This is a genomic window from Rhodophyticola porphyridii (assembly GCF_003688285.1).
Taxonomy (GTDB): domain Bacteria; phylum Pseudomonadota; class Alphaproteobacteria; order Rhodobacterales; family Rhodobacteraceae; genus Rhodophyticola; species Rhodophyticola porphyridii.
The window spans coordinates 56,044-277,266 of record NZ_RCNT01000001.1; the positions used below are offsets into that span (position 1 = coordinate 56,044).

Consider the following 221,223-nt stretch of genomic DNA (forward strand, 5'->3'; position numbering starts at 1 on the left):
CCCCCGGTCGCGCAGATCGGCGATGTCGCGGGCGAAGTCGGGCGATGTCATCATCCGCCCCCGCTCGTCCAGCACCCAGAGCACGGCGCCCTCGGGCAGGGCGCGGCGCAGCAATGCGGCTTCCGCCTCCGGCCCGCCGCCTTTCTTGTCTTCGATCTCGGTCACGCGTGCCGGGCCAAGCCCCAGAGCCCGCCCGGTCCGGTCGAACCGTGTCAGATAATCGTCGATCAAATCGCGTTCCGGGCCGGCCCGGAGCCGGCCCACGACGCAAAGATGTATCCGCATGCCGCGCGTCTACTGCGGTTTCGCAGCGGCGTCCGCGGGCATCCACATCTTTTCGAGCTGATAGAACTCCCGCACTTCCGGGCGGAAGACATGGACGATCACATCGCCCGCGTCGATCAGCACCCAGTCGCCGGCATCCTTGCCCTCCACCTTGCAGCGGCGCCCGGTGACGGTTTTCAGCCGGTCCACCAGCTTTTCCGACAGCGCCGAGACCTGACGGGTGGAGCGCCCGGACGCGATCACCATGTAATCGGCCATGGACGACTTACCGCGCAGATCGATCTGCACGATATCTTCCGCCTTGTCATCGGTGAGGGAGGCAATGATCCGTTCGAGAAGCTCTTCGCTCGAAACGTTTTGCAAATCAGGCGCTCGTCGCGCCTCAGGTGCGGCAATACCAGATGCCGCAAGAGTTGGTCCAGCCAGGACTCTGTCCTCCATTTGACGCGCCGCAATGCCCCGGCGCCGGGCCCACATCAAAGATAACATCGCCAATGTCCGATCTCAACGGTATTGAAAAAATGCGCGGATTGCGGTGATGCAAAGAGGACGCTCCGTCGGTGGATGTACCGCAACCCGCGCGGGAGAGAGGCGCCAGGACGCCTCTTAGCCTGCCTGGGGGCACACCGGCAGCTCGGTCGGGCTCTCGCCCAGGACACGGCGCAGACGCATGTCGTCGATCACCGGGATAAACGGGCCGTCCGGCTCCGCCCTCAGATGCACGGAGACCCGCGCCCGCCGCGCCGGGCCATCGCCCACCCGACAGGGATCGATGGTGAACCCGAAATTGCCGTCCACCTCGATCTCCTGTCCCATCCAGCCCAGGATCAGCCGTTGCTGATCCGCCAGGCGGGCCTGATCGCCCGGGCTCAGTACGAAGACATCGGGCGTCTCCGCGGGAACCATCACATAGCGCTCGGCCGAGACGGCCCGGGTTTGCGTATTGACCGCCGACAGCACGATGACCGCGCCGCCATCGGGCAGGGCCACCCCCTCCGGCAGGGTCACCCGGGCCGCCACGCCCGCGGGATCGGCGGTTACCGGGTCCACGGGTTCGGCGGCGACAAGGCTGGTGCCAGGCAGAATCGCGGTGACGCCGACGGCGAGGAGGAGTAAGAGTCTGGTGTGCATTAAAGTTTCCTCTTTTAGTAATGAATTTTTATTGTATTACAGTAAATAAATATCAAAAGGGAAGAAGAAAATGACGAATCGTGATCTCAACCACATCATCTCTCTGGCGCGGCTGTTGCATCTGGCCTCGACCATCGGCCTGATTTTCCTGCCGGTGGCCATTGGTCTGGCTTTTGTCATCGGCGAGGCCGGCATTGACGATCTGCGCGAAACCTACGCGGAGCACACGCTGCCCGAGGTGATCGGCACCGGCAGCTACATCTCGATCCTCGTGATTCAGTCGGTCGGGCTCTTGCTGACCTTCTATGTGCTCTGGCAGATGCGCGGGTTGTTCGCCTATTACAAATCGGGCGAAACGCTCACCGCCCGTTGCGCCGGTCAGATCTTGCGGATCGGCAAGGCTCTGGTGGCGATCGGGGTCATCGGCATTCTCTCGAACACTCTGATCGTGCTGATCCTGACATGGGGCAACCCGGCCGGGCAGCGGGTTCTGTTGGTCAGCTTCAACGATGGCAATGTGGGCTTCATCCTTGCCGGCGGTCTGATCGTGGTGATCGGATGGGTCATGCGGGAGGCAGCGCTGGTGGCCGAAGAGAACCGGGGGTTCATCTGATGGAGATCGTCGTCCGGCTTGATGTGATGATGGCGCTGCGCAAGATGAAGGGCCGCGATCTGGCGGCCCGGATCGGCATCACCGAGCAGAATCTCAGCCTGCTGAAAAGCGGAAAGGTCAAGGGGATCCGCTTCGAGACGCTGGCCCGGATCTGCGAGGTGCTGGAGTGTCAGCCGGGCGACCTGCTCGAGGCCGCGCCGACCGAAGATTGATATACAATTGTTATACCTGTCAGGGCTGGTTCAGGCAGTGATGGCCGGCGTTTGCACGGGTGTGAAATGCCGCCGGGACAGCATCCAGACCAGCAGGATCATCGACAGTTGCAGTGCAATGGCCACGCCCGAGATCGCCCAGTAGGCAACGCCGAATTTCGCAACCAGCCCGGCCGCGACAAGGCCCTTGTTCAGCCAGAAATGGATCAGAACGGACAGCGCCACACCTGGGCAAACCAGCGCATAAGACCCGGCCGACGCGCCGCTTCCGCGCAGGAACTGCGCCACATACCCGACCCGCGACAGAACCATAAGCCCAAACAATGCAAAGAGAATTTCGACCGACAGAAGCCTGGTCAGCAGCATCAGAGTTTCGCCCGCGCTGCCATGGGTCTCGAAATGCACATGCAGCCCGTGGTTGATCCGCAGCATGGCGATGCCGATCACCGTCATGAGCGGGATCACCACCATCAATGTCGGCGCGGCCTCGGCGTTCACCCCGTTCTCCATCATCGAGCGGAGGCCGAGAATGCCGGCCACAAGTGCCACGATCAGGGCGGCAACCATGAAGAAACTTGCCGCGATGATGCTGATCCCGGCAGTTACCGGATTGCCCGACATCGCCGCCGGCGCGGCCAGTCCGACGGCGACCATCGACAGCGCGAACCCGGGCAGCATTTGCGCGAAAGAGTTGTTGGCCTCACAGCTAAAGCCCCCATTTGAAAGGCGTTTTCCAATGAACCCGCCCAACATGCGCAGCGCATATAGCCCGATTGTCAGAAAGGCGGCGAGGGCGGCGGGGAACAGATACTCGACCACGGACCAGAGGCCCGGCACGAAGGTGAGCCCGAGAATGAAGCCCACATTGATGCTCATCGCGAGCGCAAGCGGCATTGCAAGGATCTGGCTGCCCGCGTTCGATTCGCTGAACGCGGCATAGGCGTCGGATCTCCGAAAGGCTGAAAACCGGCGCAGATTCCAGATCAGCAGCTTGATGTTCAGGATCGCGAACAGCGCAATGCCCGCCATCGCGCCCAGAACCAGGGCCTGCTCCAGCAGGGTGCCTGTACTCATGAGCGCCAGATTGTCTTCAAAGATCGGAACGGGCTGGCCGGGATGGGGAACCCAGAACATCAGCCACATGAAAAACGTCACCGTCAGCCCGCCCGCGCCAAGCGAGGCAAGGAAGTAGAGCGGTGAATAGCGTGCGGATGCCACAGTCATGATTGACACTCCATATATTTGACATTGCAAACTATATGGCATGGAATTGACCTGCGATCAATCGACAGAAAGTCGCAGACGCACGATGATCAGAGTGGTTTTTCCATGAAGATGGAACTGGCTCCGTCGGGATAGTCCCCGAACGGCCCGCGCCGGATGTATCCGTGGCGTGTATAAAGCCCGATGGCCGCGGGGCTCAGCCGCCCGGTTTCCAGCCGCATCAGGCGGATGCCCTCGGCCCGCGCGGCATCCTCCAAGGCCTCCAGCAACGCCGAGGCGAGGCCTGTCCCCCTGGCTTCGGGTGCGGCGAACATGCGTTTGAGTTCTGCATAACTGTTGAAAACCGTATACCCGCAGCACCCGAGCGCCGTGCCGTCGATCCGCGCCACGAAGAAGCGGACGTCGTTTTCAACCAGTTGCTCCGGCGACATCGCAAACCGGTCTTCGGGCGGGTAGAGCGCCGATTGCTCCTCCTCGCTGCCGGCAATCAGGCGCAGGGCGTCTTCGGAAAAGGGGTCGGCACGCGTGACGGTGATCATCGGATGATCTTGCCGCGCTTGCCCGCACACCGCAATATGCCGTTTAACAGCCCATATTTTGTGGATAACAGCCGGAATACGCCCAGATGCAGGGCTTCACCGTTGACTTACGCCCCTCCGCAGCCAGACAATCCACGACCAACGGAATCACATGGGCAATGACGGCTTGCGCTTTTCCAAGATCAGACTGAACGGCTTCAAGAGCTTCGTGGACCCGACCGACCTGCTGATCGGTGACGGGTTGACCGGCGTGGTCGGCCCGAATGGCTGTGGCAAGTCGAACCTGCTTGAGGCGCTCAGATGGGTGATGGGCGAAAACCGCCCCACCGCGATGCGCGGCGGCGGCATGGAGGACGTGATCTTCGCCGGTGCCGCCACCCGGCCCGCCCGCAATTTCGCCGAAGTCTCGATCATCATCGACAATTCGGAACGCCTTGCGCCCGCTAACTTCAACAGCGAAGACCAGTTGGAAATCGTCCGCCGGATTACCCGCGACGCCGGCAGCGCCTACAAGACTAACGGCAAGGATGTGCGCGCGCGCGACGTGCAGATGCTGTTTGCGGATGCTTCCACCGGGGCGCATTCGCCGGCTCTGGTGCGGCAGGGGCAGATCTCGGAACTGATCAACGCCAAGCCGAAATCCCGCCGGCGGGTTCTGGAAGAGGCCGCGGGCATTTCGGGTTTGTACCAAAGGCGCCATGAGGCGGAGCTGAAGCTGCGGGGAGCGGAAACGAATCTGGCCCGCATCGACGATGTGCTTGAGCAGTTGGCAAGCCAGCTTGCGGCGCTGGCGCGGCAGGCGAAACAGGCCGCGCGCTATCGCGAGATCGGGGCCGAGCTGCGCCATGCCGAAGGTGTGCTTCTTTACCTGCGCTGGCGGGAGGCGGATCAGGCCCGGATGGCTGCGGAGACCGCGTTGCAGGCGGCGGTCCGGGATGCCGCTGCTGCGGAGGGCAATGCGCTTCGGGCGGCAAAGATGCGCGAGGCCGCCGAGACGGATCTGCCCCCCAAGCGGGAGGAGGAGGCGATTGCCGCGGCCCTGCTGCAACGGTTCACGGTGGAGCGGGCAGCGCTGGACGATGAGGACGCCCGTGCGGCAAAAACCATCGAAACCCTCACCGCGCGGATCGAGCAACTGAGCCATGATATCGGGCGCGAGCAGAACCTGAATGCGGATGCGGGCGACACCATCGCCCGGCTGGAGCAGGAACGTACAACGTTGACCGCGGCCAGCGCGGGCCACGAAGACGCGCTTGCCGCCGCATCGGCGGAGGCCGCGGATGCGGCGCGCATTCTAGCGGACCGGGAAACCGCTTTGAGCCAGCTGACCGAAGATGCCGCCCGGCTTGCAGCACGCCATCAGTCGGCGCAACGCCTGGTGGAGGATGCGAGCCGCGCGGAGGCGCGCAATACCGCCGAGGCGGAAAAAGCTGGTGCCGCGGCCGTCGAAGCCGAGGATCGCCTGAAAAGCCTGACCCGCGATCATGAGAATGCCGAAGCCGCACTGACCGCCGCGACCGATCTGGCCGTCCGCGCCGAAGACACGCTTGCCCAGACCGAGGCCGCCCGCGCGCAGGCGCAGACAAGCGAGGGCGAGGCCCGCGCCGCCCGCGCCGAGGCCGAGGGGCAGCTGGGCACACTGGATGCAGAGGTTCGCGCGTTGACGAAACTGCTCGATCGCGAACGCGGCAGTGGCGACCAGATCCTCGATCAGGTGCAGGTGGCCCCCGGCTTCGAGGCCGCGGTTGGCGCCGCTCTGGCTGACGATCTGAAAGCGCCCGTTGCTGTAAAGGCGGGGGCCAGCGGGTGGACCCCTCTGCCGGCCTATGACAGGGCGCAGCCATTGCCTGCGGGTGTGTCCGCGCTGACCGGTTATGCCGATGCGCCCGAGGTTCTGGCCCGGCGGCTGGGTCAGGTTGGCGTGGTCAGCCCCGAAGACGGGCCGCGTCTGCAGGCGGCGCTTTTGCCGGGGCAGCGTCTGGTCAGCCGCGAGGGGGATTTGTGGCGATGGGACGGGTTCGCGCTGCCTGCGTCCGAGGGGTCTTCCACTGCTGCGCGGCGGTTAAGCCAGGTCAACCGGCTGAACGACCTGTCCGCTGAGTTGGAACGCGCGACCAAGGCTGCCGACCGGGCCCGCGCGACCCATGAAAGCAACGCGGTCCGTCTGGCCGACCTGACCGGCGCCGACAAGGCTGCTCGGGAGGCCCGGCGCGCCGCCGATGCGCAGGTCGCCGAGGCGAGCCGAGCCTTCAGCCGGGCCGAGGCCGAACGCAACATTCTGGCCGGGCGCCTTGAAACCCTGCGGCAGGCCGCGCGGCGCCACGAGGAGGAGGCCGCCAATGCCCGACGCGACCTGAGCGAGGCCATGGCCGCACAGGCCGGGCTGGACGATCTGGAGACTGTCCGCGCCCAGGTTGCGGATACCAAGACGACAGTCGAGGCCGCGCGCCTGACGATGCTTGCCCGGCGGACCGGGTTCGACGAATTGAAACGCGACGGCGAGGCGCGCGCCAAGCGGATCGCCCAGATCGCGGGCGAACTGGAAACCTGGCGCAAGCGGCTGGCCACGGCCGAGACCCGGATCGCGGAGCTGAACAGCCGCAAGACCGCGTCGGAGGCCGAGCTGGACTCCGCCAGCGCCCTGCCTGCGGAGATCGCGGCACGCCGGGACGCGCTGGCCGGCACAATCGCCGAGGCGGAGACGCGCCGCGCTGTGGCGGCGGACGCGCTTTCGACTGCGGAAACCGCGCTCAAATCCGCCGTTGCCGCCGAGCGGGAGGCGGAACGCGCGGCTTCCGACGCGCGGGAGGCCCGCGCTCGTGCCGAGGCCCGCCGCGATGCCGCCGCCGAGGCCGTGGCCCAATCCGCCGACCGGATCATGGACGAGATGGAACTGACCCCGGACAGGCTTCTGGAAAGCCTCGATGCCGATCCCGAAAAGCTGCCCGGGGCCGAGCGGGTGGAAAGCGATGTCGTTCGGCTGCGGCGTCAGCGGGATGCGCTGGGTGCCGTGAACTTGCGCGCCGAGGAGGATGCGGAAGCTGTGCGGGAGGAGCATGACACGCTGGAGGCCGAAAAGCTCGACCTGGAAGAGGCGATCAAGAAATTGCGGGCCGGTATCGCGGCGCTGAACCGGGAGGGGCGCGAACGGCTACTGACCGCCTTCGAAGAGGTCAATCGCAACTTCGGCGTGTTGTTCACGCATCTGTTCGGGGGCGGCGAGGCCAAGCTCGTGCTGGTGGAAAGCGACGATCCGCTGGAGGCCGGACTGGAGATCCTGTGCCAGCCGCCGGGCAAGAAGCTTTCCACCCTGTCCCTGCTGTCCGGTGGTGAACAGACGCTGACAGCGCTTGCGCTGATCTTCGCAGTGTTTCTGGCTAACCCGGCGCCGATTTGCGTACTGGACGAGGTCGACGCGCCGCTGGACGATGCCAATGTCGCGCGATTCTGCGATCTGCTGGACGAGATGTGCCGACGCACCGACACGCGCTTCCTGATCATCACCCACCATGCGGTGACCATGTCGCGCATGGATCGGTTGTTCGGGGTCACCATGGCCGAACAGGGTGTCAGCCAACTGGTCAGCGTCGATCTGAAGAAGGCCGAGCAGATGGTGGCCTAAGGCGAGTTAGAAACTGCCGAACAGGCCGCCAAGCGTGAGCACCACGATCAGTGCCAGTGTCGGGATCGCGACGGCCACCATGAACACATCCGCATAGCTTTCCTTGTGGCTCAGGCGGCCGATGGCGAAAAGGGTGATCACCGCGCCGTTATGGGGCAGGGCGTCGAGACCGCCGGTGGCGATCGACATCACACGGTGCATCAGCGACGGTTCGATCCCGGCCGCCTCGGCGCTTGCCACATACTGATCGCCAAGCGCGTCGAGGGCGATGCTCATCCCGCCCGAGGCAGACCCGGTGATCCCGGCCAGGATCGCCGAGGAGGCGGCAAGGGAAATCAGCGGCCCGCCGGGTAGCGCGGCCACGGCATCGCGGACCATTTCGAAGGCGGGAAGACCCGCGGCGACCGCACCGAAACCGACGAGGGCGCTGGTGTTGAAGATCGGTAGAAGCGAGGCTTCGGCCCCCCGGCTGAGAGAGTTGGCCGGCTGGTCGAGCGTTCGATTGAAAAGCGCCATCGCCAGCAGGATGCTGCAGATCAGCGCCGCGATGATCGACCAGATCCCGATCAGAGCGCCTGCATCGGTGTTGCCCCAACGCGGATCGGCCAGATAGCTGGTATCGAGCCCGGGCAGCAGGATGGTGCTGAACACGAAGTTCAGGATCAGCACCGACAGGATCGGGCTGAGCGCCAACCAAAGCGGCATCGGCTTGCGGATCAGCGGCTGGCTCGGGGTGTCTTCCACGATTTCCGTCCCGCGCGGCGGGCTTTCGAAATGCTCGCCCGCGGCCCTGAGCGTGCGGGCGCGCCGGGCGAGCCAGAACAGGCCGAATCCCGCCATGATGAGCCCGGCGATGATGCCAAGCCCAGGTGCGGCGAAGGCGGTGGTGCCGAAATACGGCATCGGTATCGCGTTCTGGATCGCGGGCGTCCCGGGAAGGGCAGTCATCGTGAACGTAAAGGCGCCAAGCGCAATGGAGGCCGGGATCAGCCGTCGCGGCAGGTCCGCGCTGCGAAAGAGCGCCATGGCCAGCGGGTAGATCGCGAAGGCGACCACGAAAAGCGACACACCGCCATAGGTCAGGATCGCGCAGGAAATCACCACTGCCGGGATCGCCTGTTGCTGGCCGAGGGCGCGCACGATGCCATCGGCCACGCGGCGGGCCGCGCCGCTGTCCTCCATGATCCGGCCGAAGACCGCCCCAAGCAGAAACAGCAGGAAGTAGGAGATGATGAAGCCACCGGTCGCGGGCATGAAGCGTTGGGTGAGACTGGCCAGAAGCGGCTCTCCGGCCATGCCGGCGGCAAGCAACGCCATCACAGGCGACAGGATCAGAACCGAAACTCCCCGCCAGGCGAGCCAGATCAACAGGGTCAGCGGGATCAGGATGGTGGCAAGCGTCAGGATCGCGGCTCCGAAATGGGGTCGGAGCCACTCTGCCGGTCTGGGGGCCGGCGAAAACCAGTCGAAATGCCGCAGTGCGGCGGAAGCTCAGAGCGCGCGCAGCAGTTCCACCGTCGGCCAGGCATCCGCCGGCAGGCCGAGGCGCTGCTGTTCGGCCTGCACGGCCGCTCGGGTCATCCGGCCCAGAATGCCATCGACCCCGCCCACGTCATGGCCGCGCGCCACGAGCCGCTGCTGCAGCTGGCGCATCTGGTCGGGGCTGAGCCCGCCGGTGGCGCCGCCCGCGTTGTAAACCGGCGCGCCCTCCAGGCGTGTGGCGAAATATGCGGCGGTGGTCACATAGACAAAGCTTTGATTCCATTCGAAGAACACATTGAAATTAGGGTATGCGAGGAAGGCCGGACCGTTGCGGCCCTGAGGCAGGAGAACGGAGGCCTGAAGGTTGCGGCCCGGCAGGCTTCCGGTTCTGGCGCGAATGCCAGCCGCCTCCCATTCCGATACCCGGCGGGTGGTGTCGAGGCCGGTCTGCGCCCAGTCCAGGTTGTCGGGCACAGTGATCTCGACCAGCCAGGGCTCGTTCGCGCGCCAGCCAAGTCCGCGCAGCATGTTGGCACCGGACAGGAGCGCATCGGCCGGCGAGGTTTTCAGGGTGACATGCCCGTCGCCGTCACCGTCGACACCCCGGGTCAGGATATCTTCGGGGAGCATCTGCACCATGCCGATTTCCCCCGCCCAGGCCCCGGTGGTCGTGGCCGGGTCAAAATCGCCGTTCTCGAAGAGTTCCAGCGCCGCGAAGATCTGCGGGCGGAAAAGCTGCGGGCGGCGGCAATCATGAGACAGCGTCACCAGCGCGTTCAACGTGTTGAAATCGCCCTGAACCGCCCCGTAATCCGTCTCCAGTGCCCAAAAGGCCAGAAGCACCCCGCGGGAGACGCCGAATTGCCTCTCGGCCACGTCGAAGACGGCGTCGTAGCGCTGGCTGTTGCGGGCCCCGTTTGTGATCCTGTTCTGACTGATCACCCGGCGTGAAAATTCAGTAAAGGGCAGTTGGAACACCCCCTGCCGGCGATCGGCATTGATCACCGACTGGTCGAACCGGACCGAGCGGAAGAACGCATCGACATTCGCCTGGGAATGGCCCCGGCTGACCGCTTCGGAGCGCAGACCGTTGACGAAGCTGCTGAAATCCCCGCCGCATTGCTGGGCGAGGGCGGGCGCCGCGCTGAGCGTGACGGCGAGAAGGGCGGCGGACCAAATGCGCATTGGGAAATCCTGTTTTTTGCGAACGTCGGCAGATTAGCAAGGTTGCGTAGGCTGGCAAACCGTCAGAACAGCGCGAGGGCGAAAACAAGCCCAAGCATCAGCGCCCATGTTCGCCAAAGCACGCCTATGGCGGCGTCGATGTCGCGCGGCCCGGGGTCCTTGCGGCCGGACTCATTCACGTAGGGAAACGCCTTGCGCTCTCCGTGATAGCTGCGCGGACCGGACAGCGCGATGCCCAGAACGCCCGCCATCGCCGCCTCGGGCCAGCCCGCGTTGGGGGACCGGTGCATCCACGCCTCGCGGCGGGCGATGTGCCAGGCCTGCGGGGCGCCGTGGGCCATGGCGATAAGAAGCGCGGTGAGCCTTGCGGGCACCCAGTTCAGAACATCGTCCAGCCGGGCGGCAGCCCACCCGAATTGCGCATGCCGGGCGGTGCGATGGCCGATCATGCTGTCGGCGGTGTTCACGATCTTGTAGATCAAAATGCCCGGCAACCCGAGCGCAAGAAACCAGAATGCCGGCGCCACCACCCCGTCGGAGAGGTTTTCGGCGGCGCTTTCGATGGCCGCGCGGGCGATCTCCGGCTCGGTCATGGCGCGGGTGTCGCGCCCGACGATCATTGCCACGGTCCGGCGCCCGGGCAGGGAGCCGTACCGCAGTGCATCGGCCACCGCCTGCACGTGCTGCACGAGGCTGCGCTGCGCCAGAAGGATGGCCGCGCCAAGGGTGGACCAGAGCCAGCCAAGAGGCAGGGCATTCGCGATCACACCGATCATGGTCGCCAGACCGATCAGCCCTGCGAGTGCGAAAATGCCTTTCGCCACGCGGTTTGAACCGGTGTTGAAGCGGGTATCGCACCAGCCGACCGCGCGCCCCATCAGAACCGCGGGATGCGGGATGCGCGACCAGAGCCAGCGCGGCTCCCCCAAAATCGCGTCCAGCAAGAGAGCGAAGAACAGGCTCATGGCCGGCCCGGGTCGCCGATTGCGGCCTCCAGCCGTTGCCAGTGGTCGGGATGCGGAAGGCCAAGGCGGATCCAGCGGCTGGAATAGGGGAAGATGCGCGTCCAGATACGGTGCCGGGCAAGGCGGGTTTGCCAGGCGCGCGCGTCAGCGACATCGTAAAGCCGGAAGAGAGATGTGCCGCCGGCAAGCGTTGCGCCGGCACCGGCCATCAGGGCGTCCATCCGTACGGCGTCCGCGGCAAGCCGTCTGCGGGTCTCCTCCGCCCAGGCATCGTCGCTCAGCGCACGTGCCGCGATATGCAGCGCCGGGCCGGAGACGGGCCACGGCCCGAGCCTCTCCGCAAGCTGTGCCAGGGTTTCGGGCCGCGCGATCGCGAAGCCAAGACGCAGCCCCGCGAGCCCCCAGAACTTGCCGAAGCTCTTCAGGACAAGTGTGCCCGGTCGCCGGGCCAGCCCGATCAGTGTGCGCTCGGGCGTGACGTCGCAGAAGCTTTCGTCGATCACGGTCAGCGCGCGCGGCGGGATCTCCGCCGCATCCAGCATCCGGCCATCGGGGTTGTTGGGCTGGACGATGACTTGCGCATCGCCCGCGCGCCCCAGCTGCCAGCCTGCCGCGCGAAACGCCGCCTCATGTTCGTTATATGTGGGGCCGTTGATGGTGACCTTGGCCGCCGGGGCAAGCCGCGGCAGATGGGCGATCAGCGCCGAGGCCCCCGGGGCCGCCAGAATATCCGTCCCGTCCGGAAGACCCCAGAACCGGCGCGCCTGGGTCAGAAGTGCGTCCATGGCCCGGACATCGGGCAGGGCCTCCCACGCCGCCTTGGGAACATCGCCAACCGGATATGGCACCGGGTTGATGCCGGTCGACAGATCCAGCCACTCGTGCCGCCGCCCGCCAAAGCGGCGGGCGGCGGCATCGATCCCGCCGCCGTGATCGCGTTTTGTGTGAGCCGGCCCTGTCATGGAGCCGGTTGAACCTGATTTTCAGGCCGCCTGCAACGCCTCCCGCCCATGGGGCTCGGCCCAGTCGATCACCGGGTTGATCGGAATGATGCGGTGCGGATTGATGCTGTCATGGCTGTAGTGATAATGCCGCACGATGTGATCGAAATGGATCGTGTCCGCGACACCCGGCCATTGATAGAGTTCCCGCGTGTAGGCCCAGAGGTTCGGGTAATCGACGATGCGCCGCCGGTTGCATTTGAAATGCAAGTGGTAGACCTGATCGAAACGGACAAGCGTTGTCAGCAGGCGCCAGTCCGCCTCGGTCACCTGATCGCCGGCCAGATAGCGGGTTTTCGACAGCATCCCCTCGACCCATCCCAAAGCCTCGAAAAGCGCGGTGACGGCGGTATCATAGGCGTGTTGCGAGGTGGCGAAACCGGATTTGTAGACCCCGTTGTTGATATCGGAATAGACGCGCGCATTGATGCTGTCGATCTGCTCGCGCAGCGGTTCGGGGTAGAAATCCTGCGTGTCGCCTGTGATGTCGTTGAAGGCGGCGTTGAACATGCGGATGATTTCGGCGCTTTCGTTGGAGACGATGGTTTCCCGCTCCTTGTCCCACAGGATCGGGACGGTCACCCGGCCTGTCATGTCGGACTTCGCGCGCAGATAGATATCCCGCGCGAAGGGCAGGCCGAACAGTCGGTCTCCCGTCGCGCCGTCGAAATCCGTATCGAAGGTCCAGCCCTCGGACAGCATGTCGGGATGCACGACCGAGATGTCGATGTGATCCTCCAGCCCTTTCAGCGCGCGGAAAATCAGGGTCCGGTTGGCCCAGGGGCAGGCATGGGAGACATAAAGATGATAGCGCCCGCTTTCGGCCTTGAACCCGCCCTCGCCCGAGGGGCCAGCGCTGCCATCTGCGGTGATCCAGTTGCGAAACTGCGCCTCCTGACGCTTGAAGGCGCCATCCGTCGACTCGGTCTCGTACCACTTGTCCTGCCATTCGCCGTCGACCAAAAGGCCCATATCCGCGCTCCTCTCTTTTTGCTCACTGGGCAGAGGTAGTGCCCGGGGCCGCCGGGGGAAACAGGAACCGGCGCAGGGAGACATCGGCAGGAATGCACAGGCCGACTGTGGCCAAGCGGTGACGCCTGCCCGTGCCGTTCAGGGAAAATCTTGACGGAACGCATGGTTACGACATCTTAACCATGTCTGGGGAAAGGTGCTGCCATGACCGGTTTTTTGCCCAAAGAAGTGCTTGATGGCCTCAATGCGGCCCGCAAACGCGACATGAAACGCCGCGCACGCCGCAGGGTTCACGTGGGCGAAAACGTGTATCCGATTCTCGATTACGCGGATGAAGGCTTTGCCGTGGATGCGGAAAATGCACCAAATCTGCGGGGTCTGGTGGATATCTATGACGGGCCGCAGCATCTCTATCAGGCGCTGATCGTCGCCTCAGCCCGGGACGGGGACCTGATGCGCTATGAATACAAGCGCAATACCCCCGCCGTGCATCACGCTCCGGTGGATTTCGAGCGGACGGATACGAGCCCGATCGCGTTGCTGACACAGGGGTAGCCCGGCAATCGGCGATTCGCGATGTATCGGGGGCAAACCGGTTGCTATCTGCACAATTCTTGCGCCAACTCGCCTTCAGGCCGAAGAAACTCCGCCCATAGCGTATGCAGAGCGTCAAAGCTGCGAAGTAATTCCGGTCTGCCGCCCCTAAACTTGCTAGGACAAACATGGCCATCGGAGTGCGCGAAAGATGATCCAGACCCCCTATCTGCTTTTCCTTGGTGATGCGCCGGATCAACTGGCCGCCAAGGTTGCGCGCGGCATCCGCGACTGGCGGCCCGACAATTGCGTCGGCCAGTTTCGGATGGAGGGGTGCAACGCGGATATCGGCCTGCCCGACATGACCCTGGCCCAGGCCCGGTCTGCCGGGGCGCGGACACTGGTGGTGGGCGTGGCAAATCGCGGCGGTGTGATTTCGGCGGCATGGAAGAAGGTGCTGGTCATGGCGCTGGAGGAGGGGTTCGATCTGGCCTCCGGTCTGCATAACCTGCTGCGCGACGAGCCCGATCTTGCCGCCGTGGCCAAGGCGACGGGTCGGGCGCTGCACGATGTCCGCGTGCCGGAAGTGGCCTATCCGATTGCCAATGGCCTGAAGCGAACGGGCAAACGCTGCCTTGCGGTGGGCACGGATTGCTCGGTCGGCAAGATGTACACGTCGCTGGCGATGGACAAGGAGATGAAGGCGCGCGGCCTCAAATCGAGTTTCCGGGCCACCGGGCAAACCGGCATTCTGATTACCGGCGACGGCGTACCGCTGGACGCGGTGGTGGCGGATTTCATCGCCGGGGCCGTCGAATGGCTGACCCCCGACAATGACGCCGACCACTGGGACCATATCGAGGGCCAGGGCAGCCTGTTCCATGTCTCCTATTCCGGAGTCACGATGGCGCTGATCCACGGGGGGCAACCCGATGCCCTGATCCTCAGCCATGAGCCGACCCGTACGCATATGCGCGGGCTGCCCGGTTACGATCTGCCCTCGCTTGAGGCGTTGCGCGATACCGCCCTGCCGCTGGCACGCATCGCAAATCCGGCAGCCGAGGTTGTCGGGATCTCGATCAACACCGCCGCAATGGCCGAGGATGAGGCGCTCGATCATCTTGCCGAGGTGGAGGCACGGATGGGCCTGGCCACGGTCGATCCGTTCCGGCAGGGGGCCGGCCGGCTGGTAGATGCGCTGTCGGGCCTATGATCTCGGTCACGCCGGATACGTTTCGCCTCGCGGAGGTTTTCACCATCGCGCGCGGGTCGCGCAGCGAGGCACATGTGCTGACCGCAAGGGTCATCCGCGACGGCGTCATCGGTCAGGGCGAATGCGTGCCCTATGGGCGGTATGGGGAAACGCGCGAGAGCGTGACGGCGCAGATCGAGGAGCTGCCGCAAGGGATCTCCCGCCAGGATCTGCAGGATGCGTTGCCTGCCGGCGCCGCGCGGAACGCAGTGGATTGCGCGCTGTGGGACTGGCAAGCGAAACAGACCGGTGCGCCTGTCTGGCAGCTGGCCGGGCTGCCGCGGCCCGGGCCGGTGGTCACGGCCTTCACCCTGTCGCTCGACACGCCGGACAACATGCGCGCGGCGGCGACGAAACACAGCTTCCGCCCGCTTCTCAAAATCAAGCTGGGCACACCCGATGACATGCCAAGGCTGGAAGCCGTGCGCGCGGGCGCGCCCGCATCCCGCATCATCGTCGATGCAAACGAAGGCTGGTCGGCGGAGGTTTATGCCGATCTCGCCCCGCATCTGATCCGTCTCGGCGTGGAAATGGTGGAACAGCCGCTGCCCGCGGGGCAGGATGATCTTCTGTCGGAAATCGACCGGCCGCTGCCCATTTGCGCCGATGAAAGCTGCCATGACCGGTCCAGCCTTCCGGGGCTGGCCGGGAAGTACGAAATGGTCAACATCAAACTCGACAAGACCGGCGGGCTGACCGAGGCTCTGGCGCTTCGCAGCGCGGCGCAGGAGGCCGGCTACAAGGTCATGGTCGGCTGCATGGTCGGTTCCTCCCTTGCCATGGCCCCCGCGATGCTGGTGGCACAGGGCGTCGATCTGGTCGATCTCGACGGTCCGCTCCTTCTGGCGGAAGACCGCGACGTGCCTCTGCGCTTCGATGGCAGCACCGTGTTGCCGCCCGCGGCGGATCTCTGGGGCTGAGGTCACGCAACCGTGCGGTGCAATCCCGCGCCGCAGGCTGCACCATCCTGTCTGACTGGATACAGGATGTTTCGCCATGCGCAGGCTCGCCCTTTTTCTGACGGTTCTTTTCGCAAGCCCGGCCGCGGCCTGCGGGCCGGATACGGACTGCATGATCGGGGAGCGCAGCTATCGGCTCTACCTCCCCGAAAATCTAGGTCCCGACCCGGTCGGTGCGGTCGTCTTTGCCCATGGCTATCGCGGCAGCGCCGAGGGCGTGATGCGCAACCGCTCGCTGCGCGGTCTGGCCGATGAGCTGGGAATGGTCTTCGTCGCGCTGAAATCCGCAGGCGATGACTGGAACCTTGCCCATCGCCCCCGAAATCCGGCCCAGACCGAGGCGCTGGAATACACCTATGTCGCCGCCGTGCTGGATGATGTGGCGGCCCGCGTCGCTCTTGATCGCGACCGTGTTGTGGCCACGGGCTTTTCGGCGGGCGGGATGATGACCTGGACGCTTGCCTGCGGAATGCCGGGTCAGTTTGCCGGGTTCGTCCCGATATCCGGGACCTTCTGGGCGCCGGTGCCGGAAACCTGCAGCGCTGCGCCGGCCAACCTTGTTCATATCCACGGAACGCAGGACAGCGTCGTGCCACTTGGCGGGCGCCAGATCGGTGAGGCCCGGCAAGGCGATGTCCCGACGGCGCTGGCGACTTATGCGGCCCATGGCGCCTTTTCCTACACGGAAACCGTACAGGCCCCGGGCGATATGATGTGCCGGCAATCCGAAAACGCCGCCGGTCAGGTGCTTGATTTCTGTACCTTCCCGGGCGGGCATGATTTCTCCGTCACGCGGTTGCGCCATGGGATCGCGCGCGTACTCGGCCACTGAAACGGGGTTGACAGACCCGCGCCCTCGGACCCACCTGAGACCGGAAAAATCAGAGGTATGCCCCTATGTCCCGCACTGTCTACGTCAATGGCGAGTATCTGCCCGAGGAAAGGGCCACCATCTCCATCTTCGATCGGGGCTTTCTCTTTGCCGATGGCGTTTACGAGGTGACCTCTGTCCTGGACGGCAAGCTGATCGACTTCGCGGGCCACGCCAAGCGTCTGGAACGGTCGCTTGGCGAGCTTGAGATATCCGCCCCCTGCTCCGTGGATGACCTGCTGGAAATTCATCGCCGTCTGGTGGCTGAAAACGATATCACCGACGGGCTGGTCTATCTGCAAATCACCCGGGGGGCGGCGGACAGGGATTTTGCCTATCCCACGGACGCCACGCCAACGCTGGTGCTCTTCACCCAATCCAAGCCCGGTCTTGCCGACAGCCCGGCGGCGCGCACGGGCATCAAGGTGATCTCGATCGAGGATCAGCGGTGGGGCCGCCGTGATATCAAGACGGTGCAGCTGCTCTACCCTTCGATGGGCAAGATGATGGCCAAGGCGGCGGGGGCCGATGACGCCTGGATGGTCGAAGACGGCGCAGTGACCGAGGGCACATCCAACAATGCCTATATCGTGAAGGGAAATACCATCGTCACCCGGCAGTTGGGCACGGAAATCCTCCACGGGATCACCCGCGCGGCCGTGCTCCGTTTCGCGCGCGAAGCACAAATGCGGGTGGAGGAACGGCCCTTCACCATCGACGAGGCGAAAGCGGCGGACGAGGCGTTCATCACCTCGGCCAGCAGTTTCGTGATGCCGGTGGTGGAGATGGACGGCGCGCCGATCGGAACCGGAAAGCCTGGCGCCGTGGCCACCCGCTTGCGGGAGATCTATCTGGAGGAAAGCCGCAAGGCCGCGGTCTAGGGTGCGGACCAGTCCGGATCTTTCGCGACCAGTTCCACCGTGTTGCCTTCGGGGTCCTCGGTGAAGATGCCACGCCAGCCGATCCAGCCGAAATGCTCAACCCTGTAAGGTTGGCCTTTGGCCTCGTACCAGGCCATGACCGCCTCCTGCTCGGCAAAGGGCAGGCTCAGGGCAAGGTGATGCAGGGATGATCGCGCCCCGGTTTCGGGTGCATCCTCGCCTGTTGGATGCAGACCCGGCCGCCCGGAAACGCTCTTGTCGAACAGGGCCAGCACTGCCGTGTGCCCGGCGAACCCGTCGGCAATGCGGAAAAACACGATCCCGTCCCCGGTATTGCCGCTGAGTCTCGTCAAGCCGATGATACCTTCGTAAAATGCGCTCATCGCTGCGATGTCGTCGCAGCGAATGGCGATCTCTCCCAACGCGCGCACCTGGAACCCACGGGTCATCTGAGGCCCCCCTTTCCGCCACGACTATCCGCCCGGGCGCTTCGGCGCGTCAAGGCGTGTCTTGGCCGGTGTGCACGCCCGTGTCATGGATTGCGTGCATGGAGACACTTTCCACCCTCACAGCGCGCCACGCGCGGGACGGTCGGCTAGACTGGATCGGGCTGCGCCCTGCGCGCCGGGCAGGAATGATCTCAGTCCAGAGGGTCGGGATCTCGGAAACCGGCCTTGACGGCGATCATCGCACGAAACCGGGAAAGCGCGCTGTCACCCTTGTTCAGGCCGAACATCTGCCCGTGATCGCAGCATTTGCGGGGCTGGAGGCGGTCACCCCGCAAATGCTGCGCCGAAACCTGATGATATCCCGGATCAATCTGGCGGCCCTGCGCGGGCGCATCCTTACCCTCGGCGCGGCGCGATTGCGCATCACGGGCCCCTGTGCACCCTGTTCCCGGATGGAAGAGGCGCTTGGCCCCGGGGGCTACACCGCGATGCGCGGCCACGGCGGCTGGACGGCGGAGGTTGTGACGCCCGGAACCGTTCAGATCGGCAACGCGGTCAGCCTGGTCCGGCCCTGATCCCTTCTGCTTCGCTGTTCCCTATCTATATCTAGCGCAGGCGCTGCAATACCCGGAGAGAGGCGTACCCATCGGGCACCACGCCGATGGAGGCCTGATACCGGCGCACGGCTTCGATGGTTTCGGGTCCGACGATCCCGTCGATGCCATTGGTCGAAAACCCCGCCCGGGTCAGGCGGCGCTGCAGTTCTTCACGTTCGTCCCGCGTCAACGCCCGGTCGGTGCGTGGCCATGTGGCGCGGAAGCTGGCGCCGCCCGCGATCCGGTCGGACAGATGGCCGACGGCGATCACATAGGCATCCGCGGTGTTGTACCGTTCGATCACATGGAAGTTGTTGAAAATCACCAGCGCCACGCCCTCCGCTCCGGCCGGCAACAGGATTGACGAGGGGCCGTGGTCGGGCAGTTGCCCGCCATCCGGCAGGCGCACGCCCATCGCATTCCATTGGCTCACGTTCTGTTTGATCCGCTCCCCCGATTGCGCGTAGTCGAAGCCGCGTGGCAGAACCACCTCCATCCCCCAGGGTTGCCCATGGGTCCAGCCGAAGCTGCGGAGATAATTGGCGGTGGAGGCCAGCGCGTCGGCGGGATTGTCCGACCAGATGTCGCGCCGACCGTCGCCGGTGATGTCGACTGCATGTTCCAGATAGCTGTTGGGCATGAATTGCGTGTGGCCCATGGCCCCGGCCCAGGATCCGCTCATTTGCTCGGGCTGCACGTCGCCCGCTTGCAGGATCCGCAGCGCATCAAGCAGCTGTGCTTCGAAGAACTCCTGTCTGCGGCCCTCATAGGCGAGGGTGGCCATCGCCTCTATGATATTGATATCGCCGCGGACATTGCCGTACGCGCTTTCCAGCCCCCAGATCGCGGTGACCACTTCGGCCTCCACGCGATAGGTCGCCTCGATCTGTTGCAGGAGGCGCTGATTCTGGCTGAACGCGGTGCGGCCATTGTTGATGCGCGTGGGAGAAACGGCGGTATCCAGATAATCCCACAATGCCCGGGAAAACTCCGACTGGTTGCGGTCCCGGTCAATGACTGTGCTGTTGAGCCGGACATTGCGAAACGCCCGGTCAAGAGTGTTCCGGCTGATGCCTGCGGCCCGGGCGCGGGTCTGGAACCTTTGAATCCATTGGCGAAAACCAGTGTCATCCACGACGGTCTGAACCTGCGCAACGGCTTGCACCGGTTGAGATATCCCGCGCGCGACAGGGCGCAGCGAAGTTCGGACGGCATGCGATCCCTGCTGCGTGGACACAGTGACGGCGGCCACCGGCCGGGGTTCTGGCCGCAAAGAGGTATCCGGCGGAAATGGCAGCGCCGCACCCGGTAGAAAACTGAAAAGAATGCCGATCCCGGCCCATACGCCACGCATGCCCATACCTGTTTTATTGGTTCTCTGCTCACCCTCAGTATAGCGCGATCCGGGGCGGGTAAGAAGCGGAATGCGGGCCATGCGCGGGCTGTTGCCGGATCGGACAGGTTTGGAAAAATCGCGAAAATGCGAAAAACCCGACGCCATCGGCATGGTCGTCGCCTCAGGCAAGCGTTGCTCAGCGTCGCTTGCGCAGAACCTTCTTCTTGCCTTTCGCGGCCTTGGCGCGGGCCTGTCCGGCCTTGCGCCGGGGCGCCTTGCCACGCCGTCCCGAATTACGGTCCCCGCCGGGTCCGTGCCGCACGATCTCGCCATCGATGGACACCAGTTCCAAGGTCAGCCCGCCGGTGACCGGGACCGCTTCGGCCAGTTTCACCGTCACCTCCTGCCCGATGCCGATGACCAGCCCGGTATCGGCCCCCATCAGCGTCTGCGCCTCGGCGTCGTGGTGGAAGTATTCCCGGCCGAGCGCGCGCATCGGGAGCAGGCCGTCCGCACCCGTTTCGTCCAGTTTCACGAAGGCGCCGAACCGCGCGATGCCCGAGATGCGCCCGGTGAACTCCGCGCCCACACGGTCGGAGAGATAAGCCGCCAGATAGCGGTCATTCGTGTCGCGCTCCGCCATCATCGAGCGGCGTTCGGTGTCGGAGATGTGTTTGGCCGTCTCGTCCAGCCGCTCGATCTCCTCTGGGCTCAACCCGTCGCGACCCCAGCCGTGGGCCGCGATCAGCGCCCGGTGGACGATCAGATCCGCGTAGCGCCGGATGGGCGAGGTGAAATGCGCGTAGCTTTTCAGGGCCAGTCCGAAATGGCCGAAATTCTCGGCATTGTAATAGGCCTGCTGCATCGAACGCAGGGTGGAGATGCTGATCAGTTCGCTGAAATCGCTGTCGCGCGCGGCATTCAGGAGCGCATTCAGATGCTGCGTCCGTAGAACCTGCCCCTTGGCCAATGTGAAGCCGCTGCTTTGGGCGGTTTCCCGCAAGGCCTCCATCTTCTGACGGTCCGGTTCCTCATGAACGCGGAACAGCAGCGGTGTGCGTTTTGCGATCAGGGTCTCGGCGGCCGCGACATTGGCCAGAACCATGAACTCCTCGATCAGCTTGTGGGCATCGAGCCTGTCCTTGAACGCGACGGACGTGACCTTGCCCTCCTCGCTCAACACGATCCGGCGTTCGGGCAGATCAAGTTCCAGCGGCTGACGGTGGGCGCGGGCGCGTTTCAGCGCGGCATAGGCGGCATAAAGCGGCGCGATAACCGGATCCAGCAGGGGCTGGCATTTGTCATTCGGTTGCCCGTCCTGGGCGGCCTGAACCTCTTCGTAATTCAGCGATGCGGCGGATCGCATGAGCCCGCGATGGAAACTGTGGGAAAGCTTCGCCCCCTCCGCGTCGATCACCATACGCACGGCAATGCAGGCCCGCGGCACGCCTTCGTGCAACGAGCAGAGATCGCCCGACAGCCGGTCGGGCAGCATCGGCACCACCCGATCGGGGAAATATGTGGAATTGCCGCGTTTCTTCGCCTCGCGGTCCAGCGCGCTGCCCGGGCGCACGTAATGCGCGACATCCGCGATGGCGACCCAGATCACATGCCCGCCCGGGTTTTTGGGGTCGTCATCGCCATGAGCATAGCAGGCATCGTCGTGGTCGCGCGCATCGGCCGGGTCGATGGTGATAAGGGGCATGTCGCGCAGGTCGTCACGGCCGGAAAGCCCGGCCGGCCCGGCGCGGTCGGCCTCGTCGATAACCGCATCGGGAAAGGCATCGGGAATGCCGTGTTCGTGGATCGCGATCAGGCTGACCGCCTTCGGCGCGCCGGGGTCGCCCAACCGCTCGGTGATCCGCGCCCGAGGCAGGCCCATGCGGTTTTTCGGTCCCGCCTGTTCCGCCTCGACCAGTTCGCCATCCCGGGCGCCGTAGGTGGCGTCGGCGGCAACGATCCAGTCCTTGTCGCTGCCCTTCGCGATGGGCACGATGCGGCCACCCTCGGCGGATTTGCGGAAGATACCAAGCAGCTTGCGCGGGTTGGTGCCGATCCGCCGGATCAGGCGGGCGATATACTGATGATCCTCGCCCGAGACCTCCTGCAGGCGTGCGAGGATCCGGTCGCCCTCGCCAAGTGCGGGGTCGGTGGCGCGGGGCGCGAACAGAATGCGCGGCTCCGGCCCTTCGCCATGCCATTCCAGCGGGTGCGCGAACAGATCGCCCAGATCATCCGGCGGCAGCATCTGCAGGACGGACACGGGCGGCAGCTTGTCCGGATCGCGATAGGTCTTGCGGCGCTTTTCAAGATGCCCGTCCTCTTCCAGTTCCCGGAGGATCTTTTTCAGGTCGATCCGCGCCGCCCCCTTCACATGAAACGCCTTGGCGATGTCACGCTTGGAGGTCTGGCCGGGATGATCGGCGATCCAGGCTAGGATGTCTGATTTGGAAGGAAGACGGTTCATGAGAGGGGAGGTAGCACGAGGGACCGGGCGCGTCATCGGTGAAGTGCGATGCGGCCGGACCGCCCGAACCCGGGAGGCCGGAACGGAGAGGTGGCTCCGGTGGCGGGTATGCAGGCCGGACGAAGACCGGCGCGCGGGAGGCGGCTCAGGCGAAGTAATCGGTCAGGATACGGCCATAGATCCGTTTCAGGTCGTGGATATCCTGTACCCAGACACGTTCATCCACTTCATGCATCCTGTGTCCGACAAGGCCGAACTCCACCACCGGGCAATGAGATTTCACGAATCGCGCGTCGGATGTCCCGCCGGTGGTGGACAAAACCGGATTCTGATTGGTCTCCTTGTGGATCGCCTGACTGACCAGTGTGGACAGTGCGCCTGGCGGCGTCAGAAACGGTTCGCCGGAGATTTTTGCCTCAAGGGTGATCCGCGTACCCGTCTCTTCTGCGACCCTGTCGGCCTCCGCTTGCAGCCACTCGGTCAGGGAGGCCCCGCTATGGGTATCGTTGAACCGCAGATTAACGGTCATCCGGGTTTGGGCCGGGATGACGTTGGAGGCCGGATTGCCGGTGTCGATCGTTGTGACCGAGCAGGTGGAGGGATCGAAATGGTCTGTACCTTCGTCCAGCACGCGACTTGACAGACGATGTGCCAGAAGCGCCACCGCGGGCATCGGGTTCAGTGCCTTGTGCAGATAGGCGGAATGGCCCTGCTTGCCGGCAACAGTGATATGCGCGGTCATCGAGCCGCGCCGCCCGATCTTGATCATGTCGCCGATGGTCTCCGGGCACGTTGGTTCGCCGACGAGGCAGGCGGTCATCTGCTCGCCCTCCTCGGCCATCCAGTCGAGGATTGCGATCGTGCCGTCGGTGGAACTGCCCTCCTCATCCCCGGTGATGGCAAGGATGATCGCGCCGTCTGGCGGGGTGGTGCGCACGAAATCGATCGCCGCGGCAACAAAGGCGGCGACACCGGATTTCATGTCGGTTGCGCCACGTCCGTAAAGCCAGCCCCCGTCAAACTCCGCGCCGAATGGCGGGTGGGTCCAGGCGGCTTCGTCGCCGACGGGCACCACATCGGTATGGCCGTTGAAGCCAAAGCTTCGGGCATGGCCCTTGGTGCCCCACCGCGCAAACAGATTGGGCGTCCCGTTCCGGTCGACCCGGATGCTGAGAAACCCGGCATCTGCGAGCGCCTCCTGCAGCAGCTGCAATGCGCCGCCTTCCTCCGGGGTGACCGAGGGGCAGCGCACCAGATCGGCGGTCAGTTTGGCGGGATCGACGGGCTGGGACATCGGGGGGCTCGCTTTCTCCAATTGGGGTGATGTCAGCGATAGCGCCGGTGGCAGGCGGGGACAAGCGGTGCGGCCTGCCACGGTAATCTGCGACGGATGCCCAACTTTTGCCTCAATTCTGGCTAGACTTCGGGAAAAAGGCTGGGGCAGTCTGGCGGCAATGACCGCGTTTCGAAGACAAGGACCATTCCTGACGCTCTCCGTGGCGGGAATGCAGGTTTGTCAACGGGTCTGTCCGAGCCTTGAACGAGGCAGAGGCAGACCGACATGGCCACAGCAGACGAGCTGACAATCAACACGAGTGCCTCTGCCATGCAGATGGCGCGCGCGATATTCGGCGATGGCATCTCCATCGTGGATGCCAACTATGATGGCGACAGCCGGTCTTCCGGTATCTGGAGCGGCGGGGACAGTATCGCTCCGGGGCTGACGCCTTCGGATAGCGGCGTGATCCTCTCGACCGGCCGGGTCACGGACATCACGCGCGATGGCGGCGGCGACCCGAATACCCGCACCAATACCAGCACCAATACCTACGGTGACAGCAACCGGACAGATTTCAATGCCGTGGCCGGACGGTCGACCTTTGACGCATCGGTCATGGAGGTCGATTTCATCCCGAACACCGATGTCATGTCGATGCAGTTCACCTTCGCGTCCGAGGAGTATCCTGAATACACCGGTTCGGTCTTCAACGACGTGGTGGCGGTCTGGGTCAATGGCCAGCTCGTGACTTCGCCGATTTTCGAGGTCACGCAGATCAACTCGGTCAACCAGTCTGAGAACGAGACGCTTTTCGTCGACAACACGGGCGATGCCTACAATACCGAGGCCGATGGGTTCACCGTGACTCTGCGCCTGATCTTGCCGGTCAATGCGGGCGTGCAAAACACCATCAAGTTCGGCATCGCCGATGTGCAGGACAGCAGCTACGATTCCGCGCTTCTGATCGCGGCGGACAGCATTCAGGGCGACTTCATTGCCGGGGACGATACCAAGACCCTGTATGAAGGCTTCACCGGCACGGTGGACGTTCTGGCCAATGACGGCGATGGCGTGGGCCTGATGATCGTCACCCATATCAACGGGCAGGAAGTGTCGGTCGGCGACACGGTAACGCTCAGTTCCGGCCATGAGATCACCTTGCAGGCCGATGGCAATCTGGCCGTGACGCCGCCTTCCGATCTGGTCGGGCTGGTCGACCCGGATGTGGTCAACTTCAGCTATACGGCCGAGAATGCCGACGGCATCTCCGACACGGCCTTCGTCACGGTCACCACGATCCCGTGTTTTGTGCGCGGGACGCGGATTCTGACACCTTCCGGCGAGGTTCCGGTCGAACGGCTGCGGGTCGGCGACCTGGTGCAGACGCGTGATCACGGACCGCAGGCCATTCGCTGGATCGGCAACAGGCAGGTGGAGGCCACGGGAAAGCTCGCTCCGGTGGTGATCAAGGCTGGCACCTTCGGCGCGCATGGCACATTGCGCCTGTCCCCCCAGCACCGGGTGATGATCTCCCATTACATGGCCGAGTTGCTGTTTGGCGAGGATGAGGTTCTGGTGACGGCCAAGGATCTGGTCAATCATCGCAGCGTCTGCTTCGAAACCGGCGGTGATGTGGAATACTATCACCTGCTGTTCGATACTCATCAGATCGTCTGGTCCGACGGGCTTCTGACCGAGAGCTTCTTTCCGGGTCCGCACACGCTTGGCGGATTCGAAGAGGAAACCCGGGCGGAAGTGCTCGCATTGTTTCCGGAATTGAGCCAAAACTCCGATTTCGGGTATGGGCCGTCGGCCCGTCCGGCGCTGAAATCCTATGAAGCCCGGGCTCTGTTTGCGTGAGCCCTGAATTTGCCTCACTCCGGATGAAATCTTCCCACATTCTTATGCCAGATTGTTTCCGTATCAGGTGTTATAGAGGTGGTTGAGATGGTCTGGGCAGCAATCTGGGATGCAACGGGTCAGGTGGACGGCGTTGAGATCGCCACGATGCCGAAGCCGATATCGCCCGAATCCGGCCATGTCACACTCATCGTCGAAGGGCGCCTGCCCCGTGGTAGCGAACGCCCGATCCGGCTTTGGGCCGGCGCCGGCGCCGACACGGAACAGTTCGGATTTTTCCGCATGCCCGATGGCGCGATGCGCCTTTTCCACCGCGATGTCGATGTCATGACACAGCCCGGAATGCTGCAGCCCGGCGAGACCTTCCATCTGCATTACCGCACCGATATCAACGGTCGCGATACGCTTGTCGATATCCGCAACCTTGACAGCGGCCTGCGGCTCCTCCTGCGTCCGCGGGTGTCGGTCGTCCCGGATCTGACCGATTTTCTGCCGCGCAGCCCCCGATATGTGGAGCAACTGAACTTCGCCGCGCTGGCGACCCATGAGGTGCCGGTGGGCCCCGCCCCCTGTTTTCAGGCGGGCACGCCCATCAACACCCCTGCCGGCCCCGTTCGGGTCGAGGATCTGCGCCCCGGCATGGTCGTCGACACGCTCGATCGCGGGCTGCAGGTGGTTCGCTGGGCCGGACGGCGCGAGGTCTTGTGCCTTGGCTCCATGGCCCCTGTCGTCTTGCGCGCGCCCTATTTCGGGCTGACCCGGGATTGCACCGTGTCCGCGCAGCATCGCCTGCTGATGGATGGAACCGATGTGGAGTATCTGTTCGGCGAGGAACGGGTCTTCGTCCGCGCCAGAGATCTGGTGAACGGCATTTCGGCACGGCGCGACCACACGCGTCCCACACGGGTGTTCCACCACTTCCTTCTGGACGATCATGACTGCGTCATGGTCGGGCGCTGCCGGCTGGAGACGCTTCTGCTTGGCGACATGCTCAGCGCAAACGGGCGCAACACCGGCCAACTGTCCGAAGCAGATGCAAGCCCGCACTATCCGACGCTGGATCGCGCGGCGGCGCAGAGCCTATTGTCGCTGATCGCCGAGCATCGCCGCGTCGCAGCCTAAGGCGCGAACCCGTCCTCTCCGAAAAACGGTGTCATCTGCGCCACGATCACGGCGTTTTCGGCACGCGCGCGCTCCATCAGCGCGGTTTCCTCGGCATCGATGTCGTGACCCTGTGCAAGACGCTCATCGCGCGTGCCATAGCCGGTGACGTCCAGCGGGGCCAGATCGGCCTGTTTCAGGATCGCCACGGTTTCACGCACCGCTTCCGCTTCGTCGACACCGGACGCATAGCAGATCAGGGCTGCGCCGGTGGCGCCATCCGGCAACCCGTCGCCCGCCTTGCGGCCCACTTCCACCAGCAGGGTGAAAATCTGCTGGGGACGCTTTTCCTTCTTGGTGTCACTCATGCGGCGGCTTTGCGGGTTTGGAGGTGCCGCTGTCAAGTCGATGGCACCCCAACGGAAGGGCAGAACATCCACCCCGGCGCCTTTCGGTGGCCAAGGCAGGGCGGCGGGATCAGAAAAGATCCAGGGTTGCGGCGCCTGCCGGGTGCGATCCGGTTGGCGGCGTGCCCGCGATCGGCCCGGCGCCCAGGGTCGTGCCAGGGCCGCTCTGGTTCTGGGCGACCTGTGCCCGATGTTCTTCGGCCTGCATCTTTTGCGCGAAAAGGCCCACCGCGATGGCCATGGTCAGAAGGAAGGCTCGGGTCATGGTCTGGCTGATCTCCCTGTACGGTTCCGTCCGATAACACGCAACGGGGCCGCACTTCCGTCGGACGCGACCTTAGAAGTTGAACTGAATGCCGATATTGGCGCTATAGAGCCTGTCTTCGTCGACGATGGGGCTGTCGGTGATCGTGTCATCCAGAAAAGATGCCTGTGCGGTGGCAAAAATCGCCGCGCTGTCGGTGATTGGAAAAGCCGTCGACACGCCCACGAATGGGATCACCGCCGCATCGGGCCTATAGGCCGGGCGGGTGCCGGTCGCTTCGGAGGGGCGGACCCCATAGAGATACCCGGCCAGATCCTCGCTTTGCCATGTCAGCCCCGCGCTGAGGCCGAGAGGCAACTGCCCCAGCATAAGTTGATGCCGAACATCCACGGTAAGCTCCCGCCCGTCATGTTCACCGGTGATTTCCTGCAGGAATGTGGCGTTTACCGTGGCCTGCGGGCTGATGTCATAGGCAAGGCTGAAGCCTGCATCGACGGTGATGTCGCGGTCCAGCCCCTGAAGGGCGGCGGCATCGGGATCTTCCAGCGCGGTGAAGCGTGGGGCAAGGCGCCCCTGCACACGCATCCCGCCGCGATCGATCATGTCGACCGTCAGCCCGTCGAACCCGACCGAAAAGCCCTGCCCCTGGTAGCTGAGCAGCGGAAAGACCGATGTGTCATCCTCATCCCCTACATAAAGCGAGTTCGACACTCCGGCCGCGAGCCCGAAGCTCAGCCCTTGCGGCTGTTCCTGTGCAACGGCCGTGCCGGTGGCGAACACGCTCAGAACAAGGGCCAAACCGGCCAGATATCGGGTCATTTTCAACTCCGCTTTTCCTACTGCAAGATATACTTACGCCTCTGGTTTGGCAGAGAAATAAACTAAACTGATCAGTTTGAAAAGAAGTTTCTATCGGCGTATGGCCCGCCATCCGGCAATTAGCAGGCAGGCCCCGATCAGGCCGACGATACCCTGCGAAATCCATGTGGGCGATGCGTTGATTCCCACCAGACCGAGGAGGAAGTTGGCCACCAGGGCGCCGACGATGCCCAGAACAATATTCAGCACTAACCCGGTATCGGCCTTCATGATGGAACTGGCCGCCCAACCGGCCAGCCCGCCCACGATGATCGCCGCAATCCATCCAAGACCTTGCATGATACACCTGCTCGTTTACCTGATGCGCCGAGGCTAGCACGTTCCTATTTGGCCGAAAAGCACCAGGCTCAGTCGCGCAGAAGATCATTGATCGATGTCTTTGAGCGGGTCTTTTCATCGACCCGCTTGACGATGACGGCGCAGTAGAGATTGACGCCGTTTTTCGATGGCATCGAGCCCGCGACCACGACCGAGCCGGCAGGCACCTCGCCATACATGACCTGGCCCGTCTCGCGGTCCACGATCTTGGTCGACTGCCCGATGAAAACCCCCATGCCCAGCACGGATCCCTCACGCACGATGCAGCCCTCGACCACTTCGGAGCGGGCCCCGATGAAGCAGTTGTCCTCGATGATCGTGGGGCCGGCCTGCATCGGTTCCAGCACACCGCCGATACCGACGCCGCCCGACAGATGTACGTTCTTGCCGATCTGCGCGCATGATCCGACGGTGGCCCATGTGTCGACCATCGTACCGCTGTCGACATAGGCGCCGAGATTGACGAAGGACGGCATCAGCACCACACCGGGCGCAATATAGGCGGATTTCCGGACGACGCAGTTCGGCACCGCTCGAAAACCCGCCGCGCCCCACTCGTTTTCACCCCAACCGGCCCATTTGCTGTCGACCTTGTCCCACCAGCTTCCGCCCTGGGGTGAGCCGCCCTGCATCTCCATGTCTTTCAGGCGGAACCCGAGCAGGACCGCCTTCTTGGCCCACTGGTTCACGTGCCAGTCCCCGTTCTCCCGCCGTTCGGCGACCCGCAGGTGTCCGCTGTCGAGCGCGTTCAGAGTGTCCTCGACGGCCTCGCGGATTTCCCCGGTCGTGGCCGGTGTGATCTGGTTGCGCGCCTCCCAGGCGGCCTCGATCGCGGTTTCAAGCTGGGCGTTTGACATGGGGGTCCTCCGGGGATCGTGTTGGCAGGAGGCTATAGGCAACGTGGGCGGGTTTCGCAATCAGATCGCGGCGGGGGAGGCGGGTATCCGGTGGCACAGGGCGTGTGGGGCCGCTAGTGTCGCGGTACGGATTGCCCGAACAGGAATTTGTATAAAAATGAATGACGATCAGCGACACGGCCCATTCCGCGACGCCCATCAGGATATCAAGTCGAGCCAGATCAAGCCGGACACGCCGCAGGCGCGCTCCCCGGCTTACCGGCTGGCATTCGCGGACCCGGATTTCCTCTGCCGGGACGAGCTCAGACCCGTTCGGTTGCAGCTGGAACTGCTGAAGCCGCAGCTTGAGATGGATGAACGCGGGATCGAGACGACGGTGGTGATGTTCGGCGGCGCGCGCATCCCGGCACCCGGGGAGACGGCCCGGTCGGCGGCGCTCAACGACATGAGCCGGTATTATGAAGAGGCGCGCAAGTTCGCATGTCTCATTACCGAGCGTTCGGTCAGCACCGGCTGCACACGCGATGTCGTTGTGACCGGCGGCGGACCCGGCGTGATGGAGGCGGGAAACCGGGGGGCGGCGGAGGCGGGCGGTTGTTCCATCGGGCTCAATATCGTTCTGCCACATGAGCAGGTGCCCAACGCCTATATCACCCCCGAACTGTGCTTCAATTTCCACTATTTCGGTATCCGCAAGATGCATTTCCTGATCCGCGCGAAGGCGATCGCGGTCTTTCCCGGCGGGTTCGGAACCATGGATGAGCTGTTCGAAAGCCTGACCCTCATCCAGACCGGCCGGATGGAACAGGTGCCGGTCCTCTTGTTCGGCGAAAGCTTCTGGCGGGAGGTGGTGAACTGGGACGCCCTGGCTCACGCCGGAACGATCGCGCGCGAAGATCTGGACCTGTTCCGTTTCGTCGAAACTGCCGAGGAGGCTATGGCCGTGATAGACGGCTGGGCCTATGAGGGCAAACGCGGGGACATACCGGGCCGTTAGAGCCCCTCGCCTCAATCCGGTATCGGGTATTCGACGATCTGGCTGCGGAACATCCGGTTGTAATTGTCATCCGCGACAAGGGTGGCGATCAGCCGCCCGGTCTGATCTCGCCAGAGGCTGATGCCTTCGAGATTGGGATGACGGCCGGTGGCGGTTTCCAGCAGAGTCTCCAGCGGGCCGAGGCCGCTTTCCGTGATTTCCGCGCGCCGGATGCGGGTGGCAAACCCACCGAACATACTGAAACTGCGTTCAAGGATGTAAAGACGGCCAAGATCGTCGAAATCCATGCCCACCGGATCGAACCCGTTGCTGCGCGGATACATGAAGTCGGTGTCCCAGACGCCGCCGGCGAAGCGATAAAGCGGGGCTTCTCCGTCCGGGCCGCGTTCCGCAAGCGTATAAAGCGTGTTGTCTGGCCCTATGGCGAGAGCTTCGAACGAGCCGTTCAGGTCCATCCCGGCGATATCCGGCGGCGTCGGAAAGCTGAGATTGACGCGGCCGTCCGGTGTGTGACCCGTCAGCCGATGATCGCCCTCGTAAGAGATATAGACATGGCCGCCTGTGCTGACGGCGAGGCCTTCACTGTCGCGGGCGGCGCGGGTTTCGGGGCGGTTTCCGTTGGCGTCCAGAAGTTCGGCGATCCGCGTGATCCCGATGCCGGTGATGGCTCCTTCGGTACGGGAGATACGGGCGGCAATAAGATAACCCCTGTCGGACAATGCCCAGAGCCGGGTGCCATCGCTGCTGATCTCCACACCCGAGAGGCCCCCCAGTTGCGGTGCGTCATCCTGCCAGTCATGCTCGCTCAGCGGATCCGCGACCGCCGGAGCGCTCAGGGCCAGACAGATCAGGGCGGCGCGGATCAGGGCGACAGGATCGCCGCGCATTGGCGCGGCAGATCGCCAAGGGTCAGTTCCCGGCGCGGCTGCAGCGGCGGCGCATTCGGGTCTGGCGGCGGCGGGTTCAGGATGTTCTGAACCCATTCGCGGGCCTGATCGCAGCCGTCTCCGGGCGGCGGCGCGGCCTGATCCTCGCAGGCCGGCATGCCCGGCGGGCAGGATAGCCGCACATGGAAATGGTAGTGATGGCCCCACCAGGGCCGGATATTGCGCAGATAGCTGCGGTCGCCGGTTTCATTGTCGCACATCCAGACCTTGGCGCCGGGAAAGACGAAGATGCGCGCCACGCGCGGGTCGGAGGCGGCGGCGCGCAAAACACGCCAGTGATCCTCGGTCCAGCTGTCATTGACATAGGCGCCGTTGGCCCGCCGCATGGAGATGGAGGAGAGGGTTTCCCGCTCGGCCCGCGTGAGGTTAAGGTTGGTGGCGGGCCGCATCCAGATATCTATGTCGAGACCGGATTGGTGGCTGCGATGGCCGGTCAGCATCGGCCCGCCTCTCGGCTGGCTCATATCGCCGACGTAGATTCCGTTCCAGGATGTGGTCCGCGCAACCTCGCGGCTCAGATCCTGAACGTAATCCAGCGTAACCGGCAGGGCCCAGTTGCGGTTCCGGTTCAGGCGCATCGCCTGCCAGGTCGGGCCGGTTTCGGGCAATTGCTCGGCGCCCCCGACGCAGCCGCGCGCATATCCGCCGAATGCGGCGGGAGGGCCTGGGTAGCTGACACTCTCGGCGCCGAAAAGCTGGCGCGCCTCCTGCCGGGACTGGGTCACATCCAGCGGTGGCATAGCGGGCGCGGCAGGCCCGCGATCCGGCCCGGCACCGTTGCAGGCGGCCAGAACCGCAAGGCCAAGAGCGGCTAGGACGGGGCGGGTACGGATCATGCGGCGGGCTCCTGTCGGCCATCTGGATCCACCCAGACTAGCAGAACCAGCCCAAGCAGGAAGAGGGCGATCAGCGGTGTGATCCCCATTTGCTGACTACCGCTTATCTGGGTCGTCACCCCGATCAGAAGCGGTGCGATGAACGAGGTCGCTTTGCCCGCCAGCGCGTAGAGCCCGAAGCCTTCGGTCATCCGGTCGGGTTCTGTCTGTCGGACCAGCATCGTCCGGCTGGCCGATTGCAGGGCGCCGCCCGCCGCGCCGATCATAGCACCAAGAACGTAGAAGGCGATATCGGGCAGGAAAGACTGTGGCCCGACCGGGATGCCAAAGACGCTGTCCCGCGCGATGAAGACGATGCCGATACCCACAAGCGTCAGCACGACCACGTTGAGCGTGATCACGGGCTTGGGGCCGAAGCGGCTGTCGGCCATGCCGCCAAGCCAGGCGAAAAGGGCGCCGGTCAGCACCGCAAGGATGCCGAAAATCCCCACATCGACGACCGACCATCCCAATACGCCCGCCGCATAGATACCGCCGAAGACATACATCCCGTTCAGCCCGTCGCGGTAGAACATGGACGAGCCCAGAAAGGCGAACAGGCTGCGGTCCGTGGGCAGGGCCTTGAGATGGCTCATAAGATCGGGCAGGGCGGTAGACACGGCCCGGCCTATCGGTACCGCGTCTTTCAGCCTTGGCTCTTTCACCCATAGGAAGAAGGGGATCATGAAGACGGCGAACCAGAGTGCGGTGAGCGGGCCGACCGCACGGGTGCCTTCGCGCATCCCGGCATCCAGGCCCAGGATCGGATCGATCCCGATCAGGGTTTTGCCGGTCTCGGCGTTTTCGGCCAGCAGCAGCAGCATGATCACCAGCGCCAGAAACCCGCCCAGATAGCCGATCGCCCATCCCGTGCCCGAGATGCGGCCCATGTCCCCGCGCCCGCCCAGAGACGGCATAAGCGAGTTGGTGAAGATCGTCGCGAATTCCATTCCGATCAGGCCGATGGCAAAGAAACACAGAATGAAGACGAGGTTGAAATCGCCGGGCACAGCCAGCCACAGGCCGGCCGATCCGATCACGTACATCAGCGAAAACAGCCAGATGAACGGCATCTTGTGGCCCGCCTTGTCGGCGATCGCGCCAAGGATCGGCGCCATCAAAGCAATCAGCAGGCCGGCCGCGCCGATACCGTAGCCCCAGGCTGTCTGCGCCGCCGTACCATCGCCAAGCAACTCGTTGATGTAGGGGCCGAAAATGAAGGTCAGAAGCAGGGTGTTGTAAGGCTGGCTTGCCCAGTCGAACGCCCACCATCCCCAGATGCGCCTTTGCAATACCGTCGCTGTCATGCCTGCCCCTAAGGTCCCGATTTTGGCGCAGCATCGGTGGCGCGGGGCGATTTGGCAATGAAAATGCCCGTGTGGCCTACATTCTCGGCGGCCAGGGGCGGGTCGCGTCCGCATCGATCCAGGCGGCGGCCCAGTCGGGAAGGTCGGGGGAGGTTTGAGATGTCCCAAGCGCCTCGACCACCCGTGCGGTGGGCACGATCCGGCCGTTTTCCGTCACGGCCGTGCGCAGCAGGACATGGTTGCAGCACAGCTCGCCCCGCCACATCGACTGTTCGATATAGACAAACCGGGCATCCCAGGCGAGCGCGCGGCTGCGCATCTCGAAGGTCTGAAACGGACGGATGCGGGCCCGATAGCGTACCGAGCTTCCGGCCACGACCAGACCCCATCGGCGCTGCCGGAGGACCTTTATAAGCCCGATCCGAACCGCCAGCCCGAAGCGGCCGATATCGAACAGCGACAGCGTACGCCCGTTGTTGAGTTCCAGAAAAAGGTCGATATCGCCAGGCCAGCACCGCATTCGGGTCTTGTGCAGCCCCAGAAGCGGCAGGGGGTCGGCGCGGCGGGCGCGCAGAATTTCGGCGGCGGTGCGGATGATCGGGGTCATGATCGGGCAGATGATTTCGGTTTGCGTTGGGGTCAAGCCCGGGCGTTGCGTCACTTGCAGAGCCTTCACATCCCGCTTAGGTCTGGAAGCAAGCTGATTTCCAAGGCAAAAGGCCGCGCGCATGACCTCCCTTTTCCAAATACTGATGCTGCTGATCAACGTGGCGTTCTTCATCGTGATCGCCCATGTGATCATGAGCTGGCTGATCAATTTCGGGGTGCTGAACATGCGCCAACCGATTGTCGCCCAGATCTGGGACGGGCTGAACCGGCTTCTTGAGCCGGTCTATGCGCCGATCCGACGCCTGTTGCCGAACATGGGCGGGCTGGATCTGGCGCCGCTGGTGGTGATCCTGGGCCTTTACGCGCTGGAAATCATTCTGCGTAACAACGTGGCCTTGTTCCTGTGACGCTCAATGGCTGAGAGCGGAGCTGCCCCAAAGCTCGCGCAGCCGCGCATCGCGGCCACAGGCTTCGCGGTAAAGCTCATAGGCCACTGACTTCCGGCGTGGGCCGAACCGTGTCACGATCAGATCGGAGCTGCGGTAGTAATCCTGATGATATGCCTCGGCAGGGTAGAAAGTCGCCGCCTCGCGTACCGGCGTCACGACCTGACGGCCCAGTGCGGCGCTTGCCTCGGCCAGCGCCGCCTCGGCAGTCGCACGTTCCTGCGCGGTTTCCACGAAAATCGCGGTGCTGTAGCTGTGCCCCCGGTCGCAGAACTGTCCGCCGGCATCAAGCGGATCGACGGACCGCAAGAACAAGTGCAGCAGGTCCGCGTAGGACAGCCGGTCCGCGTCATAGGTGATTTGCGCGACCTCCAGATGTCCGGTGCCGCCGCGCACGACCTGCCGATAGGTTGGGTTCGCCACCGTTCCGCCCGCATAGCCCGAGACGACATCGATCACGCCGGGCACCTGTTCGAAATCCGCCTCGACGCACCAGAAACACCCGCCGGCAACCACGGTTGTCTGGATGTCGGCTGCATGGGCCTTGCCATGCTGCAAGGCCAGCCCGGCCAGAATGGCAACACCAAGCATGGCGATTTTCAGCGTGTCGCGGATCGGAAGTCGGGACATGGGAAAGTGCGCTCCATACTGCAGTCGGCCACAGTTTAACGACCGAGAGGCATTGAAATACAACGCACATGGGTGTGAGGTCACGGAGCGGTGAAGAGGGAGCCCTGGCCATGGACGACGCGGTAACAACCCATCAGGCGGAAGAGGATGCGCGGAACGACAAGATCCTGATCTGGGTGAACGGTGCGCTGAAACCTCGCGGCGCGGCGATGGTCAGCGTCTATGACAGCGGCTTCATGCTGGGCGATGGCGTATGGGAAGGCCTGCGGCTTTACAACGGGCGCTGGGGGTTTCTGGATGAGCATCTGGATCGCCTGTTCGAAGCTGCCAAGGCGATTGATCTGGATATCGGCCTTGATCGTGCGGGTCTGCGCGCGGCGCTGGAGGAGACCCGTGCCGCCAACGGGATGCATGGTGATGCCCATGCCCGCTTGATGGTGACGCGCGGTGTGAAGCAGCGCCCGTTCCAGCACCCGGCCCTGTCGGTTTCCGGTCCGACCTTGGTGATCATCATGGAGCATTCCCGCCCGTCCCTGCCGCGCCCGATCCGGCTGGCCACGGTGCCGCATCTGCGGGGCCTGCCGATGACGCAGGATCCGAAACTGAACTCCCATTCCAAGCTCAACTGCATCCTGGCCTGCATCGCCGCCGAAAAGGCAGGGGCCGACGAGGCGCTGATGCTTGACGTGCATGGCTTTGTGAACACGACCAATGCCTGCAATTTCTTCATCGTGCGCAAGGGCGAGGTTTGGACCTCGACCGGCGATTACTGCATGAACGGGATCACCCGCCAGAAGGTGATCGAGCTTTGCCGCGCCAATGACATTCCGGTTTTCGAGCGGAATTACTCGCTGGTCGAGACCTATGGGGCGGAGGAGGCGTTTCTGACCGGCACGTTCGGCGCGCAGACCCCGGTGGGGGAGATCGACGGACGGCAGATCGGCGATGGCCGGATGGGGGCGATGACGCAGAGAATCCGGGCGCTCTATGCCGATCTGGTGGCGCGCGATGGATGAACGGTTCTTGTGCGGCGCGCATGCAGGGTGAGTGAGATGAAGATTGCCATGTGGTCCGGGCCGCGGAACCTTTCCACCGCGATGATGTATGCATTCGCGGCGCGGGGCGATTGCGCGGTCTGGGACGAGCCGTTCTATGGGGCCTATCTCCGGGAAAGCGGCTCGGATCACCCGCTCGCCGGTGAGATCGTGGCCGCCCATGAGAGTGATCCGGCCGTGATTGGCGCGCGCTGTGCCGGGCCGGTTCCGGGTGGCAAGGAGCATTTCTACATGAAGCACATGCCCCATCACATGCTGCCCGGATTTCCGCTGGACTGGGCAGAGCACTGCGTGAATGTCCACCTGATCCGGCATCCGGCACGGGTGATCGCGAGCTATGCGGCCAAGCGCGAGGCGGTGACGCTGGAGGATATCGGCTTTCCCCAGCAAGCGGCGCTCTATCGCCGGCTTGGCGGGGTGGTGATCGACAGTTTCGACATCCGGCAGACCCCCCGAGGAATGCTGGAGGCGCTGTGCGGGGCACTTGGGCTGCCTTTCACCGAGGCCATGCTGCGCTGGCCCAAGGGCGGTCGGCCCGAGGATGGGATCTGGGCCAGGCACTGGTATGGTGCGGTGCATGACAGCACCGGCTTCGCGGGTGCCGAAGGCCCTCTGCCGGCCGTCGCGGAGGCCCATCGCCCCGTGCTGGACGCGGCGTTGCCGCTTTATGAGCAGATGCGTGCCGACGCTCTGAGGGTCTGACCCGCCGTCATTCAAATGTCGCTTGAAGCCGGCCTGTCAGGGTGGGAAACTGTGCCATGGAAATGCTGAAGACCTGGGCCGATAGCGCCGCCGATCTGGTGGCTGTCGCGGCCGGACGAAAACCCGCCGATCTGGTGCTGAGAAACGCCTGTCTGGTAAATGTGCAAACCCGCGAGATCCTCGACGGGTGGGATGTGGCGGTGGCTTGCGGGCGGTTTGCCTATGTGGGTCCGGATGCCGGCCATTGCATCGGGCCGGATACAGAGCTGGCCGATCTTCAGGGAAGATATCTGATCCCCGGTCTTTGCGACGGGCATATGCATATCGAAAGCGGCATGCTGACGCCCGCCGAGTTTGCCCGTGCCGTCATTCCCCACGGCACCACCACGATGTTCACCGACCCCCATGAGATCGCCAATGTTTTCGGTCTGCGTGGTGTCAGGCTGATGCATGACGAGGCGCAGCTGCAACCGGTCAACATTTATACCCAGATGCCCTCCTGCGCACCCTCCGCGCCGGGTCTGGAGACCACCGGTTTCGAGATCGGACCCGAGGACGTGGCCGAGGCGATGACCTGGCCGGGCATCGTTGGTCTGGGCGAGATGATGAATTTTCCCGGCGTGGTCGCGGGCGATACGATGCTGCTGGCGGAGATGGCCGAGACGGTGAAGGCCGGCAAAGTGATCGGTGGGCATTACGCCTCCCCCGATCTGGGCTCCGCATTTCACGCCTATGCCGCGGGCGGGCCGGCAGACGATCACGAGGGTGTGGCCGAGGCGGACGCCATCGCGCGGGTGCGTCAGGGGATGCGGGCGATGTTGCGCCTCGGGTCTGCCTGGTATGATGTGGAAAGCCAAATCACCGCGGTCACCGAGCGCGGACTGGATTCGCGCAACTTCATCCTGTGCACGGATGATTGCCATTCCGGCACGCTCGTGAATGAAGGGCATATGAACCGGGTTCTGCGCCACGCGATCGCCTGCGGGTGCGACCCGCTGGTGGCGTTGCAGATGGCCACAATCAACACCGCGACGCATTTCGGGCTGGAGCGCGAGCTTGGGTCGATCGCGCCTGGGCGCCGGGCGGATATGATCGTGACATCGGACTTGCGCAGCCTGCCGGTTGAAACCGTCTATGCGCGGGGCAGGAAGGTGGCCCAGGATGGCGATTGCCTTGTTGCCTGCCCGCATCTCGATTGGCCTGACGACACCCGCAGGTCGGTCAATCTGGGCAAGACACTCAGCGCGACGGATTTCGAGATTGCCGCGCCCGATGGCGCCAATCAGGTCAAGGCCAAGGTGATCGGTGTGGTAGAGAACCAGGCGCCGACCAAGGCGCTGACCGCCGATTTGCCGGTGCGCGATGGCGTGGTGGAGGGAAAGGGCGACGTCTGCCAGATCGCATTGGTCGAACGGCACAAGGGCACGGGCAGCGTGGTGAACGGGTTCGTCTCGGGGTTCGGATATCAGGGCAATGTCGCTGTTGCCTCGACCGTGGCCCATGACAGCCATCACATGATCGTGGTCGGCACGGACCGGGACAGCATGGCCAGGGCCAGCATGCGGCTGGCCGAGGTTGGCGGCGGTGTGACCGTTTTCAGGGATGGCGCGGAGCTGGCGCTGGTGGAACTGCCGATCGCCGGATTGATGTCCGACCGTCCGGCCGCGGAGGTAGCCGCGAAAGCACAGGCGATGGTCGAAGCGATGGTGGCCTGTGGCTGCACGCTCAACAATGCCTATATGCAGCATTCGCTTCTGGCGCTGGTGGTTATCCCGGAACTTCGGATATCCGATCTGGGTCTGGTCGATGTGACCCGCTTTGAGCTGACGGATTTGTTCGAAAAGGATACCTTATGACCGCGCCCATGATACATTTGCCGGTGGAAAGCCCCGCCGATCAGGGTGTGAAAAGCTTCACCGATCCCAAAGAAGCCGTGGCCTATCTGCGCGAGCTGTACGAGACCGCGACGAAGTTCCTCAGCGCGCATTTCGCCGAGGTGGTCATGGGCGAGATGCCCGACAAACGCTTCCGCGCGTTTTATCCGGAGATCCGTATCACGACGACAAGCTTCGGGCAGATCGACAGCCGCCTGTCCTTCGGGCACGTTGCGGAGCCGGGAAGTTACTCCACGACCGTGACCCGCCCTGACCTCTTCAAGCATTATCTGACTCAGCAGATCGGCCTGCTGATCGAAAATCACCAGGTTCCGGTCAGTATCGGCCCGTCGATGACACCGATCCCAGTGCATTTCGCGGTGCTGAATGATGCGGATATGCAGGTGCCTCAGGATGGCGCACTGGCTTTTCCGTTGCGCGATGTATTCGACGTGCCCGATCTGGGTACGACCAATGACGAGATCGTCAACGGCTTCGGCTACCATAACGAGGACGGATCCGGGGCGCTTGCGCCCTTCACAGCGCAGCGGATCGACTATTCGCTGGCGCGCCTTGCCCATTACACGGCAACGGCGCCTGAGCATTTCCAGAATCACGTGCTTTTCACCAACTACCAGTTCTATGTGGAGGAGTTCGTGGAGTTCGGCCGGGCGGCACTGCGTGACCCCGATAGCGGCTACACCGCACTTGTCGGTCCCGGGAATGACGTGATCACCGATCCCGATCAGGCGCTGAACACACCGCCAAAACTGCCACAGATGCCGACCTATCACCTGACCCGCCCGGGCGGGGCCGGCATCACGCTGGTCAATATCGGCGTCGGCCCGTCGAACGCGAAAACCGCGACGGATCATATCGCGGTCCTGCGGCCCCATGTCTGGCTGATGGTGGGGCATTGCGCGGGGTTGCGGAACTCGCAATCGCTTGGCGACTTCGTCCTCGCCCATGCCTATCTGCGCGAAGACCACGTGCTTGATGACGACCTGCCGGTCTGGGTGCCGATCCCGGCGCTGGCGGAGGTGCAGATTGCGCTTGAGGATGCCGTGGCGGACGTGAGCGATGTGGAGGGTTACGACCTGAAACGGATCATGCGGACGGGAACGGTTGCGACCATCGACAACCGCAACTGGGAACTCAGGGACCATAGCGGCCCGGTGCAGCGCCTCAGCCAATCGCGCGCGATCGCGCTGGATATGGAGAGTGCCACGATTGCCGCCAACGGGTTCCGTTTTCGCGTGCCCTACGGAACGTTGCTTTGCGTTTCTGACAAGCCGTTGCACGGAGAACTGAAACTGCCTGGCATGGCGAGCGCGTTCTATAAAACACAGGTCTCGCGCCATCTTCTGATCGGCATCCGGGCGATGGAAAAGCTCAGGGAGATGCCCCTTGAACGGCTGCATTCCCGGAAACTGCGCTCGTTTGAGGAGACCGCATTCCTTTGATTCGGCGAAAAAGCCCGATTTTCGGGCTGATTTTGCAGAAATCGACACACAAAGCGTTGTGTGTTCCTACAATATTCGGGTAGTTTTGCGCCAACGAGCCCTAGGGTTCGGGCAGTAAAGGAGAACAAACCCATGGCACAGAAACCCATGACCAAGACCCAACTGGTTGCCGCCCTGGCCGACGAGATGGGCAGTGACAAGAAAACCGCAAGCGCTGCGCTGGATGCAATCGCTTCGGTCGTGACCAAAGAAGTGTCCAATGGTGGCGCCGCCACCATCCCCGGTGTTGGCAAGGTTTATTGCCGTGAACGGCCCGCCCGCATGGTGCGCAACCCCGCAACGGGCGAGCAGATCCACAAGGATGCCGACAAAGTGGTCAAGGTGACCATCGCGAAAGCCCTGAAAGACAGCGTGAACGGCTGATTGCCGACGCAGGCAAGACATGAAAGGGTCGCCCGGTTGCGGGCGACCCTTTTTCACTGAAGTAAGGCAATCACGATGGACCTGCGCGCGATCCTGCTTGGTCTCGGCTTTGCGCTGATCTGGTCATCGGCCTTTACCTCGGCCCGGATCATCGTGGAGGCCGCGCCGCCGCTGACCGCCCTCGTGCTGCGATATGCGCTTTCCGGGCTTGTCGGTGTCGGTCTGGCGGTCTGGCTTGGACAGACATGGCGGATCAGTCGCGGCCAGTGGCGCGCGGTGCTGATTTTCGGGGTGTGTCAGAACGCGATTTACCTGGGTTTGAAATTCGTGGCGATGCAATGGATCGAGGCGTCGGTGGCCGCTATCATCGCATCGACCATGCCGCTGATGGTTGCGGCCGCCAACTGGATCGTTTTTCGCGAAAGACTGCCGCTCATGGGCGTACTTGGCCTGTGTGCGGGGTTTGGCGGGGTGGCCCTGATCATGGGCGATCGTCTGACCATGGGTGCGGACGGCGTTGGCCTGACCCTCTGCCTGCTGGGGGCGGTGGCCTTGACCGTTGCGACCCTGGCCGTGCGCAGCGCGTCGTCGGATGGCAAAAACCTGCTGATGATTGTGTCGCTGCAGATTCTGGTGGGCGGTCTGGCGCTTTTGCCCTTTGCTGCGGCGCTGGAGCCCTGGTCGGTGACCTGGTCCTGGCAGTTGATCGTCGCTTTCCTCTACACCAGTTTTGTCCCCGGTCTTCTGGCTACATGGATCTGGTTCATTCTGGTGGGCCGCATCGGACCGACACGCGCCGCGACTTTTCATTTCCTCAACCCGTTCTTCGGTGTCGCGATAGCCGCGCTGCTGCTCAGCGAGCGTCTGGGCCTGGCCGACGTGATCGGCGTGGCGATCATCGCAGGCGGTATTCTGGCGGTTCAACTGTCGCGGGTGAAGGCCTAGCGGCCCCAACAGGAGATCAGCCCGAGCCCCCCGTAAAGATCTGGAGCGGTGGCCGCCCGCAGGCGCCACATGGCGGCGCTGATGGTGAAACGCCTCGTACAATTCGGCTGAATTGTGGCAGACCTGCCCGGCGGCACCGGCGGCCGCCCATGGAATGTGACGCGGCACGGCTCAAACCGGGGGCGCGTCGGTCGAGATTACCCGCAGATTGTCGATCGCCCAACTTGCGGTGTCGACATCCTCCGACAGGGTGGAGCCGAAGCCGATCCGCAAGGTTTCGCCGGGGGTTTCGGCAATCACCTGAACCTGAACCGTCTGGTCCTCGGCCCCCGGGGTTCCGCTTGCATAACCCCGGTCCGGCCGGTTGGGGGGCCGGGTACTGGTTTCTATCCTCACGCCATCGACAGCGTGCAGCGACAAGGATTGGCGGGCCATCATTTCAGGCCGCGTGGTGAAGCTTCGCCGTGCGATGGCGGTGCCGTTCATGTAGAACACGACCTCCTCCAATGCCCAGTCATCTATGGCGTGAAGGTCGAAACTGATCAGAACATGGGAGCGGCTTGTGTCGAGATTATAGGTCTTGGACACGGTTTCGACGCCATTGCTGCCGCCGAAGCGCCCCAGTATGCCGCCGAAGCCAAGCGCGCTGTCTTCGAAGCGGCCGCCCTGCCAGCCGGGCGCGCCCGAGGCGAAATCCTCTGCCGCGACAAGACTGTCGGCCTCACCGAGAATGGGAACACCGCTCAGGTTCCATCCGGTGGCGGCATCCGCCCCGCCAAACCCCGATTTGATCGCTGCGCCGGAAGCCAGACCAAGAGCCACAAGACCTGCAAATGCCAGGGACCAATCCACCGACACGGCTCCAGCCCGCCGCGCGGCATTACTCAAAAACAACATAAGACATCCTTTAATGTACCCCAATTTCGACGCATTTCGTCGAAACGTGGCCAAATAAAGGCAAGAAGATGGCGCCCTCCGCGCATTGTATCCGTAACAGAAACTGTTAACCTTAACGCTTGGGACTGTAGGTGAACTCCGTGGAAACGAACTGTTTACGGAGATATTCGGCGGCCTTTCGCAGACCCGCGCAGGGCCTCACCCTCACGGGGCCTCAGCCGATACCGGAAACAATGGCCTGCGTCAGATCCCTGAACAGTCCCGGCGATGCCAGATCGGTCTGAAGCCCGGTCGAGAGGTCTTCGACACCGGATGCAACCGCCGAAACCGTCACGAGGGCAACGCCCACGCAGGCAACCGTCAGCACCGTCCATCTGAGTTTCAGCGCGCCGGCCTCCGATAGTATGAAATCTGCAATTCGCAACTTGCCGCTCCAGCCAGCCGCCCCCTGACCGCAGTCATGCCTTCAGATTCGGGCGAAATCATGTGGCTGGTATGGCCGGCAGATGAAAGCGGCGCTCACCCGATACGTCCCCCGGCATCGCCCACCTGCCCGCGATGCAGCAGCACATGGTCCAGCAGGACGCAGGCCACCATCGCTTCCCCCACCGGGACCGCGCGGATACCGACGCATGGGTCGTGACGTCCCTTGGTGATGATCTCCGTCGCTTCGCCCGATTTGGTGATAGTCTTGCGCGGAGTGAGAATGCTGGAGGTGGGCTTGACCGCAAAGCGCACGACCACATCCTGACCGGTCGAAATGCCGCCCAGAATGCCGCCCGCGTGATTGGAACTGTAGATCGGGCCATCGGGGCCCATGGAAATCTCGTCGGCATTTTCGCTGCCGGTCAGGGCCGCGGCGGCCATCCCGTCCCCGATCTCTACGGCTTTGACCGCGTTGATCGACATGCAGGCGGCGGCAAGATCGGTATCCAGCTTGCCATAAACCGGCGCGCCCAGACCGGCGGGCAGGCCCGAGGCCGCCACCTCGATCACGGCGCCGACGCTGTCGCCGGATTTACGCAAAGCATCAAGGTAGCCGGCCCAAAGCTCGACGGCCTGCGCGTCTGGCGTCCAGAACGGGTTCCGGTCGATCTCGGCAAGGTCGATGCGGGTGCGGTCGATGGGATGCGGGCCCATCTGCACCATGTATCCGGTGATCTTCACGTCGGGCAGCAGCATGTTCAGCGCCGCGCGTGCGACACCGCCTGCGGCCACCCGCGCCGCCGTCTCCCGCGCAGAGGATCTCCCGCCGCCGCGCGGATCACGGATGCCATATTTCTGCCAATAGGTGATGTCCGCATGGCCGGGGCGGAATTTCTCGGCGATATCGCCATAATCCTTGGAACGCTGGTCGGTGTTGCGGATCATCAGCTGGATCGGTGTGCCGGTGCTGCGGCCCTCATAGACGCCCGAGAGAATCTCGACCGCGTCGGCTTCGCGCCGTTGGGTGGTGTATTTGCTCTGTCCCGGTTTGCGCCGGTCCAGCCAGCGTTGCAGATCGGCCGGCTCGACCGGGACACCGGGCGGGCAGCCGTCGATCGTTGCGCCAAGTGCGGGCCCGTGGCTTTCGCCCCAGGTCGTGACGCGGAAGAGATGGCCAAAGCTGTTCAGTGACATCGGAAAACTGCCCTCGGTTGCTTTCCGGAGTTAGCCGCAGAAAGCCGGAATGCCAAGGGTCAACCCGATCCTCAAAACTTGTTTAATGTTAAACTAGTTTTCCGGGAGGCAAGATTCGCCTTGCGGTCCGGGGGCATCGCGGATACCGCTAAAGACACCTCGGGGTGGCCCATCGGGCCTGAGATGCAGCAAGCGAACCCGTAGAACCTGAACCGGTTAGGACCGGCGGAGGGAAGGTAAAGGCCCAGGGTCTCAGCCTCACTTCGCCCGGCGCAATGGAGGCGTGAGATGAGACACACCATCATGGCAACGGCGTTTTCTCTGATCGCAGCGGCGGCTGCGGCGGATACTCCCGTATTGTCGATTTATTCCTATGACAGTTTTGTCGCCGAATGGGGGCCCGGCCCGCAGATCGAGCAGGCTTTCGAAGAAACCTGCGGCTGCGACGTGCAGTTCACGGGCGCGGGCGACGGCGCGGCACTGCTGGCGCGGGTCCGGCTAGAGGGTGCGAACTCGGATGCCGATGTGGTTCTGGGTCTCGATACGAATCTGATGGATTCAGCCATGCAATCCGGCCTTTTTGCCCCCCATAATGTGGCCGTTCCGGAGCTGACCCTGCCCGTGGCGTGGCAAAGCGAGACGTTTCTTCCCTATGACTGGGGTTACTTCGCATTCGTTCACAACACAGATATGCAAGACGTGCCCGGCAGCTTTGCCGAGCTTGCGGAAAGTGAGGCGCGGATCGTGATCCAGGATCCGCGCTCCTCCACCCCCGGTCTGGGGCTGCTGATGTGGGTCGCTGCGGCCCATGGTGACGAGGCCGGCGCGATATGGAGCGGCCTTGCGGACAATATCGTCACGGTCACGCCCGGCTGGTCCGAGGCCTATGATCTGTTTCTTGAGGGGGAGGCGGATATGGTGCTGTCCTATACCACCTCTCCGGCCTATCACCTGATCGCGGAAGAGGATGACAGCAAGGCCGCTGCTGCCTTCGAGGAAGGGCACTACCTTCAGATCGAGGTGGCCGGTATGCTCGCAGGCAGTGATCAGCCCGATCTGGCCCGTGCGTTTCTGGACTTCATGCTGACGGAAAGATTTCAGTCCATCATCCCGACCACGAACTGGATGTATCCGGCCGCATTGCCCGTGGATGCCCTGCCGGACGGGTTCGATACCCTGATCGTACCGGAGCGGGCACTGCTTTTCGACCCGGCCACCGCGGCGGCCCTTCGGGCCGATGCGTTGAATACATGGCTGACCGCGCTCAGCCGCTGACATTCCTGCAAGGCCTCGGCGGATGTGTTGCCGCCGGGGTCGCGCTGGTTCTTCTGGGGCCTCTCGCCGCGGTTGCGCTGCGGGCTGAGGAAGCCGCGCGGCTGACTGGCGCTGACTGGGCCGCGATCCGGTTTACGGTTCTTCAGGCGCTTCTGTCTGCCGCGTTGAGTGTTGGTTTGGCAATTCCTGTCGCGCGTACGCTTGCACGGCGTGTGTTTCCGGGCCGGCGGCTTCTGGTGACGCTCATGGGCGCCCCGTTCATCCTCCCGGTTATTGTGGCCGTTTTCGGCTTGCTTGCGGTGTTCGGGCGCAATGGCTGGTTCAGCCAGGTGCTTGATCTGGTGGGTTTGCCGCCGATCGAGATCTACGGGCTGCATGGTGTCGTTCTGGCGCATGTCTTCTTCAACCTGCCGCTCGCCGTAAGGCTGTTCCTGCAGGGCTGGCTGGCAATCCCGACGGAGCGTGTGCGGCTTGCATCCTCCCTGGGCTTCACCGCCCGGGATATCCGGCGTCATTTCGAAGTTCCGATGCTGCGCGCCACAGCGCCCGGCGCCTTTCTCGTGATCTTCCTGATCTGCACCAGCAGCTTCGCCGTGGCCCTGATCCTTGGTGGCGGGCCCCGTGCGACCACGATAGAACTGGCGATCTATCAGGCCTTCCGGTTCGATTTCGATCTGGGACGGGCGGCGATGCTGGGTGCCGTGCAGGTCGGTATCTGTGCCGTGGCCGCACTTCTGGTTCTGCGTTTCGCAATTCCGCGTGTCCTTGGCGGCAGTCTCGATCGCGAGCCGATGCAATGGGAGGCATTTGTGGGGCGCGGGCGGTTTGCAGACGGGCTGATAATCCTGCTGGCCGCGCTTTTTCTGGTCTTGCCGCTTCTGGCGCTTGTGGGCCGCGGCGTGGACGCGATGGCGGGATTGCCGCCTTCGGTCTGGCATGCGGCGCTTCGTTCTCTTGTTCTGGCCACGGCATCGGCGGCACTGGCACTGGCGCTTGCGCTGCCCATGGCCGCCCTGATGGCCCGGCGGACACGTACGGGCCTCGAATTGATCGGCGCGCTCAGCATCGCGATCTCGCCTCTGGTGATCGGTACAGGGGCATTTCTGATCCTGAACCCGATCGCCAATCCCGTGGCGCTGGCCTTGCCGATCACCGGTCTTGTCAATGCGCTGATGAGTCTGCCCTTCCTGCTGCGCGCCCTGCTTCCCGCCATTCAGCAGGCAGAAGCCTCTCAGGGCCGCCTGGCCGATGCGCTCGGGCTGAAAGGAGTCGACCGGCTGCGTCATGCAATTCTGCCGCGCATCTGGCCGTCTCTCGGATTTGGTGCGGGCCTCTCGGCGGCTCTGTCGATGGGGGATCTCGGGGTGATCGCACTTTTCTCCTCGCCCGCACAAGGAACCCTGCCTTTGGAGATGTACCGGCTTATGGGGTCGTATCGCACCGACGACGCTCAGGGAGCGGCCCTGCTTCTTCTGGCGCTCAGTCTCGCCCTGTTCTGGGTTTTTGATCGGGGAGGGCGGTTGCGTGCTACGGCTTGAACACACGGTCACGAAGCTGGATGGCTTCACGCTACGGGCCGATCTTACGCTGGAACCCGGTCGGCGGCTGGCCGTTCTGGGCGCATCGGGCAGCGGGAAATCCACGCTGCTGAACCTGATTGCCGGTTTCGTTCTGCCGGATGAGGGGAAAGTCATCATCGGTGGCTTGGACCGTAGCCGGGCGAGTGTCGCCGACCGGCCGTTGAGCATTCTCTTTCAGGACAGCAACCTGTTTCCGCATCTCAGCGTTTTCGACAATGTCGCCCTTGGCCTGCGCAGCGATCTGCGGCTTGATGGCGATCAACGCGCCCGGGTTTCGGACAGCCTTGCGCAGGTGGGCATGGACGGGATGGAGAGCCGCTTGCCCGGGTCTCTGTCGGGCGGGCAGCAATCGCGGGTGGCGCTGGCCCGGATGCTGCTCAGGGACCAGCCGCTGGCCCTCATGGACGAGCCGTTTTCGGCTCTGGATCCGGGCCTGCGGCGCGAGATGCTGGATCTGGTTGCGGCATTATGCGACCGGACAAAGCTGACCCTTGCGATGGTGACGCATGACCTGCGGGACGTGTCCGGGCTTTGCACCGATCTTTGCCTGCTGGAAAGCGGACGGATCGTTTTGCAGGGGCCGCTGGATGACATCCTTGCCGATCCGCCGGCGCTGATCCGACCCTGGCTCTGAATGTAAAACGCGCCCCGGGGGGCGCGTTTTTTCCGATCCGGGAGTTTGCTTACTCGGCCGGTGTATCCGACCTGGTCCGGTGCTTGACCGGGGCCCAGATACGTTTGTTGGTAAGGTACAAAAGAACAGACAGGATCGTGAGAAGGATGACGGACACAAAACCCATCTGCTTGCGTTCCATCATCTTCGGCTCCGCAGTCCACATCAGGAATGCGGCCACGTCCTGTGACATGCTTACCACATCATTGGGTGAGCCGTCGTTGAACTCCACAGCCCCGTCCCAGAGCGGAGGCGCCATGGAGATGAGACCACCCTCGAACGTCTCGTTCTCGTAGAGGATCGTTCCGGCCTGCTCGACTTCCTCACCGGTATAATAGACCAGCAGGGACGCGATATATTCCGCGCCGCCGATCCCACGGAAGAGCGGGTTCAGTGCAAGCCCTGCGGGCCCGTGAAACCCGGCACGTGCCTTGGCCATCAGGCTGAGGTCGGGCGCGGTTTCCAGATTGGAGCCCGGGAAGTGGTCGTTCGGCGTGGCCGGCCTCCAGTCTTCGATGGCCGGGTCATAGATCTCGAAGAACTCGGCATAGGCGCGCACCTGTTCCTCGGGCAGTCCCGGGCCGTTTTCATCCCCAAGGGTGCGGATCGGTACGAACTGCAAGCCGTGGCAGGCCGCGCAGACCTCGGTGTAGATCTGCAATCCGCGCTGTAGCTGGTTCTGGTCATAGGTTCCGAACGGCCCCTCGAAGGAGAAGTCGTAATCTGTCACATGACCGGCGCCGCCTGCCGCGATGGCCCCCCCGGTTGAAAGGGCCAGCGCCGTCAGCGTGCTAAGGGCAAGGTTCCTGAACATGTCAGCGTCGTCCTTTCTTCACTCAGCCGGATTGGAGACCGGAGCGGACGTGCCGCCCTGTGCCTCGGGGCCGTAATGGGCATTGAAGTCTTCTTCGATCGTTTCCGGCTGGGGCAGCGGTTTCTCGATCACGCCGAGGATCGGCAGGATCAGCAGGAAATACGCAAACCAGTAAGCCGAACCAACAAGCGCGATATAGGGATAGATCCCTTCCGCCGGTCTTGCTCCAACCCACATCAGAAGGAAGAAGTTCAGGATGAAGATCCAGAAGAACCACTTGAACATCGGCCGGTAGCGGCCCGAGCGCACCGAGGAGGTATCGAGCCATGGCACAAGTGCCAGGACCACGATCGCGCCGAACATCGCGATGACGCCAAAGAAGGCCGCGTTCACGATGCCACCGGTCAGGAAGCTGGCTGCGATCACTACCCAGACATCGCCGTCAAAGGCCCGCAGAACCGCGTAGAACGGCAGGAAGTACCATTCCGGCACAATATGCGCGGGCGTAATCATCGGGTTCGCCTCGATATAGTTATCGGGGTGACCGAGGAAGTTGGGCATGAAGCCCACCACGGCGAAGAAGCCGATCAGGATCACGGCGAGCGCAAACAGGTCCTTGATCACGAAATATGGCCAGAACGGCAGCGTGTCCGCATCGGCCTCTTTCCGCGACGTGCGGCGAACTTCGACACCTGTGGGGTTGTTGTTACCCGTGGTGTGGAAGGCCCAGACATGCACGATCACCAGGCCCAGAATCACGAAGGGCAACAGATAATGCAGCGACAGGAAGCGGTTCAGCGTGGCGTTGTCCACCGCGGGCCCACCCAGAAGCCAGGTCTGGATCGCGTCGCCCACGAAGGGGATGGCGCCGAAGAGACCGGTGATGACCGTGGCTCCCCAGAACGACATCTGACCCCAGGGCAGAACATAGCCCATGAAGGCCGTTGCCATCATCAGCAGGTAGATCAGCATGCCGATGATCCATGTGATTTCACGCGGGGCCTTGTAGGACCCGTAATAGAGACCACGGAAGATATGCATGTAGACCGCGATGAAGAACAGCGATGCGCCGTTCTGGTGGATGTAGCGCAGAGCCCATCCGCCGTTCACGTTGCGCATGATATGCTCGACCGAGGCGAAGGCCATGTCCACATGGGGTGTGTAGTGCATGACAAGCACGACGCCGGTGATGATCTGCATCACGAGACAGAACACCAGCACGATCCCCCAAATCCACATCCAGTTGAGGTTCTTGGGTGTGGGGATCATCAGGGTGTCGTACATGAGCGACACGATCGGCAGGCGCCGGTGGAGCCACTTTTCGCCGTTGGACTTGGGCTCGTAATGGTCGTGGGGAATTCCGGACATGTCTTCCTCCTTAACCCAATAGAATGGTTGTTTCGTCCACGAAGGACGCGACAGGAACCGGAAGGTTTTCCGGAGCGGGGCCGCGACGGATGCGGCCGGATGTATCGTAGTGAGACCCGTGGCAGGGGCAGAACCAACCGCCAAAATCACCCGCGCCGTCACCAAGCGGGACGCAGCCGAGATGGGTGCACACGCCCCACATCACCAGCCACTCGCCGGTGTTCTCGCTATCGCCGAATGGGGCCAGGGCACGGTTTTCATCCAGCGCCTCGACCTCTCCCTCAATATTCGGGTTCCGGGCGATCGGGTCGACAAGATCGTCCAGCGGAACGGCCCGGGCTGCCTCGATCTCGTCTTCGGCCCGGTGACGGATGAAAATCGGTTTGCCGAGGAACAGAACCGTAAGCTGGGAACCGACCGGAACGTCAGCGATATCCACCCGCAGAGTGGACGCGGCCTGCACGTCGGCCGAAGGGTTCATCTGGTTGATCAGCGGCCAGACAGCGGCGCCGGTCGCGACGGCACCTACACCGCCTGTTGCATAGAACAGAAAGTCGCGGCGCGAGCTGTGAGGATCTTCTGCATGTGACACGGTGCGCGTCTCCCTCATCATGGGCCCGGTATGCGGGCCGGAATAGGCTGTAGGGCGACGGAATCCGTCCGCCGCCCATCTTGGAGGTGTTTATGGAATGCGAGTATAGCCGTCCAGCGGACAAACGCGCGCAGCCGGGCCGAAGTGTCGCAGGGAAAATCACGCTTTTTCGCGGGAAATGACAATATCGGGCGGATTTCGGCGATCTTTGCCTGTTTCGTTCCAATTGTCTGGTTTGATAAGAGCATATCCGGGCGCAGGCGCGACCCCGGAAAAAGAGGCGCATCATGGCCAATCATCTTTGCGACGCGCTTTTGCGGCAGGCTTCACATCGGCCGGAGGCCATTTTTGCGACGGATGCCGATGGCCGGATTCAGACACTCGGGGAACTGGCGGAGGGGGCGGCGCGCATGGCAGGCGTGTTGCGCGGTTTCGGCGTGTCCCCGGGCGAGCGCGTGGCCGTGCAGGTGGAGAAGTCTCTGTCGGCGCTGGAGCTCTATCTCGGGACGGTCATGGCGGGAGGTCTCTTTCTGCCGCTGAACACGGCCTATACCGAGACGGAGCTTTCCTATTTTCTGAATGATGCCACGCCACGGGTCTTTGTCTGCGATCCCACGAAACGGGAGATGTTGCGCGCTGCTGCAACGCAGGCGGGTACGCAGACCCTCCTGACCCTTGACCGGCGGGGTCAGGGCACGCTGACCCATGCGCAGGCTCAGGCCGCCCCGATGGTATTTCCCGTTCCGCGGGGCCCCGACGACATGGCCGCGATCCTCTATACCTCCGGGACCACGGGCCGCAGTAAGGGCGCGATGCTCAGCCATCATGCGCTGCTGTCGAACAGCCGGACCCTTGCCGATCTCTGGCGGTTCACGGAAAGCGATGTGCTTGTCCATGCGCTGCCGATCTTTCATACCCATGGTCTGTTCGTGGCAAGCAATGTGGCGCTGCTGTCCGGAGCGTCGCTGATTTTTCTGCCCGGGTTCGACGCCGATGCCATTCTGGAGGCGATGCCGAACGCCACCACGATGATGGGTGTGCCGACCTTTTACACCCGGCTTTTGGCCGATCCGCGTCTGACGCGGGACCGCGCGGCCAGTATGCGCCTTTTCATCTCGGGCTCGGCCCCGCTTCTGGCAGAAACGCATCGTGACTGGGAGCGCCGCACCGGCCACCGCATTCTGGAGCGATATGGGATGACGGAAACGAACATGAACACCTCCAACCCCTATGACGGCGAGCGTCGCCCGGGCACCGTGGGGTTCGCCCTGCCCGATGTCGAGCTGCGGATCATGGGCGAGGACGGTGTCGAAATGCCCACCGGCGAAACGGGGATGATCGAAGTGCGTGGCCCCAATGTCTTTTCCGGCTATTGGCGGATGCCCGAGAAAACCGCTGAAGAGCTGCGCCCGGACGGCTGGTTTATCACCGGCGATCTGGGCCGGGTGGATACGGATGGATACATAACGATCGTGGGGCGCGCGAAGGATCTGATCATTTCCGGCGGTTTCAACATTTATCCGAAAGAAGTGGAAAGCCTGATAGACGATCTGCCCGGCGTGCTGGAAAGCGCCGTGATCGGGGTGCCGCACCCGGATTTCGGGGAGGCGGTGGTGGCCATTGTCGTGGCGGACGGATCGGCAGACCTGACCGGGTCCGAGCTGCTTGCGGGTATCGCCGGGGATCTGGCCAGGTTCAAGCACCCCAAAAAGGTGATTTTCGTCGACGCCCTGCCGCGCAACACGATGGGAAAGGTGCAAAAGGCGGCATTGCGCAAGGCGCATGCCGGCCTGTTCGATGGCTAGAGCGCGCGCGTCATATGCCGGTGCGGAATACCGGCATCCTCGAACTCCGGCCCCTCGGCGACAAAGCCCAGCCTTTCATAAAACGGGATCGCGTAGGTCTGCGAATCCAGTGTTACGGTCGCGACGCCGCCGGCCTTCAGGTCTTCCAGTATCGCCAGCATCAACTGCATGCCGAGGCCTGTGCCGCGATGGGCCCGCGTCACGGCCACCCGCTGGATCTTGGCCACGCCATCGCCTACCGGCAGCACCCGCGCGGTGGCTGCAGGGCCGTCGTCATTCTCGGCAAGAAAATGTAGGCACTGGTCGTCCAGCCCGTCCCATTCCTCCGCTGCGGTGACCCCCTGCTCGTCCATAAAGACTGTCTGGCGGACCATATGGCAACCGGCCATGTCATCGGCGGTCGTGACGCGGAACACTCTCATGCAGCCGGTTGCACCGTGCCTTGCATGGACGGACGCGCGGCAAAGGCTTCATACCAGGCGGCCAGTCCGTCCCGACCCTTGCGCCAGTCGTTGGCCCCATGACGGAAATCGAGATACCCAAGGGCGCAGGCCACGGCGATCTGCCCCATATCCAGGGGCCCGTGAAGATGGCTCATCCAACGGCTTTCGAGCGCATCGAGAGCCCGGGTGACCTTGGTCCACTGCGCATCGAGCCAAGGTTGATACCAAAACTCTTCCGGGCGAAAGCGCTTTTCATAGACCAAGGTCACCGCGGCATCCATGATGCCTTCGGCCGTCGCCTCCAGTGTCAGTGTCTCCCAGAGCCGGGTTTCGGGATAAAGGCCCGCCTGCGCCCTGTGGTCCAGAAATCGCGTGATGACCCGGCTGTCATAAAGCGTCGGGCCGCCATCGCGGATCAGGGACGGGATCTTGCCAAGCGGATTGGCCGCGGCTGCCGCGGCGGCGGTATCCATCGGCGTCGTCGCCACTTCTGTGAAGATCACGTCGTCCTGGCCGGTCTCGGCCAGAACAACAAGGCATTTGCGGACGAAAGGAGAGGCTGGAGAGCCGAGAAGTTCCATCATTTCAGACGCCTGACCTTGATACGGGCGAAGCCGGTTGCATCTATTTCCACGCCCGGGCCAGTCTGCCCGAACCGGTAGGTGCGGGTCCAGCGGGCGGAACCGTTGACCTGCTCATCATCGCGGCGCAAGCAGAATCCTTCCGGGGTTTCGTCCATAGCGTCTTCGACGCGCTGATCCCGGCGCGCCGGCGCTGCGTAGCGCGCGGCGGCATAGGCAACCAGAGCCACGGACCCGTAACGGAGGGCGAATCCGGCGATCGGGGCAACGGGAAACGGCATGGGATCCTCCAGCTTTTGGTGTTAGTTCATATGTAGGACGCCTGCGCCTGGCTGTCTATTCCGCGTTCCGCACACCCAGCATCAGGGCGGTCAAGAGCGCGGTTTCCTGACCAACGGGCGACGCATTCAGATGCCGGGCCGCCGCCTCGCGCACCGCGTCCGGCTTGTTTTGCCCGAGCTTCCATGTCCCGTGCACCTCCGCGATATCGAAACGAAACGGCAAGATCTGCCGCATCATCCGCTCCAGCACGTCTTTGGTCATCTTGTCGGCGGTCCAGACGGGTTTGGGGCGCAGCATTTCCTCGAAATGGCTTGAGAGCTTGTCCAGCTGCGCCCGCATCAGCCCGTGATCCATCGGGTGCAGCGTTCCGCGCAGATGCACGGCCACGTAGTTCCATGTCGGAACCTGATCGGCCACCGCGTACCAGTCGGGCGAGATGTATCCGTCAGCCCCGGTGACCGCGATCACCGCCGGCGTCGGCGCGGTCACCGCGCGCGCAATCGGGTTGGAGCGGACCAGATGCAACTCTGCCTCCGTCCCGGCCTCGTTCAGAATGAACGGGATATGGGAGATCAGAGGGCCCTGGTCCGCATTGATGCTGAGGGTCCCGAACCCCCGCTCCCGGGCGAAATTCAGGTTACAGGTTCGGGGCTCGGACCTGAAGGCGGGGTTTGGATGCATCGCAGGGCCTCCTCTCGTCATGACCTTGCCGATCGGTGCCGCATAGGCAAGAGCGGCTCAGCCGGGAAAGGCAATCTCCGCATCACCCGGCGCCCATTGAGGATGTTTCGCCATGACCGCGGCAAGACGCTCGGACACCAGAAAGCCATCCAGCCAGCGGCGGACATCCGCACCCGCCTCCGCATCGAACCTCGTCTTGTCGATCATCGCGAATTGGCGAATGAACGGCAGGATCGCCAGATCGGCCAAACTGGGCGTTTCGCCGAAGATCCAGAGGCTGCCGTCCAGACGCGCATCGAGCGCCACAATGAACGCCATCGCCTGCGCTCTTTCCGCCTCAGCGTCGAGATCGGGATGGCGGCTGGCGTATTTCGTATGGTCCAGCGCTGATTTGAACGGGCCGTCACACTGGGCGATCAGCGTCATCCCGGCGTTTGGCATTTCCAGCAAGCTCTCGGGATCGTTCCGCTCAAGCGCCCAGAGCATGATGTCGAGGCTTTCATCGATGCTCTCGCCGTCATCCTTAACCAGACAGGGCACCGTGGCGGAAGGCGACGCGGCGAGAAACGCCTCCGGCTTGCTACGCAGAACCACCTCGCGAAGCGCCACTCTGACGCCTGCGCTGGCAATCGCCAGCCGTGCGCGGATTGCGTAGGGGCAGCGACGGAAGGAATAGAGAATGGGAAACGGCACGGGGCTATGCCAAGAGCTGATTGCCCGACTTGCCCTTGATCGTCGCGGTCACGATCCGACTTTCCGGCTGGTCACTGGTGAACGCCACTTCCGCGAATTGCTCGGTCCGGCCCATGCGCGGAGATTCCATCAGCACCTGATGGGCCTGCCCGATCTGCGCGCTCAGATGCGCCTCTACGCGCGTCGCACCGGCTGCGCGAAGACGGGCAGCGCGGGCCTTAACATCCCGTCCATCCACCGCCGGCATGCGCGCGGCGGGCGTCCCTTCACGTGGCGAATACGGAAAGACATGCAGCCATGTCAGGCCACAATCGTCGATCAGCCTGAGCGAGTTTTCAAAATGCGCCTCGCTCTCGGTCGGAAAGCCCGCGATGATGTCGGCGCCAAACGTCATTTCCGGGCGCAGGCGACGCGCCTCTTCGCAGAACCGGATTGCATCGTCCCGCAGATGACGCCGTTTCATCCGCTTCAGGATCAGGTCGTCGCCATGCTGAAGGCTCAGATGCAGATGCGGCATCAGCCGGTTTTCGGTCGCTATGGCCTGCATCAGGTTCGGATCCACCTCGATCGAATCGATGGAACTTATCCGGAGGCGTGGCAGATCGGGCACCAGTTTCAGGATCCGCATGACAAGATCGCCAAGCCGTGGCGCTGCCGGCAAATCCGCCCCCCAGGAGGTCAGATCGACCCCCGTCAGCACGACCTCGTTATATCCGCGCTCGACAAGCCGTTTGATCTGGTCGACCACAACGCCCGCCGGCACGGAGCGCGAATTGCCCCGCCCGTAGGGGATTATGCAAAACGTACACCGATGATCGCAGCCGTTCTGGACCTGCACATAGGCGCGGGAGCGGGTGCCGAACCCGTCGATCAGATGGCCGGCGGTTTCGGTCACCGACATGATGTCGTCCACCTGCACCTTTTCTGTCGCGCCGATGAAATTTGCGCCGGCCAGGTTGCGCCAGGTCTGCGGCTGCATCTTTTCGGTATTCCCGATGACGCGATCCACCTCCGTCATCCTGGCGAAGGTCTGCGGTTCGGTCTGCGCTGCGCATCCGGTCACGATCAGCGTGGCATCGGGGTTTTCCCGGCGAAGCTTGCGGATTTCCTGACGGGCCTTGCGCACGGCCTCGGCGGTCACGGCGCAGGTATTGACGACCACGGTGTCGCCAAGACCGGCATTTGCCGACAGCTCTTTCATCGCTTCTGTCTCATAGGCGTTCAGTCGGCATCCAAGCGTATGGAACACGGGCGCGCGGCGATCCATCAGAGCGTCTCCAGAAATTCGGGCGTGATCGTGCCGGTGAACACATGTGTCGTGGGGCCGGTCATCCAGACGCCATCCTCGCGCCAGTCCACCGTGATCTCTCCGCCATCAAGGGCGATCTTCACCGTGCGCCCCGTCAGCCCGCGGCGCGCGGCCGCGACCGCGACCGCGCAGGAGGAAGAGCCCGAGGCGAGCGTCACTCCGACCCCCCGTTCCCAGACCCGCATCCGCAGATGATCGGGTGCGATCAGATGGGCAAACTGCACATTCGTCCGCTCCGGGTAGAGCGGGTGATGTTCCATTTCCGCGCCGCGCGCTTCCAGATCGACTGCTTCCGCATCTGCGACGAAAAAGGTGCAATGCGGATTGCCCATGCCGGTCGCGACCGGATCGCCTTCCACTGGCAGGTGCAGCGTGTCCAGATCCTTCGCCAGAGGTATCTCGCGCCAGCCCAGTTGCGGCTGGCCCATGTTGACGGAAGTCAGCCCATTGCCCGCATCCACGGCGCGCAAGAGCCCGCGTTCGGTGCGAATCCTCAGGTCGGAAAGCCGCTCGGTATCCATCACCCACCGGGCGATACATCTGGTCGCGTTTCCGCAGGCGGCAGAGACCGATCCGTCCGCATTCAGAAAACGGAGCGCGACGTGAGGCCTCTCCGCTGCCGGCAGGGGATCGTTGCTTTCGTTCAGCGGGCCGGGCGTCTGATCCTCTTCGATGATGGCGAGCTGGTCAAAACCTATGCCGCGATGCCGATCCGCCAGGGCCTGCGCCAGATCCGGAGTGATCACGGCCCCGTCGCGCCGTGAGTCGATCACCACGAAATCATTGCCCAGCCCATGCATTTTCATGAAAGGCAGGCCCATATCAGCCCCATTGACGGTCATGGGCGCGGATATAGACGCATCGTAACTTATTTGAAATCCCTTGCATTGATTTCCGCTTGACGGCTTGGACCTGCTTTTCTAGGTAGACGCTTCGTGTGGGCCCTTAGCTCAGTTGGTAGAGCAACTGACTTTTAATCAGTGGGTCGCAGGTTCGAATCCTGCAGGGCTCACCATTTTTCCTGCGTATCTGTCCCGATTGTCGCGGCCTTCCGCGACCCGTGAGTTCCGGCAATTGCGGTCACCTTGCACTGATGCACCTGGGCGCTCCGGGCGAGCGGCACGGATCAGTGCTGAGACAAGGTCTGACCCGACACCAGCGAGGTGATTGTCGGGCGAAAACCAAGGAATCGCGACGCAAAAAACGCCGTGGTCGCCGGGCGACCTGGAACGGCCTCAGAAATCCAGGTTCTCGACGCTCAGCGCATTCTGCTGGATGAACTCCCGGCGGGGCTCCACCACGTCACCCATCAGTTTGGTGAAGATGTCATCAGCTTCGGCCAAGTCGTCGATCTTGACCTGCAGCAATGTCCGCGCCTCGTGATCCAGTGTGGTTTCCCAGAGCTGATCGGGGTTCATTTCGCCCAAGCCCTTGTATCGTTGCAGGGTCAGGCCCTTGGCACCTTCCTCCAGAATGGCCTCCAGCAACTCGGTCGGTCCGTGGATCAGAACATCGCGATCCTTGCGGGAGAGATGCGACGGGTCCCGGTAAATCTCACGGCTGTCCTTGGAGACGGAGGAGAGCTTGCGGGCCTCGCCAGACCGCAGGACCGCGCCGTCAAGCGTACGGATCTCCTCCACGCCGCGCAGGACACGGGAAAGGCGGATGCCGTGGTCCTGCGTGATACGGCCCTGCCAGCCGCGTTCGTACTCCACCGCAACAAGGTCCAGCCGCTTGGCGACATCGTCCGCGACGCCCTGCAGATCGGCATCGACCCGGCCCTGATCGAAGGCGCCCGCGATGGCGGCCTGTTCCAGGATACGGCGCGGATAATGGGTGGGAAACGCATCGAGCACACGTTTGAACGCGCGGGCGGCATCGACCACGCGCGCCAGATCGGCGCCGGCGATCTCCTCTCCTGAGGGCAGGCGGAGCGTTGCGCCTTCGATCCCCTGCCGGATCAGATAATCGTCAAGCGCGGCCTGATCCTTGAGGTAGACCTCGGATTTGCCGCGCGCGACTTTGTAAAGCGGCGGTTGAGCGATGTAGAGATAGCCGCCTTCGATGATCTCGGGCATCTGCCGGAAGAAGAAGGTCAGCAGGAGCGTCCGGATATGGGCGCCATCCACATCCGCGTCGGTCATGATGATGATCTTGTGATAGCGCAGCTTGGAAATATCGAACTCTTCACGTCCGATGCCTGTTCCAAGCGCGGTGATCAGTGTGCCGATTTCCTGAGAGCCGAGCATCCGGTCAAACCGCGCCCGCTCCACATTGAGGATCTTGCCCCGAAGCGGAAGCACGGCCTGATTTTGCCGTGAACGGCCCTGTTTCGCGGAGCCGCCGGCGCTATCGCCTTCGACAAGGAACAATTCGGATTTGGCGGGGTCTTTCTCCTGGCAATCGGCCAGTTTTCCGGGCAGGCTTGCCACATCCATCGCGGTCTTGCGGCGGGTCAGCTCGCGCGCCTTCCTTGCGGCTTCGCGGGCAAGTGCGGCTTCGACGATCTTGCTGACGATGACACGCGCCTCCGCCGGATGCTCTTCGAACCATTCCGACAGCTTCTCGTTCATCAGTCCCTCGACGGCCGGGCGCACCTCGGAGCTGACCAGTTTGTCTTTGGTTTGGCTGGAGAATTTCGGGTCCGGCACCTTGACGGACAGCACGCATGTCAGGCCTTCGCGCGCATCGTCGCCGGTGAAGTTGATCTTCTCCTTCTTCGCGATACCAGACGAGCCCGCGTAAAGGTTGATCGTGCGGGTCAGGGCCCCCCGGAAGCCGGCGAGATGGGTACCGCCGTCGCGTTGCGGGATGTTGTTGGTGAACGGCAGGACGGTTTCATGGTAGCTGTCATTCCACCACATCGCGACCTCGATCCCGATTCCATCCCGCTCCCCCTGAATGAAGATCGGTTCCTCCATGGCGGAGCTTTTGGAGCGGTCCAGATACCGCACGAATTCGCGGACACCACCTTCGTAATACAGCTCGGACTTGAGAGGTTCAGCCGGACGCTCGTCTTCCAGGATGATGCGAACGCCGGAGTTCAGGAAGGCAAGCTCCCGCAGGCGGTTTTCAAGCGTCTTGAACGAGTAATCGAGGTTCGAGAACGTACCGGTTGAGGCCATGAAGTGAACCTCGGTGCCTTTCCGGCCTTTCGCGTCGCCCACAACCTCCAATGGCTTGGTTGTGAACCCGCCTTCGAACCGGGCATGGTGTTCCTTGCCATCGCGCCAAATGCGGAGTTCCAGCCAATCGGACAAGGCATTGACGACCGAAACGCCAACGCCATGAAGTCCGCCGGATACCTTGTAGGAATTCTGGTCGAACTTCCCCCCTGCATGGAGCTGGGTCATGATGACCTCGGCGGCGGACACGCCCTCCTCCTCGTGGATGCCAACCGGGATGCCTCGGCCATTATCGCTTACGGAGACGCTGGAATCGGCGTGGATTTTAACGTTTACCGCGTCGGCATGGCCGGCAAGGGCCTCATCGATTCCGTTATCGACGACCTCATAGACCATGTGGTGAAGACCCGAACCATCGTCCGTGTCGCCGATATACATGCCGGGGCGTTTGCGAACCGCCTCCAAGCCTTTGAGAACCTTGATGGAATCTGCGCCATAATCGTCTGGCTGCGGGGTTTGCTCGGTCATATGTTATTCTTCCCGTTCTGCTGCGCAATATATACGCAGTGGAGTGGGTGATGTCACGCAAATGGCACAAGATTTGGGGTGCGAGATGGCGCCCATCCCGGGCGTGACCGGAACGGTGCCGGTGCGGGGCCAAGCGGGCGCGCGACGATCAGGGCCAACTGCGCTCAGGGCCCGTGCACCATGCTTTCACCGTTCTCTTCAGTCACCGCAATATGCTGGGCGCGGGCGCCCAGCTCCGAGAACAGCTCCGGCCCCGTGCCAGTCATCCAGGCCTGGGTGTCGAGCGCACAAATCTCGTCGAACAGCGCGGCGCGGCGGGCGGCGTCCAGATGGGCCGCAACCTCATCGAGCAGAACGAGCGGGGCGGTGCCGGTATCTTCGCGAAGCGCGCGCGCATTGGCGAGAACGAGCGAGATCAGAAGCGCTTTCTGCTCGCCGGTGGAGCATTGCGGCGCGGGCACGCCCTTCGCGCCGTAGACCGCCGCGATGTCGCTGCGATGAGGTCCGATCAGGGTCCGCCCCGCGGCCATGTCGCGGCTGCGGAACTGCGCGAATGCCGCCGCAAAATCGTTGGGCGCAACAAGCGTCTCGCCGCCCTCCGCTTCGTCCAAGGAAAGATCAGCCGTGGGAAATACGGTTTCGGCATTGGCCTGCGCGGATGCGATCCGGTCCAGCGTGGCGCGGCGGTTGGCGATGATTTTCGACGCATTGTCGGCCATCTGCGCTTCCACGGCGTCATACCAATGGGCATCCCTTACCATGTCCTTCAGAAGCCGGTTCCGCTCCCGCATGGCCTTGTCATAGGCCAGCACGGCCTCCGCATGGTCCGGCGTGAAACTCATCGTCATCCTGTCGAAGAATCGCCGCCGCCCCTCGGCACCCTCGATCCAGAGCCGGTCCTGGGAGGGGACAAGCCAGACCATGCGCAGGATGCGCGCCAGCCGGGTTTGCGGGGCCGATTTTCCGTCGATGCGAAGCGTACGGGGCTGGGCGGCCTCGGCCCCGGTTTCAAGGTCATGGGTCAGACTGCCGGCCACTTCTGCCCTGATCTTCCACCCCAGTCCTTCGGGCTTGCGCGCGATCTCTTCGGCGCTGGCCCGACGCAACCCCCGACCGGGGGACAGCAGCGACACCGCCTCCAGAATATTGGTCTTGCCCGCACCATTGGGGCCATGAAGCGCGACGGGACGCCCGTCCAGAACGAGCCTTGCCTGTCTGTGGGAGCGGAAATGCGACAGGACCAGTGAGGAGAGGTAAAGCGCGCTCATATCAGCCGCTTCTCTTTTTTCGTGATATCCCCGCCGGAGACGTGGATCGCCGGCCCGTCACCCCTCAGACACGCATCGGCATGACGACATAGACCGCTGAACTGTCGCCGCCTTCCTGCATCAGCGTCGGGTCGCCGGCGGAGTTGAACAGGAACACGGCATTTTCCCGGTCGACCTGCGACGCGATTTCCAGCAGGTACTTCGCGTTGAACCCGATTTCCAGCCGCTCGTCGGCATAGGCCACGGCCAGTTCCTCTTCGGCATTCCCGCTATCGGGGGCATTGACGGACAGGATCAGCCTGTCCTCGTCAAGCTGGAGCTTGACCGCACGTGAGCGTTCCGAGGACACCGTGGCGACCCTGTCGACCGCCTTGGCGAAATCCTTCGCATCGACTTCCATCTTGCGGGTGTTGCCCGTGGGAATGACGCGGGAGTAATCCGGGAATGTCCCGTCGATGACCTTCGAGGTCAGGGTGATCTCCGGCGTGGCGAAGCGGATTTTCGTCTCCGAAACCGAAACGGCGATCTCGGCCTCGTCATCTTCCAGAAGCTTGCGCAATTCGCCGACGGTTTTACGGGGCACGATCACACCGGGCAGCGTTTCCGCGCCATCGGGCAGAGCCGCGTCGACCCGCGCCAGACGATGACCATCGGTCGCCACCGCCCGCAGTACCTTGCCGGTCTCGCTATCGGCGACATGGAAATAGACGCCGTTCAGATAGTAGCGGGTTTCCTCGGTCGAGATGGCGAATTTCGATTTGTCGAAGAGGCGCCGGAGGACCGGAGCGGGCGCGGAGAAATTGGCCGAGTATTCCGAGGAGGTCATCACCGGAAAATCCTCTTTCGGAAGCGTGGCCAGCGAGAAATTCGAACGTCCGGCTTCCACCGACAACCTCCCCGACGCGCCATCGTCTGTCAGCCGCACCAAGGCGCCATCGGGCAGTTTGCGCACGATCTCGTGCAGCGTGACCGCATTGACCGTGGTTGCACCCGCCCGCTCGACCTGAGCGTTGATCTTGTCGACGACCTCGATATCCAGATCCGTCGCGCGGAACGAGACCGTATCGCCCTCGGCCTCGATCAGCACATTGGCGAGGATCGGGATGGTGTTGCGGCGTTCGACCACGGATTGCGCTTGGCTTACCGCGCTCAACAAGGTGGCGCGTTCGATCGAGATTTTCATGCCCAGGCTCCGACAGATAGCGGGGCGCAGAGAGTATCCCCTCCGCCCGCAGGCTCAAGTGTTTTATTGAGTGTCGCGGATCGGGCCCCGGCGTCAATGGGGTTGGGCCCGATTTCCCGCGATATGAGGCACTTAAAACGGTTTCAGGTTCTCGCTTGCCGGTTTCCCGGGCGCGCGCGCCGAAAGGCGCTACGCCTCCAGCATCCGGCGCAGCAACTCCGCATCCTCGGCGATCTGGCTGTCGACGGCCATCAGTTCCTCGATCTTGCGGACGCCGTGCAGGATGGTCGTGTGATCGCGTCGGCCCAGCTTGAGCCCGATCTCGGGCAGGGACCGCGTGGTCAGCTTTTTGCAAAGATACATCGCCATCTGCCGGGGGCGTGCATTGTTGCGCGCACGGCTGGGTCCAAGCAGATCCGCCTGACGGATATGGTAGTGCTCGCACACCTTCTTGACGATTTCGTCCATTGTCACCTTGCGGTCGGTCGCGCGCAGGATGTCGGACAGGCATTCCTGGGTCAGATCCATGGTGATCTCGGACCCGATCAGATCGGCAAAGGCGAAAAGCCGGGTCAGCGCGCCTTCGAGCACCCGGACATTGGTTGAGATGCGGTGCGCCACGAATTCCAGAACGCCCGGAGCGATCTGCAGTTTGGGATAGCGTTCGCGATACGTCTCCGCCTTGGTTTGCAGGATGCCCAGCCGCAACTCGTAATCGGTGGGGTGGAGATCGACGACAAGGCCGCAGGCCAGCCGTGAGGCGATGCGGTTGTCGAGATTCTCCATATCCACCGGAGCCCGGTCCCCGGAGATCACGATTTGCTTGCCCATCTCGATCAAGGCATTGAACGTGTGGAAAAACTCTTCCTGTGTGGAGTTCTTTCCGGCGATGAACTGAACGTCGTCGACCATCAGCACATCGACCGAGCGGAACATCTCTTTGAAGCCGATCGTGTCCTTTTCGCGAAGCGCGCGGACGAAGCGATACATGAACTGCTCGGCCGAAACGTAAAGAATACGCAACTGAGGCTGGCGGGTCTGCAGCTCCCACGCGATGGCATGCATCAGATGCGTCTTGCCGAGACCGACGCCGCCGTAAAGAAACAGCGGATTGAAGGAGACCGGGCCGCCTTCTGCCACGCGCCGGGCCGCGGCATGGGCCAACTCGTTCGGCTTGCCCACAACGAATGCATCGAACGTGAAGTTCTGGTTGAGCGATGCGTTGAGCAGCCCGTTGCCGTTGCCATTATTGCCACCCACATTGACGGGCTCCGGCGACGGGATGGCATCGGGCGCCGTGTCTGCGGAATGTGGGGCGGGTTTTGCCTTGGCGGCGGGATCGACGGTGAATTCGATCCGGTCCGCGCCGACCCCGGCGGAAATCAGATGACGGAGGATCACGTCGCCAAAGTTCTGCGACACCCATGAGCCGATGAATTTTGCGGGAACAAGAAAGCGGACAATGCCATCTTCAAAACTGTGGAAGGTAATCGGTTCGATCCAGGCTGAAAAATTGTTCTTCCCAATCGACTTCATCAATTCGCCGCGGACATGTCCCCAGGTTTCATCAGTCATTTTATACCCGTCTTTTTGTTATCGGATCGCTGCCAAGCCAACCCGCGAGCCGCCCCGCCGGACGGCTCTGTTATGCGTTCACGTGTGATCTGACGGTCTGCGACAAAACCCGGCGACATTGATGCAAAAGCATCATGCCCAATCGCCGGATCACGTCTACAACGGTCCATGCCAATGGCACAGACCTCACGACAAAGCCCGAACTAACGATCAAGGCCCGAAAACACCGGAACCCTGACACGTGCTTGCAGCGCTTTGACGCTCTGCGGGTACTGAGACATCGCTGGCCTCACCTGACCTTGGGCGACAAGCGCCTTCCAGCCGTGAGACGACATTTCAGAGCGACCGACATATGCCCGTCCGGCCGCTGTCATCATGCCGATGGGGAACCCTGACCGGTGTTTGAAAAACACCACCGAACATCAATCCGCCGAAGCGTCTGGATGCCCGTCCAAGGCCCGTTCCCATCCGTTCTGTCCCCCCAGACAATCTGAATCACAAGGGCAAGCTAGCGGGAGTCCGGGACGCCTCGCAACATCTCTTCGTGCTTGACTCCGGCCATTCCGGCAATCGAATCTGGGTGTGGGAATTTAGCGCCTTGATCCGACATCATATTTTGATCACAAAAAAAAGCGCCCCTGTCGGAGCGCCTTTAAAACAAGGGTTAACCAATCGCTTTATCAGGCGCCAAGCGCCTTAACGCGAGCGGATAGCCGCGACATTTTCCGTGCGACGGTGTTCTTGTGCAACACCCCTTTGGTGACGCCCCGCATCAATTCGGGCTGGGCCTCGCGCAGGGCGGTTTGCGCAGCGGCCTGATCGCCGGAGGCGATCGCTTCCTCGACTTTGCGCAGGTAGGTGCGGATCCGCGAGCGGCGGGCTTTGTTTATGGCGAAGCGGCGCTCGTTCTGACGGGCGCGTTTCTTGGCTTGAGGCGAATTTGCCATATCGGTTTCCCTTCGGATGGGTCTGTTGAATATCTGTCGCGCAACGAGACCACACCCAGGGTTTGCGAACCGGGCAAATCTGGCCAGAGCGGGCCTCACGCGCATGTATCGGGGGCATCTAAGGGATTCGCGCCGCGAAGGGAAGAGGTTTCGCGGCCGGCCCGGAGCGGCCCGGGCGTTGCGCCATCACCGCCGATGCCGACCAAGCCCTACTTGTCGCGGAATTGCGCCTCGCGTTTTTCCAGAAAGGCGGCCATGCCCTCTTTCTGATCCTCGGTCGCGAAAAGTGCGTGGAACAGGCGACGCTCGAAAAGCAGACCTTCGCGCAGTGTCGTTTCGTAGCTGCGATTGACCGCTTCCTTCACGGCCATGGCGGTCAGCGCCGATTTCTCGGCGATCTTGGCCGCGGCTCCCATCGCCTCATCCATGAGTTTCTTGGCGGGCACCACCCGGGACACGAGACCCGAACGCTCGGCTTCTTCGGCGGTCATGAACCGGCCGGTCAGATGCATGTCCATGGATTTCGACTTGCCCACGAACCGGGTAAGGCGCTGGGTTCCGCCGATGCCGGCGACGGTGCCCAGATTGATCTCGGGCTGGCCGAATTTGGCGGTGTCGGCGGCAATGATGAAATCGCACATCATCGCCAGTTCGCATCCGCCGCCAAGCGCATATCCCGCCACGGCGGCTATGATCGGTTTGCGGCATTTCAGGATCTGGTCGGCCTCGTCGCCGAACAGATTGTCGGTGAAGGCCTCGACGAAGGTCTTGGTTGACATCTCCTTGATATCGGCGCCGGCGGCGAAAGCCTTGTCCGATCCCGTCAGCACGATGACGCGAACCTTGTCATTCTGCTCGACGGCTTTCAGTGCTTTCGACAGCTCCCCCAGAAGCTGACTGTTGAGCGCGTTCATCGCGTCGGGACGGTTCAGCTTGATCAGGGCAATATGATCTTCGATATCGACGATCAGGGTCTCATAGGCCATGCGGGCGGGCGCCTCTGGTTGTTCAACTTAAGGCGTTAGGGTTAGCAGTCTGATGCGCGGGTTCAAGCTATCTTTGACATGATGCGCAGTAAAAAGAGGATCGTCCGGATTGCACGATCCGGCGGATTTTCCCGTGACATCCGGGGGTTGAGCAGGGCTCGCCTGCCCTGTCATACACCCGAAAGTTATGTTGAAAATACCCGAGTTCGCCGTTGGTCTGCCGGTGATCGCGCAGCGAGGAGCCGCCGGCTTCGATCGCTTCAGAGATGACATCGCGGATCACCGGAACCAGCCCCGCGATGCGCGCCGCCGAGATCCGGCCCGCCAGACGTTTTGGCGAAATCCTTGCCCGGTGAAGCGCCTCGCAGACATAGATATTGCCCAGACCGGCAATGATACGCTGATCCAGCAGCGCGGTCTTGATCGGGGTTCTGCGCCCGCTCAGGCGTTCGGCGAGATAGGTTTCGTTGAACCGGTTGCCAAGCGGCTCGGGGCCCAGACCGGCCAGAAGCCAATGCGAGTCCAGATCAGCGGTGGCGGTCAGGTCCATGGCGCCGAAACGCCTTGCGTCGTTGAAGGTCACCCGCACGCCATTTGCCATGTCGATTACCACATGGTCATGCTTTTCCGGCAGCGGGTGGCTGTGATGAAACTGCCCCGGAACGCTCTGCCCGGCATCCCCCGAGATCAGCATCCGGCCCGACATGCCCAGATGGATGATCAGCGTTTCGCCGGTGTCGAGATCGGCCAGGATGTATTTCGAGCGACGCCGCAGGGCCGTGACCGTCGCGTCCCTTAGCCGGGTAGCCATATCCGGCGGCAGCGGCCAGCGCAGATCGGGCCTGCGCGCCTCGGCCCGCACGATCCGGACATGCTCCATCACAGGGGCCAGCCCGCGACGCACTGTCTCGACCTCTGGAAGTTCGGGCAAAGCGGGCTTTCCTTGTGTGGGGCGGGCGGTGTATCCGCGGGGGCAGAGCCCACCATTACAAGGGCAGACCGATCAGGAGGGCAAGAGCCCATGAGCGAGAACGACACCCGCACTACCCATTTCGGGTTCCAGACCGTGGGCGAGGATGACAAGGCGGGCATGGTCCATGGCGTCTTTACCAATGTCGCTTCGCGCTATGACGTGATGAACGATGTTATGTCGGTCGGCATCCACCGGGTGTGGAAAGATGCGATGATGGATTGGCTGGCCCCGCGCGACGGGCAATCCCTGCTGGATGTGGCGGGCGGTACCGGCGATATCGCCTTCCGGTTTCTCAAACGCGCACCCGGGGCCGGGGCGACAGTGCTGGATATGACGGAATCGATGCTGCTGGAGGGGCAGAAGCGGGCCGAAGCCGCGCAACTGGCGGAAAAGCTCGGCTGGGTCGTGGGCGATGCCATGGCCTTGCCCTTCGAGGCGAACAGCTTCGATGTCTACACGATCAGCTTCGGCATAAGAAACGTGACCCGCATCCCCGATGCCCTGGCCGAGGCGTTTCGCGTCCTGAAGCCGGGAGGCCGCCTGATGGTGCTGGAATTCAGCCAGTTGCCCAATGAGGGGCTTCAGAAACTCTACGATCTCTATTCCTTCAACGTGATCCCGCGCATGGGGCAGATGGTTGCGAATGACCGGGACAGCTATCAGTATCTCGTCGAGTCGATCCGCAACTTTCCCGAGCAGGAGGTGTTTGCCGGGATGATCCGGCAGGCCGGGTTCGACCAGGTGAAATACCGCAATCTCAGCATGGGTATCGCGGCACTGCATTCGGGGTGGAAAATCTAACCGATGCGAGGCCCCCACAACATCTGGCGCGTGATCCGCACCGGCGCCACATTCGAGCGGACGGGTGCGATGCGTGTCGCGCTGGAGGCACTGGATGCGCCGCGCAGCCTGCGGATCGCGGCGCGTGTCCTGGGCTGGCCCTTTGCCTGGCTTGGCCTGAAGGGCGACACCAATCTGCCGCCGGTGACGCGGGCGCTGACAGCGCTTGGCCCGGCCTACATCAAATTCGGCCAGATCCTATCTACCAGGCCCGACGTGGTGGGCGGGGAACTGGCGACGCAATTGCGGGTTTTGCAGGACAAGCTGCCGCCATTTCCGACCGAACGCGCCAAGCAGGTCGTGGCGCGGGAACTGGAAATGCCCGTCGCGCAGATGTTTTCCGAGTTTTCCGAACCGGTCGCGGCGGCCTCCATCGCGCAGGTCCATCGGGCGCGCCTCGTGGGGACCGGGCAGGAGGTGGCTGTCAAGGTGCTGCGCCCGAACATCGAGCGTGCCTTCCGCAAGGATATCGACGCCTTCTATTTGATTGCCTGGCTGGTGGAGACCTTGTCCCCCAACTCGCGGCGGTTGCGACCCAATGACGTTGTCGCGCATTTCGAAGGGGTTGTCCTGCGCGAGCTGGATCTGCGGATCGAAGCGGCGGCGGCCGGCGAGTTCGCCGCAAACACGGCCCGGGACGAGGGCTTCACCGTGCCGCCGGTGGAGTGGTTTCTGTGCTCCCGTCAGGTGCTGACGCTTGGCTGGGCCAAGGGCATTCCCTATGGCGACACCGAGGCGGTAATCGCCGCCGGGCATGATCGAAAAGCGATTGCCTCGCGAACCTTGCAAATGTTCCTGACCCATGCGCTGCGCGACGGGTTTTTCCATGCGGATATGCATCAGGGCAATCTGAAGGTCGGGCCGACGGGCGATATCGTGGCACTTGATTTCGGCATCATGGGTCGGCTCGATGAATATACCCGCCGGGTCTATGCGGAGATCCTGATGGGTTTCATTCGCAAGGATTATCGCCGCGTGGCCGAGGTGCATTTCGAGGCCGGATATGTCCCCTCGGATCGCGATATCGACGAGTTCGCGCAGGCGCTCCGCAGCGTCGGAGAGCCGATTTTCGGGATGGATGCCAGCCGTATCTCCATGGCGCGGTTGCTGGCCTATCTGTTCGATGTGACAGAGCAGTTCGGCATGGAAACGCGGACCGAGCTGATCCTGCTGCAACGCACCATGGTGGTGGTCGAGGGGGTGGCGCGATCCCTTGATCCGAATATCAACATCTGGGACGTGGCGCGCCCGGTGGTGGAAGATTACATCACCCGCAACATAGGCCCGAAGGCGCTGGTCTCGGATTTGCTGAAAACTGCGCGCGTGTTGTCGCGCTTCGGCCCGCGCCTGCCGCAACTGGCTGAGGCGGCGCTGCTGGCGCAAAACGCCCCGCGACCGGACCCCGCGCCGTCCCGCTGGCCGGACCGGGCGCTGTTCGCGGCGATAGGCCTCCTGGCGGGCGCGGGATTGCTGGCGCTGCTGTCGTAGCGGAGCGGCTGGGACGCGGTCGTAGGCTGGCCGGTGTTTCCCGGCCCTTTACGGATTGCGGATGCCCTGGACCAGATCGGCCGGGATGCTGATCCCGCCAGACATGTTCAGCCATGTTTGCTCATCTCGAATCATGGCCTCCTCCACACGGGCATAGGCTTGCGCGGGGCGCTCTTCCAGCAGGGTGTCATCGGCAAACGCTTCGGTGGTGAAGCTGTAGATACCCTCGGGCAGCGGGCCGCCGTCGGGGCCAACCCCGGCCCAGGTGAAGGGATCATCGCTGATGGTGAGGTTCAGGCGCTGCACTTCGCTGCCCGCCTCGTTCCGTACCACCAGTTCCATCCGGTCGGCAAGGTCGTGCGGCGGGGCGGCGAGGGTGATGGGGCTGCCGGTGAACGCCACCGGCATCTCCGCGCGTGCGTCCATCCCGACCCAGCCGCTGAGTTGGCCCATGCTCATCATCGTCATTCCGGTTTGCAGATCGCCCAGAAGCTCGTTGGTGCGAACCTGTTGTTCGACGCCCGAGAAGGTGGCGAGCTGCGTGGCGAAATCCGTGGATTCCATAGGATTCAGCGGATCCTGGTTTTCCATCTGTGTGGTCAGCATGGTCAGAAATGTCTGAAAATCCGAATTGATCATGGATCCGGTTTCAGGCTCGGCAGAGCTGAGCGGCGGTGTGTTGGCGCGTTGTTGTGCGGTCTGGATGACATCCATGGCGCGATCTCCTTTCTAAAGGCGCAGGTCCAGCGCACCGTCATGGGCGTGCGGGCCGGGCCCGGGTTGCGGGCCGGTTGCGGCGGAGGGCTCACCGAATCCGGCCGTGCGGTTGGGTTTGTGTTCCGTTTTCGAACTGTTTCCGTTCTGCTGGCCCTGAAAGCTGAACGCCGTGCCGCCAAGACCTGCATCGGAGAATTCGCGGGCCAGAAGGTCCGCATGCCGCCGCATCAGGTCGAGCGTTTCGGGCCGGTCGGCCGTGATTGCCAGCACCAGTGCCCCGTCCACATGGCTGAAAACCATGCGCACACGGCCCAGTTCCGGCGGGTCGAGGGCGATCTCGATCGGCTGATCGGGCATTCGGGCGCCGGGCTGTGCCTGCATCGCCGAGGCCATCTGAGCGGCCGCGCTTTGCGCGGTGGCGGCCTGAGGTGCGGATGGGCCGAGCGGAGTAAGCTGCACCGGCATTCCTGTGCCCGTACCGCTTGCTGCAAGCTCCGGTATCGCGGCAAGCTCAAGAGGCATTTCATCGGGCGGGAGACCGGTTTGGAAAACGCCGATAGGCAATGGCGGATTGATACCGGACGGACCTGCCGGCAGGACCGATGCCGGTGACATTGGTGGCGTGAAGGCTTGCGTGACCGGCGTAGTCGACGGCGCCCGCACATCGACCTCTGCAAGGATACGCCCGGCGCCTGCGGTGACCTCTTCGCGCAGATGCAGCGGCGTGATGTGGGTTGCGACCGGGTGCTCCGCCACTGGCAGCCGGTTGGAAACTGGTGTCGCAAACGGGCTCATGGCGTTTTGTAGTGTGGATGCCACCGGCCGTTGTCCTGACGGTTTCGGTTCGGGCTGAACACCCCGGTCAGGCCCCTTAGTGGCCAGGGTGGGCTCCGATCCGGCAGGTTTTCGATCAGGCGTCTGCTCAGTCGCGGCGGGCGCGGTTTGACGCAGCACCGGAGCAGGATCGGAGATGGCCGATTGTGACACCCTCTCTGCGATGTTCGGCATTTGGCCGGAGATATTTTTCACCTCGGTTGGAGGAGCTGGCGCAATGCCCGCCTCGCGCGTCCGGGGAGGCTGAGCCTCCGATGTGCCTTCTTCTAGAGGAACAGTCTCTGTTTTCGCTGGCTGGGACATGTTGAGTGGCGTCTGCGGCGCGGGCCGGAGATCTGTTTGCGCGGGCCGGATCTCCTCTCCTGCCGCTGAACCAATCTGTGTCTGGCGCGTGCCCGCCGGTGTTGCAGACTCGTTGGGCGCGTTCGGTGTCGATGCGCTCGGGTACTGAGGTTCGGCCGGTTCCGGTAACGCCAACTTATTTGTCGGCGATTTGGATATGGCGGCAGGGCCCCGGGTGGCCAGATCGCCGGCCACCTGACCCGAGGGTGATGGTTTCGGCAGATCGACGGGGGTGGGAATGCTGCGGTCTTGCGCTGCTGGCGGCCCCGCCATTGCCCGCTTTTCAACACGGGTCGCAGCATCAGATTTCGCAGGTAGAACGGCTGCGGCGCGTACATCAGGATTTGGTCGGTCGGCGCGTATGGTGGCAGCCGGCTGCGTCTGACTGGCGGGAACGCCATGGAGGGTGGCGCTGGCTATCGTATCTGCGGGCGGCTCTGCCGGTAGCTCATCCTGGCCGATGACAGCGCGCCATGCCTCCGCCGGCTGCGTCATGTCTCGCAACGGGCGCTCCACCGTTTCCTGAATGATGGGAATTGGGGGGGCCTCCAGTTCCTCCTGACCAATCTCGGTGGCTTGGCCCCGCATCGGCAAACCGGGCGCGGAACCGATTGTCTTGCGGGCGGTCCCGGACAGCTGAATCGGCCAGATTTCATCCTCCTGGCCCGGAGCCGGGATAGCCAACTGACCGTTCTTTATCAGATCGGCAAATCTCTCACCCTGACCATCGGCGGTTTCCGGAGTGACCGTACCACGTGACCCAGGGGGCGCGGGCGGGGCCGGGAAGATTTGAGACGGTTGCATGTTCTATGCTGTCCGATAATGAGATCGACTGCCCGCAACATCCCTCGTCCGCGTTACCAATTCTTTACCCGCAGCGGTCATGCTTGATCCGAAGTGTTTCGAATTGAGCGTATTCCCATGAGCGTAGCCCCGACCCCTTCCGTGACGTCGCAGCCGCAAACGGCTTCGTCCCCGATGCCCCCCGACGCCGAGGCGCGGTTGCGTCAGGCTGCGGTTGATCTGGAAGCCAGCTTTCTCGCCGAAATGCTCAAACAGGCCAAGTTCGGCGAAGCCCGCGGCGCGTTCGGCGGCGGCGCGGGGGAGGAGCAGTTCGCCTCTTTCCTGCGGCTCGAGCATGCGCGACAGATGGCGGCAAGCGGTGGGATCGGTCTGGCAGAAAATCTCTTCCGTTCGCTGGCCGCGCGTCATCAGGGGGGCGGCTCGTCATGACACTTGCCCATCGCAGCCGGTCCTTGATGACATTGCTGACCCGACAGGGCGAAGATCTGCGTAACGGCGATCTGGCCGGGCTTGCCAGATCCACTCCGGCCTTGGCGCAGGCTCTTGAGCAACTGAGGCGGACCCCGCCTGCAGAGACGGACGAAGAGGCGTTGCAGAGCTTGCGCCGCGCGGCCCGGCACAATGCCGAGCTCCTGGGGGCCGCCCTGCGCGGCGTGAAGGCCGCACGCGCGATGCTGGCGCAGAAACCGGACGTGAGTTTTACCGGTTACGATGCATCCGGACGCACGGCGCAGATAGGGGCCGCGCGGCCGAGCCTGGAACGCCGCAGATAGGCTCGTTCACATGTCGTTCATCTAAAATCCAAGACAAAGAACCTGAAACTTTAGGAGCTTGTTAGAGCTTTGCCGCGAGTGTCGCGCCTGCACCAAGTGGTGGCGTGACCCGGCCTACGGTCAGGTTGCAAGCGTCAGAAAGACGTTCCGAATTGCCCGTTCGGGCATTGGATAATCCAGGCGCAGAACAGGTGCCATGAACGCAAAAAGGAAGGGCAAAACATGTCCAGTATTCTGACGAATAACAGTGCAATGGTTGCATTGCAGACACTCAAGTCTGTGAATGCGAACCTGCAAAAAGTGCAGGGCGAAATCTCCACCGGAAAGTCCATCGCCTCGGCCAGGGACAACTCCGCGGTCTGGTCGATCTCCAAGGTGATGGAATCGGATGTGAAGGGGTTCAAGGCAATCTCTGAAAGCCTCAGCCTTGGTGAATCGACTGTCTCCGTGGCGCGCAGTGCATCGGAAACCGTCACCGACCTGTTGACCGAAATCAAAGGCAAGATCGTCGCCGCGCAGGAACAGAACGTGGATCGTGACAAGATCCAGACCGATATCAAGGCGCTGCGGGATCAGATCAACTCTGTGGTGAGCGCGGCCCAGTTCAACGGCCTCAACCTCGTCAAGGGCACCGATGACGTAAACATCCTGTCATCGCTGGACCGCACGGGCACAAGCACGGTGAATGCGTCCAACATCACCATCAGTCGCCAAGACCTGGGGACGGGCGCAGGGACTAACGGCGTCGGCAGCGGGGGCACGGACCTGTCTGGCCAGATTCTCGATGCCGCCGGCGGCTCGACCTATGCGGGCGGCACCCTTTCGGCAACGGGCAACACCGCCGTGATCGAGTTCGCCCAGACCACGGGCTGGGATGCGAACGATTCGACCACGATCAGCGTAGCGGGCCTCAGCGTTGGCTATACCTCTGCCGCTGCCGACCAGACCGAGACCAATGTCCGTGACGCGTTGCTGAGCAGTCTGCAGGCTCTCGATCTCGATGGGGTCAGCTTCTCCTCCAACAGCACCAACCAGATCGTGGTGACGTCGACCCGACCGTTCGAAGCTTTGGACATCGCAATCACCGACTCGGTCTCGGGCGGTGACGGCAACACGTATATCCAGGCGATCAACGGCGCGACGACCGGGAACACGACAACCGAAACCGGTTCGATCGATCAGCGTGCCGAAGAGATCTTCTTCACCGCAGGCGCAAGTGTTGCCGAAGGCAACAGCTATCAGGCGTCGATCGGTGGCACGGCGTATTTCTATACTGCCGGCAAGGGGGAGACCTTTGAGGACGTGGCTCGCGGGCTGAAAACTGCGATCGACAGCGCAGGCATCGAAGGCATCTCCACCCAGGTCGCCATCGACAGCTCCACGGGGCAGGCCAGTCTGAAGATCGACAACAGCGGTTCGGACCTCTCCCTCGCGACGGCCGCCATGGATGGCGGCACGGCCTCTGGTGGTCTGTTTGGTCTCGACTCCATTGATGTGACCAGCAATGCCGGCGCGGACGCCGCGCTGGACAACATCGAAACGATGATCCAGACGTCGATCGATGCGGCTGCGTCATTCGGCTCCGCTCAGGGCCGGATCGAAACCCAGTCGGATTTTGTCGGCAAGCTGATCGACTCGCTGAAATCCGGTATCGGTACGCTGGTTGATGCGGATATGGAGGAGGCCTCGGCCCGGTTGCAGGCATTGCAGGTGCAACAGCAGCTGGCAACGCAGTCGCTGTCCATCGCCAACCAGGCACCGCAGAGTATCCTGTCGCTCTTCCGGTAAAGTCAGGATCGCCGGGGTCCATCGCGGCCCCGGCGATCTCCAACGGTTAACGATGTCCCATACCCCCGGAAGGAACCTCGCTCGTGAACACAACCTATATGGCCAGATCCGCCTACGCTCAGCCTGCCTCGCCGGTACGCACAGATCGCGGTACCGAATACGCCGTTTTCGAAAAAATCACGGCACGTATGGTCCAGGCCGAAAACTCCCCGCGCGGAGTTGGCCAGAAAGCTGCGGCGATCCATGATAACCGCCAGCTCTGGGCGCTGCTCGCAGGCGACGTGGCAACAGAGGGAAACGCGCTGCCACCGGCACTGAGAGCGCAGATATTCTACCTCTGCGAATTCACGATGATCCATAGTCGCAAGGTTCTGAAAGAGGGGGCCTCGCTGGCTCCACTGATCGATATCAACACTGCCATGATGCGCGGGTTGAGAGGCGAGGCGGAAGCGGCATGAGCGGTCTTGTCCTGAAGTTGAGCCCGAAAGAACGGGTCCTGATCAATGGTGCGGTTGTTGAAAACGGTGACCGGAGATCGCGGTTGTCCATCATGACGCCGAACGCCCATATCCTCCGTCTTCGCGATGCGATTCATCCCGAGGAGGTCAACACACCCGTTCGAAGGGTTTGCTACATCGCGCAGTTGGTGCTGTCCGGAGATGCGGATTTTGAAGACGCCAAGCTGCAGATCCTGCGCGGAATGGAACAGCTGAGCCAGGTCTTCACGGATGCTGACAGTCGTGCCCAGCTGGCCGCCGCCACCGATCATCTGGTGAATGGCCAGACATATCAGGCCCTGAAGGCGCTGCGCACCTTGCTGCCACGGGAAGATCGATATCTTGCCGCCGGTCCCACATGACCTTTCAGCCTTTCGTGCCATTTGCCGGCTATTCCGGTTGGACGTTCCTGAGCCGTACGCTGCCGGAGCAAACGGCGGCCTTCGCGGCATCGCCCGCTCTTGACCGGGACATGACGTACTTTCGGGAAAACATTGGCGCGGTCAAAAGCGCCGATGACCTCGTTGGTGATTTCCGGCTGCTGCGTGTGGCGCTTGGCGCCTTCGGCCTTCAGGACGACATGCCGAACAAGGCCTTCATTCGTACGGTTCTGGCCGAAGGTGTCAGCGAGGGCGATGCATTGGCGAACCGTTTGGCGGATAAGAGATACCGCGCCTTTTCGGAAGCATTCGGCTTCGGGACCTCTTTGCCGCCCAAATCCGGGACGCCCGGATTTGCCGACCGGATTCTGGCGAGATTCGAGCGGCAGGAGTTCGAAAGGGCCATCGGAACCCAGAACGAGGATATGCGCTTGGCGCTTACAGCGACGCGAGAGTTGCCCGAGATTGCAGAGCGAGATCTTACCAACGATGCGGCGTGGTTTACCATCATGGGCAATCCACCCCTGCGCAAGATTTTCGAGACCGCGTTTGGCTTGCCATCCGGCGTTGGCGGGATCGATCTCGACCGGCAGTTGAAGACCTTCGAAGAACGGAGTGAGCAGGTTCTGGGCCGTTCCGACGTGGCGCAGTTTCGTGAACCCGAACAGGTCGAAGAGCTGATCCAGGCGTATCTGACCCGATCACAGCTCAACAGCTTTGCCAGCGTCAATTCGCCCGCCTCCATCGCGCTCACATTGCTGCAAGGGGCGGTTTGAATTGGCTGAGTCGCTTGGATAGGCTTTGCTCTGGCGCTCTCGTTGCCGTTGATTTGAGGGCACAGAATGCCGCGGGCCCTCCTGCGATGATGATGCGTGTGATGGGTGATCGCCTTATCGGGTTCGGCCTGCTCTTTCGAGTCTTGTCTTGGTCAGCCGGCAGGAGAAACTTCCGGCTCCAAGATACTTTGTAGCATTGCGAAGGCTTCCGTGGCGCCGCCCGGGCTGTCTGAGGCGAGAAAGGCGTCCAACGCGGGCCAGAGCCTGACCGCGGTATCGGTCACCGGGTCGTGCCCTTCGGCATAAAGACCGGCCTGAAGCATCAATTCGGTCTTGTCATATGCTCCCAGATAACGGCGTACCAACGCGATGAGCCGGTTTTCCTCCTCGGTCGCGACGCCTGGAAGCGAACGGGAGACCGAGCGCAGCAGACTGACCGCCGGATAGCGCCCGCGTTCCGCGATTTTCCGGTCCAGCACGACATGTCCGTCAAGTACGCCGCGCATGACATCCGCGACAGGTTCCTCCATATCCGACCCGGCAACGAGAACCGAAAGGATTGCCGTTATGTCGCCCTGGCCCTCCGCCCCGGGACCGGCACGTTCGCACAGCGACATGATCTGCTGCGCCATGGAAGGTGGAAAACCTCGTAGGCTGGAGGCCTCACCCGTGGCCGCGGCGACTTCCCGCTGCGCTTCGGCAAAACGGGTGATGCTGTCGGCCAGCATCAGCACATGCGCGCCCTGGTCCCGGAAGTATTCCGCCACGGTCATCATTGTATGGGCCGCCCGGGCGCGGGTCAGAGCCGAGCGATCCGACGTCGCCGCGACCACCACGGACCGTGCCAGACCTTCGGCACCCAGAGTATCCTCCAAAAAATCCCGCACCTCGCGGCCACGTTCGCCGATCATCCCGATCACCACCACATCGGCGCCGACGCCAAGGGCCAGCCGCGACAAAAGACGCGACTTGCCCACGCCGGAGCCTGCGAAAAGCCCGATCCGCTGACCTTGAGCGAGGGGCAAAACTGTATCGAACACGGCCAGCCCCGTATCCAGCCGCCGGCCCAGCCCACGACGTGCGGTGGGTGAGGGGGGCGGGGCGTGCAGGGCCCGGGCTGTTGTTCCGGGGAAGAGCGGCCTGCCATCGATCGGTCTGCCATCCGGATCTATCACGCGCCCGATCCAATGCCTGCCCGGCGCGATCAGGCGTGGCCCCAGATGGCGGGCAGGCGCGCCCAGGCGCAGGCCCGCGGTGGTGCCCTCGGCCATCACCAGACATCCGGCGGGATCGACCCGGACGACCTCCCCGCTCAGCCCGTCGCCCAGGTCGATCACATCTCCCAGCGCCGCAACGCGATTCAAACCGACCACTTGCAGCGCGTTCGTCGACACCTCCACCACCTTGCCGACGGAGTAACACGGTCGCACCTGCTGGATGCGCGCGACGAGCGGTTCGAAGACATCTTGGGGCATGGATTTTCCTTGGGGCTTGGGCCTGCACTTACCGTTTCTAAAGGAATCACGGTTAAGCCTTGGTGTAAGCGCACGAGGGAGAAGCCCCGATGTTCGACAATCTTGAGATCTTTGGCCTGGCCGAGGCCCGGGCCCGTCACGCGGCGGCCCGGCAAGCCGTGACTGCAACGAACGTGGCCAATGCGGACACGCCCGGCTACCGCGCACAGGATATCGCCGCCTTCGAGGATGCGTTTCGCCGTGGCGGCGGCGGTGCGGCAGAGGCTGCGCGAAATATGGATTTCACGACATTCGATGCCGCAGGGCCGCCCTCGCCCAACGGCAATACGGTCTCGCTCGAAGCGGAGATGCTCCGCTCGGTCGAGGCGCAGCGTGCCCACAGCCGGGCGCTGACGGTCTATCAATCCGCCCTGAGCGTTCTTCGGACGTCTCTGGGCCGCTAGCAGTAATCGGAGAAGCCGATGACGGATTTCAGTACAGCATTGTCCGTGGCAGCAAGCGGGATGCGCAGCCAGACCCACCGATTGCAGCATCTTTCGGAGAACATCGCAAATGCGGACACGCCGGGATACCGCCGTAAGCTGATCAGCTTCCAGGCGGATCGCAGCATGGGTCAGGTCTCCGGCGCGGTCGCCCCGGGGCCTGTGCGGCTGGATCAGACGGCGTTGCCGGAGATTTACGACCCCAGTCATCCGATGGCCGATGAAAGCGGACATTATGCCGGGTCCAACGTGGATCTGGTGATCGAGCTTGCGGACGCCCGGGAGGCGCAGCGCAGCTATGAAGCCAACCTGAAGATCTTCGATCAGGTCCGGCAGATGTCATCGTCGCTGAACGATCTGCTTCGGCGTTGAAGGTAGGGAAAACTCGAGATGGATGTACGCAGCTCACTTGCCGCTCAGGGTTATGGTCTCGCTCAAGGCGCGACGCGGCCGGCTCCTGGCGCCAGCCCGTCGCGGAGCGATGCGGGCGAGGCGTTTTCGGAGGCGATCCGGAGCTTCACCGACACGGTGCAAAATGGCGAGCGGATGGCCCAGGCCGCGCTGACGACCGGTGCCGATCCGCATTCTCTGGTCACCGCGCTGGCCCAGACAGAACTGGCGGTTCAGACCGCCGTTACCGTGCGCGACCGTGTGGTCGAGGCATATCAGGAGATACTGAGGATGCCCGTCTGATGGAAGATGTTGTCTTTTACGATACCTTGCGGCAGGGCCTGTGGATCTCCGTCGTTATCTCCACGCCAATCCTGTTCGTAGCCCTGTTGAGCGGTGTTGTCGTGGGTCTGTTTCAGGCGCTGACATCGATCCAGGAAATGACCCTCACCTTCGTGCCCAAGCTGGCCGCAATCGTCGCGGTGTTCTGGGTTTCGATGGGATTCATGACCGAGAGCCTGAGCTCTTACTTCGCTGATCGCCTCGTCCCGCTGATCGAGGCGATGTGATGGACAATGCGACTTACGCCACGCTGACCCGCCAGTCGGGTCTCTTGCGGGAAATGCAGACCGTCGCGAACAACATCGCGAATATCTCGACCACCGGGTTCCGTGGCGAAGGCGTCGTCTTTGCGGAACATGTGGCCGCTTTGGGCGCCGATCACGAAAGTCTTTCCATGGCTTCGGCCGTCGGGCGCCATATCCGGCTGGAGCAGGGCGCCCTGACACAGACCGGCGGTAGCCTGGATTTCGCGATCGAAGGCGACGGGTTCTTCCTGATACAGACCGCCGAGGGTGAGGCGCTGACGCGCGCAGGGCATTTCATGCCGAATGGTCAAGGGGAACTGGTCAACCCCGATGGGCAGCTTCTGTTGGATGCCGGGGGCGCGCCGGTGTTCATTCCCCCTGATGCGCGGAGCATAACGCTCGCCACGGATGGCACGCTCAGCGCGGATGGTCAGCCGCTGACGGTCATCGGCCTGTGGCAGCCTGTTGATCCGAATGACCTACGGCATCAGACCGGTGTTCAATTCGTCGCCGATGGCGGTGTGGGACCGGCGCCGCCCGCGACGTTGTTGCAGGGCTTTCTTGAGGAAAGCAATGTCAACCCGGTCGGCCAGATCACCCGCATGATCGAGGTCCAGCGCTCCTATGAGCTGGGCCAGAGCTTTCTCGACAAGGAAGACGAGCGAATGCGCTCCTTCCTGCGCACGGTCGGTGCGCGATCATGATATCCAAGGAGTTGCCGATATGAGAGCCCTGAACATCGCCGCGACTGGCATGAGCGCACAGCAGATGCGCGTCGAGGTCATCTCGAACAACCTCGCGAACATGAACACCACGGGCTACAACGCCCGGCGTGCCGAGTTTTCCGATCTGCATTACCAGCAGATGACCCGCGCGGGCAGCATAAATGCCGCCGATGGCACCGTGGTACCGGCAGGGGTGCAGCTTGGTCTGGGGGTGCGGCCGGCGGCGGTGTCAGTGAATGTGGCCCAGGGCAGCCTGTCGCAGACAAGCGGCGATCTGGATGTGGCCATCGAAGGGCTGGGGTATCTTGAGGTGACGCTCCCCTCAGGCCTTCCAGCCTATACGCGGGATGGCGGGCTGAACCGCACCGGCGACGGGCTGATCGTCACCTCCGACGGCTACACCGTGGCGCCCGGCATCACCATTCCGAATGATGCGCGCAGCATTTCGATCAATGCCGACGGAGAGGTCTATGCCTATTTCTCCGACCGCGTGGAGCCGGAGGTGCTGGGCCAGTTCACGCTGGCGGGCTTTGCCAACCAGCGCGGGCTGGAGGCGATCGGCTCCAACCTCTTTGTGGAGACGGCGGCCTCGGGCCCGGCCCTTGTTGGTCAACCCGGGCAGGATGGCCTCGGCTTGCTCCGGCAGGGGTATCTGGAGGACAGTTCGGTCGATGCGGTTCGCGAGATTACCGACCTCATCGAGGCGCAGCGCGGTTATGAGCTGAATGCCAAGGTGATCACCGCGGCAGATCAGATGCTCAGCGCCACAACGCAGATCCGCTGAGATGATACGGTTTCTTCTGATCCTGTTTCTGCTTGGCCTTACCGGGCAGGTCTGGTCCCAGACGCTCGTGGCCAATGGCACGATCCGCAGCCAGGCTATCATCGGCCCCGCAGACGTGCGGCTGGCCGAAGGCAATGTGCCCGGCGCGATAACCGACCCGGTTTCCGCAATCGGGATGGAGGCGCGTGTCAATCTTTATCCGGGCCGCCCGATCCGCCCTTCGGATCTGCGGGCGCCCGCCGTTGTGGACAGAAACGAGATCGTCACGCTGCAATATAATCAAAACGGCCTGCTGATCGTCACCGAAGGCCGCGCGCTGGAACGCGGCGGCGTAGGGGACCGCCTGCGGATCCTCAATCTTGCCTCGCGCAACACGATCACGGGCACCGTCCTGTCACCCGGTCTGGTCGGGGTCGGACATCTTCAATGAGGAGTACAGTCATGCCCCTGCCGTTTGCCCGTCTGGGTCTTCCCGTTCTGCTTGGTCTAATGCTGATCGTGGCCGGATGCGCACGGTTGGAGAATGTCGGCCGTGCCCCGGCGCTGAGTTCCCCGACCGGCGGCAACGAGATTCTGGCGATGACCTCGGCTCCGTTTCCTGTCGGCACGCCGTCTCTGGATCCACTGGACCGCGCTTCGCTCTGGACTGCCGGGCGGCGTTCCCTGCTGGGCGACCGGCGTGCCGGAACGCGGGGGGATATCGTGACCGTGGTGATCGAGATCGACGAAAGCGCCGAGATTTCCAACAGTACCGCCCGCTCGCGGAACGGCTCCGAGCAGATGTCGCTGCCATCGCTTTTCGGCATCCCGCAACGGCTTGACGAGCGGCTGCCAGATGGGGCGAGCATGGCCGACGCGGTCAGCACAAACTCCTCCAGCAGCTCCGGCGGCGACGGCTCCGTGCGCCGGAACGAAGAGCTGACATTGCGGATTGCGGCCACTGTTACGGATGTGCTCCAGAACGGGGTGCTGCGGATCGAAGGATCGCAGGAGGTGCGGGTGAACTTCGAGATTCGCGAGTTGCTGATCTCCGGTTTCGTGCGGCCCGAAGACATCTCCCGCGTGAACGAAATCACCTATGACAAGATTGCCGCAGCGCGGATTTCCTATGGCGGCCGAGGTCAGATCACCGATGTGCAGCAACCGCGCTATGGCCAGCAGGTTGCCGATATTCTCCTGCCGTTCTGAGGTGCCAAGATGATCCGCATTCTGATCCCGGTCGTTCTACTGGTCGTGGGCCTCGGCGCTGGTATCGCGGTTGGCGCGATGATGTCCGGCAGCGACGAGACTGCGGGAGAGGACACCCATGCAGAGGATGCCGCCGATGACCACAGTGGCGACGACCATGGCGAAGACGAGAGCCACGGGGATGACCACGGCGGAGATGACGGCCACGGCGAAAGCTCGACCGAGCTTGAGTATGTACGGCTGAACAACCAGTTCGTGGTGCCGATCGTGCGTCATGGCACCGTTCGCTCGATGGTGGTTCTGTCGCTGACGGTCGAGGTTGCACCGGGCCAGAACGAAGCGGTTTTCCAGCGGGAACCACGGCTGCGGGACGCGTTCCTGCGCGTCATGTTCGCCCATGCGAATGCCGGCGGATTTGATGGCAGCTTTACCGAAGCCGCAGCCATGATGCCGCTTCGCGAAGGGTTGCGCGAGGCGGCGGTCGGGGTTCTGGGCGACATTGCAAGCGATGTTCTGATTGTGGATATCGTCCGTCAGGATGCGTGACTGATCAGCTCCTGAAGCGCCTGTCTGCGCCCTTCTGCCTGCTGGGCCAGCCTCAGTTTCTCCAGCCTGACGGCCTGTTTCGCCGCGAGTTTCTGCATCAATGTGATGCGGCGCAGGCTGTGATGCTTCTGGAGATTTGCGAGGACCGCGCCGCTGGCCGGGTCGACGGGCGCGGCGAGAGTCCTGGCATGCGCGTCCTTCAGCTTCTGCAGTTCGGCTTCCAGCTCAGAACACGTCTTGGTTGCCGCGGAAAGCTCCAGGCAGGCCCGGTCCGCCAGAACCTCCGCGATCTGCAAAAGCCCGATCAGCTTGGGATTGGCCGCGTGTCTCAAGACATCACCGAGCGCGCCTTGCTGCGCATCGTATCGGCAAAACGGATGGCGACCGCGACGGCGCGGAAATGGCCGGGCGTAATCGGCGCGCCGATCTCGATTGTGGCATGCAGTGCCCGCGCCGTTGGCGGGTCATGGAAAATCGGCACGCCGTTCTCAGCCGCGCGCTCCCGGATCCTTGCGGCGATTTCGTCGACACCTTTCGCCACGCAGACCGGCACCGTGCCCTTGCCCCGTTCCCATTTCAACGCCACCGCATAATGCGTGGGGTTCACAACCACGACATCGGCATCCGGGACGTCCTGCAGCATCTGGTTCATGGCCAGATCATAGCCGCGTTGACGGCGCTGCTGCTTCATATGCGGGTCGCCCTCGCTCTGCTTGGTCTCATCAACCAGTTCCTGTCGGCTCATCCGGTTCTTCTTCTGATGCTCGCCCCATTGCCAGAGATAGTCGACGGCGCCCATCACCAGCGCGATGATGAAAACAAAGGCCAGAAATTCCATGACCAGCTGGCCGAGAGCGCCGATCACCTGCCCGTCGGAGGCATAGATCGAGGTCAAGATCTTGTCGGATCGCACCCACAGGAAGGCTCCCAGAAGGATCGAATAGATCGCCAGCTTGGCGCTGGATTTGGCGAACTCGAACAGGCCGTTGGCCCCGAACTTGTTCTTCGCGTTGGCAATCGGGGAAATGCGCGACAGCTTGGGAGCAAGCTTGCTCGGCGTGAAGAGAATTGCCCGTTGCGCGAACAGCGACGCGATGAGGAGCGCGGCCGGAACCGCGATCAGGGTCAGAAACCCGACCATGACGACCCAGATCATCCCCCCGCTGAGCGCCTGACCGCCAGGGGCGAGGATCAGCGCTGCAAGCGTATCGGCCTGACCGAACACCACCTGGCTCAGATGCCCGATATCCACGCCGGTCGTCTGCCCGAAGAGGGCCGCGCCCAGAAGCATGCCGCCATAGACAACAGCCGTGTTCAGATCGGTGGAGCGGACAATCTCGCCTTTCTGGCGCGCGTCTTCCAGCTTCTTCGGTGTCGGGTCATATGGTTTGTCGGAGCCTGACTGGTCGTCGCTCATCACGGAGACCCGAACGGGTTGGCCAGCCGCGCCTCGAAGACCGCAAACCAGACAGGCAGGATGAAAGGTGTCGTGACCAGCAGCAGCACCAGTCCGCCCCAGGTGATCGCCGGCGCCCCGACAAACGCGACCATCAACTGCGGCATTGCCTTGTTGATGACACCCAAGGCGACATTATAGAGCAGCGAGGCGATCAGAAACGGCGCAGCAAGCGAGAAAGCCAGTGAAAAGGTTGCAGCGACCTGAGCCACGATCCAGGCGCCGGTATCGCCGCTGAACGGAAACTCACCTGCCGGCAATACCTGATAGGAGCGCAGAAAAGCTTCGGCCAGATGCACGTGAAGCCCGGACATGATGGCGAGTGTTAAGCCGGCGAGCATCAGAAGGTTGCTCATCGCGGGCTGCGCCTCCGGCAGCGCGCCACCCATGATCTGGGACAGGGACGTCGCCTGAGCCGCCATCACACCCGCGATCTGCAAACCGTGGACAACCAGGCGCAGGGCGACGCCGATCATCAGCCCGATGGTTGCCTCGGTCAGGAAAAACCGTGTGGGCGGCATGTTGCCGGCAGGCAGCGAAAGAAGATCCGGACCGATGGCGGGAACGAGAATCGCGGTGAAGGCAACCGCTGCGGCCAGTCGCACCCGCATGGGAATAAGCGCCTCCCCGAAGGCGGGGAGGGCAAGAAAAGCCGCCCCAACGCGGAGGAAAACCGCCGCGGCCACGCCAAGCCAGGCCTGCAGGGCAGGAAATAGCTCCCACAACAGCGGGATCATGGCGCCGCCAGTCCGACAAGGGCCGGTTTCCCGTCAAGCCCGATTTCCTCGAAGGAGAGGACAGGATTGGTGATGCCCCGCGCCGTCAGCACCGTGCGCAGGAAGCGCCGCCGCAAGGCCGAGGTCACGATTGCCGCATAGGTGCCGTTTTCGCTGGCCTGAGAGACCTTGTCGCCGACGCTTTTCGCCAGTTTGTTGAACTCCTCGGGCGGCAGGGCGATCTCGGGCAGGCCGCCATCGCCCGGCAGCTGATGTTGCTGAAACACGTCCTCCCACTGACCGGCCAGCTGGATGAGGGGCAGGCTCCCGTCCGCGCGGCGCAAATCGGCGATCAATTGAAATCCGAGCCGCTGGCGCACATGCTCGCAGATCAGGTCGGGTTGCGGCGTAGAGGGGCGGATCTCCGCGATCGCTTCCAGGATCAACGGCAGATTGCGGATCGATACCTGTTCTGACAACAGCAGCCGCAGGATCGCATGCAGCAGATCAAGCGGCACCTTGTCGGGTACCAGTTCCTCCAGAAGGCGGCGATTTTCCTCGGATCTTCCGGCATCGCTCAATGTCACGAACGCATCCAGTTGGCGTTGCAGGGCCTTGAAGGTCAAAAGGCGGGAGAGATTGCGCTTGAGGGTCTCCAGAAGGTGGGTCGCAAGCACCTCGGACGGCGCAACGGCGGTCAGCCCCAGCATCGTCGCCTGCTCTCTGTCCACGGTAGGTATCCATCTGGCCGGTGCGCCGTAAACGGGCTCCTCCACATCCGTGCCCGGGGGCAGCCCCGCATCGGTTTCGCCTTTCAGGACCAGTACGCCGTTTGTGTCCAGGCGGTCACGCGCATGCTCGACGCCGTGAATACGGATCGCATAGGTGCCGGGGGGCAAATCGGCACGATCGGTCAGGCGCATCTCGGGCAGGATCACACCGAACCCCCGCGCCACGTGGTCCCGCATATTGCGGATCCGCGCATCGAGCCCGGTGGCCGGATCCAGGGCGAGGCTCACGAGGTCGGGCGCAAACTCTACATGAATATCGTCCAGTTCGAGGATATCGCCGATCTTCTCCTGCTGCTCGCGGGTATCGGCATCTGCGACGTCGGTCTGGGCCGTCGTTTCCTCGCGTTTCAGGGTCGCGAATTTCATGAATGCGGCCGTTCCAAGCGCAATCGATCCGATGACGAAAGGCAGAAACGGCAGACCTGGGACAAGGGCGAACACGCCCATCAGTATCGCCACCGTCGCCAGCGCCGAGGGATGCCGGCCGAGTTGCCCGAAAAGCGCGATATCCGTGGCACCCGTGGCACCGCCGCGCGCGAGCAGGAGGGCTGAGGCAATCGCAATGATGACCGCCGGGATCTGAGACACCAGCCCATCGCCCACGGTCAGAATGGAATAGGTTTCGAAGGCCCGTCCAAGGGGCATGTCGTGAATGACCGTCCCGATGATCAGACCCATGACGAGATTCAAGAGCGTGATCAGCAGCCCCGCGATCGCATCGCCCTTGACGAATTTCGAGGCCCCGTCGAGCGAGCCGAAAAACGTGGTTTCGGCTTGTTCCCGCTCCCGTCGCTCCTTGGCTTCGGTGTGGTCGATGGCGCCGGCCGACATATCGGCATCGATCGCCAATTGCTTGCCGGGCATGCCATCCAGTGCAAATCTCGCGCCGACCTCGGCCATCCGCGCAGCACCCTTGTTGATGACGATGAAATTCACGATCAGCAGGACCCCGAAAATCACCAGCCCCATCACCACGCTGCCGCCCATCACGAACATCGCGAACCCCTCGATCACGCCGCCTGCGGCTGAGGTGCCCGTATGTCCCTCCCCGATGATCAGCTTGGTGGAGGAGACGTTGAGCGACAGGCGCAGCATCAGAGATGCAAGAAGCACCGTCGGGAAGGAGGAGAAATCAAGCGGCCGCTCGACGAATAATGTCACCGTGAAGATGAGGATCGCGAGTCCGAAGGATGCGGCCAGCCCGACATCCAGCACCCAGGACGGAACCGGCAGGATCATCATCACGATGACCGCCATCAGTGCGAGCGCGAAGAGTATTGTCGGCTGAAAAAGGGAGCGGAGATTTTCCATCACATGTCCTGAAACAGGGCTTGGACGCCGCCGTGCACATGTGGCACCAGCGAGCCGGGGGTCGCGCCCGGTGTTGACCCCGCTTGCAACAATGGAAACCGGTTTCGCCGGATAGGCTGCGGCGCGGATGGAGCGTCAGCCGGAAATGCTGGGTCGGAGGTCTGCAAAGCCGCCAGATGCCGGTGGTAGCTGGCCAGATAGCGCGTTGCGTGTTCCGGTGTGCGGGAATGATAGGCCCCGGCAGCCGCATCCCACGTCCCGAGCTCAGCATGGAGGTCTGCAAGAAACTCCGCTGCATAGCGCGCGTTTGCAGCCGGATCGAACATGGCGTCAATCGAGGTGAATGCGCGCCCGTGCCAGCGATGATTGATCTGGAAGCACCCGATATCGAAGCTGGTTGCGCCGGTCGCATGATGCCGAATGGCATAGTTCAGTGCCTCGGACCGGGTGGAGAACCACGCCCCCGTTCCCTCCATGTTGACGGTCCACGGCCAGGGCCGGGTTTCTCCGTTCCTGTGCCGTCCGGTTTCCGTTCTCGTGATTGCCATCAACACCTGCACCGGGACGCCGGTCTGGTGACTGGCCATCTCCGCCGCGCGGTCGCAGCTTTCATAAGCCTCGGACATGTTCGCCGACCCGATCGCCGGGAGCGGCGCGAGCAGACCGGTTGCCAGAAGGCACAGCCTCAGAGGTATCGCGAGGATGCGGCGCGCGGGTCGCAAGTCCTGTTCTGGCATCATCGGTCTCGCAGTTCTTGCAAGTCAACAGACCTGACCAGACTAGGGTGCAGTGTTTACCAATCCGTTAGTCCGGAATCGAAATCGCGGGCGGGCTGTTCAGGATCGTTTCGACAAGGGTCCGGGTCGCAGAGCTATCGGAGACTGTACGGCTGATGACCGTCAGATCCCGGATTGGCGGTGTGGGCGTCCCGTCTGTGGGCAAGGTTGCGATCAGTTCCGCGAATTCCGCATGTGGGCCGGCAGGCATTCCGGCAACGGCGGGCCAGTCGCCGCGACGCCATGCCGATGCCAGATCACTCTCGGCCGGAGTGTCCGCTGACAGGTTTTCAGGCGGATCGATCGGAATCCCGGGAGGCGCAACCCTGAAGACCAGTTCCTGCAAACCGGCCTCCAGAAACCGGCGCGCAATCTCCTGACGAAGAGGCGCAGTCGCGCGATCCTGATCCCATTGATCCGCGCGCGCCGTCGCCAGCAGGACCAGCCCCGCCAGATCCGGATTTGCAGCCTGTTGCGCGAAAAGATCCGTGAGTATCTCCTGCTCGACATCGGGATCGGTTGCCAGCGCAGCCAGTTCGAGTGCGCGTCCGAGATTTCCCGCCGCGGCGTGCGCCAGAAGTGTTTCATGCCAAAGCGTGCCTGGCTCCGGCCTCCCGCCGGTCTCTCGCAGCAAGGCATCCGCGACGGTCAGTCTTTCTGGGTCGACGACACTTCGTTCTTCGCGGTGCAATGCAAGTAAGCGTCGCATCGCTTCGGGGGCGTTTCGGGTATCGCTGCGCATCACCTCTTCCAGATTCGCTCGTGTCGTCTCCGGATCGCGTGTTTGCGCCACATCCATATCGACCAGGAATTGCTCCGCGTCGGATAACCGGTCGCCTCGGAGCAGAGCGTTGCGCACCTCTTGGGCAGATGCGGTGCGATCATCGGCCAGAAACTTGCGTACAAGCCGCGGCCCGAGAATATCGCGCAACCCACGCGGCAGGCCGGCGAATGCGCGCAGCAGAAGACGGGTTTCCTCCTCGCCGGGAGCCGGCCCGTCCTGACTGTCGAGATAGCGCCACAGAATCTCGGTACTGCTGCAGGCGGCGGTGGTTTCTATCTCGCTGAAGACGGGCCCTTCGGCATCTGTCAGATAGAGCGCCATGGACGTCAGCGCGGGCGGGGCATTCTGAACCTGATCGAGCCAGAAAACCGCCTCCGCGCCGAAGCCGTGGTAGATGTAATATTGTGCAAGATCGATGGCTGCGTCGGGTATCAATTGATCCCGCTCATCATATAACCTGGCCCGAAGCCAGCCGATCTCCTGCTCAAACCCGGTTCCGCTGGCCCAACTCGAGATATCGAGTTCAGTGCCCGGCGCGCAGGACAGGGGTCGCTCTATCGGCGCGGGATCGTCACGGGCGTGACGGCTCAGATCGAAGGCGGTTTCTGCCCGCAAGGCGAGGCCCGGTTCAGGCGCCTCGACCGCCTGTTCATCTTCGACCGTCGGATGTGACCCCTCCTCAGCTGCGAGATGGTCATCAGACGGTGCCGGCTCATCGGGTTCCGCCCTGATCGAAGGCGTCGGATCCGCGGCCGATAGTGGCTGCATCGGAGCGACCTCCAGCAGCCCGGCGGAAGAGGCCCGCGCCAATTGCTCGGCCAGCAGATTTGCAGCCTGATCGAGCTGATGGTTTTGCTCCGGACCGGTTTGCAGGGGCGACGCTGCATCCTGGGCGATGTCCAGCGTCATCTGCCGCGCGCCAAAGGGATTTGGGAGGATCGGAAGCTCCGCACCCGTCGGCGTCGATGTGTCTGTCAGCGCAGGGTCTTCCGTTCCGGCGGTCGGCCCCGGATCGGCATCGACAATATCGACCACGAGGAACCGGTCGCGATACCGGAACAGACGCAACTCGCAATCGCAGGCGAGCGAAAGCGTGAGTTCATCTGCGAGCGCGATATCGGCAAGGCGGTTGCGGCTGGCCCGGTCGAAAACGCGGGAGAGATCGAGCGCGGGCACATCCGGGGTGAAGGTGATCCGGCGGATCTCTCCCTCCCCGCCGACCTCCCAGTCCCGCTGGCTTCCGATCGGCAGGACCAACCGGGTATAGCCGTCATGTTCACCCGACTGAACCGTCGCCGATTGCCCCCATGCGAGCCCGGCCCCAAACAGCCAGACCGTCAAACTGACGGCTACGCGGATCATGCCGCAGCGGCCTGTTTCAAGGACTTAAGAGAGTCTTCGAGTTCGTTGAAGGACGGGCGAATGTGGCTTGGCGTGTTCTGGCGCCCGACCTCGATGCAGATATTCGTGGCGTGATTGAACAGATTGGCGACCAGAACCTCGCGGATCAGGACATAGAAGTTCTGATCGTCTTCGACCACGGATTTGAGCCGGGTCGAAAACGGCCCGACAAGGCCGTAGGCAAGAAATACACCCAGAAATGTGCCGACCAGTGCCCCGCCGATCATCTTGCCGAGAATCTCGGGCGGCTGGTCGATCGAACTCATTGTCTTGATCACCCCGAGAACCGCCGCCACGATGCCCAGAGCCGGGAGCCCGTCGGCCACCGATTGCAGGGCGTGGGTCGAATGCATTGCGTGGTGGAGCTTTGACTCGAGCCTTTTTTCCAGGACTTCTTCTACCTGGTGCGGATCGTCGTAGTTCATCGAAGCCGAGCGCAGGGTATCGCAAATCATGTCGACCGCTTCGCGGTCGGCGAGGATCTTGGGGTAGCGGCCGAATATCTCGGACGTCTCCGGCGATTCCGTGTGTTCTTCCAGTGCGACGGCATTCTGTCTGCCAAGGCGGATCAGTTCGAACAGCAGACACAGAAGATCCCGGTAGTCATCCGGTTTCCAATGCGGCCCTTTGAAGACCTTCTTCATATCCTTCATCGTGTGTTTCACGCCCGAGGTATGGTTCGAAATGACGAAGGCACCCGCGGCCGCCCCGGCGATCATGGTGAACTCGTAAGGCAGCGATTTGAGGATAATGCCCAGCTTTCCGCCCGCGGCGAGATAGCCGCCGAACACGGTTACGAAAACGATGAGAATGCCAACAAGGCCGATCATGCGGAGGTCCTCGTGAAGGATGTTGAGCGACAGATTGCCGGATAAGGCTTAATTTTCAGTGTCGTCGCCTTCGGCAAATCGCGGTGCGGAGGCGTTGCGTGTGGCCATGAGCACCGAAATGGAATAGGCGGTTTCAGGTGGCATCTCGGCCAGGAGAGCCGCGCCGGCTTCGGGGCGCATTCGGGCCAGAAATCCTGCGGCGAAACTGGGTTCCATCTGTTCGAACAAGGCCGCTGCGGTTTCGGGGCGCATGGTTTCATAGACCTGTGTCAGCCGGCCAAGATCGTTTTCAGCCGCGCTGTCGGACAGGGCGAGAAGCGTTTCCAGTCGCACTTCCAGATCTGCCAGTTCGGCCAGGCGATCTTCGACCAGGGTTTGCGCGGCGGCAATCGCCTGCTCCCGCCCGTCAAGTTCGGCTTCCCGCTGGTCCAGCATTTCCGCCCGCCCGTGGACCATTGTTAGGGCCTCGCTGAGTGGTGCGGTTGTCGGGCACATGAGGCCGGTTTCATCGCTCGCCATATCGTGCGTTTCGGTGGCCGACGCCCATGCGATATCCATTGTGCCGAGGCGAAGGATGCCGGAGGTTACAAAGGCGAGAGCGAGCACGAGCAGGACGCTTCTCTGGCGCCAGCGGCTTCGCCGGAGGATCTTCGCGCCGCTCATTGCGCGGCCTCGATCTGCCCGGAGCGGCGATGGCGGAACACAGGCTGAGCGCTCTGCTCTTCCGGCTCTGCCGCGGCCCGTCGGCGGGCGAAAAGCGGAGTTTCGGTTGCGGGTTCTTCGGCCTCAGGGTCCGTGTCCTCTTGGAGGAGTCCGGGGAACTCCTCCTCAGGATGAGGCTCGGAGTCCTCGACAGGCACGGGATCACCGGCTGGTTCTGGCGCCGCCACGTCGTGGCAGGCGGCAATCATCAGCTCCAGATCGCTTGCGATCTCGCGCGCCTGGTGTGTCAGATCCTGAAGATGGGAGGCGGCGGAGTCAGACTCCGACTTCGCCGCCTCAAGCGCCTTGTTCATATCGTCGACCTGGGCGGACAAGACGGCGATCGCGCCGCCAAGACCCTTGTCGATACTGCTCAGCCTGGTCAGCCGACGGGACAGAATGAAGCAATAGACTGCCGCGCCAAGGGCGGCGACCACCATGAGAGCATCTGCGAGAAAGGTCAGAAAAACCGTCATCAGTTCACCACGAATTGGGTTATCAGAAGGTCGCGCACCCGCCCGTCTCCGGTCACGACCTGCACCCGGCGCAACATCTGCGCGCGCAACCGGATCAGGCTGGTCGGTTCGCTCAGTTCCCGCAGGTCGATGACCCGGAGATAGCTGTTGAGCACGTCCAGAACCCGTGGCGACAGGGTCGTGACCTCATCTGCATAGGCCGGATCCACTTCCAGTTCGGCGGATACGATAAGATGCTGGCCCGCGGCCTCCGACCCCAGGGAGACGACCAGCGTCTCAAGCGGAACAAATGCCACGGGCATGTATTCGGCCGGGCGCTCAGCCTCATCATGGGCCTCCTCGTCATCCGTCTCGGCATGGGAGAACAGGCCGGCAAGCGGCCCTTGGGTAACCGCCCAGAACCCACCACCCCCTGCTGCGGCGGCCAGAAACAGGCCAATCAACAACGGCATCATCAGGCCCCGCTTTTTCGGCGCCTCGTCAATATCCGGATCTGCTGCGGCGGCCATTCTGTGCGGCTCCTGCTGATTTGATCTGGGTTTGTTCTATCCGCTCAGAACTAACCGAATGTTAATCGCAGCCGGTCTATCACCGGGGTCGAACGGGCCAGAATGGCGCAAGGATGAGGTTTCAGGTGGAGCAGCTCAGTCTCTATTGGATGACGTTGGAAACACGCCGAAAGGCGCTTTTCCTGGGCGGGCTGGCGGCCCTTGTGGTGGTCCTGATTATCCTGTCTCGCCTGGCGACGACACCCAGCTATGTTCTGCTGTATTCCGGTCTGGAGCCAACCGCCGCAGGGGAGGTCATCGCGGCACTGGAAGCGCGCGGGGTCGCCCATTCGATTCGGGGCGACGCCATCTATGTCGATCAGTCGCGGCGCGACGAATTGCGGATGTCCCTGGCCGGCGAGGGACTGCCGGCAAATGGCGCGGCCGGATACGAGTTGCTTGATTCGCTTTCCGGTTTCGGGACGACGTCGCAGATGTTCGATGCCGCGTATTGGCGCGCCAAGGAGGGGGAACTGGCCCGCACCATCCTGGCAAGCCCGCAAATCCGCGCCGCCCGCGTGCATCTCGCCAACCCCGGCAACGATCCGTTTCAGGACCGCGCCGAGGTCACCGCCTCTGTCGCGGTCCGGCCGGCGGCCGGCGGAATCGGGGCGGGTCATGCTCGCGCTCTGCGATTTCTGGTCGCCTCCTCCGTGCCGGGCCTTCTTCCGGAAAATGTAACCGTCATCGACGCGGATAGCGGGCAGATAATCGGTGCAAGTGAACTGGATATGCCGGGCGCCGATGCTGCGAATCGCTCCGAGGAGTTGCGGCGCAATATCGAACGATTGCTGGCGGCGCGTGTGGGCCGCGACAATGCGGTGGTAGAGGTCAGTGTCGATCTGAACACCGCCCATGAGACGATTGTCGAGCGGCGGATCGATCCTGAAAGCCGGATCATTATCGCCACCGATACCGAGGAAATGTCGAACAGTTCCAGCGACGCGGCATCGGGTGCGGTCACCGTGGCCTCCAACCTGCCCGATGGCGATGCGGCCGGGGATGGCCAAAGTTCCAGGGCGGAGACAAGCGAAACCCGTGAGCGCGTGACTTTCGACGTATCCGAAACCCAGCGCGAAATCGAGCTCGAACCCGGTGGCATTCGCCGGATCAGCGTGGCGGTTCTGGTCAATGGTGTCCCTCGTGTGAATGCCGACGGCCTTGAGGTGATCGAGCCACGCGACCCCGAAGAAATAGACGCGTTGGAGCAACTCGTGCGTTCCGCTATCGGGTATGACGCTGAGCGCGGCGATCAGGTGACGATCCGCTCCATGGCATTCGAGGTATTGCCCGCCGGTGAGCTGATCGAGGGCGGTGGCAATGGCCTGCTGGCGCAACTCGACATGATGCGGCTTGCCCAGCTGGTCATCCTCGCGGCTGTCGCGCTGGCCATCGCGTTCGGACTGATCCGGCCGATTCTGAGCCGCCCGCCAATGGTCGCGCCGGAGGGGCCCCGCGGCCTGCCACTGACGCCCGCCCTGTCGCAAGGGGCGCTTGTCCCCACACAATCCGCGATGGACGGCACGACATCGACCCAGGTGCTTGGATACGATCCGTCGCAATCGCCCTCGGGCAGCTCTGGTTCGGACGGGGCCGCAGCCGATGCCGAAGCGGGCACCCCCGGATTGCCGGCTGTTTCGACTGCGGTGGCGGATCCCGTGGAACGCTTGCGGCGACTTATCGAAGAACGCGAAGACGAAACCGTCGAAATCCTCCGGGGCTGGATGGAAGAAGACGAGGAACCCGCATGAGCGCCCGCCGGCTGGACCTGGAGGAGTTCGGGCAACCGTCTGCGCCGGAAAGCGTGGCGCCCGCACCGGCGCATCACGACCTTGAGGCGATAAAGCTCGATGCGTTCGAGAGCGGTTATCGCGACGGGTGGGACGATTGCCTGAGTGCGGAGCAGCAGGGACGGGCGCAGATCGGTTCCGACCTGAGCCGAAACCTGAAGGATCTCAGCTTCACGTATCTGGAGGCCCGGAACGATGTTCTGAAAGGTCTTCAGGCACTGCTGGACGGGATCATCGAGCGTCTGGTGCCGGAGGTCGCGGCCGCCGCCATGGTTCCCATGGTGCGCGCCGAACTGGCATCAATTCTCGGAACGCTGCCGGATGAGACATGTGAAATCCTGGCATCGCCCGCAGCTTGTCCGGCTTTGGAGGCCCTTGTCGCCGAACACGTGGAGACCGAGATCAGGATCGTCCCCGAGCCTGCCTATTTCGAAGGCCATGTCACCCTGCGGTTCGGAGCCGAGTTGCGCGAAATCGACTTGGGCGCCGCGACCGAACGGATTGCTCAAGCCATTCGCGATTTCACCCTGAACAGCGACGACGACCTACCTCAGCAACACGAGAGATCAGCCTGATGTCCGATCCCACCGCTCTTCCCCCCAAAGGCGCATTGCGCGGCGTGCCCATCGAGATGCGGGTTTGCGTCGGGCGCGCGCACCCGACAATCGCCGAGCTTCTGTCAATGGAACGCGACACGGTCCTGCCGCTGGATCGGCGAATCGAAGACGAGGTCGAGGTGATTGTCGGCGACCGGCTGGTGGCGATCGGCGAACTGGTCGAGCTGGATGGCGACAATGTCGGGCAACTCGCCGTCCGTCTGACCAAGGTCGTGGATGCCGGCGATGCTGCATAAGCGGCTTTGTCTCGCCTGCTTTGGTCTGCTGGTCATGCTGCTGGCGACCCAGACCGCGCAGGCGCAGGAAATCTCCATCGACATGGGCGATGGCGGCTCTCTTACCGTCCGTGCGCTTCAGCTGATTGCGCTGATTACCGTGCTCAGCCTTGCGCCCGGCCTTGCGGTGATGATCACGTGTTTTCCTTTCGTGGTGACGGTTCTTTCCATCCTCCGTCAGGCCATCGGCCTGCAGCAGTCACCCCCCAATATGCTGATCGTCAGCCTGGCCCTGTTTCTGACCTATTTCGTGATGGCGCCCGTTTTTCAGGATGCCTACACTCAAGGCATCGCACCCTTGATCGACGGCACCCTGACCCCGGAAAGTGCGATCCCGCTGGCCTATGCGCCGTTTCGCGCGTTCATGGAGGCGCGCGTCGATCCCGAAACCCTGCGGGGCATGATGGAGTTGCGCAACGCACCGGTCGACGCGTCGCCGGACCCCTCGGTGCTGATCCCGTCCTTCATGCTCAGCGAAGTCGAGCGCGCATTCCAGATCGGGTTCCTCATTTTCCTGCCATTTCTGATCATTGATCTGGTCGTCGCCGCGATCCTCATGTCCATGGGGATGATGATGGTGCCGCCGGCCATTGTCTCGATGCCGTTCAAGCTGGCGTTTTTCGTTGTGGCGGATGGCTGGGCATTGATCACCAGTGCGCTGGTCCGCAGCTATTTCTGAAGGGACATCACCATGGTGCAGCATCCAGAGCAGCCAAGATCCGGCCCCGCCCCAACCGGCGATCCCAAGTGGAAGGCCGACAAGGCGAGGGTTCTGCTGGGCCTTCTGGGTCCGGAACGCTTCGAGGCTTTTCGGAAAGGTTCCCCCGATGGGGCAGGCCTGAACATCGACACATCCGTTCCGACGGACAGCGATGTGACCGCGTGGCAACGCAACCGTCTGATACAGAGGTTTCGCGACAGGGGCCTGCTGGCCGGTGAGGATGCTGATGCGCCCGTGCGAGCTCATGCTCCCAGAATTGATCCACCATCGGGCGCCCCCGCACTGGTGGCGCGGTTGGCGGATAATCTCGATGACGCAACACTGATGAACGAACATCCGGCAGTGATCGCGCATCTTCTCAAACCGCAAAGTACCGCTCTGCGCGCGCGGGTTCTGCGGCAGCTGCCGGGGGCGCAGGCCCGTGCCGTCATGCGGGTCTTGAAGGCCCTGTAGAGCGGGGAGCGCCTGGAAACAGGCGGACCCTGCCGATCAAACGTTAAAAATACGACTCAGGATATCATGTGGATGGGTCCACCCTTCGGGATCGGACCCATTTCATGCTCCGCCGTCGTGAATGTCTCATCCGCCGCCCGGATTCCGGCAAACAGGGGATGATGATTGAGCACAACATCCCAGGCGATTGCAGCCCGACCAGCCCCGGCGCGGGGTTCCGGCGGCACGTAGCATCCAGATGTCAGCGGACGATGAACTCGGCGTGTAACGCGCCGGCCGCCTGGATGCTGTTCAGAATGTCGATCATGTCCCGGGGCGACACGCCGAGCGCGTTCAGGCCTGCGACAACTTCCGACAGGGACGTGCCGCCGCTGATTTCGGCAAGCCCTGTTCCGGGCTCTTCGACAAGATCCACGTCAGTCCGGGGAACGATGACGGTTTCGCCTTCTGCGAACGGGTTCGGTTGCACCGCGATCGGGCGCTCCTCGATCCGCAAGGTCAGGTTCCCCTGCGCAATCGCCACGCGAGAAATCCGTACATCTTCGCCCATCACGATTGTGCCGGAGCGTTGATCGACAACCACACGCGCCCGGATTTCCGGCTCGACGAACAGGTTTTCCACCCGGCTGAGTGCGTGGGCGGGAGAGGCCGATCTGGTGGCGGCCACATCAAGGGTGACGGTGCCCGAATCCAGCATGACGGCAACGCGGCGGCCAAACTCCGCATTGATTGCGCCTTCGATCCTTGCGGCCGTGGTGAAATCGGGCGTTCGAAGGGCGAGGCGGATATCCCGGAGGGCGGAAAAGTCGAACTCGACCTCGCGCTCGATCCGCGCCCCTGAAGGGACGACGCCGGCGGTGGGCACACCTTGCACCACCCGCGCGCCGTCCCCTTCCGCCGAAGCGCCGCCGGCGATGACCGTGCCTTGTGCGACCGCATAGATTTCCCCGTCGGCCGCGGTGAGCGGCGTCATGACCAGCGTCCCTCCCAGAAGGCTGTCGGCATCGCCGATGGCCGATACTGTGATATCGATCTGACTGCCAGCACGGGAAAACGGCGGCAAGCTTGCCGTGACGAAGACCGCCGCCACATTCTGTGGCCGGAATTGCTCTCCGGAGACATTGACACCCAGGCGTTCCAGGATGTTGGTCATGATTTCTTCGGTGAACGGGGCGTTACGAATTCCATCTCCTGTACCGTTCAACCCCACCACGAGACCATAGCCGATCAGGTCATTGCCGCGGACCCCGTCGAACTCCACAAGGTCGCGGATACGGATGGGAGAGGCCGTGACCTGAGCCGCCATCAGCATCAACAGAATTGCGGAAGCAAGCATGCGCATCATCTCAGGAACTCCGTGAGGTTAAGACGCGCCATGCGCGAGGTAAGGACGAAAAGGCTTTCCAATTGCATTTGCACCGCTTCCAGTTCGGTCGCGGTCGTATAGGGGTCCGAACTAACCAGGCGGTTGTGCTCGATCGACAATGCCGTCTCCGTCGCCGAATTCCGAACGCGGGCGGTTTCGATCCGGGCTTCGGCGGCGCCGAGTTCCGCCCGGATTTTCGACAATCCGCCCTGGCTGCCGATCATGCGTGTCGCAGCCGCTTCGAGAAGCGTGCGCCGCGATGCCTCATCCGCGGGACCCAGATCGTTGCCGACAAGCGCACTCAGCGCGAAAGCGGCCAATGCTCCGCGAAGCTCCGGGGCAAGCGCCGACACATCTGCATCGATCACGTCGCCATCTCCAACCGTAAAGCCGGCCGAGGAAGACGTGCCCCCCTGATAGGCGGTCGTTTCGAACCCGCCACCCGGAGCCAGAAACCAATCCTCCACAATCGCGATCATGTCCTGTGCCGTGGCGGCGCCGGCCACCAACGGACCCAGGTTCGACAGCATTTCCTTGCCGCTGATCAACGGGATCTGGTCCGGCCTGTCGCCGCTGAACAAGCTGCGTCCCGCAATCCTGCCGTTCAGCGCGTTCACGACAAGATCAAGCCTGGCGCCGCTATCCACTGCGAGAATGTCGAGATTGCTCGACGATCCCGCACCGGCGGCCGCCAGCAGGGTAGGACCCGTTTCGTCAAGCTGTGTCTGGACCGTCTGCAGCGCGTCTTGCATGACGGATGTATGAAGCGCCGCCTCGTCGGCGGCGGCCTTGTAGACCAACCCGAGGCGGAGCCCACGTTCAACCGCGGCAAGACCCGCAAAATCGCCACCCAACGCCTTGCCCAGATCGGATTTCCGGCCGCTGCTGAGCTCGGAGGTAAGCCGCAACATTTCCGTTTTCACCTTGGCGCTTCGTTGATACATGTGAAATGTCTGCGCTCTGTCGCCCGTTGAGATCCAGCTCATCTTCAGATCCTCAGCAACTGGTCAAGCAGCTCTTCGACCGTTTGAACAATCCGGGCATTGGCCGCGTAGGCCTGTTCGATCAGGAGCAGCTCCTGCATCTCCCGGTCAGTATCGACGCCGGTGCCCAGTTCGGCCTCGCGCAGCGTGCCGTGCCGGGACGCGGCAAAGATCTCATCGTTCTCCGCCGATTGCCGGGCCAGGCCAGCCATCGACAGGAAATCCGCGGCAAGTGTGCCAAGGTTGCGGCCGGCCCCGGAGAATCCTCCCGATTGGGTCGGGGTCACGGACTGAAGAGCGGTCAGCATGTCCTGCAGCAAACCGGCCTGACCGGCGGGACCTTCCGCCGTTGCGCCCAGCCCGTCGCGAAGCCGCCAGACTGCGCCGCCCTGTGCGGGATCGACCTGTGCGTTCACGCGAATCCGCCCCGACAGGCCGATCTCATTTGCCGCGGCCACCAGATTTCCGGCGTCGGTAAACAGCCCCGGGTCTCCGCTTGCCAGTGTGGGATCCAATGCGGGGTCATCCATGCGACTGGCAAGATCGCGCGCGACGGCATCAAGTTGCGCCTGCGCCGTGATTGCAAGGTCATCCCGGACCGTGAACCGCGCCGCAAGACCGCCGCCCTGCAATGCGGGAAAGGAGCCGCTCATCTCGACGGGTCGCCCATTCAGGCTGAGGCCAGACAATCCCGCATTGGCGAGCGTCAGATCCGCCGCCATCACCGTTGCGCCATCGAAGCTGAAGGTTGCGGGCCGCCCGTCCAGCAAGGTCAAACCATCGGCGCTGTAAAGCGATACCTGCCCGGTGTTGTCCCGCAATTCGCGCACCGGGATCAGCGGCGTAATTCCGTCAATCAATGCCTGTTGCTGGTCGAAGAGCGCCGAGCTGTCCCGCCCTGCGCCCTGATTTCGGCGGATCTCGATATTGATCTCATGAATGTCTGCGAGCGTGCTGTTCAGATAGGCGACGTCGCGGGCGATGCCCTTGTCGGCGTCCAGCCTTGCGGATTGCACGGTTTCCGAAAGCGTGTTGAGCTTGCCGGCAAGCCGCTCCGCGGCATCGAGAACGCCTGCCAGTCTGGTCTGGCTCTCCGGGCGATTGGCCGCATTAACGAGGCTCGCCTCGAAGTTCGCGATATTTGCGTTGAGGCTGAACGGGTCGTCCGGAGATCCGATCGCCGCCTCGACCCGGCGGGTGAAATCTGCCTGGGTTGCCGCTTGCCCCAGGGAAGCATCCGCGTCGCGGCGCGCACTGATCAATACCGTGTCGACCTGGCGGTCGACACCGACGATCCGGACGCCGGTGCCCTGCCCGCCCAGAACCGCCGCCGAGGTTACCAATCGTCGCACACCGTACCCGTCCGTGGACGCGTTCGCCACATTTGACGATACGATCTGCGCCGCACGGCTGGTTGCGGTCAGTCCCGACAGGGCGTTGGAAAGTGCGGTTGAGATACTCATGGCGGTACTTTCGGATCAAACCTGCATCAACGTTTGATGTTGGTCGTTTCCTGGAGCATCTCATCGACCGTTTGTATCACCTTCGCGTTCGAGGAATAGGCGCGCTGTGTCTGGATCAACTGGGTCAATTCCCCGGCGACATCCGTCGCGGATTCCTCACGTGAAAAGCCGATCACATCGCCCGTTGGCCCGTCGCCCGCATCCCACAGGAAGAATGGGCCGCTTTCCGGAGAGACCTGATAGGCTTGGCTGTTCAGTGATATGAGCTTGTTCGGGTTCGGGACATCGACCAGAGGAATCTGATAAATCGTGCGGGTGAAGCCACTGTTGTAAATCGCGTTCACGTGACCATCCGCGTCGACTTCAACGGAGTCCAGATTACCGACAGGAGAGCCGTTTTTGACGACCGGCGCTCGGGCGAAAGTATCCGACAACTGCGTAAGGCCCGATGGGTCCCCGATGCCGCCGATGGAAAGCTCGATCGGGCCGCCGACCACATCAACCGACAAGGTGCCGTTCACCGGGTCATAGGCACCGCCTGCGGCGCCTGGGACAAGTGTGGCGGAGAGAAGGTTGCCGCCATTGCCCCGTGTGTCATCGAAGGTCAGGGTGTATTCGCCAATCGGCGTTGCGCCGGTGGCGGAGTCGCGGATGGTCATCGTCCATTCATGGGAGGTGCCGCTGGCCGGTACGGTCGGGGTAAAGGAGATCTCGATGCTTTTGGATGTCCCCAGATTGTCGTAGTATTCCGCCGTCATGTTCAGCGGGTCACCTGACGCGCCGGCCTCGGTCGCTGTGGCGGGCAGGTTCACGCTGAGTTGCATTCGTGTCGTCGGGTCGCCGGAGAACTGGTTCGAGTTGATTTGAATCGGTTCCAGACCTTCGAAGGAGTCGCGCGGGAAACCCGCGATCACACCATCGGCATCGGCGGGCCATCCCATCAGAACCAGTCCGGAATCGGTTCGCAGGAACCCCTCGGCATCCGGTCGAAACGATCCGGTCGTGGTCAGCATCGTCGGAGTATCTCCCTGATCCAGCGCAGTGATCGATGTCACCGGCAGCATCCCACGTCCGCCGATCGCCAGATCGGTCGGGTTGTCGGTGGTGATCAGGGTGCCGCGCTGGTCGATCATCCGGCCTGTCGTGACGCGCACACCGCCCGCGGAATAACTGCCCTGACCCTGGCTGATGACCATGGACTGAAAATCCGCGACTTCGCGTTTGTATCCGTAGGTGCCCGAGTTCGCGATGTTGTCGGCGATCGTTGCCAGACGGCTGGCATTTACGTTCAGGCCGGCCACGCCGGCATTCAGGGAGGATGAGATGGTCATCAAATGCGCCTTTCTGCTGCACGTCTCGATTTGCAGGCAGCTTTGACAGAGGCGGCTTAAGGACAGGCTAACAGATAAAATCCGAGCTAGTTTTCGCAGCCCTGCCGTCAGGACCGGTTGCTCAGATCCGGTTGCGTAGCAAGATAATCTCGATCCGGTCATTGCGTACCGACATCGGGTCGTCATCTACCGGGCGTCTGTCCGCATGGCCTGTGATCCGTTGAAGCCTTGTTGCCGGCAAGCCTGCGTCTTCCAGCAGAACGCGGACCCTATGGGCATGGGCGGTGGACTGCATCCAGCGGCTTTCCTCGACCACGGTGATCGGTTCGGACCGGACATGTCCGATGATCGCCACGCGATTGGTGACGGTATCGAAAAGCTCCACCATAACCCCGGCAAGAGCGACCAGCCAATCTGCGGGCGCACCCGTTTCTTCATCGAAGAGCGGCGCGCCGGGGCGGGCAAAAACCTCGATGATCAGCCCCTCGTCGGAAAGCCGGGTCTGGACATGGCGCAGGGCCAGATCCGTCACCATGCTGTCGCCGCCGCCGGCCATCAGGGCGTCTTCCAATGCGGCCAGTATCGCCTCTTCCTCTTCTTCGGTGTGCCCCACGCCGGTCATTCCCATACTTTGCCGCCCTTCGGTCGGTCGGCGGTCGGTGGCACCGGTTCCGTTTTGCGCCTCGACCCGCTCGGAAAACACGCTTTCGCCGCCGAAAGCACCGTCGCCGCCGCCGGAAATCCGCGCAATCGGCACCGTCGGGCTGAAGTAATCCGCAAGTCCCTTGCGCTGTTGTTCCGTTGTGGCGTTGAGCAGCCACATCAACAGGAAAAACGCCATCATCGCTGTCACGAAATCTGCATAGGCGACCTTCCAGGCACCGCCATGATGCCCATCTCCGCCGACTACTTTCTTGCGTTTGATGATGATCGGACGGGCGTCGTTCTGGCCGGACATTTCAGATACTCATGCTGCGGTTTCCCGGTATGGATAGGGACAAAATCTAAAAACTCCCTAAAGGGTCTTTGACCTCTCTGTTCAGATGATTTGGAAGATATCTGTTGTGATGTCTGCGATGTCGGTGTCGAGGAAGGTGATTGTGACGCCGCTGTCGGCGAGCAGCAGATCGGTGCCCTGCCGGGTCAGGTCGGCAAGCACGGCGCCCGCATCGGCATAGCTGAACCCGTCCAGGATCACCCAGTCCCACGCCTCCAGATCCACCACCTCATGGGTCCCGCCATCGCCGGCGTCGAAGACGAAACTGTCCGCCCCGAACCCGCCGAAGACCGCATTGGCGCCGCCGCCCCCCTCCAGCCGGTCGCCGGGGAAGGTGGCGCGCATCCAGGCGCTGAGATCGGGTCCCGTATTGTCCCGGAATTCGGCGCTCTCGGCGAACCCGCGCACCACCTCCTCCCGGCTGAGCGTGCCGTCATCCAGAAGCCCGCGCCAGCCCTGCAGCCCGGCCGGATCGGGCGCCCGGCCCAGCACGTTTTCATACATCAGCGTGACGAATTCGGCATTGTCCGTCGCGCCGTACCGCCCCTGGAACTCGGACGAGTTGACGAAGCCCGACACCACCTCCAGATAAGGCCGCCCACCGGCCAGCTCCCCGACCCAGGCCAGCAGGCCGCCCGGATCGGGCGCCCGGTCCAGCGTCGCCTGATACAGCCGGAACACCTCGTCGGCCCAGTTGGCCCGGTACCCCGCCTGGCTGAACTCCAGCGCCCCGGCGGCGGTGTTGCCCATGAACTCCTGGCTTTCGGAGAACCCGAACACCACCTCCGCCCGGCTGAGCGCACCGCTGTCGAGCTGGTCGCGCCAGGCCTGCAGCCCCGCCGGATCGGGCGCCCGGCCCAGCACGTTCTCATACATCAGCGTGACGAACTCGGTCGTGTCCGTCGCGCCGTACCGCCCCTGGAACTCCGGGGAGCCCATGAACCCCTCGATCACCTGCAGAAGGCTTGCCTGCCCGTCGCGCAGCGTCTCCGTCCAGCCCCGATGCCCGGCCGCATCCGGCGCCCGGTCCAGCGTCGCCTGATACAGCCGGAACACCTGCGCCGAGACCGGGTCAAACCCCACATCCACATCGTCCCCGTTCAGAACGTCATCCCCAAAACCCCCGAACAAACTGTCCGAACCAGACCCGCCAACAAGCAGGTCAGAGCCGGCGCCCCCATCAATCTGGTTGGCGATGCCATTTCCGAGGACGTAGTCCGACCCGCTGCCCGCGTTGAGGTTCTCGATCAGCGTATCGCGGGCGATCACCAGATTGCCGGTCAGGCCATAGATATCCGATATGCCCTGCGCCCGCATATCGATCGTCTGATCGGCAGGGTCGTCACTGAAGTCGAACAGATCGGTGCCGCCCGCGTCGTAGATGGTCAGGGCAAACGCCTGATCGCCGTAGTGGTTCGCCGGATCCTGGCCGTTATGGACCGCATCCATCAGGAGCTGCATGTACCCGGTTTGAGTATGGCCGCGCCCGTAGACCGTATCGCCGGCGGATGCCGCGCTTTGCGCATCCGGGGCGCCGTACAGATCCTGTATCGCAAGAATGTCGGCGAGCATCGGGGTGACAAGCGCCGCCCGGCTGGCATTGACTGTCGTATTCTCATCTTGCGAGAAATACGACATCACCGACAGCTGATAGCTGTCATTGATGAAATCGTTGTCGATCCCGAAAACCGCCGAGCCGTTGTAACCGCCCTGATGCCCGAGACCAAGCGCGTGGCCGACCTCGTGAATATAGGTCTGGAAGGAGTAATCGTCGATCTGGGTGCCGTAGGTCTGCAACCAGGCGGTGGAGACGTTCACCCAGGCGAAAGTGGTCACATCTCCTGTCGCCTGATAGTTGGCAAATGCACCGGACTGGTCATCGTCGAAATCGATCATCGCGTCCGTGACGCTGAACACCTCGACGAATCTGAGATCGGCCACCGCTTCCCAGGCTTCCAGCGCCCATTCGGCCAGGCGCCGGCCATCGGCCGTCAATTCGTTGAGATAAACGGTGATCTCGTTGCTTTGGCTGGTGTCGAACGCGTGGCGGGCCCCGCCGAATTGCTGCCAGAAACCATCTGTCAGGAAGCTGGCAAGTTCATCCGGGGAGCCTGCCGGCGCGTCCGACGCGGTATTGACCGTGACCTCGTAGGCGCCGGTCCCCGCATCGGCATAGGCGCCGAGATCGAGGTAGAAGGTGCCCGAACTGCCCGGCGCATAGATGATCCTGGAGTCCAGGTTGGTTCGCGGGACGATATCGTCGTTATCGGCCACCTGAACGCCGCTGGCATCGCGCAGACGCAGGTAGGGATCGGCAAGCTCCGCGCCCCCCACCCCGGTCAGGTCGATTTCGTAGGTTACATTCGCCTCCAGCTGCACCGCGACCCAGTCGCGATCCCCGAAGGAAGAGATCTGGCCGGCGAAGACATCCCCCAACGAGATCGAATAGGCGGTGTTCTGGCCAGCCGCGGCATCGGCCCCCTCCGTCACACGGGCCTGGGTTCCGGTCGCCGTGCCATAGGGGCAGCTATCGTCATAGGGGCGGAAGGAGGTACAGATCATACACATCAAACAGGTCCTATTCGGAAGGTGCCGGGCTGAAAGGCAGCGGGGCACTGCGCACAAGCCCGTCGGCGAAACGTTGGTGAAGTGCCGGCGACAACGTGGTGTCCAGCAGTCCGAACCGGATCCGTGGCCCTCGCCCCTTCGCCGCGGCGCTGCGCCATTCCAGATGCGCGACAATCAGGTCTGGACGCAGATCATGGATCGTCATCACGAAGGCCAGATCGGCGGGATCGTCGCCGAAACTCAGACCGTGGGCTTGGGAGAGCGCCATCTGCACGGCCCCGCAGAGCCCCGGCACCTGCCCGTCCATGTCGGGCACCGCCACGTCACAGCGAAGCGTGGCCGAAACCGGTGGCTGATCGGCGAAGATGGGGGCGGTGGCGGCAGAGACCACGGCAAGTCCTCCAAGTATCTGATTCAGTTTTCGCGGCCGACGCGTTTTGCGGGCGGCACCTGTGTTGCGACTGATCGGTTTCACCTCGGGCTCCCGGTGGTCAAGGCTTGCCGGCCGTTCTGGCAAATGGCGCCGATCCGGGCTCAACCTGCCTGATTTCAATTAGAAAAAGAAAAAGAAAAATCCGTTAATGCGAGGCAAATTTGAACGGATTATCCCGGCCGGCTAAACTCGCGCGATCAGGGAGAGCAGGCTCAGGATCCCCGCCGCCGGCCGGCCCTGGCGAAACACGCCCGCCCGGCGCAGGCTGCGAAACCGGGGCAGGCCGCCCTGGCCGGACGTGGCCAGAACCTCGCCCAGACGGTCCGCCGCATCCGGGGTCAGATGGGGCGTCACCCGTGACAGGGCGGCAGCGTTTTGCCGGACCCATGAGCCATAGGTGCCATTGGCGATCAGCCGCAAGCGCCGCGCGGAGGCCCGGGTGCCGCGATGGCTGCCCAACAGATTTGCGTGATGCTGACGGTAATAGAGGCACGGCGTCTCGTCGAAAACGATCTCTCCGCCGATCCCCGTCAGCAACTGGTACAGCCACCAGTCGTGGAACGGCACGTCGGGTCTTGGCGGCATGGTTGCGCGGATGGCGCGCATTGCCGCGGCATTCAGCATGATCGTGTTGCCCGCGATGATGTTCTGAACCAGCGCGTTGGCGAAGGAGGGCCGGAGCCCCGCGCGGTTCTGCATGCGCCGTGGGCTGAGGTCGGCATCCGTCTGAATGGTGTTGGCGGCATAGAGAACGGGCCGGGCGTCGGGGCGCCGGTTCATCAGGTCCAGACCCCGCGCCAGCCGATGCGGCATCCAGACATCATCCTGATCCGACAGGGCAACCGGCCCGTCCGGCAGATCGGGGTGCTGCAGCAATGACAGGAAATTCGCGGCCATACCGGCGCCCGGCCCCTGCATCATGCGAACCTCGCGCTGCCCGGCCGGTCCGCGTTCGAACCGGCGCAGAATCGCGGTGGTCTCGTCGGTGGAGCCGTCATCGCTGACCCAGAGACGCCAATCCGCATGGCTTTGGGCGGTGTAGGAGGCCAGCTGCGCGCCCAGATGACGGGCGCCGTTGAAGGTAGTCAGAAGGATCGTGACGGTCTGGGGTGAGCGATTGGCCATAAGCAGGTCAGAAATTCAGGATATCGCGGTGGTAGCGCCGCAGGAAGACAAGTCCGGCCGCCGTCAGGAACAGACTGAGGCCGAAGACATATACCATCGAAACGTAGGAGGCGTCGTAGCTGCTGTAGAAACCGGTCCGGACATAACCCACGACGTGAACCAGCGGATTGTACCAGAGATAGGAGCGGTATGGTTCGGGAATGGATTCAAACGTGAAGAAGATGCAGGAGATAATGAAAAGCGGGCGATTGAAAATACCCCAAACCACCTGCCAGACCGGGAAAAGGGAGACCAGGAAACAGTTCATCGTGCCAACGCCGATGGCAAGGCTGGCCATCATCAGGAACCCCATGGCGATCCGGTCGATCTCCACTACCGTGCCGGTATCCCAGATGGTCAGGATCCCGAAAAACAGGATGTAGGCGACGAGCAGCTCAGTCATCAGATTGAGGATGAACCGGGCGATCATGGCGTCGACATAGGTCACGCTCGGGTATGAGAGCAGTGCGCGGGAATAGTTGAGAGATTGTGCCAGCTTCGCGCTGAGCCCGCTATAGGCGAGAAACGGGATCATCCCCGTGGCATAGAACATCGCGAAGTTGGAGCCCATCGGCGGCGCTTCGAACGCGACCGAAAAGACCAGAACCAGAAGACCGATACCTGCCGCGGGTTCAAGCACCGCCCAGATATACCCCCCCGGAGACCTGCCATAGGTGACGCTCATCTCGCGCAGGATCAGCGCGGCGACCGCGCGCCCCGTGGCAAATCTGCGGCCGCTTCTCACCGGCCTGAGACGCCGGGGGCGGTTGGTGTCGGGCACGCTCGTCATGCCGTATCCGTCATGCCGGCAAGCCCACGTGCAGGTCCGATGGTACTAGCGGCGTGCATATCGGTCCTCGTAGCGCACGATATCATCTTCGCCGAGATAGCTGCCCGTCTGCACCTCGATCAGGACCATCGGCCTCGGTCCGGGGTTCTCCAGCCGGTGGCGCGCGCCCACGGGAATGTAGATCGACTGATTTTCGCCGAGACTGCGGACGGCATCATCGACCGTTACCCTCGCCTCTCCCTCGACGATGACCCAATGCTCCGAGCGATGTTCGTGGGACTGCAACGACAGCGCCGCCCCCGCATGCACATGTATGCGTTTGACGTGAAACCGGTCGCTCAGGATCAATGTCTCGAACCAGCCCCATGGCCGGTAATCGACGGGAAGCTGCACCGCCTGCTTCGCCTCCCGCGCCTTCAGCGTATCGACGGCCTTTTTCACATTCTGCGACTGGGACATATCGGCCACCATCACCGCGTCGTGCATGGCCACGGCGACGATGTTCTTCAGCCCGATCCCGACCAGCTCGATTTCTGGACTCTCGGAGCGCAGGAGCGAACCTTCGCAATCCATTGCGGTTGCGTTCTCCGAGACCGCATTGCCGGCGCCATCCCGCGGGCTCTGCTGCCAGACCGCCTGCCAGCTGCCCAGATCGGACCAGGCGCCTTCAAACCTCACGACAGAGACATCCCGCGCTTGCTCCATGATCGCATAGTCGATCGAGATGTCCGGCATCTGCTGCCAGACCTCCGGGTCGATCCGGACAAAGCCAAGATCGTCCCGGGCATCTCGCAACGCCTTCTCGGCCAGTGCGAGAATCTCCGGTGCGTGGGTCCGGTAGGCCTCGATCATGCGGTTGGCCTTGGCGAGGAACACGCCCGCATTCCACATGTTCCGGCTGTCAGCCAGCAACCGGCGGGCGGTGTCCGTATCGGGTTTCTCGATGAACCGCTCCAGCGCGAAGACACCGGGCGACGTTTCGGTACTCCGTTCCAGCCAGCCGAACCCCGTTTCCGGACGATCTGGCGCGATGCCGAAGGTCACGATCTGGCCGGCTTCCGCGGCGGGCCGGCCTCTGGTCACCGCCTCGCGGAACAGATCCGGGTCGGCCACCGCGTGGTCGCTCGGCACGATCAGGATCAGATCGTCGGGCGCCGTCCGCGCCACATGCAGCGTGGCGATGATGGCGGCGGGCGCGGTGTTCCTGCCCTCGGGCTCGATCAGGATCGAGCCCGGAGCGACAAGGCACTCATCCAGCTGCTCGGCCACGATGAAGCGGAAGGCATTGCCCGTCACCACGACCGGATCGGCAAATCCCTCGCCCACGAAGCGGAGGGCGGAGGCCTGAAACAGGCTTTCCTGCCCCACGAGATCGGCGAACTGTTTCGGAAAGCTTTTGCGGGACAAGGGCCAAAGCCGGGTTCCCGATCCACCACAGAGCAGTATTGGAGTGATCATGCGCGTCCGTGCCTACGAGCCGATGCCATCTTGTGCCAAGGTGACAGGATTGGCCCATAATTGCACCCCGTCGATTTGGATGGTCGGATCCCCGCCGACGGGCGGCGCGATAGCCGGGCGTTCCATCTCCAGATGCCAGCCCTGCTCCAGAAAGCGGCTGAAGAGCCGACCCTCGATCACACGGCTATGGGTGCCGATCAGAACACGTTTCACATAAGCCGAGATGTCGGCAAAACATCCGTCCACATAATCGAACTCGGCCCCCTGAATGTCGATATGGAGCAGATCGACCATATCCTCCTCGACGATCTCGGAGAGCGGAATGCTGGGCAGCTCGCGATAGCGCGCGCCCTGCCGGATCTTGGCCAGTCTCTCGGGGCTTGGATCGAAGATCGCGGCGCCGCCCCAGTCGGTTCCGTCCTCCTCGGGGATCGGAAAGATCGCAGTTCCCGGCCTTGGCCCGGCCACCCCGTGGATCAAACGGTAATCGGACGCCGTGAACCCGTTCAGCCGCAGCGTCTTTTCGGCGCTTGCCAGATGATAGCGATCCGCCTCGATGCCGATCAGATCGAGATCGAGCCCGCGCCTGCGCGCGGCCACGCCCATATTGGCGATCCAGCAGCCCCAACCGCATCCCAGCTCGACAATCCGGTAGGTTCCGCGTGCCAGCGCCACGCTGCGCAAGGCCGCGGCCCATTCCGCGATATCGGCGTGCCAGTTGCCCGGATGCGGCACCGGCTCGACCATGCCGGCCATCGGGGTGAGGATCGGCGGAAAGACATCCGGGGCGATCCGCGTGCCCAGAAAATTGCGCACGATGCCCGGCTCGGAGGCCTGACCAGCCTCGTGAAACCGCTCCAGAAGAGCTTCGGCATCGAAGTCGCAGAAATAGGCGAACAACGCCTGCTGGATCCGGTCTTGTGGCTGAAGGGACATTGCTGCGGCTTTCTGGCGGAGCGGCCGAAGCCACCCCGGAGGTTTGGCGTTAGAGCGTCTTCAGGATTTCCTGCAAGCGCGCCTCGTAGCGTCTGGCGATCGCATCGGCGGAGAAGTTCTGCCGGACATTGGCGAAGGCAGCCTCCACCTTCGCGGCCCGCTCCCGGGGATTGCGGTAAAGGGCGATTAGCTGGGCGGCGGCATCGTCGATATCCGGATCCGCCCATTTCTGGCCGGCCCTGACGAAGATGTAATCCCCCTCCACGAGATAGCTGTCTTTGTAATCCACCAGCCATGCCGTCTGCTCCGAGCAGAAATCCATGTTCCCGGAATAACCCGTGCAGACCACCGGCACCTTCAGGTTCATCGCCTCGATCATGCCGAAGCCCCAGCCCTCGGATTTGTGCAGCGAGATATAGCAGTCGCTGGCGGCCTTGAGATCGACCAGCGCCTCGTAGGTGAGCGTTTCGTTGATCACGTGAATGCGGGGGTCGGCGGCGATCATGGCGTCGGCACGTTTCCAGATCCGTTCCTGCATCGGGTCCGAAACATGGTCGCGATTCTGTGTCTTGATGATCAGATGCGCGGTGTCGATCCCCCGGAAGGCCTTCTGAAACGCCGCCAGCACGCCAAGCGGGTTCTTCCGCTGCACGAAGGAAAACGAATCGAAGGCCACGAGGGAGAGGAACGCGTCGTCCGGCAGCTGCAACTGCTGCACCAGATTTCGGCGGGCCGCATCCTTGTCGACCGCGCTCAACTCCTCGAAACACATCCCCACATTGACGACCGGCTGCGCGGTTTCGGGCCGATAGATGCTGACACCGAACTCGGTGGAAACCCAGATCTCGTCCAGCAGTTCCATGCCCAGGTAATGGCACAGAGCGGGCGTATCGAGTTCCCAGTAGAAATAGCCGATATTGTAGCTGTCGGAAAACACGTCCGGCCCGTAAGCAAACGCCAGAGGAATGGATTCCGCATTCAGATGCAGCAGGTTGATCCGGGCTTTCTTCCAGTCTGACATCTTGCCGACCTTGCTGAACCCTTCGGGCGCGGGGTTGTCCAGCCCGAAATCCACGCAATTCACGCGCAGTCCGGTGCGGCTCATGATCTCCGCGGAAAGGCGTGTGGCTTGCCCGAGCCCGGATGCCTTTTCAAACGGCCCGATCAGTTGCACATCCACCCTCTCCGCGTCGGCCGCAATCGGCAGGGCCGCGGCGTGCAGCCTGTCACCCGTTTCCGTCCGGGCAAGGAACTGATGGCTTTGCAGGTCGTATCCGCGAAGACGGATCAGGGCCGCGAACATGTCATGGGAGATCGAAACCGGATCATCCTGCAGGGTCATGGCCTGATAGAAGGTCTCGAAGATCGACGGGGTCTCGCCCTGTCGCGCGAAGATCCTCCTGAGGGATCCGGCCGGGACGTATCTCAGCAGATCGGGGCGGCTGGCGCTGCACAGCACCATGCACAAGGTAAAGAGTTTTCTGTCCTCCTCCTCCGTCGGGTCGAGGAATTGGAAACTTGACCTGTCCTCCTGAAGGCGGACCATGAAATTGGAAAGCGGGAAGGCGTCGTCCTTGCGGGCCGTGGGCACCATCCGCAACAGGTCGGCATGACGCGCGGGCACCAGGCAATCCTCGACAGAGAGGCGCGGCGCCTCTTTTTCCGCCCACCAATAGAGCAGGTCGAGGAAGGCCGCGCTGTCGGACAGATCCAGCGACTTCAGCTTGGTGCCATCATCCACGATACGCCACCACATCGCCCGGGTCAGGGTGTGTTTCTGGCCCCCGATGACGAAAGGCGCGTTCAGGTAGTCGATCACGTCATGGGGAAGCGGCGTGCGCAAGCCGCGGCGTATGGTGCCGTAGCCGGTAAGGTACCAATGCAGGAAATGATCGCGATCTTCCGGCGTGCCGTCGGTATCGAAGTCCCGGTTCTTGTGCAGGCGATGTTTCACGTAGTCGAGATAGGCGGGCAGGCGTGTGTCCGTATCCGGTGCCGCGTCGCTCTCGGGGATCAGGCGGCCTTTGTCGAAGAGCAGGGCGTGTTTACCGAGTTTCGGCCAGGTGACCGGCCGGTCCACCCGGGCAAGCAGTTTCGCCATCAGCGTCAGCTCATCGCTCAGCAACATCCGGCAATGGTCGATCATCGGGCTGTTTCGATCGAGGCCCCCGAAAAGCGGTTTGGGCAGCGTATAGGTCCCGATCTCGAACTGCGGGTCGTCAAGAACCCGGACGCTCACCTGATATCCGAAGCGTTTCGCGAGGGCATAGGCCGCGTCGTCCACCGGCAACTCGAAGCCACAGTAGCCATCCCCGATCCCGGCCTCCTTCACATCGGATCTCGGTTTGCTCGCCAGTTGGCGGATCAAGGCGCGATCACCAATGAACAGACCCACCATGGGCCGGCTCTCCCTGGCATTGGTCCGTACAACCCAGCCATGCAGTTTGCCGGCGGAGAAATAGTCGATATTGCCGGAATAGGGCGGCTGCCGCTCCGTCGGCGCGGGGGTCGCGCCGGGCAGGCTCCGCACCGAAGATACCGGCATGCGATCCTCTTCGCGCGCGCGGCTTGCTTCGCGGGCCCGGGGAACGGCAACAGATCCGATCGAGCCAAGTTCCGGAGTGCCCTGTTTCGGGGTTCCAGATCCGTTGGCCGCGCCGCGTTTCTCAAATCCCATTTGCGCAAGACCCCTCTGTGATCGATCGCCGAACCCCCGGCCCGGGCAATTGCCCGGGCAGCCTGCACATCCGCGAAGGCCCTGAGTCACAAGACATGTCACGGGGATGCCAAAAAATGGTTAACGGATCGGAATATCCTGAAGAGAGCCCGCCAGAATCGGCTGATATCAGCGCGGCGGGCCGGAGCTGGCCCTAACCCAGAGCGTCATAATCCGCCTTTGCCATCATCTCCGCCAGGGTACGTACATCAACCTTGGGCGACCAGCCGAGTTTCTGCCGCGCCTTGGTGGCATCGCCGATCAGCAGATCCACCTCCGCCGGGCGAAACCATTCCGCACTGACCTGGACGACGCGCCTGCCGGTCTTGCGGTCGGTTGCCGTCTCCTCGACGCCCTCGCCGTGCCACTCAAGATCCATGCCGAGCGGGGCCGCCGCGAAGGCCACGAAATCGCGGATCGCAGTCGTCACACCGGTGGCCAGAACGTAATCGTCGGCCTTATCTTGTTGCAGCATCCGCCACATGCCGTCGACATAATCCCCGGCAAATCCCCAGTCGCGCTGCGCATTGAGATTGCCCAGAACGACCGGCGCGCTGTCGCCACGCGCAATCCGGGCCAGCCCCATGGTAATCTTGCGGGTCACGAAATCTTTTCCTCGCAAGGGGGATTCATGATTGAACAGAATGCCCGATGACGCGTGAAGCCCGAAGGATTCCCGATAATTCACCGTGATATGATGGCCGTACACCTTGGAAACGCCGTAAGGTGAGCGCGGGTAGAGACGCGTTGTCTCACTTTGCGGAACTTCCTGCACCAGTCCGAACATCTCCGATGTCGACGCCTGATAGAACCGGGTTTCAGGCGCGATCGTGCGCAAGGTGTCAAGGATCCGGACCACGCCCTGCCCGTTCACATCCGCGGAGTAGACCGGCACATCCCAGGACGCGCCCACGAAGCTGAGTGCGGCGAGATTATAGAACTCATCCACCCGAACATCCCGCAAGGTACGGAAGATGTTGTTCATGTCGCTGAGGTCGAATTCATGCATATGGACCGCGTCGGCGACGCCCAGCCTGGCGAGACGGGACTTCTGTTCATGAGAAATCCAGCGCGCGCCACCATGGACCTCGTAACCCTTGTCGAGCAGAAGCTTCGCGAGATAGGCGCCGTCCTGACCGGTGATGCCGGTGATAAAGGCCTTCTTCATCTGATCGTTCCCGCCTGTCTGGAGCTGCCGCCGGGCCGGGGCAGAAGGGTGATAGTCTACCGGGCCCGGTTTTCGCAACCATGAATGGGCGCGCGCGTATCCGGGCGGTTCGTGAATGAGACCGGAAAACTGCAAGTCTAAGCGAATGTCCCAACTCTGCCACAATGCTCTGACCAGACGTTAATCCTCCCGAGGCATGGTCCCCCGGAATGCGTGGGGGCGCAGATTTGCGAGGGGGAGTCAGGGGTGGCTCAACTATCCTATGTCGCGACGATGTCGCACGCCGTGCCCGAAGTGGTAACGGCGATCACCGATCTGGATCTCTTCGTGACGTCCAGCGGTCAGGCGGCATTATACGCCACCAGCCGGTCCGGCGAGGCGATCACGGTTTTCGGGCTGGGCCCCGACGGGTCGGCACAGTTGATCGATACCCAGTATCTTTCCGAGGATACGATCTCGCTCGAGCTGATGGAATTCGGCGGTTCGCTGCGCGCGGTTACCCTCGGGCCCGCGATGGATGGGCCGATAAGCTTCCAGATCGCGGCGGACGGAACCATCGGCGGCGTGCCGCAAACCCTCTCCAGCATGGCGGCCAGCGAAGGCTTTTCCGATCTCGTGCTGACGGAAAGCGCCAGCGGCACCTATGTCTACGCTGGAGACAAGGCCGAAGGCACGATAAAGGCCTATGCGGTTCAGCCCGATGGCGAGCTCGTTCAGCAAACCCAGCAGGACGTGCCGGGAGGAGCTTCCCGCCTGATGGCCGCCCAGGCCGGGTCCGAGAAATACCTGATTGCCGTGACCGGCGATGGCAACCAGGTGGTCAGCTACGAAGTCGTCGCGGGCGGGGCGTTGCAGATCCGGGGTCGCGCCGGGGCCGCCGACGGGCTCGGCGTGGCCGGGATCAGCGCCCTTTCACAGGCGACGATGCCCGATGGCGAATACATCGTTCTGGCGTCCCAGGGCAGTTCGTCGCTGAGCGTCCTGCGGCTCAACACCGACGGGTCCCTGGTGCCGGTCGACCATGTTCTGGACGATCTGAGCTCCCGGTTCCAGTCCGTGACCAGCCTGGAACTTGTCACATTGGGAGATCAGGTCTTCGTCATGGCCGGTGGCGCCGATGACGGGATGTCGCTTTTCCAGCTTCTGCCCGGCGGGCGGTTGGTGCATCACGCCACCATGGCGGCCAGCTTTGCGGCCAGCCTGGAGAATGTCAGCAGCATCGCCGCCACGACCCGGAACGGCACGCTCGAAATCTTCGCGGCCAGCCATACCGAAACCGGTATCACCCATCTGAGCTATGATCCCGGGACCGTCTCAGACACCTTACTCGGCAGCGAGGGCGGTGATGAGATCAACGGGACGGCCGCGGGCGAAGTGATCTCAGGCGGGCATGGCAATGACACTCTGAACGGCGGTGCCGGCAACGATATCCTGATGGACGGGACGGGCGCCGACCGGTTGACAGGCGGCGCCGGGCGGGACGTCTTTGTCATGGCGGCCGACGGGATCGACGATACGATCACGGATTTCGACCCGGCTGAGGATGTGCTCGATCTCTCCGCCTATCAGATGTTCCGCAATCTGGATCAGATCACGTTCCAGACCACCGCGGACGGCTGCATCCTGACCTTCCGCAACGAGGTGTTGCGGGTGATCAGTGTCGATCAGCGTCCGCTCGACGCGGCCGATATCCTGGTGCCCGACCTGATCAACCTGTCCCGCCTTCCGGTCGGCAATCTGGGGGGCGAAACCGTCTTCGCCGGCAGCGTCGAGGCCGATTTCCTCAACGGCAACGGCGTGTCGAATTACATGGACGGTGCCGGCGGCGATGATCTGATATTCGGCATGGCCGGCTCTGACCTGCTTGTTGGCGGGTCTGGTTCGGACAGTTTGTTCGGGGGTTTTGGGGATGACGTTCTGAACGGGGACGATGTGGATGTGGGGTTTGACCCGGTCTCGGCGCAGGTGTTCCGGCTGTATCAGGCGACGCTGGACCGGGCGCCGGATGCGGCCGGGCATCGGGGCTGGACGGAGACGCTGCGCGACGGGCAGGCAAGCCTTCTGCAGGTGATCGAGGGGTTCATGGGCTCCCCGGAGTTCCAGGGGCGGTACGGCGCGACGGACACGACCGAGTTCGTCACGCTGATGTATGAGAACGTGCTGGGCCGGGCGCCCGATCCGGCGGGGCTGCAGGCCTGGCGCGACCAGCTCGACAGCGGTGCGCTCAGCCGGGCGGAGGTGGTGTTCGGGTTCTCCGAAAGCCAGGAGTTCATGGGCAACACCGCCGCCGGGGCGCTGGAGTTCAGCCAGGCGGGGTACCGGGCCAACTGGGCCGACGAGGTGTTCCGGCTGTATCAGGCGACGCTGGACCGGGCGCCGGATCCGGGCGGCCTGCTGGCCTGGGTCGGGGAGCTGGCCAGCGGGCGGCCTTATCTGGAGGTGGTGTCGGGCTTCGTCAACTCGTCCGAGTTCCAGGGGCGGTACGGCGCGACGGACAATGCCGAATTCGTCACGCTGATGTATGAAAACGTGCTGGGCCGGGCGCCCGATCCGGCCGGGCTGCAGGGCTGGCGCGGGCTTCTGGATGACGGCACGCTCAGCCGGGAGGAGGTGGTGCGCGGGTTCGCCGAGAGCGCCGAATTCCGGGACAATACGGGGCCCGATCTCAGCGCCTGGATGCGCGCCACCTTCCCCGGCGACCGGCTGGAGGGGGGCGGCGGCGCCAATGCGGTCTTTGGCGGGTTCGGGGCGGACAGTTTCGTCTTCGACGCCGGCGATGGCGGGACCCATGAGGTGGTGGATCTGGAGGCGTGGGACTGGGTGATCCTGGACGGGTTCAGCTATGCCGATGCGGGCGCCGTGCTTGCCGACCTGACCCGGCAGGGCACCGATCTGCTGCTCGCCGACAGCGGCGTCACAATCACCTTCCTCGACACCGACATCGCAGACATCACAACAGATATCTTCCAAATCATCTGAACAGAGAGGTCTCAGGAATTCCCGACCATGTTGGGAATGTTGAGGTTGCGCAAGTGGTGGTCGATCGCCTCGTCCACATCCTCGTAAACCGTGATCTTTCCGTGCTCCAGGACGATGCCGATATCGCAAAGCTCGCGGATCTGCGGCATGTTGTGACTGACAACGAAAGACCCGGCCTGTTCCATCCGACGGCGGAACATCGCGCTGCTTTTCTTGCGAAACGCCGCATCGCCCACGGCGGTGACCTCATCCACCAGATAGGTGTCAAATCCGATCCCCATCGAAACGCCGAAGGACAACCGCGCTTTCATGCCCGAGGAATATCCGCGCAACGGCTGCCTGTAACTCGCCCCCAACTCGCAGAACTCCTCCACGAAATCCGACAACTCTTCGGTGTCGACGCCGTAGATGCGGGCGACGAAGCGCACGTTCTGCGACCCGGTCAGATCCGGATGAAAGGACCCGGCAAAGCCGACCGGCCAGGAGATGCTTCCCGTGGAGAGAATCTCACCTGAAGTGGGCTCCAGGGTCCCCGCGATCATCTTCAGCAAGGTGGATTTTCCGGCGCCGTTCCGGCCCAGAAGCGCGACCGAAAGCTGCGACGGCACGGTCAGGCTGAGATCATCGATCACCCGGTTTCGGAAGCCGGCCCGGGCGAACTCCTTGGTCACATTGCGGAATTCGATCAAGGCGCCCACCCTAGCGCCGGTCGCGCAGGCTGTAGGCCACCAGCACCACCACTGCCCACATCAGGAAGGCAAAGAGAGTGATCATCGACAGCAGCACGACCCGTTCGGGGTAGCGCGATGCCTCGGACAGGGTGGGGCGGACATGGGCGGCCAGATAACGGCTCTGCCGCCGGGCTTCGTTCCGGGCGGAATCGAACGCGGCCAGCGCGGCGGTATAGGCCTGCGCGGCGAATTCCTGATCCGTAGCCAGCCGCTCGTATTCCCCGACCAGATCGGCGAACGCGCTATCGCCGGCCGCACTGGTGCCCAGAACGGCGCGCTCCTGAGCGATACGGTTCTCGATCACCGACACGCGCCGCTCCACCTGCACAATTCGCGGATCGCTTTCCCGGGTTGTCTCGCGCAGAATATCGAGCTCGATCAGCGCTTCGGCCAGCTGCGCCTGCAATGTGTTGAGCAGACCCATCTGACCTTGGGTGTCGATCGTCGGATCTACGATCTGGGTCCGGTTGCGAAATGCGGTCAGCGCCACGCGCGCGCCGGTCAGCCGTTCCTCGGCCTGGGCGAGTTCATCGCGGGCATAGCCTATGGCGTCTTCGCGGGCGACCGCCGAAAGCGCGTTGATCATCGCGCTGCTCTGTTCGAATACCTCCTGCGCGATCCGCTGCGCATCGACGGGGTCATAGGCCAGGACGCGCAGGTCGATCAGGCCTGTGCCGCTGTCGTAATAGATCCGTACCTTGCGCGCCCAATGATCCACCAGATCCTCGATCGTGCCGGGCGGCTGAAAGGCGAAAACCGGATCTTCTTCGGGGCTGACCCGGGACCAGATCGCGCGCAGGTCGAGCCGGTCGTCGACCAGCCGCACCAGTTCCTGACCTTGCAGGAACTCGTAAAGGATATCGGTGTCGGACGAACTCGATCCCGACAGGTCAGTGATACCGCCCAGAATTTCGATGGCTGAGCTGGCCTCTTCGGTGCGCACCGAAAAGCCCACGAAAGACGCGTATTGGTCGGCCGCACGGGTCCAGAGATACCAGGCGGAGAGAGCGGCCGGGGCGACCACCATGATCATGAAGGACAAGGCCACCAGCCAATGACGCCGCTGCGTTCGCATGGGCCGGGCCGCGGGGGCGACGGGTATCGAGGGCGAGCCAGATTTGGCCTTGCCGCCCGGTTTCGGGCCGTGCCCTGCCGCTGCGGGTTTCGGTGGTGGCGTCACCTCCCTTTGCTGCTCTGCCGCCTTGCGGATGCGGGCAAGAGGCTGCGTTTTCTGCCATGCCTCCACGGTTCGTTCAGCTTCCCCGGCGACCGTCTGCGGGTCCGATGCCTTGTCGGCAGGCGGTATCCGGGCCGCGCGTTTGGATGGAATGCTGTCTGCCAAATCTGGGTCCACCCTGATCAATGGAGAGTGCGGAAACGCGGCCGCCCGCGCCCGAATGCTATGCCTTGCGCCGGTTCAGGCTCCCTCGCCACGCCCCGCGTTCGCGCCGAGGCTAGGGCATCAAGGGTCAACAGATGGTAAATTTTTGACGTTTTCTATGATAACCTGCGTGAGATTATCCTCAATTGCGAAGCCGATCGGGTGGCCGTTTTCCGCCTGCGCCACGGCCTCACCCTGTGCGCCGATGTCGAAGGCCAGAACTGGCAGCCCGGTTGCCAGCGCCTCGTGGGTGGTGAAAGAAAAGGTTTCCGGCCAGACCGAGGGGATCAGCCAGCAGGTCACCCCATAATGGCGAGCATGCTCTGCGATGTCCTCGCGGCGATAGGGGCCATGAAGAGGCACCGACCGGGGCAGGCCGAATGACGGGTCAAGCGTTCCGATCAGGACCATCGAGATGCGCGGGTGCCGTTCCAGTTCCCGGGCCAGATCGCAGATCAGCGCGGCGCCTTTCTGCGGCGCGATATTGCCGAGGATGCCGATGACGATTTTCCGCGCATCCCGGGGCACCGGCACCCGGCCTGTCGCAGTTGGCGCCGGATGCGGTGCGACGGATATCTTGTCCGACAGGTCGGGATAGGCGGCCGCCACCTGCGCGCGGCTGTCGTTCGAGTAGACGACGAGCTTGCCGGCGGCGCTGAGCGTTCGATACCACGCGCGCTGCCAATCGGCGAGGCTGACTAGCTTACCGTCCGCTCGGGTCGTGCTGTGGGCCGCGTCGCGGCGGCTGGCGGTGACGGGACCGCGATAATGTCCGTCCTGATCCAGCAGGCAGTAGGATGGGGAGACCGGGAAAAAGTCGTGGAACCGGATCTCGATATCCGCGTCGTTCACCGCAAGATCTTGTATAAGATCAGGCAGGGCCATTGGATCCGTATCGCCCACGGCGCAGGAATAGATGATCCGCCGGCGCCGCACCGGTTCCAGCAGCCGGTGAACAAGTGCGAGGTCCGAGGTCGTGCCCATGATCCGGCCCCGATCCGTATGAAGCTCCACCTGCATCCGCGCGGGTCCGCCAAAGCGCAGCACGATCGCGGCGCATCCTCGGCTCAGCACATCGGCAAGCTCGCCGCGAAGATGCGCCTCCGCTCCGCCGCCGAGGGAATGGGCAAGATAGATCGGCACCGCCACCTCCGCGCGCGCGGCGGCCCATCCGATCGCAAGCGCCAATCGCCCGGACAGAAGCGGATCATGTCTCAGAAACGCCTGTACCTCGGCATCGAATTGCGGGTAACGGCAGGACAGGACCGCCGCGTTCTTCGCCAATTGGGCGGCTTTCTCCCCGGTCCCGAAGCTGGCGCCGCCGCGATGTTCGACGAACAGGCCGGGCAGGCCCACATGCCTGCCGCCCATTTCCATGGCCTTGCGGCACCAGTCCACCTCTTCGCCGTAGCCCCGGCCGAAGCCGGTGTCGAGTTGCGGCTGATCCCGCAGAAACCGGTGGTTGAGCGCCATGCAGAAGCCGACGCCGGTTGGAATGTCCACCGTGGCAAGGGGCGACAGGCCCTGCGCAACCGCATCGATCCGGTCGGCTTCGCCGGGGCGCAGATCGCGCCGCTGGCACATGAGGGGGACTGACAGGATTTCCGCGTCATTCGACATCGGCGTCACGCTGGCAATATCGGGCGCGTCAAGCAGGGGGGCTACGATCCGGCTGGCCCAGCTCACCGGCAGGAGACTGTCCGAATTCAGCAGGATCACCGGATGATCGCCCCCCCGGATCTCCTCCAGCGCACGGTTGACGCTGCCGACAAACCCCAGGTTCTCGCTGTTTTCCAGAAGGGTGACCTGAGGGGCCCACGCCGTGGCCCAATCCCGCAGGAATGGCCGCACCCGTGCATCGGTGGAGCCGTCTTCTACCGCGATCAGATGCCAGGGCAGATCTGTATGTCGCTCAACCCGGTCAAGGCATTCCTGCAAGATCTCGAACGCGTTGAAGACCGGAAGCAGGATCGTCACCGGTGTCGCCGCGCGCGCCGCATCTGGCGGAGGTTTGTGAAAAACGGATATGTCGAGCGGATGGGCCAGGTCTACCGGGGTCAGACCCAGCCTGGCCTTGACTTCGGCCTTCCATTCCGGCGCGCCGGTCAGATACCAGCGCAAGGTCGGCAGTGTCGCGCCCATCGCATCGCGAAGGAAGCGCAGAAACAGGCGGCGTTCCGAAGGCGGGGGCGGAGCGACGGCCGGTGCCGGATTCCAGACCGTGCCTGTCTCGCCGGATCTGATCGCGGCGATGTCTCTGTGATGCGCCGCATAACGCGCGTATAATCCACGGAGCCGGCTGAGCACATGACATCCTTGGTAAGCGGCCCGCAAACGGGCGATACGATGCCAGATGTATTGGCCTGTCCGACACCTGTCCACTATCGCGGCAATGCGGTGACACCGCACAGCGGATGCGTGCCACCTGGGCTCAGTGACGGCGTGCGGCGTCGTTCCGCCGGGATTGCAGGGCCTCGGCGGCATCCCGGACAATCTCCGAGATATGGGTCAACTGCTCCGCCAGCGGGCTGGTCCTGCGCCAGATCATTCCGACGGTCCGCGATGGCTGCGGCCCCCGCAACCGGCTTGTCGCGACCGGAGCCGAGCGCGTTTCCACGGCCACCGCCATGTCAGGGATCAGGGTCACGCCGATGCCCGCCCCGACCATCTGCACCAGCGTCGAAAGGGAGCTGCCATCCAGCCCGTCACGGGGCTGCGACGACTGGATGTTGCAGAAGGAAAGCGCCTGATCGCGGAAACAGTGCCCCTCTTCCAGCAAAAGCAGCCGCATATCGCGCAGGGCCTCGCCGCTTGGCACGGGCGCGTCGGCATCGCCGATGGGGCGGACAAGCACCATGTCCTCCTCGAACAGCGGCACCTCGGTGAGCGACGGTTCCGATATGGGCAGGGCGACGATGGCCGTGTCGAGCTTGCCGTCCTCCAGCTCCTCGATCAGCCTGGGCGTGATGGTCTCCCGGATGTTCACATCCAGACCGGCATAATTCCTGGTGAGCGCCCCGATCAGTTCGGGCAAGAGATAGGGAGCAATTGTCGGGATGACGCCAATCCGCAGACGCCCCGAAAGCCGGTCGCCTGAGGCGCGGGCCAGATCCTCCAGTTCGTCGATGGATTGCAGGATCTTCCGGACACGCTGCGCAAATTCTTCTCCCAGCCCGGTCAGCTGCACATGTCTGGGTCCGCGTTCGAAGAGCTTTGCGCCAAGGCTTTCCTCAAGCTCCCTGATCTGCACCGACAGGGCCGGCTGCGAGATGGCGCAGGCATCCGCCGCACGTCCGAAATGACCGTGGCGGGACAGGGATTCGAAGTAGCGGAGTTGGCGCAGGGTCAGGTTCATTATAATGTATGGTTATTGAGATGATTAGAAAATGCAACTTAATCCAATCGAAAACATTTGCTACCCTGTGCCGGAGAAGGAGGGGTGCGATGACGGGTCTAGGCCGGCTTGATGGCTTTTTCAGGGCGTGGGCCATGCGCGAATCAGGAAAACCGGGCCCGTTCCTTCCCCGGCCTGACCGCAGGCGCATGGTTCGCAAACAGACCTTGCGGCGCGCGGACCTGCCGGGCTAGCCATTGGGCCGGATCGCCCTCGATACGAACACGCGCTCACCCAAATCGCTTTCTAGCATCAACAGCCAGGATCGGAATGAACCATGGACGGAAATGATATCGGAACCTCAGGCAAGTGCCCGATGATGGGCGGCTCCAGCCTGCACACGACCTTCGGGGTCAGATCGAACCGGGACTGGTGGCCAAATCAGCTCAACCTCGGAATCCTGCACCAGAATTCGCAGCTGTCCAATCCGATGGTCGACGGGTTCGACTACGCCGAAGCGTTCAAATCACTCGACCTTCAGGCGCTCAAGAAAGACCTCCATGCGCTGATGACGGATTCCCAGGACTGGTGGCCCGCGGATTATGGGCATTACGGTCCGTTCTTCATCCGCATGGCGTGGCACAGCGCCGGCACCTATCGCACCGCAGACGGTCGTGGCGGCTCCTCCTCGGGGACGCAGCGTTTCGCGCCGCTCAACAGCTGGCCGGATAACGGAAATCTCGACAAGGCGCGCCGCCTGCTGTGGCCGATCAAACAGAAATACGGCAACAAGATCTCCTGGGCCGATCTGATGGTCCTGACCGGCAATGTCGCGCTGGAATCCATGGGCTTCAAGACCTTCGGCTTCGGCGGCGGCCGCGCCGATATCTGGGAGCCCGAGCAGGACATCTACTGGGGTACGGAAACCGAGTGGCTGGGCGACGCGCGCTATTCCGGCGACAGGGAGCTTCAGAACCCGCTGGCGGCGGTGCAGATGGGCCTGATCTACGTGAACCCCGAAGGTCCCAACGGCAATCCCGATCCGGTCGCGTCTGGGCGCGATATTCGCGAAACCTTTGCCCGCATGGCGATGAATGACGAAGAGACCGTGGCGCTGGTTGCGGGCGGGCACACTTTCGGCAAGGCCCATGGCGCGGGCGATGCGGCACTGGTCGGCCCCGAGCCAGAAGGCGCCCCGATCGAGGCGCAGGGCCTAGGCTGGCTCAGCACCCATGCCTCGGGCAGCGGTGTGGACGCGATCACCAGCGGTATCGAAGGTCCTTGGACGCCGACGCCGACGACATGGGACATGAGCTATTTCGATGTGCTTTTCGGCTATGAGTGGGAACTGACGAAAAGCCCCGCCGGCGCGCATCAGTGGCAGCCCAGGGGTCTCGCCGCTGATGATCATGCGCCGCAGGTCGATGGCTCGGGCACTGTGCCGATCATGATGACGACCGCTGACATGGCCATGCGGATGGACCCGACCTACGAGAAGATCTCCCGCCGGTTCCACCAGAACCCCGAGGAGTTCGCCGACGCCTTCGCACGCGCTTGGTACAAGCTGACCCATCGCGACATGGGGCCGCCGATTCTGTATCTGGGTGACGAAGTCCCGCAGGAAGAGCTTCTGTGGCAGGATCCGATCCCCAAGGTCACGCACCCGCTGATCGACGCACAGGATATCGCGGAGCTGAAGGGCAAGATCCTCGACTCCGGCCTCTCCGTGGCGGACCTGGTTTCCACCGCATGGGCCTCCGCCTCCACCTTCCGCGGCTCCGACAAACGCGGCGGCGCGAATGGTGCGCGGATCCGGCTCGCCCCCCAGAAGGACTGGGAGGTGAACCAGCCCGAGCAACTGGCGCGCGTACTGGATACGCTTGAGAGCGTCCAGACCGCCTTCAACGATGCGCAATCCGGTGGCAAGCGTGTGTCGCTTGCAGACCTGATCGTCCTCGGTGGTGCGGCGGCGGTCGAAAAGGCGGCGAAGGATGGCGGCCATGAGGTTGAGGTGCCGTTCGCGCCCGGTCGGGCCGATGCTTCTCAGGAGCAAACAGATGTCGAGTCCTTCGAGGTGCTTGAACCGGTCGCCGACGGCTTCCGCAACTACCTGAAGGCGGATTACACCCTATCGGCCGAGGAGTTGCTGGTGGACCGCGCGCAGCTTCTCACGCTCAGCGCGCCGGAAATGTCCGCCCTGGTGGGTGGCATGCGGATGCTGGGCGCGAATTTCGGGCAGTCCTCCCACGGCGTGTTCACGGATCGCCCGGGAGTGCTGAGCAACGACTTCTTCACCAATCTGCTGGACATGGGAACCGAATGGAAAGCGGTCTCCGACGCGGAAGACGTGTTCGAAGGCCGGGACCGCTCCACCGGAGCGGTCAAATGGACCGGCACGCGGGTCGATCTGATCTTCGGCTCCAACTCCCAGTTGCGCGCGATTGCGGAGGTCTACGGTCAGGATGATGCGCCGGAAACCTTCGTGAAAGCTTTCGTCGCAGCCTGGACCAAGGTGATGAATCTCGACCGCTTCGATCTGGCCTGAGATATCCATGAAACAGGCCCGGGCGTGGCCATCGAAACGCGGCGCCCGGGTCTTTTCCGACATACCGATCCCTTTCGGCCTGTCCCGATCCTGGGACGTCGGAGCCCGGCCCCGTCAGGCCGCCGCCCTTACGGATCGCGTCCAAGAAAGCCGATCACCCTGTCCAGAACATCGCGCCATCCGGGGTCGTTTGAAAGAGCAACCATGTATAGGCTTGCTCTGACCTCTCGCCTTCCGCATGAGATGTGGCGCTGGCCTTCCAAAGACCCAGAATCCTGAGTGTGTGGCGCAAGGCCCACGATTGTAGCGGCCTCACCTTTGGTCAGTGACCCAAGCTCTGGAATGTAAGCCAGACATGCCGCAGCCGTCTTTGGACCGACGCCGATAACGGACATCAGCAAATCGGACTTCCGCCGAAACTCGGCTGTCGAAACAACCAGCTTTGCGATCTCGTTTTCCAAGTCGTCAACCACCTTGATCATGGCGCGGACGTTCCGCTTCGATAGGCGTTCAGCCGCTTTGATCTGTGGATGGTCCACCCGGTTCTGTTCCTTGCGGATCATTTGAGCCAAATCATCCCGCCGAAGCCGCAAGTCACACAGCTCAACCGTTTCCCTACTGGGAGGCTGCCAAAGGCGCAGGTCTTAGGAGTTTGCTGCGAACAGTGCCAGCATCCGGGCATCGATCGCATCCGTGTTCGTCGACAGTCCAAGATATTGCGCAAAGTTCCTGGTCTGTGTGCCGTGAGCGCAGTGAACAGGCAGCTCCAAATCAAAACAGCGCTCAAGTACGGAGCGCTCATAGCCACCCGACGCCTCGCAGATAACGGAAGTCGTTCGGTCTTTGCTTGCAGGCTTGAGAAGGCGCTTGATCGCTGTGACGGTTTTCAGGATTGTGATCTGCTGATCCTCGGGCAGCCTGTGAACCGTCAGGCTGGCCTTGGAAACTTCTAATGCAATGATGTTGGTGCGATCCACCTCGCTGAATTTGCCGTTCATGTTTTGTCGTTAAACTTGATTATGCTCGGCGGCGAAGGCCCTTCTACCGTTCGGACGGCCGGACAGATGTGACGGGTGGCTAGATGTTTTGCGGCCTCAGATCGGGTCATTCCTCGGGGAGGTTCGCCCGCCACCAGCTCCCCCGATGGCCATCAAGGAAACCGACCGCCTTCATTCTCTCAAAGAGGGAGATGAGGGCAATGTCTCACACATAATCTCGCAGGCAGCCCTGCCTTTGCCATCGACCGCACCAAGGCAGTAAATCACCCGCGCGCCAGCGATTTCCACCCGTCCCCGAATGCCTTCGGGCTGGCTTGATCGGAAAAGTGGTGCCGCTGAAGGGACTCGAACCCCCGACCCCATCATTACGAATGACGTGCTCTACCAGCTGAGCTACAGCGGCGCCCGGCGCGCTCTTAGCAAGCTTGCCCGGCGATGGATAGCCCTAATTTCGAGCGGTCGCCTCCACATCGCCGGCCTCCTCGGACGGCACGGTTTCGCCGGCATCGCCGGTCGCGATGGCATCGGGATCATCGACAAGATCTGCGTCCGGCACCTCAGCTTCATGGCTACGGTCGTCCAATGCGCCGACGATGAGAGGCAGCATCTGCGTCGGGCCGGTCAGCGCCGCGTCGCTTTGCGGTGCGGCCTCCCAGCTCAGCGTGTCGAAGCTGTCGCAATGCGCGCAGACGGGCTGCCAGTCGGCATGGATATGGCCGCAGGCGGAACAGAGCCATTGCGGCCCGCGGGACGCGGTCACCGCTTTTGCCAGCCAGGCCCGGACCAGTTGATCCTCTCCGCCTTCACCCCGCTCGATCGCGGCCATGATGGTGAGTGATCGGGCGCTCGGGCTTGTCTCGGCCAGATCACCCAGGGCGGCGCGGGCACCGTGGAAATCCTCGGCGGCGATGTGCAACTCCGCCTTCAGGAGCCGGGTTTCCTCGTCATTCACATGGCGGCTGGTCAGCACGGAAAACCGGCGCATCCGTTCGGAGGGGTTCTCGTTCGGCTCGATCGCGGCGAAGGCGGCGGCCAGATCGGGGTGCGGCTTGGCATCCCACGCCTTGCGGATGATCTTTGTGGCCACTTTGGGTTTGCCCTCGTCGATCGCCATCCGCGCGGCCATCACGGCGGCGGGCACCAGATCGGGGGACATCTTGTTGGCCTCGGCCGCGTCGCGCCGCGCGATTTCAACCTTGCCCTCGGCCAGCGCCTCGCGCGCATGGGCAAGCGCCAGAACCGCATCGCGGCGCTTGTGCACGTCCCGCGGGAGATTGCCGGCCTTCAGCTTCGCCGACAGGGTCGCGCGCGCCCCGCGCCAGTCCTCATGCTGAGCCTGCAACTGCAACAGCGTGTCCTGCACCTCTTCATGCTGCGGTCTCAATGCAAGGGCCTTTTCGGCGAGTTTCAGTGCGGTTTCCGTGTCGCCCGCATCGAGTTTCTGCTTCATCAGCCCGCGCACACCCACGAACCGGGTCCGGCTGTCCCTGACCAGCTCTTTCAGGGTATTCGTCGCCAGCACCCGGTCGCCGACCATCTCGGCACCCTGCGCGATCAGCAGATTTGTGATCTCCGGCCGGTGAAGATAGCCCTCGGCGCGCTGCGCCTTGCGGATCGCAAGCCGGCCTTCGCCGGCGGCCAGTGCCAGCATGCCATCGGCCAGCGCCTGAAAGCCTTTCTGCTCGCTGCGCCGGTTGAAATAGCGCGAAATCGCCGTCTCGTCGCCGTTCAGGAACCGCAGCGTCGCCACCAGCAATCCGGCCAGACGGAAAACCAGCCAGATGGCCAGCAGCAGAACCAGCGCCACAACAACCGACGCCAGCGGCGTCAACGCGAATTCACGCCCCGCGAAGGTGATCAGCACCACGTCGCCGGATTCCAGCAGATAGATTGCGCCCAGAGCCACGGCGGCGACAATGCCGACGAAGAGCACGATTTTGAGCAGGGACCATAACATCGCGCCGCCCCCTAATTCGCGCCGTCAAGCGCTACGGCGAACCCGTCGAGCGCGTCGGTCGCATCCAGCCGGGTCTGCGCGTCGCTGATCCAGATTGCCATCTGGTCACGGGCAGCTTCCGGCAGCTCGCCGATTTCCATCAAGGCCGTTGCCAGATCGCCCGAGGCAACCGCAGCCTCGGCCCGGGACAGCCGTGCATCCGGGTCGTCGCCCTCGCGCGGTTCCAGAGATCGCCCGCCGACCTGGCCGCGCAGAAACGCGCCGACCCTGTCCGCGGTGGACTCGCCTGCGGTCTCACGCAGGGCCACCGGCAGTGCGGCCCGCGCCACGGCGGGGAAACTTGCCTGCAACTCCTCCAGCGTCGGTACGCCGGTTTCCGCGATCACGGCCAGCCGGTCCGGCACCTCGAGATCGGCATTTGCCGCCACATCGGCCAGCGCGTCCGAAAACGGGTTGCCGGCCGCCACCGCGATCCGCAGCTGGCTGAGAGCCGCCTGTGCCGTGGCCGTGCCGACGCGCCGCTCGGCACGTTCCTCGGCAGTGGCGATTCTGGCCTCCGCCTCTGCGGCCGCGTTTGCGACCTGTTCGGCCATCGCCAGATTGGCGGCCTGCTGTTCGGCCAAGCTGGCCTGCAGATCGGCCATCGCCGCTGCCATCGCGGCATCGTCGATCGTGCCCTCGCCGGTCAGCACCGGGCGCGCCTCCAGCGCCGCGATTCGATCGGTCAGGTCCTGAATGGTCGCGGTGACGTCTGAAATCGCCGTCTCAAGAGGGGACAGATCGATCTCTTGCGGGGCGGCAGGTTCGGGCAGCGCGGCCAGCTGGCTTTCGATTCCGTCCGCACGATCGGCCAACGCCGCCAGATCTTGGGCCAGATCTTGGGATTGCGCCTCCAGTGCCGCGCCCAGTTCCGCGATGGCCGGGTCCTCACCCGGTTGCTGTGTCGGCAGAAAGCCGAGATAGGCGGCCCCATAGCCCAGTGCGGCGGCAAGAACACCGCCCAGAAGCAGCGGAACGAAGCCGGGCCCCCGCTGTTCGACGATCGTCTGCGGCGGCGTCGCATTGCTCATCAGCGTGGCCATGGGTGTGGGCTCGGGCGCGGGGTCGGGCCTGCGCTCGTCCTCTGTCGCCTCCGGCTGAGGGGGCTCCCCGGCCGCGGTCGCGTCTGTCTTGCTGTCATCGGATTGCGGGGCGTCGCCCGTATCGGAGCTTTGCCTGTCGAGGAGCAGCGGCGACATATCGCTGTCCCCCGCGACCGTGTCTTCGCCCCCGGGGGCCGTCGCTTCGGGGTCCGCCGGTCCGGGGCTGGTCTCTTCGGGGGCGGTTTCCTCCCGTCCCGTGGTCTCGTCCCGGGTGGCGGCGATATCATGCTGCGTGTCTTCCCCGGCTACAGTGTCGTCCGATCGCTTTGAGGTCTTTCTTGCCACCATGCCATCCCTTCAACTGTACTTCATGGGCCGCCCGGGTCGCAGCTATCGCGCGCCCGAGCAACGCCTGACCGGGCACCCGAGTCAGCTTAGACCAGCGTTGCATGCCCCTCAAGGCGCGGCTAGAGGGAAATATGCCTCGTAATTGCCGCAGTTAGCGCATCGGCGTTCGGCTCATCGGCCAGCAACGCGTATGCCTGCAAATCGGGCGGCAAAGCCTCACGCACAGCCGCGCTCAGACAGGGCAGTGTCAGAGCCGCGGGCCGCGCCGCGCCAAGCGCCTCGGCGAAGATCGCCGCGCTGCGGGGCGAAAACAAGGGCGCGATCACCGGGCGGCTGCCAGCCGCGACACTCAGAAACGCGTCATCCGGCGGGCATCTCACCTGATCGTAGATGGCCAGCCCGCCGGCACCGAGGCCTGCTGTGCGCAATCTGTCGACCACGTCGCCCCGCACATGGCGCCCGTGAAGATGCAGCAGCCGTCCAGCGGGCCGTTCCGCCAGAACCATTGCCACCAGATCGCCGGCCGCGCCCTTCGCGGATCTGGCGGCAAGGCCCATCGCGCGCGCCACCTCGGCGGTGCGGTCCCCGACGCAGAAGGCGGAGATATCACGCCGCGGCGATATCTCCGCAAACACCCGCACGCCGTTTTCCGAGGTGAAAATCACCGCCTCAAGCCCGGCATCATCCAGAACCACATCCAGAGGCACGATCTTCTGAAGGGGCGCGATTACCGTGTCCAGCCTGCCCGCGAAACGCGCCGCAAACTGCCGCGATTGCGGCGCGGGGCGGGTCAGGAGCAGAACGGGGTCGGCATTGTCAGGCATAGGCCCGAGTGTTACCTGCGATCCCACGTCCTAGCAACGAAGCCGATGATGACCGTGCCCCTGACCCTTCTTGGCCTTGAAAGCAGCTGCGATGACACCGCGGCGGCGATCCTGCGCGATGACGGCACCTCGCATATCCTTGCGTCCGTCGTATCGGGCCAGACCGATCTGCATGCGGAGTTCGGCGGGGTGGTGCCCGAGATCGCGGCCCGCGCCCATGCCGAACGGCTCGATCTGGTGGTGGAGGAGGCGCTGGACCACGCCGGCCTGACCCTTGCGGAGATCGACGCCATCGCCGTGACCGCGGGGCCGGGGCTGATCGGCGGGGTTCTGTCCGGCGTCATGGCGGCCAAGGGACTTGCCTTCGCGCTTGGCAAACCCCTGATCGGGGTGAACCATCTGGCCGGGCATGCGCTGACCCCGCGGCTGACCCACGGGCTTGCCTATCCGTATCTGATGCTGCTCGTCTCGGGCGGACATTGCCAGTTTCTGCGCGTGGACGGATCGGACGCCTTCACCCGGCTTGGCGGCACGATCGACGACGCGCCGGGGGAGGCCTTCGACAAGGTCGCCCGCATTCTCGGTCTGCCGCAGCCGGGCGGGCCATCGGTCGAAGCCGAGGCGCTGGGTGGCGACCCGGCCCGGTTCGCACTGCCCCGTCCGCTACTCGACCGGCCGGGCGCCGATCTGTCGTTTTCCGGGCTCAAGACCGCGGTCCTGCGTGCCCGCGATGCGGTGATCGCGAAGAAATCCGGCCTGACGGCGCAGGACCGTGCCGATCTCTGCGCCAGCTTTCAGGCAGCCGTCCGAGACGTTCTGGCCGAGAAATCCCGCCGGGCGCTCTACGGTCAGACCGGGCTAAGCGGGTTTGCGGTGGCCGGCGGGGTTGCGGCCAACCAGACCCTGCGCGCCGCGCTGGAAGAGGTCGCGGCCGGGCAGGATCTGCCCTTCGTCGCGCCGCCGCTTGCCCTTTGCACCGACAATGCCGCGATGATCGCCTATGCGGGGCTGGAGGCGTTTCGGTGCGGGCAGCGCGACGGCATGGACCTGTCCGCCCGCCCCCGTTGGCCGCTGGACCTGATCAGCCCGGCTCTGATCGGCTCGGGCCGTAAAGGGGCCAAGGCATGACGCCCACACCCATCGATATCGCGGGCGCGGGGGCGTTCGGCACCGCTCTGGCCATCACCCTTGGCAATGCCGGCCATCCGGTGCGACTCTGGGCCCGTGACGGGGCCGCGGCCATCGACGCGGCGCGCGAAAACACCCGTCGCCTGCCCGGCTACACATTGCCGCCGACAGTCCGTGTGACCGGGGATCTCGCAGAGCTGACCGCGCCGATCCTGATCCTCGCCATCCCGACCCAGAAGATGGATGAGTTTCTGGGCAGAAGCGCGCCCTTCCGGGCCAAGGCTCTGGTTTCGACCGCCAAAGGCATCCACCGTGCCACCGGGCTTGGCCCGACGGCGCTGATCGCCCGGCACCGGGGCGCGGATACGGCCATTGCCCAACTCACCGGGCCCAGCTTTGCCGAGGATCTGGCCCGCGGGCTGCCAACGGCCCTGACTCTGGCCTGCACGGATGCCGATATGGCCCGGGATCTGCAACATGCTCTCTCAACACCCGCGCTGCGCCTCTATATCACCAGCGATGTGATCGGGGCCGAACTTGGCGGCGCACTGAAAAACGTCATCGCCATCGCGGCCGGCGCCGTGATGGGGGCCGGGCTTGGGGAAAGCGCGCGGGCTGCGCTGATGGCTCGCGGCTTTGCCGAGATGCGCCGTGTGGCCCGCGCCGCCGGCGCGCTGGACGAAACGCTTTCCGGGCTTTCCGGGCTCGGCGATCTGGTTCTGACCTGCACCTCCGCGAAATCCCGCAACACGGCCTTCGGCATGGCCCTGGCCGAGGGCCGCAGCCCCGATCCCGCCGTCACGGTGGAGGGGCTCGCCACCGCGGAGGAACTGGCCGCGCGCCCGGAACTGGACACGCCCATTGCCGATGCGGTCGCGGCCCTTGCCACGGGCGCGCTGACGCTTGATGCTGTCATCGACATGCTTCTGCGCCGCCCCCTGAAACCGGAGTAGCCCCCATGACATACTGGCTTTTCAAATCCGAACCCTCCACCTGGTCATGGGACCAGCAGGTCGCCCGGGGCGATGCCGGAGAGGAATGGGACGGTGTCCGCAACTATCAGGCGCGGAACTTCATGCAGGAGATGAAAGTCGGCGACCGGGGCTTTTTCTACCATTCGCAGAAAGATAAGGAGATCGTGGGGATCGTGGAAGTGATTGCCGAGGCGCATCCCGACAGCACGACCGATGACGAGCGGTGGGAGTGCGTTGATATCAAGGCGGTCGGGCCGCTGAAGTCACCTGTGAGCCTTGAACAGATCAAGGGCGACACGCGTCTGGCCGAAATGGTTCTGGTGAAAAACTCCCGGCTGTCTGTTCAACCCGTCAGAGATCACGAATGGGCCGTGATCTGTGAACTGGGCGGGGCCGGGGGCTGACCCGTGCGGAAGAGCCGCAACATGCAGACTCCAGAAGAAAGACTGGCCGAACTCGGTCTCATGCTTCCCGCCGCGATTAGCCTGCCGCCCGATCTGCATCTGCCATTTGCGCTGATCAATGTCCGCGGGGATCGCGTGTTCGTCTCCGGCCATCCGAAACAGACATCGGAGGACGCGATAGCCGGGCCCTATGGCAAGGTCGGCGCAGATCTGTCGACCGAGGCGGCGGCGCTTGCGGCTCGGGATATCGCGCTTTCGGTGCTGGCCAATCTCCGGGCCGAGATCGGCCCCCTGTCCCGGGTCGCGGGCTGGTCCCGCGTGTTTGGCATGGTCAACTCCGCCCCCGGTTATGATCAGCAGCATCTGGTGATCAACGGGTTCAGCGACCTGATCGTCGACGTGTTCGGCGCGGAGGTGGGGCGCCATGCGCGCTCCGCAATCGGCGTTGCGGGATTGCCGATGAATTTCGCCATCGAGATCGAGGCTGAATTGTCTCTCGCCTGATCCAGCCTTGGCGGCTACGCCCGGGCCCAAGGCCGATGCGCGCTTTGGCGCTGCGCCGGAAACAGGCTTGGGGGAATGCGAAGAAAGGTTGCGAGAGGCCCCTGCGGCCCGCAAAAAATGGAGGGCCCCGACCCCCCGGGACCCTCCAACACCCACGCGCACATCTCGCTCCGCACGTGTTCTATCTGAGGGCCCACCGTCCTGGCCGGGCATGCAGGGGGTGATAGCGCCAAGCCATCTCACACGCAAAACAATTGCCCGGAGAATTTAAGCTAAACGAACCCTTAGAAATGCAAAAAGGGCCCGCGCACCGGCCGGCCCCTTTCCGATCTCGGTGCGGTCCGGCTTCAGCCGTAGACGCTTTCCTTTCCGAAATGCTTGGTCAGCATGTAATAGACCACGGCGCGGTACTTGTTGCGCTCGGATTGGCCATAGGTCGCAATGACGCTGTTGATCGCCTCCATCAATTGCGGGCCGTCGCTCAGACCCAGCTTCTTGATCAGGAAGTTGTTCTTCACCGTCTCCAGCTCTCCGGGCTGTGTGGCAGCCACGGTTGCGGCGTCGGCGTCGTAAATCGCGGGGCCGCAGCCGATCGTGACCTTGGTCAGCAGGTCCATATCCGGTGTCATGCCACACTTGTTTTTCAAATCATCCGCATAGATCGCGATCAAATCGTCTCGCTTGCCCATCAGATACTCCCAGTCATTATGGTTCGGGGCTTTCCCCCATTTTGCGGTGCCGAGAGTGGCGCGAAGAAGGTCAAAAAGAAAGGGGAAATGGCGCGCCGTCGGCTCAGACGCGCCGAAACCCTCGGTTTCGACGGCACCGGTTCATCCGCGGCCGGCCCGGATCAGGCCGGTCAGAGCACGATCTCGATCAGCTGTGGCCCCGGCGTCGCCAGCGCCTCCCCCAGCGCCGCCACAAGGTCGTCCGCCGTCTCCGCCCGCTGCCCGGGCACCCCGTGTCCCCTGGCCAAGGCCACCCAATCCAGCAGCGGATCTTCCACATCGAACATGGCGTGGGCGTTCCGGCCCACCTCCGTCACGCCCAGATTGGCCAGTTCCCCTCGCAGGATCTGATAGCCGCGATTGGCGAAGATCAGCACCGTAACGTTCAGCCGCTCCCGCGCCATGGTCCAGAGCGATTGCAACGTATACATGGCCGACCCGTCACCGCTAAGCGCGATCACCGGCCTGTCCGGGCAGGCAACCGCCGCGCCCGTGGCCACGGGAAGGCCCTGCCCGATCGCCCCGCCGGTCGTGACCAGCAGGTCATGGGGCCGTGCGGTCGCTGTGGCCGCCAGTATCGGCGCGCCATTGGTCACCGCCTCGTTCACCAGTATCGCGTTTTCCGGCATCAGGGCGGCAATTGCGTCGGCCACTTTGGCAATCTCCATCGCGCCCGTGGGAAGGGCGGGCAGATCAAGTGGTGTCGTGTCGAACGGCGCATCGTCGTCCAGTTCCAGATGATCGGCCAGCGCCTGAAGGGTCCAGCCCACATCCATGCCCGGCAGGCACAAATCCTCGATGATGCATCCGGGTGGTGTTGGCAGACTTGGCTTGCCCGGATAGGCGAAGAAATTGACCGGTCGATTGGCGCCGCATAACACGATCCCGTTCAGATCCGCATGGGCGGCCAGATTCTGATCGACCGGATAGGGTTGCAACTGTATTGGCGGATGACCCGCGCCGCGTTGCAGGCGCGGAACCTGCAAGGGCGACATGAGCCGCGCGCCCGTGGCCGCCGCGATCTGGCCCGCGCGGACCAGATGCGGCGCGCGCAGCGCCGGGCCAGAGATCAGCAGGGCCGACCTGCCACGCGACAGGCGGTCCGCCGCTGCGGCGATGCTGGCCTCATCCGGTCGGTGCAGGGCGGGCGGCGCGGCGGCGGTCACCGCGCCCTCGGCCGGACCCCATGCCGTGTCGGCGGGCAGGATCAGCGTAGCAATCCTCCCGCCCCCGCTGCGGGCGGCGGTGATTGCCGCGGCCCCGTCTCTGGCCACATCGCCGGCGCTGGCGGTCACGCGGGTCCATTCGGAGATGACTGCGCTTGCCCCTGCCGTGTCCCCTTTCAGCGGGCTTTCATATTGCAGGTGATAGGTCGCGTGATCCCCCATGACATTCACGATTCCGCTGCCCGCTTTCCTGGCATTGTGCAGATTGGCGATCGCGTTGGCGAAGCCCGGGGCCAGATGCAGCATCGTGGCGGCAACCCTGCCGCTCATGCGAAAATACCCGTCTGCGGCGCCCGATGCCCCGCCTTCGAACAGACACAGGACACACCGCATATCGGGGTGCCGGTCCAATGCGGCGACGAAGTGCATTTCCGACGTGCCGGGATTGGCAAAGCAGGTGTCCAACCCGCTTTGAAGAAAACTGGAGACGAGGCTTTCGGCACCGTTCATGGGGCAACTCCTGTAGGGTTTGGCACGGGGCTCCCACGCTCACGGAGTACCGGCCTTGCAAAGAGAATTCACCGATGGGCTAACCCTGTATTAATCAATCTGTGGCATCAAAAAAGGCGGTATGCCAGCGGTCGGGTCGACACCTGCCGCGAAACAGGACATCGGTTTTCGAGCGCCTTTCCCAAGACAGCCCCCAAGGGCCAAGGACGGGCGGCAGGAACCGCTGACAGCGAAACGCCCCTTGCCCGGCTGATACCCGGACCGGGGACTGAAAACCGCTCCGCCTTTGAAGCGGCGCCGCTTCTTCTTCTTTCCCGAATGCTCTGGCCTGGGAAACATGAAGACCCGAAAAACCCGAGGAGCCAGAATGTGCGTGCCCGGCCTCGGCTCGGCCGCCCGCAGGCTTACGCGCCCTGCATTCCCGTGCCGGCCCATCCGGCGGTCCATGACCCTGCGTGCGCGCCGCGGCCCGTCTGCAGCGAGGGGAGGGCTAGAGATTTGAGATGAATCTTTCGGGATCGATGAGATCGAAGCGGTCATAATACGCGCCCGCACCCAACTCCGCGAGTTCCAGATCCTTGTAGCGCTTGAGAAGCGCGTCGTATTCCTGTTCCAGAACCCTGTTCTCCGGATCGAGGTTGCTGATGCAGGCCAGACCCGTGCGCCGGGCCGCCACGATATCGACAGTCAGGTCCAGAAGTGCCATGACGACTTTCCAGACATCCCCGGTCCAGGCCGTCAGATGATCGACCTTGCTGAGGTTGCGCGTCGTCATCTCGTAGTCGAAGGGACAGATATCGTGCAGGCAGATCATGCCGCTGCCGCCCATCGCCTTTTCGGCATTCATGAAGTCGCGAAGAGCATATTCAAACAGGTGCATTCCGTCGACAAACGTGAGGTCCGGCACCCAACCCAGTCGTCCCAGCACGCCGGACGCGAAGAAGTCGTCACTCGTCTGCTGGAAAAACATCATGGCTTCGGATTGGTTGAACACATCCGCCCGGATGGCAAATTCAGGGTCGACGGCCATGAAGCTGCACTTCACCCGGGAGACTGAATCGCCGCTCCGGGATCCGATCTCCAGATAGCGCTCGACATTTCGGCGGGCTTCGATCTCCGACAGAACCCGCAGATAGCTCACATCCGTCATCGCCGGAAAATCGGGATGCGGGATATCTCCGCGATTTTTTTCCTAAGCCAAACATGCAGGTCCTCTCCAATCCCTGGGGGCTAGTTCACCGATTGGATTGCGCTATGCAACTGCGCGGCGATGCCTTTATGCGATGTTTTCTGCTTCAGCACCATGACCCGCTCCATGGCGTCATGCCATGGAGGGCCGTCGAAGCTCTCCTTCAGAAATCCGAATCCATCGTTCAGGGTCTTCTCCGACGTATCGGGCAGCATGTACGGATAATCCTCTCCAAGAAGCTCCACCGCATCGTCGGTCTGTCGGTTGGTAATGATCACAGAGTTGCAGGCCGCGGCTGTTATTCCTTTGGTAAACGGACGAAAGGAGCGATCATCCTCCTGCGGCATGGCCGGCCGAACGCAGTAATGGCAATTGAACGCGCCCAGCTTGCCCACATTCCGGTCAAAGGACGGCTTCAGCCCAGCCTCCAGCACCGTGAGCTGGCGCAGGATTTCCGGGGTGGTTGCAGCGGCTGCAGGGCTTCCAAAAAACACCACGGACAGATGGTCCGGCGGGGTGAACGTGATCCGGTCAAGGGCCGCATCGTAGTTGTGCAGCACGACATGGATATCGCCGGATACAGTCTGGCCAGCTGCTTTCAGGGCATCCTGATGTTTCTGCAACATGTGCGCCCCGATATGGGATGTCGCGATATGCCCGTCCACGCCGTGGGGAATCATGTACTTGACGCCCAGATCCACGTAATCGACCAAAATCGCACGACTTTTCCGGCGGAGACGCTCGAAATCCTCTGGTTCCCAGCCAAGGGCGGCATATTTGGAGAACACATAGACGCTGCCCTTTGGCTGAGCCGCGACCCATGCTTTCACCCAGAGTTTCTGAGCCCGGCTCACATATGCGACCCGCGTATCGTAGTCTTCGGCATGGAACCGGCGCATATGAGCGGCGAGCTGGTTGATCCGCATTCGCGAACTTCCCATGTCCCGCCGCGCCCAGCGGGCCACGAATACCAGTCTCGTTTTCCCTGTCATCGGCGCCTTTGGTTCTTTCAATACCGATAATGCTCGGGCTTGAACGGCCCGTCCTGCGCCACGCCGATATAGTCCGCCTGTTCCTTGGCGAGTTGGGTCAGTTTCACACCGATCTTCTTCAGATGCAGGCGCGCGACTTTCTCGTCCAGCAGCTTCGGCAGGACGTAGACCTCGTTGTTGTACTCCTCCCCCTTGGTCCACAGCTCGATCTGGGCCAGAACCTGGTTGGTGAAGGAGGCCGACATCACGAAAGACGGGTGGCCGGTGGCATTACCGAGGTTCAGCAACCGCCCCTCGGACAGCAGGATCAACCGGTTGCCCGAGGGCATCTCGATCATATCCACCTGTTCCTTGATGTTTGTCCATTTGTGGTTCTTCAGCGCGGCGACCTGAATCTCATTGTCGAAATGGCCGATATTGCCGACGATCGCCATGTCCTTCATCTCGCGCATATGCTCGATGCGGATCACGTCCTTGTTGCCGGTGGTGGTGATGAAGATATCCGCATGCGGCAGTTCGTCTTCCAGCAGCACGACCTCGAACCCGTCCATGGCTGCCTGCAGGGCGCAAATCGGATCGACCTCGGTCACCTTCACGCGGGCCCCGGCCCCGCGCAGGGATGCCGCCGAACCCTTGCCGACATCGCCATAGCCGCAGACGACGGCCACCTTTCCGGCCATCATTGTGTCGGTGGCGCGCCGGATGCCGTCCACAAGGCTTTCCTTGCAGCCGTACTTGTTGTCGAATTTCGACTTGGTCACGCTGTCATTCACATTGATCGCCGGGAAGGGCAGGTGGCCCTTCTCCATCATCTGGTACAGGCGGTGAACGCCGGTCGTCGTCTCTTCGGTGACGCCCTGGATCATGTGACGCTGCTTCACGAACCAGCCGGGGGTTTCCTTGATCCGCTTGCGGATCTGGTCGAAAAGCGCGACCTCCTCATCCGACGTCGGCACCGCGATCAGGTCTTCCTCGCCTTCCTCGACCCGTGCGCCCATCAGGATGTAAAGCGTCGCGTCGCCCCCGTCGTCGAGGATCATGTTGCAACCGCCTTCGTTGAACTGGAAGATCTTGTCGGCGTAATCCCAGTATTCCTCCAGCGTTTCGCCCTTGATGGCGAAGACCGGCACCCCGGCGGCGGCGATCGCGGCGGCGGCGTGATCCTGCGTGGAGAAGATGTTGCACGACGCCCAGCGAACCTCCGCACCCAGCTCCACAAGCGTCTCGATCAGCACCGCCGTCTGGATCGTCATGTGCAGAGAGCCGGCAATTCGCGCGCCTTTCAGGGGTTTGGAGGCCCCGTATTCCTCGCGCAGCGCCATCAGCCCGGGCATTTCGGTTTCGGCGATATCCAGTTCCTTGCGGCCATATTCGGCCAGAGCAATGTCTTTCACGATGTAATCGGTCACGGGGGGCAGCCTTTCCTTCGGGCACAGATCTCTGTTTGGATGGCGACATAGCAGGGCACCATTGGCGCGGCAATGCCGGCGGCGCCGCGAATCCGGCGCGCCTTGATCAGTGTCAAATCCCCGACAACCAGAACATGTAAGTTGCAGTTGAAAGCAATCTTTAGGAGAACGCCGATGTCCCTGCCCAAAACCATGAAAGCCGCAGTCGTCCCCGCACTCGGGAAGCCGCTGGAGATCCGCGAGGTTCCGGTGCCGGAGGTCGGCCCGGGGCAGGTGCTGATGCGGGTGCGGGCCAGCGGTGTCTGCCATACCGACCTGCATGCAGCCGAAGGCGATTGGCCGGTCAAGCCCACCGCGCCGTTCATTCCCGGCCATGAAGGCGTGGGCGAGGTCGCGGCGGTGGGCGAGGGCGTCACACATCTGAAAGAGGGCGACCGGATCGGAGCGCCATGGCTGCACACCGCCTGCGGTCGCTGCGAACATTGCGTGGGCGGCTGGGAAACCCTGTGCGAAAGCCAACAAAACACCGGATATTCCGTCGATGGCGGCTATGCGGAGTTTGTGCGTGCGGATGCAAATTATGTCGGGCAACTGCCCGATGGGCTGGAATTCGGGCCCGCGGCTCCGGTGCTGTGCGCGGGTGTCACGGTCTACAAGGCTCTGAAGGAACTGGAGGCGAAACCCGGCGACTGGATCGCGGTCTCCGGCATCGGCGGGCTGGGTCATATGGCAGTGCAATACGCCAAGGCCATGGGGCTCCACGTGGTCGCAGTGGACGTGCATGAAGACAAGCTGAAGCTGGCGCGGGATCTGGGTGCCGATCTCACCTTCAACGCGGTTGATGAGGACCCGGTCGGCGAGTTGCAGACGCAGATGGGCGGGGTGCGCGGGGTGCTTGTCACCGCGGTTTCCAACAGCGCCTTCAGTCAGGCCGTAGGCATGTTGCAGCGCGGCGGGTTCATGTCTCTGGTGGGGCTGCCGCCCGGCGATTTTCCGCTGCCCATCTTCGAGATCGTGCTGAAACGGATCACCGTACGCGGCTCGATCGTGGGAACGCGGAACGATTTGCGCGAGTCGCTGGTCTTCGCGGCCGAAGGTAAGGTGGCCTCCCATTTCACATGGGACAGGCTGGAGAACATCAACGCGATTTTCGACAAGATGCGCGCCGGTCAGATTGACGGGCGGATCGTGATGGAGATCTGAATCATCGCTCCTGCCGAACGAAAAAACCGGCCGCCATTAACCCGGCGACCGGTTTCGGTCATGGGGCCGGGTGGCGAAAGGCCTACTTGCCTTTGCCGCCGCCCTTGCCGCCGCCCGGCACCTTTTCCGTCCCGTGGGGCGTGGTGCCCGGGCCCTTGCCGCCGTCTTTGCCGCCTTTGCCGTCCTTCGACATTAAAACTCTCCCCTGGATTGCACGTAAGAGAGGAAATCCTAAGCGCAAAGCCCCGCGGGCGCCTAGCGATTTCTGATGATCGTGAGGCGGTTGTGCTTTGCGCGACTGCCGCTTATCCATCTCGGGCGCAGCAATTGCCGGATAGAGCTATGCCCAAAAATTCCCCCCGTGCCTGGCAGCGCATGTTGTCCGGACGCAGGCTGGACCTTCTGGATCCGACGCCGGTGGATATCGAGATCGAGGATATCGCCCACGGGCTGGCCTTCGTTGCGCGCTGGAACGGGCAGACGGCGGGGGATTATCCCTATTCGGTGGCCGAACACTCACTTCTGGTGGAGGAAATCTACGGTCGGCTGGTGCCGGACGCGCCAACGAAATGGCGGCTGGCGGCCCTGCTGCATGATGCGCCGGAATATGTCATCGGCGACATGATCTCGCCGGTGAAGGCGGCCGTGGGGCCGGATTACGGCGCACTGGACGACCGGTTGTCAGCGGCGATCCATCTGCGGTTCGGGCTGCCCGGCCTGCTGCCGAAAACCGTGAAGGCAAAGATCAAGCGGGCAGACCGGATCTCGGCCTGGCTGGAAGCGACGCAACTGGCCGGTTTTGCCGAGGCGGAGGCCGACCGGTTCTTCGGGCATCCCCGGCCCGGCGTGACGGAGGGGTTGACCCTGCGCCTGCGCCCCCCGGCGGAGGCGCGCGCGGAATTCACGGCCCGCCATGCGGCGCTCCTGGCGGCGCTGTGACCGGCGAGGTGCATGTCAGGCCCGCCCACGGGCTGGATGCGGGCGGAATGGCCGAGCTTCTTTGCCGGATCATTCGCATCGGCGGGACAACCGCGATCACCCGCCCGGTGACCGCCGCCGAAATGGCTGACTGGATGTCGAGGGATCCCGACCGAAGCGCATGGCATGTGGCCGAGGACGGGCAGGGAAGCATCCTGGGATTCCAGTCCTTCGGGCCGGCTGGCTATTTGCCTGCGGCCGCCGCGGAAATCTCGACCTTCGTCGCCCCTCACCAGCAGGGGCTCGGGATCGGCTCCCGCCTGTTTCGCGCCACAGTACCGGCGGCCCGCCTGCTCGGATACGCATGGATCAACGCCAATATCCGCACGGATAATGACAGCGGGCTCACCTATTACCAGAGCCGGGGCTTCCAGCCCTACGGATCCATGACCGGCGTTCGTCTGGACGATGGGACGGTGGTCGACAAGCTGCTGATGCGGTTCGATCTGGACTGAGCCCGGGTACCGTGAGACCGGCAAAAAAGGCCGGAAGGCCTGAAGCTTTCGCTTAGACCCTCCAGCCGAGTCGGACAGGCCGTTTCCGGCCCGTCACAGGGATGCGGGGAGATGTCTGATGTAAGCAGGCCTCATAAAATGCCGGTATCGCGCAGCCAGCGCCGCATCGAGCTTTGACGCGGATTCTGCCGGGCCAGGCGGCGGGCCGGGCGTTCGTCCATCTGGCGCCAGTAATCCGGCGGGTCCCAGTCATGCTGGCGAGCTGCAATTTTCAGACTGTCGGAAAGAATGCGGAGCATTGTCGGCTTCCTTTGATATGACCTGTCACGATACTACAGCGCTTGACCGAAAGCGGTGAGTCAGCAATAGCTTTCGTATGTAAGATGAGGTTACATATGGATTGGCGCGATATCCCCTCCCTCTCCGCGCTTCGGGCATTCGAGGCAGCCGCCCGGCTGGAAAACTACTCGGCTGCCGCGCGCACGCTGAACGTGACCCATGCGGCCATCGCGCAGCATGTCCGCGCGCTTGAGACCCATTTCGGACAATCACTTATCGAGCGGGAAGGCCGGCGCATGGTGCCCACGCCTGCGGGGCGCCGTCTCGCCACGGATCTGGCCAACGGGTTTGCCGAGATCGCGGCGGGTGTCCGCACGCTGACCGAGGCGCGCCGCGAAGGGCCGATCTCGCTGACGACGACGCGCAGCTTCGCGGAAAACTGGCTGATGCCGCGCCTGTCGGAGTTCTGGTCGGCGCGGCCCGATATTCCGATCACCATCTCGTCGGACGACCGGGTCCATGATCTCCGGCGGGAGGGGCATCATCTGGCGATCCGCTATGGGCGTGGCGTCTGGCCGGGCGTCGAGACGCGGTTCCTGAGCCGGGCGAACACCGTGGTGGTCGCGCATCCCGCTCTGGCCGCAAGGCTGCCGGAAACCTATGCCGCCGCCGCGCCGGAGGCGGTGCGGATGCTGGCCGATCTGCCCTGGGTCGTGGATACGAGTTTCGGGGAGCTGTTCTCCTGGCTGACGGTGCAGGGTCTTGACCGCGCCGACATCTCTGCGACGGAGCTCAGTTCCAGCGCCCTTGCGCTCGCGGCATGCCGGGCCGGAGCCGGGGTCAACATGCAACCCTATGCCGTGGTGCAGAAGGATCTGGACGAAGGCCGGCTGGTACTCCTGCTGGAACAATGCGACACGGAACTGGGATATTATCTGGTTCAGCAGCCGGGCCCGTTGCCCACGCGGGTCAAGGTGTTTGTGGACTGGCTGGTCCGATGCGCGGCGTATTGCTAGCGCTGGAAACAGGTGGTCCCGGCCCAGATCATGCGCACCTCCGAACCGCGCTCATCCAGAATGCCGGAGATCCCGCCTGCGCGAAACTCGGTGCCCGGCGAGATCCCGGAGAAATCTGCGTCCGGCATGTCCGCGCGCGCCATGCCGGCGAAGATCCCTTGCGGCGTGCTCAGGCCAGGGCCCGTCATCGTCCAGCCACGAAAATCGCCATCGAGGAAGTTCAGGGTCAACCCGTTCTGCCAGCGCGCAGCGGTCACCGGCCCCGCGCCGCACTCCGTCTGCCGGGCAATCTCGACCGGGGCGGCGCCCTGAAGGCGGGTCATCGTTTCGATCACGCCATCCTGCGCCCGACCGAAATCGATCCGCAGGGGTGTGCCCGACGGCTGCACACCGCCCTCATCGAGGGTGACGCTTCGTGTGGTGGGGGTGGCGGCACGCTCCGGGAGCGACACGGGCGCGCAGGCCGTCAGCGCAAGACCGGCCGCGGCCAGCCCGATACGGATCACCGTGGCGACCGTTTGGCGAGGATGCGCTGCAAGGTCCGGCGGTGCATGTTCAGCCGCCGCGCGGTTTCGCTGACATTGCGGTCGCAAAGCTCGTAGACGCGCTGGATATGTTCCCATCGCACCCGGTCGGCGGACATCGGGTTTTCCGGTGGCGGCGGCATCTCTTCCTCCGCCGCCAGCAATGCGGCGGTGATATCGTTGGCATCGGCGGGTTTCGACAGGTAATCCGTCGCGCCGATTTTCACCGCGGCCACGGCGGTGGCAATGGCGCCATAGCCCGTGAGCACCACGATCCGGCTGTCGGGGCGCTTTTCGCGCAGGGTTTCGACCACATCCAGCCCGTTGCCGTCTTCCAGCCTCAGGTCGATGACGGCATAGGCCGGGGGGCGGGCCGTCGCGATGGCGATACCGGCGGCCACGGACCCGGCCGCTTCGACATCGAAGCCGCGTTTTTCCATGGCGCGCTGCAGACGTCTCAGAAACGGTTCGTCATCATCCACGAGAAGCAGGGATTTATCCGGCCCTATATCGCGTAGCGTCCGTTCCTGGGACATGCATGTTCCTCCGGTTCTTCAACAATTCAACCTACATAGGCGTAATCGTCGGGACAGGTCAATTTGTGGCTACGAGCGGGCCTCGATGAAACATTCGACCCGTTCGGCCATCTGCGCCGGCGACATCTCCCTGCGGAAGAACTCCACGAACCCGTCCTCGGGCATCACCAGATAGGTGAAGGTGGAATGATCGACCAGATAAAACTCGTCCGACGTGTCATGCAGCCGGTAATAGGTGCGATAGGCGCGGGAGGCGGCATCGGTCTGTTCCGGCGTACCGGTCAGCCCGATCATGTCGGGATGGATGTTGGCGGTGAAGGCCTCCACCACCTCGGGCGTGTCCCGGCCGGGGTCGACGCTGATGAAGACCGGGGTGACGGAATGGCCCTGTTCACTGAGGATATCGACCGCTTCGGCATTCCGGACCGTGTCCAGCGGGCAGACATCGGGGCAGAATGTGTAGCCGAAATAGATCAGCGTGGGTTCGGTGATGATATCGGCATCCGTCACGGTCTCGCCGGTTTCGCTGACCAGTTCGAACGGGCCGCCGATACTGCCCGCGCCGCCGGCGATCTGTGAACTGCGGCATTGCGCATAGGGGTCGGCATCGGCAAGCTGCTGCCCGCGACCCATATAAATGACCACCGCGATGGCGGCCAGCATGGCCACGATCAGCGTGACCGCGCTGATGGCGTAAACTCGAGTCATCGCGACCTCCCGCACCGTTGTGCTGTTTGTTGAACACTTAAGACCAAGCGACTATCAATTCACGATCCTGTACCTGTGACAGAAAGCCCCGCTCGTCCGATGGCCTCACTCCCTGATCCGTCAATCACGCTCGTCACACGGGATGCGCCCAGCGACTGGGTGCGTCTGCGCACTCTGCTGGTGCTGCGTTGGCTGGCGATACTGGGGCAGACGATCACCGTGGTCGTGGTCAGCCTCTATCTGGGCCTCAGGGTCGAACTGGGCCTGTGTTTCCTGGCCATCGGTGCGGGGGTCATCTCGAACCTGATCGCGATGACGATTTTCCCGGAGAACCAGCGCCTCAGCGACCGCGACGCGATGCTGACACTGTTGTTCGATCTGACCCAGCTGTCGTTCCTGCTGTTCCTGACCGGTGGGCTGAACAACCCCTTCGCCTTGCTGATCCTCGCGCCGGTCACCATTTCGGCCACGGCGCTGACCCTGCGCTCCACCCTTTTTCTGGGCGCCGTGGCGATATTGATGATCTCGCTTCTGGCGTATTTTCACATTCCGCTGGCGACGACGGATGGCTCGGTTCTGGAGCTGCCCGATCTCTTCGTGCTGGGCTTCTGGCTTGCGATCGTGATCGGAATCATCTTCCTGTCGGCATATGCCCGCCGCGTCACGCGCGAAACCCATTCGATGAGCCAGGCGCTGATGGCCACGCAGATGGCTCTGGCGCGGGAGCAGAAACTGACCGATCTGGGCGGTGTCGTGGCCGCCGCCGCCCATGAGCTCGGAACCCCGCTTGCGACGATCAAGCTGGTCTCCACCGAACTGGTCGAGGAACTGGCGGACCGCCCCGACCTGCTGGAGGACGCGGCCCTGATCCGGGACCAGGCGGACCGGTGCCGCGACATCCTGCGCTCGATGGGGCGCGCCGGAAAGGATGACGTTCACATGCGTAGCGCGCCCCTTGGCGCCGTGGTGCGCGAGGCGGCGGAACCCCATGCGGATCGGGGCACGGAGATTCATTACGATTTCCAGCCCACCGGTGACATGTCCGCCACCCAGCCGATCATCCGCCGCAAGCCCGAGATCATCCACGGCCTGCGCAATCTGGTGCAGAACGCCGTCGATTTCGCCGATGGCAGGGTCTGGATCGAGGGACGCTGGGGCAACGGGACGATCCGGTTGCGGATGGTCGATGACGGGGCCGGGTTCCCCCCTGATCTGCTGGGCCGTCTGGGCGACCCGTTCCTGCGCGGCCGCTCCAGGCCCGAGCACGACCCGCGACCGGGCTATGAGGGGATGGGCCTTGGCCTGTTCATCGCCAAGACGCTTCTGGAGCGCTCCGGCGCCACGGTGCAGTTCATGAATGCGTCCGATCCGTTCCTGGCGGCCGAGGACAAGGGTGAAAAGCGCGGCGCGATTGTGGAGGTCAGCTGGCCCTATGAGGCGATCGGCCTGCCGGCGGAGGAAGCCAGCAAGCCGCTTGGCGAGAACCAACCCATTCCCGTTTAACTGATCATTAATGCTTCTGCCGTTTGGTGCTTGGCGAATGTGTCCCCCAGGCTCTGGAGCGTCGTCTTGCCCGATACCGCCGTGATTGTGCTTCTCGTGGTCGTAAGCGTGGCGGCGGCATCCTGTGCCATGATCCTCAGCCAGTGGCTGCTGCGCCGGCGCGGCGCGGCTTCGGCGCACCAGTTCTGGCAGGCGCTGGACATGCCGCGCAGATACGTGTTCCGCGAAGGGTATCTGATCTCCGATCCGGAGGAGGACGAGTGCTTCATTACCGACCCGGAGGACCGGGCCACCGCCTGGGCCGCGCTGGTGGAGGGGCTGACCCCGCTCAACGAGGGTATTCCCGACGCGATGCAGGCGTTGCGGCATCGTGGCGAGGGGTTCGTGCTGATCGGCTATCTGGGCAGCGACGCGATCTCGGTCGCGGGCAGGACCGAGGGCGAGACGCTCTGCGTCACGGTCGCCACTGCGCAGGAGGGAAAGGCGCGTCAGGCGATCCACAAGGGCAGTCTGGACGGTTTGCAGGCCGAACTGAAAGGCCTGCGCGCCGCGCTCGATTTCCTGCCCGTGCCGATGTGGCGGGAGGGGGCCGATGCGCAGGTCACCTGGGCCAATGCCGCCTATTTCAGACTGGTCCGGCGCTCCGCGGAGCTGGACGGGCCGCTGGTCTGGCCGATCCGCAGGCTGTTCGCCGATCAGCTTGACCCGCCGCCCGATCCCGGCAGCTTCCGGCGCTGCCAGCTCGACATTCCCGATCAGCAGGAGCCCAGCTGGTACGATGTTTCGATGACACCGGAGGAGGATGGCGGAACGCTCTATGCGGCCCGGTCGATCGACCGGCTCGTGGCGGCGGAAACCGGGCTTCGGAACTTCGTGCAGACCCTGTCCAAGACCTTCGCGCATCTGCCCATCGGTCTGGCGATTTTCGACAAGCGCCGGGAACTGGTGCTGTTCAACCCGGCCCTGCTGACGCTCTCGACGCTCGACCCGGAATGGCTGTCCTCCCGGCCAAGCCTGTTCGCGTTCCTCGACCAGTTGCGCGAACGCCAGCGGATGCCCGAGCCCAAGAATTACAAGGCATGGCGGGCCAGCCTGTCGCGGCTGGAACAGGCCGCTCAGGATGGCAGTTATCAGGAGCTTTGGACGCTGCCCACCGGGCAGACCTACCGGGTGATCGGCCGCCCGCATCCCGACGGGGCGGTGGCCTTCATGTTCGAGGATATCAGCTCCGAGGTTTCCCTGACCCGGCAGTTCCGCGCGGATCTGGACCTCTATCAGGCGGTGCTGGACGAGGGGGAGGCGGCGCTTGCGGTATTCTCCAAGGATGGCCAGCTGATCCTCAGCAACGATGCCTATGCCGGCCTCTGGGGGATCGACCCGCGCGAGATGCTGGGCACGATGGGTCTGGTGGAGGCGACGCGCCAGTGGCAGGAGGCGACCCGGCCCGCGCCGGTCTGGGGCGACATCCGCGCTTTCGCCAGTCAGGAGGCCGAACGCGCGGCATGGTCCGACGACATCGTGATGGCCGACGGTCGGGCGCTGGAATGCCGGGTTGCGCCGCTCAAGGGCGGGGCGATGATGGTGAGTTTCGTGCGCTTGTCCAAAACCACCGAGAAGCTCGAACGCCTGCGCGAGGTGGCGGGCGGGCAGGACTGATCCCGGCCCATCTTGTGCAAGGTTGCGGTTGCGGGCCGCCGGGCCATGGCTAAACTCGCCGCAAATGTCCGACACCGCCGCCTGTTCCCCCGAATTGCCCTGTCTGGCCCGATGGGTCAGCACCTCCCCCGAGGCGACGGCCGCCATGGCGGCGCGGATCGGGGCGGAGCTTCGTGCCGGAGACGTGATTTTGCTGGCGGGCGATCTTGGCAGCGGCAAGACCCATTTCGCCCGTGCTCTGATTCAGAGCCGTCAGGCGGAGCACGGGACGGCAGAGGATGTACCCTCCCCCAGTTTCACGCTGGTTCAGACCTATCATGCGGGCGATCTGGAGATCTGGCATTGCGATCTCTACCGTCTGACCGGTGCCGATGACGCGCTGGAGCTTGGGCTGGAGGAGGCGTTTTCCGATGCGCTTTGCCTCATCGAATGGCCTGACAGGCTCGCCGGGTGCTGGCCCGAAGGCGCGGCCTGGCTTGTCTTTTCCCATGATCCCGAAACGCCCGACCGCCGCGGGGTCTCCCTGCACATGGCCGATGATACCGGGCTTGCCGCCCGTCTTGCCCGCTGTCTGGAGGCGGGATGAGCGCGAAGATCGACGAGTTCCTGAAACCTCTGGGCTGGGCGGAGGCGGACAGGACGCCGCTGCCGGCGGATGCCTCCGCACGGTACTATCTGCAGTTCCACGACCGGGTAGGGAACCAAACCGCAATCCTGATGATCGCTCCGCCGGACGAGGAGTTCGACCGGTTCCGGGACATCGCCGCCTACCTGAAAGCCCACGGCCTGTCGGCGCCAGCCCGTCTTCCCCATCTGGCGCCGGAACGGATGAGCGACATGCTGGCCGTGACATTTGAAAACATGCTGGCCGTGACATTTGAAAAACTGTCGCCGGGGGCCGATGCGGCGGGTCTTCGGCAAGAGATATCCGGCCGGCAGGGGCCTGACCGGGTCGGGTTGCCGGATTTCCAGCTCGCGGCCACCGGGCCCGCGGGCTACGATCTGTTTCCCCTGCTGGATGATGCACACCGGGATGTGCCCGAGCCGCTTCGGGCCGATCTGATCGCGCTGCACGAGGCTGCGCCGGGTCTGGACCCGGCGGTGTTCCGGCTGCTTTGCGCCCTGCGCGCCCCGGTCTCTGCGCTTCTGGACCATTTGCCGGTCACGGACCCTGTCGGATGACGCCCCGGTCCTGCATGATCCTTGCCGCCGGGTTCGTACGCCGGATGGGCGCCCTGGCCGCGGACCGGCCCAAGCCGCTGATCGAGGTGGCGGGACGCCCGATGATCGAGCATGCGCCTGCGCAGGCACGCGATGTCGGTGCCGCGCCGATCGCGGTAAACGGCCATTCCCGCGCCGATCGACCGGCGGCTTATCTGACGGCTTTGAAGGATGTGAGCTTCCTGAACGAAACGCCGGAGATCCTCGAATCCGGCGGGGGCGACCGCAATGCCCTTCCTGTTCTGGGGGAGGGGCCGATCTGGTGCCTGAACTCCGACGCGGTCCGGCGCGGGGAAAACGCGCTGCGCCTGCTGGCCGCCGGCTGGCGGCCCGGGGCGATGGGCGGCCTTTCGCTGCTGGTGCCCCGCGACCGGGCCGTGAGACGGCAGGGCGGTGGCGACTTCGCGCTGTCCGAAACCGGGAATATCACCCCGGACAGGACCGGGCTGGTCTGGACCGGCGCGCAGATGCTTGATGGGACCGAGTTCGACGATACGCCCTCCGGCCCGTTTTCAATCTGGGCGATCTGGCGCAAGCTGATGGTGCGGGGCCGGATGTTCGGCGCGATCTATCGCGGCTTCTGGGCCGATATGGGTCACCCCGGCGGCATCCCCATGGCCGAAGCGATGCTGGAGCGGTGCGATGCTGTTTGAGCCCGCGCCCCGGCCGCGCGTTTTCGCGACCCCACTCGGGGTCGATTTCATCGCCGCGCTGATCGACGGGATCGAGACGCGTCTGGCCGGGCAGCCGCCCGAGGCGCTGGCGCGGGTGGAAATCTACGTCAACACCGCGCGGATGCAGCGCCGGCTGACCGCGCAATTCGCCGCGCGGCGTGCCAGTTTCCTGCCCCGCATCCTGCCTGTTACGGACTTGGCCGGGCGGCCCGATATGGCGGGGCTGCCGCCTGCGATGTCGCCCTTGCGGCTGCGCCTGCAACTGAGCCAACTGATCGCGAAACTTCTGGAAAAACGGCCGGATCTGGCGCCGCGGTCCGCGCTTTATCCGCTGGCCGACAGTTTGGCCGATCTGATGGGCGAGATGCAGGAGGAACGGGTCAGCCCTGATACCGTCCGCGGACTCGACGTGGGCGACCATGCGCAGCACTGGCAGCGCAGTCAGGCGTTCCTGTCCATCGTGGCGCCGTTTTTCGCAGGTGATGACAGTCTGACGATCGAGGCGCGCCATTCCGCCGTCGTCGACCGGCTTGCGCGGACCTGGGAGACCGCGCCCCCCGACCATCCGGTGATCGTTGCGGGATCCACCGGATCGCGCGGGTCGACGGCCCGGTTCATGGCGGCGGTGGCGCGTCTGCCGCAGGGGGCGGTGGTGCTGCCGGGGCTGGATTACGACATGCCGTCGGAGGTCTGGCAGGGGTTGATGCAAGGCCGGACGGTGGGTCTGGGCGGGGAGGATCACCCGCAGTTCCGTCTGGGGCGGTTTGCGGAGACACTGGGCATGCTGCCCGGCGATGTGCCCGTCTGGAGCGGCATAGAACCGCCGCATCCGCTTCGCAACCGCTTGATTTCGCTGGCCTTGCGCCCCGCTCCGGTCACCGACCAGTGGCGCGAAGAAGGGCCCGGGCTGGGGGATCTGACCCCAGCGGTGGCGGACCTGACCCTGATCGAGGCGCCGACGCCGCAGGCGGAGGCCACGGCGATTGCCCTGCGCTTGCGGCAGGCGGCGGAAACCGGGCAGACCGCCGCATTGATCAGCCCCGACCGGACCCTGACCCGGCAGGTGACCGCTGCCCTTGACCGCTGGAACATCCTGCCAGACGACAGCGCCGGACAGCCGATCTCGCTCACTGCGCCGGGCCGTCTGCTGCGCCACGTGGCCGAGCTTCTGGTGGCGCCGGCCACGGCGGAGGCGCTGCTCATCTTGCTGAAGCATCCCTTGAGCCATTCCGGGCGCGACGATCGCGGGCAGCATCTGCTCAGGGCGCGCGATCTGGAACTGGAGATGTTGCGGGGAGGCGGGCCGCATCCGCAGCGCCAGGACCTGATCGGATGGGCAAGCGGGCGCCGCGGCGATCCGGGCAGCACCGACTGGGCGGCATGGGTTGCCGATCTGGCGCTGGCCGACCGGCCCGGCGGGGCGCTGCCGCTGGCCGATCATGTCGCCCGGCATATCGCCGTGGCCGAGGCGTTGGCGGCGGGGCCCGGCGCGGATGGCGCAGGCGCGCTTTGGGCGCGCGAAGACGGGCAGGCGGCCGAGCGCCTGATGCGCGCGGTGGCCGAAGACGCGGATGCGGGTGGTCTGCTGAGCCCGGCGGAATATCGCGATCTGATCAGCGCGGTTCTGGACGATGCGGAGGCGCGCAACCCGGTTCGGCCCCATGCACGGATCATGATCTGGGGCGCGCTGGAGGCGCGGGTTCAGGGCGCCGATCTGATGATCCTTGCGGGGCTGAACGAAGGTGTCTGGCCATCCGCGCCGGGTGCCGATCCGTGGTTGAACCGGGCGATGCGGGCCGAGGCGGGACTGCGCCTGCCGGATCGGCAGATCGGCCTGTCCGCCCATGACTTTCAGCAGGCGGCGGCGGCGCGGGAGGTCTGGCTCAGCCGGTCGCGCCGGGATGCGGAAGCCGAGACAGTGCCCTCTCGCTGGCTGAACCGGTTGGTGAACCTGATGGACGGGACAAGCCCCGCATCACGGGCCGCGCTTGCCGATATGCGCCGACGGGGAGCCGACTGGCTGGCGCTTGCCGACACGCTTGGCGCACCGGCAGCCCCGGTTGCTCCTGCTTTGCGCCCGTCGCCGCGCCCGCCCGTCTCGGCCCGGCCCGGCAGGCTGTCGGTAACCCAGATCGAGAAGCTGGTGCGGGATCCGTATGCGATCTACGCGCTGAAAATCTTGCGCCTGCGGCCGCTGGAACCCCTGAGACAGGCGCCGGATGCCCGCCTGCGCGGCACCGCGCTTCACGCCATTCTGCGCAGGTTCGTGGAGGCAACCCGGAGCGGTCTGCCCGATGATGCGGAGGATCTGTTTCTCCGGCTCGCGGCCGAAGCGCTTCGCAAGGAGGTGCCCTGGCCGGTGGCCCGAAGGCTTTGGCAGGCGCGGCTGGAACGTATCGCGCCGTGGTTCGTGGCGGGCGAACGCGCGCGGCGCGGCTTTGCGGAGCCCTATCTGCTGGAGGTCGCGGGCGAGATGCGGCTGCCGGTGCCCGACGTCACGCCCGACTTCACGCTTGGCGGCACCGCGGACCGGCTTGACCTTACGCCGGATGGTGCGCTTGCAATCTATGACTACAAGACCGGATCGGTCCCGTCTGCCGATCAGGAGCGGTATTTCAACAAGCAGCTTTGGCTGGAGGCGCTGATGGCGCGGGCCGGCGCGTTCGGGGAGGTCAGGGATGTCGCGCGGATTGCCTATGTCGGTCTGGGCGGCGGCGGTGGTGTTCTCAGCCATGACGTGAGCGCCGCGGAGATCGACCGGATCGGCCGGGAGCTTGCTGCGCTTCTGGCCCGCTACGCGGATCCGGCCACGGGTTATACGGCGCGACGGGCCATGGCGGAACTGCGCTATGCGGGCGATTACGACCATCTGGCGCGCTACGGCGAGTGGGACGAGACCACCGCGCCGACACCGGAGGAGGTGGGCCCATGAGGCTTGACGATGCGTCGCGCGCGCAGGTTCTGGCGGCGGATCCGGGCACATCCACATGGCTGTCGGCCAATGCCGGCAGCGGCAAGACCCGGGTGCTGACCGACCGGGTGGCGCGGCTGTTGCTGGATGAGGTGCCGCCCGAGCGGATCTTGTGCCTGACCTACACCAAGGCGGCCGCGTCGGAGATGCAGAACCGGCTGTTCCGGCGACTGGGTGGCTGGGCCATGATGCCCGATGACGATCTGGCCCGCGCGCTCGCCGATCTGGGATTGACGGCGGAGCGGGTGACGCCGGTGCTGCTCTCGCGGGCCCGCACGCTTTTCGCCCGCGCGATCGAGACGCCGGGCGGCCTCAAAATCCAGACGATCCACTCGTTTTGCGGCGGCGTCCTGCGCCGGTTCCCGCTGGAGGCGGGAGTGTCGCCGGGCTTCACCGAAATGGACGAGCGCGCGCAGCTCCTGCTGGCCGAAGACGTCTTGGCGGATCTGGCGGAGGGAGGCGATATCCCGGCGGTTGACGGGGTGGCGCGCTACCTGTCGGGCGACGATATGGCGGGCCTGGTGCGCGGGCTTCTGGCCCATCGCGACGGGGTGGAGCCGCCACGCGAAAGCGACAAGATCTTCGCCTGGTTCGGGGTCGACCCGGGGCTCAGCGCCGCCGATATTCTGCGCGAGACCTTTCTGGGCGACGAGAAGCCGCTTTGCGACAGGCTGGCCGGGTTGCTGGACCCGAAAAGCCGCGCCCACGGCAAAAGCCACAGGGTGCTGAGCGGGTTCGACTGGGCCGCGCCCGATCTGGAGGATCTGGCGCAGATCGAGGAGGTGTTCCTGACGGGTTCCGGCGCGAACACGCCGGATGCGGCGAAAATCGGCAGTATCGGAAACGCGCAGATCCGGGCCGCGCTGGGGGCGGATCTGCCTCCGCTGGAGGCGTTCATGCTTCGGCTCGAGGCGGCGCGCCCGCGCCGCCGCGCCATGCTGTCGGCACAGAAGACCGCGGCGCTGCATCGCTTCGCGGCGGCGTTCCTGCCTGCCTATGACGCTGCGAAACAGGCGCGCGGCTGGCTGGATTTCGACGATCTGATCCGCCGTATGAGAACCCTGCTGATGGCCCCGGGCGTCGCGCAATGGGTCTTGTTCCGTCTGGATGGCGGGATCGACCACATTCTGGTGGACGAGGCGCAGGATACCGCCCCCGCCCAATGGCAGATCATCGCGAAACTGGCCGAGGAGTTCGCCTCAGGCGAAGGGGCGCGGGCGGATACGGCGCGCACGGTTTTCGTGGTCGGCGACAAGAAACAGTCGATCTATTCCTTTCAGGGCGCGGACCCGTCGGGGTTTGACCGGATGCGCGACCATTTTGCCGACAGGCTGGCGCAGATCGACGCCCCGTTTCAGTCGCGCGAGCTGATCTATTCCTTCCGCTCGGCGGCCCCGATCCTGGCGCTGGTCGATCATGTGGCCGGCGGCGCGGCGGGGGCGGGGCTTGGCCCCGATGTCGGCCACAGGGCGTTCAAATCCGCGCTTCCGGGCCGTGTGGATATCTGGCCCCATATCCCGAAATCCGACACGACGGAGCCGTCGAACTGGGAAAACCCGGTCGACCTGCTCGAGGAGGATCATCACCACGTCCGGCTGGCCCGGCGCGTGGCCGAGGCGATCGGGTCGATGTTGGACGGCAAGACCATGATCGAGGTCGAGAAGGATGGAAAACCCAGTCGCCGCGCCGCCAGGGCCGGCGATATCCTGATCCTTGTTCAGCGCCGCTCGGATCTGTTTCACGAGGTGATTGCGGCAATCAAGGCGGCGGGGCTGCCGATTGCGGGAGCGGACCGGATGCGCGTGGCCGCGGAACTGGCGGTGAAGGATCTGATCGCGCTGATGGCGTTTCTGGCCACGCCGGAGGATGACCTGTCGCTTGCGGCCGTCCTGCGCTCCCCGATCCTGGGCTGGTCGGAGGCGGATCTCTACGGTCTTGCCAACCCGCGGGAGGGTTTCCTGTGGCGGGCGCTGCAAACCCGTGCGGCGGAGTTTCCGCAGACTGTGGCCCTTCTGGAAGACCTGCGCGATCACGCGGATTTCCTGCGCCCTTACGATCTGCTGGAACGGGTGCTGATCCGCCATGATGCGCGGCGGAACCTGCTGGCCCGGCTTGGCGGCGAGGCCGAGGACGGAATCGATGCGATGCTGGGTCAGGCGCTGGCCTATGAGCGGATGGACGTGCCCAGCCTGACCGGGTTCGTCGGCTGGCTTCAGGCCGATGACGTGACCATCAAGCGCGATCCGGGCAGTGCGGGCAACCAGATCCGGGTGATGTCGATCCATGGGGCCAAGGGGCTGGAATCCCCGATCGTGATCCTGCCCGATTGCGCGCAGCGCCGCGCCGGGAACCGGGGCGTGACCCTTTTGGAGCCGGAAAACGGCCCGTTGATCTGGCCGCTGACCAAGACGGATGCGCCGGCGAAGGTCCGGGCCGCGCTGGACGGCATGGCCGAGGCCGAGGCGGAAGAGCGCAACCGCCTGCTCTATGTCGCGATGACGCGGGCGGAAAGCTGGCTGATCGTGGCCGCGGCCGGAGAGTTGGGCAAGACGGCGGCGCAAAGCTGGTACGGGACGATCCGCGAAAGCGCGGAGGCTCTGGGCGCCGAGCGGCATCCGATGTTCGGCGAGACCGGGCTTCGCCTTGAAACCGGCGACTGGATGTCGCCCGGCGACGAGACGCCGCCGTCGGATGCCGCCCGCCCGCGCCTGCCGGGCTGGGCCCTAACCCCGGTGGCGGAGGAGGGCCGGATGCAGGCCGCGCGCAGCCCCTCCGATCTGGGCGGCGCGAAGGCGCTGCCCTCCGAGGCCGCCGGATTGGCGGAGGAAGCGGCGAAGCGGCGCGGGCGGCTGATCCATCTGCTGCTTGAGTACCTGCCCGGCCTGCCGCAGGCCGGCTGGCTTGCTGCGTCCCCGGGCATTCTGGCGATGGAGGACGCGGTTGACGAGGTGGAGGCCTCGGCCCTGCTGGAGGAAGCGGCGCGGGTTCTGAACGCCCCGGGCCTCGCCGCCGTCTTTGCCGACGATGCGCTGGCCGAGGTGGCCCTGACCGCGTGGAGCGACACGCTTTCGGTTCAGATGATGGGGGTGATCGACCGGCTGATCATCCGCGAGGATCGGGTGCTGGCCGTGGATTTCAAGTCCAACGCGGTCGTGCCCGCCGATACGGCGGAGGTGCCCGAGGGCCTGTTGCGCCAGATGGGCGCCTATGCCGAGATGCTGGCCCCGCTTTATCCCGGGCGGCGGATCGACACCGCAATTCTGTGGACGCGCAACGCGACACTGATGCCTCTGGCTCACGGTTCCGTCATGGCTGCGTTGCAAAGGGCGGCCACAGCTTGACCTTGGGCGGGCGGGTCCATACCTTCGACCTCCAAGCACACTTCCCGCGCCTTTGAGGAGAGCGACACATGAGCACCGTTTCCGTCACCGACGATACGTTTGATGCCGAAGTCCGGCAGTCGGCCATCCCAGTAGTGGTGGATTTCTGGGCCGAATGGTGTGGCCCCTGTAAGCAGATCGGCCCGGCCCTCGAAGAGCTGTCGATGGAGTATGACGGCAAGGTCAAGATCGTGAAGGTGAATGTGGACGAAAACCCCAATTCGCCAATGCAGCTTGGCGTGCGCGGGATCCCGGCGCTGTTCATGTTCAAGGATGGCGAGGTGGTGTCCAACAAGGTTGGCGCGGCGCCGAAAGCCGCACTTCAGAAATGGATCGAAGAGGCGGTCTGAGCCGTCTGTTCCAGTGCTGTGAGACGGGGCGCCTTCGGGCGCCCTTTTTCGTCGCTGCGCCGCATTTTTCGCGGTTTCAGTATCGATAGGGAAACGCGACCTCTGTCCCGTCGGCAAGGACGGCCCCGGTCGCATAGACCTCCAGCGGGAGGTCATCATCCACCGTGCCGATAACGGTGAGGGTTTCCCCTTCCGCCGCCGGCACCGGATTCGGCCCGACATAGACCCGGACGCGTCCGGTCCCGTCGGCCAGTTCGAGTTCGTCCTCATCGTTCACCCGCTCGACCGTGCCGGTCAGCGTGACGGACATGCCCGGGCGCAGATCCGCGATATCGGTCGTCTCCGCGACGGCGGCGGAGACAATCAGGGCGCCAAGGGCGAGACCAAGTGCGGCGGCTTTCATTTTCGGCTGTCCGGGTTCAATCCAGCGCAGCAATGAGAAGGACGAGCGCGGCAAGCCCGCCGGCGCAGAGGCTCCATCTGGGCAAGGTCAGATGCACATTGGTCGTCATCCACGCGCGCCACTCGTCAAGGCTGGACGACCCGCGCGAGGGGGGTGTCGGATCTGTCATCGGGCTCTCCTGTTTCATGGGTTTCAGATGGGTGCGCGCCCGGTGCGTGCCAGTGGGTGTATCCTTTGCGCGTCATAGGTTTTGCTGATTGCCGCCGCCGGCTCAGATGCCGAAGACGTCGCGCAGAACCCGGATGTCATGCAGGTCAACGTCGCGCAGGGCATATCCCCGCCGGTTCGCGATCTGGAATTCCGCCGTCATGCATCGGACCTGCTGCCCGGCCAGATCGCCCCGCCCGGCAAAGGCGGCGGCGGGATAGCTCTCGCCATTCTCGGGCGGGCCGTAGATGCCGTCGCCGCCGGTCCCGAAGACCACGACATGCAGGTCGATCCGATGGCCGGCATCGTCCCCAAGCACGAAGTTCCACGCTCTTTGATCCGGGCTGTCGATCACGGCGAATCCCATCTCGTCCAGCCGGGCCAGGAGAGGTTCCAGATCGGTAGCGGCAACCACCAGATCAAGGTCGCCATGGGGCCGGGTCTGCCGGCCCAGAAGCGCGTCAACGCCCCATCCGCCATCGATCCATACGGTGACACCGGCCTGGGCCAGCGCGGTGCAGATCCGGGCGGCCATCCTGTCCGGCATTTCTGGTGACATGGTCTGGCGCATTGTCCCGGCGGCGTTTTCAGGTTCTGACCGGCCTTTGCATAGTGGCTGGCCGCGCGGCGCGCCAGCATTGAAAAAGGCGCCCCGTCCGGAGCGCCTTTTCCAGTCTTGTTTCGCGCGGTCCGGGCCAGATCAGCCCTTCGCGAATTCCGGGTAGGCTTCCATGCCAAGCTCGGAAACGTCGAGGCCGTTGATCTCGTCCTCTTCGCTTGCGCGCAGACCTATGGTGGCCTTGAGCACATAGAACACGATCAGCGAGCTGACGAAGACGAAGCTTCCGATCGCGGCCATGCCCATGATCTGCGTCAGGAAGCCTGCGCCGTCATTGGTCCAGGGAACGATGAACGTGCCCCAGAGACCCGCGATCAGGTGGACCGGGATGGCGCCGACCACATCGTCGATCTTCATCCGGTCCAGCATCGGGACGGTGAAGACCACGATCACGCCGCCGATGGCCCCGATGATCAGTGCCTGCCACAGCTCGGGCGTCAGCGGTTCGGCGGTGATCGAGACCAGGCCCGCCAGTGCGCCGTTCAGCACCATGGTCAGGTCGGTCTTGCCATAGACCACCTGGGTCAGGATCAGCGCAGCCAGCGCTCCAGCCGCCGCCGCCATGTTGGTATTGGCGAAGATGCGGGAGACATCGGCCACGTCGCCCACGGTGCCCATGGCTAGCTGCGAGCCGCCGTTGAAGCCGAACCAGCCGAGCCAGAGGATGAACGTACCCAGGGTGGCCAGCGCCAGATTGGAGCCGGGCATCGGGTTGATCTTGCCATCCTTGCCATACTTGCCCAGACGCGGGCCCAGAACGATGGCGCCGGCAAGGGCCGCGAAACCACCGGCGGCGTGCACCAGCGTGGAGCCTGCGAAGTCGGAGAAGCCCGCTTCGGACAGCCAGCCGCCGCCCCACTGCCAGGATGCTTCGATCGGGTAGATGAAGCCGGTCAGCACGACAACGAAGGTCAGGAAGGGCCAGAGCTTGATCCGCTCGGCCAGAGTGCCCGAGACGATCGAGGCCGTGGTGGCGCAGAACATCAGCTGGAAGAAGAAGTCCGAGCCCGCGGAGGCGTAATCAAGTGCCGCATCCGCCGGATCGAGCCCGACCGGTTCCAGCGTGGTGATGGCGAAGAACGGGCCCAGCCAGCCTTCGATCAGCCAGTCGGCGGGATACATGATCCCGAAGCCCACGAACCAGTACATGATCGCGGCAATGGCGAAGAGGGAGATGTTCTTGGTCAGCTGCATGGTGACGTTCTTGGAACGGACCAGACCGGCTTCGAGCATTGCGAAGCCGGCGGCCATCCAGAACACGAGGAAGCCGCCGACGAGGAACAGAAGCGTCGTCAGAATGTAGGAGGTGTGCGCTGCGGCCTCTACGCCGGCTTCCTGCGCGACCCCCACGGATGGCAGCAGCGCGGCGGTTGCCACGGCGGCCAGCGGGATAAGATACTTGGTTTTCATCTGATGGATGTCCTTTTGTCGAAAGGGCGCGCGCTCACAGCGCGTCGTCATTGGTTTCGCCGGTCCGCACGCGCACGGCGGAGTTCACGTCGAGGACGAAGATCTTGCCGTCACCGATCTTGTCGGTCTTGGCGGTGCTCTGAATGGTTTCGACCACCTGATCCGCCATCGCGGCCGCAACGACGATTTCCAGTTTCACTTTCGGCACGAAATTCACGGCGTATTCTGCGCCGCGATAGATCTCGGTGTGGCCGGATTGAGAGCCAAAGCCCTTGATCTCGGTCACCATCATGCCGCGCACGCCGATGGCGGTCAGGGCTTCGCGGACCTCCTCCAGCTTGAACGGTTTGATTGCTGCGATGATGAGTTTCACGTTCATCCCCTTCCGGTTTTCGGTTTTGTCCCCCAAAAGGACGTCACGGAGGAAAAGACAGGCCGCGACCGCAGCGAGGGCAACGACACGATGCAGCGTTTGCACAACCTGAAGTTGTACACGCAAATTTTTTGCGCAAATCACGTTAACTGCCCGTTTTTTTGGCAAGACGTGAATGCGGCGGTGCAGCATCATGGGCGAAAGAAAGGGCGCATTCTGCCCTCCACAATCGAGTCGTTTTTCCCTATCTTGGCGAAAAAGAAGGCAGGACATCATGAGCCCATCAGGAAACGGCGGCCGCCCGCCGCGCAAAGGGCAGCGCGGGCTTGTGGCCGACCGCAGGACAAAGTCCGCATCCCCACCGCGCACGGCCTCCGCCAGGCGCGCACCCCGCCGACGGAAACAGGCGCGAACACGCCGGACCGGTATTCTGGGTTGGATCGCGACCCTTGTCAGGTTCGTGCTCCGGGTGATCTTCGGGATGATCTGGCGCAGCGCGGTGGTGCTGGGCATCATCGTTCTGGGCGCGGCGGCCTATTACTACACCCTGCTGCCCCCGGTGGGCGAGGTGGTCGATGCGCGGGCGCGCGGATCAGTGACCATGCTGGATCGTGACGGCAATGTGTTCGCATGGCGCGGCGAGCAATATGGCGGTATGATCGACCCCGACAGTGTCAGCCAGCATCTGACCCATGCGGTGGTCGCCACCGAGGACCGGCGGTTCTATCGCCATTTTGGGATCAGCCCGCGGGGCATCGCCAGCGCCATCCGGATCAATATACGCGAAGGCCGTGGGCCACTGGAGGGGCATGGCGGCTCCACCATCACGCAGCAGGTGGCCAAGCTGATGTGTCTGGGCGTCGCCTATGATCCGTCCGAATGGGAAAGCGAGGCCGAGTACGAAACGGATTGCCGTCGCACCACGCTCTGGCGGAAGATCCAGGAGGTGCCCTTCGCGCTGGCGATGGAGTTCCGCTACACCAAGGACGAAATCCTGACGATCTATTTCAACCGCGCCTATCTGGGCGCCGGGACGCGCGGGTTCGAGGCGGCGTCGCAGCGCTATTTCGGCCATTCCAGTTCCGAATTGCAGCCGCAGCAGGCCGCGATGCTGGCCGGTCTTCTGGTTGCGCCCTCTACTTATGCGCCGACCCGCAATCTGGAACGCGCGCAGCGCCGGGCCAATCTGGTGCTTGGGCTGATGGAAGAGCAGGGCTTCCTGACCGCTGCCGAAGCGGATGCGGCGCGGGCCGCCCCGGCAACCCTGTCGGACGCGGCGCGACAGGAAACCGGCGGCTTTTTCGCCGATTGGATCATGGGCGCGGGGCCGGGGTTCCTGACCAATGAAACCACAGAAGACGTGATTATCCGCACCACGTTCGACCCGGCCATGCAGGCCGCGGCCGAAGACGCGCTGGCCGATGTGTTCACCAACCAGGTGAGCGAGGGCTCGGGGGCGCAGGCCGCCATCGTCGTTATGTCCGCCGATGGTGCGGTGCGGGCCATGGTTGGCGGCCGGGAGACGCAGGCGCCGGGGCACTTCAACCGGGCCGTGCAGGCGATGCGGCAGACCGGCAGTTCGTTCAAGCCCTTCGTCTACGCCGCCGCGCTCAATTTCGGCTGGCGGTTCGACGATCTTATCTATGACGGGCCGTTGACCATCGACATTCCCGGATCGGGACCGTGGAGCCCCGAGAACTACTCCGGCCGGTTCTACGGCGAGGTGACGCTGACCGACGCGCTCAGGGCGTCGCTGAACACCGCGGCAGTGCGCCTGTCGGAAACCGTGGGCCGCGAGGCGACGCGGGATGTGGCCGAGGGGTTTGGCATCGACAGCGATCTTGCGGACGGGCCCGCAGTGGCGCTCGGCGCGTCGGAGGCGAGCCTGATCGAGATGACGGGGGCCTATGCGGGCATTCTCAACGGCGGGTCCGCGGTGACGCCCTATGGGCTGACGGAGCTGCGGATTCTCGGCGATGACAGGCCGCTCATCGGGCAGGAGGGCGGTATACAGGATCGCGTGATCTCGGAAGAGGCCGCACGGCAACTGACCTATATGATGGCGCAGGTGGTGGCCAACGGCACCGGCCAGCGCGCGCAACTGCCCGACCGGCCCGCCGCTGGCAAGACCGGCACGACCAACTCCGCCCGCGACGCGTGGTTCATCGGGTTCACCGCCGATTACGTGGCCGGTGTGTGGATGGGCTATGATAACAACTCGCCGCTGTCGGGCGTGACGGGCGGCGGATTGCCGGCGGAGATCTGGCGGCAGACGATGGAGCGGATCCATGTGGATATTCCGCCCCGTCCCCTGCCGATGATCGACCCGATCGCCGAAGCGCAACCCGCCCAGCCTGTCCAGCAGGCGCCGCAGGCTCAGGGCGAAAGACGCCCCGATCTGGCCGAGCAGATCCTGATGGAGGTGCTGGGAACGATCCTGAACGGAAACTGACGACCGGGCGCAGCCCGAGGCGGGGCTGCCTTCCGGGCCGGGGAGCGGGCGCCCGGAACCGCCCCCGCAGCCCGGCGTCAGCTAGCCCACGGTTCTCAGATGTGAGATCAACGCGTCGATATCGCCGCCGCGCCGGTCCAGCATTCCGCCGATTTCCGACCGCTCGGTGATCAGCAGGTTCACGCCCTCGATCACCAGATTGAAGAATCGATCCTGCCCAGATCTGTCCGACACCAGCCAGCGCAGCTCGAAAGGGCGTTCATTCCGGATCCGCACGGTGGAGATGATCTCGAAATACTGATTGACCTGACGGCCATCGACCACCTCGATCCGCCCGCCGATGAACTCGCGGAAACGGCGACCGTATTTGCGCGCCATGTAGCCCTGAAACGCCTCGGTGAAGGCGCGCATCTGTGCGCGGGAGGCGCTGCGCGCGGGCGGGCCCAGGACCGATTGCGCGATGATCGGCACATCGGCGTGGCGGGCGAAAAACCGCTCGAACTCGCGAATCATCGCCGCTTCGGACTGCCCGGAATTGATGATCTGCAGCAATTCGGCCACCACGCGGTCGATCAGGCCGCGTGCCTCGGCGGTGTTCAGGGCCATCGCCGGACGGGGCATGACCAGCGCGGCCAGCCCGGCACCCGCCGTCAGGGCGGCAAAGCGGCGCCGGGTCAGACCGGACGGTAACGTTGCATTATTCTGCATAGGGGTCAAAGAACAGCTCTCCATAAGGGTCCTCATACGGGTCGATGAAACCCGGATCGGCGTCGCCACGCAACTCGAAGCGGCGATTCTGAAGATAGATCGACCGCGCCTGTGCGTAGCTGTCTTCGCTCTCATACAGGACACTGTCGATGGTGCCGCCAAAGCGATGCCGGTTGCCGAAACCCGCGGCGACATCGATCCCCCTTGTGACATTGCGGGGCCGGGTGTCCAGCCCACGCAGCGGATTGAGGGCAAAATCGACAACCCGCCCGACCGTATCGCGGGAGGTCGAAGGGCCCAGCACCGGCAATTCCATGTAAGGCCCCTCGGGTGCGCCCCAGAGATGCAGGGTTTCGCCAAAATCCGTATCACGTTCCTCAAGCCCCATCGCGCTGGCCGGGTCGAAGATGCCGCCGATCCCGATGGTGGTGTTGATCACGAAGCGCGCGGTGTTGTGGATCGCCTGACCGAACCGGAATTGGAGAACATTGTTAACCACATAGCCCGGCTGATTGAGGTTGGAGGACATTCGCCCGACCCCGACCAGCACCGGCTCAGGTATGGCGGAGCCGAGCGCCGAGGCGGTGGGCCTTACCAGCGCACGGTCCAGCCCGCGATTGAACTCATGCGCCGCGCGATTCTGCGCCTCGTCAGGGTCGTTTATCGCGCTTGCGGGCGGCAACGCGGCCGGGCCGCAGGCTGAAAGCGTGACGAGCAGCCCAAGAACGGCACAGAGACTGCGGGTGCGGGAAACGGGCATGACGGGCACACGGGACTCCTGTTGGCGGTCTGCTGTTTTAAATCGGGACCACGCGGAAGTAACGGTTTGCAAAGGTCCCGTGTTGCATAAATCGGTTCACTGAACCTTTGAGAAAGGCGAGCGGCTCTATCCCTAATGTCGCAGTGCCCGGCTCTGCCTGCAATAGACTTATGCCCGGATTGTTGGATGACCCCGACACGATCGCATCACGGCCAGCCCGTCACGGATGACCTGACCCGCCACCGGCGGGCCAGTTCCGCGCTGCTATGGGCGATCTTCCTGTTCAGCGTGTTCACCAATCTGCTGATGCTCACGGGCCCGCTCTACATGTTGCAAGTCTATGACCGCGTCCTCGGCAGCCGGTCGGAGGAAACGCTTCTGGCGCTGTCCCTGCTGGTGACGTTCCTGTTCCTGATGATGGGGCTTCTCGACTATGCCCGGGGTCGAGTGGCGGCGCGGGTCGGCGCCCGATTGCAGGACGGGCTGGACGCGCCGGTTTTTTCCGCCGCCCTGTCGCGGGCGCGCAGGACGGGCGGACCCCAGACCGGCTTGCGGGATCTCGAATCGGTGCAGCGACTTTTGTCCTCGCCCGCGTTCCTGGCGATTTTCGACGTTCCGTGGACTCCTCTCTTTCTGGCGGCGATCTTCATTTTTCATCCATGGCTCGGTTGGCTGGCGCTTAGCGGCGGCGCGCTGCTGATCGTCATCGCGATCGTCAATCAGGCGATGACGCGGGAGCCGCTGAATGCGTCCGGTCTCGCCTCGATGCGCGCGGACCGGATGGCGGGGCAGCTCCAATCGGAGGCGGAACTGATCCGCAGCCTGGGAATGCAGGGGTCGGCCTTTCGCCGCTGGCGTGCCCAGCGGTCGGTTGCCCTTGGCGCGTCAATCCGGTCCAGCGACCGGGCCGGCGGGTTCACCACGCTCACCAAGACGCTGCGGCTCTTCCTGCAATCGGCGATGCTGGGTCTGGGCGCCTATCTGGTGTTGCGCGGGGAACTGACCGCGGGCGCGATGATCGCCGGCTCGATTCTGATGGGCCGGGCCCTCGCCCCGATCGAACTGGCGATCGGTCAGTGGGCGCTGATCCATCGCGCCCATGATGGCTGGACCAATCTGCGCCAGCTTCTGGCGGAAACCCCGCGGGAGCCGCATCGCCTGCCGCTTCCGCGCCCTGACGCGCAGCTGACGGTGCATCAACTGGCCGTTGTCCCGCCCGGGGAAACCCAGGCAACGCTCAGAATGGTCAGTTTCCGGGTCGAACCCGGGCAGGCGGTCGGGATTATCGGGCCCTCGGGCGCCGGAAAATCTACGCTTGCCAAGGCCCTGACCGGGGTCTGGGCGCCGGCGGCAGGCCAGATCCGCCTCGATGGCGCGACGCTGGACCAGTACGATCCGGACGTTCTGGGCGGGCTGATCGGCTATCTGCCGCAAAGCGTGACGCTGTTCGATGGCACGATTGCGGAGAATATCGCCCGTCTGGCGCCCGACCCGGACCCGGAGGCCGTGGTCGCCGCCGCCCGGAAAGCGGCGGCGCATGACCTGATCCTGAAACAGCCCAAGGGTTACGACACGCCGGTGACCGCCGTGGGATCACGGCTCTCCGGCGGGCAGGTGCAGCGCATCGGCCTGGCCCGCGCGCTTTATGGCGACCCGGTGCTTCTGGTTCTGGACGAGCCGAACTCGAACCTCGACAACGAGGGCAGCGAAGCCCTGAACCAGGCCATCCGCGAGATGAAGATCGATGGCCGGTCGGTGCTGATCATGGCGCACAGGCCAGCGGCCATCCGCGAATGCGACATGCTTCTGGTTCTGGAGGGCGGCATGCCCAAGGTCTTCGGCCCGCGTGACGAGGTGCTGAAGAAAACGGTGCAGAACCACGCGCAGATTGCCGGTGGCGCCGCGGCCGGGGGGGTAAGCTGATGCAGGAAATACCGGAAACCTCCTGGTCCATTCGCGGGCCGATGCTGCTGGGTTTCCTGTCGCTCGCGATCCTGCTGGGCGGGTTCGGGACATGGGCGGTGATGTCGAATATCGCGGGCGCGATCATCGCGTCCGGCCAGATCGAGGTGGATCAGAACCGCCAGGTCATCCAGCACCCGGATGGCGGTGTCGTGGCGGAACTGGCGGTGACCGAAGGCGAGCAGGTCGAGGAGGGGCAGGTGCTGCTCCGTCTCGACGCGTCGGACATCGCGTCGAGCTATGCGGTGGTGCGTGGCCAGTTGAACGAGGTGCGCGCCCGCCGCGCCCGTCTGGAGGCCGAACGGGACGGCCAGGCCGAGGTTGCGTTCGGGGCCGAATTGCTGCGGGCCGCCGAGAGCGACGCCGAACTCGCCGATATCCTCACCGGGCAGCGGAACCTGTTTGCGGCCCGGCGCGACACGCTGGATCGCGAGATAGACCAGCTGAACCGCCGCACCGAACAGATCGGCAACCAGATCGACGGGATGATTGCGCAACGCACCGCGCTGGAACGCCAGCAGAATCTGGTGGCCGAGGAGCTCACCGCCCAGCAGGACCTTCTGGAGCGCGGGCTGGCCCAGGCCGCCCGGGTGCTGAGCCTGCAACGCGAGGAGGCGAATCTTCTGGGCACGTTGGGGGAGATCGATGCCGCGGCCGCCGAGGCCGAAGGACGGATCACCGAGACCGAACTGGCGATCCCTCAGGTGGAGACCGCCCGCCGGGAGGAGGCGATTGCCGAGCTGCGCGAGGTCCGCCTGCAGGAGGAGGAGCTTGCCGAACGCGCTCAGGCGCTGGAACGCCAGCTTGCCAATATGGATCTGCGCGCGCCGGTGGCGGGGGTGGTCTATGGCCTGACGGTGTTCGGCCCGCGATCGGTCGTGCGGCCTGCCGATCCGGTGCTGTTTCTGGTGCCGCAGGACCGGCCGCTGGTGATCTCCGCCCGGGTCGAAGCGATCCATGTGGATCAGGTCTTTCTGGGGCAGGAGGTGCTGCTGCGCTTTCCGGCCTTCGATTCGCGTACAACCCCGGACCTCTACGGGCTGGTAACGCGCGTATCGGCGGATGCCTTTCTGGACGAGGCCACGGGCGCCAGCTTCTACCAGACGCAGATCGTTCTGGACGAGGGCCAGATCGAGCTTCTGGAGGGGGAGACCCTGCTGCCCGGCATGCCGGTGGAGGCCTTCATCCGGACCGAGGATCGCACGCCGCTTGCCTATCTCATGCGCCCGCTGACCGACTATTTCAACCGCGCCTTCCGCGAAAGCTGATCCCCCCTTTCCTCCGCCCGTCTCGGGCGTTAGCCTGTCCCCCGGATCATTCCATTGGGAGAGGGGCGATGAGCAACGGAACAGAGGCGCGTCTGGCGGAATTGGGCGTGGAATTGCCCGTCGCACCGGCGCCTGCGGCCAATTATGTCCCATTCGTGGTGGTGGGCGATCTGGCCTTCGTGTCGGGGCAGATCTCCCAGAACGCGGATGGATTGATCACCGGCAAGGTCGGGGTCGATCTGACGACCGAAGAGGGCGCCGCCGCGGCACGGACCTGCGCGATCAGCCTGCTGGCGCAGGCCAAGGCCGCCTGTGACGGGGATCTGGACCGTCTGGTGCGGGTGGTCAAGCTGACCGGGTTCGTCAATTCCGGCCCGGATTACACCGATCAGCCAAAGGTGGTGAACGGCGCCTCGGATTTCCTGGTGGAGGTTCTGGGGGATGCGGGCCGGCACAGCCGTTCGGCCGTCAGCGCCGGGGCGCTGCCGCTTGGCGTCGCAGTAGAGATAGAGGGGATTTTCCAGATCAGGCCATGACCTTTCCCGCCGCATTTCTGGGCCCGCCCATCGCGCATCGCGCGCTGCATGACGCGGGCCAGGGTATCCCCGAAAACGGGGTCACCGCGGTGCGCCGCGCGGTGGCGATGGGCTACGGGATCGAGATCGATGTGCAACCCTCGGCGGACGGGCAGGCGATGGTGTTTCACGATGCCACGCTGGACCGGATGACCGGTACGACCGGCCCGATCCGAGCCCGTACCGCGCGCGACCTGATGGATCTGCGCCTGAAGGGCTCGGAGGAGAACATCGCCTCGCTTTCGCAGATCCTTCAGCTGGTGGCCGGGCGCGTCCCGCTGCTGATCGAGATCAAGGATCAATCCGGAGGCATCGGCGCGGCCGCCGACGATATGCTCGAACGAGGAGTCGTGTCGGCGTTGCAGGGATATGAGGGGCCGGTGGCGGTGATGTCGTTCAACCCGCACACGATCGCATCCTTCCGCGCGCATGCGCCGAATGTGGCGCGCGGGCTGGTCACCTCGGGGTTCATGCCGTCGCAATGGCCGGGACTGAGCCCCGAGCTTTGCAGTCATCTGCGGTCGATCCGCGATTTCGGCAAGGTCGGCGCGCAATTCATCAGCCATGACTGGACCGATCTGGGCAGCCCCCGGGTGGCGGAGCTGAAAGCGCAGAAGATCCCCGTACTGTGCTGGACGATCCAATCCGCCCAGGCCGAGGCAGAGGCGCGCCGGATCGCGGACAACGTGACTTTCGAGGGGTATCTGCCCCCGCTTGACGCGGCCTGAACGCGCCCCACCTGTTGACCCGACACAATCCAAGGCAGAGCCATGCGCGACGACGTGCAAATCGAGGTGACGGCGCTGGACAGCCTGCGCGGCGTGGACCCGGACGAGTGGGATGCCTGCGCCTGCCCGGAAGCCGCCGATGGCGGCCCGCCGCATGACCCGTTCACCACGCACCGCTTCCTGTCGGCGCTGGAGCAAAGCGGCTCCGTCGGGCCGGGTTCCGGCTGGCAGCCGCGCTATCTGCTGGCGCGCGCGGGCGGCGACCTGATCGCGGTGACCCCGCTTTACGCGAAGGGCCACAGCCAGGGTGAGTACATCTTCGATCACAACTGGGCCCATGCCTATGAACGGGCGGGCGGGCGCTATTACCCGAAACTGCAGATCGCAGTGCCGTTCACCCCCGCGACCGGCCGCAGGTTCCTGACCCGGCCCGGCTGGGAGGAGGTCGGCCGGGCGGCACTGGTTCAGGGCGCGGTGCAAATCGCCTCGGACAACCAGCTGAGCTCGCTCCACGTCACGTTTTGCACCGAGGCGGAGGCGGCGGCGGGCGAGGAGATGGGCCTGTTGCGCCGCACCAGCCAGCAGTTTCACTGGACCAATCACGGCTATGGCGGGTTCGAGGATTTTCTGGCCAGCCTCAGTTCGCGCAAGCGCAAGAACATCCGCAAGGAGCGGGCAACGGCTCAGGGTTTCGGCGGCGAGATCGTGTCGCTGACGGGCGACGCGCTGAAGCCCGGGCACTGGGATGCCTTCTGGCGGTTCTATCAGGACACGGGCGCGCGGAAATGGGGCCAGCCCTATCTGACGCGCGCGTTTTTCGACATCGCGCAGGAGCGTTTGCGCGACGATATGTTGCTGGTTCTGGCGATGCGCGGCGGCGCCCCGGTGGCCGGCGCGCTGAACTTCATCGGGCGCGACGTTCTCTACGGCCGCTATTGGGGCTGCATCGAGCACCACCCCTGCCTGCATTTCGAACTGTGTTACTATCAGGCGATCGACGCGGCCATCGCGCGGGGGCAGTCGCGCGTCGAGGCCGGGGCGCAGGGCGAGCACAAGCTGGCCCGGGGCTACATGCCGGTCACCACCCATTCGCTGCACTGGGTGGGGGACGAGGGGTTTCGCCGCGCGATTGCGAGCTATCTGGAGGCCGAACGCGCCGCGATTGATGAAGAGATCGAGGTCCTGACGGCCTATGGCCCTTTCAAGACCGCACATGTGGAGGAACAGGAATGAACAAACCCGAAAAACTGAGCGATGCGCAGCGCAGCACCGCACTGGCCGAGTTGACGGCCCATGGCTGGCAGGTGGGAGAGGATCGCGACGCGATCAGCAAGACCTTCACCTTCGGCGATTTCAACGAGGCCTTCGGCTGGATGACGCGCGTTGCGTTGATTGCCGAGCACATGAACCATCACCCGGAATGGTCGAACGTTTACAAGACCGTAAAGGTTACGCTAAGCACCCATGATGTCGGCGGCCTGAGTGCGCTGGACATTGCGATGGCGACCAAGATGGACCGGCTTGCCGGATAGGGACTATGGATATCGAGCAGATACTGGCGACGGAGATCGCCGCGGGCGTGACCGTGGGCGACATTTTCACAGTCGAGTTCATGGCCAGCGTGCTGGGCGATGTCGTGCTCGCCCTTGTTCTGATTGTTCTGGCCTTCGTCGTCTCCGGCTGGGCGCGGCGGCGGATCACCGCGCTTGGGGAGCGGCACAAGGCGCTGGATGACACGCTGTTCACCTTTCTGGGCAATATCGCGCGTTACGTGATCCTGGCCTTCGCGGCCATGTTCATCCTCAACACGTTCGGGGTGCAGACGACCTCGCTGGTGGCGGCCATCGGTGCGGCCGGTATCGCCATCGGCCTGGCGCTTCAGGGCACCTTGTCGAACCTTGCCGCCGGTATCATGATCATTCTGTTCCGTCCGATCAAGAACGGCGATTTCGTCGAGGTCGCGGGGGAGATGGGGACGGTCAGGAACATCTCGCTCAACATGACCGAGCTGGCGTCGCTGTCGAATGTGCAGATCCTGATCCCAAACTCGGATGTCTGGGGCAATGAGATCAAGAATTACTCGGCCTATCCCACGCGCCGGGCGGAATGGGAGTTCGGTGTCGGCTACGGGGCCAATCTGGCGGAGGCCGAGAGGATCATCCTTGAGACGATCATGGCCGACGACCGGAGCCACACGACGCCCGAGCCCTTCATACAGGTGAACAACCTCAATTCTAGCTCGGTCGATTTTCTGGTCCGCGTCTGGGTCGATGCGGGCGACTATTTCGCCTATCAGGCCGACATGAAGCGCAAGGTGAAAGAGGCGCTGGATGCGGGCGGCGTGGATATCCCGTTCCCGACCCGGACCATCATCCACGAAAACGCCGCCGCCGATCAGGCGCAGGCGGCGGCGGAGTAGGGTCGCCCCCCGTCTTCGGTCAAGTCGGGGCATCCGGGCGGCGGGCCGGGCCGGCCGCCCGGTATCCGTCAGATCTCGGCCAGCATCGCCTCGCCGCCCGACGCCTCGCAGACGCCCGGGTTTTCCTCGACATGCAGCACCTTGACCACGCCGTCCTCGACATACATCGCGTAGCGTTTGGAGCGCTTGATGAAACCCACCGGCGGGGCGTCGAAATCCATTCCGATGGCCGAGGTGAACTCGCTGGCCGCATCGCCCAGAAGGGTCAGGCCGGCCGCGCCGGCACCGGTGCTCTCGCCCCAGGCCTGCATCACGAACGGATCATTGACCGAAACGCAGATGATCTCGTCCACGCCCTTGGCGTCGAAATCATCCTTGGTGCGGATGAAGCTCGGGACATGGGCCGTGGTGCAGGTGCCCGTATAGGCGCCGGGCAGGCCGAAGAGGATCACCTTGCGCCCGGCAAGCTTCTCGCCGATGGAAACGGATTCGGGCCCGTTTTCGCCCATTCGGAGCAGGTTCGCATCCGGTAGTTTGTCGCCAACGGCAATACTCATGTCGCGGTCTCCCTCGCTTGTGTAGCTGTGCCTCTCGCATATAGGGTGCGGACGGTTGGGTGCCAGACGAAAACGGGAAATCGCGATGTCGCATATCGTCGTTGTTGGGGCGGGGCAGGCCGGTGCGGCGCTGGTCGCCAGGCTTAGGGCGGACGGATTCGGCGGCAGGATCACCCTGATCGGCGAGGAACACGTTCCGCCGTATCAGCGCCCGCCTCTCTCGAAGGCCTATCTGATGGGAGAGATGTCTCTGGAGCGGCTTTTCCTGCGGCCCGAGAGTTTCTATGCCGAGAACGGGATCGATCTGCATCTGGACGAAACGGTCGTGGCCATCGACCGGGCCGACAAGGTGGTGATCGCCGGTGGCCACAGCATCCCCTACGATCAGCTTGCCTTGACCACGGGCTCGGTGCCGCGCCGCCTGTCGGGGGCGATCGGCGGGGAATTGCGGGGCGTGCATGTGGTCCGCACGCTGGCCGATGTGGATGCGATGGCCCCGGACATGGAGGCGGGGCGCAGGGTGCTGATCGTGGGCGGCGGATATATCGGGCTGGAAGCGGCCGCCATCTGCGCCAAGCGCGGGATGGAGGTGACCCTGATCGAGATGGCGGAGCGGATTCTGCAGCGCGTCGCCTGCCCCGAAACCTCGGCCTATTTCCGCGATCTGCACCGTGCCCATGGCGTGGATATCCGTGAAGGCGTTGGCCTGACCTGCCTGAACGCGGCCGATCACCATGTCACCGGCGCGATCCTGACGGACATGACCGAGCCTCCCTTCGACATGGTGATCGCCGGTATCGGCATCAGCCCGGCCACATCGCTGGCCGAGGCCGCGGGGCTGGAGATCGACAACGGCATCAAGGTGGATACCCGCGGCCGCACCTCGGACCCGGCGATCTGGTCGGCGGGCGATTGCGCGTCCTTCCCCTATCGGGGGGACAGGATCCGGCTGGAAAGCGTTCAGAACGCCATCGATCAGGCGGAACTGGTCGCCCGGAACATGATGGGCGCGGACGAGCCTTACGACCCGCACCCCTGGTTCTGGTCGGATCAGTATGACGTGAAACTGCAGATCGCGGGGCTGAATACAGGCTATGACCGGGTCGTGGTGCGGGGCGGGGCGGATGCGGCCCTGTCGCACTGGTATTATGCAGGCACGCGGCTTCTGGCGGTGGATGCGATGAACGACCCCCGCGCCTACATGGTCGGCAAACGTCTGCTGGAGGCCGGAAAATCGCCCGCCGCCGAGCTGGTTGCCGATCCCGGGACCGATGTGAAGACCCTTCTGCGCGCATGAGGATCATCGCCGGGACGCATCGGGGCAAACGGCTGGCTTCGGTCGGAAAGGGGGATGCGGGCGCGCATCTGCGCCCCACCTCCGACCGGGTGCGCGAAAGCCTGTTCAATCTGCTGGTGAATGGCGGCTATGGCGACCCGCTGGGCGGCGCGCGGGTGCTGGACCTTTTCGCGGGCACCGGCGCGCTTGGGCTGGAGGCGCTGTCGCGCGGGGCGTCCCACGCCACATTCGTCGATGACGGCGCTGCGGCCCGGGCCCTGTTGCGGGAGAATATCGGGCTTTGTCAGGCTCAGGGCGTGACCAAGCTGTTTCGGCGCGACGCCACCCGTCTGGGCGAGGTGCCGGGCAAACCCTTCGATCTGGTCTTTCTCGATCCGCCCTACGGCAAGGGTCTGGGTGAGCGGGCGCTGGCCTCGGCGCAAGCGGGCGGCTGGCTGGCCCCCGGCGCCCTGATCGTCTGGGAGGAGAACACCCCCCCGGTTTTGCCGGAGGGGATCGCATTGCTCGATCAGCGCCGCTATGGCGACACGCTGATCACGCTTGCGCGGTCTACCGGTTGACCCGGCCCGCCGCCGTGCCGATCTGCGCGGCCATCGCATCGCGCGCCGATTGCACCAGCGCGGCGCCATCGAGACCTTTCTCATCGGCCTCTGCGATCCAGGCGGCGATCACGCTGTCGCCCATCGCGCGGATTTCGGCGGTGACCTCTTCGGACATCTCGGCGATCTCGTTGCCCGCGGCGGCCATCGCGTCGCGCCCGCGCAGATCGCCTTCATTATGGGCGCGGCCCGCCCAGGCGCTCGCCATCATCCCGGAATTCGCGTCGATCACCGCGCGCAGATCCTCGGGCAGCGCCTCGTAGACATCCCGGTTCATCGCCCAGATGAAGTAGAGGTTGTAGAGCGACCTGTCACCCGCGACATCCGTGTGGCTTCGGGTCAGTTCATCCAGCCGCAGGGAGGGCGCCATCTCCCAAGTGATCACGCCGCCATCGACCACGCCGCGCGCCAGCGCCTCCGGAAAGGCGGGAACGGGCATTCCAACCGGGGTCGCGCCCAGTTCCTCCAGCAGCAGGGTTGCCGGTCGGGACGGGCCGCGCAGCGACAGACCGTCGAAATCGGCGACCTCGTCGATTGCGGGTCCGCGCAGATGCACAAGGCCGGGGCCGTGCATATGCGCGGCGATCACATGCACATCGGCGAAGTCATCCATCAGATGTTGCTGCGTGTAAGTCCAGGCCGCGCGGCTCGCCTCTTCGGCGGATTTCGGCGTCATGAACGGCAATTCCAGGGCTTCGGCCTCGGGGAAGCGGCCGGGCTGATATCCAGGGATCACCCAGCCGCCGTCGATCGCGCCGTCGCGGATCAGGTCATACTGGCTTTGGGCAGCACCCCCAAGCTGCATGAAGGGGTAAAGCTCCACCCGGATACGGCCATCGGACTGCGCCTCGATCGCGTCGGCCCATGGCTGCATGAAGCCGGTGGGGTTGGCCGACAAGGGTGAAACGAAATGCTGAAATCTCAGCGTGACCTCCTGGGCGGACAGCGCGCTGGCCGCGACAAGGGTGGTTGCGGCAAGTACCAGGGACTTAACGAAAGACATTTCGTGCCCTCCTTTTCGGAACAGGGTAGGTTGCGGCCCATGTGGTTTCACACCGGCCCTCGATAGGTAAGCCCTATTGTCGCAATTGCAACTCATTTGCAGATTTTTCGGTCGCTGGCGGGCTTTTGCCCCCGCACCGCTCGCCGTTGCGGGCATCTGGCGCGATCCGTCGCGACCGCCGCCTTGTGAACCTCATCCCGATATGGGACAGTCCGTGAAAATCGAGCGTCAAAGAAAAAATCGACAGGCCCAAGCACTGCCATGCAGGACCCCGAGAGCTATCTCTCCTCCGTCTTTGGTTTTGAAAGCTTCCGCCCGGGGCAGGAAGAGATTGTGCGTGCCGTGGCGGCGGGCCTGAACACGCTGGCAATCATGCCCACGGGCGGCGGAAAATCCCTGTGCTTTCAATTGCCTGCCCTGATGCAGCCCGGCGTGACGGTGGTGATCTCGCCCCTGATCGCCCTGATGCGCGATCAGGTGCGGGGCCTGCGCACGGCGGGCGTGGAGGCCGGTGCGCTGACATCCGGCAACACGCCCGAGGAAACCGATGCCGTCTGGCAGGGGCTGGAGGCGGGCACGCTCAAGCTTCTCTACATCGCGCCGGAACGGCTGGCGGCGTCGGGCACCGAACGGATGCTGAAACGCGCGGGCGTGACCATGATCGCGGTGGACGAGGCGCATTGCGTCAGCCAGTGGGGCCACGATTTCCGCCCCGATTACCTGCGCATCGGCGCCTTGCGGAAAACGCTGGACGTGCCGCTGGCCGCCTTCACCGCCACAGCCGATACCGAAACCCGCGCCGAGATCGTGGAGCGACTTTTCGACGGCACGCAGCCCGAGACTTTCTTGCGCGGCTTCGACCGCCCGAACCTTGCTCTGGCCTTCGAGGTCAAGAACCAGCCCCGCGCCCAGATCCTCAGTTTTGCCGCCGCACGCAGGGGCCAGTCGGGGATCGTGTATTGCGGCACACGGGCCAAGACCGAGACCATTGCCAAGGCGCTGCGCGACGAAGGCCACAGCGCCTGCCATTACCATGCCGGCATGGAGGCGGAGGACCGTCGCATCGTGGAGACGCGGTTCAGCCGCGAAGACGGGCTGATCGTGTGCGCCACGGTCGCCTTCGGAATGGGCGTCGACAAGCCCGACATCCGCTGGGTCGCCCATGCGGATTTGCCGAAATCCATCGAAAGCTACTATCAGGAGATCGGGCGCGCGGGCCGGGATGGCGCGCCTGCGGACACCCTGACCCTTTACGGCCCCGACGATATCCGGTTCCGCCGCAGCCAGATTGACGAAGGCCTTGCCCGGGGGGATCGCAAGTCCGCCGATCATGGCCGTCTCAACGCGCTTCTGGGGCTGGCCGAGGCGCTGGGCTGCCGCCGGCAGATCCTGCTGGGCTATTTTGGCGAGGAGGCGACCGGCCCATGCGGCAACTGCGACCTCTGCGCTGTCCCGCCCGAGACCTTCGACGGCACCCAGCCCGTCCGCAAGGCCCTGTCCGCGATCCTTCGCACGGGCGAGAGTTTCGGCGCGGGGCATCTGATCGACATTCTGACCGGCAATGCCACGGACAAGGTGACCGAGCGCGGCCATGACCGGCTGCCCACTTTCGGCGTCGGGCGCGAACTGGACAGGCGCGGCTGGCAGGCGGTGTTCCGGCAGATGGCGGCCCATGATCTGATCCGCCCCGACCCGGACCGGTTCGGGGCGCTTCGGATGACCCAGGCCGCCCGCCCGATCCTGAAGGACGAGGCCACGATCATCCTGCGCAAGGACGCGCTCGCCAGGGCGCCGCGCCGCCCGGCGGTCCGGACGCTGGTTTCGGAAGAAGATGCGCCGCTGCTGTCGGCGCTGAAGGCCAAACGCCGCGCCCTGGCGGAGGAGGCGCGGGTTCCCGCCTATGTCATCTTCACCGACCGGACCCTGATCGAAATGGCCGAAAGGCGCCCGGCCACGCCCGACGAGATGGCGAAAATTACCGGCGTCGGCGCCAAGAAGCTGGACAGCTACGCCGCGGCGTTTCTTGAGGTCATCAATGGCGAGGCGCCCGCGCCGCAACACCCCGCGCGGCGCAAATTGGCGGGCCGCCCGGCCGGCAGTCTCTATGACCGGCTGCTGGAGGTGCAGGCTGCCTTGGCGCGCGGACCGAAAGGTGCGGACAAGCCGATGAGCTGTTCCTCCTCGCAACTGGCGAAAGTGGCCGAGATACAGCCTGCCGATCTGGGCGGGCTGACACGGTTACTGGGCGACCGCCATGCCGAGCGTTTCGGCGCCGCCTTTCTGGAGGTGTTGCGGGATGCCGGTTAGATCGCGACCAGAAAAGCACCGGCATAGAACAACAGGCCCAGTCCCGGCTGGTCGATCATCATGTAAAGCACGAAGCCTGGTTCCAAGAACCACGGCGAATAATCCTGGATCACCGGGGGCGCCCTCCATTTTCTGTCCATCCCCCGTGACACTGCCACGAAGCGATCTAGATTTCACCAGCGACATTTGACAGGAGACGCACCCGATGCTCACAGTGATTTCCCCCGCCAAACGCCTCGACTGGGCACCGCGCGCCGTGGAAATGTCGGACCCCGCGTTTCAGAAGGATGCCGATGCGCTGGCCGCGGTTGCGCGCGGGCTGTCGGTGCGGGAGCTGGGCAAGCTCATGCACATTTCCGACGATCTGGCCCGGCTCAACCACGAGCGGTTTCAGCGATTTGCCGAAGACCGGGACGATCTGCGCCCCGCCGCGCTCGCCTTTGCCGGCGATACCTATGCCGGGCTGGAGGCTGCCAGCCTCGATCCCGACGACCTGAGGTTTGCCCAGCAACGGCTGCGCATCCTTTCGGGGCTGTACGGGCTGCTCCGCCCGCTCGATGGGATCCGGCCCTATCGTCTGGAAATGGGCAGTCGGCTGAGCACCACGCGCGGGCCGTCGCTCTATGCCTACTGGGGGGATCGTCTGGCCCGGGCGCTGAACGCAGAAGCGGAGCGGACGAACAGCGACACGCTGATCAACTGTGCGTCGGTGGAGTATTTCTCCGCCGTGGATGCCGGGGCGCTGGACCTCCGGGTGATCACGCCGACCTTTCTGGAAGACAAGCCCGGGGGCCCGAAAATCGTCAGTTTCTTTGCCAAGAAGGCCCGTGGCGCCATGGCGCGCTTCATCATCGAACATCGCCTGACGCAGCCGGAGCATATCACTGAGTTTGCCATAGGGGGCTATCGCTACGCGCCTGATCTCAGCACCGACGCAAAGCCCGCTTTCCTGCGCGCCGAGGCGATTGCCGCCTGACCTGGCGCCGCCTGCTTCTGGGATTTCCCCCGCCGGCTCGTGCCGGTCGTCACGTCAGGCGGGCGCTTGGAGCACGGCGGTGAGGAAGCCTCAATGGCCGGGGTTCGACCGGCTGAACGCGTCTTTCTGCGCTTCGCTCGCCTCGGTCTGATACTTGGCCTTCCACTCCGCGTAGGGCATGCCATAGACCACCTCGCGCGCGGTCTCCTTGTCGATCTCGATCCCCCTGGCCTCGGCGGCTTCGCCATACCAGCGGCTCAGACAGTTCCGGCAGAAGCCGGACAGGTTCATCAGATCGATGTTCTGCACGTCTTTGCGCTCATCAAGATGCTGCAAGAGGCGGCGGAATGTGGCGGCCTCCAGCTCGATCCGGGTTTGGTCATCCATCGGTGTTACTCCCTGCAACTCTCGGTCATACCTGTGCAATGGTCAGCGCCGCGTCAAGCATCGGAGCCAGGCGCAGGCCCCAGGCCTCCTGCTGAGCCGCGGTCCTGATCAGGTCGTTGCGCAGCTCGATCAGGACATGGGGCCGCCGCGGCTCCACCCCATGGCGATACATGCTGTCCCCGGGCAGATGGCCGGAATAGGGCTGGTTATCGCCCACGCACAGATCGGGTTCGGCGTTCAGCCGGGCAACCAGAGGAAGCGCCAGACGCGTGTCGCCGGCATAAAGCACGCCCACATGCCATGGCCGGGGCGGGCGCCCCCTAAACTGTTTCGTGAAGGAATGGATCGCCACCAGCACCGGGTCGGGCCGCGCCGCCAGAAGGCCCGCAAGCGCCGTATGATAGGGCCGGTGATAAAGCCGCAGCCGGCGCTCCACCTCGGTCGCGTCCGCATGGCGGTTGGCCGGGATGATCGTGCCGTCATAGAGCTTCATCAACAGGGTCGGGTCGTCTTCGCCCCGGTTCGGATCGATCACCAGCCGCGAGAAATCCGAGGCGATCATCGGCGCGTCCAGCGCGCGGGCCAGCGCCCGTGTCACGCCAAGGGCGCCGGGGTCGTAGGCGATGTGCCGGTTCATGTCCGCCCCCGACAGGCCCAGATCGCCGCCATTCACCTCCGGAGGGACACGGTTCGAGGCGTGGTCGCATGTCAGCACCCACCGGCCCTTGCGGCCTTCTCCCTCGATATGAAACGGCGCGGTCATCTGGCTGTCACTCTTGCCTGTCAGGGCTTGCTCATAGGCCAGCTTCGGGCGGAGTGCCAGTTGTCCTTGCGCCGCTTTTCCGCCATAGCTGGCCCAACGCCGGTGTGAGCGCTACCAATGAGAAAAGACCAAAAGGGACATCGCAGTTTATGAGACGCCTGCGCAATGTGAAGATTGTCGCCACACTTGGCCCCGCTTCCAATGATTACGACATGATCCGCGCCCTGTTCGAGGCCGGCGCCGATGTGTTCCGCCTGAACATGAGCCATGGCGATCATTCCGAGATCCGGGCGCGCCACGGAATCATCCGGCAGATCGAAAAGGATCTGGACAGCCCGATCGCCATTCTGGCCGATCTGCAGGGCCCGAAACTGCGCTGCGGCGCGTTCGCGGGCGATCGCGGGTTCGATCTTGAGGACGGGGCGCCCTTTCGCTTCGATCTGGACGAAACACCCGGCGACGAGAGCCGTGTGCAGTTGCCCCATCCCGAGATCTTCGCGGCGCTGGAGGTTGGCGCGCATCTCCTGGTGAATGACGGCAAGGTCAAGCTGAAGGTCGAGGCCTGCGGCGAGGATTTCGCCGATTGCGTCGTTGTGGCGGGCGGCCCGATTTCCAACCGCAAGGGCGTGAACGTGCCCGATGTGGTGCTGCCGCTTGCGGCCCTGTCCGAGAAGGACCGCCGCGATCTGGAATTCGTCTGCGAACTGGGTGTGGACTGGCTGGCCCTGTCCTTCGTGCAGCGCGCCGAGGATGTGACCGAAGCGCGCGAACTGGCCCGGGATCGTGCCGCGATCCTTTCGAAGATCGAGAAACCGGCCGGAGAGAAGGCCTTCGACGAGATCCTGGCCGTCTCCGACGGGATCATGGTCGCCCGCGGCGATCTTGGCGTCGAACTGCCGGTGCAGAATGTGCCGCCGATCCAGAAACGACTGGTGCGCAAATGCCGCTCCGCCGCGAAACCGGTGATCGTGGCGACGCAGATGCTCGAATCGATGATCGAAAGCCCGGTGCCCACCCGGGCGGAGGTGTCGGATGTGGCCACGGCGATCTACGAAGGCGCCGACGCGGTCATGCTGAGCGCGGAATCCGCCGCCGGAGGCTATCCGGTCGAGGCGGTGACCACGATGAACAACGTCGCGATCGAGGTCGAGGGCGACCCGACCTATCACGAGATCATGCGCGCCTCGCGGCATGTGAACCGCTCCTCCGTGGCCGACGGGATTGTGGCTTCGGCCCGCGAGATTGCCGAAACGACGGATATCAAGGCGATCTGCTGCTTCACCCAATCGGGCACCACCGCCAGTCTGGTTGCCCGCGAACGCCCGGCGGTCCCGATCCTCGCGCTGACGCCGCTGCGCCATGTGGCCCGGCGGCTCTGCCTCACCTGGGGCACCAACTGCTTCGTGACCGAGGGGGAGGTGAGCCGCTTCAAGCTGGCGGTCGTGAACGCCGCCCGCGCCGCCCGCGAAGGCGGGTTCGCCAGCGAGGATGACCTGATCGTGGTGACTGCGGGCGTCCCCTTCAACGTGCAGGGCACCACGAATATCCTGCGTGTCGCCCCTTGCGCGGAACGCTTGATTTTCTCCACCGATCCGGATTGATCTGCCCCCCATGACCATCCTGGCCGACATCCTTCTGGTCATCGCCACGTTGGTGACGGGCCTCGCCCTCGCCTCGTTGGTGTCGTCCTGGGCGGATCGGGTGCTGTCGGTGCCGGCCCTGATCAGCCTGCTGATCGGCCTCGGTCTTTTCGCGTTTGTGCATGTCACGCACGAGACCGGCCTCGTCTGGCGGAACATTCCCGACGCCTTCATCGCATTGGCGGCGCGGATCCTGAACTGACCCCCCTTGCGTGACACGCCAATCGGCGCTACATCGCGCTTTCCTATCGGTGCGGCCGGCCCAAGTGGCATGCCGAGTCGCGCCTGAACCGACCCAGAGTTAGGAGACGGAAATGCCCAAGATGAAGACGAAATCGAGCGCCAAGAAGCGCTTCAAGGTGACGGCCTCGGGCCGCGTCAAGGCTGGCCAGGCCGGCAAACGGCACGGGATGATCAAGCGGTCGACGAAGTTCATCCGCGAAGCGCGGGGGACGACGACGCTGTCGAAGCCCGACGAGAAGATCGTCAAATCCTACATGCCCTACGCGCGCTAAGGAGGCCTGAGATATGTCCCGCACCAAAGGTGGAACCGTCACCCATCGCCGTCACAAGAAGATCGTCGACCAGGCGAAAGGCTATTACGGCCGCCGCTCCACGAACTTCAAGACCGCGACCCAGGCCGTCGACAAGGCCAACCAATACGCAACCCGCGACCGCAAGAACCGCAAGCGCCAGTTCCGTGCCCTGTGGATCCAGCGGATCAACGCGGCTGTCCGCTCCCATGACGAGGCGCTGACCTATTCGCGTTTCATCAACGGCTTGTCGCTCGCCGGTATCGAGGTGGACCGCAAGGTTCTGGCCGATCTGGCCGTGCATGAGCCAGAGGCTTTCGGGGCCATCGTGGCCCAGGCCAAGGCCGCGCTTTAACCCGCGCCCGCCTTGACAGAGCTTTGGGCCCCGCCGCCGGTATCCGGCTGCGGGGCCTTTTTGGTTCCGGGCGCCGGCCCGGCTTGCAATCGGAGGGTGCTGTGATAGCTGACACCCGACTTGAGATGGAGACCTGAGATGGACGGGTTGAACGATCTGCGCGGCGGCTGGCTGGAGCGCATCGCCGAGGCCGCCGACGAGGCCGCGCTGGAAGAACTTCGGGTGGCCGCTCTTGGCAAGAAGGGCGAGATCAGCCTGAAGATGCGCGAACTGGGCCGCATGACACCGGAAGAGCGTCAGGTCGCGGGCCCGGCACTGAACGCCCTGAAGGACGAGGTGAACTCCGCATTGGCCGCCAAGAAGGCAGCCCTTGGCGACGCGGCGCTGGAGGCGCGGCTGCGCGGCGAATGGCTGGATGTGACCCTGCCGGGCCGGCACCGGCGCGTCGGCACGATCCACCCGGTCAGCCAGGTGATGGAAGAGGTCACCGCGATCTTCGCCGATATGGGTTTCGCCGTGGCCGAAGGCCCGCAGATCGAGACCGACTGGTACAATTTCGACGCGCTGAACATCCCCGGCCACCACCCCGCGCGCGCCGAGATGGACACGTTCTACACCCACCGCGCGCCCGGCGATAACCGCCCGCCGCATGTGCTGCGCACCCATACCAGCCCGGTGCAGATCCGCCATATGGAGGCCCATGGCGCCCCCGTCCGCGTGATCGCCCCCGGCCGCGTCTACCGTGCCGATTACGACCAGACCCACACGCCGATGTTCCATCAGGTCGAGGGGCTGGCGATCGACCGCGATATCTCCATGGCGAACCTGAAATGGGTGCTGGAGGAGTTCTTCACCGCCTATTTCGGCACATCCGTCAAAACCCGCTTCCGCGCGTCGCATTTCCCCTTCACCGAACCCTCGGCGGAGGTGGATATCCAGTGTTCATGGGAAGGTGGCACCGTGAAGGTGGGCGAAGGCGATGACTGGCTGGAAGTGCTGGGCTCCGGCATGGTGCACCCGCATGTGCTCCGCTCGGCGGGCGTGGACCCGGACGAGTGGCAGGGCTTCGCCTTCGGCATGGGTATCGACCGGATCGCGATGCTGAAATACGGCATTCCCGATCTGCGGGCGTTTTTCGATAGCGATCTGCGGTGGTTACGGCACTATGGGTTTGCAGCGCTGGAGGTGCCTGCGGTTCATTCGGGGGTTTAGTATGGAGTTTGCTGCCAGCATCTGGTCAGCTTTAGAGCCGGCAAAGGGTGAATTAGCCAGCCTAGCCGTTACCATGGCAGCTCACTAATTCTATTCCTACTAAGGCCTAGGGTTAAACTAATATTTGGAAAAGCAAATAACTCTCGAAATGTGATATCCGTTCCGGCACCAGAGCAACAGAACGTCAGCCAAGCGACAGAGATTTATGTTGAAAAGTTCTTTTTGCAGAACACTGGTCGCAAGGCTGCAACCAATGTGGAGTTTGTTCTAAGTTCTTTTCCGGCAGATATATCAGTCTTCGAACCTCGGGATGTCCAATATAAGTCCATCGAAAAAGGATGCTGTTTGGTTCAGATTCCGCAGATAGCACCTTGGGAGTTGGTCATAATTGACTGCGCCTACATTAATCAGCGAGCAGCATGGATTTCTTCAGTAAAATGCGCTGAGGCATTGGGTCGAGAAGTAGAATTTTGGACAATTCGGCGATTCTCCAATTGGTTGAATATCACCTTTTCTCTTTTGGCATTATTTGGAATTGCCATGGTTATTCAAATTATGTTCGACATAATTTCTTAGCGCTACCGCCCGAATAGCGCTGAAAGCGCCGGGCGAGTGCCTGCCCGTCCCGGCGGGCTGGCGCTTTGGCCCCTCTCGCGCCGCGCCCGTTCTGTGCCCTGACTGGGCCACCATAAAGTGCTTTTGACCACCCGTTGCAGCGCCATCCCACTGGCAGGCGCGCGCCCGGCTTGCGGTGTGCTTTCGGCGGGTCGGGCGAAGGTTCCGTAGATTGGCTCCGCCCCCCCCCGCATCTTGACCTTGCCGCTCCCACACACACTTATCGGTCCACGCCCGCCCAAAGGATCGCCGCGCATGAAATCCGCCCTCTCGCTCCAGAATATGGTCCGGATCATGGACCGGGCCCTGATGCCAGACGCCGCCCATCTGGTGTTGCAGCCGGTCTGCCTGGAGATCGAGGCCGATGTGGGCACTGCCGACATGGATCAGGACGAAGCCCGTCAGATCATGGCGGAGATCGACGCGAAATCCTCCGCGCTGCTGGCCGTGCTTGCGATTATCCTCGCAACATCGGCCTTCATCTTCTCGCTCGATCAGACCTGGCTGACGCTGCTTCTGATGTTCGCGCAGATCGTCAGCATTTCGGTTTCCATCCTGTTCCTGCTGCGGTGTCTGATCTACGAGCCCTCGCCCAGGCTTCGTCATGTGTTCGAACTGGACCGGGTGGCCGATGCGTTCTACCTCCAGATCGAAGCGATCAAACAGGTGCGCTATTTCAATCGGGTGATCGTGCTCACGGTCGTGACATGTGTGTTGTTCTTCGCCATGTCGATGATCGTGGGTATCGACGCCATGATGTAGGGCGCGCCGCCATTTCGGAGGCCGCCACCCATGTCCACCCATGCCCGCGTCGCCCTGCTCGTCATCGCCGTTCTCGTGATCGGCGCGCATGTGGCCATGTGGCGCTCGGACATGCCGCGCGACGTGGCGTTTCGGTTCACGGTGATCAATGCCATTGCCTGGGCGGTGGTTCTGGGCCCGGTTTTCCTTGTCGCGCGCTGGCTGAACGCGGTCGAAAGGCGCAATGCGGAGCGTGAGCGCGGCGAGGATCGGTAACGCGGCGCGTCGCGGGCTGGCCGGACGTCGCGGGCCGGGGCAGACGGGCGCGCGCGCCGGGTTTTCATCCCGTCGCGCATGCGTTATCGCTCGGCCCGAGTTTTGACATGAGAGCGGACCGATGAAATTCACCCTGTCCTGGCTGAAGGATCACCTCGAAACCGAGGCGGATCTGGACGAGATCACCGAGACCCTGACCGATCTGGGCCTTGAAGTGGAAGGCGTGGAAGACCGCGCCGGCCGGCTCGGGGATTTCACCATCGGCAAGGTCATCAGGGCCGAGCAGCATCCCGATGCCGACCGGCTGCGCGTGTGTCAGGTGGAGACGGACGAGGGCGTGAAACAGATCATCTGCGGCGCGCCCAATGCGCGCGAGGGGATCACCGTGGTCGTGGCCAAGCCGGGCGTCTATGTGCCGGGCATCGACACCACGATCGGCATCGGCAAGATCCGCGGGATCGAAAGCCACGGCATGATGGCCTCGGAACGCGAGATGGAGCTGTCCGAGGAGCATGACGGCATTATCGAACTGCCCTCGGGCGACGTGGGGCAGCGCTTCGTCGACTGGCTGGCGGTGCACGATCCGGCCAAGGTCGACCCGGTGATCCAAATCGCGATCACGCCCAACCGGCAGGATGCGCTGGGCGTGCGCGGTATCGCCCGCGATCTGGCGGCGCGGGGTCTGGGCACCCTGAAGCCGCAGGAGATCGCGCCGGTTCCGGGCGCCTTCGACAGCCCGGTCAAGGTCGCCATCGACGATGACACGCGCACCGGCTGCCCGCATTTCGCGGGCCGCGTGATCCGGGGTGTCACCAACGGCCTGTCGCCGCAATGGCTGCAGGACCGGCTGCGCGCGATCGGGCTCCGGCCGATCTCGGCGCTGGTCGATATCACCAACTTCTTCACCTACGACCAGAACCGCCCGCTCCATGTGTTTGACGCGGACAAGGTCGCGGGGGACCTGCGGGTGCATCGCGCCCGGGGTGGCGAGACGATCATGGCGCTCGACGACAAGAATTACACGTTCCAGACCGGCCAGATGGTCATCGCCGACGACACCGGCCCCGAAAGCATCGCGGGCGTGATGGGCGGGGCCGCGACCGGCTGCACCGAGGCGACGGTCAATGTGTTCATCGAAAGCGCCTATTGGGACGTGATCGAAATTGCCGAAACGGGCCGGGCGCTCAAGATCAACTCCGACGCGCGCTACCGGTTCGAACGCGGCGTGGACCCGGAATTCACCCTGCCCGGGCTGGAGGCGGCAACGCGCATGGTGCTCGATCTCTGTGGGGGCACGCCGTCCCATGTGGTCGAGGCGGGCGCGCCGCTGCAGACGGCCCGAAGCTACACGCTGGATACCGCGCGGGTGGTCAGCCTTGTGGGCATGGAGATCCCGAAGGACGATCAGATCCGGTATCTGACGGCGCTCGGCTTCTCTGCAACCGGGGCGGGCGACGTGCTGGAGGTCTGGGTGCCAAGCTGGCGGCGCGATATTCAGGGCGAGGCCGATCTGGTGGAAGAGGTGGCGCGCATGGCGTCGCTGACGCGGCTGGAGCCGAAGCCCCTGCGCCGCCCGAAACCGGGCGTCCCGGCACCGGTGCTCACGCCCCTCCAGCGCCGCGAGCGCACCGCCCGGCGGACCATGGCCGCGCTCGGCTACAATGAATGCGTCACCTACAGCTTCATCGACCGGGCCAGCGCGGACCTGTTCGGCGGCGGGGACGATGCGACGATGCTGGACAACCCGATCTCCAGCGAGATGAGCCATATGCGCCCCGCCCTGCTGCCGGGCCTGCTGCAGGCCGCCGCCCGTAATCAGGCGCGCGGCATGATGGATCTGGCCCTGTTCGAGCTTGGGGCGGTTTTCCACGGCGGCGAGCCGGGCGAGCAGCATCTGCTGGCGACGGGGCTCCTGATCGGTCAGACCGGGCCGCGCGACCCCCATGGCGCGCGCCGCGCGGTCGATGTGTTCGACGTGAAAGCGGATGCGGAGGCCGTCCTGTCGGCCATCGGCGCGCCCGCCAAGGTGCAGATCCTGCGTGGCGCGCCGGACTGGTGGCATCCGGGCCGCCACGGGATGATCTGCCTTGGCCCCAAAAAGGTGCTGGGCGTCTTCGGGGAGCTTCATCCCCGGGTTCTGGCCGCGATGGATGTCAGGGGCCCGGCCATGGCCTTCACGATCTGGCCCGCGGAAGTGCCTGTGGCGCGGTCCGCCGGGGCCAGCCGGGGGGCCTTGCAGATCAGCGATCTGCAGGCGGTCGAACGTGATTTCGCCTTCGTGGTCGATGCCGAGGTGGAGGCGCTCAGCCTGGTCAACGCCGCCGCCGGTGCGGACAAGGCGCTGATAGAGGATGTCCGCGTCTTCGACGAGTTCATCGGCGGCGCGCTTGGCGAGGGCCGGAAATCCATCGCGGTGAGCGTGCGTCTCCAACCCCGGGACAAGACGCTGACCGAGGAGGAGATCGAGGCCGTGGCGGCCAAAATCGTGGAGAAGGTCGGCAAGGCCACGGGCGGCGTTCTGCGGGGCTGAAACCGCGCGCCCGCGCGCCTGAGGGAGGGGCCCCGCACCATCATGGAAGCAAGGAAAGGCGGACACATGTCGTTGAAAGTCTATTTGTCGGGCGAGATTCACACCGACTGGCGCGAACAGATCGTCGAAGGCGCCAAGGATCTGGACGTGACGTTCGGCGGGCCTGTCACCGATCACGCGGCCAGCGATGATTGCGGTGTCGCCATTCTTGGCGCCGAGCCCGACAAATTCTGGCATGATCACAAGGGGGCCAAGGTCAACGCCATCCGCACCCGCATGGGGATCGAGCAGGCCGATGTGGTCGTTGTGCGTTTCGGCGAGCAGTACAAGCAATGGAACGCGGCCTTCGACGCGGGCATGGCGGCGGCGCTTGGCAAATCCCTGATCGTGCTCAGCCGTCCCGAACACCAGCATCCGCTGAAGGAAGTGCATGCCGCCGCGCTGGCCGTGGCCGAGGAGCCCCGCCAGGTGGTCGAGATCCTGCGCTATGTTCTGACCGGTGCGCTGCCGTCCTGACGTGGGGTTTTGCTTTGCCTGCGTTCGCGCTGGCGTAGCATGACGGTCATGGAGTTCGATTACGTCATCGTCGGCGGCGGGTCTGCCGGATGCGTGCTTGCCGCGCGGCTTTCGGAAGATCCGAACGCGACCGTGTGCCTGATCGAAGCAGGTGGCGGCGGACGGGATATCTTTATCCGCGCGCCCGCTCTGGTGGCCGCGATGGTTTCGGGCCGCCCGAAAATCAACAACTGGGCCTTCCATACGGAGCCGCAGCCCGGGCTCAACGGGCGCCGCGGGTTCCAGCCGCGCGGCAAGGCGCTCGGCGGGTCTTCGGCGATCAATGCGATGCTTTATGTGCGGGGCCACAGCGGCGATTACGACGACTGGGCCGATATGGGGTGTGAGGGCTGGGACTGGTCCGGCGTTCTGCCCTATTTCCGCCGGTCCGAGCGGTTCGCGGGGGGCGGCGATGCCTTCCACGGCGGTGACGGGCCCTTGCAGGTGGGGCCGCAAAGCGCACCCCGAAAGATCACGCGCGCGTTTATCGAGGCCTGCGAAAGCATGCAAATCCGCCGGACGGCGGATTTCAACGGCCCGGCTCAGGAGGGTGCGGGCCTTTATCACGTCACCCAGTTTCAGGACGGTCCGCAGCGGGGGGAGCGGTGTTCCGCCGCGGCGGCCTACCTATTTCCTGCCATGGGGCGCGGCAATCTGACGGTGCTGACCCGCGCGCTGAGCGAGAAGGTTGTTGTAGAAGAAGGCCGCGCGACAGCCGTGCGCATACGCCATCACGGGCGCGCCCGGGTGCTGCGCGCCCGGCGGGAGGTGATCCTCAGCGCGGGCGCTTTCGGTTCGCCGCAATTGCTGATGCTTTCGGGGATCGGCCCCGCGGAGGAGCTTGGCGCACATGGCATCCCGGTGATCCGCGATCTGCCGCAGGTGGGGCGGAACCTGCAGGATCATCTGGACTATGTGCTGTCCTACAAATCCCGCCGGAGGGACGTGGTCGGGCTGAACCCGCGCGGGTTGGGCCGGCTGGGCCGCGCCGGGCTGCGCTGGCGCAAGACCGGGCAGGGGCTTTTCGCCTCGCCCATGGCCGAAGGCGGCGCCTTTCTGCGCAGCGCCCCCGGTCTCGACCGGCCGGATCTGCAGATCCACTTCGTGATCGGTATCGTCGACGATCACATGCGCAAGCTGCATTTCGGTGATGGTTATTCCTGCCATATCTGCGTCCTGCGCCCGCATTCCGCCGGTCGTGTGGGGCTACACGGCACGAACCCGTCCGCCGCGCCGCGGATCGACCCCGCCTATCTGAGCGACCCGCGGGATCTGGAGACACTGAAACAGGGGGCGCGGGTCATGGAGCGGATCATGCAGGCCGATGCGCTGACGCCATGGCGCGGCGAACGTCTCTACCCCCATGATGGCAGCGACCGCGCCCTTGAGGAGGATATCCGCAGCCGGGCCGACACGATCTATCACCCCGTCGGCACCTGCAGGATGGGCTCCGACGCCGATGCGGTGGTCGACACCGCCCTGCGGGTGATCGGCGTGGCGGGCTTGCGCGTCGTCGATGCCTCGATCATGCCGAAGCTGATCGGCGGCAACACGAACGCGCCCACCATGATGATCGCCGAGAAGGCCGCCGACCTGATCCAGCCCGTTCAGCGGCCCGCGCCGGTCTAGCAGAGGGGCGTCACCCCGCCGCCATGCCGCCATCCACCGGATACTGCGCGCCGGTGATGAAGGCCGATGCGTCGGAGGCCAGAAACAGCACCAGATTGGCCACATCGCCCGCCTCGCCGTAGCGGGCCAGCGGAATGCTGTGTTCCAGTTGCTCCTTCACCTCGGCGCCGTGACCGGGATTGAACCCTTCCTCGAGCGCGCGCATCATACGTGTATTGATCGGCGAGGGATGGACGGAGTTGACGCGGACATTGACGGCTGCCGCTTCGATCGCAGCGGCGCGCGTCAGGCCCACGACCGCATGTTTCGAGGTGATGTAGGGCGCGACATTCGGGCTGCCTTTCAGGCCTGCGACCGACGACATGTTGATGATGCTGCCGTGGCCCTGTTTCATCATCACCGGCAGCACATGTTGCAGGCCCAGAAACACGCCCCGCACATTCACCGCCATGACCTTGTCGAAATCCGCGATATCCTGTTCGATCAGAGGCGCGACCTTGCCCTCGATGCCGGCGTTGTTGAAGAAGATATCTATTCCGCCGAATTCCGCGACGGTCCGGTCCACATAGCGCCGCGTGTCTTCGGCAGAGGAGACATCGGCGGCAATGGTCAGAAGCGCGTCGCCCGCGTCCAGATCGCGGGCGGCTTCATCCAGTCTGCCCTGTTCCAGATCGACAATGGCGACCTTCGCACCCCTGTCCAGAAACAGGCGGGCGGTTTCCAGGCCGATGCCCGCCGCGCCGCCGGTGATGATTGCTGTTTTCCCGGTCAGTTCTGTCATGTGGTACCTCCGATCCCTGCATGATGGCGTCATTGCTCAGAGGCCCCCGCCGCAGGACGGCGGGAGCTTCGGGCGGTATCAACACATGGGCGAAGCCGCCCCGCTATGCCTCAGGTTAAACCGCGGACATGAAGGGGCACGCAGGCAACTGGCGGGACTTGCAACTGCAAGGCCGGCCCCCGGGGGAGGCCGATCTTGCGGAAACGCGTCGGTCCGGTGCTAGTCGCGCGGCGGGGTCACAAGGCCCTTCTGCACGGCCGGGCGCGCCAGGAACCGGTCGAGATAGGCCACCACATTGCCGTAGCCGTCCCAGCCCACGGCCTCTTTCACGCCATAGAAATCAAGGCCGCGCAGCCATGGCGCGATGGCGATGTCGGCGATGGAATAGCTGCCGGTGATCCAGCTCTTGCCCTCCAGTTCGCGGTCAAGCACTGCCAGAAGGCGCTTGGCCTCGTTCAGATAGCGTTCCCGGGGCCGCGGATCTTCGATCTCGGCACCGGCGAACTTCGCGAAGTAGCCAAGCTGCCCGAACATCGGGCCGATCCCGCCCATCTGGAACATGACCCATTGGATGGCCTTGTATTTCTCCGCCGGGCCGTCGCCGATCAACTGGCCCGTCTTCTCGGCCAGATAGATCAGGATCGCGCCGGATTCGAACAGCCCGATGGGTGCGCCCCCGGGTCCGTTCGGGTCGATGAGGGCCGGGATCTTGTTGTTCGGGTTCAGCGACAAGAACGCGTCGCTTTTCACATCCGCATCGGCCAGCGTGACCCGATGCGCCTCATAGGCCAGACCAGTTTCTTCCAGCGCGATGGAGGCCTTCACGCCGTTCGGCGTGGGAAAGGAATAAAGCTGGATCACGTCCGGGTCGGACGCGGGCCAGCGGGCGGTGATGGGAAATGCGGAAAGATCGGCCATGAATGCACCTTCGGTTTAGGGTCAGGGGTGACACATAGCCACCCTTTCCCATTGGGCCAGAGCCGAAAATGTATCACTATGCGCATGCGACTGTGCGCGGAGGCACCGTAGAGGCGTGCGCCCGGCGCCCGCACAGAGGGATAACAGGACAAAACAGGATCGACCAATGCTTAACGAATTCAAGGATTTCATCGCCAAGGGCAATGTCATGGATATGGCCGTCGGCATCATCATCGGCGCGGCGTTCACGGCGATCGTGTCGTCGATGGTGGCCGATCTCATCAACCCGTTCATCGGGCTTTTCACTGGTGGTCTGGACTTTACCAACAACTACCTCGTGCTGGCCGGCGAGGTGCCGGCGGGTGCATCTCTGGAGGCCGCAAGAGAAGCGGGCGCTTCAATCTTCGCATGGGGTGCCTTCGCGATGGCGGTGATCAATTTCCTGATTATCGCCGTCGTGGTTTTCATGCTGGTGCGCTTCGTGAACAAGGTGAAAGCCGCCGCCGAAAAACCCGACGAGGTGGCGCCCGAAGTGGAAACCGGCCCCTCCGAACTGGATATCCTGATCGAGATCCGGGATTCGCTGAAACGCGCCTGAACCGGTTTCGACGGGTAAAGGCCTGCCGGTTACGGCGGGCCTTTGCATGTCCCGCGCCGGGCCGGTACATTTGAAGCCGGTCCAAACGATGCAAGGAGACAGATCATGGCCGCCACCGCTCCCGTCTGCGATTTCGGCTGGGCCGCGCCCGATTTCGATCTGCCCGCAACCGATGGGCGGCGCTATGGATTGCGCGATGTGATGGGGCCAAATGGCACCGTCATCGCCTTTATCTGCAACCATTGCCCCTATGTGCTGGCCGTCATCGACCGTCTTGTGCGGGATGCGCACGATCTGGCCCCGCATGGCGTGGGTTTTGCTGCAATCTGTTCCAACGATCCGGTCCAGTACCCGGTGGACGGGTTCGACGGCATGGTCGCAATGGCCAGGGAGCGGGCGTTTTCCTTCCCCTATCTCCATGATGCGGATCAATCCGTCGCCCGCGCCTACGGGGCCGCCTGCACGCCCGATTTCTTCGGCCTGAATGCCGACGGCGCGCTGCAATACCGGGGCAGGCTCGATGCCTCGCGGGCAAAAGCCGGCCCCCCAGATCTGCGCCGCGACCTGTTCGAGGCGATGCGGCAGGTCGCGGAAACCGGCCGCGGCCCGGAAGATCAGATCCCGTCGATGGGATGCTCGATCAAATGGGCCGCCGCCTGACCTGACGGCTCAGGCTTTCAGCGCCAGATTGGGCGACAGAACGTCGATGCCGAGCGCCTTGCCCACGGCATAATTCGTCAGCTTGCCGGCATGCACGTTCAGCCCGTCCAGCAGATGCGGATCGTCGGTGCAGGCCTGCTTCCAGCCCTTGTCGGCCAGGGCGATCAGGAACGGCATCGTCGCGTTGCCAAGCGCCAGGGTCGAGGTGCGCGCAACCGCCCCCGGCATGTTTGCAACGCAGTAATGCATGATACCGTCGACCTCGTAGATCGGATCCTGGTGAGTGGTGGCCTTCGAGGTTTCGAAGCAACCGCCCTGGTCGATCGCCACATCCACAATCGCCGCGCCCGGTTTCATGTCGGACAGCTGCGCCCGGCTGACCAGTTTGGGCGCCGCCGCGCCGGGCACCAGAACCGCGCCGATCACCATATCGGCCTGCGCGACCAGTTCGGCGGTGTTGCCGGCGCTTGCATAGCGCGTGCCGAACTGCCCGCCGAAGACATCATCCAGATAACGCATCCGCGGCAGCGACCGGTCCAGCACCGTCACCTTCGCGCCCATGCCCGCGGCCACGCGGGCCGCATGGGTGCCCACGACACCGCCACCGATCACCACCACCTCGGCGGGTCCGACACCGGGCACGCCGCCCATCAGCACGCCGCGCCCGCCATTGGCCTTCTGCAGGGTCCATGCGCCCATCTGTGGTGCCAGTTTCCCCGCAACCTCCGACATCGGCGCCAGAAGCGGCAGGCCGCCGCTTCGGTCGGTCACCGTCTCATAGGCAATGGCGGTGCAGCCCGAGGCCAGAAGATCCCTGGTCTGATCCGGGTCCGGTGCAAGATGCAGGTAGGTGAACAGCACCTGCCCCTCGCGCAGCATCTTGCGCTCCCCCGCTTGCGGCTCCTTGACCTTGACGATCATATCGGAGCGCGCAAAGACATCCGCCGCGCCGTCGGCAATCTCCGCCCCGGCCTCGATGTAATCCGCGTCGGAAAATCCGGCGCCGATGCCCGCCCCGGCCTCGATCAGCACCTTGTGGCCATGGGTGACGGCCTCGCGCGCGGCCACGGGCGTCACGCCCACGCGGAACTCCTGCGGTTTGATCTCTTTCGGGCAGCCGATAATCATGTGGTGTCTCCTCCCAATCCTGGCACAGATGTCGCATGTTTTCTTCGGAAAGGCTTTGAAATCTGGTTGCGTTTTCACGGGCTTGCCGCAAGAATTTCCGACATTAATGGTAATTTTCGGGAAACGGATGCGTGATGATCGAAATCGACGAAATGGACCAGCGCATCCTGCGCCTGTTGCAGCGCGACGGGCGGATGACCAATGCCGAGCTTTCGGAGCAGGTTCACCTGTCGCCCTCGGCCTGCCACAGGCGGGTGCAGCGGCTGGAACAGGCCGGCGTGATCCGCGATTACGTGGCGTTGGTCGACGCGCGGGCGGTGGGTCGCGTCACGACCGTTTTCGTCGAGATCGGGTTGAGCGGGCAGGCCAATGAACTGCTCGGCGCGTTCGAACGGGCGGTGGCACAGGTGCCCGACGTGCTGGAATGTCATCTCATGGCCGGAAGCGCCGATTACCTGCTGAAGGTCGTGGCCCGCGACAGCGAGGATTTCGCGCGGATCCACCGGCAGCGTCTGGCCAGCCTGCCGGGCGTCGCGCGGATGCAGTCGAGTTTCGGGCTGAAAACCGTGGTTCAGACCACGGCCCTGCCAATCTAGCCGGTCACGTATAGCATCAGATAGAGCGTTCCCATCCCCGCGACGATTGCGCCGATGGCGCTTTTCATCAGGTATCCCACGGCCAGCGCCATGGCCGCGGCCGCCAGCCGCGCGGGGTCGGGCTCGCCACCTGTGGCACTGGGCCATAGTACCAGAGGCATGATCAGCGCCGGCAGCACGGACACGGTGGTGTAGCGCAGATGCCTCAGAACCCATGGCGGGCCCTTGCGATTGCCGATCAGGCCCAGAAAGGAAAACCGGATCAGGAATGTGCCGATGGCCAGAACGACGATGATCAGCCAGATCTCGATATCGGTATAGGTCATCCGCGGCGCTCCATCCGCCGCTCGATCTCCGCGCCCACCATCATCGCGAGTGCGGCGGCCAGAAGCACGCCAAGATTATAGGGCACCGCGACAAAGGCCAGCGCCATGATCACCGATGTCAGTGCAGCAGCCATATGGGCAAGGGTGCGCAGCGCAGGGCCCACCAGGGCCAGAAACGCAATCGGCACGGCGAAGTCCAGCGCGTATTCGGCGGGGATCAGCATGCCCAGAACCGCCCCCAGCCATGTCGCCAGAACCCAGACCGGCGCCAGCGGGGTGGTCACCCCGAAATAAAACGCGATTTTCTCTGGCATGGGGCGTTCGGGCCGCGCCTCGTATTCCTGAACCGACAGGGCGTAGTTCTGATCGAAATTCACATAGGCGACCAGCGCGCGCTGCCAGATCGGCGCGTCGCCCAGATAGGGGGTGAGCGCGGCGGAATACATCACCATCCGCAGGTTGACCGCCAGCGCGGAGATCAGCACCACCAGCGTGGGCGCGTTCTCCGTCATCAGCTGAAGCGCGGTGAACTGTGCCGCACCTGCGATCACCAGCACCGAAAAGCCCATCACCTCCGCAAGGTTCAGGCCCGCCTCGGTCGCGGCCACGCCGAAAACCATTCCGAAGGGCATCACCACGAGCAAAAACGGGAGCCCGGCGCGAAGGCCTTGCCAATAGGCGCTTTTGGTGCTGGCAGCGGGCATGGGGGGCCTCTAGAGTGTGGGTCACCAACCGCCATAACGTCCGCACACCGGAGATGCAATTGAGTGTTCTTGATGAGCCTGATCACGGCTATTTGATCGCCCCCGATCCCGCCCGCGCGGGTCTGTCGCGCTGCGTCGCGGGCCATGACGAGGCGGGCCGGCCGGTCGAAACCCGCGTGGTGGAGGAGCGTCCGCTCACCATCTATCTGAACGCCCGCGAGATCGTCACGGCGATGACCATCGGCGATTATCCGGAGTATCTGGCGCTCGGCTTTCTGGCCAATCAGGGCATGCTCGCCGCCGCGGAGGAGGTGACCGGCGTCGAGTATGATGCTGAGCTGGAAGTGGTCGTGGTGAGAACCGCCGTCGAGACAGACCACGAGGCCAAGCTGCAGAAGAAAACGCGGACCAGCGGCTGCGCCGTCGGCACGGTGTTCGGCGACATGATGGCCGGGCTGGAGGGGCGGCAACTCCCGGCGGCCGAGTTGCGCACAAGCTGGCTTTACGCGCTCAGCCACAGGATCAACCGGACCCCCAGCCTGTATCTGGAGGCCGGGGCGATCCATGGCACGGTCCTCTGCCGGCAGGATCGCCCGCTGGTCTATATGGAGGATGTGGGCCGCCACAACGCCGTCGACAAGATCGCCGGCTGGATGCGGGCCGAGGGTGTCGGCCCTGAGGACAAGATCCTTTACACGACCGGGCGCCTGACCTCGGAAATGGTGATCAAGACCGCGCTGATGGGCATCCCCGTGCTCGCCTCGCGGTCCGGCTTCACGGCCTGGGGCGTGGAGATCGCGAACCAGGTCGGTCTTACCCTGATCGGCCGGCTCAAGGGCAAGCGGTTCACCTGCCTCGCGGGCGAAAGCAGGCTGGTCCGGGACGCGGACATGGCGGTGGTTCCCGAAGAGGGCCGGCGCCATCGCCGCAAGGGGGCCTCGGAATGAATCATCTGCCGACACGCGGGTTTCATCCGCCGCGCCAGCGCCCCCATTCCGCGCGCCCGGGCCCGTACGCCCGGGCAGGGGGTGGAGCATGATCCCGCCCGGTGTGATCCTCGCGGGCGGTCTTGCCCGGCGTATGGGCGGCGGCGACAAGGGCCGCCTGATGCTGGGCGGGCAAAGCCTTCTGTCGCATGTCATCACCCGTCTCCGCCCGCAGGTGAGCGCGCTGGCTCTGAACGCGAACGGGGATCCCGCGCGTTTCGCCGATCTGGGCCTGCCGGTTCTGCCCGACGGGGTGGCCGATCATCCTGGCCCTCTGGCGGGGGTGCTTGCCGGTCTCGACTGGGCCGCGGTGCAGGGAGCCAGCCACATCGTCACCGCCGCTGCGGACACGCCATTTTTCCCGCCCGATCTGGTCAACCGTCTGACCCGGGCCGCCGAGATGCAGGGCGCGCAGATCGCGCTGGCGGCCACGCCCGGGCCGCACAAGGTTTTGCGCCACCCGACCTTCGGGCTCTGGCCCGTCGCACTTCGCGATGACCTGAGGGAGGCGCTGGCCGGCGGCCTGCGCAAGGTCGTTCTCTGGACCGACCGGCACGGCGCCGCCAGCGCGATGTTCCCGGCAACCCCGTTCGACCCGTTCTTCAACGTCAACACGCCGGACGACCTCGCCGTCGCCGAAGGGATGGTGCCATGAAACTCTGGGGTGTCACCGGCTGGAAGAACACCGGCAAGACCGGCCTCATGGAACGTCTCGTGACCGAGTTCACGGCCCGGGGCCTGTCGGTGTCCACGCTGAAACATGCCCATCACGCCTTCGATGTCGATCAGCCCGGAAAGGACAGTTTCCGCCACCGTCAGGCCGGCGCGACCGAGGTGCTCCTGGCATCGGGAGCCAGATGGGCGCTGATGGCCGAACTGCGCGGTGCGCCGGAGCCGTCTCTCGATGCGCTGCTGGCCCGTTTGTCCCCCGTCGATCTGGTTCTTGTAGAAGGATACAAGCGCAGCCCCCACCCCAAGATCGAGGCCTATCGCGCAGTCGCCGGCCAGCGGCTGCTTGCGCCGGACGATCCGACCATCCGTGCCGTGGCCAGCGACAGCGCCCATGATCTGGATCGCCCCATCTTCGATCTGGACGATACCGCAGGCATCGCGGGCTTCATCGCGCGGGAGCTGTCGCTGTGAGCCGGCCATCCACCGATGCGGGCTTCGATACCGTCATCGTGGTTGACTGGTCCGCCCGGTCGCAGCCATCGCCCGCGGCACCCACCGCGGACGCGATCTTCATGGCCGTGTCGCACGGGCCCGGCACCGAGCCGCGCGTCAGCTACCATCGCACCCGCGATGCCGCGACGCAGGCTCTCGTGGTGCATATCTCGGCCGCGCTGGATGCTGGCCGCCGCCTTCTTGCGGGGTTCGATTTCCCGTTCGGATATCCACGCGGCTTCGCGCGCGCGCTGACCGGCGGCGACGATCCGCTGGTCCTCTGGCAGGCGCTGTCGGCGCGGATCGAGGACGCCGCCGACAATGCCAACAACCGCTTTCGCGTCGCCACCGACCTGAACCGCCTGTTCCCCGGCCTCGGCCCGTTCTGGGGCTGCCCGCCATCGCAGGCCAATCCAGATCTTCCGGAACGCGGCAGCCTGCGCCATGGCCACGGCCTGCCCGAGCGGCGCGAGGTCGAGCGCCGCCTGCCGCGGGCGCAGCCCTGCTGGAAGCTCTACACCACCGGCGCGGTCGGGTCTCAGGTTCTGCTCGGCCTGCCGCGTTTGAACCACCTGCGGGAGCGTTTCGGCACGGCGATCTCGGTCAGTCCGTTCCAGCCGCCCGTGACGCCCATCGTGCTGGCGGAGGTTTACCCGTCGCTGCTTCACCGGCTGGTCACGGCGCGCCGCCGTACCGGCGAAATCCTCGATGCCGCGCAGGTGCGCGTTCTGGCACAGGCGCTGCATGCCCTTCCGCCCGCCGCACTGACCGGGATGCTCGCCGAAGGGGACACGGAGGAGGGCTGGATCCTCGGCCTCGGCCATGACCGTCTTCTGTTGGAGCCCGCATCATGCACAAGCTGACCCCGCCCCCGCTCAAGGACGATTGCTTCGCCCTGCCACCCGGCGTCGACTGGACCCCGGTGCCCGAGGCGCTGTCCCGGCTCAGGGCGGCGCTGCATCCTGTCGCGCGCTTGCAGACGGTGCCGCTGGCGCAGGCCAACGGGCGTATTCTCGCGTCGGACCTTCACGCCCATCGGGCCAACCCGCCGCAACCGAACGCGGCGGTTGATGGCTACGGGTTTGCCCATGCCGCTACGGGCGCGGGTCCGCAGACCCTTCCGCTCGCGGCGGGCCGCGCCGCGGCAGGGCAACCCTTCGGCACCGCACTCCCCCGGGGTCAGGCGCTTCGCATTCTCACCGGTGCGAGTTTGCCCGAGGGTGTCGACACCGTTGTGCTGGAGGAGGATTGCACGGTCACCGACACGGCCATCGCCTTCCACGGTCCGATCAAACCGGGCGCGAACACCCGCAAGGCGGGTGAGGATATGGCCGCGGGCGACCTTGTCCTGCCGAAATCCCACCGGCTGCGCCCGCCGGATCTGGCGCTTCTGGCGGCCACGGGCCATGCCGAAATCCCGGTTTACGCGCCGCTCCGGGTTGCGATCCTGTCCACCGGTGACGAGCTTCGCGAGGCTGGCGCGCCGGTTGCCGCGGGGCAGATCTACGATGCCAACCGCCCGATGCTGCGCGCGCTTCTGCAGGCCTGGGGCCATGAGGTCATCGACCTTGGTCGCCAGCCCGACGATCCGGCGCAGATCCGCGCCGCGCTCGACAGGGGCGCGGAGGCGGATGCCATTCTCACCTCCGGCGGCGCATCCGCAGGGGACGAGGACCATATCTCGGCTCTGCTCTCGACCGAGGGGCGGCTGACAAGCTGGCGCATTGCGCTCAAGCCCGGGCGCCCTCTGGCGCTTGCGATGTGGCGGGGCACGCCCGTCTTCGGCCTGCCCGGCAATCCGGTGGCGGCACTGATCTGCACGCTGATCTTCGCACGTCCGGCACTTGCGCTGATGTCGGGGGCGGGCTGGTCCGAGCCCTTGCGCCTGACGGTTCCGGCGGGGTTCTCGAAATCCAAGAAACCGGGGCGCGCCGAGTATCTGCGGGCCCGTCTCACCGCGGACGGGGCGGCGGAGGTCTTCAAGTCCGAAGGCTCCGGGCGCATCTCCGGCCTTTCCTGGGCCGACGGGCTGGTGGAGTTGCCGCCCGAAGCGGCGGAGATCACGCCCGGCACCCCGGTCGCCTATCTTCCCTATGCCGGTTTCGGGATCTGATCAGGGGCGCAGCCCGCCCGCTCGGATGCCGATGCCCTCGCCGAAGCTATCCGGCTCCGCCCGGCCGGCGCGGGCTCAGTCGAAGGTGCCCGTCACCCGGCCCAGCAACATGAAGGCCCGCGCGGTCCGGGTTTCGGCCAGCCGCGCGATCTCCTCGTCGGAGGCGTGTTTCTCGAACCCCAGAAACGTGTGGTCGAACTGGCGCAGGAAATGATGCACCGCATCGCGAAACACCGGATCCTGCTTCATGCGCCCCGCCGCCAGAGCAAGCGAGGATCTGTCGTGGATGCCACCCAGGGGGGCGACGGCCCGGCCCCGTTCCCCGGCCGCGAATTTGCGCCAGATCTCGGGCCTCGACCGGTCGGGGCGCAGGTCGTCCATATAGATCCCGTCCTGCGACAGGAGCGTCAGCACATCCTGACTTGCGCGGACCAGCCGTTCGGTGCTGCGATCTTCCAGAGCGCGGCGCAGAGCGCGGAACCCCTCCTTGTCATGCTCGTTTTCCGGGAAGTTGAGCGCCTTGACGAAATCGGCCACGGAAATCGGATCTTTCAGCGCTTCTGCGGGTGTGCCCAGCCCAAGGCTCGCCTGATGCTCGTCGGGCGGGGCAGGCGCCACGGCGGCCCGGTTTTCCGATATCATCCCCTGCGACCGCATGGAGGTGAAGGTGGCCAGCTTCACCTCGGTGGAGCGCTGCGCCTCGGCGATCTCCTCCAGCTTGCGCACCATGTCGGGTTTCATATCCAATGTCCCGCGCTGCTGGCCGGCCACATAGGCCGCGCGCATGGCATCGATGGAGCTTTGCAGCCGCGCGGCCTCCTCCCGCATCACCCGGGCGGTCCGCGCCGCAGAAGCCGCCACCCAGATCAGCGCGATGGGCATCAGGATCGCCAGCAGGGTCAGCGCAAGGCTGGCGCCGCCCGCCACCCCACCGGGCCCCGCATCCATGCCCCAGAAAAACAGCGCAACGGCCGCCAGCCAGACCACGGTCAGGATCAGCGCGATCACTTCGATCCCGGTGATCCGCTGGGCTGTCGGCTGCTGTGCGTAAACGCCAAGCTCCAGCGGGACGGGCTGTTTCGGGTCAGACATCGTCAGGTGGTCCTGCGCAGGGACAAACGGCGGTATTGGGGCTCAGATATATGAGATCTTCACGATCTCATAGGCCTTGCTTCCGCCGGGCGTGTTGACCTCGACACTGTCACCTTCATCCTTGCCGATCAAGGCGCGCGCCAGCGGCGATTTGATGTTGAGCAGACCGTTTTCGATATCGGCTTCGGCCTCGCCGACGATCTGATAGGTCTTCTGTTCCTCGGTATCCTCGTCGACCAGATCGACGGTGGCGCCGAACTTGATCGCCCCGGATAGCTTGGCCGGGTCGATCACCTGGGCCAGGCCCAGCATGCCCTCCAGCTCCTTGATCCGACCCTCGATGAAGGACTGCTTCTCGCGGGCGGAATGGTACTCGGCATTCTCCGACAGATCGCCATGCTCGCGCGCCTCGGCAATCGCCTTGATGATCGCAGGGCGCTCAACCGATCTCAGATTTTTCAGCTCCGCATCCAGCGCCTTGTATCCGCCGGGCGTCATCGGGATCTTTTCCATGTGCAGGGTCACATCATTAAGGGGAGAGAACAGGCTCAAAGCCCAGACGTTAGGGCGTGCGCGCGGCTTGTTCAACGGGGATTTGGCAAATCCGTTTAGAGGTTTGTGCTCTGCTCGTCGTCATCGCGCGGCTCCGGCGGGATCGGGTCGCCATCCACGCCGCATGCCGCCAGCAGGGACAGGATCAGAAGAGGGGCCAGAAACCGGATCATGCGAGACGCTCCTTCCAGCGGGCGATCTGCGCCCGTACCTGCACCGGGGCGGTGCCGCCGTAAGACATGCGCGAGGCGACGGAATTGTGCACGCCAAGCACGTCATAGACGCCCATGGTGATCCGGCCCTCGACGCGCTGCATCTGCTCCAGCGCCAGATCCGGCAGGTCGCACCCGGCGTCTTCGGCCATTTTCACCAATGCGCCGGTCACATGATGGGCATCGCGGAACGGCATGTCCAGTTCGCGCACCAGCCAGTCGGCCAGATCGGTCGCGGTCGAAAAGCCCGAGGAGGCGGCCGCTTCCAGCGCATCGCGGTTGGCGGTCATGTCGCGCACCATGCCCTCCATCGCCGCCAGCGCCAGCATCAGCGTGTCGGCCGCGTCGAACACCTGCTCCTTGTCCTCCTGCATGTCCTTGGAATAGGCCAGTGGCAGGCCCTTCATGACGGTCAGAAGCGCGACATTCGCCCCCAGTATCCGCCCGATCTTGGCGCGGATCAGTTCGGCGGCATCGGGGTTTTTCTTCTGCGGCATGATCGAGGAGCCGGTGGAAAACCTGTCCGACAGCGTCACGAAGCGGAACTGCGCCGAAGACCAGATAACCAGCTCTTCAGCGAAGCGGCTCAGATGTATCGCGCAGATCGTGGCCGCGGCCAGAAACTCCAGCGCGAAATCGCGGTCGCTCACCGCGTCCAGCGAATTGGCGGCGGGCCGGTCGAACCCAAGCGCCGTCGCGGTCATGTCGCGGTCGATCGGAAAGGAGGTGCCCGCCAGCGCTGCCGCGCCCAGAGGGCATTCGTTCATCCGCGCCCGCGCGTCGCGAAAGCGCGAGAGATCGCGGCCGAACATTTCGACATAGGCCATCATGTGATGCCCCCATGTCACCGGCTGCGCGGTCTGCAGATGGGTGAACCCGGGCATGACCCAATCCGCCCCCGCATCGGCCTGTCCCAGCAGGGCCCGCATCAGCGCCTCCAGCCCGTCCATCGCGGCATCCATCTGCCCGCGCACCCACAGCTTGAAATCGGTCGCCACCTGATCGTTGCGGGAGCGTGCGGTATGCAGCCGGCCCGCCGGCGCGCCGATCAGCTCGGCAAGCCGCGCCTCCACATTCATGTGAATGTCCTCCAGCGCGGTCGAAAAGGTGAAATTTCCGCCCTCGATCTCTGACAAGACCGTGAGCAGCCCTTCCCGGATCGCGTCCGCGTCCTTAACGTCGACGATACCCTGATGGGCCAGCATCGCCGCATGGGCACGGGAGCCGTCGATATCCTGACGCGCCAACCGCTTGTCGAAGCCGATCGAGGCATTAATTGCCTCCATGATCGCATCCGGCCCGGCGGCGAAGCGCCCGCCCCACATCGCGTTCGATTTTGTGTCTGTCATGTCGTGAACCCCGAGGAAGGGACCAGAAAGATGATCCGTGCCGTGATTTTGCCTGTGCTCTACATGGCCTTGGCCCTTGGTGCAAACGCCCAGACGGTCGATGATCTGCGGGTGGGCGACATGCGCGGGCTGGTGTTCCATGACGCGCCGGTGCCGGTGCCGGACACACCGTTTATCGACATGGAGGATGCGGAACATCGGCTGGCCGATCTTCAGGGGCGCTACATCCTGCTGAATTTCTGGGCCACATGGTGCGCGCCCTGCCGCCATGAAATGCCCTATCTGAACACGCTTCAGCATGAGCTGGGGGGCGAGCGGTTTCAGGTCGTGACCCTTGCGACCGGGCGCAACCCACCCCCGGCGATCCGCCGCTTCTTCGAGGAGGAAGGGATCGACGCGCTGCCGATGTATCGTGATCCGGGGCAGGTGATCGCCCGGGAGATGGGTGTTTTCGGCCTGCCGATCACCGTCATCCTGAACCCCGACGGGCAGGAGATTGCCCGCCTGCGCGGCGACGCGGATTGGGCCAGCCCGGAGGCCATGGCGCTGATCCGCGCTCTCCTCGCCGAGGGGGAGGGGTAAGCCCGGGCCGCTCCCCAGGCACCGGCGGCGCGCCGGATGTATCTTAAGGCAATAAAAGGGACGCGGCCGGGCTCAGCGCGCCAGGGCGGCCACCCGGGCATGGGCCGGGCAGGTCACCAGATGGTCGTTGACCAGCCCCATCGCCTGCATCGCGGCATAGACGATGGTGGGGCCGCAAAACCGGAACCCCGCTTTCTTCAGGTCCTTCGATATCTGCGTGCTGAGCGGCGTGAAGGCGGGCACCTCGGCCAGCGCGGTCCAGGAGTTCTGCACCGGACGACCGCCGACATAATCCCAGAGAAACCGGTCAAATCCCTGCTGCTGCTCGATTTTCTGCCAGGCGCGCGCATTTCCGATCGTCGCCTCTATCTTGCCGCGGTGGCGCACGATGCCGGGGTTCGACAACAGACGCGCAACCTCCGCCTCGCCCCATGTGGCAATCACATTCGGGTCGAACCCCTCGAACGCTTCGCGGAACGCCGCGCGCTTCTTCAGGATCGTGATCCAGCTCAGCCCGGCCTGAAATCCGTCCAGAATCAGCTTTTCCCACAAGGCGCGGCTGTCATACTCCGGCACGCCCCATTCGTCGTCGTGATAGGCCACATAGATCGGGTCGTCTCCGCACCAGCCGCAGCGCTCCGACATGTCGGCGTCTCCCGTTTCGTAAAATTAGAACAAAATACGAATGTTCACCCCTTCTTAAAGATTTTCGCGACAACACTGCAAGCGCCGTGATCGGAGGGGCTCATGCAGGGGCAACAGCAGAAATTCAGGGATCAGGACAGTGCGGGCAGCCCGCTGGACATGGCCCTGATGGAACGGGACCGTGACACTATCGCGATGGTCGCCCGGGCGCTGGATGTGAACGATGTGGCGCTGGCGTTTCAGCCGGTCGTATCCTCGCGCGCGGGCAACACGGTGGCCTATTACGAGGGGCTGATCCGGATTTTCGACGAAACCGGCAGGGTCATCCCCGCCCGCGATTTCATGGGCGCGGTCGAAACCCGGGAACTGGGCCGCCGGATCGACTGCGCCGCGCTCGGCATCGGGCTGAAGACGCTGAGGGCCAACCCGTCGCTCCGGCTGGCCATCAACATGTCGGCCCGGTCGATCGGCTATCCGCACTGGATGAACATTCTCAAGAAGTTCATCCGCCTGCATCCCGATGTCGTCGAACGCCTGATTCTGGAGATCACCGAAACCTCGGCCATGCTGGTGCCCGAAATCGTAACCATCTTCATGGCGGAGATGCAGGAAAAGGGCATCACCTTCGCGCTGGACGATTTCGGCGCCGGTCAGACCTCCTTCCGCCACCTCAAGGATTTCTGCTTCGACATCCTGAAGATCGACGGCCAGTTTTCCCGCAAGGTCCATTCCGACCCCGACAATCAGGTCCTGACCCAGGCACTGATGTCCATCGCCAGGCATTTCGACATGCTCGCCGTGGCGGAGGCCGTCGAAACCCGGGAAGAGGCGCAATGGCTTGTCAATTCGGGGGTGGATTGTCTGCAAGGCTATTACTTCGCCGCGCCCAGCCTCTCCGCCCCCTGGAAGGTGCAGGAGAGCCAGACCCTCATCACCGGCTGATCCGCCCTCTTTGGGGGCCGATCCGCATCTTCCGGTTGAACCGCGCGCCGGACTGAGACACCGTGTCAGTTGTGACCCGGGGTCCAACCGCCTATGACCGCCCCGGAACTGCAGCCAGTCTTCCGCGCGGGCGCTCCTGCCTGTCTGCCCGTGCGATGGTCCAAATCGAAAGGGACGTCTTCATGACCAACGTCGTCATCGCCTCCGCAGCCCGCACGCCCGTGGGCAGTTTTCTTGGCTCCTTCGCCAACACCCCCGCCCATGATCTGGGCCGCGCCGTGCTGGAAGAACTCGTTGCCCGCGCCGGGGTCGACAAATCAGAGGTGTCCGAAACGATCCTGGGTCAGGTCCTGACCGCCGCACAGGGCCAGAACCCCGCGCGCCAGGCCCATATCAATGCGGGCTTCCCGCAGGAAAGCGCCGCCTGGGGCATCAACCAGGTCTGTGGCTCGGGCTTGCGTGCTGTCGCGCTCGGTGCGCAGCACATCATGCTTGGCGATGCCACGATCGTTGCCGCCGGCGGGCAGGAAAACATGTCGATGTCGCCCCATGCGGCCGCCCTCCGTCACGGCCAGAAAATGGGCGATATGAAATACATCGACACCATGATCCGGGACGGTCTTTGGGATGCGTTCAACGGTTATCACATGGGCCAGACCGCCGAAAACGTCGCCGAGAAGTGGCAGATCAGCCGCGAGCAGCAGGACGAGTTCGCCGTTGCCAGCCAGAACAAGGCCGAAGCCGCGCAGAAGGCCGGCAAGTTCGAGGACGAGATCGTCAGCTACACGGTTCCGGGCCGCAAGGGCGATATCGTGGTCGACAAGGATGAGTACATCCGCCACGGCGCCACGATGGAGGCGATGCAGAAACTGCGCCCGGCCTTCACCAAGGACGGCTCGGTGACCGCCGCCAACGCCTCCGGTCTGAATGACGGCGCGGCGGGCGCGCTCCTGATGTCCGCCGACGAGGCCGAAAAGCGCGGCATCGAACCGCTGGCGCGCATCGCCAGCTACGCCACCGCCGGGCTTGACCCGTCGATCATGGGTGTGGGGCCGATCTATGCCTCCCGCAAGGCGCTGGAGAAGGCCGGCTGGAAGGTCGAGGATCTGGATCTGGTGGAGGCGAACGAGGCGTTCGCGGCCCAGGCCTGCGCCGTCAACAAGGACATGGGCTGGGACCCCGAGATCGTCAACGTCAATGGCGGGGCGATTGCCATCGGTCACCCGATCGGCGCATCGGGCGCGCGCGTCCTCAACACGCTTCTGTTCGAGATGAAGCGCCGCGACGCAAAGAAAGGCCTCGCCACCCTGTGCATCGGCGGCGGCATGGGTGTCGCCCTCTGCGTCGAGCGCCCGTAAGCGAAAAGGCGGCGTAATATCGTTGCGCCGCCTTCCGCGACCGCCTAACAATATTTCAAGGGAAGCTTAAGGAGGAGATGGGTATGGCCCGTGTTGCATTGGTCACTGGCGGAAGCCGTGGCATCGGTGAGGCGATTTCGAAGAGACTGAAAGCGGATGGCTATGAGGTTGCGGCCACATATGCCGGCAATGACGAGGCCGCCGCCGCCTTCACCAAGGAAACCGGGATCAAGACCTACAAGTGGAACGTCGCCGATTACGACGCCTCCAAGGCGGGCATCGAACAGGTCGAGGCGGATCTCGGCCCGATCGATGTGGTCGTCGCCAATGCGGGCATCACCCGCGATGCGCCGTTCCACAAGATGACCCCGCAGCAGTGGAAAGAGGTCATCGACACCAATCTCACCGGCGTGTTCAACACCGTACATCCGGTCTGGCCCGGCATGCGGGAACGCAAGTTCGGCCGGGTCATCGTGATCTCGTCGATCAACGGTCAGAAAGGCCAGTTCGCGCAGGTGAACTATGCCGCAACCAAGGCCGGCGATCTCGGGATCATCAAATCCCTTGCTCAGGAGGGCGCCCGCGCAGGCATCACCGCCAATGCGGTGTGCCCCGGCTATATCGGCACCGAAATGGTCCGCGCGATCCCCGAAAAGGTCCTTAACGAGGTGATCATTCCGCAGATCCCGGCGGGCCGTCTGGGCGAGCCTGAGGAAATCGCGCGCTGTGTGGCGTTCCTTGCCTCCGACGATGCGGGCTTCATCAACGGCTCGACCATCTCGGCCAACGGGGCGCAGTTTTTCGTCTGACCGGCGTGAAACGGCTTGTGGAGAACGAAAAAAGGGCCGGCCCATGACAGGCCGGCCCTTTCTTGCGGCGCGAGGGGCGCCTAGCGGGCTGTTCTGGAGGTGAACAGCCAGTTGAGGGCGGCCTTGGCGGCCCGGGCCCGCTCCTGATGGGCGATTTTGAAAGCGCGGCGGGCCTCGGCGGTCATGGAAACTTCGATCATGGGTCAAATCCTTTGATGTGAGTGTCGTCTTGACCCTTGTATGACGCCTTGAAACAAAATCGACAAACGAGACTTTTCATCGGTTCAGATAAGCTATACTTAACTGATATGTCTGATCGTCTCCCCCCGCTGACGGCCTTGCGCGCCTTCGATGCCGCCGCGCGGCACATGAGTTTTGCCAAGGCGGCGGAGGAGTTGAGCGTCACGCCCGCAGCGCTCAGCTTCCAGATCAAATCGCTGGAGGAACATCTGGGCGCGCCGCTTTTCCGGCGTCTCAACCGCGCCGTCGAGCTGACCGCGGCGGGCAAGACCCTTGCCGCCGGAACCGAACAGAGCTTCGAGGGTCTGCGCCTGGCGTGGCGCAACGTGACCCGCGCGCAGGAGGAAAACACGCTGACGGTCACGGCGGGTCCCGCCTTCACGGCGAAATGGCTGGCGCCGCGGCTGTTTCACTTCGTGCAGGCTCATCCCGAGATCGAGCTGCGATTTTCCGCCACGCTTCGGATCATGGATTTCGACCGGGACGATGTGGATGTGGCGATCCGCTTCGGAATGGGCGGGCGCAACGATGACGGGCTGTATTCGAAACCGATCATCCAGGATTGGGTCACGCCGATGATGCACCCGGTTCTGGCCGAGAAATACCCCGACCCCGAAAGCCTGGCCCATGCGCCGCTTCTGGATCAGGAAGACACCAGATTTCTGAAACCGCCGCTTGACTGGCCAGCCTGGTTCCGCGCCGCCGGGCTGAGCGCGCCGCCCGATATTTCGGCGCATTTCAATCAGGCCGACCACGCCATCGACGCGGCGGCGGCTGGTGGCGGTGTGATTCTGGGCCGGGTGTCGCTGAGCGAACGCGACCTGCTCGAAGGGCGGCTTGTGATGCCTTTCCCCCTCGCCCTGACCACCGAGGCGCATTACCGCTTCGTCTGCCCGCATGGCACGGAAACCAGGCCGCAGGTGGCCGCGTTTCTCGCCTGGCTGGAGGCGGAGGCGCAATCGCTGCTGGCCTACCGCGAGGGGCGGGAGTTCATTTCCGCGGCGGATGTATCTGTCTGAGATGGGGGCGCCGGTTCCGCGCCCCCCGGAGTTCGCGTCCGGATCAGCCGTCGAGGCGGCTGATTTCTTCCTTCAAACGCAGCTTCTGCTTTTTGAGGTCCCGAATTGCAAGTTCGTCCATACCGGGGCTGCGTTGCGCCTGTTCGACCCGTTCCGAGAGGTGTTCATGCTTTTTCCGCAGTTCCTGAAGATGGGCGCCTAGCGACATCCGTCGTCCTCCTCTCAATGTGTATGTCATATGACAATGCAACCACAGCTTGGGCTGCATGTCACGCTGCACCTGCAATAGGATATCTCAAATTGAACGGGTTTTTGGCGGAGTGCCCCAGACAACCGGCATCCCGTCGCGCAGAATGGCGCGCGCGATCTCGCCATGGCTGTCCCCGTCGCGGTCATGCCGCGCCCCGTCATGCAGGCAAAGCGGCGCCAGCAGGGTGAAAGGCCCCCGCCCGGCCTTGCGCGCCTTCAGCAGGATCCGGCCCGCCGGGCGCCCCTGCCGCGGCATCAGCGGCAGGACGGTGACCGACCCGAACCCGCCCGACAGCGCAGAGAGCGTATCGGGCAATCTCTCGGTCATCTGGATCATCGTCAGCCAGCCCTTGGGCGCCAGCCGTCGCCCGGCCACCGCGATCCAGCGGTCCAGCGGCGTATCTTCCCGCAACGCGGCCTCGCGGCCCGGGTCGTCCGCCGCGGTGCCGTGCCCGGCGCGATAATAGGGCGGGTTTGCGATGACATGATCGAAGCTTTGCCGGCGCAGGTCATCGGGCAGATCGGTCAGATCGGCCTCCACCACATCCACCCCGTTCCGTCGCGCCAGATCGGCATAGGCCGCCTGCCGCTCGACGCCCAGAATGCGCAGCCCCGGCACCCGGGCGGCAAGGCAGAGGCCCGCGACCCCCGCGCCGCATCCCAGCTCCAGCACAGATTGCCCGGGCCGCGCGTCGCAGGCGGCGGCCAGAAACACCGGATCTGTCGCCGCGCGATAGCCATGGCGCGGTTGCCACGCCTGCACACGCCCGCCCAGAAAGGCGTCCCGGGTCAGATCCTCTTCGGCAAACACGGGGGGGGGTCAGTCCGAGACGTGCAGGTCATTGTCGCGCAGAACCGCGCGGGCCGCGAAGGCGTCCTTGCTCCGCACCATCAGCCGGCGCGGCAAAATGCCGATGGAGCCTTCCAGAACGCTCATATGGACGTCGATCTCGAAGAACTCTATATCCTCCCCTGACAGAAGCGCCGAGGCAAAGGCGATGATCGTCGGGTCATTGCTGCGCAGAATTTCTTGCATATCCGGCATTTAGGCATGTGCCGCGCACTTGTCGAGAGAAGGGATGACCGACCGATGAGTCTCGATGAGGCCAAGACCAAACCCCATGACCGGCTGCGCGCCTATCTGGAGGCCGATCTGGAGGCCGTGAACGGGCTGATCCGCGCCCGCATGGCATCCGAACATGCGCCGCGCATTCCCGAGGTAACCGCCCATCTGGTGGAGGCCGGCGGCAAGCGCATCCGCCCGATGATGACGCTCGCGGCGGCCCGGATGTGCGGCTACAAGGGCGACGCGCACCAGAAGCTGGCGGCGACCGTGGAGTTCATCCACACCGCCACGCTCCTGCATGACGATGTGGTCGACGAAAGCGGCCAGCGGCGCGGGCGGCCCACGGCCAACCTGCTCTGGGACAACAAATCCAGCGTGTTGGTGGGCGATTACCTTTTTGCCCGCGCCTTCCAGCTGATGGTCGAAACCGGCTCTCTGAACGTGCTCGATATCCTCTCCAACGCGGCCGCCACCATTGCCGAGGGGGAGGTGCTGCAACTGACCGCCGCGCAGAACCTCGCCACCACCGAAGCGACCTATATGCAGGTCATTCGCGGCAAGACCGCCGCCCTGTTCGAGGCCGCGACCGAGGTGGGCGGCGTCATCTCCGCCGTGCCCGACGCGCAGATCGAGGCGCTGGCCGCCTATGGCGATGCGCTCGGCATGAGTTTCCAGATCGTCGACGACCTGCTCGACTGGGGCGGGGCCTCGGGGGATATGGGCAAGAATGTCGGCGACGATTTCCGCGAGCGGAAGCTGACCCTGCCGGTCATCCGCGCCGTTGCAAGGGCGGACGAGGCCGAACATGCCTTCTGGACGCGCACCATCGAACGGGGCCGTCAGGAAGAGGGCGACCTCGATCAGGCGATGGAGCTGCTCCGCCGCCATGGCACGCTGGAAGAGACGCGGGACGAGGCGTTGCGCTATGCGGGTCTGGCCCGGCGCGCGATGGCCCGGATGCCCGATCACCCCCTGCGCGACATACTGGCCGATCTGGCCGATTACGTGGTGGCGCGGGTCAACTAGGGCCGCGCCCGGTACACCAGGCGCGCCCGGCACGGCAATCCGTACGCGCGGCGGCGGCCCAGGTCAGACGTGTTGCGCGCCGTTCACTTCGATCTCCGTGCCGGAGATGTAGGAGCTGTTTTCCGAACACAGGAAATAGATCGTCTCCGCCACTTCCCGGGGCTGGCCAAGGCGCCGCAGCGGCAGGGCCGCCACGATCTTGTCGGTGCCTTCGCTCAGGATACTGGTCTCGACCTCGCCCGGCGCGATGGCGTTGACCCGCACACCCAAAGGCCCGAAATCATGCGCCATTTCGCGGGTGAGCGCGGCAAGCGCGGCCTTGGAAGTCGCATAGGCGGCCCCGGCGAAAGGGTGCACGCGCGCCCCCGCGATGGAGGTCACGTTCACAACTGCGCCCTTGCCCGCGGCCAGTTCATCCCTGAGCCCGCGCGCCAGAACGACCGAGGCGAAGAAGTTGACGTGAAACACCTTGCCCCAGGTGCCAAGATCGGTGTCCAGCGTGTTCAGCCGCTCGCCCTGCGGGCCCTTGGGGGAAATGCCCGCATTGTTCACCAGTGCGTTCAGAACGCCGCCGCCCAAGCGGGATTTGATCTGCTCGATGGCCGTAATCGTCTGCTTGGGGTCACTCAGGTCCACCTGGATATGGTCCTCCTCGCCGCGCGGCCATGGGCACTCGCTTGAAAACGGCTGCCGCGAACAGCTGATCACCCGCCATCCCTCATCGGCGAATTTCTTGACGGTGGCATGCCCGATCCCCCGGCTTGCGCCCGTAAGGAGAAGCGTTTTCTGCGTTTCATCTGCCATTGGCCATATCCTGATTCCGCGCGGTGACAGCGTATGTGTAGGTAGGTTTCCACTCGATGGCGAGACATGGCCTCGCCATCGCGGCGGCAATCGGCGCATGATCCCCGGCCTCGGCGGGTCCGGGCCGTCGGGGCTAGAGCACCCGCGCCGCCGCCACCCACCACCCGGGATGCTCCGCGCCGATCGCCCGCGCCGCCTGTCGCGCTTCGGCTTCGACGGCGAACAAACCGAAACAGGTCGCGCCCGACCCGCTCATCCTCGCCAGCGCGCAGCCCGGTTGCGCCTCCAGTGCCGCCCGCGCCGTTCCGATTTCGGCGGCGATCATCTGCGCCGGGCGCTGCAGATCGTTCCGTTGCGCGCGAAGCCATCGGCTGAAGCTGGCGAAATCGGTCCAGTTCGGCGGGTCCATGGGCGTGCCAGCAATCGTGCCAAGCCCGCCGAACACCGCGCCCGTCGGGACCGCGACACCCGGGTTCGCCAGAACCACCCACAGCAGCGGCAGCGGCGGCACCTCTTCCAACAACTCGCCGATCCCGCGCATCCGCGTCGGGCAGCCCGCCAGACACACAGGCAGATCGGCGCCGAGTGCCAGAATCTCTTCGGTTTTCGGCAAGGGCAGGTCCCAGAACTCGGCCAGCCCTTTCAGCGCCGCCGCCGCGTCCGCCGATCCGCCGCCGATCCCCGCCGCCCTCGGCAAATGCTTTTCCAGGGTGATCCGCGCGCTTTGCCCCGGCCCGAACAGGGCCGCCGCCCGCAGCACCAGGTTTTCGGGGCCGGTCGGCACGCCGGCCGCGCGCGGGCCCATCACCTGCAACTCGATCCCTTCTGCGGCGGAAAAATGCAGCCGGTCGCCGATATCGGCAAAGACCACCAGACTGTCGAGCAGATGATACCCGTCCTCCCGGCGCCCCGTCACATGCAGGGCCAGGTTGATCTTGGCCGGTGCGAACGCACTGGCGCCTGTCACTGGGTTTCGCTCTCGGCGGCCTCTTCTTCCAGCACGCGGGTCAGGCCGATCTCCAGCTTCCGGCGTATCCGCACGGCATCTTCCCCGGTCGGCTCGAACGAAAGGGCCCGGTGCCATTGAAACTCGGCCTCACGGGTGCGTCCGACCATGTAATAGACATCGCCCAGATGGTCGTTGACGATGGGATCGTTGGGCAGCAACTCCACCGCGCGTTCCATCGGCGCCACCGCCTCGTCAAAGCGCCCCAGCCGGTAGAGAACCCAGCCAAGGCTGTCGACGATATAGCCGCTGCGTGGCTCCGCGGCGACGGCGCGTTCGATCATCTCCAGCGCCTCGTCCAGGTTCCGGCGCTGCTCGACAAGCGAATAGCCCAGATAATTCAGCACTTGCGGCTGGTCCGGGTTCAACTCCAGCGCGCGGCGGAAATCGGCTTCGGCCTCGTCCCAACGGCCTTCCCGCTCCAGGCTGATGCCGCGGGCGTAGAACAGGAACCAGTACCGGGTCTGATCCTGATCGACCTGCGCCAGCGCCGCATCATAGGCCGCCACTGCCTCGCCGAAACGTTCCATCCGGCGCAGCATGTCGCCAAGGGCCGCCTGAACCGAGGCCAGCCCGGGCCGGTCCTCCGTCAGCGCCTGCAGCAACGCCACCGCCTCCTCTTGCCGGTCCATCGCGTTGAACGCCTCCGCCCGGCCGAGCGTCGCCGCGATCGCCGCGGGATGGTCCTCCGGCACCTCAGCATAGACATCCGCCGCCAGATGCGCCTGTTCGTCGCGCATCAGCCACTCCGCCGCCAGTATCAGAGCGTCGTAATGGCCGTTATCGATCACATGGGCGGCGCGGGCATAGATCAGCGGCAGGGTCGGGCCGCCTTCGTCGCCCAGCCCGGTGGCGACGCTGTAGAACACTTCCGCCACGCCCTGTTCGGCGCTCACCAGGAAATCGTAGGGCCGCGTCGGGTCGGCCGCGATCGCATCCCGCAGATCGATCAGCATCGGGTCCGGCGCGTTCAGGATCGCCATGTCCAGAAGCTCAAGCGCGTCTTCGTGCCGGTCCAGCTGCACCAGAACCTGCGCATGGGCCCGGAGGCCGCGCGCGGTGGCCTGCTGCGGGCCATAGGTTTCGCCCGACATGATCGCCTCGGCGCCCTCGAAATCGCCCACCGCCGCGCGGGCCAGCGCAAGATGGTACTGGGCCAGTCCCGCCAGCGGGCCGTCGGCGGCGATATCCTCGAAAGCCGCCTCGGCAAGGCGCATGTCGCCCTCGCCCAGATGCAGCCACCCGGCGGTCAGCCCGTCGATCAGAGGGCCGGCCCCGCGGCCCGCCTCGATCGCCTCAAGCGCGCCGGACAGGTTGCCGAGCCGCACCCGCGTGACCTGTTCGACCATCCAGGCCAGTTCCCGGCCCGGATCGTCATCTGGCAGGCGCCCGGCCACCTCCATCGCGCGGTCCCACTGGCCCAGCGCGGCACGGGCCAGAAGCGCGTTGCCGATCAATCCGCGATTTCCGGGGTCGCGCTGCATCGCCCGTTCGAAATAGAGCGCCGCCTCCCGGTGATCGCCATCGATCACCGCCTGACGCGCGGCCAGATACGACCCGGCGAGCCCCAGCTGGTTCTGCGCCACCGCGGGCAGGGGCAGGGTCAGGCCGAGACCCAGAAGGGCGACTAGGGGCAGGGCGGCAAGGCGCATCGGGCTCTCCCATTCAGAACTGGTGCAGACACTAGGCACGGGCGCCGCGATAGGCAATGCGCGCGGGCCCGCGATGGCCCGCGCCTGATGGGGAAGTGATCACATATTGGGGTAGTTCGGGCCGTCGCCCCCCTGCGGTACGGTCCAGTGGATGTTCTGCGACGGATCCTTGATGTCGCAGGTCTTGCAATGCACGCAGTTCTGGAAGTTGATCACGAAGCGCGGCGCCTTGCCGTCCTCCTCCACCACCTCGTAAACCCCGGCCGGGCAATAGCGCTGCGCCGGCTCGGCATATTCCGGCAGGTTCACCTGAATCGGAATGCTCGGATCCTTGAGCTGCAGATGCGCGGGCTGGCTTTCCTCGTGATTTGTCATCGAGAAGCTGACATTGGTCAGCCGGTCGAAGGACAGGACGCCATCGGGTTTCGGATAGTCGATGGGCTGGAAATCCTTGGCCTTTCCGGTGTGCTCGGCGTCGTTCCTGTGATGCTTCATGGTGCCGAAAAGCGTGACACCGGTGATGTTCGCGGTCCACATGTCCATGCCGCCCAGAACCAGCCCGCCGGCCAGCCCGTAATGAGACCAGAGAGGTTTCACGTTCCGGACCCGTTTCAGATCCTTCGCAATCGGCCCGGTGCGCAGTTCCGTCTCATAGGCGTCCAGTTCGTCGCTGCCGCGCCCGGCGCCGATTGCGGCGAAGGCCGCCTCCGCCGCCGCCTTGCCCGACAGCATGGCGTTGTGGTTGCCCTTGATCCGCGGCACATTCACCAGCCCCACGCCGCAGCCCAGAATGGCCCCGCCGGGGAAGGTCGCCTTGGGCATCGACTGCCACCCGCCTTCGGAAATCGCCCGCGCGCCATAGGCCACGCGCTTTCCGCCCTTCAGCAATTCGGCCACCATCGGATGATGCTTGAACCGCTGGAACTCCATGTAGGGGTAGAGATAGGGGTTCTCGTAGTTCAGGTGAACAACGAAACCGACATAAACCTGATTGTTATCAAGGTGGTAAATGAAGGATCCGCCGCCCGCGTTCCGGCCGAGCGGCCAGCCCATGGTATGGGTGACCGTGCCTTCGCGGTGCTTGTCGGGGTCGATCTCCCAGATTTCCTTCATCCCGAGGCCGAATTTCTGCGGTCCGCGCCCCTCGCTCAGGTTGTACTTCTCCATGACCTCCTTGGTCAGAGAGCCGCGCACGCCCTCGCCCAGCAGAACGTATTTTCCGTGGAGCTCCATTCCCGGCTCATAGGCGTCCGACGGGGTGCCGTCGGCGTTCTTGCCGAATTCGCCGGCGACCACGCCCTTGACCTCGCCGTTCTCCCCATAGACCAGTTCCGAACAGGCCATGCCGGGGAAGATCTCGACGCCAAGCTCTTCGGCCTGCTCCGCCATCCAGCGGCACACATTGCCCATCGAGACGATGTAATTGCCGTGGTTGTTCATCAGCCGTGGCATGATGAAATTGGGAATGCGGATCGATCCGCCTTCGCCCAGCATGTAGAAGTTGTCCTTGCGCACCGGTACGGTGATGGGCGCGCCCCGGTCCCGCCAGTCCGGGATCAGCGCATCGAGGCCCACCGGGTCCAGCACCGCGCCCGACAGGATATGCGCGCCCACTTCGGAGCCTTTTTCCAGCACCACGACGGACAGATCGGCGTCCAGTTGCTTCAGCCGTATCGCAGCCGACAGGCCCGACGGCCCCGCCCCCACGATCACCACGTCATACTCCATCGACTCGCGTTCGATCTCGGCCATGTTGCTCCCCTTTGGCGATATGCATGTCCTCCGACTGCATATAGCTTGCAAAACAAGTTCGCGGAGGCGTAGCGCGACTGCAGGTCGCGGGTCAATCGTGACGCGGCATCACGAATCCCGCAGCGGGCCGTTGGCGCGGGATGCCGGGCGCGCTATGTCCACGGTCAGGATCTTACCCCGGCGGAGGCCTGAGATGTCCATCCTGCGCATGACCTATCTGGCCCTTGCGATCATCGGCACGATCTGGCCGATGTATTACTTCATCAGCTGGTTCATGGCCAATTCATGGTCGCTCATGGCGATGATCGACGCCTGGCACGTGAATGACGCGACCTCCGGTCTGGTCTGGGATCTGACCATCGCCGCCGTCACCCTCACGATCTGGGTGCTGGTGGAGGCGATAACCCGGCGCGATTACCTCTCCCTGCTGGCGGTGCCCGCGACCTATTGCATCGGGGTCAGCTGCGGGCTGCCGCTCTACCTCTTCCTGCGGTCGCGCCCGCGGAATTGATATACCATTGTTATACTTGGGTCACGGGATCAGCACCGTCGAGCCCGTCGTTTTCCGGGCTTCCAGCACCCGGTGCGCCTCCGCCACGTCCTCAAGCGGGAACCTCTGGTCGATCCGCAATGTCACGTCGCCCGACGTGACTTTCCCGAACAGGTCCGCGGCCATCCGCTGACATGTCTCGTGATCCGAGATGTGGGTGAACAGGGTCGGACGGGTGATCTTGAGAGAGCCCTTCTGACCCAGAACACCCACCGAAAACGGCGGGACGGGGCCAGAGGCGTTGCCGAAAGAAATCATCATTCCCAAAGGCTTGAGGCTGTCGAGAGACCCTTCGAACGTGTCGGCGCCGACCGCGTCCATAACCACATCGACGCCTGCGCCATCGGTCAGATCCCTGACCTGCTCCACCCAATCGCCGCTCCGGTAGTTGATGCACTGCGCCGCGCCGTGTTCCAGCGCCAGCGCGCATTTCTCATCCGTTCCGGCGGTGCCGATCAACGTGATCCCCTCGGAGCGCGCCCATTGGCAGGCGATCAGCCCCACGCCGCCGGCCGCGGCATGAAACAGCACCGTATCGCCCTTGGAGATCGGCGTGGTCCGGCGGAAAAGATAGTGTGTTGTCAAACCTTTGAGCATCATCGCCGCCCCCTCCTCGAAGGAGATGCTGTCAGGCAGCGGGCAGACCTGCGCCGCACTCATCACCCGGGCCTCGGCATAGGCACCCGGGGGCGCCGCGGCATAGGCCGCCCGATCCCCCTCCTTCAGGTGGGTCACGCCCTCCCCGACAGCCTCGATCAGACCGGCCGCTTCCATGCCCAGCGCATGGGGCAGCTCCAGCGGATAAAGGCCAGTTCGTTGATAGACATCGATAAAATTCAATCCGCAGGCTTCATGCCGGATCCGCACCTCACCGGGCCCCGGAGCGCCCACCTCACGCTCCACCAGCCTGAAGACCTCCGGCCCGCCATGTTCGTCAATCACCACCGTTTTCGCCATCTCAGGCTCCTGTTCCCTGTTTTCGCGCATCATAGCCGTGTCGATCCGCTTTGAAATCCCCGCACAACCTGCTACCTGCGCCAGACGTATGATTTAAAGGCCGAATATGGATCATTTCCTCTATCGCAACGGCATTCTCCATGCCGAGGATGTGCCTCTGCCGCAGATCGCGGCGGATGTCGGGACGCCGTTCTATGTCTACTCAGCCGCGACGCTGACCCGTCATTACCAGCTTTTCAAGGAAGCGCTGGACGGTATTCCCAATCTTGTATGCTACGCGATGAAATCCAACAGCAATCAGGCGGTCCTGAAGCTTCTGGCCGATCTCGGCGCGGGAATGGATGTGGTTTCGGGCGGAGAATACCTGCGGGCAAAAGCGGCGGGGGTGCCCGGGGACCGCATCGTCTTTTCCGGGGTGGGCAAAACCCGGGCAGAGATGGAACTGGCCCTTGGCGGTGGTGTCCGGCAGGTCAATGTGGAATCGGAACCGGAACTGGAACTTCTTGGGCAAGTCGCTGTTTCCATGGAAAAAACCGTACCGATCACCATCCGCGTGAACCCGGATGTCGATGCGAAGACCCATGCCAAGATCGCCACCGGCAAGTCCGAGAACAAGTTCGGCATTCCGATTGCCCGCGCGCGCGAGATCTTCGGGCGTGCCGCATCGACCCCCGGTGTGCAGGTCATCGGCATCGATGTGCATATCGGCAGTCAGCTCACCGATCTCGCCCCGTTCGAGGCAGCCTATCTGAAAGTCGCCGAGCTGACCCATCGGCTCCGCGAAGATGGCCATGATATCAAACGTCTGGACCTTGGCGGGGGCCTGGGTATTCCCTATGCGCGCTCCAACGAGGCGCCGCCGCTGCCCATGGATTACGGCGCGCTGATCAAGCGTACGGTGGGCGATCTGGGTGTCGAGGTCGAAATCGAACCGGGCCGTCTGATTTCGGGCAATGCGGGGCTCATGATCGCCGCCGTGATCTATGTGAAACAGGGCGAAGGCCGCGATTTCCTGATCCTCGATGCCGCGATGAACGATCTGATCCGTCCGGCCATGTACGACGCGTATCATGATATCGTCCCGGTCGCCGAACCCGAGCCGGGCGCCGAACAGGCGCCGTATGACATCGTGGGCCCGGTCTGCGAGAGCGGAGATACCTTCACGAAACAACGCGATATGCCGCCGCTCACGGCTGGCGATCTGGTCGCTTTCCGGTCGGCGGGGGCCTATGGCGCGGTGATGTCCAGCGAATACAATACTCGCCCGCTCATTCCCGAGGTGCTGGTGAAGGGCGATCACTTTGCGGTCATCCGCCCACGACCCGCAATTGACGAGATCATCAATCGCGATATCGTTCCGGAATGGCTATGATAGCCGAAATGCCGCCCCGAAAGGGAATATGACGGATCAGATCCCCCCCACCGACGCCGTTCTGCGGCGTCTGGCCTGGCCCCTGAGGCTGACGCGGGCCGGCATGTTTGCCGAGCGCGCGGTGCGCGCCTTCTGGCCGGTCTGGACGATCCTCCTGCTTGCGATCGCGGTTTTTGCCTTCGGCGCGGCGGATGCATTGCCGCTGGAGGTGCTCTGGGTTGCGCTGGTGCTCATCCTTGCAAGTCTGATCTGGTTCGTCGTCAAGGGCTTGCGCGGGTTCCGGCTACCTACGCGGGAGGCGGCGCTGGACCGGCTGGACCGGACGCTGCCGGGGCGCCCGATCACCGCGCTGATCGACACGCCCGCCGTGGGCGGCGACGACCCTGCCTCCCGCGCGGTGTGGGAGGCCCATGTGGCGCGCATGACCATTCGCGCAGCCACCGCCCGCGCGCCGGAGCCGGATCTTCGCATCTCCGACCGCGATCCGTACGGTCTGCGCTTCATCGCGGCCACGGCCTTCGCCATGGCGCTCCTCTTCGGGGCGATCTGGCGGGTCGGGGATGTGGGGGATGCGGTTGTCGGCGCGGGCGAGGCAAGCATCAGCGGGCCAAGCTGGGAAGGCTGGGTGGAGCCGCCGCTTTATACCGGGCTGCCCTCGCTCTACCTGAATGACATAACCCGGGAGGAGTTCGAGGCCCCCGCCGGCTCCCGGATCACCATGCGGTTTTACGGTGAGGTCGGCGCGCTCAGGCTGCGCCAGAGCGTGATGGCGCCTCCCGCCGGCGAGACGACCGACACAACCGCGCCCGCGCAGGATCTGATACTCGAACGCTCGGGCGAGATCGCCGTCGAGGGCCCGAACGGGCGAAGCTGGCAGATCGTCATGTTGCAAGATCAGCCGCCCGCGGTCGTTCTGGATGGCGAGATGACCGGCATTCCACCGGGCCAGATGCAGTTCACCTATACCGCCACCGATGATTACGCGGTCATCTCCGGTCAGGCGCGGCTGATGCTGAACGCGGACGCGGCCGACCGCCGGTTTGGTCTGGCCGTCGAACCCGAACCCCGCGAAGCCCTGGTTCTGGATCTGCCGATGCCTTTCGCAGGGTCGCGTGCGGAGTTCTCCGAGCTTCTGGTCGAGGACCTGTCGCAGCATCCCTTCGCCAATCTGCCGGTCACCCTCACGCTGACCGTGGTTGATGACGCGGGACAGATCGGCACGATCCGCGAGACGATCGACCGTTTGCCCGGAAGACGGTTCTTCGACCCGCTGGCCAATGCGATCATCGAGCAGCGGCGCGATATCCTGTGGTCCAGCGAAAACGCCCCCCGCGCGGCGCAGATCCTGCGCGCGATCAGTCACCGCCCGGACGGGGCGTTTGACGATGACGGGGCGTATCTGATGGTTCGCACGGCGATCCGCAGGCTGGAAGCCGCGGTGGACAGCATCTCGGTCGAGACCCGAGATCAGGTGGCGGAGATCCTCTGGAACGCGGCCATCGAGCTGGAAGAGGGCGATCTGGCCGATGCGCTGGAACGTCTGCGCCGCGCTCAGGACCGGCTTGCCGAAGCGATGCGGCAGGGCGCGAGCGACGAGGAAATCGCCCAGTTGATGGATGAGTTGCGCCAGGCGATGGACGATTACATGCAGCAACTGGCGGAAAACGCACAGCCGGGCGAGGACCAGCCCGATGGCGGCGAAACCATGGAAATGTCCATGGCCGATCTGAACGAAATGCTGCGCCGGATCGAGGAGTTGATGCAGCAGGGCCGGATGGCCGAGGCGCAGGAGATGCTGGATGCGCTGCGCCAGATGATGGAGAACATGCAGATCACCCAAGGGGAAGGGGGCGACGGCCCGCAAACCCCCGGGGAACAGGCGATGCAGGATCTGCAGGATACGCTTCGTGATCAGCAGAGCCTGAGCGACGACAGTTTTCAGGAGTTGCAGGAGCAGTTCAACCCGGGCCGGCCAAATCCGCAGCAGGGTCCGCAGGGTCAGCAGAGCCAGCAGGGGCCTGGGCAGCCCGGCCAGGAGGGCCAGCCGGGTCAGGGCGGTCAGAACGGCGAGCCCGGCGAACAGGCGCAGGACGGGCAGGGCGGTCCGCAAAGTGGCCAGCCCGGGCAGCAGCCCGGAACCGAGCAGGGCGAAGGCCGGGGCGGCGAGGGCGACGGACGCAGCCTTGCCCAACGGCAGGAGGATCTGCGCCGCCAGTTGCAGGAGCAGGCCCTGAACCTGCCCGGAGAAGGCACCGAAGGCGGCGAGGCCGCCCGGCAGGCGCTTGAAGACGCGGAGCGCGCGATGGATGAGGCCGCCGAAGCGCTGGGTCGCGGCGATCTGGCCGACGCGCTCGACAGCCAGTCCGAAGCCATGGAGGCGTTGCGCGAAGGCATGGGCGAACTGGGGCGTGCGCTGGCGCAGGAAAGCGGCACCGAAGAGCCGGGGCAGGGGCAGGCCGACGGCACGGCGCCGCCGGACAGACCGTTGCAGGATCCGCTGGGACGGCAGGCCGGGAATGCGGGCGCCTTCGGGTCGGAAGAAGGTTTCGAACAGCGCGAGGAAGCCTTCCGGCGGGCGCGCGAATTGCTCGATGAAATCCGCCGCCGTTCAGCGGAACAGGACCGTCCCGAGGTGGAACTGGAGTATCTGAGGCGGCTTCTGGACCAGTTCTAACGCCGGTTACTCAGAGGCTTGTGCATCCTCGCGCTGCAACACCCCCTGTGCGAGCCCATCCAGCCAGAACCGAGCCTCGTCGACCTGGGTGACATAGGCCTGTATGGCGGGGCCTGCTTGCGGCAGCCGCTCGGCGATCTGGACCGCGTTGGAGTAGACGGCCACAAGCCCCGCCGCGATCAACAGGACGAGGCCGAAGCCAAGCCTGATCCCGCGGCGGCGGCGTGGCGCCTCGTCGAGGGTTTCCACATCGCTGGCCTCGCTCTCGCCGGCATTGCGGTCGCTCGTGGCCCTGAGGGTCGAGTTGATCTCCTCGATATCGGGCAACAGATCGCGGCGCGGCCCGTCATGCACGCTGGAGCTGATCATCTCGTCCAGCGCGTCATCGTCAAAGCTGTCATCGGCATCCGGCATCCGGCGATCCGTTTGCCCATGGCCTGCCGGCGGCGCCGGCGGCGGCTGGTCCAGCGGCATCTCGTCCTGGGTTTCAACGGTTTCCTGTGCAGCCTGTCGCAGGCGCGCTTCGCGCTCGGCCTCCTCGCGCAGCAGATCGCGCAAGGCCGGGTCCAGATCGCGGCGGGTGCGGGGCTGCGCCGATGTATCGGTTTCCTTCGGCGCGTCGTGGCCGTTTTCGCCGTCGTCCTGCGCGCGTTCGGCCTCCGGCTCGACCGGCGCCTCAGCCGTCTCGGGCGCGGCGGGCTCATCTGTTTCGGTCTCTTCGGGCGGCAGCGATGCTTCGTCCGCATGTGGCGCGTCATGCTCGCCATCCGAGGTCGAAGCCGCAATCCGGGGGCCGGGCTGGAACCAGGTTGTCGAGCAGTTGGAGCATTGCACGTCCCGGCCGTCGGCCGGGATCATATCGTCGTCGACCTCGTATCGTGCGCTGCAATTGGGACATGTCAGCCGCATCGTCACCCCGTTTCCGCTTCGCGTCTGTGTGACCGCTTATTCTCTAAACTGCACTAATGTTTAACAACCAAGCGAATTGTTTCCAAGTGATTGTATATCTGTGCCAATTGCAACCTCGCTCAGCCTGAGGCATGAGAGTGACATATGGGGACGCGCGGAGTATGGAATTTTGATCGAACTGGAAGACGCGGCATATGGCTACGGGACCGAGCCGCTTCTGTCCGAGATCGGCCTGCGGCTTGCGCCGGGGTCGTTCCATTTCCTGACCGGCCCGTCGGGCGCGGGCAAGACGACGTTTCTGAGGCTTTGCTATGCGGATCTGTTGCCCACGGGCGGATCGGTCCGCCTGTTCGAGCAGGAGGCCAAGGCGATGTCTCGCGACGACATTGCGAAGGCCAGACAGCGGATCGGTGTCGTCCATCAGGACTGCCAGTTTCTGGACCATCTGCCGGTGGCCGAAAACATCGCCCTGCCCCTGACCGTATCG

General features: G+C 64.1%; 222 protein-coding genes, 2 tRNA genes and 1 riboswitch (2 of these 225 cut by a window edge). Of the genes, 105 read left to right on the forward strand and 119 right to left on the reverse strand.

Annotation, left to right across the window (positions count from 1 at the left end):
* The 3 genes from rlmH to D9R08_RS00280 all read right to left on the reverse strand — a co-directional run.
* A protein-coding gene (gene rlmH, locus D9R08_RS00270) for a 23S rRNA (pseudouridine(1915)-N(3))-methyltransferase RlmH (protein ID WP_121896018.1) crosses the window boundary here: on the reverse strand, nt 1-285 show its 5' portion. It extends 186 nt beyond the left edge of the window; 285 of the gene's 471 nt are visible here — the first part of the coding sequence; its start codon is at nt 283-285; its stop codon lies beyond the left edge, outside the window.
* A gap of 9 nt (nt 286-294) precedes the next feature.
* On the reverse strand, nt 295-726 hold the full coding sequence (gene rsfS, locus D9R08_RS00275) for a ribosome silencing factor (RefSeq protein WP_121896760.1): 432 nt from the start codon (nt 724-726) through the stop codon (nt 295-297).
* Between the two features lie 165 nt (nt 727-891).
* On the reverse strand, nt 892-1,416 hold the full coding sequence (locus tag D9R08_RS00280; RefSeq protein ID WP_121896019.1) for a hypothetical protein: 525 nt from the start codon (nt 1,414-1,416) through the stop codon (nt 892-894).
* Nucleotides 1,417-1,486: 70 nt separating this feature from the next.
* Here D9R08_RS00280 and D9R08_RS00285 point away from each other — a divergent pair, with 70 nt between their 5' ends.
* Nucleotides 1,487-2,029: a DUF2975 domain-containing protein gene (locus D9R08_RS00285; RefSeq protein WP_121896020.1), complete on the forward strand. Its 543-nt coding sequence runs from the start codon at nt 1,487-1,489 to the stop codon at nt 2,027-2,029.
* The gene (locus D9R08_RS00290) at nt 2,029-2,241 is read left to right on the forward strand and encodes a helix-turn-helix domain-containing protein (RefSeq protein WP_121896021.1); all 213 of its coding nucleotides are present in this window, start codon (nt 2,029-2,031) and stop codon (nt 2,239-2,241) included. The genes D9R08_RS00285 and D9R08_RS00290 overlap by 1 nt, the downstream gene beginning before the upstream one ends.
* A gap of 30 nt (nt 2,242-2,271) precedes the next feature.
* Here D9R08_RS00290 and D9R08_RS00295 read toward each other — a convergent pair whose 3' ends face one another.
* Together D9R08_RS00295 and D9R08_RS00300 are read right to left on the reverse strand one after the other, a co-directional pair.
* Complete coding sequence (locus D9R08_RS00295) at nt 2,272-3,465, reverse strand: TsoY family (seleno)protein (RefSeq protein WP_121896022.1); 1,194 nt, start codon at nt 3,463-3,465, stop codon at nt 2,272-2,274.
* Nucleotides 3,466-3,554: 89 nt separating this feature from the next.
* On the reverse strand, nt 3,555-4,004 hold the full coding sequence (locus D9R08_RS00300) for a GNAT family N-acetyltransferase (RefSeq protein ID WP_121896023.1): 450 nt from the start codon (nt 4,002-4,004) through the stop codon (nt 3,555-3,557).
* 151 nt (nt 4,005-4,155) lie between these two features.
* On the opposite strand from D9R08_RS00300, the gene smc reads away from it, so the two are divergent.
* Complete coding sequence (gene smc, locus D9R08_RS00305) at nt 4,156-7,626, forward strand: chromosome segregation protein SMC (protein WP_233557145.1); 3,471 nt, start codon at nt 4,156-4,158, stop codon at nt 7,624-7,626.
* 6 nt (nt 7,627-7,632) lie between these two features.
* On the opposite strand, the gene D9R08_RS00310 is transcribed toward smc, so the two are convergent.
* From D9R08_RS00310 to D9R08_RS00330, 5 genes are all read right to left on the reverse strand, one after another.
* On the reverse strand, nt 7,633-9,033 hold the full coding sequence (locus D9R08_RS00310; protein ID WP_121896024.1) for a GntP family permease: 1,401 nt from the start codon (nt 9,031-9,033) through the stop codon (nt 7,633-7,635).
* 84 nt (nt 9,034-9,117) lie between these two features.
* Nucleotides 9,118-10,293, reverse strand: a complete 1,176-nt coding sequence (locus D9R08_RS00315) for a lytic murein transglycosylase (RefSeq protein ID WP_121896025.1) — start codon at nt 10,291-10,293, stop codon at nt 9,118-9,120.
* 62 nt (nt 10,294-10,355) lie between these two features.
* Complete coding sequence (gene cbiB / locus D9R08_RS00320; protein WP_121896026.1) at nt 10,356-11,258, reverse strand: adenosylcobinamide-phosphate synthase CbiB; 903 nt, start codon at nt 11,256-11,258, stop codon at nt 10,356-10,358.
* Entirely contained in the window at nt 11,255-12,220 is a 966-nt protein-coding gene (locus D9R08_RS00325) for a threonine-phosphate decarboxylase (protein WP_121896027.1), read from the reverse strand. The genes cbiB and D9R08_RS00325 overlap by 4 nt, the downstream gene beginning before the upstream one ends.
* A gap of 21 nt (nt 12,221-12,241) precedes the next feature.
* A complete protein-coding gene (locus D9R08_RS00330) occupies nt 12,242-13,231 on the reverse strand; it encodes a glutathione S-transferase family protein (RefSeq protein ID WP_121896028.1) in 990 nt (329 codons plus the stop codon).
* Between the two features lie 204 nt (nt 13,232-13,435).
* Here D9R08_RS00330 and D9R08_RS00335 point away from each other — a divergent pair, with 204 nt between their 5' ends.
* The 5 genes from D9R08_RS00335 to D9R08_RS00355 all read left to right on the forward strand — a co-directional run bounded on the left by D9R08_RS00335 (nt 13,436) and on the right by D9R08_RS00355 (nt 17,728).
* Nucleotides 13,436-13,786 (forward strand): hypothetical protein, encoded by a 351-nt coding sequence (locus D9R08_RS00335; protein ID WP_121896029.1) that lies wholly within the window; start codon nt 13,436-13,438, stop codon nt 13,784-13,786.
* A gap of 190 nt (nt 13,787-13,976) precedes the next feature.
* Nucleotides 13,977-14,978 carry an N-acetyltransferase DgcN gene (gene dgcN, locus D9R08_RS00340; protein ID WP_121896030.1) on the forward strand — a complete coding sequence of 334 codons (1,002 nt, stop codon included), beginning with the start codon at nt 13,977-13,979 and terminating at the stop codon, nt 14,976-14,978.
* Nucleotides 14,975-15,937, forward strand: a complete 963-nt coding sequence (gene dgcA, locus D9R08_RS00345) for an N-acetyl-D-Glu racemase DgcA (protein ID WP_121896031.1) — start codon at nt 14,975-14,977, stop codon at nt 15,935-15,937. Before dgcN ends, dgcA begins: the two co-directional genes overlap by 4 nt.
* Nucleotides 15,938-16,013: 76 nt before the next feature.
* Nucleotides 16,014-16,808 carry an alpha/beta hydrolase family esterase gene (locus D9R08_RS00350; RefSeq protein WP_121896032.1) on the forward strand — a complete coding sequence of 265 codons (795 nt, stop codon included), beginning with the start codon at nt 16,014-16,016 and terminating at the stop codon, nt 16,806-16,808.
* A gap of 65 nt (nt 16,809-16,873) precedes the next feature.
* Nucleotides 16,874-17,728 (forward strand): D-amino-acid transaminase, encoded by an 855-nt coding sequence (locus D9R08_RS00355; protein ID WP_121896033.1) that lies wholly within the window; start codon nt 16,874-16,876, stop codon nt 17,726-17,728.
* Here the strand turns inward: D9R08_RS00355 and D9R08_RS00360 are convergent.
* Nucleotides 17,725-18,177, reverse strand: coding sequence for a VOC family protein (locus D9R08_RS00360; protein ID WP_121896034.1), 453 nt, complete (start codon nt 18,175-18,177; stop codon nt 17,725-17,727). The genes D9R08_RS00355 and D9R08_RS00360 overlap by 4 nt on opposite strands.
* Nucleotides 18,178-18,275: 98 nt before the next feature.
* On the opposite strand from D9R08_RS00360, the gene D9R08_RS00365 reads away from it, so the two are divergent.
* Nucleotides 18,276-18,752 (forward strand): MOSC domain-containing protein, encoded by a 477-nt coding sequence (locus tag D9R08_RS00365; RefSeq protein ID WP_121896035.1) that lies wholly within the window; start codon nt 18,276-18,278, stop codon nt 18,750-18,752.
* A 31-nt stretch (nt 18,753-18,783) separates the two neighbouring features.
* Here D9R08_RS00365 and D9R08_RS00370 read toward each other — a convergent pair whose 3' ends face one another.
* The 3 genes from D9R08_RS00370 to dapE all read right to left on the reverse strand — a co-directional run bounded on the left by D9R08_RS00370 (nt 18,784) and on the right by dapE (nt 23,870).
* Nucleotides 18,784-19,908, reverse strand: a complete 1,125-nt coding sequence (locus D9R08_RS00370; protein WP_325048847.1) for a lytic murein transglycosylase — start codon at nt 19,906-19,908, stop codon at nt 18,784-18,786.
* A 397-nt stretch (nt 19,909-20,305) separates the two neighbouring features.
* Nucleotides 20,306-22,576, reverse strand: a complete 2,271-nt coding sequence (rnr, locus tag D9R08_RS00375; protein WP_121896036.1) for a ribonuclease R — start codon at nt 22,574-22,576, stop codon at nt 20,306-20,308.
* A 145-nt stretch (nt 22,577-22,721) separates the two neighbouring features.
* Nucleotides 22,722-23,870, reverse strand: a complete 1,149-nt coding sequence (dapE, locus tag D9R08_RS00380) for a succinyl-diaminopimelate desuccinylase (RefSeq protein ID WP_121896037.1) — start codon at nt 23,868-23,870, stop codon at nt 22,722-22,724.
* A gap of 267 nt (nt 23,871-24,137) precedes the next feature.
* On the opposite strand from dapE, the gene D9R08_RS00385 reads away from it, so the two are divergent.
* The gene (locus D9R08_RS00385; protein ID WP_121896038.1) at nt 24,138-25,715 is read left to right on the forward strand and encodes a Hint domain-containing protein; all 1,578 of its coding nucleotides are present in this window, start codon (nt 24,138-24,140) and stop codon (nt 25,713-25,715) included.
* 87 nt (nt 25,716-25,802) lie between these two features.
* Nucleotides 25,803-26,837 carry a Hint domain-containing protein gene (locus tag D9R08_RS00390; protein WP_121896039.1) on the forward strand — a complete coding sequence of 345 codons (1,035 nt, stop codon included), beginning with the start codon at nt 25,803-25,805 and terminating at the stop codon, nt 26,835-26,837.
* Here the strand turns inward: D9R08_RS00390 and D9R08_RS00395 are convergent.
* The 5 genes from D9R08_RS00395 to dapD all read right to left on the reverse strand — a co-directional run bounded on the left by D9R08_RS00395 (nt 26,834) and on the right by dapD (nt 29,542).
* Nucleotides 26,834-27,184: a hypothetical protein gene (locus D9R08_RS00395; protein WP_121896040.1), complete on the reverse strand. Its 351-nt coding sequence runs from the start codon at nt 27,182-27,184 to the stop codon at nt 26,834-26,836. The genes D9R08_RS00390 and D9R08_RS00395 overlap by 4 nt on opposite strands.
* A 109-nt stretch (nt 27,185-27,293) precedes the next feature.
* On the reverse strand, nt 27,294-27,488 hold the full coding sequence (locus D9R08_RS00400) for a hypothetical protein (RefSeq protein ID WP_121896041.1): 195 nt from the start codon (nt 27,486-27,488) through the stop codon (nt 27,294-27,296).
* A gap of 72 nt (nt 27,489-27,560) precedes the next feature.
* Nucleotides 27,561-28,307, reverse strand: a complete 747-nt coding sequence (locus tag D9R08_RS00405; protein ID WP_121896042.1) for a MipA/OmpV family protein — start codon at nt 28,305-28,307, stop codon at nt 27,561-27,563.
* A 90-nt stretch (nt 28,308-28,397) separates the two neighbouring features.
* The gene (locus D9R08_RS00410) at nt 28,398-28,646 is read right to left on the reverse strand and encodes a GlsB/YeaQ/YmgE family stress response membrane protein (RefSeq protein WP_121896043.1); all 249 of its coding nucleotides are present in this window, start codon (nt 28,644-28,646) and stop codon (nt 28,398-28,400) included.
* A gap of 68 nt (nt 28,647-28,714) precedes the next feature.
* Complete coding sequence (gene dapD, locus D9R08_RS00415) at nt 28,715-29,542, reverse strand: 2,3,4,5-tetrahydropyridine-2,6-dicarboxylate N-succinyltransferase (RefSeq protein WP_121896044.1); 828 nt, start codon at nt 29,540-29,542, stop codon at nt 28,715-28,717.
* A gap of 157 nt (nt 29,543-29,699) precedes the next feature.
* On the opposite strand from dapD, the gene D9R08_RS00420 reads away from it, so the two are divergent.
* Nucleotides 29,700-30,539 (forward strand): LOG family protein, encoded by an 840-nt coding sequence (locus D9R08_RS00420; protein WP_121896045.1) that lies wholly within the window; start codon nt 29,700-29,702, stop codon nt 30,537-30,539.
* 11 nt (nt 30,540-30,550) lie between these two features.
* Here D9R08_RS00420 and D9R08_RS00425 read toward each other — a convergent pair whose 3' ends face one another.
* The 4 genes from D9R08_RS00425 to D9R08_RS00440 all read right to left on the reverse strand — a co-directional run bounded on the left by D9R08_RS00425 (nt 30,551) and on the right by D9R08_RS00440 (nt 34,275).
* A complete protein-coding gene (locus D9R08_RS00425; protein WP_158598898.1) occupies nt 30,551-31,426 on the reverse strand; it encodes an esterase-like activity of phytase family protein in 876 nt (291 codons plus the stop codon).
* Nucleotides 31,402-32,322 carry a penicillin-insensitive murein endopeptidase gene (mepA, locus tag D9R08_RS00430; RefSeq protein ID WP_121896047.1) on the reverse strand — a complete coding sequence of 307 codons (921 nt, stop codon included), beginning with the start codon at nt 32,320-32,322 and terminating at the stop codon, nt 31,402-31,404. The genes D9R08_RS00425 and mepA overlap by 25 nt, the downstream gene beginning before the upstream one ends.
* On the reverse strand, nt 32,319-33,668 hold the full coding sequence (locus tag D9R08_RS00435; RefSeq protein ID WP_121896048.1) for an MFS transporter: 1,350 nt from the start codon (nt 33,666-33,668) through the stop codon (nt 32,319-32,321). The genes mepA and D9R08_RS00435 overlap by 4 nt, the downstream gene beginning before the upstream one ends.
* A gap of 76 nt (nt 33,669-33,744) precedes the next feature.
* A complete protein-coding gene (locus D9R08_RS00440) occupies nt 33,745-34,275 on the reverse strand; it encodes an acyl-CoA thioesterase (RefSeq protein WP_121896763.1) in 531 nt (176 codons plus the stop codon).
* A 121-nt stretch (nt 34,276-34,396) separates the two neighbouring features.
* On the opposite strand from D9R08_RS00440, the gene D9R08_RS00445 reads away from it, so the two are divergent.
* The gene (locus D9R08_RS00445; protein ID WP_121896049.1) at nt 34,397-34,684 is read left to right on the forward strand and encodes a YggT family protein; all 288 of its coding nucleotides are present in this window, start codon (nt 34,397-34,399) and stop codon (nt 34,682-34,684) included.
* Nucleotides 34,685-34,687: 3 nt separating this feature from the next.
* On the opposite strand, the gene msrA is transcribed toward D9R08_RS00445, so the two are convergent.
* Nucleotides 34,688-35,353, reverse strand: coding sequence for a peptide-methionine (S)-S-oxide reductase MsrA (msrA, locus tag D9R08_RS00450; protein WP_121896050.1), 666 nt, complete (start codon nt 35,351-35,353; stop codon nt 34,688-34,690).
* Between the two features lie 110 nt (nt 35,354-35,463).
* On the opposite strand from msrA, the gene D9R08_RS00455 reads away from it, so the two are divergent.
* The 6 genes from D9R08_RS00455 to D9R08_RS00480 all read left to right on the forward strand — a co-directional run bounded on the left by D9R08_RS00455 (nt 35,464) and on the right by D9R08_RS00480 (nt 41,815).
* Nucleotides 35,464-36,369 (forward strand): D-amino acid aminotransferase, encoded by a 906-nt coding sequence (locus D9R08_RS00455; protein WP_121896051.1) that lies wholly within the window; start codon nt 35,464-35,466, stop codon nt 36,367-36,369.
* Between the two features lie 36 nt (nt 36,370-36,405).
* Nucleotides 36,406-37,110 carry a sulfotransferase-like domain-containing protein gene (locus D9R08_RS00460; RefSeq protein WP_121896052.1) on the forward strand — a complete coding sequence of 235 codons (705 nt, stop codon included), beginning with the start codon at nt 36,406-36,408 and terminating at the stop codon, nt 37,108-37,110.
* 56 nt (nt 37,111-37,166) lie between these two features.
* Nucleotides 37,167-38,966 carry an adenine deaminase gene (locus D9R08_RS00465; protein ID WP_121896053.1) on the forward strand — a complete coding sequence of 600 codons (1,800 nt, stop codon included), beginning with the start codon at nt 37,167-37,169 and terminating at the stop codon, nt 38,964-38,966.
* Nucleotides 38,963-40,447 (forward strand): AMP nucleosidase, encoded by a 1,485-nt coding sequence (locus tag D9R08_RS00470; RefSeq protein WP_233557147.1) that lies wholly within the window; start codon nt 38,963-38,965, stop codon nt 40,445-40,447. Before D9R08_RS00465 ends, D9R08_RS00470 begins: the two co-directional genes overlap by 4 nt.
* Nucleotides 40,448-40,579: 132 nt before the next feature.
* Nucleotides 40,580-40,870 carry an HU family DNA-binding protein gene (locus D9R08_RS00475; RefSeq protein ID WP_121896054.1) on the forward strand — a complete coding sequence of 97 codons (291 nt, stop codon included), beginning with the start codon at nt 40,580-40,582 and terminating at the stop codon, nt 40,868-40,870.
* 75 nt (nt 40,871-40,945) lie between these two features.
* Nucleotides 40,946-41,815, forward strand: coding sequence for a DMT family transporter (locus D9R08_RS00480; RefSeq protein ID WP_121896055.1), 870 nt, complete (start codon nt 40,946-40,948; stop codon nt 41,813-41,815).
* 171 nt (nt 41,816-41,986) lie between these two features.
* Here D9R08_RS00480 and D9R08_RS00485 read toward each other — a convergent pair whose 3' ends face one another.
* The 3 genes from D9R08_RS00485 to aroC all read right to left on the reverse strand — a co-directional run bounded on the left by D9R08_RS00485 (nt 41,987) and on the right by aroC (nt 44,332).
* On the reverse strand, nt 41,987-42,667 hold the full coding sequence (locus tag D9R08_RS00485; RefSeq protein WP_147450597.1) for a hypothetical protein: 681 nt from the start codon (nt 42,665-42,667) through the stop codon (nt 41,987-41,989).
* Between the two features lie 259 nt (nt 42,668-42,926).
* Nucleotides 42,927-43,136 carry a hypothetical protein gene (locus D9R08_RS00490; protein WP_121896057.1) on the reverse strand — a complete coding sequence of 70 codons (210 nt, stop codon included), beginning with the start codon at nt 43,134-43,136 and terminating at the stop codon, nt 42,927-42,929.
* Nucleotides 43,137-43,231: 95 nt separating this feature from the next.
* The gene (gene aroC, locus D9R08_RS00495; protein WP_121896058.1) at nt 43,232-44,332 is read right to left on the reverse strand and encodes a chorismate synthase; all 1,101 of its coding nucleotides are present in this window, start codon (nt 44,330-44,332) and stop codon (nt 43,232-43,234) included.
* A gap of 150 nt (nt 44,333-44,482) precedes the next feature.
* Nucleotides 44,483-44,583: riboswitch (TPP riboswitch) on the forward strand.
* A 37-nt stretch (nt 44,584-44,620) separates the two neighbouring features.
* Between aroC and thiB the strand changes: the two genes are divergently transcribed.
* From thiB to D9R08_RS00510, 3 genes are read left to right on the forward strand one after another with little or no spacing between them, the layout of a single operon-like run.
* Nucleotides 44,621-45,607: a thiamine ABC transporter substrate binding subunit gene (gene thiB, locus D9R08_RS00500; RefSeq protein ID WP_121896059.1), complete on the forward strand. Its 987-nt coding sequence runs from the start codon at nt 44,621-44,623 to the stop codon at nt 45,605-45,607.
* Nucleotides 45,583-47,145 carry a thiamine/thiamine pyrophosphate ABC transporter permease ThiP gene (locus tag D9R08_RS00505; RefSeq protein WP_121896060.1) on the forward strand — a complete coding sequence of 521 codons (1,563 nt, stop codon included), beginning with the start codon at nt 45,583-45,585 and terminating at the stop codon, nt 47,143-47,145. The genes thiB and D9R08_RS00505 overlap by 25 nt, the downstream gene beginning before the upstream one ends.
* Nucleotides 47,132-47,821 carry a thiamine ABC transporter ATP-binding protein gene (locus D9R08_RS00510; protein WP_121896061.1) on the forward strand — a complete coding sequence of 230 codons (690 nt, stop codon included), beginning with the start codon at nt 47,132-47,134 and terminating at the stop codon, nt 47,819-47,821. Before D9R08_RS00505 ends, D9R08_RS00510 begins: the two co-directional genes overlap by 14 nt.
* 49 nt (nt 47,822-47,870) lie before the next feature.
* Here the strand turns inward: D9R08_RS00510 and D9R08_RS00515 are convergent, their stop codons facing one another.
* Genes D9R08_RS00515 through petA form a run of 3 tightly spaced genes read right to left on the reverse strand, consistent with a single transcriptional unit; the run spans nt 47,871 to nt 50,634 of the window.
* A complete protein-coding gene (locus D9R08_RS00515; RefSeq protein ID WP_121896062.1) occupies nt 47,871-48,674 on the reverse strand; it encodes a cytochrome c1 in 804 nt (267 codons plus the stop codon).
* Nucleotides 48,675-48,692: 18 nt separating this feature from the next.
* Nucleotides 48,693-50,042 (reverse strand): cytochrome b, encoded by a 1,350-nt coding sequence (locus D9R08_RS00520; RefSeq protein ID WP_121896063.1) that lies wholly within the window; start codon nt 50,040-50,042, stop codon nt 48,693-48,695.
* Nucleotides 50,043-50,052: 10 nt separating this feature from the next.
* Nucleotides 50,053-50,634, reverse strand: a complete 582-nt coding sequence (gene petA / locus D9R08_RS00525) for a ubiquinol-cytochrome c reductase iron-sulfur subunit (protein WP_121896765.1) — start codon at nt 50,632-50,634, stop codon at nt 50,053-50,055.
* A 287-nt stretch (nt 50,635-50,921) separates the two neighbouring features.
* On the opposite strand from petA, the gene D9R08_RS00530 reads away from it, so the two are divergent.
* A complete protein-coding gene (locus tag D9R08_RS00530) occupies nt 50,922-52,439 on the forward strand; it encodes a malonate--CoA ligase (RefSeq protein WP_121896064.1) in 1,518 nt (505 codons plus the stop codon).
* Here D9R08_RS00530 and D9R08_RS00535 read toward each other — a convergent pair.
* From D9R08_RS00535 to dapF, 7 genes are read right to left on the reverse strand one after another with little or no spacing between them, the layout of a single operon-like run.
* On the reverse strand, nt 52,436-52,861 hold the full coding sequence (locus D9R08_RS00535; RefSeq protein ID WP_121896065.1) for a GNAT family N-acetyltransferase: 426 nt from the start codon (nt 52,859-52,861) through the stop codon (nt 52,436-52,438). The two genes, D9R08_RS00530 and D9R08_RS00535, sit on opposite strands and share 4 nt — an antisense overlap.
* Nucleotides 52,858-53,463, reverse strand: a complete 606-nt coding sequence (locus tag D9R08_RS00540; RefSeq protein ID WP_121896766.1) for a glutathione S-transferase family protein — start codon at nt 53,461-53,463, stop codon at nt 52,858-52,860. Before D9R08_RS00540 ends, D9R08_RS00535 begins: the two co-directional genes overlap by 4 nt.
* Nucleotides 53,463-53,744: a hypothetical protein gene (locus tag D9R08_RS00545; RefSeq protein WP_121896066.1), complete on the reverse strand. Its 282-nt coding sequence runs from the start codon at nt 53,742-53,744 to the stop codon at nt 53,463-53,465. Before D9R08_RS00545 ends, D9R08_RS00540 begins: the two co-directional genes overlap by 1 nt.
* Before the next feature lie 55 nt (nt 53,745-53,799).
* Nucleotides 53,800-54,426: an FMN-binding negative transcriptional regulator gene (locus D9R08_RS00550; RefSeq protein WP_121896067.1), complete on the reverse strand. Its 627-nt coding sequence runs from the start codon at nt 54,424-54,426 to the stop codon at nt 53,800-53,802.
* A gap of 57 nt (nt 54,427-54,483) precedes the next feature.
* Entirely contained in the window at nt 54,484-55,119 is a 636-nt protein-coding gene (locus D9R08_RS00555) for a glutathione S-transferase (protein ID WP_121896068.1), read from the reverse strand.
* Nucleotides 55,120-55,123: 4 nt separating this feature from the next.
* Nucleotides 55,124-56,386 (reverse strand): tRNA (N(6)-L-threonylcarbamoyladenosine(37)-C(2))-methylthiotransferase MtaB, encoded by a 1,263-nt coding sequence (gene mtaB, locus D9R08_RS00560; RefSeq protein WP_121896069.1) that lies wholly within the window; start codon nt 56,384-56,386, stop codon nt 55,124-55,126.
* A complete protein-coding gene (dapF, locus tag D9R08_RS00565; protein ID WP_121896070.1) occupies nt 56,386-57,270 on the reverse strand; it encodes a diaminopimelate epimerase in 885 nt (294 codons plus the stop codon). The genes mtaB and dapF overlap by 1 nt, the downstream gene beginning before the upstream one ends.
* A 97-nt stretch (nt 57,271-57,367) precedes the next feature.
* Between dapF and D9R08_RS00570 the strand changes: the two genes are divergently transcribed.
* Nucleotides 57,368-57,443: transfer RNA gene (locus D9R08_RS00570), tRNA-Lys, on the forward strand.
* A 220-nt stretch (nt 57,444-57,663) separates the two neighbouring features.
* On the opposite strand, the gene gyrB is transcribed toward D9R08_RS00570, so the two are convergent.
* The 7 genes from gyrB to mutM form a co-directional block, all read right to left on the reverse strand.
* On the reverse strand, nt 57,664-60,081 hold the full coding sequence (gyrB, locus tag D9R08_RS00575) for a DNA topoisomerase (ATP-hydrolyzing) subunit B (protein ID WP_121896071.1): 2,418 nt from the start codon (nt 60,079-60,081) through the stop codon (nt 57,664-57,666).
* A 164-nt stretch (nt 60,082-60,245) separates the two neighbouring features.
* Nucleotides 60,246-61,349, reverse strand: a complete 1,104-nt coding sequence (gene recF / locus D9R08_RS00580; protein WP_121896072.1) for a DNA replication/repair protein RecF — start codon at nt 61,347-61,349, stop codon at nt 60,246-60,248.
* Between the two features lie 64 nt (nt 61,350-61,413).
* Nucleotides 61,414-62,532: a DNA polymerase III subunit beta gene (gene dnaN / locus D9R08_RS00585; protein ID WP_121896073.1), complete on the reverse strand. Its 1,119-nt coding sequence runs from the start codon at nt 62,530-62,532 to the stop codon at nt 61,414-61,416.
* Nucleotides 62,533-62,721: 189 nt separating this feature from the next.
* Entirely contained in the window at nt 62,722-64,107 is a 1,386-nt protein-coding gene (gene dnaA / locus D9R08_RS00590) for a chromosomal replication initiator protein DnaA (RefSeq protein WP_121896074.1), read from the reverse strand.
* A gap of 680 nt (nt 64,108-64,787) precedes the next feature.
* Entirely contained in the window at nt 64,788-65,054 is a 267-nt protein-coding gene (rpsT, locus tag D9R08_RS00595) for a 30S ribosomal protein S20 (protein WP_121896075.1), read from the reverse strand.
* 209 nt (nt 65,055-65,263) lie between these two features.
* The gene (locus D9R08_RS00600) at nt 65,264-66,040 is read right to left on the reverse strand and encodes an enoyl-CoA hydratase (protein WP_121896076.1); all 777 of its coding nucleotides are present in this window, start codon (nt 66,038-66,040) and stop codon (nt 65,264-65,266) included.
* Nucleotides 66,041-66,107: 67 nt separating this feature from the next.
* On the reverse strand, nt 66,108-66,971 hold the full coding sequence (mutM, locus tag D9R08_RS00605) for a bifunctional DNA-formamidopyrimidine glycosylase/DNA-(apurinic or apyrimidinic site) lyase (protein WP_121896077.1): 864 nt from the start codon (nt 66,969-66,971) through the stop codon (nt 66,108-66,110).
* 90 nt (nt 66,972-67,061) lie between these two features.
* Here mutM and ubiE point away from each other — a divergent pair, with 90 nt between their 5' ends.
* Together ubiE and ubiB are read left to right on the forward strand one after the other, a co-directional pair.
* Complete coding sequence (gene ubiE / locus D9R08_RS00610) at nt 67,062-67,814, forward strand: bifunctional demethylmenaquinone methyltransferase/2-methoxy-6-polyprenyl-1,4-benzoquinol methylase UbiE (RefSeq protein ID WP_121896078.1); 753 nt, start codon at nt 67,062-67,064, stop codon at nt 67,812-67,814.
* 3 nt (nt 67,815-67,817) lie between these two features.
* Nucleotides 67,818-69,341 (forward strand): 2-polyprenylphenol 6-hydroxylase, encoded by a 1,524-nt coding sequence (ubiB, locus tag D9R08_RS00615; RefSeq protein ID WP_121896079.1) that lies wholly within the window; start codon nt 67,818-67,820, stop codon nt 69,339-69,341.
* Between the two features lie 48 nt (nt 69,342-69,389).
* Here the strand turns inward: ubiB and D9R08_RS00620 are convergent, their stop codons facing one another.
* Together D9R08_RS00620 and fliK are read right to left on the reverse strand one after the other, a co-directional pair.
* Nucleotides 69,390-70,055, reverse strand: coding sequence for a flagellar hook capping FlgD N-terminal domain-containing protein (locus D9R08_RS00620; protein ID WP_121896080.1), 666 nt, complete (start codon nt 70,053-70,055; stop codon nt 69,390-69,392).
* A 15-nt stretch (nt 70,056-70,070) separates the two neighbouring features.
* A complete protein-coding gene (fliK, locus tag D9R08_RS19010; RefSeq protein WP_158598899.1) occupies nt 70,071-70,853 on the reverse strand; it encodes a flagellar hook-length control protein FliK in 783 nt (260 codons plus the stop codon).
* A 1,359-nt stretch (nt 70,854-72,212) separates the two neighbouring features.
* Here fliK and D9R08_RS00630 point away from each other — a divergent pair.
* The 6 genes from D9R08_RS00630 (at nt 72,213) to D9R08_RS00655 (ending at nt 76,252) form a co-directional block, all read left to right on the forward strand.
* Entirely contained in the window at nt 72,213-72,467 is a 255-nt protein-coding gene (locus tag D9R08_RS00630; protein ID WP_121896082.1) for a rod-binding protein, read from the forward strand.
* A gap of 26 nt (nt 72,468-72,493) precedes the next feature.
* Entirely contained in the window at nt 72,494-72,811 is a 318-nt protein-coding gene (locus D9R08_RS00635; protein WP_158598900.1) for a hypothetical protein, read from the forward strand.
* 222 nt (nt 72,812-73,033) lie between these two features.
* Nucleotides 73,034-74,599: a flagellin N-terminal helical domain-containing protein gene (locus tag D9R08_RS00640; protein ID WP_121896084.1), complete on the forward strand. Its 1,566-nt coding sequence runs from the start codon at nt 73,034-73,036 to the stop codon at nt 74,597-74,599.
* Between the two features lie 83 nt (nt 74,600-74,682).
* Nucleotides 74,683-75,057, forward strand: a complete 375-nt coding sequence (flaF, locus tag D9R08_RS00645) for a flagellar biosynthesis regulator FlaF (RefSeq protein WP_233557148.1) — start codon at nt 74,683-74,685, stop codon at nt 75,055-75,057.
* Nucleotides 75,054-75,458 (forward strand): flagellar biosynthesis repressor FlbT, encoded by a 405-nt coding sequence (flbT, locus tag D9R08_RS00650; RefSeq protein ID WP_121896085.1) that lies wholly within the window; start codon nt 75,054-75,056, stop codon nt 75,456-75,458. The genes flaF and flbT overlap by 4 nt, the downstream gene beginning before the upstream one ends.
* On the forward strand, nt 75,455-76,252 hold the full coding sequence (locus D9R08_RS00655; protein WP_121896086.1) for a DUF1217 domain-containing protein: 798 nt from the start codon (nt 75,455-75,457) through the stop codon (nt 76,250-76,252). The genes flbT and D9R08_RS00655 overlap by 4 nt, the downstream gene beginning before the upstream one ends.
* 152 nt (nt 76,253-76,404) lie before the next feature.
* Here the strand turns inward: D9R08_RS00655 and D9R08_RS00660 are convergent, their stop codons facing one another.
* Complete coding sequence (locus D9R08_RS00660; protein ID WP_121896087.1) at nt 76,405-77,727, reverse strand: FliI/YscN family ATPase; 1,323 nt, start codon at nt 77,725-77,727, stop codon at nt 76,405-76,407.
* Between the two features lie 89 nt (nt 77,728-77,816).
* Between D9R08_RS00660 and D9R08_RS00665 the strand changes: the two genes are divergently transcribed.
* From D9R08_RS00665 to D9R08_RS00705, 9 genes are read left to right on the forward strand one after another with little or no spacing between them, the layout of a single operon-like run.
* A complete protein-coding gene (locus D9R08_RS00665) occupies nt 77,817-78,170 on the forward strand; it encodes a FlgB family protein (protein WP_121896088.1) in 354 nt (117 codons plus the stop codon).
* 18 nt (nt 78,171-78,188) lie between these two features.
* Nucleotides 78,189-78,581: a flagellar basal body rod protein FlgC gene (flgC, locus tag D9R08_RS00670; RefSeq protein ID WP_121896089.1), complete on the forward strand. Its 393-nt coding sequence runs from the start codon at nt 78,189-78,191 to the stop codon at nt 78,579-78,581.
* A gap of 18 nt (nt 78,582-78,599) precedes the next feature.
* Nucleotides 78,600-78,902, forward strand: a complete 303-nt coding sequence (gene fliE / locus D9R08_RS00675) for a flagellar hook-basal body complex protein FliE (RefSeq protein ID WP_121896090.1) — start codon at nt 78,600-78,602, stop codon at nt 78,900-78,902.
* The gene (locus tag D9R08_RS00680; protein ID WP_407690582.1) at nt 78,902-79,168 is read left to right on the forward strand and encodes a flagellar biosynthetic protein FliQ; all 267 of its coding nucleotides are present in this window, start codon (nt 78,902-78,904) and stop codon (nt 79,166-79,168) included. The genes fliE and D9R08_RS00680 overlap by 1 nt, the downstream gene beginning before the upstream one ends.
* Nucleotides 79,168-79,890, forward strand: coding sequence for a flagellar hook-basal body complex protein (locus tag D9R08_RS00685; protein ID WP_121896091.1), 723 nt, complete (start codon nt 79,168-79,170; stop codon nt 79,888-79,890). Before D9R08_RS00680 ends, D9R08_RS00685 begins: the two co-directional genes overlap by 1 nt.
* Before the next feature lie 19 nt (nt 79,891-79,909).
* Nucleotides 79,910-80,695 carry a flagellar basal-body rod protein FlgG gene (gene flgG / locus D9R08_RS00690; protein ID WP_121896092.1) on the forward strand — a complete coding sequence of 262 codons (786 nt, stop codon included), beginning with the start codon at nt 79,910-79,912 and terminating at the stop codon, nt 80,693-80,695.
* Nucleotide 80,696: 1 nt separating this feature from the next.
* The gene (gene flgA / locus D9R08_RS00695) at nt 80,697-81,125 is read left to right on the forward strand and encodes a flagellar basal body P-ring formation chaperone FlgA (protein WP_121896093.1); all 429 of its coding nucleotides are present in this window, start codon (nt 80,697-80,699) and stop codon (nt 81,123-81,125) included.
* Nucleotides 81,126-81,136: 11 nt separating this feature from the next.
* On the forward strand, nt 81,137-81,883 hold the full coding sequence (flgH, locus tag D9R08_RS00700; protein ID WP_121896094.1) for a flagellar basal body L-ring protein FlgH: 747 nt from the start codon (nt 81,137-81,139) through the stop codon (nt 81,881-81,883).
* 9 nt (nt 81,884-81,892) lie between these two features.
* Nucleotides 81,893-82,429, forward strand: coding sequence for a flagellar basal body-associated FliL family protein (locus D9R08_RS00705; protein WP_121896095.1), 537 nt, complete (start codon nt 81,893-81,895; stop codon nt 82,427-82,429).
* On the opposite strand, the gene D9R08_RS00710 is transcribed toward D9R08_RS00705, so the two are convergent.
* From D9R08_RS00710 to D9R08_RS00755, 10 genes are all read right to left on the reverse strand, one after another.
* Complete coding sequence (locus D9R08_RS00710) at nt 82,417-82,761, reverse strand: hypothetical protein (RefSeq protein WP_121896096.1); 345 nt, start codon at nt 82,759-82,761, stop codon at nt 82,417-82,419. The two genes, D9R08_RS00705 and D9R08_RS00710, sit on opposite strands and share 13 nt — an antisense overlap.
* A complete protein-coding gene (locus D9R08_RS00715; protein ID WP_121896097.1) occupies nt 82,758-83,846 on the reverse strand; it encodes an EscU/YscU/HrcU family type III secretion system export apparatus switch protein in 1,089 nt (362 codons plus the stop codon). Before D9R08_RS00715 ends, D9R08_RS00710 begins: the two co-directional genes overlap by 4 nt.
* Entirely contained in the window at nt 83,846-84,622 is a 777-nt protein-coding gene (locus tag D9R08_RS00720; RefSeq protein WP_121896098.1) for a flagellar biosynthetic protein FliR, read from the reverse strand. Before D9R08_RS00720 ends, D9R08_RS00715 begins: the two co-directional genes overlap by 1 nt.
* A complete protein-coding gene (gene flhA, locus D9R08_RS00725) occupies nt 84,619-86,703 on the reverse strand; it encodes a flagellar biosynthesis protein FlhA (RefSeq protein ID WP_121896099.1) in 2,085 nt (694 codons plus the stop codon). The genes D9R08_RS00720 and flhA overlap by 4 nt, the downstream gene beginning before the upstream one ends.
* Nucleotides 86,703-87,440 (reverse strand): transglycosylase SLT domain-containing protein, encoded by a 738-nt coding sequence (locus D9R08_RS00730; RefSeq protein WP_233557149.1) that lies wholly within the window; start codon nt 87,438-87,440, stop codon nt 86,703-86,705. The genes flhA and D9R08_RS00730 overlap by 1 nt, the downstream gene beginning before the upstream one ends.
* Nucleotides 87,441-87,507: 67 nt before the next feature.
* Nucleotides 87,508-89,625: a hypothetical protein gene (locus D9R08_RS00735; RefSeq protein ID WP_121896100.1), complete on the reverse strand. Its 2,118-nt coding sequence runs from the start codon at nt 89,623-89,625 to the stop codon at nt 87,508-87,510.
* Nucleotides 89,622-90,494 carry a flagellar motor stator protein MotA gene (gene motA / locus D9R08_RS00740; protein WP_121896101.1) on the reverse strand — a complete coding sequence of 291 codons (873 nt, stop codon included), beginning with the start codon at nt 90,492-90,494 and terminating at the stop codon, nt 89,622-89,624. The genes D9R08_RS00735 and motA overlap by 4 nt, the downstream gene beginning before the upstream one ends.
* Before the next feature lie 48 nt (nt 90,495-90,542).
* A complete protein-coding gene (locus D9R08_RS00745; RefSeq protein ID WP_121896102.1) occupies nt 90,543-91,157 on the reverse strand; it encodes a MotE family protein in 615 nt (204 codons plus the stop codon).
* On the reverse strand, nt 91,154-91,636 hold the full coding sequence (locus D9R08_RS00750; RefSeq protein ID WP_147450598.1) for a DUF6468 domain-containing protein: 483 nt from the start codon (nt 91,634-91,636) through the stop codon (nt 91,154-91,156). Before D9R08_RS00750 ends, D9R08_RS00745 begins: the two co-directional genes overlap by 4 nt.
* Nucleotides 91,637-91,671: 35 nt before the next feature.
* Complete coding sequence (locus tag D9R08_RS00755; RefSeq protein WP_121896104.1) at nt 91,672-92,181, reverse strand: flagellar basal body-associated FliL family protein; 510 nt, start codon at nt 92,179-92,181, stop codon at nt 91,672-91,674.
* Between the two features lie 113 nt (nt 92,182-92,294).
* Here D9R08_RS00755 and fliF point away from each other — a divergent pair, with 113 nt between their 5' ends.
* Genes fliF through D9R08_RS00780 form a run of 5 tightly spaced genes read left to right on the forward strand, consistent with a single transcriptional unit; the run spans nt 92,295 to nt 96,076 of the window.
* The gene (fliF, locus tag D9R08_RS00760) at nt 92,295-93,971 is read left to right on the forward strand and encodes a flagellar basal-body MS-ring/collar protein FliF (RefSeq protein ID WP_199709204.1); all 1,677 of its coding nucleotides are present in this window, start codon (nt 92,295-92,297) and stop codon (nt 93,969-93,971) included.
* On the forward strand, nt 93,968-94,585 hold the full coding sequence (locus D9R08_RS00765; RefSeq protein WP_121896105.1) for a flagellar biosynthesis protein: 618 nt from the start codon (nt 93,968-93,970) through the stop codon (nt 94,583-94,585). The genes fliF and D9R08_RS00765 overlap by 4 nt, the downstream gene beginning before the upstream one ends.
* Nucleotides 94,585-94,863: a FliM/FliN family flagellar motor switch protein gene (locus D9R08_RS00770; RefSeq protein ID WP_121896106.1), complete on the forward strand. Its 279-nt coding sequence runs from the start codon at nt 94,585-94,587 to the stop codon at nt 94,861-94,863. Before D9R08_RS00765 ends, D9R08_RS00770 begins: the two co-directional genes overlap by 1 nt.
* A complete protein-coding gene (gene fliP / locus D9R08_RS00775; protein WP_121896771.1) occupies nt 94,853-95,581 on the forward strand; it encodes a flagellar type III secretion system pore protein FliP in 729 nt (242 codons plus the stop codon). The genes D9R08_RS00770 and fliP overlap by 11 nt, the downstream gene beginning before the upstream one ends.
* Before the next feature lie 12 nt (nt 95,582-95,593).
* Entirely contained in the window at nt 95,594-96,076 is a 483-nt protein-coding gene (locus tag D9R08_RS00780; protein WP_121896107.1) for a hypothetical protein, read from the forward strand.
* Between the two features lie 241 nt (nt 96,077-96,317).
* On the opposite strand, the gene D9R08_RS00785 is transcribed toward D9R08_RS00780, so the two are convergent.
* From D9R08_RS00785 to gmd, 13 genes are all read right to left on the reverse strand, one after another.
* A complete protein-coding gene (locus D9R08_RS00785; RefSeq protein WP_121896772.1) occupies nt 96,318-97,418 on the reverse strand; it encodes a flagellar basal body P-ring protein FlgI in 1,101 nt (366 codons plus the stop codon).
* Complete coding sequence (locus D9R08_RS00790; RefSeq protein WP_121896108.1) at nt 97,418-98,428, reverse strand: flagellin; 1,011 nt, start codon at nt 98,426-98,428, stop codon at nt 97,418-97,420. The genes D9R08_RS00785 and D9R08_RS00790 overlap by 1 nt, the downstream gene beginning before the upstream one ends.
* 2 nt (nt 98,429-98,430) lie before the next feature.
* The gene (flgK, locus tag D9R08_RS00795; protein WP_121896109.1) at nt 98,431-99,888 is read right to left on the reverse strand and encodes a flagellar hook-associated protein FlgK; all 1,458 of its coding nucleotides are present in this window, start codon (nt 99,886-99,888) and stop codon (nt 98,431-98,433) included.
* A gap of 26 nt (nt 99,889-99,914) precedes the next feature.
* The gene (locus D9R08_RS00800) at nt 99,915-101,219 is read right to left on the reverse strand and encodes a flagellar hook protein FlgE (RefSeq protein WP_121896110.1); all 1,305 of its coding nucleotides are present in this window, start codon (nt 101,217-101,219) and stop codon (nt 99,915-99,917) included.
* A gap of 121 nt (nt 101,220-101,340) precedes the next feature.
* Complete coding sequence (locus D9R08_RS00805) at nt 101,341-102,177, reverse strand: OmpA/MotB family protein (protein ID WP_121896111.1); 837 nt, start codon at nt 102,175-102,177, stop codon at nt 101,341-101,343.
* 81 nt (nt 102,178-102,258) lie between these two features.
* A complete protein-coding gene (locus tag D9R08_RS00810; RefSeq protein WP_121896112.1) occupies nt 102,259-104,784 on the reverse strand; it encodes a DUF4214 domain-containing protein in 2,526 nt (841 codons plus the stop codon).
* A gap of 10 nt (nt 104,785-104,794) precedes the next feature.
* Nucleotides 104,795-105,175 carry a hypothetical protein gene (locus D9R08_RS00815; RefSeq protein WP_147450599.1) on the reverse strand — a complete coding sequence of 127 codons (381 nt, stop codon included), beginning with the start codon at nt 105,173-105,175 and terminating at the stop codon, nt 104,795-104,797.
* A 225-nt stretch (nt 105,176-105,400) separates the two neighbouring features.
* The gene (locus tag D9R08_RS00820) at nt 105,401-106,342 is read right to left on the reverse strand and encodes a glycosyltransferase (RefSeq protein ID WP_121896114.1); all 942 of its coding nucleotides are present in this window, start codon (nt 106,340-106,342) and stop codon (nt 105,401-105,403) included.
* Between the two features lie 7 nt (nt 106,343-106,349).
* Nucleotides 106,350-107,171, reverse strand: a complete 822-nt coding sequence (locus tag D9R08_RS00825; RefSeq protein ID WP_121896115.1) for an ABC transporter permease — start codon at nt 107,169-107,171, stop codon at nt 106,350-106,352.
* 45 nt (nt 107,172-107,216) lie between these two features.
* Nucleotides 107,217-108,629: a mannose-1-phosphate guanylyltransferase/mannose-6-phosphate isomerase gene (locus tag D9R08_RS00830; RefSeq protein ID WP_121896116.1), complete on the reverse strand. Its 1,413-nt coding sequence runs from the start codon at nt 108,627-108,629 to the stop codon at nt 107,217-107,219.
* A 12-nt stretch (nt 108,630-108,641) separates the two neighbouring features.
* On the reverse strand, nt 108,642-109,565 hold the full coding sequence (locus D9R08_RS00835) for an FkbM family methyltransferase (RefSeq protein WP_121896117.1): 924 nt from the start codon (nt 109,563-109,565) through the stop codon (nt 108,642-108,644).
* A 49-nt stretch (nt 109,566-109,614) separates the two neighbouring features.
* Nucleotides 109,615-112,242 carry a glycosyltransferase gene (locus tag D9R08_RS00840; protein ID WP_121896118.1) on the reverse strand — a complete coding sequence of 876 codons (2,628 nt, stop codon included), beginning with the start codon at nt 112,240-112,242 and terminating at the stop codon, nt 109,615-109,617.
* Between the two features lie 193 nt (nt 112,243-112,435).
* Nucleotides 112,436-113,449: a GDP-mannose 4,6-dehydratase gene (gene gmd / locus D9R08_RS00845; RefSeq protein WP_121896119.1), complete on the reverse strand. Its 1,014-nt coding sequence runs from the start codon at nt 113,447-113,449 to the stop codon at nt 112,436-112,438.
* 246 nt (nt 113,450-113,695) lie between these two features.
* Between gmd and D9R08_RS19560 the strand changes: the two genes are divergently transcribed.
* Nucleotides 113,696-116,428 carry a DUF4214 domain-containing protein gene (locus D9R08_RS19560; protein ID WP_147450600.1) on the forward strand — a complete coding sequence of 911 codons (2,733 nt, stop codon included), beginning with the start codon at nt 113,696-113,698 and terminating at the stop codon, nt 116,426-116,428.
* 11 nt (nt 116,429-116,439) lie between these two features.
* On the opposite strand, the gene D9R08_RS00855 is transcribed toward D9R08_RS19560, so the two are convergent.
* The 4 genes from D9R08_RS00855 to D9R08_RS00870 form a co-directional block, all read right to left on the reverse strand.
* Nucleotides 116,440-117,117 carry an ABC transporter ATP-binding protein gene (locus tag D9R08_RS00855; protein ID WP_121896773.1) on the reverse strand — a complete coding sequence of 226 codons (678 nt, stop codon included), beginning with the start codon at nt 117,115-117,117 and terminating at the stop codon, nt 116,440-116,442.
* A gap of 10 nt (nt 117,118-117,127) precedes the next feature.
* A complete protein-coding gene (locus tag D9R08_RS00860; RefSeq protein ID WP_233557150.1) occupies nt 117,128-118,501 on the reverse strand; it encodes a capsule biosynthesis protein in 1,374 nt (457 codons plus the stop codon).
* Between the two features lie 120 nt (nt 118,502-118,621).
* A complete protein-coding gene (locus tag D9R08_RS00865; RefSeq protein ID WP_158598901.1) occupies nt 118,622-120,847 on the reverse strand; it encodes a glycosyltransferase in 2,226 nt (741 codons plus the stop codon).
* Nucleotides 120,848-120,971: 124 nt separating this feature from the next.
* Nucleotides 120,972-121,898: a hydrogen peroxide-inducible genes activator gene (locus D9R08_RS00870; RefSeq protein ID WP_121896122.1), complete on the reverse strand. Its 927-nt coding sequence runs from the start codon at nt 121,896-121,898 to the stop codon at nt 120,972-120,974.
* A gap of 313 nt (nt 121,899-122,211) precedes the next feature.
* Here D9R08_RS00870 and katG point away from each other — a divergent pair, with 313 nt between their 5' ends.
* Entirely contained in the window at nt 122,212-124,419 is a 2,208-nt protein-coding gene (gene katG, locus D9R08_RS00875; protein WP_121896123.1) for a catalase/peroxidase HPI, read from the forward strand.
* 128 nt (nt 124,420-124,547) lie between these two features.
* Here the strand turns inward: katG and D9R08_RS00880 are convergent, their stop codons facing one another.
* The 6 genes from D9R08_RS00880 to D9R08_RS00905 all read right to left on the reverse strand — a co-directional run bounded on the left by D9R08_RS00880 (nt 124,548) and on the right by D9R08_RS00905 (nt 129,628).
* On the reverse strand, nt 124,548-124,982 hold the full coding sequence (locus tag D9R08_RS00880; protein ID WP_121896124.1) for a transposase: 435 nt from the start codon (nt 124,980-124,982) through the stop codon (nt 124,548-124,550).
* A gap of 81 nt (nt 124,983-125,063) precedes the next feature.
* Nucleotides 125,064-125,417, reverse strand: a complete 354-nt coding sequence (locus D9R08_RS00885; protein WP_121896125.1) for a hypothetical protein — start codon at nt 125,415-125,417, stop codon at nt 125,064-125,066.
* A 327-nt stretch (nt 125,418-125,744) separates the two neighbouring features.
* A tRNA-Thr gene (locus tag D9R08_RS00890) sits at nt 125,745-125,820 on the reverse strand.
* A 42-nt stretch (nt 125,821-125,862) separates the two neighbouring features.
* A complete protein-coding gene (locus D9R08_RS00895) occupies nt 125,863-127,374 on the reverse strand; it encodes a heme biosynthesis protein HemY (protein WP_121896126.1) in 1,512 nt (503 codons plus the stop codon).
* Nucleotides 127,375-127,385: 11 nt separating this feature from the next.
* On the reverse strand, nt 127,386-128,801 hold the full coding sequence (locus D9R08_RS00900) for a COG4223 family protein (RefSeq protein ID WP_147450601.1): 1,416 nt from the start codon (nt 128,799-128,801) through the stop codon (nt 127,386-127,388).
* A gap of 122 nt (nt 128,802-128,923) precedes the next feature.
* Nucleotides 128,924-129,628, reverse strand: coding sequence for a uroporphyrinogen-III synthase (locus D9R08_RS00905; protein WP_121896128.1), 705 nt, complete (start codon nt 129,626-129,628; stop codon nt 128,924-128,926).
* Between the two features lie 48 nt (nt 129,629-129,676).
* Between D9R08_RS00905 and tsaD the strand changes: the two genes are divergently transcribed.
* From tsaD to D9R08_RS00925, 4 genes are read left to right on the forward strand one after another with little or no spacing between them, the layout of a single operon-like run.
* Entirely contained in the window at nt 129,677-130,756 is a 1,080-nt protein-coding gene (gene tsaD, locus D9R08_RS00910) for a tRNA (adenosine(37)-N6)-threonylcarbamoyltransferase complex transferase subunit TsaD (RefSeq protein WP_121896775.1), read from the forward strand.
* Complete coding sequence (locus tag D9R08_RS00915; RefSeq protein ID WP_121896129.1) at nt 130,753-131,709, forward strand: NAD(P)H-dependent glycerol-3-phosphate dehydrogenase; 957 nt, start codon at nt 130,753-130,755, stop codon at nt 131,707-131,709. The genes tsaD and D9R08_RS00915 overlap by 4 nt, the downstream gene beginning before the upstream one ends.
* Before the next feature lie 5 nt (nt 131,710-131,714).
* Complete coding sequence (locus tag D9R08_RS00920; RefSeq protein WP_121896130.1) at nt 131,715-132,134, forward strand: EVE domain-containing protein; 420 nt, start codon at nt 131,715-131,717, stop codon at nt 132,132-132,134.
* Nucleotides 132,135-132,155: 21 nt separating this feature from the next.
* Nucleotides 132,156-132,638, forward strand: coding sequence for a RidA family protein (locus tag D9R08_RS00925; RefSeq protein WP_121896776.1), 483 nt, complete (start codon nt 132,156-132,158; stop codon nt 132,636-132,638).
* Between the two features lie 347 nt (nt 132,639-132,985).
* Here the strand turns inward: D9R08_RS00925 and D9R08_RS00930 are convergent, their stop codons facing one another.
* The 5 genes from D9R08_RS00930 to ahcY form a co-directional block, all read right to left on the reverse strand.
* Nucleotides 132,986-133,327: a DUF2853 family protein gene (locus D9R08_RS00930; protein ID WP_121896131.1), complete on the reverse strand. Its 342-nt coding sequence runs from the start codon at nt 133,325-133,327 to the stop codon at nt 132,986-132,988.
* A gap of 170 nt (nt 133,328-133,497) precedes the next feature.
* Entirely contained in the window at nt 133,498-135,042 is a 1,545-nt protein-coding gene (locus D9R08_RS00935) for an acetolactate synthase large subunit (RefSeq protein ID WP_121896132.1), read from the reverse strand.
* A gap of 490 nt (nt 135,043-135,532) precedes the next feature.
* Complete coding sequence (locus D9R08_RS00940; RefSeq protein ID WP_121896133.1) at nt 135,533-136,192, reverse strand: hypothetical protein; 660 nt, start codon at nt 136,190-136,192, stop codon at nt 135,533-135,535.
* Nucleotides 136,193-136,272: 80 nt separating this feature from the next.
* Complete coding sequence (locus tag D9R08_RS00945; RefSeq protein ID WP_147450602.1) at nt 136,273-137,223, reverse strand: hypothetical protein; 951 nt, start codon at nt 137,221-137,223, stop codon at nt 136,273-136,275.
* Nucleotides 137,224-137,240: 17 nt separating this feature from the next.
* On the reverse strand, nt 137,241-138,632 hold the full coding sequence (gene ahcY, locus D9R08_RS00950) for an adenosylhomocysteinase (protein WP_121896135.1): 1,392 nt from the start codon (nt 138,630-138,632) through the stop codon (nt 137,241-137,243).
* 174 nt (nt 138,633-138,806) lie between these two features.
* On the opposite strand from ahcY, the gene adhP reads away from it, so the two are divergent.
* From adhP to D9R08_RS00965, 3 genes are all read left to right on the forward strand, one after another.
* The gene (adhP, locus tag D9R08_RS00955) at nt 138,807-139,835 is read left to right on the forward strand and encodes an alcohol dehydrogenase AdhP (RefSeq protein WP_199709205.1); all 1,029 of its coding nucleotides are present in this window, start codon (nt 138,807-138,809) and stop codon (nt 139,833-139,835) included.
* Between the two features lie 342 nt (nt 139,836-140,177).
* A complete protein-coding gene (locus D9R08_RS00960) occupies nt 140,178-140,774 on the forward strand; it encodes an HD domain-containing protein (RefSeq protein ID WP_121896136.1) in 597 nt (198 codons plus the stop codon).
* Nucleotides 140,771-141,268 carry a GNAT family N-acetyltransferase gene (locus D9R08_RS00965; protein ID WP_325048848.1) on the forward strand — a complete coding sequence of 166 codons (498 nt, stop codon included), beginning with the start codon at nt 140,771-140,773 and terminating at the stop codon, nt 141,266-141,268. The genes D9R08_RS00960 and D9R08_RS00965 overlap by 4 nt, the downstream gene beginning before the upstream one ends.
* Before the next feature lie 131 nt (nt 141,269-141,399).
* Here the strand turns inward: D9R08_RS00965 and D9R08_RS19015 are convergent, their stop codons facing one another.
* A complete protein-coding gene (locus D9R08_RS19015; protein ID WP_158598902.1) occupies nt 141,400-141,567 on the reverse strand; it encodes a hypothetical protein in 168 nt (55 codons plus the stop codon).
* Nucleotides 141,568-141,663: 96 nt separating this feature from the next.
* Between D9R08_RS19015 and D9R08_RS00970 the strand changes: the two genes are divergently transcribed.
* Nucleotides 141,664-142,563: a LysR substrate-binding domain-containing protein gene (locus D9R08_RS00970; protein ID WP_158598903.1), complete on the forward strand. Its 900-nt coding sequence runs from the start codon at nt 141,664-141,666 to the stop codon at nt 142,561-142,563.
* Here D9R08_RS00970 and D9R08_RS00975 read toward each other — a convergent pair.
* The 3 genes from D9R08_RS00975 to D9R08_RS00985 form a co-directional block, all read right to left on the reverse strand.
* A complete protein-coding gene (locus D9R08_RS00975) occupies nt 142,560-143,069 on the reverse strand; it encodes a hypothetical protein (protein ID WP_121896138.1) in 510 nt (169 codons plus the stop codon). The two genes, D9R08_RS00970 and D9R08_RS00975, sit on opposite strands and share 4 nt — an antisense overlap.
* Nucleotides 143,066-143,623, reverse strand: coding sequence for an ActR/PrrA/RegA family redox response regulator transcription factor (locus D9R08_RS00980; RefSeq protein ID WP_121896139.1), 558 nt, complete (start codon nt 143,621-143,623; stop codon nt 143,066-143,068). Before D9R08_RS00980 ends, D9R08_RS00975 begins: the two co-directional genes overlap by 4 nt.
* 69 nt (nt 143,624-143,692) lie before the next feature.
* Nucleotides 143,693-144,286 (reverse strand): SCO family protein, encoded by a 594-nt coding sequence (locus D9R08_RS00985; RefSeq protein ID WP_407690589.1) that lies wholly within the window; start codon nt 144,284-144,286, stop codon nt 143,693-143,695.
* Nucleotides 144,287-144,430: 144 nt separating this feature from the next.
* Here D9R08_RS00985 and regB point away from each other — a divergent pair, with 144 nt between their 5' ends.
* The 8 genes from regB to trxA all read left to right on the forward strand — a co-directional run bounded on the left by regB (nt 144,431) and on the right by trxA (nt 156,086).
* Nucleotides 144,431-145,834, forward strand: coding sequence for a sensor histidine kinase RegB (gene regB / locus D9R08_RS00990; RefSeq protein WP_121896141.1), 1,404 nt, complete (start codon nt 144,431-144,433; stop codon nt 145,832-145,834).
* A 66-nt stretch (nt 145,835-145,900) separates the two neighbouring features.
* Nucleotides 145,901-147,490, forward strand: a complete 1,590-nt coding sequence (locus D9R08_RS00995) for a PAS-domain containing protein (RefSeq protein ID WP_121896142.1) — start codon at nt 145,901-145,903, stop codon at nt 147,488-147,490.
* 64 nt (nt 147,491-147,554) lie between these two features.
* A complete protein-coding gene (tsaE, locus tag D9R08_RS01000; protein ID WP_121896143.1) occupies nt 147,555-148,076 on the forward strand; it encodes a tRNA (adenosine(37)-N6)-threonylcarbamoyltransferase complex ATPase subunit type 1 TsaE in 522 nt (173 codons plus the stop codon).
* Complete coding sequence (locus D9R08_RS01005) at nt 148,073-148,672, forward strand: hypothetical protein (RefSeq protein ID WP_121896144.1); 600 nt, start codon at nt 148,073-148,075, stop codon at nt 148,670-148,672. Before tsaE ends, D9R08_RS01005 begins: the two co-directional genes overlap by 4 nt.
* On the forward strand, nt 148,669-149,364 hold the full coding sequence (locus D9R08_RS01010; RefSeq protein ID WP_121896145.1) for a nucleotidyltransferase family protein: 696 nt from the start codon (nt 148,669-148,671) through the stop codon (nt 149,362-149,364). The genes D9R08_RS01005 and D9R08_RS01010 overlap by 4 nt, the downstream gene beginning before the upstream one ends.
* On the forward strand, nt 149,354-152,317 hold the full coding sequence (gene addB / locus D9R08_RS01015) for a double-strand break repair protein AddB (RefSeq protein ID WP_121896146.1): 2,964 nt from the start codon (nt 149,354-149,356) through the stop codon (nt 152,315-152,317). Before D9R08_RS01010 ends, addB begins: the two co-directional genes overlap by 11 nt.
* On the forward strand, nt 152,314-155,697 hold the full coding sequence (gene addA / locus D9R08_RS01020; protein ID WP_121896779.1) for a double-strand break repair helicase AddA: 3,384 nt from the start codon (nt 152,314-152,316) through the stop codon (nt 155,695-155,697). Before addB ends, addA begins: the two co-directional genes overlap by 4 nt.
* Before the next feature lie 68 nt (nt 155,698-155,765).
* Nucleotides 155,766-156,086, forward strand: a complete 321-nt coding sequence (gene trxA, locus D9R08_RS01025; RefSeq protein WP_121896147.1) for a thioredoxin — start codon at nt 155,766-155,768, stop codon at nt 156,084-156,086.
* 76 nt (nt 156,087-156,162) lie between these two features.
* Here trxA and D9R08_RS01030 read toward each other — a convergent pair whose 3' ends face one another.
* From D9R08_RS01030 to D9R08_RS01045, 5 genes are all read right to left on the reverse strand, one after another.
* On the reverse strand, nt 156,163-156,489 hold the full coding sequence (locus tag D9R08_RS01030) for a hypothetical protein (RefSeq protein WP_121896148.1): 327 nt from the start codon (nt 156,487-156,489) through the stop codon (nt 156,163-156,165).
* 16 nt (nt 156,490-156,505) lie between these two features.
* A complete protein-coding gene (locus D9R08_RS19020; RefSeq protein ID WP_158598904.1) occupies nt 156,506-156,658 on the reverse strand; it encodes a hypothetical protein in 153 nt (50 codons plus the stop codon).
* A gap of 102 nt (nt 156,659-156,760) precedes the next feature.
* Complete coding sequence (locus D9R08_RS01035) at nt 156,761-157,255, reverse strand: nucleotidyltransferase domain-containing protein (protein WP_158598905.1); 495 nt, start codon at nt 157,253-157,255, stop codon at nt 156,761-156,763.
* Between the two features lie 141 nt (nt 157,256-157,396).
* Nucleotides 157,397-158,725, reverse strand: coding sequence for an ammonium transporter (locus D9R08_RS01040; RefSeq protein ID WP_121896150.1), 1,329 nt, complete (start codon nt 158,723-158,725; stop codon nt 157,397-157,399).
* A 34-nt stretch (nt 158,726-158,759) separates the two neighbouring features.
* Nucleotides 158,760-159,098: a P-II family nitrogen regulator gene (locus D9R08_RS01045; RefSeq protein WP_121896780.1), complete on the reverse strand. Its 339-nt coding sequence runs from the start codon at nt 159,096-159,098 to the stop codon at nt 158,760-158,762.
* Between the two features lie 274 nt (nt 159,099-159,372).
* Here D9R08_RS01045 and D9R08_RS01050 point away from each other — a divergent pair, with 274 nt between their 5' ends.
* The gene (locus tag D9R08_RS01050) at nt 159,373-161,550 is read left to right on the forward strand and encodes a transglycosylase domain-containing protein (RefSeq protein WP_121896151.1); all 2,178 of its coding nucleotides are present in this window, start codon (nt 159,373-159,375) and stop codon (nt 161,548-161,550) included.
* Nucleotides 161,551-161,631: 81 nt separating this feature from the next.
* Here D9R08_RS01050 and D9R08_RS01055 read toward each other — a convergent pair whose 3' ends face one another.
* Together D9R08_RS01055 and D9R08_RS01060 are read right to left on the reverse strand one after the other, a co-directional pair.
* Nucleotides 161,632-162,258, reverse strand: coding sequence for an MlaC/ttg2D family ABC transporter substrate-binding protein (locus D9R08_RS01055; protein ID WP_121896152.1), 627 nt, complete (start codon nt 162,256-162,258; stop codon nt 161,632-161,634).
* Nucleotides 162,248-163,018, reverse strand: coding sequence for an MlaA family lipoprotein (locus D9R08_RS01060; protein ID WP_121896781.1), 771 nt, complete (start codon nt 163,016-163,018; stop codon nt 162,248-162,250). Before D9R08_RS01060 ends, D9R08_RS01055 begins: the two co-directional genes overlap by 11 nt.
* Nucleotides 163,019-163,204: 186 nt before the next feature.
* Here D9R08_RS01060 and D9R08_RS01065 point away from each other — a divergent pair, with 186 nt between their 5' ends.
* The 7 genes from D9R08_RS01065 to D9R08_RS01095 all read left to right on the forward strand — a co-directional run bounded on the left by D9R08_RS01065 (nt 163,205) and on the right by D9R08_RS01095 (nt 169,970).
* On the forward strand, nt 163,205-164,941 hold the full coding sequence (locus D9R08_RS01065) for a type I secretion system permease/ATPase (protein WP_121896153.1): 1,737 nt from the start codon (nt 163,205-163,207) through the stop codon (nt 164,939-164,941).
* Nucleotides 164,941-166,248 (forward strand): HlyD family type I secretion periplasmic adaptor subunit, encoded by a 1,308-nt coding sequence (locus D9R08_RS01070; protein WP_121896154.1) that lies wholly within the window; start codon nt 164,941-164,943, stop codon nt 166,246-166,248. Before D9R08_RS01065 ends, D9R08_RS01070 begins: the two co-directional genes overlap by 1 nt.
* A gap of 68 nt (nt 166,249-166,316) precedes the next feature.
* Entirely contained in the window at nt 166,317-166,784 is a 468-nt protein-coding gene (locus D9R08_RS01075) for a RidA family protein (RefSeq protein WP_121896155.1), read from the forward strand.
* A complete protein-coding gene (locus D9R08_RS01080) occupies nt 166,781-167,551 on the forward strand; it encodes a glycerophosphodiester phosphodiesterase family protein (RefSeq protein ID WP_121896156.1) in 771 nt (256 codons plus the stop codon). Before D9R08_RS01075 ends, D9R08_RS01080 begins: the two co-directional genes overlap by 4 nt.
* Before the next feature lie 42 nt (nt 167,552-167,593).
* The gene (locus D9R08_RS01085; protein WP_121896157.1) at nt 167,594-168,784 is read left to right on the forward strand and encodes a GNAT family N-acetyltransferase; all 1,191 of its coding nucleotides are present in this window, start codon (nt 167,594-167,596) and stop codon (nt 168,782-168,784) included.
* Nucleotides 168,781-169,083, forward strand: coding sequence for a 4a-hydroxytetrahydrobiopterin dehydratase (locus D9R08_RS01090; protein ID WP_121896158.1), 303 nt, complete (start codon nt 168,781-168,783; stop codon nt 169,081-169,083). Before D9R08_RS01085 ends, D9R08_RS01090 begins: the two co-directional genes overlap by 4 nt.
* Before the next feature lie 5 nt (nt 169,084-169,088).
* Complete coding sequence (locus D9R08_RS01095; RefSeq protein WP_121896159.1) at nt 169,089-169,970, forward strand: mechanosensitive ion channel family protein; 882 nt, start codon at nt 169,089-169,091, stop codon at nt 169,968-169,970.
* A 68-nt stretch (nt 169,971-170,038) separates the two neighbouring features.
* On the opposite strand, the gene D9R08_RS01100 is transcribed toward D9R08_RS01095, so the two are convergent.
* Nucleotides 170,039-170,527, reverse strand: coding sequence for a peroxiredoxin (locus tag D9R08_RS01100; RefSeq protein WP_121896160.1), 489 nt, complete (start codon nt 170,525-170,527; stop codon nt 170,039-170,041).
* A gap of 85 nt (nt 170,528-170,612) precedes the next feature.
* On the opposite strand from D9R08_RS01100, the gene D9R08_RS01105 reads away from it, so the two are divergent.
* Complete coding sequence (locus tag D9R08_RS01105; protein ID WP_121896161.1) at nt 170,613-171,824, forward strand: NAD(P)/FAD-dependent oxidoreductase; 1,212 nt, start codon at nt 170,613-170,615, stop codon at nt 171,822-171,824.
* Nucleotides 171,821-172,384 (forward strand): 16S rRNA (guanine(966)-N(2))-methyltransferase RsmD, encoded by a 564-nt coding sequence (rsmD, locus tag D9R08_RS01110; RefSeq protein WP_121896162.1) that lies wholly within the window; start codon nt 171,821-171,823, stop codon nt 172,382-172,384. Before D9R08_RS01105 ends, rsmD begins: the two co-directional genes overlap by 4 nt.
* On the opposite strand, the gene D9R08_RS01115 is transcribed toward rsmD, so the two are convergent.
* Nucleotides 172,374-173,426, reverse strand: a complete 1,053-nt coding sequence (locus D9R08_RS01115; RefSeq protein ID WP_121896163.1) for a TRAP transporter substrate-binding protein — start codon at nt 173,424-173,426, stop codon at nt 172,374-172,376. The two genes, rsmD and D9R08_RS01115, sit on opposite strands and share 11 nt — an antisense overlap.
* A 261-nt stretch (nt 173,427-173,687) precedes the next feature.
* Between D9R08_RS01115 and recQ the strand changes: the two genes are divergently transcribed.
* Both recQ and yaaA read left to right on the forward strand, forming a co-directional pair.
* Nucleotides 173,688-175,733: a DNA helicase RecQ gene (recQ, locus tag D9R08_RS01120; protein WP_121896164.1), complete on the forward strand. Its 2,046-nt coding sequence runs from the start codon at nt 173,688-173,690 to the stop codon at nt 175,731-175,733.
* A gap of 205 nt (nt 175,734-175,938) precedes the next feature.
* On the forward strand, nt 175,939-176,709 hold the full coding sequence (gene yaaA / locus D9R08_RS01125) for a peroxide stress protein YaaA (RefSeq protein WP_121896165.1): 771 nt from the start codon (nt 175,939-175,941) through the stop codon (nt 176,707-176,709).
* Between the two features lie 90 nt (nt 176,710-176,799).
* On the opposite strand, the gene D9R08_RS01130 is transcribed toward yaaA, so the two are convergent.
* The gene (locus tag D9R08_RS01130) at nt 176,800-177,096 is read right to left on the reverse strand and encodes a DUF1244 domain-containing protein (protein WP_121896166.1); all 297 of its coding nucleotides are present in this window, start codon (nt 177,094-177,096) and stop codon (nt 176,800-176,802) included.
* A 25-nt stretch (nt 177,097-177,121) separates the two neighbouring features.
* Nucleotides 177,122-177,859 (reverse strand): N-formylglutamate amidohydrolase, encoded by a 738-nt coding sequence (locus D9R08_RS01135; RefSeq protein WP_121896167.1) that lies wholly within the window; start codon nt 177,857-177,859, stop codon nt 177,122-177,124.
* Nucleotides 177,860-178,008: 149 nt separating this feature from the next.
* Between D9R08_RS01135 and pyk the strand changes: the two genes are divergently transcribed.
* The 11 genes from pyk to D9R08_RS01185 all read left to right on the forward strand — a co-directional run bounded on the left by pyk (nt 178,009) and on the right by D9R08_RS01185 (nt 187,945).
* Entirely contained in the window at nt 178,009-179,460 is a 1,452-nt protein-coding gene (pyk, locus tag D9R08_RS01140; protein WP_121896168.1) for a pyruvate kinase, read from the forward strand.
* A gap of 10 nt (nt 179,461-179,470) precedes the next feature.
* The gene (locus D9R08_RS01145) at nt 179,471-179,701 is read left to right on the forward strand and encodes a hypothetical protein (protein WP_121896169.1); all 231 of its coding nucleotides are present in this window, start codon (nt 179,471-179,473) and stop codon (nt 179,699-179,701) included.
* Between the two features lie 112 nt (nt 179,702-179,813).
* Nucleotides 179,814-180,014, forward strand: coding sequence for a 50S ribosomal protein L35 (gene rpmI / locus D9R08_RS01150; protein ID WP_121896170.1), 201 nt, complete (start codon nt 179,814-179,816; stop codon nt 180,012-180,014).
* 13 nt (nt 180,015-180,027) lie between these two features.
* Nucleotides 180,028-180,387, forward strand: coding sequence for a 50S ribosomal protein L20 (gene rplT / locus D9R08_RS01155; RefSeq protein ID WP_121896171.1), 360 nt, complete (start codon nt 180,028-180,030; stop codon nt 180,385-180,387).
* 138 nt (nt 180,388-180,525) lie between these two features.
* On the forward strand, nt 180,526-181,599 hold the full coding sequence (pheS, locus tag D9R08_RS01160; protein WP_407690583.1) for a phenylalanine--tRNA ligase subunit alpha: 1,074 nt from the start codon (nt 180,526-180,528) through the stop codon (nt 181,597-181,599).
* Nucleotides 181,600-181,749: 150 nt separating this feature from the next.
* Nucleotides 181,750-182,175 carry a hypothetical protein gene (locus D9R08_RS19025; protein ID WP_158598906.1) on the forward strand — a complete coding sequence of 142 codons (426 nt, stop codon included), beginning with the start codon at nt 181,750-181,752 and terminating at the stop codon, nt 182,173-182,175.
* 294 nt (nt 182,176-182,469) lie between these two features.
* Nucleotides 182,470-182,976 (forward strand): hypothetical protein, encoded by a 507-nt coding sequence (locus D9R08_RS01165; RefSeq protein ID WP_121896172.1) that lies wholly within the window; start codon nt 182,470-182,472, stop codon nt 182,974-182,976.
* A gap of 30 nt (nt 182,977-183,006) precedes the next feature.
* A complete protein-coding gene (locus D9R08_RS01170) occupies nt 183,007-183,231 on the forward strand; it encodes a phenylalanyl-tRNA synthetase subunit beta (RefSeq protein ID WP_121896173.1) in 225 nt (74 codons plus the stop codon).
* 121 nt (nt 183,232-183,352) lie between these two features.
* The gene (pheT, locus tag D9R08_RS01175; protein WP_121896174.1) at nt 183,353-185,761 is read left to right on the forward strand and encodes a phenylalanine--tRNA ligase subunit beta; all 2,409 of its coding nucleotides are present in this window, start codon (nt 183,353-183,355) and stop codon (nt 185,759-185,761) included.
* 66 nt (nt 185,762-185,827) lie between these two features.
* Nucleotides 185,828-186,277, forward strand: coding sequence for a YtoQ family protein (locus tag D9R08_RS01180; RefSeq protein ID WP_121896175.1), 450 nt, complete (start codon nt 185,828-185,830; stop codon nt 186,275-186,277).
* A 48-nt stretch (nt 186,278-186,325) separates the two neighbouring features.
* Nucleotides 186,326-187,945: a GMC family oxidoreductase gene (locus tag D9R08_RS01185; protein WP_121896783.1), complete on the forward strand. Its 1,620-nt coding sequence runs from the start codon at nt 186,326-186,328 to the stop codon at nt 187,943-187,945.
* Nucleotides 187,946-187,955: 10 nt separating this feature from the next.
* On the opposite strand, the gene D9R08_RS01190 is transcribed toward D9R08_RS01185, so the two are convergent.
* Together D9R08_RS01190 and D9R08_RS01195 are read right to left on the reverse strand one after the other, a co-directional pair.
* Nucleotides 187,956-188,726, reverse strand: a complete 771-nt coding sequence (locus D9R08_RS01190) for an SDR family NAD(P)-dependent oxidoreductase (protein WP_121896176.1) — start codon at nt 188,724-188,726, stop codon at nt 187,956-187,958.
* A 219-nt stretch (nt 188,727-188,945) separates the two neighbouring features.
* Nucleotides 188,946-189,644, reverse strand: coding sequence for a glutathione S-transferase family protein (locus D9R08_RS01195; protein ID WP_121896177.1), 699 nt, complete (start codon nt 189,642-189,644; stop codon nt 188,946-188,948).
* A gap of 166 nt (nt 189,645-189,810) precedes the next feature.
* Between D9R08_RS01195 and mscL the strand changes: the two genes are divergently transcribed.
* Together mscL and D9R08_RS01205 are read left to right on the forward strand one after the other, a co-directional pair.
* Nucleotides 189,811-190,242: a large conductance mechanosensitive channel protein MscL gene (mscL, locus tag D9R08_RS01200; RefSeq protein WP_121896178.1), complete on the forward strand. Its 432-nt coding sequence runs from the start codon at nt 189,811-189,813 to the stop codon at nt 190,240-190,242.
* A 105-nt stretch (nt 190,243-190,347) separates the two neighbouring features.
* Nucleotides 190,348-190,902 (forward strand): thioredoxin family protein, encoded by a 555-nt coding sequence (locus D9R08_RS01205; RefSeq protein ID WP_121896179.1) that lies wholly within the window; start codon nt 190,348-190,350, stop codon nt 190,900-190,902.
* A gap of 9 nt (nt 190,903-190,911) precedes the next feature.
* Here the strand turns inward: D9R08_RS01205 and ald are convergent, their stop codons facing one another.
* Nucleotides 190,912-192,030, reverse strand: a complete 1,119-nt coding sequence (gene ald / locus D9R08_RS01210) for an alanine dehydrogenase (RefSeq protein ID WP_121896180.1) — start codon at nt 192,028-192,030, stop codon at nt 190,912-190,914.
* A gap of 134 nt (nt 192,031-192,164) precedes the next feature.
* Between ald and D9R08_RS01215 the strand changes: the two genes are divergently transcribed.
* Nucleotides 192,165-192,626, forward strand: coding sequence for an Lrp/AsnC family transcriptional regulator (locus D9R08_RS01215; RefSeq protein WP_121896181.1), 462 nt, complete (start codon nt 192,165-192,167; stop codon nt 192,624-192,626).
* On the opposite strand, the gene D9R08_RS01220 is transcribed toward D9R08_RS01215, so the two are convergent.
* Together D9R08_RS01220 and D9R08_RS01225 are read right to left on the reverse strand one after the other, a co-directional pair.
* Nucleotides 192,623-192,952, reverse strand: a complete 330-nt coding sequence (locus D9R08_RS01220) for an AzlD domain-containing protein (RefSeq protein ID WP_121896182.1) — start codon at nt 192,950-192,952, stop codon at nt 192,623-192,625. The genes D9R08_RS01215 and D9R08_RS01220 overlap by 4 nt on opposite strands.
* Nucleotides 192,949-193,656, reverse strand: a complete 708-nt coding sequence (locus tag D9R08_RS01225; RefSeq protein WP_121896183.1) for an AzlC family ABC transporter permease — start codon at nt 193,654-193,656, stop codon at nt 192,949-192,951. The genes D9R08_RS01220 and D9R08_RS01225 overlap by 4 nt, the downstream gene beginning before the upstream one ends.
* Before the next feature lie 53 nt (nt 193,657-193,709).
* Here D9R08_RS01225 and D9R08_RS01230 point away from each other — a divergent pair, with 53 nt between their 5' ends.
* The 5 genes from D9R08_RS01230 to D9R08_RS19570 all read left to right on the forward strand — a co-directional run bounded on the left by D9R08_RS01230 (nt 193,710) and on the right by D9R08_RS19570 (nt 197,919).
* Nucleotides 193,710-194,603, forward strand: coding sequence for a formate dehydrogenase accessory sulfurtransferase FdhD (locus D9R08_RS01230; protein ID WP_121896784.1), 894 nt, complete (start codon nt 193,710-193,712; stop codon nt 194,601-194,603).
* An 88-nt stretch (nt 194,604-194,691) separates the two neighbouring features.
* A complete protein-coding gene (mobA, locus tag D9R08_RS01235; protein ID WP_121896184.1) occupies nt 194,692-195,297 on the forward strand; it encodes a molybdenum cofactor guanylyltransferase MobA in 606 nt (201 codons plus the stop codon).
* Nucleotides 195,294-195,785 (forward strand): molybdopterin-guanine dinucleotide biosynthesis protein B, encoded by a 492-nt coding sequence (gene mobB / locus D9R08_RS01240; protein ID WP_121896185.1) that lies wholly within the window; start codon nt 195,294-195,296, stop codon nt 195,783-195,785. The genes mobA and mobB overlap by 4 nt, the downstream gene beginning before the upstream one ends.
* Nucleotides 195,782-196,669, forward strand: coding sequence for a molybdopterin guanine dinucleotide synthesis (locus D9R08_RS19565; RefSeq protein ID WP_121896186.1), 888 nt, complete (start codon nt 195,782-195,784; stop codon nt 196,667-196,669). Before mobB ends, D9R08_RS19565 begins: the two co-directional genes overlap by 4 nt.
* Nucleotides 196,657-197,919 carry a molybdopterin-binding protein gene (locus tag D9R08_RS19570; protein WP_121896187.1) on the forward strand — a complete coding sequence of 421 codons (1,263 nt, stop codon included), beginning with the start codon at nt 196,657-196,659 and terminating at the stop codon, nt 197,917-197,919. The genes D9R08_RS19565 and D9R08_RS19570 overlap by 13 nt, the downstream gene beginning before the upstream one ends.
* 75 nt (nt 197,920-197,994) lie before the next feature.
* On the opposite strand, the gene D9R08_RS01255 is transcribed toward D9R08_RS19570, so the two are convergent.
* The 4 genes from D9R08_RS01255 to argH form a co-directional block, all read right to left on the reverse strand.
* On the reverse strand, nt 197,995-199,011 hold the full coding sequence (locus D9R08_RS01255) for a hypothetical protein (protein WP_121896188.1): 1,017 nt from the start codon (nt 199,009-199,011) through the stop codon (nt 197,995-197,997).
* Between the two features lie 42 nt (nt 199,012-199,053).
* Nucleotides 199,054-199,524 carry a transcription elongation factor GreA gene (greA, locus tag D9R08_RS01260; protein WP_121896189.1) on the reverse strand — a complete coding sequence of 157 codons (471 nt, stop codon included), beginning with the start codon at nt 199,522-199,524 and terminating at the stop codon, nt 199,054-199,056.
* Nucleotides 199,525-199,619: 95 nt separating this feature from the next.
* Nucleotides 199,620-199,736, reverse strand: a complete 117-nt coding sequence (locus D9R08_RS01265) for an argininosuccinate lyase (RefSeq protein WP_227287034.1) — start codon at nt 199,734-199,736, stop codon at nt 199,620-199,622.
* Entirely contained in the window at nt 199,733-201,124 is a 1,392-nt protein-coding gene (argH, locus tag D9R08_RS01270) for an argininosuccinate lyase (protein ID WP_121896190.1), read from the reverse strand. Before argH ends, D9R08_RS01265 begins: the two co-directional genes overlap by 4 nt.
* Nucleotides 201,125-201,154: 30 nt before the next feature.
* Here argH and D9R08_RS01275 point away from each other — a divergent pair, with 30 nt between their 5' ends.
* Nucleotides 201,155-201,706, forward strand: coding sequence for a TlpA family protein disulfide reductase (locus D9R08_RS01275; RefSeq protein ID WP_121896786.1), 552 nt, complete (start codon nt 201,155-201,157; stop codon nt 201,704-201,706).
* A gap of 72 nt (nt 201,707-201,778) precedes the next feature.
* Here the strand turns inward: D9R08_RS01275 and D9R08_RS01280 are convergent, their stop codons facing one another.
* Nucleotides 201,779-202,351, reverse strand: coding sequence for a DNA-3-methyladenine glycosylase I (locus D9R08_RS01280; RefSeq protein ID WP_121896191.1), 573 nt, complete (start codon nt 202,349-202,351; stop codon nt 201,779-201,781).
* Between the two features lie 102 nt (nt 202,352-202,453).
* Here D9R08_RS01280 and D9R08_RS01285 point away from each other — a divergent pair, with 102 nt between their 5' ends.
* The 4 genes from D9R08_RS01285 (at nt 202,454) to gcvA (ending at nt 206,719) form a co-directional block, all read left to right on the forward strand.
* Nucleotides 202,454-203,293, forward strand: a complete 840-nt coding sequence (locus tag D9R08_RS01285; RefSeq protein WP_121896192.1) for an EAL domain-containing protein — start codon at nt 202,454-202,456, stop codon at nt 203,291-203,293.
* A gap of 182 nt (nt 203,294-203,475) precedes the next feature.
* The gene (locus D9R08_RS01290) at nt 203,476-204,651 is read left to right on the forward strand and encodes an acetyl-CoA C-acetyltransferase (protein ID WP_121896787.1); all 1,176 of its coding nucleotides are present in this window, start codon (nt 203,476-203,478) and stop codon (nt 204,649-204,651) included.
* An 83-nt stretch (nt 204,652-204,734) separates the two neighbouring features.
* Nucleotides 204,735-205,460: an acetoacetyl-CoA reductase gene (gene phbB / locus D9R08_RS01295; protein WP_121896788.1), complete on the forward strand. Its 726-nt coding sequence runs from the start codon at nt 204,735-204,737 to the stop codon at nt 205,458-205,460.
* 308 nt (nt 205,461-205,768) lie between these two features.
* A complete protein-coding gene (gene gcvA / locus D9R08_RS01300) occupies nt 205,769-206,719 on the forward strand; it encodes a transcriptional regulator GcvA (protein ID WP_121896193.1) in 951 nt (316 codons plus the stop codon).
* A 43-nt stretch (nt 206,720-206,762) separates the two neighbouring features.
* On the opposite strand, the gene D9R08_RS01305 is transcribed toward gcvA, so the two are convergent.
* From D9R08_RS01305 to D9R08_RS01315, 3 genes are all read right to left on the reverse strand, one after another.
* Nucleotides 206,763-206,927 carry a YdcH family protein gene (locus D9R08_RS01305; protein ID WP_121896194.1) on the reverse strand — a complete coding sequence of 55 codons (165 nt, stop codon included), beginning with the start codon at nt 206,925-206,927 and terminating at the stop codon, nt 206,763-206,765.
* 87 nt (nt 206,928-207,014) lie between these two features.
* Nucleotides 207,015-207,779: a tRNA1(Val) (adenine(37)-N6)-methyltransferase gene (locus tag D9R08_RS01310; protein ID WP_121896195.1), complete on the reverse strand. Its 765-nt coding sequence runs from the start codon at nt 207,777-207,779 to the stop codon at nt 207,015-207,017.
* 9 nt (nt 207,780-207,788) lie between these two features.
* The gene (locus D9R08_RS01315) at nt 207,789-208,004 is read right to left on the reverse strand and encodes a putative signal transducing protein (protein WP_121896789.1); all 216 of its coding nucleotides are present in this window, start codon (nt 208,002-208,004) and stop codon (nt 207,789-207,791) included.
* A gap of 54 nt (nt 208,005-208,058) precedes the next feature.
* Between D9R08_RS01315 and D9R08_RS01320 the strand changes: the two genes are divergently transcribed.
* A complete protein-coding gene (locus tag D9R08_RS01320; protein WP_121896196.1) occupies nt 208,059-209,060 on the forward strand; it encodes a polyprenyl synthetase family protein in 1,002 nt (333 codons plus the stop codon).
* Between the two features lie 63 nt (nt 209,061-209,123).
* Here the strand turns inward: D9R08_RS01320 and D9R08_RS01325 are convergent, their stop codons facing one another.
* From D9R08_RS01325 to D9R08_RS01340, 4 genes are all read right to left on the reverse strand, one after another.
* Nucleotides 209,124-209,864, reverse strand: a complete 741-nt coding sequence (locus tag D9R08_RS01325) for an SDR family NAD(P)-dependent oxidoreductase (RefSeq protein ID WP_121896197.1) — start codon at nt 209,862-209,864, stop codon at nt 209,124-209,126.
* 133 nt (nt 209,865-209,997) lie between these two features.
* Nucleotides 209,998-210,831, reverse strand: a complete 834-nt coding sequence (locus D9R08_RS01330; protein ID WP_199709241.1) for a 4-(cytidine 5'-diphospho)-2-C-methyl-D-erythritol kinase — start codon at nt 210,829-210,831, stop codon at nt 209,998-210,000.
* Complete coding sequence (locus D9R08_RS01335) at nt 210,828-212,522, reverse strand: tetratricopeptide repeat protein (protein WP_121896199.1); 1,695 nt, start codon at nt 212,520-212,522, stop codon at nt 210,828-210,830. Before D9R08_RS01335 ends, D9R08_RS01330 begins: the two co-directional genes overlap by 4 nt.
* Nucleotides 212,523-212,621: 99 nt before the next feature.
* A complete protein-coding gene (locus D9R08_RS01340; RefSeq protein ID WP_121896200.1) occupies nt 212,622-214,274 on the reverse strand; it encodes an electron transfer flavoprotein-ubiquinone oxidoreductase in 1,653 nt (550 codons plus the stop codon).
* A gap of 193 nt (nt 214,275-214,467) precedes the next feature.
* Here D9R08_RS01340 and D9R08_RS01345 point away from each other — a divergent pair, with 193 nt between their 5' ends.
* On the forward strand, nt 214,468-214,785 hold the full coding sequence (locus D9R08_RS01345) for a DUF2834 domain-containing protein (RefSeq protein ID WP_121896201.1): 318 nt from the start codon (nt 214,468-214,470) through the stop codon (nt 214,783-214,785).
* 21 nt (nt 214,786-214,806) lie between these two features.
* Here D9R08_RS01345 and D9R08_RS01350 read toward each other — a convergent pair whose 3' ends face one another.
* Complete coding sequence (locus D9R08_RS01350; protein WP_121896790.1) at nt 214,807-215,781, reverse strand: quinone oxidoreductase family protein; 975 nt, start codon at nt 215,779-215,781, stop codon at nt 214,807-214,809.
* Between the two features lie 106 nt (nt 215,782-215,887).
* Between D9R08_RS01350 and lysA the strand changes: the two genes are divergently transcribed.
* Both lysA and D9R08_RS01360 read left to right on the forward strand, forming a co-directional pair.
* Entirely contained in the window at nt 215,888-217,153 is a 1,266-nt protein-coding gene (gene lysA, locus D9R08_RS01355) for a diaminopimelate decarboxylase (protein WP_121896202.1), read from the forward strand.
* Between the two features lie 28 nt (nt 217,154-217,181).
* Nucleotides 217,182-219,827 carry a DUF4175 domain-containing protein gene (locus D9R08_RS01360; RefSeq protein ID WP_121896203.1) on the forward strand — a complete coding sequence of 882 codons (2,646 nt, stop codon included), beginning with the start codon at nt 217,182-217,184 and terminating at the stop codon, nt 219,825-219,827.
* A 6-nt stretch (nt 219,828-219,833) separates the two neighbouring features.
* Here the strand turns inward: D9R08_RS01360 and D9R08_RS01365 are convergent, their stop codons facing one another.
* Nucleotides 219,834-220,736, reverse strand: a complete 903-nt coding sequence (locus D9R08_RS01365; RefSeq protein ID WP_121896204.1) for a zinc-ribbon domain-containing protein — start codon at nt 220,734-220,736, stop codon at nt 219,834-219,836.
* A gap of 169 nt (nt 220,737-220,905) precedes the next feature.
* On the opposite strand from D9R08_RS01365, the gene D9R08_RS01370 reads away from it, so the two are divergent.
* Nucleotides 220,906-221,223, forward strand: the 5' end (the start) of a protein-coding gene (locus D9R08_RS01370) for a cell division ATP-binding protein FtsE (RefSeq protein ID WP_121896205.1). It continues 360 nt past the right edge of the window; the window shows 318 of its 678 coding nt (coding positions 1-318); its start codon is at nt 220,906-220,908; its stop codon lies off the right edge, out of view.

Excerpts from the sequence above, each read along its gene's own strand:
- rsfS (WP_121896760.1), bottom strand. The coding sequence starts at position 726 with ATGGAGGACAGAGTCCTGGCTGGACCAACTCTTGCGGCATCTGGTATT.
- D9R08_RS00280 (WP_121896019.1), bottom strand. The coding sequence starts at position 1,416 with ATGCACACCAGACTCTTACTCCTCCTCGCCGTCGGCGTCACCGCGATT.
- D9R08_RS00285 (WP_121896020.1), top strand. The coding sequence starts at position 1,487 with ATGACGAATCGTGATCTCAACCACATCATCTCTCTGGCGCGGCTGTTG.
- D9R08_RS00290 (WP_121896021.1), top strand. The coding sequence starts at position 2,029 with ATGGAGATCGTCGTCCGGCTTGATGTGATGATGGCGCTGCGCAAGATG.
- D9R08_RS00295 (WP_121896022.1), bottom strand. The coding sequence starts at position 3,465 with ATGACTGTGGCATCCGCACGCTATTCACCGCTCTACTTCCTTGCCTCG.
- D9R08_RS00300 (WP_121896023.1), bottom strand. The coding sequence starts at position 4,004 with ATGATCACCGTCACGCGTGCCGACCCCTTTTCCGAAGACGCCCTGCGC.
- smc (WP_233557145.1), top strand. The coding sequence starts at position 4,156 with ATGGGCAATGACGGCTTGCGCTTTTCCAAGATCAGACTGAACGGCTTC.
- D9R08_RS00315 (WP_121896025.1), bottom strand. The coding sequence starts at position 10,293 with ATGCGCATTTGGTCCGCCGCCCTTCTCGCCGTCACGCTCAGCGCGGCG.
- cbiB (WP_121896026.1), bottom strand. The coding sequence starts at position 11,258 with ATGAGCCTGTTCTTCGCTCTCTTGCTGGACGCGATTTTGGGGGAGCCG.
- D9R08_RS00325 (WP_121896027.1), bottom strand. The coding sequence starts at position 12,220 with ATGACAGGGCCGGCTCACACAAAACGCGATCACGGCGGCGGGATCGAT.
- D9R08_RS00330 (WP_121896028.1), bottom strand. The coding sequence starts at position 13,231 with ATGGGCCTTTTGGTCGACGGCGAATGGCAGGACAAGTGGTACGAGACC.
- D9R08_RS00335 (WP_121896029.1), top strand. The coding sequence starts at position 13,436 with ATGACCGGTTTTTTGCCCAAAGAAGTGCTTGATGGCCTCAATGCGGCC.
- dgcN (WP_121896030.1), top strand. The coding sequence starts at position 13,977 with ATGATCCAGACCCCCTATCTGCTTTTCCTTGGTGATGCGCCGGATCAA.
- dgcA (WP_121896031.1), top strand. The coding sequence starts at position 14,975 with ATGATCTCGGTCACGCCGGATACGTTTCGCCTCGCGGAGGTTTTCACC.
- D9R08_RS00350 (WP_121896032.1), top strand. The coding sequence starts at position 16,014 with ATGCGCAGGCTCGCCCTTTTTCTGACGGTTCTTTTCGCAAGCCCGGCC.
- D9R08_RS00355 (WP_121896033.1), top strand. The coding sequence starts at position 16,874 with ATGTCCCGCACTGTCTACGTCAATGGCGAGTATCTGCCCGAGGAAAGG.
- D9R08_RS00360 (WP_121896034.1), bottom strand. The coding sequence starts at position 18,177 with ATGACCCGTGGGTTCCAGGTGCGCGCGTTGGGAGAGATCGCCATTCGC.
- D9R08_RS00365 (WP_121896035.1), top strand. The coding sequence starts at position 18,276 with ATGGAGACACTTTCCACCCTCACAGCGCGCCACGCGCGGGACGGTCGG.
- rnr (WP_121896036.1), bottom strand. The coding sequence starts at position 22,576 with ATGAACCGTCTTCCTTCCAAATCAGACATCCTAGCCTGGATCGCCGAT.
- dapE (WP_121896037.1), bottom strand. The coding sequence starts at position 23,870 with ATGTCCCAGCCCGTCGATCCCGCCAAACTGACCGCCGATCTGGTGCGC.
- D9R08_RS00385 (WP_121896038.1), top strand. The coding sequence starts at position 24,138 with ATGGCCACAGCAGACGAGCTGACAATCAACACGAGTGCCTCTGCCATG.
- D9R08_RS00390 (WP_121896039.1), top strand. The coding sequence starts at position 25,803 with ATGGTCTGGGCAGCAATCTGGGATGCAACGGGTCAGGTGGACGGCGTT.
- D9R08_RS00395 (WP_121896040.1), bottom strand. The coding sequence starts at position 27,184 with ATGAGTGACACCAAGAAGGAAAAGCGTCCCCAGCAGATTTTCACCCTG.
- D9R08_RS00400 (WP_121896041.1), bottom strand. The coding sequence starts at position 27,488 with ATGACCCGAGCCTTCCTTCTGACCATGGCCATCGCGGTGGGCCTTTTC.
- D9R08_RS00405 (WP_121896042.1), bottom strand. The coding sequence starts at position 28,307 with ATGACCCGATATCTGGCCGGTTTGGCCCTTGTTCTGAGCGTGTTCGCC.
- D9R08_RS00410 (WP_121896043.1), bottom strand. The coding sequence starts at position 28,646 with ATGCAAGGTCTTGGATGGATTGCGGCGATCATCGTGGGCGGGCTGGCC.
- dapD (WP_121896044.1), bottom strand. The coding sequence starts at position 29,542 with ATGTCAAACGCCCAGCTTGAAACCGCGATCGAGGCCGCCTGGGAGGCG.
- D9R08_RS00420 (WP_121896045.1), top strand. The coding sequence starts at position 29,700 with ATGAATGACGATCAGCGACACGGCCCATTCCGCGACGCCCATCAGGAT.
- D9R08_RS00425 (WP_158598898.1), bottom strand. The coding sequence starts at position 31,426 with ATGCGCGGCGATCCTGTCGCCCTGATCCGCGCCGCCCTGATCTGTCTG.
- mepA (WP_121896047.1), bottom strand. The coding sequence starts at position 32,322 with ATGATCCGTACCCGCCCCGTCCTAGCCGCTCTTGGCCTTGCGGTTCTG.
- D9R08_RS00435 (WP_121896048.1), bottom strand. The coding sequence starts at position 33,668 with ATGACAGCGACGGTATTGCAAAGGCGCATCTGGGGATGGTGGGCGTTC.
- D9R08_RS00440 (WP_121896763.1), bottom strand. The coding sequence starts at position 34,275 with ATGACCCCGATCATCCGCACCGCCGCCGAAATTCTGCGCGCCCGCCGC.
- D9R08_RS00445 (WP_121896049.1), top strand. The coding sequence starts at position 34,397 with ATGACCTCCCTTTTCCAAATACTGATGCTGCTGATCAACGTGGCGTTC.
- msrA (WP_121896050.1), bottom strand. The coding sequence starts at position 35,353 with ATGTCCCGACTTCCGATCCGCGACACGCTGAAAATCGCCATGCTTGGT.
- D9R08_RS00455 (WP_121896051.1), top strand. The coding sequence starts at position 35,464 with ATGGACGACGCGGTAACAACCCATCAGGCGGAAGAGGATGCGCGGAAC.
- D9R08_RS00460 (WP_121896052.1), top strand. The coding sequence starts at position 36,406 with ATGAAGATTGCCATGTGGTCCGGGCCGCGGAACCTTTCCACCGCGATG.
- D9R08_RS00465 (WP_121896053.1), top strand. The coding sequence starts at position 37,167 with ATGGAAATGCTGAAGACCTGGGCCGATAGCGCCGCCGATCTGGTGGCT.
- D9R08_RS00470 (WP_233557147.1), top strand. The coding sequence starts at position 38,963 with ATGACCGCGCCCATGATACATTTGCCGGTGGAAAGCCCCGCCGATCAG.
- D9R08_RS00475 (WP_121896054.1), top strand. The coding sequence starts at position 40,580 with ATGGCACAGAAACCCATGACCAAGACCCAACTGGTTGCCGCCCTGGCC.
- D9R08_RS00480 (WP_121896055.1), top strand. The coding sequence starts at position 40,946 with ATGGACCTGCGCGCGATCCTGCTTGGTCTCGGCTTTGCGCTGATCTGG.
- aroC (WP_121896058.1), bottom strand. The coding sequence starts at position 44,332 with ATGTCACTGAACAGCTTTGGCCATCTCTTCCGCGTCACGACCTGGGGC.
- thiB (WP_121896059.1), top strand. The coding sequence starts at position 44,621 with ATGAGACACACCATCATGGCAACGGCGTTTTCTCTGATCGCAGCGGCG.
- D9R08_RS00505 (WP_121896060.1), top strand. The coding sequence starts at position 45,583 with ATGGCTGACCGCGCTCAGCCGCTGACATTCCTGCAAGGCCTCGGCGGA.
- D9R08_RS00515 (WP_121896062.1), bottom strand. The coding sequence starts at position 48,674 with ATGTTCAGGAACCTTGCCCTTAGCACGCTGACGGCGCTGGCCCTTTCA.
- D9R08_RS00520 (WP_121896063.1), bottom strand. The coding sequence starts at position 50,042 with ATGTCCGGAATTCCCCACGACCATTACGAGCCCAAGTCCAACGGCGAA.
- D9R08_RS00530 (WP_121896064.1), top strand. The coding sequence starts at position 50,922 with ATGGCCAATCATCTTTGCGACGCGCTTTTGCGGCAGGCTTCACATCGG.
- D9R08_RS00535 (WP_121896065.1), bottom strand. The coding sequence starts at position 52,861 with ATGAGAGTGTTCCGCGTCACGACCGCCGATGACATGGCCGGTTGCCAT.
- D9R08_RS00540 (WP_121896766.1), bottom strand. The coding sequence starts at position 53,463 with ATGGAACTTCTCGGCTCTCCAGCCTCTCCTTTCGTCCGCAAATGCCTT.
- D9R08_RS00545 (WP_121896066.1), bottom strand. The coding sequence starts at position 53,744 with ATGCCGTTTCCCGTTGCCCCGATCGCCGGATTCGCCCTCCGTTACGGG.
- D9R08_RS00550 (WP_121896067.1), bottom strand. The coding sequence starts at position 54,426 with ATGCATCCAAACCCCGCCTTCAGGTCCGAGCCCCGAACCTGTAACCTG.
- mtaB (WP_121896069.1), bottom strand. The coding sequence starts at position 56,386 with ATGGATCGCCGCGCGCCCGTGTTCCATACGCTTGGATGCCGACTGAAC.
- dapF (WP_121896070.1), bottom strand. The coding sequence starts at position 57,270 with ATGACCGTCAATGGGGCTGATATGGGCCTGCCTTTCATGAAAATGCAT.
- gyrB (WP_121896071.1), bottom strand. The coding sequence starts at position 60,081 with ATGACCGAGCAAACCCCGCAGCCAGACGATTATGGCGCAGATTCCATC.
- recF (WP_121896072.1), bottom strand. The coding sequence starts at position 61,349 with ATGAGCGCGCTTTACCTCTCCTCACTGGTCCTGTCGCATTTCCGCTCC.
- dnaN (WP_121896073.1), bottom strand. The coding sequence starts at position 62,532 with ATGAAAATCTCGATCGAACGCGCCACCTTGTTGAGCGCGGTAAGCCAA.
- dnaA (WP_121896074.1), bottom strand. The coding sequence starts at position 64,107 with ATGACTGATGAAACCTGGGGACATGTCCGCGGCGAATTGATGAAGTCG.
- rpsT (WP_121896075.1), bottom strand. The coding sequence starts at position 65,054 with ATGGCAAATTCGCCTCAAGCCAAGAAACGCGCCCGTCAGAACGAGCGC.
- D9R08_RS00600 (WP_121896076.1), bottom strand. The coding sequence starts at position 66,040 with ATGGCCTATGAGACCCTGATCGTCGATATCGAAGATCATATTGCCCTG.
- ubiE (WP_121896078.1), top strand. The coding sequence starts at position 67,062 with ATGAGCGAGAACGACACCCGCACTACCCATTTCGGGTTCCAGACCGTG.
- ubiB (WP_121896079.1), top strand. The coding sequence starts at position 67,818 with ATGCGAGGCCCCCACAACATCTGGCGCGTGATCCGCACCGGCGCCACA.
- D9R08_RS00620 (WP_121896080.1), bottom strand. The coding sequence starts at position 70,055 with ATGGATGTCATCCAGACCGCACAACAACGCGCCAACACACCGCCGCTC.
- fliK (WP_158598899.1), bottom strand. The coding sequence starts at position 70,853 with ATGAGCCCGTTTGCGACACCAGTTTCCAACCGGCTGCCAGTGGCGGAG.
- D9R08_RS00630 (WP_121896082.1), top strand. The coding sequence starts at position 72,213 with ATGCCCCCCGACGCCGAGGCGCGGTTGCGTCAGGCTGCGGTTGATCTG.
- D9R08_RS00635 (WP_158598900.1), top strand. The coding sequence starts at position 72,494 with ATGACATTGCTGACCCGACAGGGCGAAGATCTGCGTAACGGCGATCTG.
- D9R08_RS00640 (WP_121896084.1), top strand. The coding sequence starts at position 73,034 with ATGTCCAGTATTCTGACGAATAACAGTGCAATGGTTGCATTGCAGACA.
- flbT (WP_121896085.1), top strand. The coding sequence starts at position 75,054 with ATGAGCGGTCTTGTCCTGAAGTTGAGCCCGAAAGAACGGGTCCTGATC.
- D9R08_RS00655 (WP_121896086.1), top strand. The coding sequence starts at position 75,455 with ATGACCTTTCAGCCTTTCGTGCCATTTGCCGGCTATTCCGGTTGGACG.
- D9R08_RS00660 (WP_121896087.1), bottom strand. The coding sequence starts at position 77,727 with ATGCCCCAAGATGTCTTCGAACCGCTCGTCGCGCGCATCCAGCAGGTG.
- D9R08_RS00665 (WP_121896088.1), top strand. The coding sequence starts at position 77,817 with ATGTTCGACAATCTTGAGATCTTTGGCCTGGCCGAGGCCCGGGCCCGT.
- flgC (WP_121896089.1), top strand. The coding sequence starts at position 78,189 with ATGACGGATTTCAGTACAGCATTGTCCGTGGCAGCAAGCGGGATGCGC.
- fliE (WP_121896090.1), top strand. The coding sequence starts at position 78,600 with ATGGATGTACGCAGCTCACTTGCCGCTCAGGGTTATGGTCTCGCTCAA.
- D9R08_RS00680 (WP_407690582.1), top strand. The coding sequence starts at position 78,902 with ATGGAAGATGTTGTCTTTTACGATACCTTGCGGCAGGGCCTGTGGATC.
- D9R08_RS00685 (WP_121896091.1), top strand. The coding sequence starts at position 79,168 with ATGGACAATGCGACTTACGCCACGCTGACCCGCCAGTCGGGTCTCTTG.
- flgG (WP_121896092.1), top strand. The coding sequence starts at position 79,910 with ATGAGAGCCCTGAACATCGCCGCGACTGGCATGAGCGCACAGCAGATG.
- flgA (WP_121896093.1), top strand. The coding sequence starts at position 80,697 with ATGATACGGTTTCTTCTGATCCTGTTTCTGCTTGGCCTTACCGGGCAG.
- flgH (WP_121896094.1), top strand. The coding sequence starts at position 81,137 with ATGCCCCTGCCGTTTGCCCGTCTGGGTCTTCCCGTTCTGCTTGGTCTA.
- D9R08_RS00705 (WP_121896095.1), top strand. The coding sequence starts at position 81,893 with ATGATCCGCATTCTGATCCCGGTCGTTCTACTGGTCGTGGGCCTCGGC.
- D9R08_RS00715 (WP_121896097.1), bottom strand. The coding sequence starts at position 83,846 with ATGAGCGACGACCAGTCAGGCTCCGACAAACCATATGACCCGACACCG.
- D9R08_RS00720 (WP_121896098.1), bottom strand. The coding sequence starts at position 84,622 with ATGATCCCGCTGTTGTGGGAGCTATTTCCTGCCCTGCAGGCCTGGCTT.
- flhA (WP_121896099.1), bottom strand. The coding sequence starts at position 86,703 with ATGGAAAATCTCCGCTCCCTTTTTCAGCCGACAATACTCTTCGCGCTC.
- D9R08_RS00730 (WP_233557149.1), bottom strand. The coding sequence starts at position 87,440 with ATGCCAGAACAGGACTTGCGACCCGCGCGCCGCATCCTCGCGATACCT.
- D9R08_RS00735 (WP_121896100.1), bottom strand. The coding sequence starts at position 89,625 with ATGATCCGCGTAGCCGTCAGTTTGACGGTCTGGCTGTTTGGGGCCGGG.
- motA (WP_121896101.1), bottom strand. The coding sequence starts at position 90,494 with ATGATCGGCCTTGTTGGCATTCTCATCGTTTTCGTAACCGTGTTCGGC.
- D9R08_RS00745 (WP_121896102.1), bottom strand. The coding sequence starts at position 91,157 with ATGAGCGGCGCGAAGATCCTCCGGCGAAGCCGCTGGCGCCAGAGAAGC.
- D9R08_RS00750 (WP_147450598.1), bottom strand. The coding sequence starts at position 91,636 with ATGGTGGTCGCCGCCCTTGGCGCGGCAGTCTATTGCTTCATTCTGTCC.
- D9R08_RS00755 (WP_121896104.1), bottom strand. The coding sequence starts at position 92,181 with ATGGCCGCCGCAGCAGATCCGGATATTGACGAGGCGCCGAAAAAGCGG.
- fliF (WP_199709204.1), top strand. The coding sequence starts at position 92,295 with ATGAGGTTTCAGGTGGAGCAGCTCAGTCTCTATTGGATGACGTTGGAA.
- D9R08_RS00765 (WP_121896105.1), top strand. The coding sequence starts at position 93,968 with ATGAGCGCCCGCCGGCTGGACCTGGAGGAGTTCGGGCAACCGTCTGCG.
- D9R08_RS00770 (WP_121896106.1), top strand. The coding sequence starts at position 94,585 with ATGTCCGATCCCACCGCTCTTCCCCCCAAAGGCGCATTGCGCGGCGTG.
- fliP (WP_121896771.1), top strand. The coding sequence starts at position 94,853 with ATGCTGCATAAGCGGCTTTGTCTCGCCTGCTTTGGTCTGCTGGTCATG.
- D9R08_RS00780 (WP_121896107.1), top strand. The coding sequence starts at position 95,594 with ATGGTGCAGCATCCAGAGCAGCCAAGATCCGGCCCCGCCCCAACCGGC.
- D9R08_RS00785 (WP_121896772.1), bottom strand. The coding sequence starts at position 97,418 with ATGCGCATGCTTGCTTCCGCAATTCTGTTGATGCTGATGGCGGCTCAG.
- D9R08_RS00790 (WP_121896108.1), bottom strand. The coding sequence starts at position 98,428 with ATGAGCTGGATCTCAACGGGCGACAGAGCGCAGACATTTCACATGTAT.
- flgK (WP_121896109.1), bottom strand. The coding sequence starts at position 99,888 with ATGAGTATCTCAACCGCACTTTCCAACGCCCTGTCGGGACTGACCGCA.
- D9R08_RS00800 (WP_121896110.1), bottom strand. The coding sequence starts at position 101,219 with ATGACCATCTCATCCTCCCTGAATGCCGGCGTGGCCGGCCTGAACGTA.
- D9R08_RS00805 (WP_121896111.1), bottom strand. The coding sequence starts at position 102,177 with ATGTCCGGCCAGAACGACGCCCGTCCGATCATCATCAAACGCAAGAAA.
- D9R08_RS00810 (WP_121896112.1), bottom strand. The coding sequence starts at position 104,784 with ATGTGTATGATCTGTACCTCCTTCCGCCCCTATGACGATAGCTGCCCC.
- D9R08_RS00820 (WP_121896114.1), bottom strand. The coding sequence starts at position 106,342 with ATGGCCAATCGCTCACCCCAGACCGTCACGATCCTTCTGACTACCTTC.
- D9R08_RS00825 (WP_121896115.1), bottom strand. The coding sequence starts at position 107,171 with ATGACGAGCGTGCCCGACACCAACCGCCCCCGGCGTCTCAGGCCGGTG.
- D9R08_RS00830 (WP_121896116.1), bottom strand. The coding sequence starts at position 108,629 with ATGATCACTCCAATACTGCTCTGTGGTGGATCGGGAACCCGGCTTTGG.
- D9R08_RS00835 (WP_121896117.1), bottom strand. The coding sequence starts at position 109,565 with ATGTCCCTTCAGCCACAAGACCGGATCCAGCAGGCGTTGTTCGCCTAT.
- D9R08_RS00840 (WP_121896118.1), bottom strand. The coding sequence starts at position 112,242 with ATGGGATTTGAGAAACGCGGCGCGGCCAACGGATCTGGAACCCCGAAA.
- gmd (WP_121896119.1), bottom strand. The coding sequence starts at position 113,449 with ATGAAGAAGGCCTTTATCACCGGCATCACCGGTCAGGACGGCGCCTAT.
- katG (WP_121896123.1), top strand. The coding sequence starts at position 122,212 with ATGGACGGAAATGATATCGGAACCTCAGGCAAGTGCCCGATGATGGGC.
- D9R08_RS00880 (WP_121896124.1), bottom strand. The coding sequence starts at position 124,982 with ATGATCCGCAAGGAACAGAACCGGGTGGACCATCCACAGATCAAAGCG.
- D9R08_RS00885 (WP_121896125.1), bottom strand. The coding sequence starts at position 125,417 with ATGAACGGCAAATTCAGCGAGGTGGATCGCACCAACATCATTGCATTA.
- D9R08_RS00895 (WP_121896126.1), bottom strand. The coding sequence starts at position 127,374 with ATGTTATGGTCCCTGCTCAAAATCGTGCTCTTCGTCGGCATTGTCGCC.
- D9R08_RS00905 (WP_121896128.1), bottom strand. The coding sequence starts at position 129,628 with ATGCCTGACAATGCCGACCCCGTTCTGCTCCTGACCCGCCCCGCGCCG.
- tsaD (WP_121896775.1), top strand. The coding sequence starts at position 129,677 with ATGACCGTGCCCCTGACCCTTCTTGGCCTTGAAAGCAGCTGCGATGAC.
- D9R08_RS00915 (WP_121896129.1), top strand. The coding sequence starts at position 130,753 with ATGACGCCCACACCCATCGATATCGCGGGCGCGGGGGCGTTCGGCACC.
- D9R08_RS00920 (WP_121896130.1), top strand. The coding sequence starts at position 131,715 with ATGACATACTGGCTTTTCAAATCCGAACCCTCCACCTGGTCATGGGAC.
- D9R08_RS00925 (WP_121896776.1), top strand. The coding sequence starts at position 132,156 with ATGCAGACTCCAGAAGAAAGACTGGCCGAACTCGGTCTCATGCTTCCC.
- D9R08_RS00930 (WP_121896131.1), bottom strand. The coding sequence starts at position 133,327 with ATGGGCAAGCGAGACGATTTGATCGCGATCTATGCGGATGATTTGAAA.
- D9R08_RS00935 (WP_121896132.1), bottom strand. The coding sequence starts at position 135,042 with ATGAACGGTGCCGAAAGCCTCGTCTCCAGTTTTCTTCAAAGCGGGTTG.
- D9R08_RS00940 (WP_121896133.1), bottom strand. The coding sequence starts at position 136,192 with ATGACGGATGTGAGCTATCTGCGGGTTCTGTCGGAGATCGAAGCCCGC.
- D9R08_RS00945 (WP_147450602.1), bottom strand. The coding sequence starts at position 137,223 with ATGACAGGGAAAACGAGACTGGTATTCGTGGCCCGCTGGGCGCGGCGG.
- adhP (WP_199709205.1), top strand. The coding sequence starts at position 138,807 with ATGTCCCTGCCCAAAACCATGAAAGCCGCAGTCGTCCCCGCACTCGGG.
- D9R08_RS00960 (WP_121896136.1), top strand. The coding sequence starts at position 140,178 with ATGCCCAAAAATTCCCCCCGTGCCTGGCAGCGCATGTTGTCCGGACGC.
- D9R08_RS19015 (WP_158598902.1), bottom strand. The coding sequence starts at position 141,567 with ATGCTCCGCATTCTTTCCGACAGTCTGAAAATTGCAGCTCGCCAGCAT.
- D9R08_RS00970 (WP_158598903.1), top strand. The coding sequence starts at position 141,664 with ATGGATTGGCGCGATATCCCCTCCCTCTCCGCGCTTCGGGCATTCGAG.
- D9R08_RS00980 (WP_121896139.1), bottom strand. The coding sequence starts at position 143,623 with ATGTCCCAGGAACGGACGCTACGCGATATAGGGCCGGATAAATCCCTG.
- D9R08_RS00985 (WP_407690589.1), bottom strand. The coding sequence starts at position 144,286 with ATGCTGGCCGCCATCGCGGTGGTCATTTATATGGGTCGCGGGCAGCAG.
- regB (WP_121896141.1), top strand. The coding sequence starts at position 144,431 with ATGGCCTCACTCCCTGATCCGTCAATCACGCTCGTCACACGGGATGCG.
- tsaE (WP_121896143.1), top strand. The coding sequence starts at position 147,555 with ATGTCCGACACCGCCGCCTGTTCCCCCGAATTGCCCTGTCTGGCCCGA.
- D9R08_RS01005 (WP_121896144.1), top strand. The coding sequence starts at position 148,073 with ATGAGCGCGAAGATCGACGAGTTCCTGAAACCTCTGGGCTGGGCGGAG.
- D9R08_RS01010 (WP_121896145.1), top strand. The coding sequence starts at position 148,669 with ATGACGCCCCGGTCCTGCATGATCCTTGCCGCCGGGTTCGTACGCCGG.
- addB (WP_121896146.1), top strand. The coding sequence starts at position 149,354 with ATGCTGTTTGAGCCCGCGCCCCGGCCGCGCGTTTTCGCGACCCCACTC.
- addA (WP_121896779.1), top strand. The coding sequence starts at position 152,314 with ATGAGGCTTGACGATGCGTCGCGCGCGCAGGTTCTGGCGGCGGATCCG.
- trxA (WP_121896147.1), top strand. The coding sequence starts at position 155,766 with ATGAGCACCGTTTCCGTCACCGACGATACGTTTGATGCCGAAGTCCGG.
- D9R08_RS01030 (WP_121896148.1), bottom strand. The coding sequence starts at position 156,489 with ATGAAAGCCGCCGCACTTGGTCTCGCCCTTGGCGCCCTGATTGTCTCC.
- D9R08_RS19020 (WP_158598904.1), bottom strand. The coding sequence starts at position 156,658 with ATGACAGATCCGACACCCCCCTCGCGCGGGTCGTCCAGCCTTGACGAG.
- D9R08_RS01035 (WP_158598905.1), bottom strand. The coding sequence starts at position 157,255 with ATGTCACCAGAAATGCCGGACAGGATGGCCGCCCGGATCTGCACCGCG.
- D9R08_RS01040 (WP_121896150.1), bottom strand. The coding sequence starts at position 158,725 with ATGAAAACCAAGTATCTTATCCCGCTGGCCGCCGTGGCAACCGCCGCG.
- D9R08_RS01050 (WP_121896151.1), top strand. The coding sequence starts at position 159,373 with ATGAGCCCATCAGGAAACGGCGGCCGCCCGCCGCGCAAAGGGCAGCGC.
- D9R08_RS01055 (WP_121896152.1), bottom strand. The coding sequence starts at position 162,258 with ATGCAGAATAATGCAACGTTACCGTCCGGTCTGACCCGGCGCCGCTTT.
- D9R08_RS01060 (WP_121896781.1), bottom strand. The coding sequence starts at position 163,018 with ATGCCCGTTTCCCGCACCCGCAGTCTCTGTGCCGTTCTTGGGCTGCTC.
- D9R08_RS01065 (WP_121896153.1), top strand. The coding sequence starts at position 163,205 with ATGACCCCGACACGATCGCATCACGGCCAGCCCGTCACGGATGACCTG.
- D9R08_RS01070 (WP_121896154.1), top strand. The coding sequence starts at position 164,941 with ATGCAGGAAATACCGGAAACCTCCTGGTCCATTCGCGGGCCGATGCTG.
- D9R08_RS01075 (WP_121896155.1), top strand. The coding sequence starts at position 166,317 with ATGAGCAACGGAACAGAGGCGCGTCTGGCGGAATTGGGCGTGGAATTG.
- D9R08_RS01080 (WP_121896156.1), top strand. The coding sequence starts at position 166,781 with ATGACCTTTCCCGCCGCATTTCTGGGCCCGCCCATCGCGCATCGCGCG.
- D9R08_RS01085 (WP_121896157.1), top strand. The coding sequence starts at position 167,594 with ATGCGCGACGACGTGCAAATCGAGGTGACGGCGCTGGACAGCCTGCGC.
- D9R08_RS01090 (WP_121896158.1), top strand. The coding sequence starts at position 168,781 with ATGAACAAACCCGAAAAACTGAGCGATGCGCAGCGCAGCACCGCACTG.
- D9R08_RS01095 (WP_121896159.1), top strand. The coding sequence starts at position 169,089 with ATGGATATCGAGCAGATACTGGCGACGGAGATCGCCGCGGGCGTGACC.
- D9R08_RS01100 (WP_121896160.1), bottom strand. The coding sequence starts at position 170,527 with ATGAGTATTGCCGTTGGCGACAAACTACCGGATGCGAACCTGCTCCGA.
- D9R08_RS01105 (WP_121896161.1), top strand. The coding sequence starts at position 170,613 with ATGTCGCATATCGTCGTTGTTGGGGCGGGGCAGGCCGGTGCGGCGCTG.
- rsmD (WP_121896162.1), top strand. The coding sequence starts at position 171,821 with ATGAGGATCATCGCCGGGACGCATCGGGGCAAACGGCTGGCTTCGGTC.
- D9R08_RS01115 (WP_121896163.1), bottom strand. The coding sequence starts at position 173,426 with ATGTCTTTCGTTAAGTCCCTGGTACTTGCCGCAACCACCCTTGTCGCG.
- recQ (WP_121896164.1), top strand. The coding sequence starts at position 173,688 with ATGCAGGACCCCGAGAGCTATCTCTCCTCCGTCTTTGGTTTTGAAAGC.
- yaaA (WP_121896165.1), top strand. The coding sequence starts at position 175,939 with ATGCTCACAGTGATTTCCCCCGCCAAACGCCTCGACTGGGCACCGCGC.
- D9R08_RS01130 (WP_121896166.1), bottom strand. The coding sequence starts at position 177,096 with ATGGATGACCAAACCCGGATCGAGCTGGAGGCCGCCACATTCCGCCGC.
- D9R08_RS01135 (WP_121896167.1), bottom strand. The coding sequence starts at position 177,859 with ATGACCGCGCCGTTTCATATCGAGGGAGAAGGCCGCAAGGGCCGGTGG.
- pyk (WP_121896168.1), top strand. The coding sequence starts at position 178,009 with ATGAGACGCCTGCGCAATGTGAAGATTGTCGCCACACTTGGCCCCGCT.
- D9R08_RS01145 (WP_121896169.1), top strand. The coding sequence starts at position 179,471 with ATGACCATCCTGGCCGACATCCTTCTGGTCATCGCCACGTTGGTGACG.
- rpmI (WP_121896170.1), top strand. The coding sequence starts at position 179,814 with ATGCCCAAGATGAAGACGAAATCGAGCGCCAAGAAGCGCTTCAAGGTG.
- rplT (WP_121896171.1), top strand. The coding sequence starts at position 180,028 with ATGTCCCGCACCAAAGGTGGAACCGTCACCCATCGCCGTCACAAGAAG.
- pheS (WP_407690583.1), top strand. The coding sequence starts at position 180,526 with ATGGACGGGTTGAACGATCTGCGCGGCGGCTGGCTGGAGCGCATCGCC.
- D9R08_RS01165 (WP_121896172.1), top strand. The coding sequence starts at position 182,470 with ATGAAATCCGCCCTCTCGCTCCAGAATATGGTCCGGATCATGGACCGG.
- D9R08_RS01170 (WP_121896173.1), top strand. The coding sequence starts at position 183,007 with ATGTCCACCCATGCCCGCGTCGCCCTGCTCGTCATCGCCGTTCTCGTG.
- pheT (WP_121896174.1), top strand. The coding sequence starts at position 183,353 with ATGAAATTCACCCTGTCCTGGCTGAAGGATCACCTCGAAACCGAGGCG.
- D9R08_RS01180 (WP_121896175.1), top strand. The coding sequence starts at position 185,828 with ATGTCGTTGAAAGTCTATTTGTCGGGCGAGATTCACACCGACTGGCGC.
- D9R08_RS01185 (WP_121896783.1), top strand. The coding sequence starts at position 186,326 with ATGGAGTTCGATTACGTCATCGTCGGCGGCGGGTCTGCCGGATGCGTG.
- D9R08_RS01190 (WP_121896176.1), bottom strand. The coding sequence starts at position 188,726 with ATGACAGAACTGACCGGGAAAACAGCAATCATCACCGGCGGCGCGGCG.
- D9R08_RS01195 (WP_121896177.1), bottom strand. The coding sequence starts at position 189,644 with ATGGCCGATCTTTCCGCATTTCCCATCACCGCCCGCTGGCCCGCGTCC.
- mscL (WP_121896178.1), top strand. The coding sequence starts at position 189,811 with ATGCTTAACGAATTCAAGGATTTCATCGCCAAGGGCAATGTCATGGAT.
- D9R08_RS01205 (WP_121896179.1), top strand. The coding sequence starts at position 190,348 with ATGGCCGCCACCGCTCCCGTCTGCGATTTCGGCTGGGCCGCGCCCGAT.
- ald (WP_121896180.1), bottom strand. The coding sequence starts at position 192,030 with ATGATTATCGGCTGCCCGAAAGAGATCAAACCGCAGGAGTTCCGCGTG.
- D9R08_RS01215 (WP_121896181.1), top strand. The coding sequence starts at position 192,165 with ATGATCGAAATCGACGAAATGGACCAGCGCATCCTGCGCCTGTTGCAG.
- D9R08_RS01220 (WP_121896182.1), bottom strand. The coding sequence starts at position 192,952 with ATGACCTATACCGATATCGAGATCTGGCTGATCATCGTCGTTCTGGCC.
- D9R08_RS01225 (WP_121896183.1), bottom strand. The coding sequence starts at position 193,656 with ATGCCCGCTGCCAGCACCAAAAGCGCCTATTGGCAAGGCCTTCGCGCC.
- D9R08_RS01230 (WP_121896784.1), top strand. The coding sequence starts at position 193,710 with ATGCAATTGAGTGTTCTTGATGAGCCTGATCACGGCTATTTGATCGCC.
- mobA (WP_121896184.1), top strand. The coding sequence starts at position 194,692 with ATGATCCCGCCCGGTGTGATCCTCGCGGGCGGTCTTGCCCGGCGTATG.
- mobB (WP_121896185.1), top strand. The coding sequence starts at position 195,294 with ATGAAACTCTGGGGTGTCACCGGCTGGAAGAACACCGGCAAGACCGGC.
- D9R08_RS19570 (WP_121896187.1), top strand. The coding sequence starts at position 196,657 with ATGCACAAGCTGACCCCGCCCCCGCTCAAGGACGATTGCTTCGCCCTG.
- D9R08_RS01255 (WP_121896188.1), bottom strand. The coding sequence starts at position 199,011 with ATGTCTGACCCGAAACAGCCCGTCCCGCTGGAGCTTGGCGTTTACGCA.
- greA (WP_121896189.1), bottom strand. The coding sequence starts at position 199,524 with ATGGAAAAGATCCCGATGACGCCCGGCGGATACAAGGCGCTGGATGCG.
- D9R08_RS01265 (WP_227287034.1), bottom strand. The coding sequence starts at position 199,736 with ATGATCCGGTTTCTGGCCCCTCTTCTGATCCTGTCCCTGCTGGCGGCA.
- argH (WP_121896190.1), bottom strand. The coding sequence starts at position 201,124 with ATGACAGACACAAAATCGAACGCGATGTGGGGCGGGCGCTTCGCCGCC.
- D9R08_RS01275 (WP_121896786.1), top strand. The coding sequence starts at position 201,155 with ATGATCCGTGCCGTGATTTTGCCTGTGCTCTACATGGCCTTGGCCCTT.
- D9R08_RS01280 (WP_121896191.1), bottom strand. The coding sequence starts at position 202,351 with ATGTCGGAGCGCTGCGGCTGGTGCGGAGACGACCCGATCTATGTGGCC.
- D9R08_RS01285 (WP_121896192.1), top strand. The coding sequence starts at position 202,454 with ATGCAGGGGCAACAGCAGAAATTCAGGGATCAGGACAGTGCGGGCAGC.
- D9R08_RS01290 (WP_121896787.1), top strand. The coding sequence starts at position 203,476 with ATGACCAACGTCGTCATCGCCTCCGCAGCCCGCACGCCCGTGGGCAGT.
- phbB (WP_121896788.1), top strand. The coding sequence starts at position 204,735 with ATGGCCCGTGTTGCATTGGTCACTGGCGGAAGCCGTGGCATCGGTGAG.
- gcvA (WP_121896193.1), top strand. The coding sequence starts at position 205,769 with ATGTCTGATCGTCTCCCCCCGCTGACGGCCTTGCGCGCCTTCGATGCC.
- D9R08_RS01305 (WP_121896194.1), bottom strand. The coding sequence starts at position 206,927 with ATGTCGCTAGGCGCCCATCTTCAGGAACTGCGGAAAAAGCATGAACAC.
- D9R08_RS01315 (WP_121896789.1), bottom strand. The coding sequence starts at position 208,004 with ATGCAAGAAATTCTGCGCAGCAATGACCCGACGATCATCGCCTTTGCC.
- D9R08_RS01320 (WP_121896196.1), top strand. The coding sequence starts at position 208,059 with ATGAGTCTCGATGAGGCCAAGACCAAACCCCATGACCGGCTGCGCGCC.
- D9R08_RS01325 (WP_121896197.1), bottom strand. The coding sequence starts at position 209,864 with ATGGCAGATGAAACGCAGAAAACGCTTCTCCTTACGGGCGCAAGCCGG.
- D9R08_RS01335 (WP_121896199.1), bottom strand. The coding sequence starts at position 212,522 with ATGCGCCTTGCCGCCCTGCCCCTAGTCGCCCTTCTGGGTCTCGGCCTG.
- D9R08_RS01340 (WP_121896200.1), bottom strand. The coding sequence starts at position 214,274 with ATGGCCGAGATCGAACGCGAGTCGATGGAGTATGACGTGGTGATCGTG.
- D9R08_RS01345 (WP_121896201.1), top strand. The coding sequence starts at position 214,468 with ATGTCCATCCTGCGCATGACCTATCTGGCCCTTGCGATCATCGGCACG.
- D9R08_RS01350 (WP_121896790.1), bottom strand. The coding sequence starts at position 215,781 with ATGGCGAAAACGGTGGTGATTGACGAACATGGCGGGCCGGAGGTCTTC.
- lysA (WP_121896202.1), top strand. The coding sequence starts at position 215,888 with ATGGATCATTTCCTCTATCGCAACGGCATTCTCCATGCCGAGGATGTG.
- D9R08_RS01360 (WP_121896203.1), top strand. The coding sequence starts at position 217,182 with ATGACGGATCAGATCCCCCCCACCGACGCCGTTCTGCGGCGTCTGGCC.
- D9R08_RS01365 (WP_121896204.1), bottom strand. The coding sequence starts at position 220,736 with ATGCGGCTGACATGTCCCAATTGCAGCGCACGATACGAGGTCGACGAC.